This is a genomic window from Fictibacillus barbaricus (assembly GCF_031457135.1).
GTDB lineage: Bacteria > Bacillota > Bacilli > Bacillales > Fictibacillaceae > Fictibacillus > Fictibacillus barbaricus_A.
This window is the reverse complement of sequence record NZ_JAVDWA010000001.1, coordinates 517,126-744,251: the sequence shown is the minus strand read 5'-3', so window position 1 is coordinate 744,251 and position 227,126 is coordinate 517,126. Positions and strand designations below refer to the sequence as shown.

The 227,126-nt window shown below is 38.8% G+C and carries 256 protein-coding genes, 4 pseudogenes, 3 riboswitches and 1 other annotated feature (2 of these 264 only partly in view); of the genes and pseudogenes, 80 read left to right on the top strand and 180 right to left on the bottom strand.

Annotated elements, in window-relative coordinates:
• The 3 genes from J2X07_RS04060 to gnd all read right to left on the bottom strand — a co-directional run.
• A protein-coding gene (locus tag J2X07_RS04060) for a spore germination protein (protein ID WP_310256739.1) crosses the window boundary here: on the bottom strand, positions 1 to 898 show its 5' portion. 782 nt of this gene lie to the left of the window's left edge; the window shows 898 of its 1,680 coding nt (coding positions 1-898); the start codon lies at positions 896 to 898; its stop codon lies off the left edge, out of view.
• A gap of 860 nt (positions 899 to 1,758) precedes the next feature.
• A complete protein-coding gene (locus J2X07_RS04055; protein WP_310256736.1) occupies positions 1,759 to 2,277 on the bottom strand; it encodes an acyl-CoA thioesterase in 519 nt (172 codons plus the stop codon).
• Positions 2,278 to 2,390: 113 nt separating this feature from the next.
• The gene (gnd, locus tag J2X07_RS04050) at positions 2,391 to 3,287 is read right to left on the bottom strand and encodes a phosphogluconate dehydrogenase (NAD(+)-dependent, decarboxylating) (RefSeq protein WP_310256734.1); all 897 of its coding nucleotides are present in this window, start codon (positions 3,285 to 3,287) and stop codon (positions 2,391 to 2,393) included.
• 239 nt (positions 3,288 to 3,526) lie between these two features.
• Between gnd and J2X07_RS04045 the strand changes: the two genes are divergently transcribed.
• Entirely contained in the window at positions 3,527 to 4,393 is an 867-nt protein-coding gene (locus tag J2X07_RS04045) for a sulfite exporter TauE/SafE family protein (protein WP_310256731.1), read from the top strand.
• A gap of 103 nt (positions 4,394 to 4,496) precedes the next feature.
• Here J2X07_RS04045 and J2X07_RS04040 read toward each other — a convergent pair whose 3' ends face one another.
• The gene (locus J2X07_RS04040) at positions 4,497 to 5,342 is read right to left on the bottom strand and encodes a DegV family protein (protein ID WP_310256728.1); all 846 of its coding nucleotides are present in this window, start codon (positions 5,340 to 5,342) and stop codon (positions 4,497 to 4,499) included.
• 234 nt (positions 5,343 to 5,576) lie between these two features.
• Between J2X07_RS04040 and J2X07_RS04035 the strand changes: the two genes are divergently transcribed.
• From J2X07_RS04035 to J2X07_RS04020, 4 genes are all read left to right on the top strand, one after another.
• Complete coding sequence (locus tag J2X07_RS04035) at positions 5,577 to 6,020, top strand: MarR family transcriptional regulator (RefSeq protein WP_310256725.1); 444 nt, start codon at positions 5,577 to 5,579, stop codon at positions 6,018 to 6,020.
• A gap of 588 nt (positions 6,021 to 6,608) precedes the next feature.
• Positions 6,609 to 7,562: a helix-turn-helix transcriptional regulator gene (locus tag J2X07_RS04030; protein ID WP_310256722.1), complete on the top strand. Its 954-nt coding sequence runs from the start codon at positions 6,609 to 6,611 to the stop codon at positions 7,560 to 7,562.
• Positions 7,563 to 7,630: 68 nt separating this feature from the next.
• Positions 7,631 to 7,819, top strand: coding sequence for a cold-shock protein (locus J2X07_RS04025; protein ID WP_310256720.1), 189 nt, complete (start codon positions 7,631 to 7,633; stop codon positions 7,817 to 7,819).
• Positions 7,820 to 8,012: 193 nt separating this feature from the next.
• Positions 8,013 to 8,570: a YtxH domain-containing protein gene (locus J2X07_RS04020; protein WP_310256718.1), complete on the top strand. Its 558-nt coding sequence runs from the start codon at positions 8,013 to 8,015 to the stop codon at positions 8,568 to 8,570.
• A 50-nt stretch (positions 8,571 to 8,620) separates the two neighbouring features.
• Here J2X07_RS04020 and J2X07_RS04015 read toward each other — a convergent pair whose 3' ends face one another.
• On the bottom strand, positions 8,621 to 10,489 hold the full coding sequence (locus J2X07_RS04015; RefSeq protein ID WP_310256715.1) for a heavy metal translocating P-type ATPase: 1,869 nt from the start codon (positions 10,487 to 10,489) through the stop codon (positions 8,621 to 8,623).
• A 1,013-nt stretch (positions 10,490 to 11,502) separates the two neighbouring features.
• Between J2X07_RS04015 and J2X07_RS04010 the strand changes: the two genes are divergently transcribed.
• Both J2X07_RS04010 and J2X07_RS04005 read left to right on the top strand, forming a co-directional pair.
• Positions 11,503 to 12,120 (top strand): DUF47 domain-containing protein, encoded by a 618-nt coding sequence (locus J2X07_RS04010; protein ID WP_310256713.1) that lies wholly within the window; start codon positions 11,503 to 11,505, stop codon positions 12,118 to 12,120.
• 12 nt (positions 12,121 to 12,132) lie between these two features.
• Positions 12,133 to 13,131, top strand: coding sequence for an inorganic phosphate transporter (locus J2X07_RS04005; RefSeq protein WP_310256710.1), 999 nt, complete (start codon positions 12,133 to 12,135; stop codon positions 13,129 to 13,131).
• 36 nt (positions 13,132 to 13,167) lie between these two features.
• Here the strand turns inward: J2X07_RS04005 and J2X07_RS04000 are convergent, their stop codons facing one another.
• From J2X07_RS04000 to proS, 3 genes are all read right to left on the bottom strand, one after another.
• Positions 13,168 to 14,046 carry an SMP-30/gluconolactonase/LRE family protein gene (locus J2X07_RS04000; RefSeq protein WP_310256706.1) on the bottom strand — a complete coding sequence of 293 codons (879 nt, stop codon included), beginning with the start codon at positions 14,044 to 14,046 and terminating at the stop codon, positions 13,168 to 13,170.
• Positions 14,047 to 14,206: 160 nt separating this feature from the next.
• On the bottom strand, positions 14,207 to 15,460 hold the full coding sequence (locus J2X07_RS03995) for a dicarboxylate/amino acid:cation symporter (RefSeq protein WP_310256703.1): 1,254 nt from the start codon (positions 15,458 to 15,460) through the stop codon (positions 14,207 to 14,209).
• 161 nt (positions 15,461 to 15,621) lie between these two features.
• Positions 15,622 to 17,052 (bottom strand): proline--tRNA ligase, encoded by a 1,431-nt coding sequence (proS, locus tag J2X07_RS03990; RefSeq protein WP_310256700.1) that lies wholly within the window; start codon positions 17,050 to 17,052, stop codon positions 15,622 to 15,624.
• Between the two features lie 48 nt (positions 17,053 to 17,100).
• Positions 17,101 to 17,313 (bottom strand) — a binding site (T-box leader).
• Positions 17,314 to 17,464: 151 nt separating this feature from the next.
• Here proS and J2X07_RS03985 point away from each other — a divergent pair.
• A complete protein-coding gene (locus J2X07_RS03985) occupies positions 17,465 to 18,868 on the top strand; it encodes a LysM peptidoglycan-binding domain-containing protein (protein ID WP_310256698.1) in 1,404 nt (467 codons plus the stop codon).
• A 446-nt stretch (positions 18,869 to 19,314) separates the two neighbouring features.
• On the opposite strand, the gene J2X07_RS03980 is transcribed toward J2X07_RS03985, so the two are convergent.
• The 5 genes from J2X07_RS03980 to J2X07_RS03960 form a co-directional block, all read right to left on the bottom strand.
• Positions 19,315 to 20,283 (bottom strand): sugar phosphate isomerase/epimerase family protein, encoded by a 969-nt coding sequence (locus tag J2X07_RS03980; RefSeq protein WP_310256696.1) that lies wholly within the window; start codon positions 20,281 to 20,283, stop codon positions 19,315 to 19,317.
• Positions 20,280 to 21,341, bottom strand: coding sequence for a Gfo/Idh/MocA family protein (locus J2X07_RS03975; RefSeq protein ID WP_310256693.1), 1,062 nt, complete (start codon positions 21,339 to 21,341; stop codon positions 20,280 to 20,282). The genes J2X07_RS03980 and J2X07_RS03975 overlap by 4 nt, the downstream gene beginning before the upstream one ends.
• Positions 21,338 to 22,372, bottom strand: coding sequence for a Gfo/Idh/MocA family protein (locus tag J2X07_RS03970; RefSeq protein ID WP_396193563.1), 1,035 nt, complete (start codon positions 22,370 to 22,372; stop codon positions 21,338 to 21,340). The genes J2X07_RS03975 and J2X07_RS03970 overlap by 4 nt, the downstream gene beginning before the upstream one ends.
• 171 nt (positions 22,373 to 22,543) lie before the next feature.
• On the bottom strand, positions 22,544 to 23,266 hold the full coding sequence (locus J2X07_RS03965) for a ThuA domain-containing protein (protein WP_310256690.1): 723 nt from the start codon (positions 23,264 to 23,266) through the stop codon (positions 22,544 to 22,546).
• Between the two features lie 83 nt (positions 23,267 to 23,349).
• A complete protein-coding gene (locus tag J2X07_RS03960; RefSeq protein WP_310256688.1) occupies positions 23,350 to 24,363 on the bottom strand; it encodes a LacI family DNA-binding transcriptional regulator in 1,014 nt (337 codons plus the stop codon).
• A 151-nt stretch (positions 24,364 to 24,514) separates the two neighbouring features.
• On the opposite strand from J2X07_RS03960, the gene J2X07_RS03955 reads away from it, so the two are divergent.
• Both J2X07_RS03955 and J2X07_RS03950 read left to right on the top strand, forming a co-directional pair.
• Positions 24,515 to 25,603, top strand: coding sequence for an AI-2E family transporter (locus J2X07_RS03955; RefSeq protein WP_310256685.1), 1,089 nt, complete (start codon positions 24,515 to 24,517; stop codon positions 25,601 to 25,603).
• A gap of 58 nt (positions 25,604 to 25,661) precedes the next feature.
• Positions 25,662 to 26,519 (top strand): DUF1206 domain-containing protein, encoded by an 858-nt coding sequence (locus J2X07_RS03950; RefSeq protein ID WP_310256682.1) that lies wholly within the window; start codon positions 25,662 to 25,664, stop codon positions 26,517 to 26,519.
• Positions 26,520 to 26,899: 380 nt separating this feature from the next.
• Here the strand turns inward: J2X07_RS03950 and J2X07_RS03945 are convergent, their stop codons facing one another.
• From J2X07_RS03945 to thiD, 9 genes are all read right to left on the bottom strand, one after another.
• Complete coding sequence (locus tag J2X07_RS03945) at positions 26,900 to 28,141, bottom strand: MFS transporter (protein WP_310256680.1); 1,242 nt, start codon at positions 28,139 to 28,141, stop codon at positions 26,900 to 26,902.
• Positions 28,142 to 28,338: 197 nt separating this feature from the next.
• Positions 28,339 to 28,920 carry an ATP-dependent Clp endopeptidase proteolytic subunit ClpP gene (gene clpP / locus J2X07_RS03940; protein ID WP_310256677.1) on the bottom strand — a complete coding sequence of 194 codons (582 nt, stop codon included), beginning with the start codon at positions 28,918 to 28,920 and terminating at the stop codon, positions 28,339 to 28,341.
• 15 nt (positions 28,921 to 28,935) lie between these two features.
• Complete coding sequence (locus J2X07_RS03935) at positions 28,936 to 29,145, bottom strand: hypothetical protein (RefSeq protein WP_310256674.1); 210 nt, start codon at positions 29,143 to 29,145, stop codon at positions 28,936 to 28,938.
• Positions 29,142 to 29,726 carry a helix-turn-helix domain-containing protein gene (locus tag J2X07_RS03930; protein WP_310256671.1) on the bottom strand — a complete coding sequence of 195 codons (585 nt, stop codon included), beginning with the start codon at positions 29,724 to 29,726 and terminating at the stop codon, positions 29,142 to 29,144. Before J2X07_RS03930 ends, J2X07_RS03935 begins: the two co-directional genes overlap by 4 nt.
• A 195-nt stretch (positions 29,727 to 29,921) precedes the next feature.
• Positions 29,922 to 30,161 carry a hypothetical protein gene (locus J2X07_RS03925; protein WP_310256665.1) on the bottom strand — a complete coding sequence of 80 codons (240 nt, stop codon included), beginning with the start codon at positions 30,159 to 30,161 and terminating at the stop codon, positions 29,922 to 29,924.
• 74 nt (positions 30,162 to 30,235) lie between these two features.
• Positions 30,236 to 30,754, bottom strand: a complete 519-nt coding sequence (thiW, locus tag J2X07_RS03920; protein WP_310256663.1) for an energy coupling factor transporter S component ThiW — start codon at positions 30,752 to 30,754, stop codon at positions 30,236 to 30,238.
• Positions 30,755 to 30,756: 2 nt separating this feature from the next.
• Positions 30,757 to 31,428 (bottom strand): thiamine phosphate synthase, encoded by a 672-nt coding sequence (gene thiE, locus J2X07_RS03915; protein WP_310256661.1) that lies wholly within the window; start codon positions 31,426 to 31,428, stop codon positions 30,757 to 30,759.
• The gene (gene thiM, locus J2X07_RS03910) at positions 31,429 to 32,319 is read right to left on the bottom strand and encodes a hydroxyethylthiazole kinase (RefSeq protein ID WP_310256659.1); all 891 of its coding nucleotides are present in this window, start codon (positions 32,317 to 32,319) and stop codon (positions 31,429 to 31,431) included. It lies immediately after the preceding gene.
• On the bottom strand, positions 32,312 to 33,118 hold the full coding sequence (gene thiD / locus J2X07_RS03905; RefSeq protein ID WP_310257392.1) for a bifunctional hydroxymethylpyrimidine kinase/phosphomethylpyrimidine kinase: 807 nt from the start codon (positions 33,116 to 33,118) through the stop codon (positions 32,312 to 32,314). The genes thiM and thiD overlap by 8 nt, the downstream gene beginning before the upstream one ends.
• Before the next feature lie 113 nt (positions 33,119 to 33,231).
• Positions 33,232 to 33,339: riboswitch (TPP riboswitch) on the bottom strand.
• Positions 33,340 to 33,704: 365 nt separating this feature from the next.
• On the opposite strand from thiD, the gene J2X07_RS03900 reads away from it, so the two are divergent.
• Complete coding sequence (locus J2X07_RS03900; RefSeq protein WP_310256657.1) at positions 33,705 to 33,935, top strand: IDEAL domain-containing protein; 231 nt, start codon at positions 33,705 to 33,707, stop codon at positions 33,933 to 33,935.
• A gap of 131 nt (positions 33,936 to 34,066) precedes the next feature.
• On the opposite strand, the gene J2X07_RS03895 is transcribed toward J2X07_RS03900, so the two are convergent.
• Positions 34,067 to 34,981 (bottom strand): DUF4349 domain-containing protein, encoded by a 915-nt coding sequence (locus tag J2X07_RS03895; RefSeq protein ID WP_310256652.1) that lies wholly within the window; start codon positions 34,979 to 34,981, stop codon positions 34,067 to 34,069.
• 253 nt (positions 34,982 to 35,234) lie between these two features.
• Here J2X07_RS03895 and J2X07_RS03890 point away from each other — a divergent pair, with 253 nt between their 5' ends.
• The gene (locus tag J2X07_RS03890) at positions 35,235 to 36,275 is read left to right on the top strand and encodes a YecA family protein (RefSeq protein WP_310256647.1); all 1,041 of its coding nucleotides are present in this window, start codon (positions 35,235 to 35,237) and stop codon (positions 36,273 to 36,275) included.
• Positions 36,276 to 36,701: 426 nt separating this feature from the next.
• Entirely contained in the window at positions 36,702 to 37,709 is a 1,008-nt protein-coding gene (locus J2X07_RS03885; protein WP_310256643.1) for an alpha/beta hydrolase, read from the top strand.
• Positions 37,710 to 37,748: 39 nt separating this feature from the next.
• Here the strand turns inward: J2X07_RS03885 and J2X07_RS03880 are convergent, their stop codons facing one another.
• The 7 genes from J2X07_RS03880 to J2X07_RS03850 form a co-directional block, all read right to left on the bottom strand.
• Positions 37,749 to 39,095 carry an APC family permease gene (locus tag J2X07_RS03880; RefSeq protein WP_310256640.1) on the bottom strand — a complete coding sequence of 449 codons (1,347 nt, stop codon included), beginning with the start codon at positions 39,093 to 39,095 and terminating at the stop codon, positions 37,749 to 37,751.
• 151 nt (positions 39,096 to 39,246) lie between these two features.
• Positions 39,247 to 39,420: a hypothetical protein gene (locus J2X07_RS03875; protein ID WP_310256637.1), complete on the bottom strand. Its 174-nt coding sequence runs from the start codon at positions 39,418 to 39,420 to the stop codon at positions 39,247 to 39,249.
• Positions 39,421 to 39,782: 362 nt separating this feature from the next.
• Entirely contained in the window at positions 39,783 to 40,568 is a 786-nt protein-coding gene (locus J2X07_RS03870; protein WP_310256634.1) for a DeoR/GlpR family DNA-binding transcription regulator, read from the bottom strand.
• A 360-nt stretch (positions 40,569 to 40,928) separates the two neighbouring features.
• Complete coding sequence (locus J2X07_RS03865) at positions 40,929 to 41,252, bottom strand: nucleoside triphosphate pyrophosphohydrolase (RefSeq protein WP_310256630.1); 324 nt, start codon at positions 41,250 to 41,252, stop codon at positions 40,929 to 40,931.
• A 58-nt stretch (positions 41,253 to 41,310) separates the two neighbouring features.
• On the bottom strand, positions 41,311 to 42,348 hold the full coding sequence (locus J2X07_RS03860) for a YkvI family membrane protein (RefSeq protein ID WP_310256627.1): 1,038 nt from the start codon (positions 42,346 to 42,348) through the stop codon (positions 41,311 to 41,313).
• A gap of 104 nt (positions 42,349 to 42,452) precedes the next feature.
• Entirely contained in the window at positions 42,453 to 43,568 is a 1,116-nt protein-coding gene (locus tag J2X07_RS03855) for a GGDEF domain-containing protein (RefSeq protein WP_310256624.1), read from the bottom strand.
• Between the two features lie 154 nt (positions 43,569 to 43,722).
• On the bottom strand, positions 43,723 to 44,004 hold the full coding sequence (locus J2X07_RS03850; protein WP_310256621.1) for a hypothetical protein: 282 nt from the start codon (positions 44,002 to 44,004) through the stop codon (positions 43,723 to 43,725).
• A 209-nt stretch (positions 44,005 to 44,213) separates the two neighbouring features.
• On the opposite strand from J2X07_RS03850, the gene J2X07_RS03845 reads away from it, so the two are divergent.
• Positions 44,214 to 44,627, top strand: a complete 414-nt coding sequence (locus tag J2X07_RS03845) for a phage holin family protein (protein ID WP_310256619.1) — start codon at positions 44,214 to 44,216, stop codon at positions 44,625 to 44,627.
• Here the strand turns inward: J2X07_RS03845 and J2X07_RS03840 are convergent.
• Positions 44,624 to 44,881, bottom strand: coding sequence for a flagellar biosynthesis anti-sigma factor FlgM (locus tag J2X07_RS03840; protein WP_310256617.1), 258 nt, complete (start codon positions 44,879 to 44,881; stop codon positions 44,624 to 44,626). The genes J2X07_RS03845 and J2X07_RS03840 overlap by 4 nt on opposite strands.
• Positions 44,878 to 45,135, bottom strand: coding sequence for a hypothetical protein (locus J2X07_RS03835; protein ID WP_310256614.1), 258 nt, complete (start codon positions 45,133 to 45,135; stop codon positions 44,878 to 44,880). The genes J2X07_RS03840 and J2X07_RS03835 overlap by 4 nt, the downstream gene beginning before the upstream one ends.
• A gap of 236 nt (positions 45,136 to 45,371) precedes the next feature.
• On the opposite strand from J2X07_RS03835, the gene J2X07_RS03830 reads away from it, so the two are divergent.
• The gene (locus J2X07_RS03830; protein WP_310256611.1) at positions 45,372 to 46,664 is read left to right on the top strand and encodes a purine/pyrimidine permease; all 1,293 of its coding nucleotides are present in this window, start codon (positions 45,372 to 45,374) and stop codon (positions 46,662 to 46,664) included.
• Between the two features lie 26 nt (positions 46,665 to 46,690).
• On the opposite strand, the gene J2X07_RS03825 is transcribed toward J2X07_RS03830, so the two are convergent.
• Positions 46,691 to 46,912: an alpha/beta fold hydrolase gene (locus J2X07_RS03825; protein ID WP_310256609.1), complete on the bottom strand. Its 222-nt coding sequence runs from the start codon at positions 46,910 to 46,912 to the stop codon at positions 46,691 to 46,693.
• Positions 46,913 to 47,308 carry a hypothetical protein gene (locus J2X07_RS03820; protein ID WP_310256607.1) on the bottom strand — a complete coding sequence of 132 codons (396 nt, stop codon included), beginning with the start codon at positions 47,306 to 47,308 and terminating at the stop codon, positions 46,913 to 46,915.
• 110 nt (positions 47,309 to 47,418) lie between these two features.
• Here J2X07_RS03820 and J2X07_RS03815 point away from each other — a divergent pair, with 110 nt between their 5' ends.
• A complete protein-coding gene (locus tag J2X07_RS03815) occupies positions 47,419 to 47,967 on the top strand; it encodes a DUF402 domain-containing protein (RefSeq protein WP_310256605.1) in 549 nt (182 codons plus the stop codon).
• 91 nt (positions 47,968 to 48,058) lie between these two features.
• Here the strand turns inward: J2X07_RS03815 and J2X07_RS03810 are convergent, their stop codons facing one another.
• Both J2X07_RS03810 and J2X07_RS03805 read right to left on the bottom strand, forming a co-directional pair.
• Complete coding sequence (locus J2X07_RS03810) at positions 48,059 to 48,292, bottom strand: hypothetical protein (protein WP_310256604.1); 234 nt, start codon at positions 48,290 to 48,292, stop codon at positions 48,059 to 48,061.
• A 111-nt stretch (positions 48,293 to 48,403) separates the two neighbouring features.
• Positions 48,404 to 48,979 carry a cysteine hydrolase family protein gene (locus J2X07_RS03805; RefSeq protein WP_310256601.1) on the bottom strand — a complete coding sequence of 192 codons (576 nt, stop codon included), beginning with the start codon at positions 48,977 to 48,979 and terminating at the stop codon, positions 48,404 to 48,406.
• Positions 48,980 to 49,131: 152 nt separating this feature from the next.
• Here J2X07_RS03805 and J2X07_RS03800 point away from each other — a divergent pair, with 152 nt between their 5' ends.
• The gene (locus tag J2X07_RS03800) at positions 49,132 to 49,767 is read left to right on the top strand and encodes a LysE family transporter (RefSeq protein WP_310256599.1); all 636 of its coding nucleotides are present in this window, start codon (positions 49,132 to 49,134) and stop codon (positions 49,765 to 49,767) included.
• A gap of 69 nt (positions 49,768 to 49,836) precedes the next feature.
• Here the strand turns inward: J2X07_RS03800 and J2X07_RS03795 are convergent, their stop codons facing one another.
• Complete coding sequence (locus J2X07_RS03795) at positions 49,837 to 50,565, bottom strand: TraR/DksA C4-type zinc finger protein (RefSeq protein WP_310256596.1); 729 nt, start codon at positions 50,563 to 50,565, stop codon at positions 49,837 to 49,839.
• Positions 50,566 to 50,863: 298 nt separating this feature from the next.
• On the opposite strand from J2X07_RS03795, the gene J2X07_RS03790 reads away from it, so the two are divergent.
• The 4 genes from J2X07_RS03790 to J2X07_RS03775 all read left to right on the top strand — a co-directional run bounded on the left by J2X07_RS03790 (position 50,864) and on the right by J2X07_RS03775 (position 54,636).
• Positions 50,864 to 52,360 carry an HD-GYP domain-containing protein gene (locus J2X07_RS03790; protein WP_310256593.1) on the top strand — a complete coding sequence of 499 codons (1,497 nt, stop codon included), beginning with the start codon at positions 50,864 to 50,866 and terminating at the stop codon, positions 52,358 to 52,360.
• Positions 52,361 to 52,373: 13 nt separating this feature from the next.
• Positions 52,374 to 52,931 (top strand): GNAT family N-acetyltransferase, encoded by a 558-nt coding sequence (locus J2X07_RS03785; RefSeq protein WP_310256590.1) that lies wholly within the window; start codon positions 52,374 to 52,376, stop codon positions 52,929 to 52,931.
• A gap of 100 nt (positions 52,932 to 53,031) precedes the next feature.
• Entirely contained in the window at positions 53,032 to 53,394 is a 363-nt protein-coding gene (locus tag J2X07_RS03780) for a hypothetical protein (protein ID WP_310256586.1), read from the top strand.
• A gap of 396 nt (positions 53,395 to 53,790) precedes the next feature.
• The gene (locus tag J2X07_RS03775; protein ID WP_310256584.1) at positions 53,791 to 54,636 is read left to right on the top strand and encodes a YihY/virulence factor BrkB family protein; all 846 of its coding nucleotides are present in this window, start codon (positions 53,791 to 53,793) and stop codon (positions 54,634 to 54,636) included.
• A 56-nt stretch (positions 54,637 to 54,692) separates the two neighbouring features.
• Here the strand turns inward: J2X07_RS03775 and J2X07_RS03770 are convergent, their stop codons facing one another.
• Positions 54,693 to 55,097: a hypothetical protein gene (locus tag J2X07_RS03770; protein ID WP_310256583.1), complete on the bottom strand. Its 405-nt coding sequence runs from the start codon at positions 55,095 to 55,097 to the stop codon at positions 54,693 to 54,695.
• 195 nt (positions 55,098 to 55,292) lie between these two features.
• On the opposite strand from J2X07_RS03770, the gene J2X07_RS19955 reads away from it, so the two are divergent.
• Together J2X07_RS19955 and J2X07_RS03760 are read left to right on the top strand one after the other, a co-directional pair.
• Positions 55,293 to 56,540 (top strand): site-2 protease family protein, encoded by a 1,248-nt coding sequence (locus tag J2X07_RS19955; protein WP_396193562.1) that lies wholly within the window; start codon positions 55,293 to 55,295, stop codon positions 56,538 to 56,540.
• Positions 56,541 to 56,742: 202 nt separating this feature from the next.
• Positions 56,743 to 57,777 carry an NlpC/P60 family protein gene (locus J2X07_RS03760; RefSeq protein WP_396193585.1) on the top strand — a complete coding sequence of 345 codons (1,035 nt, stop codon included), beginning with the start codon at positions 56,743 to 56,745 and terminating at the stop codon, positions 57,775 to 57,777.
• Between the two features lie 223 nt (positions 57,778 to 58,000).
• On the opposite strand, the gene J2X07_RS03755 is transcribed toward J2X07_RS03760, so the two are convergent.
• On the bottom strand, positions 58,001 to 59,686 hold the full coding sequence (locus J2X07_RS03755; protein WP_310256577.1) for a hypothetical protein: 1,686 nt from the start codon (positions 59,684 to 59,686) through the stop codon (positions 58,001 to 58,003).
• Positions 59,687 to 59,791: 105 nt separating this feature from the next.
• Positions 59,792 to 60,400, bottom strand: coding sequence for a histidine phosphatase family protein (locus tag J2X07_RS03750; RefSeq protein WP_310257391.1), 609 nt, complete (start codon positions 60,398 to 60,400; stop codon positions 59,792 to 59,794).
• Between the two features lie 100 nt (positions 60,401 to 60,500).
• Here J2X07_RS03750 and J2X07_RS03745 point away from each other — a divergent pair, with 100 nt between their 5' ends.
• Positions 60,501 to 60,929 carry a PH domain-containing protein gene (locus J2X07_RS03745; RefSeq protein WP_310256574.1) on the top strand — a complete coding sequence of 143 codons (429 nt, stop codon included), beginning with the start codon at positions 60,501 to 60,503 and terminating at the stop codon, positions 60,927 to 60,929.
• 16 nt (positions 60,930 to 60,945) lie between these two features.
• Positions 60,946 to 61,473: an HAD-IIIA family hydrolase gene (locus tag J2X07_RS03740; RefSeq protein WP_310256573.1), complete on the top strand. Its 528-nt coding sequence runs from the start codon at positions 60,946 to 60,948 to the stop codon at positions 61,471 to 61,473.
• Positions 61,474 to 61,521: 48 nt separating this feature from the next.
• Here J2X07_RS03740 and J2X07_RS03735 read toward each other — a convergent pair whose 3' ends face one another.
• The 5 genes from J2X07_RS03735 to J2X07_RS03715 all read right to left on the bottom strand — a co-directional run bounded on the left by J2X07_RS03735 (position 61,522) and on the right by J2X07_RS03715 (position 65,399).
• A complete protein-coding gene (locus J2X07_RS03735) occupies positions 61,522 to 62,433 on the bottom strand; it encodes a YitT family protein (protein ID WP_396193561.1) in 912 nt (303 codons plus the stop codon).
• Between the two features lie 100 nt (positions 62,434 to 62,533).
• Positions 62,534 to 63,100: a tyrosine-type recombinase/integrase gene (locus J2X07_RS03730; protein ID WP_310256570.1), complete on the bottom strand. Its 567-nt coding sequence runs from the start codon at positions 63,098 to 63,100 to the stop codon at positions 62,534 to 62,536.
• Between the two features lie 186 nt (positions 63,101 to 63,286).
• Positions 63,287 to 63,829 carry a hypothetical protein gene (locus J2X07_RS03725; RefSeq protein WP_310256567.1) on the bottom strand — a complete coding sequence of 181 codons (543 nt, stop codon included), beginning with the start codon at positions 63,827 to 63,829 and terminating at the stop codon, positions 63,287 to 63,289.
• On the bottom strand, positions 63,822 to 64,604 hold the full coding sequence (locus J2X07_RS03720; RefSeq protein WP_310256564.1) for a Nif3-like dinuclear metal center hexameric protein: 783 nt from the start codon (positions 64,602 to 64,604) through the stop codon (positions 63,822 to 63,824). Before J2X07_RS03720 ends, J2X07_RS03725 begins: the two co-directional genes overlap by 8 nt.
• A 561-nt stretch (positions 64,605 to 65,165) precedes the next feature.
• Positions 65,166 to 65,399 (bottom strand): hypothetical protein, encoded by a 234-nt coding sequence (locus J2X07_RS03715; RefSeq protein ID WP_310256561.1) that lies wholly within the window; start codon positions 65,397 to 65,399, stop codon positions 65,166 to 65,168.
• Between the two features lie 167 nt (positions 65,400 to 65,566).
• Between J2X07_RS03715 and J2X07_RS03710 the strand changes: the two genes are divergently transcribed.
• Positions 65,567 to 65,719 (top strand): hypothetical protein, encoded by a 153-nt coding sequence (locus tag J2X07_RS03710; RefSeq protein ID WP_310256559.1) that lies wholly within the window; start codon positions 65,567 to 65,569, stop codon positions 65,717 to 65,719.
• Positions 65,720 to 65,733: 14 nt separating this feature from the next.
• Entirely contained in the window at positions 65,734 to 66,087 is a 354-nt protein-coding gene (locus J2X07_RS03705; protein ID WP_310256557.1) for a DUF2512 family protein, read from the top strand.
• 155 nt (positions 66,088 to 66,242) lie between these two features.
• Here J2X07_RS03705 and J2X07_RS03700 read toward each other — a convergent pair whose 3' ends face one another.
• The 6 genes from J2X07_RS03700 to J2X07_RS03675 form a co-directional block, all read right to left on the bottom strand.
• Positions 66,243 to 66,407 (bottom strand): Fur-regulated basic protein FbpA, encoded by a 165-nt coding sequence (locus tag J2X07_RS03700; RefSeq protein WP_310256555.1) that lies wholly within the window; start codon positions 66,405 to 66,407, stop codon positions 66,243 to 66,245.
• Between the two features lie 222 nt (positions 66,408 to 66,629).
• Positions 66,630 to 67,469 (bottom strand): mechanosensitive ion channel family protein, encoded by an 840-nt coding sequence (locus J2X07_RS03695; RefSeq protein WP_310256553.1) that lies wholly within the window; start codon positions 67,467 to 67,469, stop codon positions 66,630 to 66,632.
• A gap of 91 nt (positions 67,470 to 67,560) precedes the next feature.
• Complete coding sequence (bioB, locus tag J2X07_RS03690) at positions 67,561 to 68,547, bottom strand: biotin synthase BioB (protein WP_310256550.1); 987 nt, start codon at positions 68,545 to 68,547, stop codon at positions 67,561 to 67,563.
• Positions 68,548 to 68,562: 15 nt separating this feature from the next.
• On the bottom strand, positions 68,563 to 69,165 hold the full coding sequence (locus J2X07_RS03685; RefSeq protein WP_310256547.1) for a biotin transporter BioY: 603 nt from the start codon (positions 69,163 to 69,165) through the stop codon (positions 68,563 to 68,565).
• Between the two features lie 266 nt (positions 69,166 to 69,431).
• On the bottom strand, positions 69,432 to 70,460 hold the full coding sequence (locus J2X07_RS03680; protein WP_310256544.1) for a phosphotransferase enzyme family protein: 1,029 nt from the start codon (positions 70,458 to 70,460) through the stop codon (positions 69,432 to 69,434).
• A 287-nt stretch (positions 70,461 to 70,747) separates the two neighbouring features.
• Positions 70,748 to 71,086 (bottom strand): LapA family protein, encoded by a 339-nt coding sequence (locus J2X07_RS03675; RefSeq protein ID WP_310256541.1) that lies wholly within the window; start codon positions 71,084 to 71,086, stop codon positions 70,748 to 70,750.
• Positions 71,087 to 71,211: 125 nt separating this feature from the next.
• Between J2X07_RS03675 and J2X07_RS03670 the strand changes: the two genes are divergently transcribed.
• Positions 71,212 to 71,871, top strand: coding sequence for a haloacid dehalogenase type II (locus J2X07_RS03670; RefSeq protein ID WP_310256538.1), 660 nt, complete (start codon positions 71,212 to 71,214; stop codon positions 71,869 to 71,871).
• 180 nt (positions 71,872 to 72,051) lie between these two features.
• Here the strand turns inward: J2X07_RS03670 and J2X07_RS03665 are convergent, their stop codons facing one another.
• From J2X07_RS03665 to J2X07_RS03650, 4 genes are all read right to left on the bottom strand, one after another.
• Positions 72,052 to 72,957 carry a phosphotransferase gene (locus tag J2X07_RS03665; RefSeq protein ID WP_310256536.1) on the bottom strand — a complete coding sequence of 302 codons (906 nt, stop codon included), beginning with the start codon at positions 72,955 to 72,957 and terminating at the stop codon, positions 72,052 to 72,054.
• Between the two features lie 19 nt (positions 72,958 to 72,976).
• Complete coding sequence (locus tag J2X07_RS03660) at positions 72,977 to 73,543, bottom strand: hypothetical protein (RefSeq protein WP_310256534.1); 567 nt, start codon at positions 73,541 to 73,543, stop codon at positions 72,977 to 72,979.
• A gap of 107 nt (positions 73,544 to 73,650) precedes the next feature.
• A complete protein-coding gene (locus tag J2X07_RS03655; RefSeq protein ID WP_310256531.1) occupies positions 73,651 to 74,559 on the bottom strand; it encodes a CobW family GTP-binding protein in 909 nt (302 codons plus the stop codon).
• Positions 74,560 to 74,781: 222 nt separating this feature from the next.
• Positions 74,782 to 75,357 carry a thioredoxin family protein gene (locus J2X07_RS03650; RefSeq protein WP_310256528.1) on the bottom strand — a complete coding sequence of 192 codons (576 nt, stop codon included), beginning with the start codon at positions 75,355 to 75,357 and terminating at the stop codon, positions 74,782 to 74,784.
• A gap of 460 nt (positions 75,358 to 75,817) precedes the next feature.
• Between J2X07_RS03650 and J2X07_RS03645 the strand changes: the two genes are divergently transcribed.
• On the top strand, positions 75,818 to 76,327 hold the full coding sequence (locus tag J2X07_RS03645; protein WP_310256526.1) for a cupin domain-containing protein: 510 nt from the start codon (positions 75,818 to 75,820) through the stop codon (positions 76,325 to 76,327).
• 13 nt (positions 76,328 to 76,340) lie between these two features.
• Here J2X07_RS03645 and J2X07_RS03640 read toward each other — a convergent pair whose 3' ends face one another.
• The 4 genes from J2X07_RS03640 to J2X07_RS03625 form a co-directional block, all read right to left on the bottom strand.
• Positions 76,341 to 77,441 carry an MBL fold metallo-hydrolase gene (locus J2X07_RS03640; RefSeq protein ID WP_310256524.1) on the bottom strand — a complete coding sequence of 367 codons (1,101 nt, stop codon included), beginning with the start codon at positions 77,439 to 77,441 and terminating at the stop codon, positions 76,341 to 76,343.
• 353 nt (positions 77,442 to 77,794) lie between these two features.
• Positions 77,795 to 77,962 (bottom strand): hypothetical protein, encoded by a 168-nt coding sequence (locus J2X07_RS03635; protein ID WP_310256522.1) that lies wholly within the window; start codon positions 77,960 to 77,962, stop codon positions 77,795 to 77,797.
• Positions 77,963 to 78,001: 39 nt separating this feature from the next.
• Positions 78,002 to 79,003 carry a S8 family peptidase gene (locus J2X07_RS03630; RefSeq protein ID WP_310256519.1) on the bottom strand — a complete coding sequence of 334 codons (1,002 nt, stop codon included), beginning with the start codon at positions 79,001 to 79,003 and terminating at the stop codon, positions 78,002 to 78,004.
• A gap of 401 nt (positions 79,004 to 79,404) precedes the next feature.
• Positions 79,405 to 80,565 (bottom strand): S8 family peptidase, encoded by a 1,161-nt coding sequence (locus J2X07_RS03625; protein WP_310256516.1) that lies wholly within the window; start codon positions 80,563 to 80,565, stop codon positions 79,405 to 79,407.
• Between the two features lie 752 nt (positions 80,566 to 81,317).
• Between J2X07_RS03625 and J2X07_RS03620 the strand changes: the two genes are divergently transcribed.
• Positions 81,318 to 81,815, top strand: coding sequence for a peroxiredoxin family protein (locus J2X07_RS03620; protein WP_310256513.1), 498 nt, complete (start codon positions 81,318 to 81,320; stop codon positions 81,813 to 81,815).
• Positions 81,816 to 81,866: 51 nt separating this feature from the next.
• On the opposite strand, the gene paaI is transcribed toward J2X07_RS03620, so the two are convergent.
• Positions 81,867 to 82,319 carry a hydroxyphenylacetyl-CoA thioesterase PaaI gene (paaI, locus tag J2X07_RS03615; RefSeq protein WP_310256511.1) on the bottom strand — a complete coding sequence of 151 codons (453 nt, stop codon included), beginning with the start codon at positions 82,317 to 82,319 and terminating at the stop codon, positions 81,867 to 81,869.
• A gap of 282 nt (positions 82,320 to 82,601) precedes the next feature.
• Here paaI and J2X07_RS03610 point away from each other — a divergent pair, with 282 nt between their 5' ends.
• Complete coding sequence (locus J2X07_RS03610; RefSeq protein WP_310256508.1) at positions 82,602 to 83,033, top strand: DUF4395 domain-containing protein; 432 nt, start codon at positions 82,602 to 82,604, stop codon at positions 83,031 to 83,033.
• 611 nt (positions 83,034 to 83,644) lie between these two features.
• Here J2X07_RS03610 and J2X07_RS03605 read toward each other — a convergent pair.
• Both J2X07_RS03605 and J2X07_RS03600 read right to left on the bottom strand, forming a co-directional pair.
• Positions 83,645 to 85,813, bottom strand: coding sequence for an FUSC family protein (locus J2X07_RS03605; protein WP_310256506.1), 2,169 nt, complete (start codon positions 85,811 to 85,813; stop codon positions 83,645 to 83,647).
• A gap of 133 nt (positions 85,814 to 85,946) precedes the next feature.
• A complete protein-coding gene (locus J2X07_RS03600) occupies positions 85,947 to 86,711 on the bottom strand; it encodes a class I SAM-dependent methyltransferase (protein ID WP_310256503.1) in 765 nt (254 codons plus the stop codon).
• Between the two features lie 279 nt (positions 86,712 to 86,990).
• Between J2X07_RS03600 and J2X07_RS03595 the strand changes: the two genes are divergently transcribed.
• Positions 86,991 to 87,431, top strand: coding sequence for a universal stress protein (locus J2X07_RS03595; protein WP_310256500.1), 441 nt, complete (start codon positions 86,991 to 86,993; stop codon positions 87,429 to 87,431).
• A 58-nt stretch (positions 87,432 to 87,489) separates the two neighbouring features.
• Here the strand turns inward: J2X07_RS03595 and pheA are convergent, their stop codons facing one another.
• A complete protein-coding gene (pheA, locus tag J2X07_RS03590; RefSeq protein WP_310256497.1) occupies positions 87,490 to 88,308 on the bottom strand; it encodes a prephenate dehydratase in 819 nt (272 codons plus the stop codon).
• Positions 88,309 to 88,502: 194 nt separating this feature from the next.
• Between pheA and J2X07_RS03585 the strand changes: the two genes are divergently transcribed.
• The 3 genes from J2X07_RS03585 to J2X07_RS03575 all read left to right on the top strand — a co-directional run bounded on the left by J2X07_RS03585 (position 88,503) and on the right by J2X07_RS03575 (position 90,995).
• A complete protein-coding gene (locus tag J2X07_RS03585) occupies positions 88,503 to 89,231 on the top strand; it encodes an ABC transporter ATP-binding protein (RefSeq protein WP_310256494.1) in 729 nt (242 codons plus the stop codon).
• Positions 89,221 to 90,258, top strand: a complete 1,038-nt coding sequence (locus tag J2X07_RS03580) for an ABC transporter permease (RefSeq protein WP_310256491.1) — start codon at positions 89,221 to 89,223, stop codon at positions 90,256 to 90,258. Before J2X07_RS03585 ends, J2X07_RS03580 begins: the two co-directional genes overlap by 11 nt.
• A gap of 74 nt (positions 90,259 to 90,332) precedes the next feature.
• Positions 90,333 to 90,995: a TetR/AcrR family transcriptional regulator gene (locus tag J2X07_RS03575; RefSeq protein ID WP_310256489.1), complete on the top strand. Its 663-nt coding sequence runs from the start codon at positions 90,333 to 90,335 to the stop codon at positions 90,993 to 90,995.
• Positions 90,996 to 91,038: 43 nt separating this feature from the next.
• Here the strand turns inward: J2X07_RS03575 and J2X07_RS03570 are convergent, their stop codons facing one another.
• From J2X07_RS03570 to J2X07_RS03555, 4 genes are all read right to left on the bottom strand, one after another.
• Entirely contained in the window at positions 91,039 to 91,443 is a 405-nt protein-coding gene (locus J2X07_RS03570) for an NUDIX hydrolase (RefSeq protein WP_310256487.1), read from the bottom strand.
• 11 nt (positions 91,444 to 91,454) lie between these two features.
• Positions 91,455 to 91,604: a hypothetical protein gene (locus tag J2X07_RS03565; RefSeq protein ID WP_310256485.1), complete on the bottom strand. Its 150-nt coding sequence runs from the start codon at positions 91,602 to 91,604 to the stop codon at positions 91,455 to 91,457.
• Positions 91,605 to 91,797: 193 nt separating this feature from the next.
• Positions 91,798 to 92,073, bottom strand: a complete 276-nt coding sequence (locus J2X07_RS03560) for a hypothetical protein (RefSeq protein WP_310256483.1) — start codon at positions 92,071 to 92,073, stop codon at positions 91,798 to 91,800.
• 2 nt (positions 92,074 to 92,075) lie between these two features.
• Positions 92,076 to 92,504, bottom strand: coding sequence for a VOC family protein (locus tag J2X07_RS03555; protein ID WP_310256481.1), 429 nt, complete (start codon positions 92,502 to 92,504; stop codon positions 92,076 to 92,078).
• Positions 92,505 to 92,687: 183 nt separating this feature from the next.
• Between J2X07_RS03555 and J2X07_RS03550 the strand changes: the two genes are divergently transcribed.
• Positions 92,688 to 93,608 carry an MBL fold metallo-hydrolase gene (locus J2X07_RS03550; protein WP_310256480.1) on the top strand — a complete coding sequence of 307 codons (921 nt, stop codon included), beginning with the start codon at positions 92,688 to 92,690 and terminating at the stop codon, positions 93,606 to 93,608.
• Positions 93,609 to 93,844: 236 nt separating this feature from the next.
• Here J2X07_RS03550 and J2X07_RS03545 read toward each other — a convergent pair whose 3' ends face one another.
• Positions 93,845 to 95,014 (bottom strand): acyl-CoA dehydrogenase family protein, encoded by a 1,170-nt coding sequence (locus tag J2X07_RS03545; protein WP_310256478.1) that lies wholly within the window; start codon positions 95,012 to 95,014, stop codon positions 93,845 to 93,847.
• 351 nt (positions 95,015 to 95,365) lie between these two features.
• Here J2X07_RS03545 and J2X07_RS03540 point away from each other — a divergent pair, with 351 nt between their 5' ends.
• The 4 genes from J2X07_RS03540 to corA all read left to right on the top strand — a co-directional run bounded on the left by J2X07_RS03540 (position 95,366) and on the right by corA (position 99,952).
• Positions 95,366 to 96,436, top strand: a complete 1,071-nt coding sequence (locus J2X07_RS03540) for a hypothetical protein (protein ID WP_310256477.1) — start codon at positions 95,366 to 95,368, stop codon at positions 96,434 to 96,436.
• A gap of 200 nt (positions 96,437 to 96,636) precedes the next feature.
• On the top strand, positions 96,637 to 97,323 hold the full coding sequence (locus tag J2X07_RS03535; protein WP_310256474.1) for a response regulator transcription factor: 687 nt from the start codon (positions 96,637 to 96,639) through the stop codon (positions 97,321 to 97,323).
• Positions 97,313 to 98,734: a sensor histidine kinase gene (locus J2X07_RS03530; protein WP_310257387.1), complete on the top strand. Its 1,422-nt coding sequence runs from the start codon at positions 97,313 to 97,315 to the stop codon at positions 98,732 to 98,734. Before J2X07_RS03535 ends, J2X07_RS03530 begins: the two co-directional genes overlap by 11 nt.
• A gap of 264 nt (positions 98,735 to 98,998) precedes the next feature.
• Entirely contained in the window at positions 98,999 to 99,952 is a 954-nt protein-coding gene (corA, locus tag J2X07_RS03525; protein WP_310256471.1) for a magnesium/cobalt transporter CorA, read from the top strand.
• A gap of 58 nt (positions 99,953 to 100,010) precedes the next feature.
• Here the strand turns inward: corA and J2X07_RS03520 are convergent, their stop codons facing one another.
• From J2X07_RS03520 to J2X07_RS03475, 11 genes are all read right to left on the bottom strand, one after another.
• Positions 100,011 to 100,418 (bottom strand): CBS domain-containing protein, encoded by a 408-nt coding sequence (locus J2X07_RS03520; RefSeq protein WP_310256468.1) that lies wholly within the window; start codon positions 100,416 to 100,418, stop codon positions 100,011 to 100,013.
• A 13-nt stretch (positions 100,419 to 100,431) separates the two neighbouring features.
• Positions 100,432 to 101,589: a KdpD-like non-kinase potassium sensor gene (gene kdpDN, locus J2X07_RS03515; RefSeq protein ID WP_310256467.1), complete on the bottom strand. Its 1,158-nt coding sequence runs from the start codon at positions 101,587 to 101,589 to the stop codon at positions 100,432 to 100,434.
• 58 nt (positions 101,590 to 101,647) lie between these two features.
• Positions 101,648 to 102,208, bottom strand: coding sequence for a potassium-transporting ATPase subunit KdpC (gene kdpC, locus J2X07_RS03510; RefSeq protein ID WP_310256465.1), 561 nt, complete (start codon positions 102,206 to 102,208; stop codon positions 101,648 to 101,650).
• A gap of 27 nt (positions 102,209 to 102,235) precedes the next feature.
• Complete coding sequence (gene kdpB / locus J2X07_RS03505; protein WP_310256463.1) at positions 102,236 to 104,260, bottom strand: potassium-transporting ATPase subunit KdpB; 2,025 nt, start codon at positions 104,258 to 104,260, stop codon at positions 102,236 to 102,238.
• A gap of 19 nt (positions 104,261 to 104,279) precedes the next feature.
• Positions 104,280 to 105,959, bottom strand: coding sequence for a potassium-transporting ATPase subunit KdpA (gene kdpA / locus J2X07_RS03500; RefSeq protein WP_310256461.1), 1,680 nt, complete (start codon positions 105,957 to 105,959; stop codon positions 104,280 to 104,282).
• 41 nt (positions 105,960 to 106,000) lie between these two features.
• Positions 106,001 to 106,078 carry a K(+)-transporting ATPase subunit F gene (gene kdpF, locus J2X07_RS19950; protein ID WP_396193582.1) on the bottom strand — a complete coding sequence of 26 codons (78 nt, stop codon included), beginning with the start codon at positions 106,076 to 106,078 and terminating at the stop codon, positions 106,001 to 106,003.
• 132 nt (positions 106,079 to 106,210) lie between these two features.
• A complete protein-coding gene (locus J2X07_RS03495; protein ID WP_310256460.1) occupies positions 106,211 to 106,486 on the bottom strand; it encodes an HPr family phosphocarrier protein in 276 nt (91 codons plus the stop codon).
• A gap of 67 nt (positions 106,487 to 106,553) precedes the next feature.
• Entirely contained in the window at positions 106,554 to 106,691 is a 138-nt protein-coding gene (locus tag J2X07_RS03490) for a hypothetical protein (RefSeq protein ID WP_310256458.1), read from the bottom strand.
• Positions 106,692 to 106,710: 19 nt separating this feature from the next.
• The gene (locus tag J2X07_RS03485; protein ID WP_310256457.1) at positions 106,711 to 107,124 is read right to left on the bottom strand and encodes a hypothetical protein; all 414 of its coding nucleotides are present in this window, start codon (positions 107,122 to 107,124) and stop codon (positions 106,711 to 106,713) included.
• Positions 107,125 to 107,236: 112 nt separating this feature from the next.
• Positions 107,237 to 107,389: riboswitch (cyclic di-AMP (ydaO/yuaA leader) on the bottom strand.
• Positions 107,390 to 107,444: 55 nt separating this feature from the next.
• Positions 107,445 to 107,584: riboswitch (cyclic di-AMP (ydaO/yuaA leader) on the bottom strand.
• Between the two features lie 347 nt (positions 107,585 to 107,931).
• The gene (locus tag J2X07_RS03480; protein WP_310256455.1) at positions 107,932 to 108,594 is read right to left on the bottom strand and encodes a potassium channel family protein; all 663 of its coding nucleotides are present in this window, start codon (positions 108,592 to 108,594) and stop codon (positions 107,932 to 107,934) included.
• Between the two features lie 22 nt (positions 108,595 to 108,616).
• Positions 108,617 to 109,969: a TrkH family potassium uptake protein gene (locus J2X07_RS03475; RefSeq protein WP_310256453.1), complete on the bottom strand. Its 1,353-nt coding sequence runs from the start codon at positions 109,967 to 109,969 to the stop codon at positions 108,617 to 108,619.
• Positions 109,970 to 110,096: 127 nt separating this feature from the next.
• Here J2X07_RS03475 and J2X07_RS03470 point away from each other — a divergent pair, with 127 nt between their 5' ends.
• Entirely contained in the window at positions 110,097 to 111,350 is a 1,254-nt protein-coding gene (locus J2X07_RS03470; protein ID WP_310256450.1) for a cation:proton antiporter, read from the top strand.
• Positions 111,351 to 111,492: 142 nt separating this feature from the next.
• On the opposite strand, the gene J2X07_RS03465 is transcribed toward J2X07_RS03470, so the two are convergent.
• From J2X07_RS03465 to J2X07_RS03455, 3 genes are read right to left on the bottom strand one after another with little or no spacing between them, the layout of a single operon-like run.
• Positions 111,493 to 111,732 carry a hypothetical protein gene (locus J2X07_RS03465; RefSeq protein ID WP_310256448.1) on the bottom strand — a complete coding sequence of 80 codons (240 nt, stop codon included), beginning with the start codon at positions 111,730 to 111,732 and terminating at the stop codon, positions 111,493 to 111,495.
• Between the two features lie 59 nt (positions 111,733 to 111,791).
• Complete coding sequence (locus J2X07_RS03460; protein ID WP_310256445.1) at positions 111,792 to 113,084, bottom strand: MFS transporter; 1,293 nt, start codon at positions 113,082 to 113,084, stop codon at positions 111,792 to 111,794.
• A gap of 17 nt (positions 113,085 to 113,101) precedes the next feature.
• The gene (locus J2X07_RS03455; protein ID WP_310256442.1) at positions 113,102 to 114,388 is read right to left on the bottom strand and encodes an MFS transporter; all 1,287 of its coding nucleotides are present in this window, start codon (positions 114,386 to 114,388) and stop codon (positions 113,102 to 113,104) included.
• A 143-nt stretch (positions 114,389 to 114,531) separates the two neighbouring features.
• Here J2X07_RS03455 and J2X07_RS03450 point away from each other — a divergent pair, with 143 nt between their 5' ends.
• Positions 114,532 to 115,713 carry a DHH family phosphoesterase gene (locus J2X07_RS03450; protein ID WP_310256441.1) on the top strand — a complete coding sequence of 394 codons (1,182 nt, stop codon included), beginning with the start codon at positions 114,532 to 114,534 and terminating at the stop codon, positions 115,711 to 115,713.
• Positions 115,714 to 115,776: 63 nt separating this feature from the next.
• Here J2X07_RS03450 and J2X07_RS03445 read toward each other — a convergent pair whose 3' ends face one another.
• The 4 genes from J2X07_RS03445 to J2X07_RS03430 all read right to left on the bottom strand — a co-directional run bounded on the left by J2X07_RS03445 (position 115,777) and on the right by J2X07_RS03430 (position 117,864).
• Positions 115,777 to 116,004: a hypothetical protein gene (locus J2X07_RS03445; RefSeq protein ID WP_310256440.1), complete on the bottom strand. Its 228-nt coding sequence runs from the start codon at positions 116,002 to 116,004 to the stop codon at positions 115,777 to 115,779.
• 5 nt (positions 116,005 to 116,009) lie between these two features.
• Positions 116,010 to 116,882 (bottom strand): alpha/beta fold hydrolase, encoded by an 873-nt coding sequence (locus J2X07_RS03440; protein WP_310256439.1) that lies wholly within the window; start codon positions 116,880 to 116,882, stop codon positions 116,010 to 116,012.
• A gap of 53 nt (positions 116,883 to 116,935) precedes the next feature.
• Complete coding sequence (locus tag J2X07_RS03435) at positions 116,936 to 117,256, bottom strand: hypothetical protein (RefSeq protein WP_310256438.1); 321 nt, start codon at positions 117,254 to 117,256, stop codon at positions 116,936 to 116,938.
• A gap of 113 nt (positions 117,257 to 117,369) precedes the next feature.
• Positions 117,370 to 117,864 carry a competence protein ComK gene (locus J2X07_RS03430; protein ID WP_310256436.1) on the bottom strand — a complete coding sequence of 165 codons (495 nt, stop codon included), beginning with the start codon at positions 117,862 to 117,864 and terminating at the stop codon, positions 117,370 to 117,372.
• Between the two features lie 281 nt (positions 117,865 to 118,145).
• On the opposite strand from J2X07_RS03430, the gene J2X07_RS03425 reads away from it, so the two are divergent.
• Both J2X07_RS03425 and cphA read left to right on the top strand, forming a co-directional pair.
• Entirely contained in the window at positions 118,146 to 118,940 is a 795-nt protein-coding gene (locus J2X07_RS03425) for a cyanophycinase (RefSeq protein WP_310256434.1), read from the top strand.
• A 16-nt stretch (positions 118,941 to 118,956) separates the two neighbouring features.
• Positions 118,957 to 121,584, top strand: coding sequence for a cyanophycin synthetase (gene cphA, locus J2X07_RS03420; protein ID WP_310256432.1), 2,628 nt, complete (start codon positions 118,957 to 118,959; stop codon positions 121,582 to 121,584).
• 55 nt (positions 121,585 to 121,639) lie between these two features.
• On the opposite strand, the gene J2X07_RS03415 is transcribed toward cphA, so the two are convergent.
• From J2X07_RS03415 to J2X07_RS03395, 5 genes are all read right to left on the bottom strand, one after another.
• Positions 121,640 to 122,395, bottom strand: coding sequence for a hypothetical protein (locus tag J2X07_RS03415; protein ID WP_310256430.1), 756 nt, complete (start codon positions 122,393 to 122,395; stop codon positions 121,640 to 121,642).
• A 1-nt stretch (position 122,396) separates the two neighbouring features.
• Complete coding sequence (locus J2X07_RS03410; RefSeq protein WP_310256428.1) at positions 122,397 to 123,122, bottom strand: hypothetical protein; 726 nt, start codon at positions 123,120 to 123,122, stop codon at positions 122,397 to 122,399.
• A 105-nt stretch (positions 123,123 to 123,227) separates the two neighbouring features.
• Entirely contained in the window at positions 123,228 to 123,632 is a 405-nt protein-coding gene (locus J2X07_RS03405; protein ID WP_310256426.1) for a hypothetical protein, read from the bottom strand.
• Between the two features lie 125 nt (positions 123,633 to 123,757).
• Positions 123,758 to 123,925, bottom strand: a complete 168-nt coding sequence (locus J2X07_RS03400) for a DUF3934 family protein (RefSeq protein ID WP_310256424.1) — start codon at positions 123,923 to 123,925, stop codon at positions 123,758 to 123,760.
• A 98-nt stretch (positions 123,926 to 124,023) separates the two neighbouring features.
• On the bottom strand, positions 124,024 to 124,182 hold the full coding sequence (locus J2X07_RS03395; RefSeq protein ID WP_310256421.1) for a hypothetical protein: 159 nt from the start codon (positions 124,180 to 124,182) through the stop codon (positions 124,024 to 124,026).
• Between the two features lie 454 nt (positions 124,183 to 124,636).
• Here J2X07_RS03395 and J2X07_RS03390 point away from each other — a divergent pair, with 454 nt between their 5' ends.
• Positions 124,637 to 125,521: a nuclease-related domain-containing protein gene (locus J2X07_RS03390; protein ID WP_310256419.1), complete on the top strand. Its 885-nt coding sequence runs from the start codon at positions 124,637 to 124,639 to the stop codon at positions 125,519 to 125,521.
• Here the strand turns inward: J2X07_RS03390 and J2X07_RS03385 are convergent.
• Genes J2X07_RS03385 through J2X07_RS03360 form a run of 6 tightly spaced genes read right to left on the bottom strand, consistent with a single transcriptional unit; the run spans position 125,518 to position 128,851 of the window.
• Positions 125,518 to 126,096 (bottom strand): GNAT family N-acetyltransferase, encoded by a 579-nt coding sequence (locus J2X07_RS03385; protein WP_396193560.1) that lies wholly within the window; start codon positions 126,094 to 126,096, stop codon positions 125,518 to 125,520. The two genes, J2X07_RS03390 and J2X07_RS03385, sit on opposite strands and share 4 nt — an antisense overlap.
• A gap of 22 nt (positions 126,097 to 126,118) precedes the next feature.
• Complete coding sequence (locus J2X07_RS03380; RefSeq protein ID WP_310256417.1) at positions 126,119 to 126,952, bottom strand: DUF1835 domain-containing protein; 834 nt, start codon at positions 126,950 to 126,952, stop codon at positions 126,119 to 126,121.
• Positions 126,953 to 126,962: 10 nt separating this feature from the next.
• Positions 126,963 to 127,208: a hypothetical protein gene (locus J2X07_RS03375; RefSeq protein ID WP_310256414.1), complete on the bottom strand. Its 246-nt coding sequence runs from the start codon at positions 127,206 to 127,208 to the stop codon at positions 126,963 to 126,965.
• 17 nt (positions 127,209 to 127,225) lie between these two features.
• On the bottom strand, positions 127,226 to 127,735 hold the full coding sequence (locus tag J2X07_RS03370) for a chloramphenicol phosphotransferase CPT family protein (RefSeq protein WP_310256412.1): 510 nt from the start codon (positions 127,733 to 127,735) through the stop codon (positions 127,226 to 127,228).
• A 19-nt stretch (positions 127,736 to 127,754) separates the two neighbouring features.
• The gene (locus tag J2X07_RS03365; RefSeq protein ID WP_310256410.1) at positions 127,755 to 128,558 is read right to left on the bottom strand and encodes a CPBP family intramembrane glutamic endopeptidase; all 804 of its coding nucleotides are present in this window, start codon (positions 128,556 to 128,558) and stop codon (positions 127,755 to 127,757) included.
• 11 nt (positions 128,559 to 128,569) lie between these two features.
• A complete protein-coding gene (locus J2X07_RS03360; RefSeq protein WP_310256408.1) occupies positions 128,570 to 128,851 on the bottom strand; it encodes a hypothetical protein in 282 nt (93 codons plus the stop codon).
• Positions 128,852 to 128,947: 96 nt separating this feature from the next.
• On the opposite strand from J2X07_RS03360, the gene J2X07_RS03355 reads away from it, so the two are divergent.
• A complete protein-coding gene (locus tag J2X07_RS03355) occupies positions 128,948 to 129,337 on the top strand; it encodes a YkvA family protein (RefSeq protein ID WP_310256406.1) in 390 nt (129 codons plus the stop codon).
• 37 nt (positions 129,338 to 129,374) lie between these two features.
• Here J2X07_RS03355 and J2X07_RS03350 read toward each other — a convergent pair whose 3' ends face one another.
• Positions 129,375 to 129,617: a zinc ribbon domain-containing protein gene (locus tag J2X07_RS03350; protein ID WP_310256404.1), complete on the bottom strand. Its 243-nt coding sequence runs from the start codon at positions 129,615 to 129,617 to the stop codon at positions 129,375 to 129,377.
• A gap of 59 nt (positions 129,618 to 129,676) precedes the next feature.
• Complete coding sequence (locus tag J2X07_RS03345; protein WP_310256402.1) at positions 129,677 to 130,120, bottom strand: GNAT family N-acetyltransferase; 444 nt, start codon at positions 130,118 to 130,120, stop codon at positions 129,677 to 129,679.
• Between the two features lie 172 nt (positions 130,121 to 130,292).
• On the opposite strand from J2X07_RS03345, the gene J2X07_RS03340 reads away from it, so the two are divergent.
• The gene (locus tag J2X07_RS03340) at positions 130,293 to 130,610 is read left to right on the top strand and encodes a hypothetical protein (protein ID WP_310256401.1); all 318 of its coding nucleotides are present in this window, start codon (positions 130,293 to 130,295) and stop codon (positions 130,608 to 130,610) included.
• Positions 130,611 to 130,648: 38 nt separating this feature from the next.
• Here J2X07_RS03340 and J2X07_RS03335 read toward each other — a convergent pair whose 3' ends face one another.
• From J2X07_RS03335 to J2X07_RS03325, 3 genes are all read right to left on the bottom strand, one after another.
• Positions 130,649 to 130,975 carry a hypothetical protein gene (locus tag J2X07_RS03335; RefSeq protein ID WP_310256400.1) on the bottom strand — a complete coding sequence of 109 codons (327 nt, stop codon included), beginning with the start codon at positions 130,973 to 130,975 and terminating at the stop codon, positions 130,649 to 130,651.
• A 78-nt stretch (positions 130,976 to 131,053) separates the two neighbouring features.
• Entirely contained in the window at positions 131,054 to 131,698 is a 645-nt protein-coding gene (locus J2X07_RS03330) for a VC0807 family protein (protein WP_310256399.1), read from the bottom strand.
• A gap of 151 nt (positions 131,699 to 131,849) precedes the next feature.
• On the bottom strand, positions 131,850 to 132,077 hold the full coding sequence (locus J2X07_RS03325) for a hypothetical protein (RefSeq protein ID WP_310256397.1): 228 nt from the start codon (positions 132,075 to 132,077) through the stop codon (positions 131,850 to 131,852).
• A gap of 114 nt (positions 132,078 to 132,191) precedes the next feature.
• Between J2X07_RS03325 and J2X07_RS03320 the strand changes: the two genes are divergently transcribed.
• Together J2X07_RS03320 and J2X07_RS03315 are read left to right on the top strand one after the other, a co-directional pair.
• Entirely contained in the window at positions 132,192 to 132,611 is a 420-nt protein-coding gene (locus tag J2X07_RS03320) for an NUDIX hydrolase (protein ID WP_310256395.1), read from the top strand.
• A 14-nt stretch (positions 132,612 to 132,625) separates the two neighbouring features.
• The gene (locus J2X07_RS03315; protein ID WP_310256394.1) at positions 132,626 to 133,135 is read left to right on the top strand and encodes a hypothetical protein; all 510 of its coding nucleotides are present in this window, start codon (positions 132,626 to 132,628) and stop codon (positions 133,133 to 133,135) included.
• A 40-nt stretch (positions 133,136 to 133,175) separates the two neighbouring features.
• Here the strand turns inward: J2X07_RS03315 and J2X07_RS03310 are convergent, their stop codons facing one another.
• Complete coding sequence (locus J2X07_RS03310) at positions 133,176 to 133,685, bottom strand: competence protein ComK (RefSeq protein ID WP_310256392.1); 510 nt, start codon at positions 133,683 to 133,685, stop codon at positions 133,176 to 133,178.
• Between the two features lie 545 nt (positions 133,686 to 134,230).
• On the opposite strand from J2X07_RS03310, the gene J2X07_RS03305 reads away from it, so the two are divergent.
• From J2X07_RS03305 to J2X07_RS03295, 3 genes are all read left to right on the top strand, one after another.
• Positions 134,231 to 135,052, top strand: a complete 822-nt coding sequence (locus J2X07_RS03305; RefSeq protein ID WP_310256390.1) for a hypothetical protein — start codon at positions 134,231 to 134,233, stop codon at positions 135,050 to 135,052.
• A gap of 262 nt (positions 135,053 to 135,314) precedes the next feature.
• Complete coding sequence (gene cyoE / locus J2X07_RS03300) at positions 135,315 to 136,223, top strand: heme o synthase (protein WP_310256388.1); 909 nt, start codon at positions 135,315 to 135,317, stop codon at positions 136,221 to 136,223.
• Between the two features lie 264 nt (positions 136,224 to 136,487).
• On the top strand, positions 136,488 to 137,309 hold the full coding sequence (locus J2X07_RS03295; protein ID WP_310256386.1) for an STAS domain-containing protein: 822 nt from the start codon (positions 136,488 to 136,490) through the stop codon (positions 137,307 to 137,309).
• Between the two features lie 47 nt (positions 137,310 to 137,356).
• Here J2X07_RS03295 and J2X07_RS03290 read toward each other — a convergent pair whose 3' ends face one another.
• Positions 137,357 to 137,872, bottom strand: coding sequence for a DUF3189 family protein (locus J2X07_RS03290; RefSeq protein ID WP_310256384.1), 516 nt, complete (start codon positions 137,870 to 137,872; stop codon positions 137,357 to 137,359).
• A 117-nt stretch (positions 137,873 to 137,989) separates the two neighbouring features.
• Entirely contained in the window at positions 137,990 to 138,193 is a 204-nt protein-coding gene (locus tag J2X07_RS03285; RefSeq protein ID WP_310256383.1) for a hypothetical protein, read from the bottom strand.
• A gap of 241 nt (positions 138,194 to 138,434) precedes the next feature.
• Here J2X07_RS03285 and J2X07_RS03280 point away from each other — a divergent pair, with 241 nt between their 5' ends.
• Positions 138,435 to 138,899: a DinB family protein gene (locus tag J2X07_RS03280; protein WP_310256382.1), complete on the top strand. Its 465-nt coding sequence runs from the start codon at positions 138,435 to 138,437 to the stop codon at positions 138,897 to 138,899.
• 251 nt (positions 138,900 to 139,150) lie between these two features.
• On the opposite strand, the gene J2X07_RS03275 is transcribed toward J2X07_RS03280, so the two are convergent.
• From J2X07_RS03275 to J2X07_RS03255, 5 genes and pseudogenes are all read right to left on the bottom strand, one after another.
• Positions 139,151 to 139,900: an ABC transporter permease gene (locus J2X07_RS03275; RefSeq protein WP_310256381.1), complete on the bottom strand. Its 750-nt coding sequence runs from the start codon at positions 139,898 to 139,900 to the stop codon at positions 139,151 to 139,153.
• Complete coding sequence (locus tag J2X07_RS03270) at positions 139,901 to 140,662, bottom strand: ABC transporter ATP-binding protein (RefSeq protein WP_310256379.1); 762 nt, start codon at positions 140,660 to 140,662, stop codon at positions 139,901 to 139,903. It lies immediately after the preceding gene.
• Between the two features lie 167 nt (positions 140,663 to 140,829).
• A complete protein-coding gene (locus J2X07_RS03265) occupies positions 140,830 to 141,171 on the bottom strand; it encodes a DUF1048 domain-containing protein (protein ID WP_310256378.1) in 342 nt (113 codons plus the stop codon).
• A gap of 71 nt (positions 141,172 to 141,242) precedes the next feature.
• Entirely contained in the window at positions 141,243 to 141,563 is a 321-nt protein-coding gene (locus J2X07_RS03260) for a PadR family transcriptional regulator (RefSeq protein ID WP_310257382.1), read from the bottom strand.
• A 347-nt stretch (positions 141,564 to 141,910) separates the two neighbouring features.
• A pseudogene (locus J2X07_RS03255) lies at positions 141,911 to 142,108 on the bottom strand (5'-methylthioadenosine nucleosidase); the annotation flags it as partial.
• A gap of 195 nt (positions 142,109 to 142,303) precedes the next feature.
• Here J2X07_RS03255 and J2X07_RS03250 point away from each other — a divergent pair.
• The 6 genes from J2X07_RS03250 to J2X07_RS03225 all read left to right on the top strand — a co-directional run bounded on the left by J2X07_RS03250 (position 142,304) and on the right by J2X07_RS03225 (position 149,503).
• Positions 142,304 to 142,594 (top strand): hypothetical protein, encoded by a 291-nt coding sequence (locus tag J2X07_RS03250; RefSeq protein WP_310256377.1) that lies wholly within the window; start codon positions 142,304 to 142,306, stop codon positions 142,592 to 142,594.
• A gap of 118 nt (positions 142,595 to 142,712) precedes the next feature.
• Complete coding sequence (locus J2X07_RS03245; RefSeq protein ID WP_310256375.1) at positions 142,713 to 144,611, top strand: putative thiazole-containing bacteriocin maturation protein; 1,899 nt, start codon at positions 142,713 to 142,715, stop codon at positions 144,609 to 144,611.
• Entirely contained in the window at positions 144,608 to 146,548 is a 1,941-nt protein-coding gene (locus J2X07_RS03240) for a TOMM precursor leader peptide-binding protein (RefSeq protein WP_310256373.1), read from the top strand. The genes J2X07_RS03245 and J2X07_RS03240 overlap by 4 nt, the downstream gene beginning before the upstream one ends.
• 20 nt (positions 146,549 to 146,568) lie before the next feature.
• On the top strand, positions 146,569 to 148,131 hold the full coding sequence (locus J2X07_RS03235) for a SagB family peptide dehydrogenase (RefSeq protein WP_310256371.1): 1,563 nt from the start codon (positions 146,569 to 146,571) through the stop codon (positions 148,129 to 148,131).
• A 236-nt stretch (positions 148,132 to 148,367) separates the two neighbouring features.
• Positions 148,368 to 148,892: a DUF5412 family protein gene (locus J2X07_RS03230; RefSeq protein ID WP_310256369.1), complete on the top strand. Its 525-nt coding sequence runs from the start codon at positions 148,368 to 148,370 to the stop codon at positions 148,890 to 148,892.
• Positions 148,893 to 148,972: 80 nt separating this feature from the next.
• Positions 148,973 to 149,503 (top strand): GNAT family N-acetyltransferase, encoded by a 531-nt coding sequence (locus J2X07_RS03225; RefSeq protein ID WP_310256367.1) that lies wholly within the window; start codon positions 148,973 to 148,975, stop codon positions 149,501 to 149,503.
• A 97-nt stretch (positions 149,504 to 149,600) separates the two neighbouring features.
• Here J2X07_RS03225 and J2X07_RS03220 read toward each other — a convergent pair whose 3' ends face one another.
• From J2X07_RS03220 to J2X07_RS03210, 3 genes are all read right to left on the bottom strand, one after another.
• Positions 149,601 to 150,254, bottom strand: a complete 654-nt coding sequence (locus J2X07_RS03220; protein WP_310257380.1) for a DsbA family oxidoreductase — start codon at positions 150,252 to 150,254, stop codon at positions 149,601 to 149,603.
• A 429-nt stretch (positions 150,255 to 150,683) separates the two neighbouring features.
• Positions 150,684 to 152,192: a malate:quinone oxidoreductase gene (locus J2X07_RS03215; RefSeq protein ID WP_310256364.1), complete on the bottom strand. Its 1,509-nt coding sequence runs from the start codon at positions 152,190 to 152,192 to the stop codon at positions 150,684 to 150,686.
• A gap of 249 nt (positions 152,193 to 152,441) precedes the next feature.
• The gene (locus J2X07_RS03210) at positions 152,442 to 153,272 is read right to left on the bottom strand and encodes an aminoglycoside adenylyltransferase domain-containing protein (protein ID WP_310256362.1); all 831 of its coding nucleotides are present in this window, start codon (positions 153,270 to 153,272) and stop codon (positions 152,442 to 152,444) included.
• 180 nt (positions 153,273 to 153,452) lie between these two features.
• Between J2X07_RS03210 and J2X07_RS03205 the strand changes: the two genes are divergently transcribed.
• From J2X07_RS03205 to J2X07_RS03195, 3 genes are all read left to right on the top strand, one after another.
• Positions 153,453 to 153,872 carry an SRPBCC family protein gene (locus tag J2X07_RS03205; RefSeq protein WP_310256361.1) on the top strand — a complete coding sequence of 140 codons (420 nt, stop codon included), beginning with the start codon at positions 153,453 to 153,455 and terminating at the stop codon, positions 153,870 to 153,872.
• Positions 153,872 to 154,198: an ArsR/SmtB family transcription factor gene (locus J2X07_RS03200; RefSeq protein WP_310256359.1), complete on the top strand. Its 327-nt coding sequence runs from the start codon at positions 153,872 to 153,874 to the stop codon at positions 154,196 to 154,198. The genes J2X07_RS03205 and J2X07_RS03200 overlap by 1 nt, the downstream gene beginning before the upstream one ends.
• Positions 154,199 to 154,285: 87 nt before the next feature.
• Entirely contained in the window at positions 154,286 to 154,756 is a 471-nt protein-coding gene (locus J2X07_RS03195) for a DinB family protein (RefSeq protein WP_310256357.1), read from the top strand.
• A gap of 112 nt (positions 154,757 to 154,868) precedes the next feature.
• Here J2X07_RS03195 and J2X07_RS03190 read toward each other — a convergent pair whose 3' ends face one another.
• The 7 genes from J2X07_RS03190 to J2X07_RS03160 all read right to left on the bottom strand — a co-directional run bounded on the left by J2X07_RS03190 (position 154,869) and on the right by J2X07_RS03160 (position 159,414).
• The gene (locus J2X07_RS03190) at positions 154,869 to 155,723 is read right to left on the bottom strand and encodes an SEC-C metal-binding domain-containing protein (protein ID WP_310256355.1); all 855 of its coding nucleotides are present in this window, start codon (positions 155,721 to 155,723) and stop codon (positions 154,869 to 154,871) included.
• Between the two features lie 274 nt (positions 155,724 to 155,997).
• On the bottom strand, positions 155,998 to 156,138 hold the full coding sequence (locus J2X07_RS03185; protein WP_310256353.1) for a hypothetical protein: 141 nt from the start codon (positions 156,136 to 156,138) through the stop codon (positions 155,998 to 156,000).
• Between the two features lie 22 nt (positions 156,139 to 156,160).
• On the bottom strand, positions 156,161 to 157,159 hold the full coding sequence (locus tag J2X07_RS03180) for an HNH endonuclease (protein ID WP_310256352.1): 999 nt from the start codon (positions 157,157 to 157,159) through the stop codon (positions 156,161 to 156,163).
• A gap of 52 nt (positions 157,160 to 157,211) precedes the next feature.
• Complete coding sequence (locus J2X07_RS03175; RefSeq protein WP_310256351.1) at positions 157,212 to 157,532, bottom strand: nucleoside triphosphate pyrophosphohydrolase; 321 nt, start codon at positions 157,530 to 157,532, stop codon at positions 157,212 to 157,214.
• A gap of 128 nt (positions 157,533 to 157,660) precedes the next feature.
• The gene (locus tag J2X07_RS03170) at positions 157,661 to 158,059 is read right to left on the bottom strand and encodes a hypothetical protein (protein WP_310256350.1); all 399 of its coding nucleotides are present in this window, start codon (positions 158,057 to 158,059) and stop codon (positions 157,661 to 157,663) included.
• Between the two features lie 37 nt (positions 158,060 to 158,096).
• Entirely contained in the window at positions 158,097 to 158,936 is an 840-nt protein-coding gene (locus tag J2X07_RS03165; protein ID WP_310256348.1) for an alpha/beta fold hydrolase, read from the bottom strand.
• A gap of 331 nt (positions 158,937 to 159,267) precedes the next feature.
• A complete protein-coding gene (locus tag J2X07_RS03160) occupies positions 159,268 to 159,414 on the bottom strand; it encodes a hypothetical protein (RefSeq protein WP_310256346.1) in 147 nt (48 codons plus the stop codon).
• 171 nt (positions 159,415 to 159,585) lie between these two features.
• On the opposite strand from J2X07_RS03160, the pseudogene J2X07_RS03155 reads away from it, so the two are divergent.
• A pseudogene (locus tag J2X07_RS03155) lies at positions 159,586 to 160,569 on the top strand (Gfo/Idh/MocA family protein); the annotation flags it as partial.
• A gap of 789 nt (positions 160,570 to 161,358) precedes the next feature.
• Here the strand turns inward: J2X07_RS03155 and J2X07_RS03150 are convergent.
• The 12 genes and pseudogenes from J2X07_RS03150 to J2X07_RS03095 form a co-directional block, all read right to left on the bottom strand.
• Positions 161,359 to 162,030, bottom strand: coding sequence for a permease (locus J2X07_RS03150; protein WP_310256344.1), 672 nt, complete (start codon positions 162,028 to 162,030; stop codon positions 161,359 to 161,361).
• Between the two features lie 86 nt (positions 162,031 to 162,116).
• Complete coding sequence (gene catA / locus J2X07_RS03145; RefSeq protein ID WP_310256343.1) at positions 162,117 to 162,770, bottom strand: type A chloramphenicol O-acetyltransferase; 654 nt, start codon at positions 162,768 to 162,770, stop codon at positions 162,117 to 162,119.
• Between the two features lie 26 nt (positions 162,771 to 162,796).
• The gene (locus J2X07_RS03140) at positions 162,797 to 164,257 is read right to left on the bottom strand and encodes a zf-HC2 domain-containing protein (RefSeq protein ID WP_310256341.1); all 1,461 of its coding nucleotides are present in this window, start codon (positions 164,255 to 164,257) and stop codon (positions 162,797 to 162,799) included.
• Entirely contained in the window at positions 164,254 to 164,742 is a 489-nt protein-coding gene (locus tag J2X07_RS03135; RefSeq protein WP_310256339.1) for an RNA polymerase sigma factor, read from the bottom strand. The genes J2X07_RS03140 and J2X07_RS03135 overlap by 4 nt, the downstream gene beginning before the upstream one ends.
• 189 nt (positions 164,743 to 164,931) lie before the next feature.
• Entirely contained in the window at positions 164,932 to 165,585 is a 654-nt protein-coding gene (locus tag J2X07_RS03130; protein ID WP_310256337.1) for a pyridoxine/pyridoxamine 5'-phosphate oxidase, read from the bottom strand.
• A gap of 34 nt (positions 165,586 to 165,619) precedes the next feature.
• Positions 165,620 to 166,149, bottom strand: a pseudogene (locus tag J2X07_RS03125) (GNAT family N-acetyltransferase).
• A gap of 17 nt (positions 166,150 to 166,166) precedes the next feature.
• Complete coding sequence (locus J2X07_RS03120) at positions 166,167 to 167,051, bottom strand: alpha/beta fold hydrolase (RefSeq protein ID WP_310256335.1); 885 nt, start codon at positions 167,049 to 167,051, stop codon at positions 166,167 to 166,169.
• A 102-nt stretch (positions 167,052 to 167,153) separates the two neighbouring features.
• Positions 167,154 to 167,294 carry a hypothetical protein gene (locus tag J2X07_RS03115; protein ID WP_310256334.1) on the bottom strand — a complete coding sequence of 47 codons (141 nt, stop codon included), beginning with the start codon at positions 167,292 to 167,294 and terminating at the stop codon, positions 167,154 to 167,156.
• On the bottom strand, positions 167,291 to 169,504 hold the full coding sequence (locus J2X07_RS03110; protein ID WP_310256333.1) for a sensor histidine kinase: 2,214 nt from the start codon (positions 169,502 to 169,504) through the stop codon (positions 167,291 to 167,293). Before J2X07_RS03110 ends, J2X07_RS03115 begins: the two co-directional genes overlap by 4 nt.
• On the bottom strand, positions 169,482 to 170,174 hold the full coding sequence (locus tag J2X07_RS03105; protein WP_310256331.1) for a response regulator transcription factor: 693 nt from the start codon (positions 170,172 to 170,174) through the stop codon (positions 169,482 to 169,484). Before J2X07_RS03105 ends, J2X07_RS03110 begins: the two co-directional genes overlap by 23 nt.
• A gap of 196 nt (positions 170,175 to 170,370) precedes the next feature.
• Entirely contained in the window at positions 170,371 to 170,805 is a 435-nt protein-coding gene (locus J2X07_RS03100) for an SRPBCC family protein (protein WP_310256329.1), read from the bottom strand.
• A gap of 288 nt (positions 170,806 to 171,093) precedes the next feature.
• Entirely contained in the window at positions 171,094 to 171,381 is a 288-nt protein-coding gene (locus tag J2X07_RS03095; protein ID WP_310256327.1) for a hypothetical protein, read from the bottom strand.
• A 185-nt stretch (positions 171,382 to 171,566) separates the two neighbouring features.
• Here J2X07_RS03095 and J2X07_RS03090 point away from each other — a divergent pair, with 185 nt between their 5' ends.
• Positions 171,567 to 172,154: a lysozyme inhibitor LprI family protein gene (locus J2X07_RS03090; protein ID WP_310256325.1), complete on the top strand. Its 588-nt coding sequence runs from the start codon at positions 171,567 to 171,569 to the stop codon at positions 172,152 to 172,154.
• A 53-nt stretch (positions 172,155 to 172,207) separates the two neighbouring features.
• Here J2X07_RS03090 and J2X07_RS03085 read toward each other — a convergent pair whose 3' ends face one another.
• The 8 genes from J2X07_RS03085 to J2X07_RS03050 form a co-directional block, all read right to left on the bottom strand.
• Positions 172,208 to 172,477: a hypothetical protein gene (locus J2X07_RS03085; RefSeq protein WP_310256323.1), complete on the bottom strand. Its 270-nt coding sequence runs from the start codon at positions 172,475 to 172,477 to the stop codon at positions 172,208 to 172,210.
• A 69-nt stretch (positions 172,478 to 172,546) separates the two neighbouring features.
• Entirely contained in the window at positions 172,547 to 173,068 is a 522-nt protein-coding gene (locus J2X07_RS03080) for a hypothetical protein (RefSeq protein ID WP_310256321.1), read from the bottom strand.
• A gap of 29 nt (positions 173,069 to 173,097) precedes the next feature.
• Entirely contained in the window at positions 173,098 to 173,571 is a 474-nt protein-coding gene (locus tag J2X07_RS03075) for a GNAT family N-acetyltransferase (protein ID WP_310256319.1), read from the bottom strand.
• A gap of 49 nt (positions 173,572 to 173,620) precedes the next feature.
• Entirely contained in the window at positions 173,621 to 173,980 is a 360-nt protein-coding gene (locus J2X07_RS03070; RefSeq protein WP_396193580.1) for a GNAT family N-acetyltransferase, read from the bottom strand.
• Positions 173,981 to 174,014: 34 nt separating this feature from the next.
• Positions 174,015 to 174,515: a hypothetical protein gene (locus tag J2X07_RS03065; RefSeq protein ID WP_310256317.1), complete on the bottom strand. Its 501-nt coding sequence runs from the start codon at positions 174,513 to 174,515 to the stop codon at positions 174,015 to 174,017.
• A gap of 41 nt (positions 174,516 to 174,556) precedes the next feature.
• Positions 174,557 to 175,141, bottom strand: a complete 585-nt coding sequence (locus tag J2X07_RS03060; RefSeq protein WP_310256316.1) for a hypothetical protein — start codon at positions 175,139 to 175,141, stop codon at positions 174,557 to 174,559.
• A gap of 61 nt (positions 175,142 to 175,202) precedes the next feature.
• The gene (locus J2X07_RS03055; RefSeq protein WP_310256314.1) at positions 175,203 to 175,694 is read right to left on the bottom strand and encodes a hypothetical protein; all 492 of its coding nucleotides are present in this window, start codon (positions 175,692 to 175,694) and stop codon (positions 175,203 to 175,205) included.
• A 154-nt stretch (positions 175,695 to 175,848) separates the two neighbouring features.
• Entirely contained in the window at positions 175,849 to 176,547 is a 699-nt protein-coding gene (locus J2X07_RS03050) for an alpha/beta fold hydrolase (protein WP_310256312.1), read from the bottom strand.
• Positions 176,548 to 176,856: 309 nt separating this feature from the next.
• Here J2X07_RS03050 and J2X07_RS03045 point away from each other — a divergent pair, with 309 nt between their 5' ends.
• Positions 176,857 to 177,969 carry an SGNH/GDSL hydrolase family protein gene (locus J2X07_RS03045; RefSeq protein WP_310256309.1) on the top strand — a complete coding sequence of 371 codons (1,113 nt, stop codon included), beginning with the start codon at positions 176,857 to 176,859 and terminating at the stop codon, positions 177,967 to 177,969.
• Positions 177,970 to 178,026: 57 nt separating this feature from the next.
• Here the strand turns inward: J2X07_RS03045 and J2X07_RS03040 are convergent, their stop codons facing one another.
• From J2X07_RS03040 to J2X07_RS03015, 6 genes are all read right to left on the bottom strand, one after another.
• Positions 178,027 to 179,517, bottom strand: coding sequence for a DHA2 family efflux MFS transporter permease subunit (locus J2X07_RS03040; RefSeq protein ID WP_310256307.1), 1,491 nt, complete (start codon positions 179,515 to 179,517; stop codon positions 178,027 to 178,029).
• 367 nt (positions 179,518 to 179,884) lie between these two features.
• Positions 179,885 to 180,355: a DinB family protein gene (locus tag J2X07_RS03035; protein ID WP_310256305.1), complete on the bottom strand. Its 471-nt coding sequence runs from the start codon at positions 180,353 to 180,355 to the stop codon at positions 179,885 to 179,887.
• 216 nt (positions 180,356 to 180,571) lie between these two features.
• Positions 180,572 to 181,861, bottom strand: coding sequence for an MFS transporter (locus J2X07_RS03030; RefSeq protein WP_310256303.1), 1,290 nt, complete (start codon positions 181,859 to 181,861; stop codon positions 180,572 to 180,574).
• Between the two features lie 36 nt (positions 181,862 to 181,897).
• Complete coding sequence (locus tag J2X07_RS03025; protein ID WP_310257377.1) at positions 181,898 to 182,638, bottom strand: ankyrin repeat domain-containing protein; 741 nt, start codon at positions 182,636 to 182,638, stop codon at positions 181,898 to 181,900.
• Between the two features lie 140 nt (positions 182,639 to 182,778).
• Complete coding sequence (locus J2X07_RS03020) at positions 182,779 to 183,015, bottom strand: hypothetical protein (RefSeq protein WP_310256300.1); 237 nt, start codon at positions 183,013 to 183,015, stop codon at positions 182,779 to 182,781.
• A gap of 82 nt (positions 183,016 to 183,097) precedes the next feature.
• Positions 183,098 to 183,469 (bottom strand): VOC family protein, encoded by a 372-nt coding sequence (locus J2X07_RS03015; RefSeq protein WP_310256298.1) that lies wholly within the window; start codon positions 183,467 to 183,469, stop codon positions 183,098 to 183,100.
• Between the two features lie 277 nt (positions 183,470 to 183,746).
• Between J2X07_RS03015 and J2X07_RS03010 the strand changes: the two genes are divergently transcribed.
• Positions 183,747 to 184,604 (top strand): aminoglycoside phosphotransferase family protein, encoded by an 858-nt coding sequence (locus tag J2X07_RS03010; RefSeq protein WP_310256296.1) that lies wholly within the window; start codon positions 183,747 to 183,749, stop codon positions 184,602 to 184,604.
• A gap of 155 nt (positions 184,605 to 184,759) precedes the next feature.
• Here the strand turns inward: J2X07_RS03010 and J2X07_RS03005 are convergent, their stop codons facing one another.
• The 5 genes and pseudogenes from J2X07_RS03005 to J2X07_RS02985 form a co-directional block, all read right to left on the bottom strand.
• Positions 184,760 to 185,767, bottom strand: a complete 1,008-nt coding sequence (locus J2X07_RS03005; protein WP_310256294.1) for a DNA/RNA non-specific endonuclease — start codon at positions 185,765 to 185,767, stop codon at positions 184,760 to 184,762.
• A 464-nt stretch (positions 185,768 to 186,231) separates the two neighbouring features.
• Positions 186,232 to 186,366, bottom strand: a pseudogene (locus J2X07_RS03000) (excalibur calcium-binding domain-containing protein); the annotation flags it as partial.
• A 381-nt stretch (positions 186,367 to 186,747) separates the two neighbouring features.
• Positions 186,748 to 187,521 carry a Cof-type HAD-IIB family hydrolase gene (locus J2X07_RS02995; protein WP_310256292.1) on the bottom strand — a complete coding sequence of 258 codons (774 nt, stop codon included), beginning with the start codon at positions 187,519 to 187,521 and terminating at the stop codon, positions 186,748 to 186,750.
• A gap of 146 nt (positions 187,522 to 187,667) precedes the next feature.
• Positions 187,668 to 188,102: an NUDIX hydrolase gene (locus tag J2X07_RS02990; RefSeq protein ID WP_310256290.1), complete on the bottom strand. Its 435-nt coding sequence runs from the start codon at positions 188,100 to 188,102 to the stop codon at positions 187,668 to 187,670.
• Positions 188,092 to 188,832, bottom strand: coding sequence for an HAD family hydrolase (locus J2X07_RS02985; RefSeq protein ID WP_310256287.1), 741 nt, complete (start codon positions 188,830 to 188,832; stop codon positions 188,092 to 188,094). Before J2X07_RS02985 ends, J2X07_RS02990 begins: the two co-directional genes overlap by 11 nt.
• 355 nt (positions 188,833 to 189,187) lie before the next feature.
• Between J2X07_RS02985 and J2X07_RS02980 the strand changes: the two genes are divergently transcribed.
• Positions 189,188 to 190,930: an ABC transporter ATP-binding protein gene (locus J2X07_RS02980; protein WP_310256284.1), complete on the top strand. Its 1,743-nt coding sequence runs from the start codon at positions 189,188 to 189,190 to the stop codon at positions 190,928 to 190,930.
• Positions 190,931 to 191,018: 88 nt separating this feature from the next.
• Here the strand turns inward: J2X07_RS02980 and J2X07_RS02975 are convergent, their stop codons facing one another.
• From J2X07_RS02975 to J2X07_RS02935, 9 genes are all read right to left on the bottom strand, one after another.
• A complete protein-coding gene (locus tag J2X07_RS02975; protein WP_310256282.1) occupies positions 191,019 to 191,510 on the bottom strand; it encodes a DinB family protein in 492 nt (163 codons plus the stop codon).
• A gap of 349 nt (positions 191,511 to 191,859) precedes the next feature.
• Positions 191,860 to 192,420, bottom strand: coding sequence for a cysteine hydrolase family protein (locus J2X07_RS02970; RefSeq protein ID WP_310256280.1), 561 nt, complete (start codon positions 192,418 to 192,420; stop codon positions 191,860 to 191,862).
• A 299-nt stretch (positions 192,421 to 192,719) separates the two neighbouring features.
• The gene (locus J2X07_RS02965) at positions 192,720 to 193,157 is read right to left on the bottom strand and encodes a YybH family protein (protein ID WP_310256278.1); all 438 of its coding nucleotides are present in this window, start codon (positions 193,155 to 193,157) and stop codon (positions 192,720 to 192,722) included.
• Positions 193,158 to 193,356: 199 nt separating this feature from the next.
• Entirely contained in the window at positions 193,357 to 194,457 is a 1,101-nt protein-coding gene (locus J2X07_RS02960) for an AI-2E family transporter (RefSeq protein WP_310256276.1), read from the bottom strand.
• Between the two features lie 234 nt (positions 194,458 to 194,691).
• Positions 194,692 to 195,183, bottom strand: a complete 492-nt coding sequence (locus tag J2X07_RS02955; protein WP_310256274.1) for a DinB family protein — start codon at positions 195,181 to 195,183, stop codon at positions 194,692 to 194,694.
• 174 nt (positions 195,184 to 195,357) lie between these two features.
• A complete protein-coding gene (locus J2X07_RS02950) occupies positions 195,358 to 195,894 on the bottom strand; it encodes an AAA family ATPase (RefSeq protein ID WP_310256273.1) in 537 nt (178 codons plus the stop codon).
• 141 nt (positions 195,895 to 196,035) lie between these two features.
• A complete protein-coding gene (locus tag J2X07_RS02945) occupies positions 196,036 to 196,443 on the bottom strand; it encodes a YciI family protein (protein ID WP_310256271.1) in 408 nt (135 codons plus the stop codon).
• Between the two features lie 93 nt (positions 196,444 to 196,536).
• The gene (locus J2X07_RS02940) at positions 196,537 to 197,070 is read right to left on the bottom strand and encodes a DinB family protein (protein ID WP_310256269.1); all 534 of its coding nucleotides are present in this window, start codon (positions 197,068 to 197,070) and stop codon (positions 196,537 to 196,539) included.
• Between the two features lie 123 nt (positions 197,071 to 197,193).
• Positions 197,194 to 198,126 carry an aminoglycoside phosphotransferase family protein gene (locus J2X07_RS02935; RefSeq protein WP_310256268.1) on the bottom strand — a complete coding sequence of 311 codons (933 nt, stop codon included), beginning with the start codon at positions 198,124 to 198,126 and terminating at the stop codon, positions 197,194 to 197,196.
• A gap of 223 nt (positions 198,127 to 198,349) precedes the next feature.
• Between J2X07_RS02935 and J2X07_RS02930 the strand changes: the two genes are divergently transcribed.
• Entirely contained in the window at positions 198,350 to 199,399 is a 1,050-nt protein-coding gene (locus J2X07_RS02930; RefSeq protein WP_310256267.1) for an NAD(P)/FAD-dependent oxidoreductase, read from the top strand.
• A 36-nt stretch (positions 199,400 to 199,435) separates the two neighbouring features.
• On the opposite strand, the gene J2X07_RS02925 is transcribed toward J2X07_RS02930, so the two are convergent.
• The 7 genes from J2X07_RS02925 to J2X07_RS02895 form a co-directional block, all read right to left on the bottom strand.
• Positions 199,436 to 200,443, bottom strand: a complete 1,008-nt coding sequence (locus J2X07_RS02925) for a FecCD family ABC transporter permease (protein WP_310256265.1) — start codon at positions 200,441 to 200,443, stop codon at positions 199,436 to 199,438.
• Positions 200,440 to 201,483: a FecCD family ABC transporter permease gene (locus J2X07_RS02920; RefSeq protein ID WP_310256262.1), complete on the bottom strand. Its 1,044-nt coding sequence runs from the start codon at positions 201,481 to 201,483 to the stop codon at positions 200,440 to 200,442. The genes J2X07_RS02925 and J2X07_RS02920 overlap by 4 nt, the downstream gene beginning before the upstream one ends.
• A gap of 22 nt (positions 201,484 to 201,505) precedes the next feature.
• Positions 201,506 to 202,447, bottom strand: a complete 942-nt coding sequence (locus J2X07_RS02915) for an iron-hydroxamate ABC transporter substrate-binding protein (protein ID WP_310256260.1) — start codon at positions 202,445 to 202,447, stop codon at positions 201,506 to 201,508.
• A 68-nt stretch (positions 202,448 to 202,515) separates the two neighbouring features.
• Positions 202,516 to 203,328, bottom strand: coding sequence for an ABC transporter ATP-binding protein (locus J2X07_RS02910; protein WP_310256257.1), 813 nt, complete (start codon positions 203,326 to 203,328; stop codon positions 202,516 to 202,518).
• Between the two features lie 219 nt (positions 203,329 to 203,547).
• A complete protein-coding gene (locus tag J2X07_RS02905) occupies positions 203,548 to 204,195 on the bottom strand; it encodes a pentapeptide repeat-containing protein (protein WP_310256254.1) in 648 nt (215 codons plus the stop codon).
• A 420-nt stretch (positions 204,196 to 204,615) separates the two neighbouring features.
• The gene (locus tag J2X07_RS02900) at positions 204,616 to 205,143 is read right to left on the bottom strand and encodes an AAA family ATPase (RefSeq protein ID WP_310256251.1); all 528 of its coding nucleotides are present in this window, start codon (positions 205,141 to 205,143) and stop codon (positions 204,616 to 204,618) included.
• Positions 205,144 to 205,168: 25 nt separating this feature from the next.
• Positions 205,169 to 205,900 (bottom strand): class I SAM-dependent methyltransferase, encoded by a 732-nt coding sequence (locus tag J2X07_RS02895; RefSeq protein WP_310256249.1) that lies wholly within the window; start codon positions 205,898 to 205,900, stop codon positions 205,169 to 205,171.
• A 159-nt stretch (positions 205,901 to 206,059) separates the two neighbouring features.
• Here J2X07_RS02895 and J2X07_RS02890 point away from each other — a divergent pair, with 159 nt between their 5' ends.
• Both J2X07_RS02890 and J2X07_RS02885 read left to right on the top strand, forming a co-directional pair.
• On the top strand, positions 206,060 to 206,506 hold the full coding sequence (locus J2X07_RS02890; protein WP_310256247.1) for an AraC family transcriptional regulator: 447 nt from the start codon (positions 206,060 to 206,062) through the stop codon (positions 206,504 to 206,506).
• A gap of 84 nt (positions 206,507 to 206,590) precedes the next feature.
• On the top strand, positions 206,591 to 206,968 hold the full coding sequence (locus tag J2X07_RS02885) for a VOC family protein (RefSeq protein WP_310256245.1): 378 nt from the start codon (positions 206,591 to 206,593) through the stop codon (positions 206,966 to 206,968).
• Positions 206,969 to 207,153: 185 nt separating this feature from the next.
• On the opposite strand, the gene J2X07_RS02880 is transcribed toward J2X07_RS02885, so the two are convergent.
• The 3 genes from J2X07_RS02880 to J2X07_RS02870 form a co-directional block, all read right to left on the bottom strand.
• On the bottom strand, positions 207,154 to 207,636 hold the full coding sequence (locus tag J2X07_RS02880) for an NUDIX domain-containing protein (protein ID WP_310256243.1): 483 nt from the start codon (positions 207,634 to 207,636) through the stop codon (positions 207,154 to 207,156).
• Between the two features lie 105 nt (positions 207,637 to 207,741).
• Entirely contained in the window at positions 207,742 to 208,449 is a 708-nt protein-coding gene (locus J2X07_RS02875) for a DNA alkylation repair protein (RefSeq protein ID WP_310256241.1), read from the bottom strand.
• Between the two features lie 3 nt (positions 208,450 to 208,452).
• Positions 208,453 to 208,863 (bottom strand): hotdog domain-containing protein, encoded by a 411-nt coding sequence (locus J2X07_RS02870; RefSeq protein ID WP_310256238.1) that lies wholly within the window; start codon positions 208,861 to 208,863, stop codon positions 208,453 to 208,455.
• A 497-nt stretch (positions 208,864 to 209,360) separates the two neighbouring features.
• On the opposite strand from J2X07_RS02870, the gene J2X07_RS02865 reads away from it, so the two are divergent.
• Positions 209,361 to 210,620: an MFS transporter gene (locus J2X07_RS02865; RefSeq protein WP_310256236.1), complete on the top strand. Its 1,260-nt coding sequence runs from the start codon at positions 209,361 to 209,363 to the stop codon at positions 210,618 to 210,620.
• Positions 210,621 to 210,698: 78 nt separating this feature from the next.
• On the opposite strand, the gene J2X07_RS02860 is transcribed toward J2X07_RS02865, so the two are convergent.
• The 5 genes from J2X07_RS02860 to J2X07_RS02840 form a co-directional block, all read right to left on the bottom strand.
• Complete coding sequence (locus J2X07_RS02860; protein ID WP_310256234.1) at positions 210,699 to 211,286, bottom strand: SET domain-containing protein; 588 nt, start codon at positions 211,284 to 211,286, stop codon at positions 210,699 to 210,701.
• Positions 211,287 to 211,529: 243 nt separating this feature from the next.
• Positions 211,530 to 212,381, bottom strand: coding sequence for a DUF2785 domain-containing protein (locus J2X07_RS02855; protein WP_310256233.1), 852 nt, complete (start codon positions 212,379 to 212,381; stop codon positions 211,530 to 211,532).
• 91 nt (positions 212,382 to 212,472) lie between these two features.
• A complete protein-coding gene (locus J2X07_RS02850) occupies positions 212,473 to 213,318 on the bottom strand; it encodes a sugar nucleotide-binding protein (protein ID WP_310256231.1) in 846 nt (281 codons plus the stop codon).
• Positions 213,319 to 213,481: 163 nt separating this feature from the next.
• Entirely contained in the window at positions 213,482 to 214,054 is a 573-nt protein-coding gene (locus J2X07_RS02845; protein ID WP_310256229.1) for a hypothetical protein, read from the bottom strand.
• 165 nt (positions 214,055 to 214,219) lie between these two features.
• On the bottom strand, positions 214,220 to 214,672 hold the full coding sequence (locus tag J2X07_RS02840) for a GNAT family N-acetyltransferase (protein ID WP_310256227.1): 453 nt from the start codon (positions 214,670 to 214,672) through the stop codon (positions 214,220 to 214,222).
• A gap of 237 nt (positions 214,673 to 214,909) precedes the next feature.
• Between J2X07_RS02840 and J2X07_RS02835 the strand changes: the two genes are divergently transcribed.
• Positions 214,910 to 215,842, top strand: coding sequence for an acetamidase/formamidase family protein (locus J2X07_RS02835; protein WP_310256225.1), 933 nt, complete (start codon positions 214,910 to 214,912; stop codon positions 215,840 to 215,842).
• 57 nt (positions 215,843 to 215,899) lie between these two features.
• Here J2X07_RS02835 and J2X07_RS02830 read toward each other — a convergent pair whose 3' ends face one another.
• Positions 215,900 to 216,697, bottom strand: coding sequence for a phosphotransferase (locus J2X07_RS02830; RefSeq protein WP_310256223.1), 798 nt, complete (start codon positions 216,695 to 216,697; stop codon positions 215,900 to 215,902).
• Positions 216,698 to 216,792: 95 nt separating this feature from the next.
• On the opposite strand from J2X07_RS02830, the gene J2X07_RS02825 reads away from it, so the two are divergent.
• Both J2X07_RS02825 and J2X07_RS02820 read left to right on the top strand, forming a co-directional pair.
• Positions 216,793 to 219,219 carry an ABC transporter permease subunit gene (locus J2X07_RS02825; RefSeq protein ID WP_310256221.1) on the top strand — a complete coding sequence of 809 codons (2,427 nt, stop codon included), beginning with the start codon at positions 216,793 to 216,795 and terminating at the stop codon, positions 219,217 to 219,219.
• Between the two features lie 73 nt (positions 219,220 to 219,292).
• Positions 219,293 to 219,448 carry a bacitracin ABC transporter ATP-binding protein gene (locus tag J2X07_RS02820; RefSeq protein WP_310256219.1) on the top strand — a complete coding sequence of 52 codons (156 nt, stop codon included), beginning with the start codon at positions 219,293 to 219,295 and terminating at the stop codon, positions 219,446 to 219,448.
• A gap of 192 nt (positions 219,449 to 219,640) precedes the next feature.
• On the opposite strand, the gene J2X07_RS02815 is transcribed toward J2X07_RS02820, so the two are convergent.
• On the bottom strand, positions 219,641 to 220,204 hold the full coding sequence (locus J2X07_RS02815) for an ATP-binding protein (protein ID WP_310256218.1): 564 nt from the start codon (positions 220,202 to 220,204) through the stop codon (positions 219,641 to 219,643).
• Between the two features lie 78 nt (positions 220,205 to 220,282).
• Entirely contained in the window at positions 220,283 to 221,161 is an 879-nt protein-coding gene (locus tag J2X07_RS02810) for a LysR family transcriptional regulator (protein ID WP_310256216.1), read from the bottom strand.
• A gap of 108 nt (positions 221,162 to 221,269) precedes the next feature.
• Between J2X07_RS02810 and J2X07_RS02805 the strand changes: the two genes are divergently transcribed.
• The 4 genes from J2X07_RS02805 to J2X07_RS02790 all read left to right on the top strand — a co-directional run bounded on the left by J2X07_RS02805 (position 221,270) and on the right by J2X07_RS02790 (position 224,018).
• Positions 221,270 to 222,364, top strand: a complete 1,095-nt coding sequence (locus J2X07_RS02805) for a citrate synthase/methylcitrate synthase (protein ID WP_310256214.1) — start codon at positions 221,270 to 221,272, stop codon at positions 222,362 to 222,364.
• A 98-nt stretch (positions 222,365 to 222,462) separates the two neighbouring features.
• Positions 222,463 to 222,600 carry a hypothetical protein gene (locus J2X07_RS02800; RefSeq protein WP_310256213.1) on the top strand — a complete coding sequence of 46 codons (138 nt, stop codon included), beginning with the start codon at positions 222,463 to 222,465 and terminating at the stop codon, positions 222,598 to 222,600.
• Positions 222,601 to 222,783: 183 nt separating this feature from the next.
• Positions 222,784 to 223,206 (top strand): hypothetical protein, encoded by a 423-nt coding sequence (locus J2X07_RS02795; RefSeq protein ID WP_310256212.1) that lies wholly within the window; start codon positions 222,784 to 222,786, stop codon positions 223,204 to 223,206.
• A gap of 224 nt (positions 223,207 to 223,430) precedes the next feature.
• Positions 223,431 to 224,018, top strand: a complete 588-nt coding sequence (locus J2X07_RS02790) for a histidine phosphatase family protein (RefSeq protein WP_310256210.1) — start codon at positions 223,431 to 223,433, stop codon at positions 224,016 to 224,018.
• Positions 224,019 to 224,159: 141 nt separating this feature from the next.
• Here the strand turns inward: J2X07_RS02790 and J2X07_RS02785 are convergent, their stop codons facing one another.
• Positions 224,160 to 224,804, bottom strand: a complete 645-nt coding sequence (locus tag J2X07_RS02785) for a C40 family peptidase (RefSeq protein ID WP_310256208.1) — start codon at positions 224,802 to 224,804, stop codon at positions 224,160 to 224,162.
• Between the two features lie 391 nt (positions 224,805 to 225,195).
• Between J2X07_RS02785 and J2X07_RS02780 the strand changes: the two genes are divergently transcribed.
• Positions 225,196 to 225,555: a VOC family protein gene (locus J2X07_RS02780; RefSeq protein ID WP_310256206.1), complete on the top strand. Its 360-nt coding sequence runs from the start codon at positions 225,196 to 225,198 to the stop codon at positions 225,553 to 225,555.
• 30 nt (positions 225,556 to 225,585) lie between these two features.
• Positions 225,586 to 226,425, top strand: a complete 840-nt coding sequence (locus J2X07_RS02775) for an oxidoreductase (protein WP_310256204.1) — start codon at positions 225,586 to 225,588, stop codon at positions 226,423 to 226,425.
• Positions 226,426 to 226,491: 66 nt separating this feature from the next.
• Here the strand turns inward: J2X07_RS02775 and J2X07_RS02770 are convergent, their stop codons facing one another.
• Positions 226,492 to 227,126 carry the 3' portion of an STAS domain-containing protein gene (locus J2X07_RS02770; RefSeq protein WP_396193559.1) on the bottom strand. It continues 187 nt past the right edge of the window, so only the last 635 of its 822 coding nucleotides appear in the window; its start codon lies off the right edge, out of view; the stop codon is at positions 226,492 to 226,494.

The following is a 227,126-nucleotide window of genomic DNA, read 5'->3' as shown; positions in this document are numbered from 1 at the left end:
TTCCCGCAACTACATCTGGTCTTTCCGTATCGACCATCTGAGGAAAAACAGTTACTGTCTCATCTTGAATAAATTCTTCAAGCTGACCTGATTCGATAATGGCATCCGTTTCAATCTGGTTGATCCGTTCTTTTACTTCCTTAATCAGAAGCGGATTTGCAATATTATCTAAATAAACGATTGCGATTTCGGTTTTCGTAATTTCACCGACCACAAGCTTTTCAATTCGTAAATCTGGTGACCTAACGATTCTTCGTACCATGGAAAGATTCGTCTTTAAGTTTTCCGTAAATCCTTGTTTTGGACCCCGAATGACCACTTCCGTCGTAGGTTCTTCAATACCTCTCGCTTTACCGCCGCATGTTCCTAGCTTGAGACCTTTTTTACAACCTTCAACCAGCAATACACTTAACCCTTCTAATAAGGATTCTATTAATTCTTCTTCTGTTTCGACATCGGCTACTTTCCCAACAGAAATTCCATTATGCTTGATGTAACGCAGTATTTTTTCTGGTGAAGTCGTTATTGATCGTTCTGGCTTTAACGCCATTAATGGCTCTAAAATAAATTCATTGACTAACTGCGGATCATTCAATTCTTCTAAAAAAATGATGGCAGCTGTTATTTTTTGATTGGGATGCACTTCAAATTCAAATTCTCTTATGATTAAATCAACCGGATCTCCAAGCCTTTTTTTCACTTGACCACAAATCATATGTAAATTTGGACTTAACTCCCCTTTTTTTATAGTTCCTTTATTGTCATGCTCCTCTTGAGCAGCATCATCTTCTGATGGGGCAGTTATATGAGAAGAAGAGTTATTGCCTATTTTATTGTTTGCAACCATATCCGAAAGTTTTTGGGTTTTAATAGAGGGCCGTTTTCTTCTATTTCGCATAACCATCCGCCTTTTTCCAATCTTTTCTTATCATTTGCACATCGGTTCATGGTTATGTAAATCGTTTTTACAGACAACAAATAAAAAACCGCTCTCCATGCTCGAAATTAAGCAATTAAGCGGTCAGCACTTTTCCTCTTTAGGGGAAAGTTGTTATTTGTTAAAGGTTATTTTCTCATACTATGTTGTTCTTAAAGTAGTTGATTTCCGTTCCAGGATGCTCGCTTTCCGAGGGGTGTGCGGTGAGCCTCCTAAGCGCTTCGCACTTTCAGGAGTCTCACCTGTCTAGCTACAACGGTTAGCCCCTCGAGATCAAAAGTTAAATGGTCTGAAGGCAAAAAGCGCCTTCTTAACCCATTTCCCTTTTGCTTGTCGGGGCTGTACAAACCGTTTCCGCTTTTAGTTTTTCCCACTAATCCCCCAGGAGTCTCGCACCTTGCATTCCAATCAACTTCCAATGAAGAGAAAAATTAATACTGGCCATAAACAAAAGTTTTTAAAAAAAGTGATTTTGTTAAAAATGGAGAAAAACTTTCGTTCGGAAGCAATAAAGGTGATGAAGTAATGATTCAATAAATGGAAAATCAAGCATAGCTTTCACGAATGGCAGCGAGGAGTGATCTCAGGTACAACTTTTACAGAGTTGAGTACCGTAAAAACAAAAATGACAACGAGATTCGAAGCTTATCATTGAACCATACAAAAAAGCCCCTGATACGCGTCAGGGGCTTGTAGAAAGCTAACAAATTAAAGGCCAGGGTGCTGTATCCCTGGCTGGAAAAAGGTTAGCTTTATTATATCACCTTATTTACTTTTTGCGAATCATAACCCATCGAATTTTCAAAAATAAATCTTTATACTCAAATTGTCTCCCAAGGCTTCTTCACACCAAATTCTTTTGCTAATCGCTTGCTTTCTTCTCGGCGCTTTTTTCGAGCAATAGCCCGTTCTGGTGCGTGCTGGTGAAGCCATTTTTCCTCTTCTGTCTGAGGTATGACTTTTGGCACAGGTGTAGGCTTTCCTTCCTCATCCAAAGCCACAAAGGTTAAAAAGGAAACAGCACATACTTTACGCTCACCTGACAGGAGATTTTCCGCTATGACTTTAACGAATACTTCCATTGATGTTGTTTTCGTCCATGTGACGAAAGATTCCAGACATACAGAATAACCTTCTTTAATAGGCTGAAGAAAATCAACGGAATCTGTTGAGGCTGTCACTACATTTTTTCGAGCATGCCGAATGGCAGAAATGGCTGCAACATCATCGATATATGCCATTAATTTTCCCCCAAAGAGTGTTCCATGGTTATTTGTATCCGGCGGCAATACGACAGAAGATTTAACCGTTCTGGATTCCATTACATACTTTTCATTCATTTGTTCAATCTCCTTTTTCCACATCAGCATCATTGTTAGTTTAGGATAATTCCCTTTCATATATGGAAAGACCTCTGCTTATATATTGCACAGAGGTCTTAAGGTGAAACGTGTTATTTTTTCACGACAGCATGTCCGCCAAATTCGTTTCGAAGAGCAGCTACCACTTTACCGTGGAACGTATCGTCTTCTAATGAACGGAAACGCATGAATTGAGATAGAGCGATAACTGGAGCAGAAGCTTGATAATCAAGTGCTGCCTCTACAGTCCAAATCCCCTCACCGGATGAATTCATCACTCCGCGAATGTCTTCAAGCTTCGGCTGTTTGCTGAACGCATTTTCCATAAGCTCCATGAGCCAGCTTCTGATGACAGAACCATTGTTCCAAACTCTCGATACTGCTTCGTAATCGTAATCAAAATCACTTTTATCAAGGATTTCAAATCCTTCACCAATCGCTTGCATCATACCGTACTCGATTCCGTTATGAACCATCTTTAGGAAATGTCCGCTTCCTGCACGGCCAGTGATCATAAATCCGTTCTCTACACAGATTTTTTCATAAAGCGGTGCAAGATAATTTACTGCTTCTTCGTCTCCGCCCATCATCGCGCAAAGCCCGTGACGTGCACCATCTGTTCCGCCGCTCGTACCAACGTCAACGAAATGGATACCATCCGCTTTCAGCTCTTCATAACGGCGTAATGTATGTTTGTACATGGAGTTTCCTGCATCAATAATGATGTCACCTTCTGTTAGGTGAGTCTTTAGTTCACTGATTACTTGGTCTACGATTTCACCCGCAGGTACAAGTAAGATAACTGCTTTTTTACCCGTAAATGTGTTTGTAAGCTCTTCGATCGAGTTTACACCTTTTACACCTTGAGAAGAGATTTCGCTAACCGTATCTTTGTTAACGTCAGTCGCAATAACTGTATATCCTTTGTCGTTCATGTTTAAAGCCATATTGAAGCCCATTTTCCCAAGGCCGATTAAACCGATTTCCATAGTCTTGATCACTCCATTTTATGTATTTCTTACCTCTGGTATTATTCCACAAAATAAAGGCACTTAACCTCTACTTGCAACACTGTCTATTACATTATCGAAAAATCATTAAAAATACAATTATTTTAGGTGTTTTCTTTATTTTACTAAAGGATTTTAACAATGTTATCCAATAACCTATACCAATAAACGGTTGTCCACATATCTTATATAATAGACGTTTTTATGGAGGTTTATATTTGAAAAAAATTGTTATTTTAGCTCTGATCGGCTTAATGGCACAGTTGATCGACGGTTCTCTCGGGATGGCATATGGTGTAACTTCAACAACATTGTTGCTAATGGCAGGAATGTCACCAGCGATCGCTTCAGCATCTGTACATCTTTCAGAAGTTGTTACATCCGCTGTTTCAGGGTATTCCCACTTTAAATTTGGAAATGTAGATTTAAATATCGTAAAAAAATTAGTCATACCTGGTGCAGTTGGCGCTTTTATCGGAGCTGCTCTGCTTAGCAGCATTCCAGCCTCTTTAGTTAAACCGTACATTTCAGTGTTCTTGCTTGGATTAGGTGTGTATGTAGTCATCCGTTTTCTTTTTATGAATTTAAGCGTAGGCGGGGAGAATGAGAAAAAACAAGAAAAAAAACGCTTATTTTATCGACCGCTCGCATTTGCAGCAGGCTTTCTAGACGCTTCAGGCGGAGGTGGATGGGGTCCTTTAACTACTCCTATTTTGCTTACTCAAAGACATCTATCTCCAAGCAAAGTGATCGGATCTGTTAATTTTAGTGAATTCGCTGTTTCCTTATCTGCTTCAGTCGCCTTCTTTCTATTTATAGGCTGGGAGGCGCTCTATTGGCAGATCGTATTGACGATGATGGTTGGCGGAATTATAGCGGCACCTTTTGCAGCTTTACTTGTGAAAAAATTAAAACCTGCTGTATTAGGGGTTTTAGCAGGCGGTCTTATTGTCCTAACAAATTTAAAGACGATCGCTCAGGAGTTTTTCTCCGTCTCCCTTTTTACAGAAGTTCGGTTTCTTTTGCCTTTACTTGCGGTCTGGGCACTGATGCTAGTACTTGCCATTCGAAAAAAAACACAATAATAAACAGCCGCAAATCCACTTTGGATCTGCGGCTGTTACATTTAAGGATAATATACTGTCCACCTGACAAATACAAAATCAGGTGATTTGTATTTGTCTGGGGTCAGACCCCTTGGTACCAGAGTATGCCGAGCGTGCCTGCGCCTACATGGACACCGATTGCAGGACTCAATTTTCCAAGGTTTATCGTTATTTTCGGATACTTTTCCCGCAAATATCGAACCCACGTCTCCGCTTTTTCAGATGATCCGCTGTAAATGACACTGACTCCCTCAGCTGTAGATCGCTCTGCTGCTTCCTCAAATAATTCTAATACACGTGCTTCTGCTTTTTTTAGCGTTCTTACTTTTTCGAATGGAACAAGCGAACCATTGTCAAACGTTAAAATCGGTTTAATCTGAAGGAGATTCCCTACTAAGAAGCTTGCACCTGACAACCTGCCGCCACGTCTTAGCTGTTCCAAGCTGCCAATACATACAAATCCCTTTACCCGATTTGCAGTTTCTCGCAATGATTCAGCAATTTGCTCTGGTTGAAGCCCTTCTGCTTCGAGCTGCTTTCCTTTTAACAAAAGCTGTCTCATTGATTCTGAGACAATCTTAGAATCCACAATATGAACGGGAAAATCAGCAGCCTCAGCTCCAAGTCTTGACCCGTTAATCGTTCCGCTGAATTTTTCCGAAACATGGATGGCTATGGCACAATCATAATTATGCTTTAACACTTCATAGAAATCGGAAAATTCCCCTGGAGTAGGCTGGCTTGTTTTAGGTAAGTCAGTACATTCATCAAGCATTTTATAAAATTCATCTGGAGTAATATCTTCTCCGTCTTTATAAATTATTTCATTCATTATGATCGATACAGGAATAACATGTACACCAAGTTGCCTCGCTTCTTCTGGCGATATACAACTCGTGCTGTCTGTAACCCAAGCGATACGTGTCATTCAAATTCCCCCTTTTTCTCTCTTGTCTATTGGCTATTAAGGGAATAAAATCCTCTATTACCAGTGAAAAACTTTTATTTTACTACAAAATTTTATATTTAAATAATTTAAATACTCTCTCAGGTATACACATTGGGTACTAGATAATTTATACTAAGAATAAAAGAATCGTAGTATAAAGGAATCGTTTTCGGTTTCTTTAAGTTGTGTAATGTAAGCTAAGGAGGCATTACTGTGAAAGTGGTAGCAGAAAAAACGAATATTTTAGTAGAAGTAGAGCGGATTGAAAAGGCATTTTTAGAAATAATGGACGTAATCAAGCCTGAAATTTGGGAAGATGAAGGGATTACCTCCACACAGTTTCAAATCTTGAAAACTCTTGCCACTCGTGAAAAATGGACGGTCTCTGAAATTGCTGATGCCATGAAAGTACGCGCAAGTGCTACTACTGTTATCATTGATCGGCTTGTAAAAAGAGGTTATGTAGATCGATACCGCTCTGAGTTAGACCGCAGAATCGTTTATGTCCAGCTTAACCAAAGTGGTTTTGACAATTATGAGCGAATCCAAGTAAAGAGAAACGGAGTATTGCTTAAATATGTTTCTCAGCTTACAGAAAAGCAATTGACAGATATGGTCAGTTGTATTGAACAACTTTCTACAATCGTTAAAAATTAAAAATCATCAAAACTATCCTACTAACTAATCGCAGCTTATTTCTACTAATTCATTATATATAGTCTTACACGTCCCTTATAAAGTGGACGTGTTTTTTTGTTTATTCATGCAGTTGATCTCCGATTCATGATGGTCGTTTTCTTGGGGGAGGCCGTGAAACCACTCGTCTGCTTGCGACATTGAATGGTCCCCTGTCTAAATCAGGCGTCTAGCCCCTCGAGATCAAATGCTTAATGGCTTAAGGCAAAGAGCGCCTGTTGTGCCCATTTCCCTTTTGCTTGTCGGGGCTGACCAATCCGCCTCTTTTCTTGGACTGTCCCGCTTCTTCCGCAGGACAAGAATGGCAACAGGCGCAATACATCGCACTATGAGAATGTGATTTTCATTTTCGAGGAGTCTCGCAGCTTACACCTCAATCAACCTTCTAGTAAGGAAGTATTCATATATCCCTGAAGCAAAATTGTTTTAAAATAGCCTTTCTAAATTTAATTTTTTACGAAACACTAACATTTCTTCCATTACGTACGATATTAAATAAACAGAATAGTACTAAAGTTTCACTTATTATTAAAATTATGGGAGTCCATTATGTCTAGAATCAAAAGACTGGAAAGTTTATTGCTTTCTATTAATTCAAAGAAACATTTTACCTTAAAAGAATTAGCGGTGGAATTTAAAGTTTCTACCCGTACCATACAGCGTGACTTATTAAGTTTGATGGAAATGGGACTGCCTATAATTTCTGAATTTGGACCTCATGGTGGATACCGCATGGAAAACGACCGTATACTTCCACCGATCGGTTTCACTGAGATGGAGGCATCTGCCATCCTTTTTAGCTTGCAGCCATTTGAAGAAGAAAGCTTTCCGTTCCAAATCCAAAGCCGTTCAGTTGCCAACAAACTTCTTCAATATCTCCCTGAGGATGCGAAAGACAGGTGGAATGTTGTACAAAAGCGATTGTTCGTACAAAATCCCATTCCAAAAAACGGCAGCATCGCACCCGTTATACTGGAAGCAGCCATTAAACAAAAAATCATGACCATACACTATCAAACAGAAGGTACTAAAAAATACAGCAACATTCAGCCTATTGGAATTTATAGTGAAAATGGAGAGTGGTACTGCCCTGCCTATTCCTATTCTCTTTCAGATTTTCATATATTTTGTGTAACGGATATTTTAAATGCAGTGATTAACTATGAACCAATGGAAGTGAAGGATTTTTCTGCGGTTACGATTCATAACTGGGTCGCCCAAATTGATCCTCGTTCTTTCGTTTATCTGGATGCCACGATTGAACAAGATGGAATAGCATACTGCCAGTCTCATGCTTATTTAAAAATATTGTTGAAAGTTAACGAAGATGGAACTGCCACACTGAATGGACGTATTTTATCTTCACAAATAAAAAAAGTCGCTGAGTATTTGTGGAGTTTAAAAGGGAACATCCTTCTTCACTCCCCCTATGAAATAAGGCAGCTGCACCAGCATTGGTCTGAGGAAATCTCACTAAAATATTCCTCTGTACTAAATATGTAATCTAATTGATACATATTTTCCTCGATTTGGGAGTATACTATAAGTAGTAAAGAAAAAGGGGGATAACTATGGCTTTTTTTTCAAAACAACCTTCAGAACCGATTCCAGACGTTGAAACGAAGGTATGGGCTTGTACAAGCGATGGCTGCACATGCTGGATGCGCGTGGACTACTCATTGCAAAAAGAACCGCAATGTCCCATTTGCAAATCAGATATGAATGAAGAAATTCGTATGCTTCCTGAACTCAAAAGCTAAAAAAGATAGATAGAAACGAGCCGGGTAATTTGCCCGGCTTTTTCTATTTGCCTTTTTTGCCTCTATTTTAATTGGCTCGACATCAATCACTTCCAAAAAGAAGCGAAGATTGCAAAAGCCTTAAGTGAGGTGTTTATCTTTTCAACGATGCGGGTACGGTTTATATACAAGTAAAAAAGGAGGAATATCTATTATGCCTAACGAAACTACTGCTACAGCCGAACCCGTTTTTACTCATACGGATTATCAAACACAAGTACCAACAGAGGAAAAAGGATCTGGAACGGGCTTTGCAACTGGACTTGTTCTTGGAGGATTAGCAGGCGCCGCTGCGGCTTTGCTATTAGCACCCAAAAAGGGAAATGAACTTCGAGAAGATTTGAAAGGCTCATCGATCAGATTAAAAGAGCGTACAATGCAAATGAAAGATGAAACAATGCTAAAAGCAAAACTTGGGAAAATGGATGCAAAAGACGGTGTCGATTCTCTAAAAGAAAAATCAAGCAACTTGTCCGTATCTGCACGCCAAAAGCTTCAAGAGGCTAAGAACAAAGCAAGTGAAATGAAGAAAGATACGAAAGATGCTGTAAATGAAGCGAAGGAAGAAGCGAAAAAGGATAACTATACTGCACAATCAACACCGACTTCCTCCATCGGACTTTCATCGACTCCAACATCATCAGTTACTGCAACAAAAACAGGTACTGATGAAACATCTTACGTAAAAAAACAAAGTGATCTTAACAATTAAAGAATATCTAAAAAAGCCGGACTTAAGTGTCCGGCTTTATTTCTTGTTCATTATCTTAATAACCGCAGTCCGTTCAGTATGACTAAAATCGTGCTCCCCTCATGTCCTACTACACCCAGTGGCAGCGTGAGTACCTGAAAAAAGTTGGCGCCAAGCAAGAGTATGATGACCGAAAGGGAAAATACGATATTTTGTCTGACAATCTTGGACAAACGTTCTGATAAATTCATCGCGTAAAGCAGCTTGCTCAAATCATTTTTCACAAGCACTACATCTGCTGTTTCAATAGCTGCGTCACTGCCCATCCCCATTGCAACCCCTATATCTGCCACCGCTAAAGCTGGAGCATCATTCACTCCGTCTCCAATCATAGCAACGACCGCATGCTTATCTTTCCATTTTTTCAGTGTGTTTACTTTATCTTCAGGCATGCAAGAGTACCCAACCTCATCAACCTTCGCTATTTTCCCTACTTCTTCTGCTCCTCGTTTCGTATCACCAGTCAGCATTAAGGTTAAAATCTGTTTTTGCTGAAGAGCTTGAATAGCTTCAACACTTTCATCCCGAACAGAATCTCCAATGAGAAAATAGCCGGTCATGACATCATCCGCTGTCACATAAACGATGGTTTGCGCTTTTTCTTCCTCTTCCGAAGACAGGCATGATAACATCTTACGTTCTTCCCTTTCAGTTATGCCTGCGAGCTCACGGCTCCCTACATTCCATCTAATTCCGTTCGCTGTCGCTTTCACACCCATACCAGGAACATCTTCGTAATCAGTCAGTTCAACCGTTTTTCCTTCTGCTTTTAATTCAAGATTGGCTAAAATTGCTTTTGCTAATGGATGCGTGCTGTTTTTTTCAATGGCATAGATTACGGGAAGGATGTCTTCTTCCTTAAAAGAAGGATGACGCATAACAGCCGTTTTTACGGTTGGGTTTCCTTCTGTTAAAGTTCCTGTTTTATCAAAAGCCATAACGTTCACACTTTTTATTTTTTCTAAGTAGATACCGCTTTTGAATAAAATACCTTGTTTAGCGGCATTTGAAAGGGAAGCAAGTAAAGCAGGCATCGTGGAAGCAACGAGTGCGCATGGTGAAGCAACTACAAGCAAAACACATGCCCGGTACAAAGATTCTGTGTAACTCCAAAAGCCAGTAGACCCTGGAACGATTACAGTTAATGCTGCAGCCAAAAGGACAAAAAGCACATATTTTGCTTCAAATTCATCTATCTTCCGTTGAACAGGCGGTGCCTCGTTCTGGGCTTTATTCACAAGATCGATCATTCTCTGAAAAACAGAGTCCTTCATATATTTCGTAACGTTGATTTCTAACAATCCTGATTGATTTAGCGTCCCCGCAAGAACTCTAGATTCAGGTTTGATTTCTTTCACTCCAGACTCCCCTGTTAAGGCAGATTCATTCACAAAAGACGTACCCATCTGTACGATGCCGTCTGCTGGAATTCTTTCACCCGGCCGAACTTTTATCATATCCCCTGGTTTTAACGTCCAAGCATCTACCTTTATTTCCTTCGTACCAGAAATAAGCAATGCTTCTTCAGGCTGCAGTGAAACAAGTGCTTTAATATCACGGTCACTTTTTTGCAAAGTGTACATTTCAAGTGCACCTGAAAAGGCAAATATTAATATAAGTGCTGCTCCCTCTCCCCAATACCCGATAGAAGCTGAGCCAATTGCCGCAATCATCATAAGGAGTTCTACATTTAATCGTTTATCTTCTAAGCTTTGCTGAACACCTTCAACCGCTTTTGAGTAACCACCTATTAAAAAAGCAAGAATATAAAAAAGGACATAATATGGAGATTCTGAATAGGTTTCCATTAGCCATGCAGCAAGAATGAATGCACCTGAGGTTGTTGCGAGTATCAGCTGTACACGTGCAGAGAGTTCCATTTTTCTTCCCTCCTCATCGTTTTTGAGAATAACTATCATCCTCAATACCCTTATAAAAGCAGAAATGCTGCCGTCTAATTTGACAGCAGCCTGAAAACTTTCCAATATTCGGTTCCTAGCCCTACTAGTTTATGTTCAATCTCATTAAACGTTCTTATTTAAAAACTTTTCTTCATTATACTCCTGAAAAAGAAGAATCACCACTCAGATACGTTTACAATGGTAAATTTCTTTTTTAAAATAGGCTAATTTCGTAAACTTTGTCGCTTTTGGAAGTTGTTGATTTCCGTTCCAGGTTGCTCGCTTTCAATCAATTTACAATGAAGAACTTCATAAACTTTTTGTAGCAACAATCTTTTAGAAAGACTCTTTTCGCAAACTTGCTTTCCGAAGGGTGTGCGGTGAGCCCATTCGTCGCCTTGCGACATTGAACGGTCTCACCTGTCCAGCTCCAGCGAATAGCCCCTCGAGGTCAAAAGTTATATAGTCTTGAAGGCAAAAAGCGACTTCCTAGCCCATCTCCCTTTTGCTTGTCGGGGTTGAACAATCCGCTACCGCTTTTCGGACTGTCCCACTCATCCTGCAGGAGTCTCGCCCTTCCGCTCCAATTAACTTTTCAAAGAAGAATTGCTTGAAAACCACTTACTAAATAGCAACAATCTTTCAGAAAAGAGCATTTAGAAAAGAGCCTTTAAATACTATTGAACTGAAAATGTACAATACAAGCGTTGAAACTGCTATTAATAGTCCTTGTCTCAAGAAATAAATGCACCCCCTCGTTTAGAAGCCTTCATTTGTGAAACTTCTTTAGTCTGAACTTTTTTCTAGAGGGTACACTGATAAAGATATATTAACTTTGTAAATGAATTGTAAATTATTCGTTACAATTCAATCTTTTTCGACAATCACTCTTATTTTTTTGTATAATGTGTTGGGTGGTAAAAAAAAAGAAAAAAACTGCCAGCAATAAAGTTACAGAAAAAGGATTAAAGACATTTCTTTTGGAGGGTACTATGTTTAACAAGAAAAAGGACAAGTTTTCTGTCATGCTACTGGATATTGCCAGCAACTTAAAGGAGTCTGCTGAGTATTTCCACGATTTTAAAATTAAGAACGAAAGCGACTTGCGCGAATTCGCAGATCGTTTAAAAGAACTTGAATCTAAAGGTGATTCTTTCGTTCATAAAATTATTTTGGAATTAAACAAGGTATTCATCACACCTATCGAAAGAGAAGACATTCTTCAGCTTGCGATGACGATGGATGACATTTTAGATGGTATTGAACAGTCTTCTGCTTTATTTGATATTTACGCAATCACAAACCCAGATGAATATATGGTGAAGTTTGTTGAGAACATTAGATTAAGTGCAGATGAGATCCTTACTTCTGTTAATTTACTTGCTGATAAAAAATTAGTTGCGATGCGTGAACACGCGATTAAAATTAAAGATTATGAATCAAAATGTGACGACCTGTATCGTGAAGCACAGCGCCAATTGTTTGCTAACGAAACAGATCCGATCAAAGTGATCAAATATAAAGAAATGTATGAAGTGCTTGAAGGCATTGCCGACAGCTGCCAAAACGTTGCGAATACACTAGAATCTATCATCATGAAAAACGCGTAACGGGTGATTGGTATGGATACAGTTTTAATACTTACTATACTTGTTGTGGTATGTGCACTTGCGTTTGACTTTATCAACGGTTTTCATGATACTGCGAACGCCATTGCAACATCTGTTTCAACAAAAGCCTTAACACCAAGAAAAGCTATTATTATGGCAGCTGTCATGAACTTTGTCGGAGCTATGACATTTACTGGTGTAGCAAAAACGATTTCAAAGGATATTGTTGACCCATTTACGCTTCATAATGGTGATGTCGTTATTCTTGCAGCACTTGTTGCAGCGATTGCATGGAACTTAATTACTTGGTATTACGGAATTCCGAGCAGTTCTTCTCATGCGATAATCGGTTCGATTGCCGGTGCGGCAATTGCAGCTTCAGGTTTTAATACTTTGCATTATTCAGGATTCCTTAAAATTATTGAAGGTTTGCTGATCTCGCCTGTTTTAGCATTTGTCGTTGGTTATATTTTCTATTTGATTATCAAAAACATCTTCAAAAATGCTAATTTAGCAAAAACGAACAACGGATTCCGAAAAGTTCAAATTGTTACTGCTGCGTTCCAAGCCTATTCTCACGGAACGAATGACGCTCAAAAAGCAATGGGGATTATTACGATGGCTCTAATTGCAAATGGTTATACAGACAGTACGGATATTCAATTATGGGTTCAAATTTCATGTGCCATTGCAATGGGACTTGGAACTTCAATCGGTGGTTGGAAAATTATTAAAACAGTTGGCGGAAAAATCATGAAGATTCGCCCAGTAAACGGGGTTGCTGCTGATTTAACTGGTGCTTCTGTTATTTTAGGTGCTTCTGCTTTGGGTATTCCAGTAAGTACAACACACGTTATCACTTCTTCTATTTTAGGTGTAGGTTCTTCCCACCGACTCAGAGGAGTGAAGTGGGGAACGGCAAAAACGATGGTCATTACTTGGTTCATCACACTTCCGATCTCTGCTGCTTTAGCTGGATTAACTTATTTTGTATTAAACTTAATTTTCTAATAAGCAAAAGCCAGGACTTTGAGTCCTGGCTTTTTTCTATCCTTCAAAATGATAGGCATGGCTGCCTTTACATGCCATTTTCACTCTAAACACACCGCCTGCATGAGGGTATTTGACTAATTCTTCATCATCCGTACCCGTTCTGGCAGTTGTAATGTATAACTCATCCAGATTTTTGCCGCCAAACGTACATGATGTCACATTTTTTGCTGGAACAGCGATCTCGTCTATTTGTTCTCCTGTCTCAGGATTCCAGCAGGAAACTTTCGAACCTCCCCAATGAGCAATCCACAGCATACCATCTTCATCAATCGTCATACCATCCGGGTTGCCTACTCCCTCAGGAAAAACAATAACGTCTTCAGGATTAGTAATGGTCGCTGTATCATTATTATAGTGAAATTTTTTAACTTTTCGGGTTGGGGTATCAATTAAATACATAAAGAGGTGATCAGGTGACCAAGCCAGACCGTTAGAAATGGTCAGCTGACTAACTTTTTTCTCAACTGTTAAATCGGTATATAGACAATAAAGCGATCCCTTCCCTATTTCCTCATTCAAACTCATTGTACCAGCCCAAAATCTGCCTTTAGGATCGACTTTTCCATCGTTAAATCGATTATGTGGCAAGTGGCTTTCTGGATCGACCAATGGCTCAATGGAACCCGTTTGAAGATTCAATGCATAGAAACCTTTTTCCAATGCGACGATAGCTCCACCTGATTTTCTTAGAACAACAGCGCCTGCTAGCTGATCAAGCTGAATTTCCCTGTTTTCGTTCATGTCTGGATTATGTATACATACTTTTTTCCCTTTAATATCTACCCAATAAAGTTGTTGATTTTCATGATCCCAGCAAGGTCCTTCTCCTAGAGAAGCTCTTGCATCAACAACTAGCTCAATTTCATTTTTCATTAAAATCACACCTCTTTTTTTAATCGCTGTCTATCTTTTCCCTTGTTTAAAGAAATGAATGCATTTTATAAAAAAAACTTGTCGGCTTTATACAAATGAGTAAAAAGAAGGTGCTCCAACTGTCTATATTCAGACGCCGGGCACCTTTTTTCAAAACTTGTTATGCTCCCATTTTATCTTGTTTGGAAACCGTTTTATCAACGAGCCAATTCTTTCCTTCAACAAGACGGGCGGTCATCATACTGGCAACATTGTCACCGGTAGCATTCAGAAGCGTTGCTGGCGGATCAATGATTGCAGAAATAGCTGCAATAATCGGAAGTGCTTCAACAGGGAAACCAAACAAGGAGAGAATAAGCATCTCTGCAATTAGTCCGCCTTGTGGAATCGCCCCCATTACCATACCTACGAGAAGTGCAATTCCCCCTACTAACAGATACGTATCAATACCCGAAAAATCCATTCCAAAGATCCCAAACAAGAATGTGATTTTCAAGACACCGCCGATAACGGAACCATCTTTATGAAGTGTTGCACCAAGAGGAATAGTTGTTTCACTAATATCATAAGGAACACCCATCTTTTTGGATGCCTCTAAGTTCACTGGAATACTCGCTGCAGAACTGCATGTTGCAAGACTCGTAACAGAGGGAGAAACCATGTTCTTCCAAAATGTGCGGATGCCAAGTTTTCCATGTGCCATCCAAGCATAAAGCGTAAAGAACCCAAAGAAATAAATAATAGCAAACGGATAATAGAACATAACCGCTTTGAAATAAGATCCTAACAAAGTCGGACCGAACTCACCAACTAATGCGGCAAAATAAGCGCCAAGACCGATTGGTGCATAAAACATAACATACTTAACCATCTGTAGGGTGACAGCACTTCCAGCCGTTAGAAAACTAGCAAGCGGTTTTCCTTTTTCGCCCACCGCAGAAGTTGCCAAGCCCAGCAGCACTGAGAACAGAATAAGTGCAAGCATGTTAGCACGGCTTAAAAGATCTACAAAATCTGGAACTGTCACTGTACTTACGAGCTGTTCACCGATCGACACTTTTTCGCTCGCAGTATCTGGTTTAACAAGATCAATTTTAACACCGTCTGCTGGCGGGTAAAATTTTATAGCAGCCATACTGACAACTGCTGCTACAACTCCAGTAAATAAGAAGACCTTCATCATTGAACTAATAATCTTGCCAAATCGCTTAGCACCCGCCATATTAGCGACACTCGATGAGATGGAGAAGAAAACAAGCGGTACTACAATCATAAACATAACATTTAGAAATAAGTCCCCAAACGGCTTAAGTACCGTAGCTTTTTCTCCCATAACAGAGCCTATGACACTCCCAATCGCTATGGCAAGAAGTAAGATGATAGGTGAGCGGTATGCTCTCCATGTGTTTTTCATAATTATACTCTCCCTTAATCATTTCATTGTTACTTTATATATTTTAAACGTTTATTTGGATTTGCATAGTAGGGAGAAGAAAAATAGGAGAAAAGAAGAGGGGGACAGACCCGGGTCTGTCCCCCTCTTCTATTTTTCACTATTGATTACTTTTGTTACAATTAGTAGGCTTTTGCCCAATACACTAAATGTTTTGCATCTTTCTCACAGCATACACATTGGTCTGAAAGCTTTTGTTGGACAAAAGGCATACATCGGGAAGTTGCCCCTGTTTCATCTTTAATAAAGTCTTCACATACTTGGTCACCGCACCACATCGCTTTAATAAATCCAGATTTTTCGTTAAGTGTTTCTTTAAATTCGTCGTACGTTTTTGCGATTGATGTTTTTTCTTCCCTATGTTTTAACGCTTTTTCGTATAAATGGTTTTGAATATCTGTTAGCAGCTGCTGTATTTCAGCTTCTAAATTCGCCACGGATACGGTTTGTTTTTCACCTGTGTCACGTCGAACGAGTACAACTTGTTCTTGTTCAATATCCCTTGGTCCCACTTCCAATCGAAGCGGTATTCCTTTCATCTCATATTCATTGAACTTCCAGCCTGGCTTTTTATCACTCGCATCGATTCCGGTACGGATACTGCCAGAAAGCTGTTCTTTTAGGTTATAAGCGTAATCGAGCACACCTTCTTTATGCTGTGCAATTGGCACAATCATAAGCTGAGTTGGTGCAATTTTTGGAGGCACTACCAGTCCTCGGTTATCACCATGAACCATGATCATTGCTCCAATGATCCTCGTTGTAAAGCCCCACGATGTTTGCTGAACAGTCTGCAGCTTACCTTCTCGATTCGTGAATTCAATGCCGAACGCTTTTGCGAACCCGTCACCTAAATGATGCGATGTTCCTGATTGAAGAGCTTTACCGTCATGCATCAAACTTTCGATCGTGTACGTGTATTTCGCCCCTGCAAATTTTTCTTTTTCTGTTTTTTGTCCTTTAATGACTGGCAGCGCTAAATATTCTTCACAAAGTTCTGCGTATACATTAAGCATACGAACCGTTTCGTCATGTGCATCTTCGTCCGTTTCATGGCATGTATGCCCTTCCTGCCAAAGAAACTCAAGCGTACGTAGGAATGGCCGAGTTGTCTTTTCCCATCTCACAACGTTTGACCATTGATTGTAGAGCTTAGGAAGATCACGATAGGAATGGATAATACTTTTAAAATGCTCGGCAAAAAGCACTTCAGATGTAGGTCGAACGCACAGCCGTTCTGTAAGCTTCTCTTCACCGCCATGAGTCACCCATGCCACTTCAGGTGCAAATCCTTCGATATGATCCTTTTCTTTTTGCAGAAGACTCTCTGGGATGAATAATGGCATGTACACATTTTCATGCCCTGTCTTTTTAATCGCCTTATCCAGCTGCTGCTGAATGTTTTCCCAAATGGCGTATCCATACGGCCGAAGAATCATGGAACCCCGGACACTGGAGTAGTCAATAAGCTCTGCTTTTGTAACAACATCTGTATACCATTGGGCAAAATCATCTTCCATACTTGTTACATCTTTTACATATTCCTTCGTCATCTTCAAGCACCTCACATTTATTAGTAAATAAAAAAAGCCCTGCTCATCACTAGGGACCAAAAAATTGGCGGTACCACCCTAATTCAAAGCAAAGCTTTACACTCTTTCATGATAACGGTTTTGAACCGCTCCTATCTTCTCATTAATCAGATAGAGAACTCAAAGGCAGGTTCGATTGGCTGTCAGTAGGAACTTTTCAGCAATCAGCTCCCTCTCTGAAAAAGACAAACTCAATGTACTAATCCTCATCCATGTTTCGATTGATGTTTTTGAAAATTATATACACTTTGGGATGAACTGTCAATTATTGAATTTGGAATCGTCAAATTTTATCTTTATAGCCTAAGTCTGTGACCATCATAAGTTTCTACTAATTTTAATACATTAGTTACAGGGAGAAGGAGGAAAAATTATGTACATTCACGTGGTTCGAGGCGGTGACTCACTCTGGAAGATATCGCAATTTTATGGTGTTAAGATCGATTCGATCGTAAAGACAAATGGAATTGAAAATCAAAATGTTTTAGTTGTCGGTCAGGCTCTTGTTATTCCTAACGATTTTCCTGTATACACCATACAAACTGGCGACACTCTTAGTAAAATTGCATCCCGCTATGGAACAACTGTTACTAGCTTAATAGGCTGGAACAACATACCTTTAGCCTCTGTTATTTATGTTGGGCAGGTCATTGATATTCCGGTACACATTGTAAAACAAGGAGAGTCACTATATACGATTGCGAATCGTTATGGGGAGACTGTAAAAGCGATTCAAATGGAAAACAATATTACAAACCCGAATGTGATCTATCTTGGAACGAGACTTTCGATCCCTTACAACCGCCCTGTAAAAGAAGTGAACGCTTATATAACGAACTTTGGACCTGCAAATCAAATAGAGGTAAGAGATATTGGTTCCTATTTAACTTATATTACCCCTTTCAGTTATTCGATTACGAAGACCGGGGGACTAGTTGCCCCTCAGGATGAAGGAGTCCTTTCGGCAGCCAGAATCAATCGGGTTGCACCGATCATGGGTGTAGCAAACATCGAAAACGAGGCATTCAATTCCGATTTAATAAAAACTGTACTCGATAGTGATAGTTTACAAGAAACACTTTTAACAACTATCTTAAACACGATGCAAACGAAAGGATTCAGAGGAGTCAATTTTGATTTTGAATATGTGTATCCCGAAAATAAGGAAGACTATAACAATTTCTTAAGACGAGCTGTAGCAAAATTCAAACCTCTCGGGTATTTAGTTTCTACTGCTGTGGCACCAAAATATAAAGAAGATCAGCCAGGCTTGTTATATGAAGCCCACGATTACAAAGCACATGGAGAAATTGTTGATTTTGTCGTCGTAATGACTTATGAATGGGGCTGGGCAGGCGGACGCGCCATGGCGATTGCTCCACTGGATGAAGTAAGAAAAGTGCTCGATTATACGGTAACCGTCATCCCTCGCGAAAAAATAATGATGGGAGTTCCCACATATGGGCGTGATTGGACACTGCCGTTTGTTCAAGGAACATTTGCAAGAACACTCAGCCCAGTCGCTGCTGTCAACCTTGCCGCACAAATGAAAGTGAATATAGAGTTTGACGAAGGAGATGCCTCCCCCTGGTTCAAATATACAGATGCAGCAGGAAAAGAACATGAGGTGTGGTTTGAGGATGCGCGGAGTATGAAAGCTAAATATGAAACCGCCAAAGAATACGGACTTCGCGGAGTGAGCTTCTGGGTGCTCGGCATCCCCTTCCCTCAAAATTGGCCTGTTGTAAGGGATCAAATGAGAGTGAGGAAGATTTAATGCCAGATTCGAACATACTTGTTATATAAATTCATTGAAATTGTCCGCAAGCGGATGACTAATTTTGTCGGATAGTGTCACCTCGGGGATATATTGCCAATTTCCGTTGAATTATTGTAAAAATCCGTTGAATTATAGAGCTTATCCGTTAGATTATTGCAGAAATTCGTTAGATTAATTTATTTGGAGTTCACCAATTACTGTTTTTAGACCCAGATTAGCCTATATACGTAACACTTCAGCACCGAAATCATCTTTATTATTGAAATATTGCTCAGTTTTGCTTCAAAACTGTCGTTATTAATAAAAATCAGTGCATGGATGAAGAAAGCCTGCAATCCTGTTCGATCAGGATTGCAGGCTTTCTTTAATCTAAGGTGTGTCCACCCCACAAATACAAATCAGGGGGATTTGTATTTGTCTGGGGTCAGACCCCTTCTTTTGTACTAGACCCACCACATTTCGGCGGGCTGTTCAGCAATTAGAATCGACTGCAGGTTTTTCACCGCACGTGTGAATCCTTCTTCGATCGACATGATTGGATCTTCATGCTCGATGCTCACTACGTAGTCGTAACCGTATGTACGCAGTGCACTCATCATATCTGACCAATCTTGAACGGAGTGACCGCATCCTACTGAACGGAAACTCCATGCACGGTTTTGCACCGCTCCATATGGCTGCATGTCTGTTAGTCCGTACATGTTGATGTTGTCTTGATCCAAGTAAGTATCCTTTGCATGGAAATGATGGATTGCTCCAGCTTTTCCAAGGATTTTTATAGCTCCTACTGGATCAATACCCTGCCACCAAAGATGAGAAGGATCCAAGTTTGCACCAATGGCATCACACGTTTCCTCACGCAGTTTCAGCAAAGTATGCGGTGTATGCACTAAGAAACCTCCGTGCAGTTCTAAACCGATTTTCACACCATGATCTTTTGCAAACTGTCCCCATGTACGCCAATAAGGAATCAGCTTCTCTTCCCACTGCCATTTCAATACATCACTGTATTCGTTCGGCCATGGTGATACCGGCCAGTTCGGATATTTTGCATTCTCGGAATCTCCAGGAACACCAGAGAAACAATTCACGACAGGTACGTTCATCATACTTGCCAGCTCAACCGTTTTTACAAAAGTATCATGTGATTCCTTCGCAAAAGCCTCATCTGGAGAAATCGGGTTGCCATGGCAGCTGAACGCTGAAATTGTCAGCCCGCGCTTTTCCACTTCATGAAGATAGGCAGAACGCTTCTCTTCACTTTCAAGCAATTCGTCAAGTGGGCAGTGAGCGTTTCCAGGATAATTTCCCGTCCCGATCTCAACTGCTTGAACGCCTGCTTCTTTTACGTAGTCGAGCATTTCTGTAAATGATTTTTGCGAAAAAAGAACTGTAAATACACCTAGTTTCATGCTTTCGTCACTCCTTTTTCATTCTGCAGCTGAATGCTTTTTCCCATCAAACTGCTTGCGTAAATGGCTTCGATAATACGCGATGTATTCATCGCCTCTTCAGCCTTTACTAAAGGTTCAGCTTGTCCTAAACAGCTTTCCACAAAGTTCAATGCTTGTGGAATGTCTGGGGTATCATTTCCTGAGATCCAATCTGCTTTCGTTGTTGTCATCATACCGTTTTCTGCTTTATTTACCGCAAAAGGAAACACGTTGAGTCCGCCCCGGTCACCTGAAATACTTAGCAATTCAGCATCATCTGGAATGTTTGCCGCCCAAGATGTTTCAAACAAAACGGTTGCTCCATTACCTAAACGAATATAAGAAGTAACGTGGTCATCCACTTCAAACGTTTCCGCATCAAATGAACCCCATTGGTTTACTTGCTCAGCATCGCGGCTCACCGTGTTGTACGTTTGGCCAGATACTTCAACCACTCTTGGATTGCCTAACAGCCAAAGTGTTAAATCCAGCAAATGACAGCCGTAATCGATTAAACTGCCTCCGCCTTGAAGTTCTTTGTTTGTAAAAACTCCCCAACCCGGAACTTTCCGTCTTCTTAAGGCTTGTACGCGAACAACGAGCGGATTGCCAACTTCTCCTGCTTCCATCAATCGCTTAGCCGCTTGAGATTCTTTCATAAAACGGTAATGATAAGCAATCGACAGCACTTTTCCGGACCGTTTTTCTGCCTCAACCATTTCAGCACATTCTTCTACTGTCATGGCCATTGGCTTTTCACAAAGAACATGCTTGCCTGCATCGAGCGCTGCAACCGTTATTTCTCTATGAAACTTGTTCGGTGTACAAATGACAACAGCATCCACGTGATCCCACATATCTTGAAACGTCGTAAAATAGTTCGGTACGTGAAATTTTTCAGCGACATTCCTCGCTACTTCTACATTCACATCACTGACCGCAGTAATTTCAGCTTTATCTCCAAGCTGTTGAAATGCCGGGATATGGCGGCCTTGCGCGATGCCGCCCGCTCCAATTATGCCGACTCTTAATTTCATGCGTGAACACCCGTTTTCACTTTTTCAATTGTCTTCTTCTCGTTAGATTCCAGTGCAGCTAAAATGACAGCCAGTGAACGTTTTCCTTCTTCACCCGTGATTAATGGCGCGCTGCCTGATTCGATAGATTCAACAAAATGATCAACAACATGAGAGTTTGATTGATTTTCATTCGTTTGAATCGCACCAAGTTCATAGCGGATTACAGATCCGTTTGTATACTGCGCAACTAGAGAATATTTCGGATCATCTTCTAAACGAAGAATACCTTTTTCTCCATAAATAATCGTAGAATTATCTTCCTTTGCAGTGTAAGACCAGCTAGCTGCAAGAGTTCCGATGATTCCGTTTTCTGTTTTTAGGACACATACTGCTGTGTCATCTACTGAAGCGAATTCTTTTGCACTCGTCTCAATGAAAGACCCTACTTCAACAATCTCTTCACCTAGGATGTAACGCATAAGATCTGTTTTGTGAACCCCTAGATCACCCATCGCACCTATAAAAGCTTCATCCTTTTTAAAGAACCAGCTGTTTTTGCCGTCAACGCTCCAGCCTTCAGGTCCTGGATGGCCAAATGCTGTTCGGAAGCTGTAAATCTTGCCTAGCTCACCGCTTTCGATGATTTCACGCGCTTTTTGATGAGCTGGAACAAAACGCTGGTTATGCCCGATCATAAGCGTCTTACCGCTTTTTTCTGCAGCATCAATCATCTCTTCCGCTTCAGCTAATGAAGTTGCCATCGGCTTCTCACATAAAACATGCTTGCCTGCTTTTAAAGCAGCAACAGAGATTGGAGCATGCAAGTAGTTCGGCGTACAAACACTCACCGCTTCCACTTCTTCAAATGCAAGCAGTTCGTTGTAATCGGTAAAGATTTTTCCGCCGTACTTTACATTTGCTGCTTCTGCACGTTCTTTTACAACATCACATACAGCAACGATTTCTACTTCCTGGTTGTTCGCATATTCCGGCAAGTGGCGGTGTTGAGCGATGCTTCCACACCCGATGATTCCAACTTTTAATGTCATAATAAGTTCCTCCTCAAAATTGGTTTTGATTGTTTTTCGTAACATAAAAAGATTGTTGCTTTTAGGTCATTTTCGTAAAGAGCTTAAAATCCTGAAACGGAAATCAACGACTTCTAAGAGCACCATTGCTATAAAGAGCTAAGAAATGTGCTCCGCTGATTAAGTTTTCTTTTATTTTGCTGCGATTGCTTCAAGCGGCTTAGCGTTGCCGTATACAGGTGCTGCACTTCCAGATGGCGCTAAAAATGATACTGCATTCGTGATAACTGTTTGAATATCTTTGTTGTGGTAGGTAGGATATGTTTCGTGTCCTGGTCGGAAGTAGAAGACTTTCCCTTTACCGCGGTTATACACACATCCGCTGCGGAACACTTCTCCGCCTTCAAACCAACTGACAAACACGAGGTCATCTGGAGCTGGAATATCAAAGTGTTCACCATACATTTCTTCTTTTTCAAGCTCGATGTATTCACCAAGACCTGTTGCAACAGGGTGGCTCGGATTCACGATCCAAATGCGTTCTTTCTCATCCGCTTCACGCCACTTAAGGTCACATGATGTTCCCATCAGCTTTTTAAAGATTTTTGAGAAATGTCCTGAGTGAAGAACGAGTAGACCCATTCCTTCTAATACGCGCTGCTGCACTTTGTTTACGATCTCATCCTCTACTTCGTCATGTGACAGGTGTCCCCACCAAACAAGTACGTCTGTGCTGTTCAGTACTTCTTCTGTCAATCCGTGCTGAGGCTCATCTAACGTAGCTGTTCTTACATCGTGGCCGGCATTTTCTAGAAATTCCGCAATAGCACCGTGAATTCCTTGTGGATAGATTTCTCTTACCGTTGGATTCTTTTGCTCGTGGCGGTTTTCGTTCCATACTGTAACTTTAATCATTTTATTTCCTCCTAATATGTAAGCGTTTTACGTAAACGTTTACGTTAATGTCAAATAAAAATGAAGCGAAGTTATTATCAGTTTTACTTTTTCCTTAAATCCCTGACTGATTGCCTCTCTACGATCGTAAATGGCATATAACGACTTTCTGCTTCTTTTTCTTTACCTTTAATCAATTTCACTAAAATTTCTCCTGCTGATTGCCCCATTTCCTTTAACGGCTGTGAGACTGTGGTTAGTGCAGGGTAACACATTTCTGCAATCTTTAAGTTGTCATAGCCGATAATCGACAATTCTTCCGGCACTCGAATTCCTAACTGATGGGCAGCTGCCATGGCACCGATTGCCATTTCATCACTTGCTGCAAAGACCGCAGTCATGAGAGGCAGTTTATCAAGCAGCAAAGGCAGAGATTCTTTCCCGTTTTGAAAACGGTAGCCTTCATTCGAAGTCATTTGTTGATCAGTAAAATCCAGCCCATGCTTTTCAAGTGCATCTTGAAAGCCTTTCATCCTTGGTACGCCAGCGATTGGATCTTCAAAACTTCCGCCGATCATGCCGATTTGCTTGTGACCTTTTTGAATCAAGTATTCCGTTGCACGAAAAGCTCCTTCATAATCGTCCACTCTGACAAAAGGAAGATTGAATTGTGATGCGGTAGATACTAAAACAACAGGCACTTGCATCTCCTGAAATATTTTATAGTATTCTTCTTTCACATTTTCACTGGCAAAAATGATGCCGTCTACTCTTTTTTCCTGAAGCAGGCGAAGATATTTGACCGTGCGCTTTCCGCTTGATGTGGTATTGCATACGATAACGCTGAATCCACCGTCATGTGCAGCATTCTCGACACCTTCGAGAACTTCTGAAGAAAGCATACCTGATACTTCCGGAAACAAGACGCCAATCGTCTGAGTTCTTTTGTTGATGAGTCCTCTCGCGATCGCATTTGGCTGGTATCCCAGTGCTTCAATGGCTTCTTGCACTTTCTTTTTTGTGTCTTCGGTATAGCCTGGCAAACCGTTTACGATACGGGAAACCGTCGCAATTGAAACATTTGCATATTTGGCTACATCTTTAATGGTTGGGTTCAAAACATCAACCTGCTTTCTGGTTACGTAAACGTTTACATTTACACTTTCAATCTATCAGCGGTGCAATAAAAAGTCAATTACAATTTCATTAAAAAAGATTACCAATCCTAAAAACGGGAAAAGACTAGTATTACGAAATGGAGGTCCTTCAATGTGGTATCAGCACTCATTTTTTAAATATGCAGCCGGAGCAGTCCTTTTGCTCACTATTCTATTTTTATTAGGAAAAATCGATTATCTCTTAGACTTCCTTTATCTCGTCATTTCCAGTGTGTTTTTTCCGTTATTTATCGCTGGTTTACTTTATTATTTATTACGGCCGTTAATTCGCCGCCTCATGCGGTTTAAAGTGCCGAAACTGCTCGCAATCTCAATTGTTTTCCTCGTTTTGATTCTTGCAATCTCTGGTATTTCAACGGTGGCAGCACCCGTTTTAAGCGATCAGGTGACAAACATAACAGATGATTTCCCCAAAAAAATCGGGGAAGCTACTGAGAAAACAGGAACAATGATTACAGGTAAAAACAAATCCATGATTGATAGTGCTAAAGTCGCCAAACTAGCAACTAAACGGCTTGAAAAATTTACGAATTCGATTTCAAATGACGTTATTTCATTAATCGCTACTTTAACAAACATAGCACTAGTTTTACTTGTCGTACCTTTTATTCTCTTTTATTTGTTAATGGACGATCACAAATTTTTCAATTATTTTTTGCGTCTCGCACCACGCCATCATGAGCATGATGTCGCTGCGATTTTAAGAGATATTGATTCTACATTATCTTCCTACATAAAAGGACAGCTTCTCGTCTCTTTATTCGTTGGTGTCTTTATGTACTTAGGCTACTTGATGATTGGCCTCAAATTCGCACTTGTTCTTGCATTATTTGCAGTTCTGACGAATGTGATTCCGTTTTTAGGGCCATTTATCGGTGTGTTCCCAGCTTTACTTATCGGACTTATTCAAGATCCATTTATGGCCATTAAGGTGGCTCTTGTAACATTAGTCGTACAGCAAGTGGAAGGTAACATCCTATCTCCTCATATCATGGGGAAACAGCTTCGAATCCACCCTCTTACCATCATTTTAGTCGTTTTGATGGCGGGGGCAGCGTTTGGTTTTATTGGATTATTACTTGCGATTCCGACTTATGCAGTAACCAAAACGATTATCAGCAACCTGTATAGAATCTATTTATTATATAATCCACCCGAAACAAGAAGTGATTTACTCTAAATGTTGGCAGCTTCCCCCGTTATATACTCTTATATATAAAAGGAGATACGATCACATCGTGAAACAGCCGTTTGTTAAGGAATTGACATTAAAAGATAAAATAAGCAACAAACTTAATACATGCAGGCCGTGGGTTCATCGTTTTGCGCGCATCGGCTATTTGTCAAAAGGCATTGTTTATGTCGTGATCGGTATTCTTGCCTTGCTTATGTCGACGGGTAAACATCCGTCAGAAGCAAGCTCACAAGGCGCTCTTTATACCATTGCGAAACAGCCATTCGGACCAGTGCTGTTAATAATCCTTGCAATCGGTTTAAGTGCTTATGCTTTTTGGCAGCTTGTAAAAACTATTTTTGATCCAGAATGCACTGACCAACATTTCAACTGGAAGAGGCTGTTCAACAGACTAGGCTACTTGATTGTCGCAGGTATCTATACAGCGATGTGTATCAGTGCTCTGCGTATTTTGTTCCGCGCAAGAGCAGAATCGTCTGATAAAAAGTACCAAGTGCTAACAGCAAAAATGCTGGCACAGCCATTCGGACAGATCCTTATCGCTCTCGCTGGACTTGTCATTGGGATTATCGGTGTTTCTTTTTTAATCAGGGCCATATCGTTCAAATTCAAAAAAGATTTAAAAAAGAACGAAATGAACAAGAAGGAATGGAAATGGAGCGGTTACATCGGAACTTTCGGAATTGGTGCACGTGGGATCGTCTTTATGATCATCGCATTTTTCCTCATTCGAACTGCTTGGCAGGCTGATCCAAATGAAACAAAAGGACTGGATGGCGCACTAGCAGAACTCGTCACAAAACCTTTTGGTCCCATTTTGCTGGCCATTGTTTCTCTCGGATTTATGGCATATGGTGTTTTCATGTTTGCGAGTGCCCGATACAGACGATTAAACAACTAAAACCCTTGACTCGTTAAAAAGAGCAAGGGTTTTTCTTTTGAACTTTTTTCTATAAGATTGCTGCTATTAAAAGATTTTAAAGAAGTTCTTCATTGAACAAGTTGATTGGAGCGAAAGGACGAGACTCCTGCATACAAGCTACCTGAATATACCTCTAGAAAGGTACGCGACGAGGAAGCGGAAGCTAACTTCAGCAGGATTTTCTTGCATACGCAGGAGCAGGATTCATTCATTTTCTAACGTGACCTCACCGCACACCCTGCAGAAAGAGAGTCCAAAGAGCGTAAATTAACCCCTTTCAAAAACAAAAAAGGTTTTCGAAATCAGCCTTCTATATTGAACAATGTTGATAGTAACATCAAATGCATTTTTTGCTGCTGCTATTCATGATCCATGGACCATTCTGCCAATGTTTTATCTTTAGGAAGCATGACAGTTAACAGTCCGAGCAGAGGCAAGAAACTGACTAGCAGCATGGTATGGGAAATGCTTGTAACGTCAGCAACTTTCCCTAGTACGACCGAACCGAGAGCTCCCATCCCAAAGGCGAGTCCGACGATTAAACCAGAAACCATTCCAATCCTTCCCGGAACTAGTTCTTGTGCGTAAACGACCGTTACTGAAAAGCTCGTATTTAAGATAAAACCGATCATGAAAAATAAAGGAAAAATCGCCCATAACCCCACGTGCGGGAGTATAAGTGCCAAAGGAGCTGTTCCGATCATTGACCAAAAAATCATGTTCCGTTTCCCTAATCTATCTGCTATCGGTCCGCCTAAGAAGGTTCCCAGTACTCCTGCAGCCATAAAGACGAAAATATAAACTTGTGCCTGACGGATGGTCAATCCATAATCATGAATCAAGTAAAATTGATAATAGTTGCCGATGCCGGAAAAATACCATGAACGGGCAAATACTAAAAAAACGAGCAATCCCATGGCGGCGATGATTTGATTTTTACGCTTTTTATTAATCGCCTTCTTTTCCCCGGTTTGCTTTTTCACACGCGGAAAATGCACGAGCTGTTTGGAGTACCATCCTGATACAAAAAACAATACAAAAATCGCGACCGCTGCAAAAGAAGTGAACCATACGGCACCAAATTGGCCGAGCGGCACAAACACAAGGGCTGTCATGATTGGTGCAAGCGAAGACCCAGAGTTGCCCCCCACTTGATAAATGGATTGCGCTAATCCACGCCTGTTTCCTGCTGCCATATAGGCGACACGTGACCCCTCGGGATGAAAAACAGCGGAGCCAAGTCCGATTCCAATTACAGAGATAACGATCAAATAAAAAGAATCCGCAAAAGCGATCCCGAGCATACCTATTAAACTAGCCATCATACCGAACGGCAGCAAATAAGGAGAGGTCGTCTTATCTGTATACCAGCCAACAACGGGCTGCATGATTGACGAAGTGATATTAAGTGTGAAAGCAATCCATCCGAGCTGTGTGAAAGTAAGTCCCATCGACTTCTCAAGGATAGGGAAAATGGCAGGTATAACAGCCTGCATCGAGTCATTTAGCATATGTACAAAACTAATGGCAAAAAGAACCGCGTAAATGGTTTTTTGCTCAGGAGTTACCGGTATTGCTGGTTTGTTAGTCGATACAGCCATGCTGCATTCCTTCTTTCTCTTCTAATTCAATTTCATAAACTATTTATCTACAAATATTAACATATGTGTATACGTATCTTCTAAAAATTACGCTGGGAAATAAATTGTAAGGGGTCTGACCCCATTTCCCGACATTAAAAAGCCAGCCCGGTGAACCCACCGGGCTGGCTTCAATTCCAGGATTCATTTACGATTCATTAAACTTTATCGATGACTTTGTCGATGATTCCGTATGTTAATGCTTGCTCAGCAGACATGAAATAATCACGGTCTGTATCTTTTTCTACTTTTTCGATCGGCTGGCCTGAGCGGTCTGAGATAATTTTATTCAAGAGCTCACGCGTTTGGAGAATGCGTTTTGCGTGAATCGCCATGTCTGTTGCCTGCCCTTGTGTTCCCCCTAGCGGCTGATGAATCATGACTTCCGCGTTCGGCAGCGCATATCGCTTTCCTTTTGCTCCTGCTACTAAAAGGACTGCACCCATTGATGCGGCCATCCCAATACAAATTGTTGAAACATCAGGTTTGATGTATTGGATGGTGTCATAAATGGCAAGCCCTGCTGTCACACTTCCACCAGGTGAATTGATGTAGATGGCGATGTCTTTTTCAGGATCTTCAGCTGCCAAAAAAAGAAGCTGTGCCACTATCGAGTTTGCGACGTTATCGTCGATTGCACTGCCTAACATAATGATTCGGTCTTTTAATAATCTGGAATAAATATCGTAAGAACGCTCTCCACGATTTGTGGATTCAACGACCATTGGGATTAAGTTCATCTTTTTTCCTCCTTATTATGCTGCAATTGCCATCGGGCTTTTGTTTGCAGTATTAGGTACTTGTATTTTACCGAATCCTGAAGTGATAAATATGATTCTCGCCGGCTGCTCCGAATTGTCAGCACCCTCGATTTGTACTTCTTTTCTCATTGGAATGACGTTTGTTTCTTCTAGGTTTTGATCTGTTTTAATTGGTGTGACTGTACTTTTCTGTTCCTTCTTCACGCTGTGCCGCCTCCCTTTGGTTTTGGGTACATCGTCATGGAAACATGAAACGTTCTGGAGTCATTTTGTTTTGGATCGTGATGTTTGTTGATCAGTTCAGTAAGCATGTTCGAGTAATCTTGTAAAAAGGCTTGGCGCTCCGTTAAGCCTGCTAACGCAATCTCCAGTTCCATAACAGCACTTGGAATTTGTTCTTCCTCTGCTTGTTCCATGAGCGAAACAGCATCCCGCTTTACTTTTTCAGTAAACGCCAAGACATGCGCTAGAGCAGTCTGATCTTGAAGCTTTTGTACCTGTTCTTGTGACAGACCCAGTGAATCGGATAACAGAAACGTTTTTCCAACACTCCTATAAAGTACTTCCACAAGATTTCTCACATTCCTTGTCCCCGCACGAACAACGAGTCCTGCTTTTTCAAGCGTCTTTAGATGATAGTTCACCTTTTGAGGGGAATCATTCATTTGTTTTGAAAGCTCTGTCGCAGAACGAGGTTCCTTTAACAAGCTTATGATTTCTGACCTGACAGGATGCAGAAGAGCGGCAGCCTGCTCGGGTTCTGAGACGATAAACGTTTCTGGCACCGGTTGATTCCTCTTCACTCACATCACCTCACAATACAGCCAATTTTCCTCTCACGTAAAAATAATACTTTACGTAAAATTATTTTATTACGTTACCCTTCATTTTGTCAAAGAATTACACAAAATATACATTAGCCTATTATGAAAGATTGACAACAAAAAACAGGCTGCAACTAAGAGCCTGTTTTTTAAGATTTATAGCAGTGGTATAACTCCGAGTACAATAAAGATTCCTGACATGGCAAGATTAAACCAAAATTCTGTTTTTTGTTTAAACAATCTTCTTTCCAATGCACGAAAAGAAAAAATAACCGTTAAGATTCCAAATAATACAGTAGGGTTTTCCCAATGCTTGCCGTTATAGATCGCGAGCAATAAACCTATGAACATGAGCACCATTTCTGCGTATACCCATCGTTTTGGACGTTTTTTCATGTCGATAAAAGGCCCCCATTTCACCGGATGATAGTACACAGTGTACGGTGCAGAGGCCTATCCTGTGCATATCCTTACACAGAAGTTTCGTTTGATTTAGATTGAAGTTTTACAACTGCTTTATTTTTCAAGATAATCCGTAAAATCAGAAGGCCGATAAAACCGCCAACAAATGAACTTGTTAGGAATGGGAGAATGAAGAAAAAAGCTCCGGTTTTAGTACCAAGGAAGATCGAAGCAATTGGTACTGCAGCAATCGCACCAATAATACCTGTACCAATCCATTCTCCAATGGCCGCTGAAAATATGGACTTTCTTTTTTTATAAAAATACCCAGCCAAACCTGCACCAATCATCCCACCTGGAAAAGCAAGCAATGAACCAACGCCTAACAAATTACGGAGCAATCCAATGCTAAAAGCGATGATCACTGCTGGAATCGGCCCTAAAATTACACCAGCTATAACGTTAATTGCATGCTGTACGGGAAATGCTTTCGCTGCACCGGCAGGAATCCAAAGCAGATGAGATGCAAGCGTTCCTATAGCAACGAACATGGCCATGAGTGTAAGCTTTTGAACAGAAATTCTCAAATTTATCCCCTCTTTGCTTGTAAAATGGTTGAGAGCAGTTTTTGAGAGGCTTGTTTTGGATCTTCTGATAATGTGATTGCTGATATAATAGCCGCTCCATCTGCGCCTGCAGATATCGTTTCAAACGTATTTTCAACCGATAGTCCGCCGATTGCAACGAGTGGAAGAGAGATGCCGCTGTTTCGAAGTTCATGAAAAATCCCCGTCCCTACCGGCTCTTCAGCATCTGGTTTAGTGGATGTTGCAAATATAGGACCAACACCAATGTAGTCAGCTCCCCGCGCTTCTGCGTCTTTTGCTTCAGCAAGCGTGTGTGCAGAAATACCCAGAATCTTCCCCTTCGTTTCTTCCCTGATCGTATCGAGATTTCCATCGCTTTGCCCCACGTGAAGACCATCTGCATCTACAGCTTTCATCAATTCGAGGTCGTCATTTACAATAAAGAGAACATCTTTCGCTTTACACATTTCCTTTGCATACATAGCCATTTCGACCTGTTTTTGTCCGGTTACAGCGTTTTCTCCCTTTTCACGGTATTGAAAAGTAGTAATCCCCCCATTAATCGCTTCGGCTACTATTTTTTTAAAAGCGTCTGGACTCTCACAATTCATAGTACCCGCTACAAAATAAAGAGACAGTTTTTGCGACAGCTCATTATGTGTTGAATTCTGCATTTACCGAATCTCCTTCAAACTCTGCTGTTCTTTCCAATGGATATTCCCTTGCCAAATCGATTCCGTTGTCTCCAGTGCATACAATTCGTCTAACAGGTTTTGCTGAAAGCTTCCAGGTCCTTTAGCCGTTTGGACTGCTTCTTCAGCAGCTTTTGTCAGCATCAAAATCGCTAAAGCAGCTCTTTCTAAAAAAGAAAGGTTTGTTGTCGATCCGGCTTTTTGATTCGCTTGATAAAGAGCGACCATTGATGTCGCAAAGCAGCCTGTTCCTGTTACAAGTGAAAGCATTGGATGACCGTGGGATAGTTCGATTACTGTTTCCCCGTCTGTCACAACATCTGTTTCACCTGTCATGACGATGATGCAACCTGTACGCTTTGCCGCAGTGACAGCAAGCTCAATAAGACCGCCTTCAGCGAAGTCGAGATCTCCATCTACTCCCCGTCCTTCCCAGCTTAGCCCCGCTAAGAACTTCATCTCTGCCGCATTCCCGCAAATTGTCAGAATTGTTCGGGGACTGACCCCCTTCAATTCTGAATATTCAGATAACAATTCTTTAACGGTTTCTTGCCGAAATTTTGATAATCCTACACCAACTGGGTCGAGGACGACAGGTACCCCGCTATGCATCGCTTTTTTAAATGCTAAAACCATCGATTTCGCTGTTGCTACTTCTAATGTTCCAATGTTCAGGACTAGTGCATCTGAGACGGCTACAGCGTCTTCTACTTCTATAGCGTCGTGCACCATCATCGGGCTTCCTCCAGCAGCGAGAACACCGTTAGCCAGAAAGTTCATCGTCACGTTATTCGTTATATGATGAACGAGTGAACGTCCCTTCCTCACTTGTTCTACAAATGCCTTCCATTCTTGCACTCTATTTTTATTCATGTCCAATCCTCCTAAAAGCAAAATGATTAACCGGTCCGTGTCCTGATCCCACATCAATTCCATGTTCGATTGCGGTTTGAATATATTTTTTAGCTTGTTCAATGGCACTTTCAACCGTTTTCCCGTATGCAAGTTCAGCTGTTAATGCTGCAGAAAACGTACATCCTGTGCCGTGTGTATTTTTTGTATCCACACGTTTATCTGTCAATTCTAAAATCCCTTCACCATCATAAATAAAATCGGTTACGATGCCCTCTTCATCCATATGTCCGCCCTTGATCACCACATACTCTGCGCCTTGATCAAATAGAACACGCGCTGCTTCCACCTTAGATTCTGCAGTGTCAATTTTGATCCCAGTAAGCGCCTCTGCTTCTGGAATATTAGGTGTAACAACTTTCGCAAGTGGCAGCATGTGTTTTTGCATCGCTTCCAAAGCTTCCACGCCTAACAATTCAGCACCGCCTTTTGCGATCATGACGGGATCCACCACGATGTTCTTCCAGCTGAATTTTTTAATGTAGAAAGCGATTCTCTCAATATACTCTCCTGAGAATAGCATCCCTGTTTTTAATGCGTCAGGTGTTAAATCATTTCCAATCGATTCTAGTTGTTGTTCCAATCCTTCTAAAGGAACAGGATACACCCCTTGCACCCCTGTCGTATTTTGAGCAGTAACCGCTGTAATAACAGACATTCCATACACACCAAACTCCTGAAACGTTTTGAGGTCTGCTTGAATGCCGGCTCCACCGCCGCTGTCCGATCCAGCTATCGTGAGCGCTTTGCACACCTTGATTAATTGTCCCATGCCTAATTCCTCCTTATTGCGTTAGAATCATTAAAAAAACAAAAACCACCCGCAATAGTCAGCGGGTGGCAGTTAAAGTCACATTTGGTTTCTAGTATCCTTTGAGATCCACACCGCTTCCCTACGCCGGAATTATCCGGATCAGGTTCAAAGGGTCAAAGGAAATCTCCTTCTCTCAGCTCGAAAAATGAGCACCCCTAGCGAAAATGTTTATATTGAATTACATCAATCCTACTAACATAACACACTCATTGTCAATGATTTTAGCAAATTACAGTTTCCATGTGTTTAAGCAACCCCTAATCCGGGGAAATAGTAAGTAACACCAGATATACAAAACATACACATAAACAAAACATTTGTAACAAAATCCAGAAAAAAGAAACACAAATGACAAAAAATAACACATAACTTCCAAAAGGTGGTGAAGAAACAGTACTTTCGAATTAATGTCATAATTTTTTCAGAATTTTCAAATAAAATAGTTGTCAGTTAGCAACTTGCTCAGTATACTAATAGAAACCTAGAAACCATAAAAAATGGATAGGGAGATAATCTTAAGGAGGGAATCAGGATGAAAGACAAGAACACATCTTTTAACAAAAACCAAAATGAAATGGTTCAGTACAAACAACAAAAAAGAGACCCATTTTCCTTCAGCCTCATTGCCCAAATGGTACTAGACGAAGCATTGCACAAGTATTACCACGAGTATTACGAGAGAGAAATTAACCATGCCTTGGATACAAAAGATAAAGAACGATTTATGAAGCTAACGAAAGAATACCAAGCTTTCCTCGCTTAAGGCTTTAAACAAAGGTTGACCTATTAAAGGATGACCGAAAAGCCAAAACACCCTTTGAACCGCACGGACTCACAATCCATGCTGCAGAGGGTGTTTGTGACGTCACCTTAACGAATGGACAAATCAAATAATTAAGACACCGATGTCGGGGATTCCGGCTTTTTCTTTTGCCTGTTTTTTCTTCTCCATAGCAAGTAAAGAGCGCCTATGAGGATGAGCCAAAGCGGCGCTAACCCAATCAGTCCTACGATAATAAAAGAGATTGCAGAAACAAAGAAATTTACAGTTTCCATAAATAGCTTCTTCGTTTTCTTCCACGTGTTCAATTCTTCCGTTTGCAGTTTTTCTGCTTTTAAGTTTTTAACGCCAAAGTTAATCGTAACCGTTGAATAATCACTCTGGTTTTTAAGAAAAGTTAGCCGCCCTTGAATTTGTTCAATCTCTTCTTGAACATTCGCTAAATCTGATGAAATACTTAATAAATCCTCTGTTTTATGTGCATTTTTCATAAAAGATTCTAAACGGTCCCTAACCTGCAATTTAGCTTTTAAACGTGAAGATAGATCGACATATTCTTCTGTAACGTCCTCTCCTCGCACACTTTCGTTCGGTTTTCCTCTGCTTATGCTTTTAACTTGTGTTAAAAAAGGACGAAATTCGTTCATTGGAACCCTCGCTATAATCATTCCATCTTCATAGCCCGACTCATCATTACTCGTGTTTGATTCTACGATGTATCCACCTTTTTCTTCGATCATCATTTTGACCTTTTCCATTGAACTTTGGAGCTTCTCTACTTTTATTCTTATATCTGCATGATAGATTACTTTTCGCTGATCTTTAATGCTTTCTGCTGATTTCTCATCTGACCTATTTGTTTTGGAATCCGCTTTGTCACTGTTTTCAAGAGCTTTATTTTCCTCCATTTTGCCGCTAGAAACCCCACCCGATTCATCCATCGATTTGTTAGATGATTCGCCAGAACTGCAGGCTCCTAAGAGCAGCAAGACGAAAAGGAACATATACACTTTCCGTTTTTTCCACATATAGTAAATCCCCCTTTTACGAATAGACGTCTTTTTCTAAATAAAGGTTTCATTTGACCTTGAGGGGCTCACCGCTTGCACTGCGGAAAGCGAAGCACCCTGCAACGGAAATCAACTGCTAACAGGAGCAACAATGAATACGAAAACAGCAATTAATTATGTTAAAATAGAGTTTGAATGTAAGTGTTTTGAAATAAACTCAATCTATGCTAGTATGTACAAGGTTGAGTAAGTGTTTTACTGGAGGAATAGCATGTCAATGATAGGAAGAAATGATCCCTGTGTGTGCGGCAGCGGAAAGAAATACAAAAAATGTTGTCTTCATAAAGAAGAACAAACGCGCGAAGTCTCTTTTCACCAAGAGGGATTGATCAAATATGCACTAGAGAACTATCAGGCCGAATTAGCAGCCCGAACTTCTGAATATGTTAAGCAGTATCCTGTTTCAAACGATCAAACACAAACCTACGCGAATATTGCAGTATGCTGGGAAGTCTTTTGTTTAAAAGTAAAGGAAAACAAAACACCTGTTGAACTTTATGCTGAAAAAGTAAAAGACTCGGTTAAGCCTGAAGTGGCAAAGGTGATCTCGGGGTGGACAAAAACATTACCGTCCCTTTATAAAGTGATTGATCAAAAGACTGGATTTATTTTCACAGTCCAAGATGTTTGGACGGACGAAACATTTGATGTAACTGTCAATGCGGCTGAAAAGCCTAAAATAGATAACGTGTTATTAGGTACACTCGTTTCAAACGGCGTTAACTATGAATTTTATGTAGGTTATGTAGAAATGCCTGCTGCTGAACTGCCCCCATTAAAAGACGCAGTTGAGAAGCTGGATCCAAACAGTGACGCGAGGGATATTTTCAAAACAAAGTTTCCTGCTGTCCTGCAGCTTTCATTGATCGATATCTCAAACGGTGTACCAAAACCGGAAACAGATTTATCAGAACATGAAAAATCGTCAGATGCTGACAAACCTGCTAAAACGGAAGAAGCTCAGAAAACAGTTGAAACAGACGAAAAATACACCGCTGTTACAGAGCTAATTAAAACTTCTGCTGACCGCGAAATTTCCGAACAGGCTGAAAAGATTTGGAACGAATATATCATGGTTTCTAAACCAACGATTCGAAAAGAAGAGATTTATGCAGCGGCACTCGATTATCTTGTTTCAAAAGATATCGCCGGCAGCACATCTACTCAAGCAGAAACAGCAAAGAAATACGGTGTTTCACCAGGCAGTCTTTCATCACGCTACCGTGAAATGAAAGATACTTTAAATTTATAAGAATGAACCCGTCCACCGTCAGGAGTTTTCCTGGCGGTTTTTTTATTAGGCTGTTTTCGTATTCATTGTTGGTTTTGAAGAGGGTTAAATTCCGCTACAGTGGCTCGCTTTCCTTAGTGTGTGCGGTGAGTTCTCGTTAAATGATGAATAAATCCTGCTCCTGCGTCTGCAAGAAAATCTGCTGAAGTTAGCTTCCTCGTCGCATACCTTTCTAGATGTTATTCAGGCAGCTGGTATGCAGGATTCTTGTCCCTTTGCTCCAATCAACTTTTCAATGAAGAACTTCTCAAAAAATTTCTCAATAGCAACAATCTCTTAGGAAACAGCCTTTATTGATCTGTCAGCCTGAGTGAAAAAGATTGATTTTTGAACAATTTGTAATATGCTCAAGATAGCAATATTTTTCCAAATGATGGAGGAGTTAATATGAATAGTTTATTCGCAGAAAAAGAAATTACTTTCAATGGGAAAAAGCAGATTTGCGGGACTCTTACAATTCCGGTAGAAATTGCTGAAAAGAACAAATTACCTGCCGTATTATTCATATCCGGTTCAGGACCTCTGGATCGAAACGCAAATGGTCCTAAAGGCAAATTCCAATTGAATGTGTACAAAGAACTTGCCGAATATATGACAGCATTAGGCTTCATAACACTTCGGTTCGACAAACGAGGGACAGGAAAAAGCGATGGGGACTTCATTTCAACAGGGTTTTGGGATTTTGTAGATGATGCTGAGAAGGCGTTCCTTTACCTAAAGAACTGTCCTGAAGTTGATCCTGACAAAATCATTGTACTCGGTCATAGTGAAGGCACGATCATTGGAACTGCTTTATCCGAAAGACAGCCGATTAATGGTTTAATGCTACTTTCGGGAGGCGTCGGAAATCTAGATGAATTTACAGCACACCAAAGAAAACTGGCTTATCAGGAATTAAGAAAATCAAAAGGTCTAAAAGGAATTCTCATGAGATTGCTAATAAATGAAGAAAAGCAAGAAGCCAAAAGTAGAAGGCTGATGCAAAAAATGTTTGACTCAAATAAAGATGTATACAAAATTCTATTTTTCATTAAACAGCCTGTAAAATGGATGAAAGAACATTTTGCTTATGATACGAGAGTCGCTTTGAAAAAAGTAACATGTCCTGTTCTTGCTATATTAGGTGACAAGGATCCTCTAGTGGACCGTGATCTCCTAAAAGAATTGCCTGCACTTGTAAAAGGAGATTGCGAGACTCATATTATTAAAAATATGGAACATGGATTCCGTGTACAGACAGAAGAAATGACGATTTTAAAGATGAAGAAGCTGTTGAAGGTTCTTCCTTCTCGTCCGTTAAACCAAGAGGGTCTTGATGCCTTGTCCAAATGGCTTTATGAATACTATTTAGCTGAAACGAATACTCAACAAAGTTTAGTTGATACAGGTAAATAAATATCAAAAAAAAGACCCGATTACAGGGTCTTTTCTTTTTTATTTCACTTCGATACTAGCATTCTTGTTATTATTTGAACTTTCGCCCCAATGCAGCCAATAATAAAGCGGCAATCCTGCAGCTGTTATGAGTGTAGCTGTTAAACTATCAAACGGATCACTAAATATCGTTGATCCAACAATATAAACAGAACCTAAAATGGCGAATACCGGTACGATTGGGAAAAGCGGCACACTATATACACGTTTTTTCCCTTTGTTTCTTTTACGTAATTTGAAAACCGCATAAAACGCAAAAATATAAAAGATATAAACCGCAAAAATAGCCATTTCTGATAAATAATCCGGATTAGTTACAATCATCATAAAGATCGCAATTACAACTTGCAGATAAGTAGCCGCAACCGGTGTCCCGTGTTTTTCACTTACTTTACTGAAAATATTTGCGAATGGCAATTGGTTACGTTCGGCCATTGCGAAAGGCACGCGCGGGATGGTGAGAATTTTACCATTTAAACAGCCAAAAATGGAGACTGCTATTCCTACTGCGATCAGCTTCCCTCCCAGTGGTCCAAACAGAACCGTAGCAGCACTCGCTGCAGAGTTTTCACCGAGATTTACAATTTGAGATGCCGGTAATATATGCAGCAATGCAATATTTACTGAAAGATAAGCGACCATTACGATCAAAATTCCGCCAATGATTGCTTTTGGCAGCGTTTTCCCCGGGTTCTTCATTTCTCCTGCCACAAAACCGACCATGAGCCAGCCGTCGTATGCGAATAAAGTTGCGAGTATCGCTGCGCCCATACTAATTTCAGCAACAGAGCCGCTCGGAGAACTTAATATTTGTTCATTTCCGTTCGTGATCCCAAATATTGCGATCAGCGCAATCGGTATCAATTTTCCAAGTGTAAAAATATTTTGAACGAAGCCTCCATATTTTGTTCCTAAATTATTTACTATCGTTAAAAAAAGGACCGTTGCAATCCCAATCCAAGGAGCCCACTGTTTTTCCAATGAAAACAGATTGGCAATCAAAGAACCAAAATACAATCCAAGTGCTCCTATTACTGCTGGTCCGTATATAACTGTCTGTACCCATCCGCTTAAATAGCCGAATAATTTTCCGTAAACTTCTTCCATATACACATATAGGCCGCCTGTTTTTGGGATTTGTGTTGCAACTTCAGCGATCGTTAATCCGCCGGCTAAAGTGATTAAGCCTCCCAGCGCCCAAGCGAGGAGCGCCAATGATGAATCCCCTGTGTATTCGAGGACACTGCCAGGTTTCATAAAAATACCTGATCCAATTACCGTTCCAATTACGATGGACATGGCTACAGAAAGCCCAATGTCTTTTTTCAATGCTGCTTCTTGATTCATGCTGTGTCCACTCCTTAGAATACAATTGTCTATTTTTGTCCATCCGAAAAAGACTAGTGTCACTTTACCACAAACAATACATTCATGTCACTAGCTGCCAAAAAAGACAGGCAATTCAGTTTTTTGAAAGGGTTTACTGTTTGGACTAACTTCAAAGCTCATTTCTTCTTCTGAGCTGCTTTTTAATAAAAGCTTTCTCCATGATTGAGTTTAATTGTTTTTCAAGCTCCTTTTTTTCTTCTGGATCTGCTGCGGCACGCATTTTCTTTTTCAGCTCACGGATGACAAGTTTTTCTTCAGACGAAAAATGAGAAGATTGAAGCAAAAGAAATCACCTCTATTCAATGAATGGCATAAAACATGTACGTATAGAATATTCCATTATTTATATAAAATCAGATACTATGTTATATTTTCTCACACAAATTTATTATGAAAAAAATACCAATATTTCCGTGGTCACAAAGAAATCTACCAAAAATTTGCAGACGCATTTGAAAAGTAATTTAGGGGGGATGAAACATTAGAACTGCCAAACGAAACCAATGGCATGATCGGCTTGGGAGGTCCTTTAGTTTCACTGACAACTGATGTTGGAGACCTGACACTGGCAATACAAAAATAAAATCAGACATTACATAAAAGACCTCCTAAAATTAAATAGGAGGTCTTTCTTTAATAAGTAAGTTAATTTGTTTCAGATTGAGTTGATTCTGTGGAGGCGATGAGGACTTTAACCCCTTGCTGTTCAAGAGATTGTAAATGATCGCGAGGTGATTCTTCATCCGTAATAACGACATCGAGATTGGTTACAGGTCCAACCTGTGCGAAAGCATTAACGCCTACTTTATAATGCGGGAATAAGCCAACGCTTTTGCGTGATACTTTCCCTACAGCACTTATAAAAGCAGCAACTTCCGGTGTCGCCGTTGTGATACCTCTCGCTGAAATGCCGCCTCCACTAACAAACGCCAAATCAAAGGTAAACTGATTAACGCCATTCATTGCAAGAGCATCTGTCATGTTACCAGAGTTTTTCACTTTTCCTCCGATTACATACACATCAACATTCTCTCTCTCGCGAAGAAAATCCGCTGTAACTAAAGAGTTTGTTACGACCGTAAGCGGTATATTCGGAAGGTGTTTGAGAAGTTCGTGGTACATTCCCCCACCGCTCAAAAAAATCGTATCTCTTTCTTTTATCCACTTTACAGCTTCTCTTGCTATCGCTCTTTCATATTTGGATCCTTCCCCAAAACGCACAGCATTCGGCGAAGGTCCTTTCCGTACTTCTGTAACTGGGATCGCACCGCCATGCGTACGTTTGAGGAGTCCGTTATCTTCCATCGAAGATAAATCCCTGCGAATGGAATCGATTGAAACCTGAAGTGCTTCTGATAACTCTTTAGCAAGAACACGACCTTCATTTTTAAGCAATTCTAGGATTTTTTCTCTTCTTTCCTCAGAAAACATAATATTTTTCCTCCATTACCTCTTATTTCCACGTGGTAAACTTATCATATTCCAGTTTATGCCTGTTTGTCAAATTATTTCTGCTTGTTTCATCCTGTTTATTCATTTTTATTTGTAAAAACAGGCTAGAACAAGCAAAGTCGTTGCTTGTTCTAGCCTGTTTAAGTTATCACTTCAATTGATTCCTAAAAATTGTTAGTGTGATCCCACACTTTTTTATGTGGAATTAACACATATGCCAATATAACCTCGAACAGCCCATTTTGGATACTCACATGGTTCATCAACAACTTCAAAGGCATATCGTGTCCTCCTGACAAATACAAATCCGAGATTTGTATTTGTCTGGGGTCTGTCCCCCTAGTCTTCTACCTTCACCAGGAATAATCTTTCTTTGTAACCGCCGTGCTTCTTCACTTTTTCCTTCCGTATTTCTTCCATCTCACGTATGGATAGCTGATGCAGCTTGCTTAATTCAATCAGCATCTCGTAAAGACCAGCTAGTTCTTCTACCGCATCGATTGAACGTCTAGCATCCCGAAACTCTTTTACACCTTCGATCAGTTTTTTCTTTAGTTCGCTTTCAAACTCTTTATCCCCTAATATGCGAAACGTCCCTTTTTTCCCAGCGAGTTCAAGCAATTCTGGAATTTTATCACGGACTAATTTATTATAATAAGCCATTTACGTTGTTCCCTTCCAAAAAATTCACCTAGCTAAGCCCTGATCCAATGGACTTACGCTAATCTCCTTGTACCTTTTTAATCGATACAACTCCGAGAAACACGAGGGCGATCGTACCGAATAGCGGATATAAATAATGAAGAAGCTCCGAATATCCCACCTGGCTGAGCAAATAGCTGCCTGCCAATAAACCGATTAATATGACATTGTTTGATAGTCTTACATTTTTCTGCAGTGCACCGGCAAGTCCGAACAAGTTTCCAATCAAGGTTGAAAAGATCTCTCCAAAGATCACGAAGATAAAAATATAATGAACCCCAACGCCAAGCCCTCCAACAATCTCAGCAATCGGAATTTCATAGCTTAGAACTCTAGGAACAGAGTACAGCACATACTGGCTGTTTAATAAAATAAAAGTCAGCCCCAACCCGCCAAGAAAACCTCCCCATTTAATAACCGATTCATCCTTCGCTTCCCTTGAAAGCGGAACTAATACAGCTTGTGCCAATGTTAAATTAAATGCTGCATATGCAAAAGGACTGAGAATCCATCTCCAATGGGCAGTAAAATCATGAGAAAAAAATAAGTGCCTTCCCGCTGAAAAATGAAATAAGGAAATAGACAAAATAACAGAAAACAAAATCATAACAGGTACGATTAATGAATTGGTCCAAAGTATGCCTTGAATGCCTTTTTTCATGACAATATACGTAATGATTACCGTTAAAAAAACTCCTGCTTGGAAGGGAAGCTGTAATTGTTCGCGAAATAATGCTCCTGTACCAGACAGCATCACACCTGTTACACCAAACAGCATGATAAGCATGAGCAGATTTACAACCCTGGCAACTGCAGCACCAAACAAGTAGCGGTTCATTTCATCGAAAGAATATACATTGATTCGTCTTGCTATGATCATCAACTTAGTGCCGATCATAATAAATAAAAACCCACTGATTAAAATACCTGCAAAACCAGCAGATCCATATTTCGTGAAAAACTCAACGATTTCCCTCCCCGTTGCAAAACCAGCACCCACTACAGTGCCGATGTAAGTGGCGGCAATCTGTAAAATTTGTTTCATCCTGCCACTCATACCCTCACCTCCATGGCTATATCTTTACAAACATATGCATGGACAAGAGTTTTAGAAGAAAAAGAAAAACAGCAAGGATGACTCCCCGCTGCTCCTGCTATTTTTTAAACTTCAACCGGCTGAGGCTGAATGCTCTCTTTTGTGATAACACGGTTTTTCCCTTCCCTTTTGGCGGCATACAAACAATAATCAGCACCTTCAAAAAATGCTTGCTTGTGCATTCCAGAACGAAATGTCTGCAGTCCTATACTGATTGTAATTCGTTCATACGCCACCTCAGGATGAACAACATCTTCCACTGCCCTTCTGACGCTGTCAAGTAACGTAAACGCCAGCTCTTCTGATACATCATTCAGAATAACAACAAATTCTTCGCCGCCGTATCGAGCCACAAAATCATCGTTCGAAACATTTTCTTTAATAGTATGGGCGATCCGTTTTAGGATTAAATCACCTGCGCCATGCCCATATGTATCATTAATTTTTTTGAAATTATCTATATCGATTATGGCTAAATGGAATGGATTTTGAAATGTTTCCGCCTGCAAAATCAGTACATCTATGTATTCATAAAATGCCATGTGATTGTATAGTCCGGTAAGGGCATCCGTCTTTACTTGTTTTTCCATGATCGTCGATTTAACCATAAGTTCCTGATGCTCAGCTTGCGCCTTTTTCAGGTCTTCCCAGATTTCGTAGCCTCGGCTCATAATACCAATACAAACGAGCGTCGAAGTCAGCAAAATACATGTCATCGACAATTGATCCATCGTATCATTCAACTGGCTGATGATTGGATGAAAAGTTGAAAGAGCCAGATAAATAAATAGAGAAAGAGAGAATGCTAACCAAACCTTCTTCTTCTCAAAATAAATCGTTGAAATCAGCATCGGAAAGAACAGGCTGCTGTACATAACATTCATTTCGTAATGTACACCTACTAAAATACCTGCAATTAAACTCGCTGCTCCGATAATGATATAATCCGTGAATTTACTTCTCTTACGATATCCCCATTCGGCAATAAGCGTGACGAAGGATAAGAGTACTGTTGGCACTATAATAAAGTACAATAAAAATTCCTTAAACGGTCTTTCTGTTAGTATGCTGTTTATGGCCTCAACGCACACAGATACAATAATGATGATCCAAAAAAAGTTTAAAATTTTCCGGTTCCACGCACCATGGTTAAAGTGTGCAGGCAGGCGTGTATTTCCCAAAGCTTTCACCCCATCTACCTATTCCAAACTAATTATAACATTTATTTCCTAATTCCAAGGAAATTCTTTTTAAGCAGATGGCTCTTTTTAATAAGTTTTCGCGACATATACATTAAAAAGCACAGCCGTTGTGAAACAGCTGTGCTGAGAATTTTTATTTTATTTTGATGCGTTTTTTCTTCGGTAACTTATCGAGAAGCCAGCCTCTGCCTACTTCACAAAATCGGATTGGCATTTCTAATGTTGCCAGTATCTTATCCTTTCCATGAATGGTGAGAAGTCCTGTCTCCTCATTCACTTGGTCGACAACTGCATTTTCGGTGTTAGAAAGAGGAAACATCCATTTGTTATTACCAGAGTCCTTAATCTTGATCATTCTTCCATCATAAGATACTTTGTGGCAATGTGGAGGCAAGCCCAACGTAATTTTGTTCATTGCATTTCTTTCCTCCCTTTCCGGATTTGTTTCATTGTAACAGAAAGTGTGCATGTCTGACTCATTATTTTTTAAATTTTTTGACTATTTAACACATTTGAAATAAAAGTTCTAAAAAATAGGAGGACAACCCCCGGCATACGGCTATTCGTTCTAAGTTGTACAAGCATATACTGACATTAATGAGAGATAAGGGAGGATTTAGTGGAGTGGAGAAAATATCAATGTTTTATAACATGGCCGTTGTTGCGTTAGGAGCTCTTATAAGTTTCCTTTTCGGCACATCCAGCTTGTTGTTTAAAACACTTGTATTGTTTATTGTATTAGATTATTTAACAGGCATGGCGGCATCGGCTTATGAAGGAAAATTAAACAGTAAGATAGGGTTTAAAGGAATACTCAAAAAGATAATGATATTTGCAATTGTAGCCATAGCACATTCTCTCGATCAACTGACCGGGGGTAATATCATTAAAACCGCCACTATTTTTTTCTACTTATCCAATGAGTTATTATCCATGATTGAAAACGCCGGCAGGTTAAAGGTTCCCATACCGCAGGTTATAAAAAATGCCGTTTCGCTGTTAAGACAGAAAAACGGCAGAAAAGATAAAGATAATTAGGTTGTGTAAAATTGTGAAATCTTTTTAGCGATTGTTTGTGCATCGATCTGGTAGTCTCCAGATTCGATGCGCTTTTTAATATCTAAAAGTTTCTTTTCCCGTATATTTAACTGAGCATTCTCATTTAAAGCTTTTGCCTCATTTGATATGTATAGGTCATCTTTGGCAAATGAAGGTGGTTTGACTGAAGGCTGCTGATACAATTTATTCACATCATATTTTCGCTGCACCGGTTGCTGTCCATCAATTCTCATGATTTCACCTCTCCTGCTTGGTTAATCGTTCCTAGCCATTTCCATTGACCATCAGAATCCAGGTTGTCTAACAATCTCATAAACAAGTCCTGTCCATATGTGTCCCATTTTACTTCGAATTCAAACCCATTTTCTTTGTCTTTGCAAAAAGAATGAATCCATTGTGAAGTAAACAAGTATGGCGTAAATTGTTCAAAGTCCAACAGATGATTCTCTAACCATTGGATAACATCCTCTTGTGATAGTTTCTGCATCTTATTTCGTCCTTTGTCTTTTGTTCGTCATTACCTGTAATTATATTTTTCGACCCCCACATATGATTTATGAGGATAGAATAAAAATAATTTACAAAAATTCCAAACGTTGTCATGTTGCTTCTTATCTAGTAAATAATTTTCCCGAAATTCATCTATACTTAAACCTCTTTTCTTTTAAGTATTCCGTTTTGAGGTCTATAATAAGAAGACAAATACATACAAAGGGTGTTTTTATGAGATTAACGTTTTCATCTCTTCAGTGGATGGTATTTATACTTGCCGGTAGTCTTGTAGCACCTATTGCAATCGGTGCGGCATTTGGAATGTCACAAGCTGATACAGCTGACCTATTACAGCGATCTTTTTTCATTATAGGGATATCTGGAATTTTACAAATTTTGTTCGGACACAAACTGCCTATTAATGAAGGGCCAGCAGGACTTTGGTGGGGTGTTTTTACGGTATATGCAGGGATTGTAGCATCAGGAGCTCTTTCTGCAGCAGATGGTCTGCAACAGTTAACGGCCGGTATGCTGATTAGCGGTATCCTTTTTTTCTTGCTCGGTATCTTTCGAGTGATCACCCACGTCCGAGGTTTGTTTACTCCGCTTGTTACGGGGACCTATCTCATTCTTCTCGTCTCACAGTTAAGCGGTTCTTTTATAAAAGGAATGCTCGGAATCGGTTATTTACAGGAAAAAGCGGATGCTAAGGTAGCATTTGCTTCACTATTCATCCTTGTACTGTCTATCGTTTTAGGAAAATCATCTGTACGTTGGCTAAGAAGCTATTCTATCCTTATTTCCTTATTGTTCGGATGGGGACTATTCAAGTTTTTTCATTTAACAAAAGAACCGATGAAAGCCGCAAATCTTGTTTCCTTTCCAGAATGGCTGGCTTGGGGAACGCCTGAACTTTCAGGAGGAGCCATCCTGACTTCACTATTCGTTGGAATGCTGCTATTAACCAACATGGTTGCAAGCATCAATGTCGTTGAGAAAGCCTATGATTCTGAAAACGAAAAATATGAACCAGTTAACTATAACCGGTCATCCGTTTTGATGGGATTGAATACGTGGATCGCAGGGCTATTTTCGGCTGTGGCAAGCGTACCGATTTCCGGTGCCTCAGGCTTTATTTTAACAACAAAAATGTTTAGCAGGGCTGCATTCATGATCGGTAATGTATTCATTATTGCTATCAGCTTTTTTCCGCCGCTTACCTTTTTCTTTGCAGGGATACCTGCACCAGTAGGTTACGCTACGATTTTCCTGCCCTTCTCCAGTATGATTGGATTAGCGTTTAAAGAATATAAAACGGAATTGAATTCAGAAAAAAACCTCTTCATCATCAGCACATCTTTAATGGTCGGAATCGGCAGTTTATTCATCCCAGCTGCAGCACTAAAAGAATGGCCGAGTATTATCGTCACACTCTTAAGCAACGGATTGATCATGGGAATGCTCACTTGCATCGCTTTAGAGCAGTTTTATAAACGCAAACAATCCAGTAAAAATGAAAATTAAGCTCCCATAAATCCGGGAGCTTTTTCTTATTTAGCAGGAAATGTACTGACTGGAATTTCTGAATAGAATTGTTGAATTGTATCAACCAGTTCTTTTTGATGATGCTTAATGACGGGATGCCATAACTGAGCCATTCCACCTAAATAGTGAAGAAATACGATTGGTTCACCAGTACCGCCATGATCAAAGGCTGCAATTTTCACCCCATCATGTGATACTAAATCGAACCTTGCAGCTTTAATATCCATTTATTTAGCCTCTTCTTTCATCCTTTTTTGCAGATTTGGTTTCATACGGTTATTGATTTCTTGAAGTTTATTCATCATATCTTCTTCAATATTTCTTTCAAAGAAAGTGGCAAATTTACATAAATAAGCGATACTATCCGCGATTTCTTTTCCGATGTCTTCTGATATTTCTTGTTTTGCTAACCGAAATGCTTCTTCTTTCTCCATTCCTTCATGAATCAACTCATATTCGAGATTCATCATTTTTCTTAATTCTTCTGCAATTTCAGCGATTTCTGTTGTTAAGAGCATATGGTTTAAAAGCAATGATTCTCTGGATTGGCCAGCATTCTCAGTACTAATTTCCCACCCCTTCTCTTTTTGAAATCTCTCTAGTTCTTCGTGTATGTTTTTCAAGATACTTAACCCTCCGTTTTTTTACATAATATATTCTTCTTCGTTGTTTCGACGTTTCCTTTCTTTCACCCTCCAAATTTGCTATAATTTTACAAAATGTGGAGGTGTTTATGGAACACAAGACTGCCGACAGACCTGATTGGAAAAGAGTCCTCGAAAGATCGTTTGAAGTAGTGGAAAGAGAAGATTCATCTTTTAAAGGGAAAGTAACCGCTATTCATTTAAAAAAAGTATCAGAGCCACTTATTGTGAACTACAAAGACAGAAAAGTACGAATTGCCGATGCAGGCTATACATGGCTGCAGCATTTTCCTGAAGGAAAAAAATACACGGTCACTACAATTATGGATGACCACGGAGAAATCGTTCAATGGTATATCGATATGTGCAGAGATCATGGGGTAAATGAAGAAGGCATACCGTGGTATTTAGATCTTTATTTAGATATTGTAATTCTCCCAGATAATCAAATTTTCGTACTGGATGATAACGAACTCATGGAAGCGTATAGGAATGGAGATATTACTGAAAAAGAGGTTAAGTTAGCTAAAGATACAGCAGAGGAAATTATCAAAAATTTCAATGAAGGAAAATTTTCAGACTTGGATGTATGTAAAAAACATGCGTCTGAATGGCATTGTGAAAAAAAGTTTCTATAATGATAACAGAGGATGCCAAGAACCCTTCGGTTATCCTTAGCAGCCATGTAAAAATATTAAAACCAGAGGGGTCATCCCCTCTGGTTTACGTTCAATTGATAGGTTTGTTTTTCTTTAAAAAGCGCATAGCATCCTCTACTTCATCTAACACTTGGGATCCTAATACGCTTTCTTCTTCATCAAAATAGGTGACTTGAAAATAACCGCCATCACCTTGAGGAACATATCTCATCCTGACAAGTTCTCTCTGTTTGTCTTCTTCTATCCAAAACTCTAATTCTTGCTCCGGATTTTGCATGAGCTTTTCTATCTGATTATTTTCCATGGTTAAATGACTCCTCTAACTCTTACGAATGTTTGTCCATTATTTTCCCCTAAATTACAACGTCTAAACCATTAGCATTTTCCGACATTTCCTGGGGAATATTGACTATATCTATTGAATAAATTGAGAAGAACTGATTCGATTCGTCAAAACTTCCTCAGTACTCACAATTTCCGCAAATTCTCCATTTAGATGTGACAATGCTGTATCGTGCACTTCTTGAGCAGAGTACCGTTTTCCATCATAAGAAACCGTTCCAAATGCAGCAGTTGCATCATGGACAACACAAACGTCATATCCTAAATTTGCAGCCATTCGAACCGTAGTAGATACACAATGATTGGTTGTTAATCCTACGATAATTAATTGCTGGATTCCCTTTTTATCTAATTCTTCTTTCAGACTCGTTCCAATAAACGCACTATTTACACTCTTAATAAAAAGCGGCTCATCTTCTTTCGGTTCGAAACCTGTTTTCAGCTGATAACCTAATTTCGCTGGATATAGCGGTGCACTTTCATTTTCAGACTGATGCTGAACATGAAAAATAGGCAATTTAGCATTTCTAAAAGCATCCATTAAAGTGAGCATATTCACTTCTGCGTATGGATTGTTCCTTTTCCCCCAAAAATCAGCATCTTCAAATCCTTTTTGAACATCAATGATTAATAGGCACGCATTCTTCACACAGTTAGACTCCTTTTTTTATTAAAAAATAGTGAATCACCTTTCTTTTACTTTTCGTCGCGTTTATTCAATTTCCTTCCGTAATATTCTTCCTTTTCTTCTCATAATCTTTGAAAAGGACAAGTTGAGTATTAAAGGCTGGTGGCTTAATAATGGGCGAAATCGGTGGATGGATGTTTCAGTTTATCGTATTGGGGATTAGCTTGGCTGCTCCCGTAGGTCCAATTAAATTAGAAATGATAAAACGTGGTTTAAGGAGAGGTTTCTGGCATTCATGGCTAGTAGGTCTAGGAGCAGTAACGGCAGACTCCTTTTTCATGTTCTGTATTTTTACTGGCTTAACACCCTTTTTAAAGATTGGATTCGTTCAAATTGGTATGCTGTCGATCGGAATGCTGATGCTATTGTTTTTAGGGACAACTACGATAAAAGGAGCAGCTGCACAAAAAAAACTATTAGTAATAGACGGTACTACTGCCCAAGCACCTTATTGGACGGGCTTTATTTTAGCATTGATGAATCCATTTAATTTTGTGTTTTGGTTTGGGGTATACGGCGGTGCATTGCAAAGTCTGCCGGATCATTATGAAATCTATATGAATGGTTTTTTAAGCTGTTTTATATTAGTAGGGATCGTTTTATGGAATCTCAATATCGCTTTTACTGTTCATTTTTTCCGGGCGATTATCAATGAAAAGATTATTAGGTGGCTGATGGTTATTGCTGGTTTTGGCTTATTGGGATTCGCAGCCAATCTCGGAATAAAATTAGTTAATCTATTATCCTGAAAGCTTCAGAATAAAAAAAGACACTGAAACCCATTAAGTTTTAGTGTCTTTCTCTTTGATTAAAGATAATTATTTATCGTACTTTTCTCTGTCCAGCTGGCGGTCTTCTTCTGTATCAAGCTCTTCTTCGTACTCTTCATGTTTCCGGTTCTGCACAACCTTAACATTTTTGCCGGTGATATCTGTTGTTACAAATCCTTCATACGCTTCTACATAACCATCGTCATCGTCTGAGTCTTCATACATAGCATTATAATCTTCCTTTTCAGGATCTGCGAAATCGGATGGTGTTTCACTCGTTCCATATTGCGCTACAGATTGCCATGTGTCCTCTGAATCAAAGAAAGTGGCATCTTTATTATCGTTGCTCCGTCTAGAATAGTCCGGCCCTGCTACATTTTCTTCTATAGGACGGTCATCTGAAGAATGCTGCCCAGGGCTGTGCTCTTTACAATAAAGGGTAGATGGGACCACTTCTAACCGTTCTTTTGGAATATCTTCACCACAAGTTTTACAAACGCCATATTTTCCTCTTTCAATACTCATAAGAGCTGTATCGATGTCTTCCAGTTCTTTTTCATGAAGGTCGTTCAGCGCAATATCCTTTTCCCGTTCAAATAGTTCTGTCCCTAAGTCAGCAGGATGGTTATCATAATTTGATAATTCTCCTGTTGATTCTTTCGGGAATTCAGAATCGTTTCCAAACGAGTCGTTTCTTTCACGCATACCTTTTATCTCATCTTTACGTGATTTTAAAATTTGTTTAAAATGTTCAATTTCTTTATTCGTTAATGACATTTTTCAAACTCCCTTCCTAAATCCGTATACCATTTCATACCCGTTTTACTCAGAAATTATCCATCCCGTGTATTTTGTACAAATCGTACAAATGCTATACTTTACTTCCCGACCCTGACCTTGTGATAAGATTATTCATTCAAATAAACAGTTCTTTTTTACTAAATATCATCGGTTTAAAGGTTTACTCGCAAAAATATGTAAAAATGTGTTGAAAAATCTCTTTTTTTCCATGTTTTAGTAAGGTATGCTTATATTATCTTTATGGAAGCACTAGTAAGAAAGGCGGGTGTTACAGATGACGCTGTATAAGCAATTTGAGCGACGATTACTAAAAAACTATATACTTGGTTCAACAGCAGCCGTTCTTGGAGTAGGCGGCGTCTTCCTTTTTACAACACTGCGTTTTTCATGGAAAGAAATTTTTATGATCAGTAGTATTCTTTTACTTTCAAGCATCTTCATGTTTTCATTAGAATACTTATTTTTTCATATGCACACGGCAGTTTTCCGTTCTTATTATTCAAAAAAGGTGCCTTCTATTCAAATGGCGGAAAAAGTATATTTCCATGCTCATCACTTTCCTGTACGTACTGTAAAACGGATTTTGGGTCCACACTTATTTGGTTTGTCTATTCCGGCCATTACTTTTACTGCAGCCGCCATATATTTTGAGTTTTTATCACTCCCTTACTACTATATTTACCTTGCAACACTCGGAGCTATTTTAGTCGCGGGCATGCATGCGATCATCGAATTCTTTTTAACAACGAAAGCCGTTCAGCCTATATTAAAAGATATATTGGACCGAACACTAAAAGATCATGGTGTCACGCTGTCCCTTGCATCTTCAAGACACATATCCATACAGCGAAAAATACAGTGGAGCACCCTTTTTATCGGGACTTTCCCGCTTTTGCTTTTTGCTCTTGCAAACCAAGTGAGACTCTACCAAATTTCTGGAGCCATAAATAGTTCTTACTGGAGCTGGGCATTGTTTGTTCTCATTATCGGAATATCCTTTGCGATATATGGCGCATACCTCCTTTTCAAAGACATTCAGCAGCCGATGAACGAACTCCAGGCAGGGATGTATGAGGTAAGGACTGGTAACAGCAATGCCAAGGTAGACGACCTCTATTCAGATGAGTTTTCAAAACTAATCAAAGGGTTTAATCATATGGGACGTGCCATCCAATCCCGTGATCAAGAAAACAAACAGCTTCTTGAAAGTTTTTTTGCAACGATGGCTGCGACACTAGATGCGCGAGATCCCTATACAGCAGGACATAGTTTACGAGTTGCTGATTATGCAATGAAAATTGGGCAGATGGCCGGGCTGCCGTTCCAGCAGCTTCTGCAGTTAAGAAAAGCTGCACTGCTTCATGATATTGGCAAGATTGGAATACCTGATATGATTCTTTTAAAAGAAGAGAAATTAACAGATGAAGAGTTTGAGATGATTAAGAAACATCCTGTAATCGGGGCGGACATTCTTGCACAGGTTCAGCCATTTGAAGCAATGAAGCCTCTGCTTCCAGGTGTACGTTATCACCACGAACGGTTTGATGGAAACGGCTATCCTGAAAAACTGGCAGGTAACAGCATCCCGATCTTCGGCAGAATTATCGCAGTAGCGGATGCATACGATGCGATGACATCTGACAGACCATACAGAAAAGGGATGACTCATGAAAAAGCTTTGGCCATTTTAGAAGATGGACGAGGCACACAGTGGGATCCTTACCTTACGCAGCTGTTTATTGATGAAATGAAACTTAAATCAATTTCATAAAGGAGTTTTTCTTTTGAATTCATTTGAACGTTTCCCAGTAATAGATACAGAGCGACTTTCATTGCGGCCTGTTCAACAAAAAGATGCTGCTGAAATCTTTTCCACGTTCTCTGATGCAGAAGCATTAATATATTACGGGATGGAACCTTTAAAAAATGAAGAAGAAGCTTATTCTCTTATCGAAGCTTTTGATAAGGGCTACACTTCTGGCAGTGCCATTCGCTGGGGAATAACGTTAAAAGAGGAAGACAAACTAATCGGCACGTGCGGCTTTCACAATTGGAGCAAAACGGACATGAGGACAGAACTTGGTTATGAGCTTAACCGTAAGTACTGGAGTCAAGGCTATATGATGGAATCACTTCAGGCTATTCTGCATTTTGGATTCAACAGCATGGAATTCAATCGGATAGCAGCTGTAATCAGGCCAGAAAACTCCCCCTCACGTGACCTTGTAAAACGATTAGGCTTTACAGAAGAAGCCTTGCTGAAAGAGTATCAAAAAGCGGGCAGTAATTTTTATGATATGTATATATATTCCTTATTAAAAAAGAATGCAAAGTTATATTAAAAAGTTTCTCCATTCAGGGAGAAGCTTTTTTTGTTTAGTTCATCATGATGTTTTGAATACGTCAGCAAGAGGAATGGAATAAAAAAGGAGGTTTTTGATAATGGAACCGAAAGAAACGTTTTATGTAACGGCAAAAGGTGAGATTCAGCCGATTCAGACGGATGATCACATACATTATTTTGAAATTGAAGCCTCGTTAGAAGAAAAGCAAAAACTTGAACATCTTTTTTATGAAATGAAAGCCAATAACAAACAAGAAGGTTTGGATATCTTTAAACCTACTAGAGTATATGATGACTCCAATGCTATGTTTCACCGAGGGGTCGACAGTAAGCTTGTTTATGAACTATTCCGCTACCTCTATCTTCTGGGAACGGAACAAACGAAACGGGACATTGAGGAAATGAATGTTTTGCCTGAACTTTACGAATCCAGTCATGACCGAATTGAAAAAGTGAAGTAACATCGGAAAATTCCGGTGTTTTTTTATTTTTTCTCTTATCTTTATCTAAAAGCTGTTCATGTTCATACTAAAAGACTTTGGAGAACTCTTCTTTGAACAATTAATTAGAAAGGAAGGGCGAGACTCCTGCATGCCAGCTATCTGAATATACATCTAGAAAGGCATGCGACGAGGAAGCTAAGTTCGGCAGGATTTTCTTGAAGACGCAGGAGCAGGATTCATTCATTTTCTCCCTATTGTTCACCGCACACCCTGCGGAAAGCGAGCCCTAACCTCATCGCAACATTGATTGCAAAAAAAGCTAATTAAAAAACATACTGCTCCAGTTCATACATAGACTTAGTAAAGAAACCGGACAAGGTGCAATTCATTATAATCGCAAAGAGGGCATCAGACATGCTTGTTTTCTTGAACCGCCTAATAATTGAACTAAAGAGAGCCAATATCAGTGATCTATCCGCTCAATTAGCATACTATTTTTTATTATCTGTTTTTCCGCTTTTGATTTTTTTGCTTACACTGCTTCCCTATTTAAACTTAGAGCCAAAAGAGATCGTTCATTTTTTTCAAGAATACGCACCAGGCAATACAGGTGTTTTGCTGGAAAAACAAATTTATGTTTTATTGAACCAAACAAATACTAGTCTTTTGTCTTTTAGTATTCTAGCAGTTCTTTGGTCAGCTTCATCAGGAACCAACGCAATTATTCGAGCTATCAACTATGCTTATGGAACAGAAGAAACGAGACCCATCTGGAAAATAAAATTATATGGGCTATCCCTTACAATTGGAATTGTAGTTGTAGTGGTCATCACCTTGCTGCTGCCCGTTTTTGGAAAGACCATTCTTGAGGAAATTTCACGTTTCATTGATTTCCCCCGTCATCTTTCTTTGTTATTTAACTTTTTAAGGTGGATCGTTGGTTTTTGTGTTATGGCTTTGGTTTTAATCATGCTTTATTATTTAGCACCCAACCAGCGCTTTCATGTAAAAGAAGTATTGGTGGGTTCTATTTTTGCGACACTCTCCTGGCAGCTGATTTCCCTGGCCTTTTCATTTTATGTTACAAATTTCGAAAATTACTCTTCGACTTATGGCAGCCTGGGTGCCGTTATTATCTTGTTAATCTGGTTTTATTTATCAGGGATGGTTATTGTTATCGGAGGAGTCATTAACGCAGTGCTGTTTACGATAAAAAACAAAAACGAAGCCATACAATGGGGATTTTTCTTTCGACAATAAGAGATGATAGCCACCAAAAAGCCAACTCATTTTGTGAATTGGCTCCTTTTACATATTCATTCCCACTCGATTGTTAAATCTTTCTTAACCCAGAAGCGAACAACTCCAAGTTCGTCTAGCGCCGCTTTGAGACAGTCTACATTTTGACGTATGATAGGTGCATCGGCATTTGCCATCACGAGTGTTTTACCCGGATTTTTTTCATAGCTTTTAAGTAATGTAATAACCTGGTGATTGAAATATGCCTCAAAATACTCTTGCTGTTCTTCCTCGTTTCCTAATGCTTCAATAACAAGTGAATGGTATTCATTTTCTGCGATGAGATCTGCTCCGCTTAAGTCTTCAGCTCTTTTGGTTTCATAACCTTCTTGAATTAAGTACTTTTGCACCGCTTGAAGTACTTCCGATTTGCTCAACACAAAAGGGTCTGCTTTTAAAAAATGATATTTTTGTACAGGCAAACCGATCCCTCCTCTATCTTCTTTTTAAACATTTCGCATAATCAGTCTATCAATATTGGGGTACGTTATTTCGTATACCCGCAAAATAATAAAGAAAAACGGGCAGTCCAACCTGAAGTGTTAAGAAACTTATTTCCACTTCAGCCGTATTTCATTTAAGATAGAAGAAAGATAAAGTATATGGGGGATTTTTACATGTCAGAAAAAGCACAGAAAAGAGGCCAGTCCCGTACTTGGACCGTATTAGCAGGGATTGGTTTATTCTTTTTAAATAAATTAAAATGGCTTTTTACATTATTAAAACTTGGGAAGTTCGCCACACTTATCTCGATGTTTCTTTCATTAGGCGCTTATGCCGTTTTTTTCGGCTGGAAATTCGCGGTGGCGATTGTCTATTTAATATTTGTGCATGAAATGGGACATTTAGTTGCTGCCAAAAGAAAAGGTTTAAAAACATCACCCGCCATCTTTATTCCTTTTATGGGTGCTGCGATTGGTTTGAAAGAACTGCCTAAAAACGCAAAAGATGAAGCTTTTGTGGCCTATGCTGGTCCATTGTTTGGCCTACTTTCGTTTTTGCCGGCTGTATTTCTATATCAAACCACAGGTGAACCGTTTTGGGGTCTTGTCATACAGCTAGGAGCAATGATCAATTTGTTTAACTTGTTCCCTGTTTCACCACTTGACGGTGGACGAATTGTTGGAGTGCTTTCTACAAAAATTTGGTTTGTCGGGCTGTTAATTGTCATTCCCTATTTGTTTATATCCCCAGATCCGATCATGTTTCTCATATTTCTATTCGGGATCATGACATGGTGGAAGAGAGTTCGTGAAGATTTTGAACAAAATAAACTTGTGGCAACACTGGAAATATTTAATGCAGAGCAGCAAAAGCTTGCAGTCATCAAAGAAGAAATGGATGAATATCGTGATATGCCGAACTTCGAATATATAATCGGCACATATATGGAAGATGTTCGTGTGGCAAAAGATAGACTGAGAAGAAATATGCCATCAGGCTATGCATTTCCTTTTTTCCAGGATAAGAAGAAACTGGCTAAATACAGGGTACTCGTTGAAGAAGAAGTCATGATTCAGCGTGAACGTTTTTTATCAACGTTAAGAGAAGAGTATAATGCCGATAGAAAAAATAAAGAGTATGTGATTGAACAGTACCGGGAAAATGATCCAGACGGAATCACACCAATACCAGAGTTAGAACCTTTTGATCACCGGGCTTACTTTGATGCTTATGAGAACAGCATTCGGGTCGAACAGAGAAAAACAGAAGAACTGTACGATCAAAGAAAAAATTATTATGTGGCCAATATGAAAACGAAGATAACTGTTTTAGTTTTGTATCTTCTTTTAGCAGGCGTACTATCTGCGTTCCTTGTTTACGGCATGCATCTTATGGAAGTGAACAGACATCTAATCATGTGAAAGTAAAACACCCCGAACTTTTTCGGGGTGTTTTTTTGAGTCCTCCTTTTGTCATAAACTCTTATTCTGTTTAGTTCATTTGTCCGAGTACCGCTTTCCTTTTTCAAGGATATTTGACTTATCTTTCTATCTTTTAAAAGGGGTTCTGCTGCTTAACTCGAATTGTGAAGAAAAATAGCAGAATAAAGGAGCGACTCCAATGATTCGAAGTTTTATCAAAGTCTTATTTTCACTAGCATTCTTGTTTGGCCTGTTTACGAACACCGTCTCTGCTGAAAAAAGCACAGCAGAAAATAATAAAGTAATGAATGTTGCTGGCCAAGATCTGTATGTCGATGTTGCCGCGGCAACTCTCTGGGGAAGTCCGAATACTGCAAGACCTTTGGATGCACCTTCCCTCTCTAATCCTGTAGATCTCAGAGCTTGGACAACTAGTATGTCTTATGATGAAAAGCTTTGGCTTGTGGGCGAACTGGAAACCCAAGCTTTGTATGGACAAAAAGTACATGTACTTGAACAGGAAGGCGATTGGGTAAAAGTAGCTGTCTATGGTCAGCCAACTCCACGAAATGAACTTGGATATCCAGGCTGGATGCCAGTTAGCCAGCTTACAACCTCTGACCGGTTTGAGCATTTAGATGGGAAACCATTCGCACTGATCAAGAGTCCAACAGCATGGCTGAGTAAAACCCCTAATGGCAAAAAGAAAGACCTTGAATTGAGCTACAACACAAAACTTCCGGTTTTAATCAAACTTCACCATTCAATCGCTGTTTTAACGCCTGAAGGGAAAGTTCGCTGGCTGGACACAAAAGACGCTGCGGTTTATAAGAGCGAAAGCGAAATACCTGGCGCAACAGGTGAACAGCTTGTAAAAGAAGCGAAGAAGTTCTTAGGACTTCCATACCTGTGGGCAGGGGCTTCCGGTTTTGGATACGATTGTTCAGGATTCACATACACCGTTCATAAAGCGAACGGCATCACGATTCCGAGAGATTCCGGTCCTCAGTCAAAAGCAGGATTGATTGTAAATAAAGAAGATTTGCAGCCAGGTGATTTGATGTTTTTTGCCTATGATGAAGGGAAAGGTCGCGTGCACCATGTCGCGATGTATGCAGGTGAAGGTATGATGATCCATTCACCGAATACGGCATCAACCGTTCGAATCGATCCCATCTCAACTCCAGCATATGCTGTGGAGTTTGCAGGTGCAAGAAGATACGTGCCAGAACAATAAACAACGGAAACAGATGGATCTAAAAAGACTCAAAAGGGGGCAATACAGTCCTCTTTTGAGTCTTTTTTGTATGATAGGATACGTAAAAGCGTACGGGAAATCCAATCAGAAAAAACGGCGGGAAATTGAAAAGCCATTTTATTTCTGTACTAAAATGAGCAAACTCACATAAGCAAAATGTAAAAACACGAAGGGAAATAAATGGTTTGGGGTCAGTCCCCCCTTATTCTAATCCTTTAATTTTGAGATCTTTAACTGGCATAAAGGTTTCCCCTGTATCCAAGTAGTTTACTCCTACTTGATCTCCTTCTTTTAAATAGATTGAGAGCGGGCTGTTTTCAGAAGATACGATATAACTTTGACGGTTGTCTAAAAGAAACGAAACGATTGTAAAGTCTCCTGATTTTTCTTTGTACACTCGAACGACCGTACCCGTTACTTGTTTAGCTTCTGCCTTCGAATTGCCATCAACAGAGCTTCCCCCCCTTTGCAATGCAGTCTTATATTGCTTCAACGCCTCATTTGGAGTATTTGCATAAGCTGAAATTTCTGGGTTTGCAGCTGAAACGATAAAATAGTTTTGCAGAAAACCGTTTGAATCCAGTACAGGTGTCAGCCAGCTAGCTTCACCATAAAAGTTATACAAAACAGGCATCTCGCCATCCCATTTCTTTTCTATGAATCTCTTTTCGATGATCTGAAGTGCACCTTGTGAATCCATGTACGATTCTTTTAGATTACCAGTATAATAAGTCGCTTCACCTGTTCTCGCATTCGTTAACGAGTAGCCAAGCATTGAATCAACGCCTTCTTTTGGACTTGTGAAATCGGTGAAATAATACATTTCTCCATTTTCATCAAAGATCGGGCTCACATTCGCCTCTGTTCCTTCATCTGATGGCAGCTTCACGTCTTTTTTCCCAAATACACTATTCCAAAACCCGTGTACATAGTTTCCAAAATAACTATTTTGGAGACTAACTGCTTCAGGGGATACCGCTCCGTCCACAAACGCCGGAACATCCTTTATTTTATAGTCTCTCGTTTTGCCATTCTTCGGATCCACCAAAACAAGGCCATTTACTTCAAAGCCATTACGCGCTGAAACAAACTGTCCATAAGAGCGAATATAGAAAGGTTTTCCATCATTATCGATCTCTAATTGAGGATCACCATAAAAGATATATTGTGGATACTTGGACCGCATGTGTCTTTCAACGTTTTTGCCAAAGAATGAGGATGGCGTGTATGCCATTTCCTGTTTGACAAACTTGGGATTATCGGAAGAATCTGTGGCACTTAGCATAAAGTAGCCAGGCGTTATGTCTCCCTTCCACCATTTAAACAAACCTGAGAATTCAACGGGAGCAATATAAACATATTCTCCTTTCACCTTTTGTATCTGCAAATTCCCCAGTTCATAATAACTCGTGTTCGGCACCTGTCCGAACGATTTCCTCATCTTATTCCGTGCAAATTTTGGCGGGACACTCGCAGGCGTTTCTTTTTCATCAAACGTTTCAATCTCTGTCTTCTGCTTCATTTTAGCTGTATCATATTTTTCATTTGCATTAAATAGGAATGCTGTAAAGAAAACGATGGCAACGATCACACTAATACCAAACAGTATTAATTTGATTATCCGCTCTTTTCCAGTCGCAAAGAACGTACCGAGCGCTGTAACAATAATCGCTAATAACCATAATGATGACAAATTCCGATCAAGATTTGTAATGTAATAAAACAGGAAAACAATCGGAATGGTAATGATTAATGTACCAATTATAACTGCTGGTAAATTGTTCTCCCTTTCTTTCTTGGTAGATTTTTTGCTTTTATGGATGGAGTACGGCGAAATGATTAACGCCGAAACAATTCCAACAATAATAGAAAACAAAAAGATGTTCATTTAAAATCCCCTTTAATCAATTTTCTTTCTTATCATTCATACGAAGAATCATACAAAAAGTTCCATCTTCTATTGACGCTTCATTATGCAGAACAGAAAAAGAGCTTAAAAAGACTTAAGCACTTCATCTGCATCAAGATGACTCGTATTATTGAGGAAATGGACTACCTTTCTGTATTCTTTTATCTCCAGCAAACTAATCCCTGTATCGCCATTTAAAAAATAAAAGTCTTGTGAAATAGGCATATGAAAAAAAGATCGTAATAAGCAATTGATCACCCCGCCGTGGGCAACGATTGCAATTCGCTTTTGTGTTGATGCTGCTAATATTTTGGAAAAGATCGTTTCAATTCTCATGCAAAACTCGATATGGGATTCACCTTCTTCATATCGATCATGCAGGTGAACAGGACGAGGATACTTTTTTGCTTCTTCAAATGCAAGCCCTGCCTGTACACCATTGTTATATTCCATGAGTTCTTCTTCCAGCTGTAAGGGAACTCCTGTTACTTCAGACAAGACCGTGGCTGTTTCACGGGCTCTTTTCAATGTACTTGCATAAATAATTTCCGGCAAAAAATCTTTTTTTACTTTTTCAGCCATTGCTCTAACTTGCTTTCTTCCTCTATCTGTCAATTCAAAGTCTGCTCTTCCTTCATGAACCTGTAAAATATCAGCCTCTGATTCTCCATGTCTAATCAATAAGATTTGCAAAATATCTCCCCATTTCTTTTTCTCTATTACCATCCATACACCATTTTACTATATAATGGAAATATAGAACGCAAGTAATTTTTCGTTAGAGGTGATAATCATGAAATTTCAATCGAAAATTGACCTTTGGCTGGTGATACTCATTTTTGGTGCTTTGGCAATCAGCTTCGGCAGTGCATTAGTTCCTGTTTTAAAAGGTGATGCTAGTATGAACCAAGCTTTGGTTACAGTACTTCTTGCCGTTTTCTTCAGTGGTCTGTTTATATGGCTAATGAAAACCACTTATTATGTATTAGATGATAAGGAACTGATTATTCGTTCAGGACCTATTCGAAAGAAAATTCATTATTATGAAATTAAATCTGCCCGAAAATCGCGAAATCCGATTTCTAGTCCTGCATTGTCACTTAAGAGAATCGAGATTCTACATGTATTCGGTATGGCATTGATTTCACCAAAAGACCGTGATAAATTCCTTACGCTGTTAGCTAAAAAGTGTCCAAACGCATCGATCGTGATAGATAAATAACGCAGAGGTGAATGATATGCTTTTACAAGCAGTATTTTTGGATCGCGACGGTACGATCGGCGGATCCGAACATATCGAATATCCAGGTGAACTGAAACTATTTCCATATACAGCGAAAGCCATTGAACAACTGCAAAACCAGGGAATACGCGTTTTTTCTTTCACGAACCAGCCTGGCATCAGCAGAGGCGAAGCGGCAGAGGAAGACTTCATAAAAGAACTGAACGGATTTGGATTGGATGGTGTTTATCTATGTCCCCATCATCACCGCGAAGGGTGTATTTGCCGAAAACCAGGAACGGGAATGCTTGAAAAAGCCTCGGCGGATCATAACATTGATTTAAATCAATGTGCCGTAATTGGAGACCGCTGGACTGATATTGAGGCAGCAAAAAATGCTGGCTGTACGGCCGTGTTGGTTTTAACTGGTTCCGGAAAAAAAGCCTTGGAAGAAAATCATCATCGCTCTACAGTACCGCCAGATTACGTGGCAGATCATATTGCGGACGCTGTTGAATGGCTATTAAAAGCAGTAAAAGTTTAAATAATGATCCATTAAAAAAAGCCCTTTAACAGGCTTTTTTTGAGTTTATTAATGAATTCCTTTTTTCTTAAATCGGCCGCCTTTTACTTCAGCAATATCCGCGATCGCGAGGAAGGCACTCGTATCGAATTCATCCACAATATCTTTTAGTTTAGCTTCTTCCAGACGAGTAATGACGCAGAAAACGACTCCTTTATCATCACCGGTATAAGCGCCTTTTCCTTTTAAATACGTAACGCCTCTTCCAAGTCTGTGAAGAATCGCCTCACCAATTTCTTCATGACTATCACTAATGATCCAAGCTGATTTGGACTCTTCCAATCCTGTTATTGTTACATCGATTGTTTTATAAGCAATGAAATAAGCGATTAATGAATACATCGCACGGTCCCAGGAGAACACGAAACCAGCTGCTCCTAAAATAAAGATGTTAAAAAACATAATAATTTCACCGACGGAAAAAGGAATTCTCGAGTTTGAAAGAATAGCCAATATTTCTGTTCCGTCTAGCGAACCACCGCTTCGGATTACCATTCCAATTCCAACACCTATAAAAATGCCTCCAAATACTGTAGCAAGAAGCAAGTCTTCCGTAAATGCAGGTACTGGATGTAAAAATGAAGTTGCAAATGAAAGAACAATAATGCCATATAAAGTTGAAAATGCAAATGTTTTACCAATCTGTTTGTAACCCATATAAATAAAAGGAAGGTTGAATAGAAAGAGGAAGATCCCCAGCTTAGCTCCTGTTACATGAGAAAGCATGATGGATATACCTGTTATTCCCCCATCAATAACATGGTTTGGAATTAAAAAGATTTCAAGGCCCACTGCCATTAAAATAGCTCCGAACGTAATTAATACGGCACGTATCGCAAGCTTTCCTTTTGTTAATTTGCGGTGCTGTCTCGTCAGCTGCTCTAACATTCCTTCATTGACCTGTGCTTCATCAGTCATCATTTATTCCCCCTCTTACAGTCTTTTCTTTCATGTTCACACTAACTCCTCCTTTAACGCATTTTTGTTACACATTAAGGAATGGATCATATTAAGGAATGGATCATAGTCTGACATCAATTTCTGTTTTTATCTTTTCTGTTTTAGCAATGCCTAAATATTTTAATGTTTCTGATGGACTGGAGTGACTAAAGTGTTTCTGCAGAAGTGAGATCGCGACGCCGCGCTTATACGCATGAAACCCAAACGTTTTGCGCATGGAGTTTGTACCGATCTTCTCTTTGATTCCTACCTCTTCAGCAGCTTGGTGAATGATTCGGTAAGCTTGCTGGCGCGAAATAGGCAATCTCGTTTTTCTTGATGAAAACAAGTAGTCCTCACACTTTAAATCAGAAGTAAGAATATAATGCTGAAGAATTTTACGAACGGTTTCGTTTAAATAAATATCCTTTTGGGTTTCAGCATCCTTGGAAGATAGGCAATAAAATGTTTTAATCATGAAATCCTCAGCCATAACATCTTCTACTTTAATTGAAAGAATTTCAGTAATCTTTAACCCTGTATTAATGCCAAACACAAAAAGAACATAGTCCCGTTCTGATTGTTTTTTTAAATAGCGTTTTATCGCATTGATCTGCTTAATATCCCTTAATGCTTCCACATATTCCATCAGGATCATCACCTTAAACTATGTTACTTAACCCTATTATAACACTATATTATGTAACATAAAAATAATATGCTTATAAAAGTAAATGGAGTCCATATCAACATATCAATTCATATATTCCCCTGAATTAAATACGCCATTCTTCCTTTTCATAGAAAAAAAGCCCCTTTTATTGGAGGCTTTTATTCATTCCCAAACGTTTACTTTTTCTTTTTGTTGATTCAAAAACTGTATGTGTACTGGCTGCTTTCCTTTTTGAGATGGTTCATAGCTGTACCAAAATTTCTTTTGATTGTTTATTGAAACTAATGGCATCGCTTCATTTTTAAAATAGTCTTGATCAGAAAAACTCAAGTCAGGAACGGAAACCATAAAAGAAATGTCAGTTCGGTTTGTGAGTCCAAAAATAAGTTCCCCTGAAGCTGAGATCGACGTATAAGAAACACCATTTTCAGGAAGTTTATCATGGGAATTCATTTCTGTCGGATAAACTTTGAAATCCTCATATAACCCAAACGGATAAATGATTTTTGTAATAGCTAATGAAAGATCCCCTCTTTCATTAATCAGCAGAACATACCGTTGATCACGGAGAGTGATACAAGTTTTTTCCTTTGAGCAAGCGAGCTCCTGATAAGCCCCTTCCCAGGTGGTGTGAAAATTCAAGACACCATATATGACAAAACAGGCGATACTAGCGACAAACAGACCTAAAAAAGCTTTAGCCAATGAGGCATTTTTTATCAGCGGCTTCTAAATGCTTCTCTTTAATTAAAACCAATTCCGTCTCGGGATATGCCTCCTGCACTTTTTTAGCGAAATTTTCCACACCAAATATTTCCGTAAAGGTATGGCTTCCAACGTATAGATTAACGCCTGCGAAGTTTGCATACTGCACTGAATACAGTGTTTTCTCCCCTGTGATAAATGCATCACAGCCTTGTTCCATCGCATATTTAATCAAAGCACTATTGTTTCCTGCTCCTGTTAAAATCGCAACTTTCTTTACAGGACGGCCATGATTCTGCCATGCTCCGACTGGTTCGTTCAAAGCTTTTTCAAGTCGTCCTTTTAGCTCAGAAAAAGTAATACCTCTTTCGAATATCCCGATTCCTGGATAATCTTTATTTTCTGTACAAGTGGAGTAACTCGTTATTTCATCAATTTGAATTTGTTCAAATAGGGCCGTGCACGTTCCGAACTTCACAAAGTCGAGCGGTGAATGATTAAAGTAATGAGAGATTCCATGCCTTTCTAATTCCGATACACAAACCTCTCTCATTCCATAGAGAAAGTCCCACGCATCATGATGGGTAAGTAAAAGGTCTGCGTTTGCCTTCACAGCTTTCTCAACCGTTTCAGGAGTCAGATTTGTAGCATAAGCAATTCGGTTAATCTCCTTTTCGACTCGATGCGTAAAGCCGTACTCTCCCTCATCATTAAAGATAGAAAGCCATTCACCAAATAAAGTTGTTGTCAGCTGCTCAAATTCACTTGTTTTCATCTTCTTTCCCCCTTTATGATCATCTCCTTAGATTATGCCATCATTTTCCATAAAAAACTATGGTGCGATTACAAGGTTATTAATCATGTGGCCAGTTTTTCTTTAAGATTGTAGCTTCAGGCATTGATATCATTTGACTCCCATGACAAGTTGATTGGAGTGGAGGTGAGACCATTCAATGGCGCTATGCGACGAATGGGCTCACCGCACGCCCAGCGGAAAGTGAGCAACATGGAACGGAAAAAAAACTGCTAACAGCTTTAAAAAAACACCAATGAATGCGAAAACAGCCATCAAAAAAAGACCAGGAAAACTTAATCCTGATCTTTCTTTATCCTATCTAAAAATTGTTGCCTTTGATTCATATATGGAAAAAGACTTCAATGATTAGTTGATTGGAGTGGAAGATGCGAGACTCCTGCGGGATCAGGGTGACAGGTGAGACCCCACAGGTGCAAAGCTCCAGGGAGGCTCACCGCACACCCCGCGGAAAGCGAGTATCCTGAAATGGAAATCAACCACTCCTAAGAGCAACAAAAATACGGAAACATCCTCCTTTATTTAAACTTCCTCTTTTAGAGTGGATTCAAGATGCTTCATTAAGTCATAATAATCATCAGGCTGCTGAAATTGTTCAACTTTCCAATGCTGCCTGATCCAACTGGCAACTTCACTGGCACTGTTAAACACCTCTCCAGTCGTGTCGCTGTCCCGAATTGTAAAGACCATGTTCTCATAATCGACCGTCACATCACATGGAAACTTTCCGTCTTTTTTGTACAGCGAATACTCCATACCTCCTGCCTCCTATTCAAACTATCTTACAAAAAGTAATACCCGGACTTTACAAATTTTATGACACTTTCATCAAAGAACTTTTGAAAAAACGTATAAAAGAACGATGGAACGTTCATTCTGATAAAGATATGGAATCATAACTTTCATGCAAGGAGGCGATTCATGTGACAGAAGAAAAACGTGAAAAAAAACAAATTCCCGGACTCAAACGATCTGATACATACCGCGGAGACTCTGTTGATTCCCATAAAGCGCAAGAAGCTGCTAATCAATATTTAAACGAAGGCGAAATCAGTCAACAAAATAACAACTTGTAAAGGAGTGAATATTTTTGCAGAGCTTAATGATAAAAATCATAGGCATCCCACTAATTCTTGTCCTATGTAATTTTTTATTTAATAGTGTAGACTTCAAGCTTGTCTATCCAATTATCTGGTTTACAGTGATATTGGCACCAATCGGGGTAATCATGGAATATATTATTATTCCTCGCATTACTTATGGAAAACAGTTATTTATTGATTTTGCAGCAACATTCGTCCTTGTTTACTTATTGGCTCTCATACTCCCGGCAGTACAGATCTCATTATGGGGTTCATTCTTAACAGCTCTCATCATTACCGGTATGGAGGCTATGGTTCATAAACATCTCATATCGGATCATCTGGATCATTCTTATCGTTAAAAAGAGGCTAGCCCGATAAAGGGTTGGTCTCTCGTTTGTTGGATCGGATTCTGTTTTTGTTTGGTTCCAGACTCGAAATCAATTACAAATAAAAAACTGACCCTTCTAGGCCGCATTGCAACCTCCATGAGTCAGTTTGCCATTCTTTTATTGATTCAAGTTGTTTTTTCCTGTGCAGCTGGTGAAAGAATATCCTGATACTGTTGTTCCAGATCTTCTAAAGTAAGTTCGTACAGCTGCCGGCCATCTTTTGTCTTGTATATATTATGCATCAATAAGTTTGCGATAAGGTTATCCCTTTTTTGATGGTCGCCTGACACGTTCAATCCCTCCTGAAAAATCTCTTCAACTATTCTTACCCGCAAAATCATAAGAAAAAACACGCTAAGTGTTTAAACGAAATTAAAAATATTTAGAGATTTGTTTATGTGTCCACCTTACGCTTATTTTCTATAAATGTCAATAATTACTAAGTGGATTTTAACCGTAAATTCTTATAGCGAGATAAAAAAACTTGAGGAGCAAAGCCCTCAAGTTCCTTGTTATTTCTCTATTTTTCTCACTTCAACTTGGTGAGGATATGGAATTTCAATATTATTTGCATCAAGTGCTTCTTTTAAGGCTTGACGCAGCTGGCGTTCGACTGCCCATTGTTCCCCGTTCTTAGTTTTTGAAATAATGCGGATTACTACATCCGATGCCCCTAGTGTTTGGACGCCAAGAACGCTTGGACCTTCCATAATATTTTCGTTGTTTGCTTTTACTTTGTCACAAGCTTCTTGCAGTACTTGAATCGCTGTATCAATATCCTCTTCATAAGCAATTCCAATATCCACAAGCGCTCGCATATTTCCGCGTGAATGGTTGGCTAGCGTGCTGATCTCACGGTTTGGCATAAAGTTAAGCGTACCGTCAAATGATCGGATATGCGTTGTTCTAAGTCCAACTTCCTCAATGATCCCGTCTACACCGCCAATTGTCACATAATCCCCAACATCCATCTGTTTTTCTAAAAGGATAAAGAATCCTGTAACCACATCACTTACGAGTCCTTGTGCACCAAAACCGACTGCCAGCCCGACAACTCCTGCTCCGGCAATCAATGTCCCGATTTCAAGTCCGAACTGCTTAAAAACAATCCCCGCAAAAACAAAGATTAAAACATACGAAAACATGTTGATGACAAGTTTTTGCAAAGTAATCACACGTCCGCTCGGCATTTTTCTGTGTGTCGCCGCCCTGCTGAACATTTGGTTGATCACACTTCGGCCAATCGATCTAACAATCAAAAAGAGAATAATAATTAATAAAAACTTTCCAGCCCAAATTCCTGCATGCAGCAGCAATTCAGCCCAATTTATTTTTTCCAGCCATTTCTCCAAAAAAACCACTCCCGTTGCACAAATAGAATAGTTTCTATTGTAACAAGACTGAGAGTGGCTTTTCAAATGATAGCTTGATAGCTTACTTATTTTATTGTGCTGTTACTGGCGTTCTGTCGATCTCAAATCCCATATCTTCCAGCATTTTATGGTCAGCGGTTGATTCTTGGCCAGCGGTTGTTAAGTAGTCTCCTACGAAAATCGAGTTAGCCGCATAAAGTCCAAATGGCTGAAGGCTTCTCAAATTCACTTCACGTCCGCCGGAAATTCGGATCTCTTTTGTAGGATTGATATAACGGAATAACGCTAGAACTTTCAAGCAATATCGCGGATCCAGATCATCCGTTCCTTCAAGAGGTGTTCCATCGATTGCATGCAAAAAGTTCACTGGAATCGAATCCGCATCAAGCACTTTCAGACTTCTTGCCATGTCGATCACGTCCTGCTTCGTTTCCTTCATTCCAACGATAACTCCTGAACAAGGCGAGATGCCGCTCTCTTTTACCACATTGACTGTATTCACTCGGTCATCATACGTATGAGAAGTGGTAATGTTTTCATGATTTCTAGCAGATGTGTTCAAGTTATGATTATATCTGTCTACTCCGGCCTCTTTTAATCGTGCTGCTTGTTCTGGCTTTAATATTCCTAAGCAAGCACATACTTTCATTCCATATGTATCCTTGATTTCTTTTACGGCTTCTACAACTTTGTCGACATCACGGTTTGTAGGTCCTCGGCCACTCGCCACGATGCAATATGTACCTACGTTTAAGTTATAGGCTTGCTCTGCCCCTTTTACGATTTCTTCTTTGTCCATCATTCTATACGTTTCGATCGGAGCTGTAGAAACAATGGACTGTGAGCAATATCCGCAGTTTTCTGGGCAAGCACCTGACTTCGTGTTGATGATCATGTTCAGTTTCACTTTATTTCCAAAGTAATGCTTCCGAATCTGGTAAGCCCCGTGCAAGAGCAAAAGCAAGTCTTCATCAGGACAATCCAATATAGAATGTGCCTCATCGTCAGTGATTTCATTTCCCGCAAGTACCTTTTCCGCCAACAGATTCCAAATCATAGTATCTCCTCCCTTTTATGATGCATGTTTTGTGTGATGTGACATAGTCTTGCGTCTAGCCATGTTGATTCTTGGTGCAATCACTCCAGCACAAACAGCTAATAGGATGTCTTTTGGAAGTGGAACCATCATCCAAGTCCACGCCATTTTGTAAGTAAAACCTGCGGGTGCTTCAGCCCACATTTTATAAGCCCAAAACATCAAATTTGTTCCGATTACATAATTAATAATCATCCCTGTGAGCGCCGCAACTATATAGGATGCTTTGCTATCGTTCTTTTCAATCATAAGACCCGTTACATAAGCGACTAAAATGAAAGATAATAAAAACCCGAAAGTTGGACTAACAACTGTCGCAAATCCGCCTTTGAAATGTGCAAAAACTGGTGCTCCAACTAATCCAACCACTACATAAACACTCATCGCAATTGCGCCTAAGCGGCTTCCTAGTAATGCACCTGCTAAAATACAGAAAAACGTCTGCAAGGTGATCGGTACTCCTCCAACGACCATGAACGGAAAGATGTTCGTAATGTTTGCGCCGATCGCCATCAATGCCACAAACATCCCAATCAGTGTTAGATCAATCGTTTTTAACCCCTTTTTTCTTGTTGTCATCTTAAATGAACCTCCATTAATATGTATAAAACTGTTTACCATTTAAGAGTAGCGGAGGTTTTTATTTTCGTCAACTCGAAAAAAAAAACAGGTTAACATATATAAAGGGGACTGACCCCCAACAATTTATTTCCCACTGCGGTTTCAGTTTCCTGTTAGGTACAGATGCTCCATATAGAGCTACTTCATAAACTCGTTTGGGTTTCCGGCTCCAGACAAAACAAAAATAAGACTCAAAAGGGGCTTCGCGAAGCCCCTTTTGAGTCTTATTTATCGAATACGTTTAATGCTTTTTTAATTTGGAGTATTCGATTTTCATCTAAACCTGCATAAACGGTATTTGTTTCAATGTTTTTCTCCAGGTTATTGATCGTATATGCTTGCCAGTCCTCGAGCTGATTTATATCCCACACTTTGTGAAAAAGCTGATATAAAAACAATTCTCTTAATTTTAGAAAAAGGGGTACCTGATCGATAATTTCTTCTGTTAAGGTATTCCCTTCAGCATAGCCCTTCATAAAAGGAACAAGAAACGTCTGGTCAAATGTTAGATCAGCTTCATTATAAGAAGTATGCTGCCAATACGCATGATAAAAAGCAGCCGCAATATCATATGCGAACCAAAAATAACAACAATCATCAAAATCAAATACCGTAATCGTTCCATCCTTAACAAAAATATTACCTTGGTGGTAATCGTTATGTATCAGCCCAAAATGATTTGCGTCCATCGTGAATGTACGTAGTGCAGAAACAACGGATTCATACTTATCTTTCACAGCACCAGGTTTCACTTTCAAAAAAAGCTCATGGTTATATGGATGCTCTTCACTCCACCGAGGTCTTTTTACTTGAGAATCTTTTAATTCAATTTCATATTGTTTTCCAGCCTTATGTATACGGCCAAGCAATTCTCCCCAACTTTTAAACAAGGACGCGTTCCATTGAGCAGGATCTTGAACACGAATGTGTCCGCCTTCTGCTTTTACAAATGCTGAGCAATAATAGGATTCCCCATTGCATTGTATTTTCTCAATCAGGTTCCCTTTTATTGATAAAACGGGTTCACTTACCGAAAGGCCGCACCTCTTTAGAAATAGGATGTAATCAAGCTCGCCTTGGATCAAATTGTGCGATTTATGTTTTCCTGTTGTAATTCTTAATATCCATTTAGTGTTATTTTTTGAAAATTGATAGATTTTGTTTTGAAATCCTTCATTAATGGGCTGTAATTTTTCAGGTATTGTTCCATATAAAGCGGCCGCTTGTGTTAGAAAATATATATCTTTAATCAAAGTACTCACCTTTTCTACGTTCTTTTCAGATACAATAATTCTTTAAAACTAGCGAAATTCCTTTTTGTTCATAGGGACTGTGTCAACTTTTGTCGACTCGGGACTTTATGGATAAAACTCGGTGAATTATTACACTTTTCTGTTGGATTATTGACTAAACTCGCATCCCGGCAACTATGCCTATTATGCTGGATCAGTGGTCAATAAATTCTTTCTTCAATTTTGAAATATCCTCAGCCCGCAAAAAAAAAGATACCCCATTGGCACAGGGCATCTCTTCTACTTTATTAATGCTGTCTTTCTTCCACTCTCGAACCAACTGACTCTGTGTCGTTTCTGCGCTCATTCACTACAACTGTCTGATCATCATGTCTCAGATCAGCTCTTTCATTATGAAGTCCGTGAAGCTTTCTGATTTGTCTTTGCAGCTGAATAATTTTCATTAAACTAAACAGCCCCACCGTCAATCCTCCAATACCTGCTGAGCCTAAGATCACAAGCACCAGCGGCCATTTTGCAGTTCCAAAAAGGTAATTGATTTCAACATCACCACCATTGATAACAGCAAACGTTGCGATCACAAGTGTAAAAATAAATCCAAAAATTAAGTACAATTGCATTTTCATAGTAATCACCTCATTGTTATGTATTCCCGTAATGTTAAATTTTTTACCAGAATACATAAAAATATTTTTTTGGATTTGAGTTCGTTCTTTTTCGGGTAAGATGTGTGAATAAGGTGGTGTTTTTCATGACAATAAAAGCTTATGTGTTTGACGCCTACGGAACTCTTTTCGATGTGCACTCCGTTTCAGAAACTGCAGAAAGCTTGTTTCCGGGTAAAGGAAAAGAGATCAGTCTGCAGTGGCGCAAAAAACAAGTCGAGTACTTTATGCTTCATCAGATCACCGGTAATTACAAACCTTTCTCTGATGTTACTCGAGATGCACTTTTGTATACTTTAAAAAATCTGCATGAAGATTGCAAAGAAAATGCTGTTCAACAGTTGATGAATTCATATTTAGAATTAGAGGTTTATGAAGAAGTGAAAGATACGATGCGGCAATTAAAAGAGAACGGCAAAAAGAGAACCATCTATTCGAATGGAACGCCTAGCATGCTCAAACCCCTTGTTGAAAAAAGAGAACTCCATGATTTACTGGATATTCTGTCCGTAGATGATGTGAAACAATACAAACCGGCGGCAGCTGCCTATCAGTATGCGCTTGAAAAATTGGAAGTCGAGCGACATGAACTCCTCTTTATGAGCTCAAATTTCTGGGACATTACAGGTGCATCTTCATTTGGTTTCCGTACTGCCTGGATCAACCGTTCTAATTTAGAAGTCGATGAACTCGGGATTCAGCCAGATTATATATTTGAGGATTTACGTGGGATACTGAACGTGTAATCTAAGACAAAAAAGAGAGCTGGACGTTCAGCTCTCTTTCACTTTTATCGTTATCTATTTTTGTGTTTTCTATTAAAATAGTTAACATAGTACACGACTAAAAGGATTAATAGAATAGGAATTACAATTAAACCGATGCTCCCGGGCCCGATTATACCAAGTAACATTGTGTATCCTCCTTTAATTAGAAATTGCACGCTTTATCGTAGCTTTTGCTTCTGCTGCAACCTCATCATCCTTGTCCTCCATTGCTTGCAGCAGCAAAACCATCGCGATAAATACGGCTATGAATCTAGCTAACACTTTCGTCTCTTCATCTGCTTCTCCATACACCTTATAAAAAGCTTTTCTTGCTTGTGGAGGCAAAATACTATAAACAGCACTTAAATCACAAGCAGGGTGGCCGATCCCCATATCTCCCCAGTCGATGATTCCAGAGATCTTGCCAGCTTCATCAACCATGATGTTTTTAAAATGCAGGTCTCCATGAAGAAAGACTTCTTTTAGTTGAACAAAACCAGTTTCTAACTGATTCAAATAATCCGACAGCAACTCATAATCATTTTTTTCTAAATGTAGAGACAATTCGTCCATAAAGTGATTAATAACATACTCTTTTCTGTTCTGAATATTTAGTAGATCACGTGCGTCATTCAACAGACCTAGCTCTCTTGCTTTATCTAAGGGAAAGTTATGTAATGTTCTTAAAAACTGTGCCAAAGTTTCTGCAGACATGGAACGCTGCTCATCACTCAACCCGATAGGGAATTTCCCTCGCATGTAAGGGTAGCCCAGAAACGGAAAAGGATATTCTTCACTTTTTTCTCCATAGAAAACCGGTTTCGGGTAAGGAAGATCAATAATAGACTCCAGTTTTGGAAGGATGTTCCCCTCTCTCATGAGCCCCGGTACATTACTATCATTTCTCGGAAAACGAAATACAAATTCCTCTCCAACCAGATAAACGGTATTATCTAACCCTTCACCTAATTTTTTAATAGGCATTGATGATAGTTTCGAAAACTGTTCATCCAATAATTTTTTAACGAGTTCTGCTTCAATTTTAAAGTCTGTCTGTGTTGCCATTTATCGTTCCTCCTAAAACTTACAAGAAGTTATCAAAAAGTTTTTCCAAGAACGGTTTTTCTTCTTCCTCAATCTCTTTTGAAGAAAATACGTTTTCCCCATTCGAATCCTTTAAATACTTCTTAGTACGTTCTTTTGAAAAATTGTACTCTGTCACCTTCCATCCCAATGGCCCGTTCATCATTTGCACCCAAACATCCCTATAACAATTGGAACAATCTTTTAGTCCATAGTTATGGAGCTGAAAAATGTAATGATTGCTATCATCGATCCATCGAATAACTTCTTGATTCTCAAATTCAGATGCCTTCACACCTTCATTCAACTTTACCCGGTCATCCATGTAGAATTTTCTTGCATCAGCACTCAACAATTCATATTGCAAGGATTCATTGGAAGTCAGTAAAGCATTTGACCATTCTTGAGCAATATATAAGGCTACGTGGGCTTTTTGTGAACGGCTTTCATGAAAAATGCCAACAATGGATACCAAAAGCAAGACGACGATAAAAATTAAAAAGAAATACATTGTTCCTTTATTCTCTTCTTTTACTTTAAACGTAAATGCTACTTTTTCAGTACCCATGCACTTCCTCCATAAAATAAAATTGGAAAATTATGATAAATTAAGATTATCATATGTAAAGAATCTTGAACACAAAAAACACGCCAAGGATATTCATCCAAGGCGCCTTATATCACAAGTTTTTCTAACCCATTTTTTAATATTGCGGTATCTAAATTTTCTCCAATAAAAACGAGCCTAAGCGGCATTTTCATGAATTCTTTCTCGTAATTCGGCAGTCCGTATGAATATTGAAACAGGTAGATTTGTTCGTCTTCCAGTTTGATATAACCTTTGATTCGATAGATAGAAGACGGCATTTCCCGCAGCCAGTTTTCGAATGCCTCCTTCTTCACAGCACCTTTAAAGGGGTACACCCATGTTTTGACCTTTAGCTTTTCAGCTGGTATGGATTGATGCTTTTTTCGTTCTTTTCGTGTTAGATTCATTAATGCATCAAGATCAACTTTTGCTAAGTCAGTCAAAATAGAAGGAGTTCCTTCATTCAAACGTGCAGCATCATCTTTCAGCTGCTGGATCTCCTCTTTCTTTAAATCCCCGGTCTTATTCCATATTAGATAATCAGCATGTTTGATCTGTTCAATCATGAGCATTTTCGATTGCACACTCATCGTATCACGATTTAGCCAGCGAGGGGCATCCATCACCGAAATAATACCCGCAACATGCAGTTCATCCAATAAATAAGGAGACAAACAAGCATCGAGCACATCAATCGGATGAGCTGCGCCAGTTGCTTCAATAATTAAAGTATCCAATTCGTTCTCTTTACATAGCCCCCAAAGCTGTTTTTCCAGCTGATCTGACAGCGAACAGCAAATGCAGCCGTTGAGCAGCTCTTTAAGCGGAACATCACTAGGAACAGCGTCCGAATCGATTGATACTTCACCAAGTTCGTTCATTAAGACAGCTGTTTTGTGATTCATCTCTTTTTCTCTCTGTAAAATCTGTTTCAGCAGTGTCGTTTTCCCGCTGCCCAAAAAGCCCGCAAGGATCAAGACGTTCACTTTTTTCATACTGCACCTCATCGTCCATAATTTCCTACTTCATTTTACTATAGTTCAATATGAGAAGCATTTGTTGATTTGGTGCTAGTACTCCTAAATGAGCAACCGAAGAACGATGCACCTGCGATTACTCGGTGCAACTCTTAGTTTTCGTGCAAGTATTGCTCGTAGCTGACAAAGAGATTCGCCGCTTATCAATCAACAAAACCACAAATAAAAAACAGCCTTGAATCAAAGGCTGTTCACATTCGCTTTCGCTATTAATTTTTTGATGATATCGAGACTGACCTCTTCCCAAAGGGCGTGGTCTGTCGTAAATAATGATGCAATCTTTTCCGCAAAAAGCTTGAATGCTTTTTCGTAGCGAGGATCGTCCTTGGCAGGCACTTTCTTTTTCCTCTCTTCTACCAGCTGCTGTAATTTCGGAGCACGAGGTCCCCATTTCGCAATCTCTTTTCCTTTTTCATCAATAAAGATGATAATCGGAATGGATTTCGATTTATTTGTTAAATACCGTTCCATTAATTCCGGATTCTGGTCACGTAAAATAAAACGCACATCGATCAGCGCTTCATCAGCCATACGCATGAATACAGGGAGATTCAGCATTGCATCACCACACCAGTCCTCTGTGATGGCAATCGCTCTCAACCGGTTTTTTTGCATGCCTTGCAATGCGTCCTTCATCGGATCAGGCAGAACGAAAGCATTGTAGATCGTCAGCAGATTTTCTTTGTGTGTTTTCATATTATTTATATAGTCATAGCGAGTCATGCCTTTTTCAAACCATGGATTGAGGTCTGCCATTTTGTGTTCCTCCCTGTTCTTTATCTATTCTTATTGTAACCAAACAAGGGGGAGTTGTGGCAATGAAAACGCCTAAAATTTTTAAATTGCTACTTTTATCCCGCGCGATGTCTTTTCTGTAGTTGGGAAACAGCGAACAAAAGCAAGTATCTTTCATGCGGAGTTAACCGAAGCCAGTCCTTCACTTTGTATTTCATACTGATTTCCACCTTTCGCTAACATTTAAACCTTGTACTCTAATTAATACCACCATTTTGGAGAAAAGAAACTATTTTAAACACATAAGTTTTCGCCAATTTATTTCGTTTTTCGCAATTATTCTTCCATTTTCAATCGAAATAATATTTTTTTGGAAAAATGGTGTCGAATACAAAAATCTTTCACATATCAAATAACAGGATTTAACAAACGGTTTACGGGGAATGATTTGTGTAAAACCTGGATTGGAGTCTGTGACAATATGAAAACATTAAATGAAAATGTGAAATCTTTATTTTTCACGGATGATGGTAAAATTCCAAATCATCCTGCATGGCCGGTTCTTTTATACGTTGGTGCCTTAAAAGACGTTCCTGAAGATGCATTGAACGTATTTGAAGTGAATGGCTGGAGTAATGGCTGGGAAAACGGCGTGTTCGATTATCACCATTACCATAGCAATACCCATGAGGTACTTGCTGTCATCAGCGGTGAGGCAGTTATTCAGCTTGGCGGCGAGGAAGGTATCCCTGTAGAAATTTCAGAGGGAGATGTTATGATTCTGCCAGCGGGGACGGGACATAAAAAGTTAAGTGCGAGTGAAGATTTCAAAGCCGCAGGTGCCTATCCAAACGGAATGGAGCACGATCTAAAAAAAGGAAACGCCGATGAACGGCCAGAAGTTTTGGACAACATTATGTTAGTTCCATACCCCGACACCGATCCTATCTTCGGGAAAGAAGGACCATTGTTTGAAATATGGAAAAGCTAGGAGATTTATCATCCTAGCTTTTTTGTTTCCACCAAGTGGATTGTGGATATTCTTCTGTATTCAGAATAACTGTCTCACCTATTTTCGGGGTTGAAACGGCAACGGCTCGTGCAGAAGCCGCTTTTTTCGCCCGCTCAACCGGCTCTGTCCAATCGTGCAATGACAAAGTAAAAGCACCCCAATGAATCGGAATCAACAGCTCCCCTCTCACATCAAGATGAGCTTGGACCGTTTCTTCGGGCAGCATATGGATAGCTGACCATTTTTCATGATATTGACCACATTCCATCAATGTTACGTCGAACGGACCAAACTTTTCCCCGATCTCCTTAAAATGCGGCCCATAGCCGCTGTCACCACTAAAATAAAGATTAAAATCCGTCCCTTTTATGACCCAAGAGCACCATAACGTAGAATTTCGGTCTGTTAAACTTCTTCCCGAAAAATGTCTCGACGGTGCACAAACGAGAGAAAGTCCACCAAAATCGGCTTGATCCCACCAGTTACATTCCTTGATTTTCTCTTTATGAACGCCCCATCTTTCAAGATGACCACCAACTCCTAAAGGAACAACAAATTGGGAAACTTTAGCTTTTAATTTTTTTATCGATCCATAATCGAGATGGTCGTAATGGTCATGTGAAAGAATGACCAAATCAATCTCAGGCAGCTCATCGATTTTGAAAGGCAATTTCCTGCTGTACCGTTTGTTTCCGAAAATCGGAACCGGTGAAGGAGCACGTCCAAACATCGGGTCGATTAAAATATTTTTCCCGTTCGTTTGCAGCAAGAAAGCTGAATGACCAAACCAAGTAATCTTCGTTTCATGTTTAACGTTTTGTGCAGAAAGATCTAATGGTTCAATTGAAATCGGTTGTTTTGGCTGTCTATTCGGATTTCCTTTTATAAACTCTTTTAAAACCGGAAGCATTTCCCGGAAGTTCGTCGCCATCGATGTTGGGATTTGATTGAAGAACGTTCCATCAGAAAAATGATTCAGCTTTTCAAATTCGCTTCTTTCAGTCTTTGATGGACGTCTTCCGAATACAGGGTTTAATGTTAGAAACAGAATGATTACTAAAAGAAGAGCTAAAATGATACCGATAATGAGCATGATTCGTTTCCTCTCTACTTTACAATGGTATAAAATATACTACCGATTAAAGGTAAGGAAAGCAATTTTAGAGATTGGCATGATTTAAACGCTATTTTTAGTACCAAAAAATCAGTAATCCCAGATTTTTGTTCTGTATTCCCACATATTCCGGTCATATTGGCAGAAAAAATTAAAATAATCCCACATAAATGAACTATGTTTCCAGACTTTTTCTTCAAATAACCACGAACAGACATCAATCTACATTTTTTGCGAACTAGCATATGCCGAATATTAAAAAACTAAAAAGCTGATCCTTACTGGACTTCAATTTGTCCACAAGATCAGCTTTCAATAAAGTTATTCATTTTTTATGCGGTATCCTTTTCTTTTTTCTTTGTGACTTTTTTGCGTTTTTTCTTTTTCCGTTCCAATTCTTCTTTCTGTGCTTGTATTTTTGCCCTCCTTCTCATTTCCTCATAAATCCTTACACATAGAGTAGCAAAACTAATCAGCAGTGCCAGGATTTTAAACGCCATCCTCCATCACGCCTTTCCTTCATTAGAAATTGCGCGCTGTTATGAATCTGACTCAATGGATGCAGCCGTTTCGACCGGAGTTCTCATCACTCTGAAGGTCTCTTGGTCACACACTGCTTTCTCTTGCGCATTTAAAACGAGCAGACCGTTCCCTTCTGCTTTTTTCGTTAACCCGATGCTTAATGTATTTTTAACCAATTGAGCATACACTTCTGCTTCAGTTAATTTGCGCTCAAATAATTTTTCTTCTCTTGCGATTAATAATGCTGCCGCTCCTGAAACGTGCGGTGTGGCCATTGAAGTTCCAGAAAGCTTTGCATATTTATTACCAGGATAAGTAGAAATCACATTAACTCCTGGCGCTACAAGGTCAATCTCATCATTCGTATTTGAGAATGGAGCAAGCTTCATTTTCTCGTCAACTGCCCCCACTTCTACGACCTCTTTATAAGCACCAGGATAAGCAAACTCGTCCGTGTTTTCTTTGTTGTCCCCCTCATTTCCAGCCGCACATACTACTAGCACATCTTCTAAAACTGCCCGCTGAATCGATTCATGCAGTTCAGGAACATCTTCTGGACCGCCGAGTGACATGGAGATGACACGTACACGCTCATCATTTTCACCACGCCATTTAACGGCATAATCGATTGCGTCAATAATTCCTTGATAAGATCCGCTTCCGTCCTTACCTAGCACCCTGCAAATTAAAAGCTTCACTTCAGGTGCTACGCCTGCTACACCAGCTTCGTTCAGTGTGGCAGCAATCGTTCCGGCTACATGTGTCCCGTGATAATGTGCATCTGTATAATCATCCGGATTACTATCCACGAAATTCCGTCCGCCTGCAATGCGGTCTTTAAGCTCAGGATGATTGATGTCACACCCCGTATCGAGTACCGCAACCACAACCGTGCCGCCTTTTTCTCCTTCTTTCCAGAACGCCGGTGCATTGATCATTTCAACACCGTATGGAATTTCCTCTTTGGCAGACTGTAAGACTTCTTCCATGACAAATGGTATTAAACGAACTTCACTCATAATGCTTACCTCCCTTTTTAAACTTTTATAAACATCGATTCAAGACAGGAGTTGCAAAATAGTTTTATGGAGTCCTTGCTGCAATTTAGAATAGGGATGAGTTGCGTATTAGAAGATGAAGTGATCCTCCTTTCCAAAATCGTTTTTCGGAAAATGATGATCTAGGGTGAGGGTTATTATTACTATTCTATCAAACTGTAAAATGCTGTAACAAGTCCCGATTTAAAAATGTGACTTTTTGTCCAAATCGACATATATCGCATCAAGAGACGTGACTACAACAAGATTTTTTCTTTTTTTCGACATTAACTCCCCGTTCCTTTATACTATTTTCCAAAAATAAAAACTCCCAAACCGTGTGTTGTGCCCGATTTTGGGAGTCTTCTATTTTTTAATTCATTTTAGTAGCGTACAGCATCAGCTGCATTTACGCGGCCTTTAGAGAAATAGGTTCCTGTACCTGAAACATAATCAGCTGTGTTTTCAATCGCTGCACGAATGTTGGATGCACTGCGTCCTTGTGAAGCTAAGAGTCCAGCGATTCCAGCAACTAGCGGAGTCGCCATAGAAGTACCAGACATGTAAGCATAACCGCCATTACGTATTGTAGATGCGATATCTACACCAGGTGCTGCAACATCAACCCAAGATCCATAGTTAGAGAAAGAAGCAAGTCTGTCACTTGAATCAGTTGCTGCTACTGCGATGGCATTTGAATAGTAACCTGGATAACTTGGAGCAGAAGTGCTTTCGTTACCTGCAGCTGCTACTACAACTACACCTTTGCTCGCTGCATAATTCACTGCGTTTTGCAGAGAAGTTGCACCGCTTGATCCGCCTAGGCTCAATGAAACAACTTTTGCTCCATTATCTACAGCATAATAGATTCCGTTCGCAACGGCATCAAGAGTACCGCTTCCGTTTGCATCAAGTACACGCACTGCAAGAACGGATACGTTTGGAGCCATTCCCGCGATACCCTTTGCATTGTTCGTTACTGCTGCAGCAATTCCTGCACAGTGTGTTCCATGGTTGTTCAAGTCCATTGGATCGTAATCATTATCAACGTAGTCATATCCTTTAACTACTTTACCCGCTAGATCAGGGTGATTGTAGTCAACACCCGTATCTACGATTGCAACTTTTACGCTAGATGAACCTTTTGTGATATCCCAAGCGGATTGTGCGCTAACTTTTTGTGGAGCCCATTGCACGCCATTTGAGAAGTACGTATCATTCGGAGTCCAAGTCGCGTGGTATGTATAGTTCGGCTCTGCGTACTCTACCTTACCGCTGTTTTTGTATTCTTTAATCGCTGCATTAACATCTCCATCTTTAACTTTGATGACTGTGAACTTTGAATTATTTTTTACAACTTCGTCTTTTGCTTTTACTGCAAACGACTTTGCTGCTGAGTCTGACACGCTGTCTTTAAATTTTACGATAATTTCTTGAGGAGTAGATGTCACCTTCTTTTCAGTTAGTGTCGCTGCTGCTGCTGGTGACGCAAGAGAAATAACTAACGGTACTAATGCTGCCATAGTGGCGATTTTCTTAATCATTTACTTCACTCCTTCGAATTTTTGTTTGCTAGCAATTTCTAATATAGGGGTGAAATAACAGAAAATAAAGAAAAATTTTACTATTCTAGCAAAAACAATTAAATCCTACTAAAATTTTAAAGTTACAACTTAAAATAGGTAAAAGGTCATTTATCACGCACTTCGTTTTATGTATCTTTTTTCATATTCGCTTAAGTCCGATGCACTATAAATAAAGGATAGGTACTAATCAAAATGTTGAGGTGTTCGTTAATTCAATTCACTCTATTTTATTCTGTTGAAATGGTTTACTATATCGAAATTTTCTTGTTTCTTTTAAAAGGCTGTTTTCGTAAACTTTGCTGCTCATGAAAGTAGTTGATTTCCACTCCAGGTTCCTCGCTTTCCCCGCGGCGTGCGGTGAGCCCACTCGTCACATTGCGACATTGAATGGTCTCACCTGTCTAGCTACAATGGCTAGCCCCTCGAGGTCAGAAGTTAAATGTTGCTGAAGGCAAAAAGCGCCTTCCTAGACCATTTCCCTTTTGCTTGTCGGGGCTGAACAAACCATTTTCACTTTTAGGACTGTCACACTGATCCCGCTGGAGTCTCACACCTTGCACTTCAATTAATTTTCTATGAAGAGCTTCGTAAAAAACTCCAAGCAGCAACAAACTTTTAGAAAAGGACCTTTTATAAATAGGGTTTGTTTAAATTCTTTTAGATGAGGAATAGCTATATTGAAGATGACAATTAACCAGGAGGAATTATATATGTTAAAAACAGGAGATCAAGCACCAGATTTTATGTTATATAGCGAAACAGGTGATCCATTTTCCTTCCATCAGCATCTGGAAAAAGATGACCGCTTCCACTTGCTCGTTTTCTTCCGCGGCGAGTGGTGTCCAGTTTGTAACGATCAGTTAAAAGAACTCGAACAAAATCTCGATACGTTCAAAGAACTGAACGTTCATATTCTAGCCATTTCAACAGATGAACGCGAAAACTTGAATAAAATGAAAGAGACACACGCCCTTTCGTTCCCTGTGTTTAGTGACCCTGAACGAAACGCTGCCGAGCCATATGGTGTTCATTACCATAATGATGATTTATATGAAGATCACGGTGCACATGGCGAACCCGCAATCTTCCTAGTGGATAATAAAAAACGTCTTCTCTATTCAGACGTACAAACAGGACCATTCGGCAGGCCATCAGCTGAAGATCTAAGAAAGACAATTAAATATATTAAGAAGACATTAAAAGAGTGAGGGCATTTGCGCCTCACTCTTTTTGATAGGATTACAGTGGGATCATATAATTCAGCTCTCTTCCCCGCTTACAAAATAGTCGTTTTTGCGGTAAGATAACGCACTCAAGTGAGCGACGAGTTCTTTTTCATTCTCGACCGTCACTTCATACCAGGAAGTGCGGTTATTACGTTTGATTTCCGTTGCTTTTGCTGTAATTTTCTCTCCTTGCTTACATGCAGCTAAATATCCAATGTTCACTTGCAAACCAACCGATGTTTTGCCATAAGAATTGCATGCAACAGCAAATACAAAATCAGCAATTGCAAACAATACGGCCCCATGGGCAGTTCCGTGTGCGTTCAGCATATTTTCTGTAATCATCATTTCAGCTTCGGCACTGCCTGGTCCCATTTCGGTCAACTCGATCCCTAGCCACTTAGCAAATGTGTCTTGATTTAGCTTTTCACGAATCTCTTTTGTGTGTTGATAATGCACCTCTACGTCGTCTCGCTTTGTCTTCACTTCAATCACCTCTTAATAAAAAGTTCTTTTCCACTATATGAAACACCTTTTATTATTAAAGGAATTTGGTCAAATGTATGAGACAGCAATAATTTCTCCATTAAATCGGCATATTCCTCTGCTTTGATTTTAGCCCTAGCATTTCGTACTCCGATAAATTGAAGTCCGCTTTTTCAGCATTGTAACGATTTCCAATTACATATTTAATGCTTAACACTTCACATTCTATGCAAATACACGTACAATATAGTAATTAATCCAATATGAAAGGTCGGAATTAATTTGACACAAAACATTTCTTCTATCCCTAGACCTTTAGTACGTACTAACCAATGGTTCATTTTCTTATCTGTCATTGCCACTTGGCTAACAGGGCAAGCTTGGTTTCTGTTGATCCCTTTAACCGCTGGACTGCTGGGTATGTTTTTTGAGTTTAATCCAATCATGCGAGTGGCTAAACTGTTTCTGCAGAAAAAGCCATCCGAATATATTCCTGAAGACAAAGATCAGCAGCAATTCAACCAAATCATCGCCATTTCTCTTCTAGCCATTGGCTTTATCAGCTATATGATGAACTGGGCAATAATGGCTCTTGTTGCAACAATCATGGTTGCAGCAGCTTCTTTTATCGCGATTTTAGGATTTTGCGTCGGCTGTTTCATTCGATTTAGATGGCAGCAATATCGATATCACAAAACACATAATCAGCATTAATCAAAATAAAGGAAAGACCCCTGATATCAGGGGTCTTTTTTAGGCTGTTTTCGTATTCTTTGATGCTTTTGATAGTAGTTGATTTCCGTTCCAGGTTGCTCGCTTTCCGCGGCGCAGGCGGTGAGCCACATTCGTACGTTTCACTTTTAAGTGTCTCACCTGTCTAGCTGCAGCGGTTAGCCCCTCGAGGTCAAAAGTTTAATGGTCATGAAGGCAAAAAGCTCCTTCTTAGCCCATTTCCCTTTTGCTTGTCGGGGCTGACCAAACCGCTTACGCTTTTCGGACTGCCCGCCTGTCCCGCAGGAGTCTCACACCTTCTACTCCAATCAGCTGTCAAAGAAGACATTAAAATAAGATTAAAAAGCAACAATCTTTTAGAAAACAGCCTTTTAAAAGATTGTTGCTGATAAGGGATTTTGGAGTGTTCTTCTTTGACTAGATAATGGGAACGAAGATTAACCTTTTACAAAGTCTTCTCTTTTTACCAATGACAAAAGATGCCGTTCCGTTTATTGCGGGTTCGTATTTCTTTTCATAAATTATAAAATGACCTGAAACTTTCTTTAGGTCATTTCCTTTGTTATTCAAATGAAAAGGGAAAAAATCTGCAGCTACTCTTCCTCAATGCCACCTAGTTCCAGGGCTAACTCTGCAATTGAATGATTAATCCGCCATATGTAATAAAGATGATGGATGAGGTCGCGCTGTGATTGTTTCCTGCTTGGTGCAAGCTTTTCAATTTGTTCTCTTTCATGGTCAAGACTATAGATGTTGGGTTTAAGTTCGGTACCTTTTATCAGACAGTTTAAGGATTCGATGTTATGGTTCAATTTTTCTTCTATTTTTATAAAGACCTGTTCCAATTCTTTAGGATATTCAAATCCCTTTCTATACGAAGAGGCAACTAAATGTCTGGCATAGTAATTAATCGCTGCTAACACAGTTGTCCAACGGCTAATATCAGAATGCGTGGAAGTACCTGGCCGCTGGAAAAGTGATTGTGACTCTTCCTTAATTGTCTGAAGCTTTTGATCTAATTGAAAGGCGCTTTCCGTAAGCTCTTTAATGTTCACATCTTCTCTAAATCCTCTTACATAATCTGTAACAAAAGGTTTTAGTTCGCTAAAGAAATCGGTAATTGATTCCCCGACTTTGTCCTTTGTCTTTTTAGGAAAAATAAACGTAGAAACACCTAACGCTATAGCAGCGCCAATAATCGTATCCAACACCCTGGCGCCAATCAGTGAAAAGGTAATTCCGCCGAGTAAAATATCATACATAAAGGCAATAAGCATCGTGATAAACACATTCATTAACGTATAGGATACAGTCAATAAATAAAACGCTAAAAATACGACGACAAAAATAAACGTAACTTCTATAAAAGACTGGCCCGTAAGTAATTTTGCAAGGGTAAATCCTAGCACTGCTCCAATAATGGTTCCAAGTGAACGCTGAAATCCTTTTGTATAAATCCGCCCGATCGATTCCGTACCGAGTAATACGACAAACGCCGTTAACAGGATCCAGTAGGGTTTGGCAGGCGATATGAATTGGCCGATAATGATAGATAATGCACCTGTAACTAATGCTTGATACGCCTTTTTCGTAGATGCCTTCAGACCTTTTTCTTCCATTTCATCTTCTTCAACCTTGTCCGTCTCTGCATCAGATTCAATTTCATTTAAGTTTTTATGATGAAGGGATTGCTGAATCGTAACGGCACCTTCAATGACATGATTTGCAATGGATTCAATACGACGGATTAAAAATATCCATCCTTTAGGCTGCTGATCGCGATTAAGCAGATCCATGATAAGCAGGCGCAATTTTTGTACAGCCCGTTCCGCTTCTTCTAAATTTTGTTCTTCATAATTTGGGGCAAGTACTTCTGCATCTCGGAGAGACTCTGTCACCCATATGAGCAGATGTCTGATTTCATCAATCTCTAGGGCATCTGTATTTTTCAAGCCTCGAATAGAGTCTGTTAATGTTTCAATCAGCATGCCGGTATCAAACACATATAAACGCAGCTGAACTGGCGTCAATCCTGGCCACATTTTCTGAACATCTTCTGCATTGATATATCCAGATACAATGATGGCATATTCCCTAAGTTTCAATACGTTTTTCTTAATGTTTCTCTTTTGTTTCTCACTCAATTCCGTTTCATTCATCCCTTTTATTAACAGGTTGAGAGTAAGATTGCTCTGGATATGGAAGGAACGGATGCTTCTCTTTAAGTTTTTGGCAGTACTTTGGAAGAGGATAAAATTCAGCACATATACATACACAATTCCGATTGCAATTCCCATGTAAAACCAAGGAAGCTGGCCACTTGATAGCTTCAAAACAGAAGAAAAATAAACGGTCATGAAACCGATCATAAAAAGTGAAAAATACCTTACCCCAAAACGTGTAAAATAAAAAGTGCTAAATACAATGAAAACTAACAATAGATCTATGTAATAAGAATGACCAGATAATAACGACCCCAATGTTACGCCAACCATGGCTGAAACCCCCAGCCATAGTGTCGTTAGCTTCATATCTTTCTTCGTTTCATCCACAACAACCATAATCCCCATCATGCCGATCATTCCGGATACTATGGCTGGCGTGAGTAAAGGTTTTCCTGATATATGCAAAATAAAGAGTGTTGTAAAAATAGAAGCCATCAAACTAACCGTTGCCCTTGCAGCTTTATGAAGGCGTATATGACCTGGATCTGAAGCCAGCAGCCTCCCCAGCCAATGGTGTTTCCTATGCAGCTGTCTCATCGTCTCACCTCCCCTTTTTCTATATATTTCACTCGTAAACAATATTCTAATGCTAACACACGCCTCATTATTATCCCACGTTAACGATTGAAAAAAACCACCAGCAAAAAATACTGATGGTTCTACTTATCCCTTATTTTGTTGCTTCAAACACAAAACTTTGGCTGGCATGTGCTGGTTCATTTCCATACTGAAAATCTGCACATACGTTTACTTGCTTAAACCCGATGCTTTTCATGATGAGCTTTAACTCATGAATGCTATACCAGCGGATCGCAAAACGCTGTAACTCTGTCTGGATCAGATTTCCTTTACGCCACTTCTCATATTTCAAATAAGAAACTTTGTATTGTTCAAAGAAGTTCACTTCTACCAGCTTATCTTCCATTGTGATGATATCCCCATTCGGACACTCTACCGTTAGCGTTCTAAGCACCTTTCCGGCTTCAAAATGATCGGTCGGCAAAAAAATGTCCAGAATCAGACGGCCGCCATTTTCAAGGTTTTCGTACATCTGTTTTAAAGCAGCAATTGATTCCTCTCGTTTTTCGATCAATAGAAAAGATCCGCCCGGAATGATAATCGCGTCATATTTTTGCGGCAGTTGAAGATTTTGAAGTTCTCCTTGAAAAAGCTTGGCTGCATACCCTTTTTCATCAAGCCGCTTTTGACATGAAGCTAGCATTTCAGATGAGTAGTCGATTCCATCAACCTTTAGCCCAGCTTCTAAAAGGGGGATGATAACCCTCCCAGAACCAACCATCGCTTCTAAAATCCGTCCCTTTGTAGCTTTTAAGCGTTCTGCATAATACTCAATGTCCCCGCTAAATGATTGGCCAACCTTTTTTGTCAGATCATAAACTTCCGTACAAAGTTCTCCATAATTACTAAAAGACATAATAAAAATCCCCCATGTTTTTATATTTGGACACACGGAGGGCCAAATTTCATAACGATTAACCCTTCCGCACCTTCATTAGCTGATTATTTTTTTGGTTCGCTTTTAACATCACAATCCCTCATTTCTGTCGAAGTTACTATTAATTATCAGATTTCCAGAAAATGAAAGCAATATTTTTCTACAATAAATAAAGTTTGTGATAACCGTCACATACATTCTCTCTCAAACTTTATATGATAAAAGCAGTTAGACCACTACATGCAGGGAGGAATTAATATGAATACAATTCAAAACATTCTTGTCGCTTATGATGGATCTGAAGAAAGTCAGAGAGCCTTAGATTATGCGGTGAATTTCGCATATGAAAATGAAAAGATTGTACTACACCTTATTACCGTTTATCAGCCAGCCTTTTCGATTGCTTACACGTATGCGAATTATCCTGTTGAACAAGCTAACTACGAATTAAAAGAAAAGAATGAAGAAATGATTCAAAACGTAAAAACAGATTTAAGTTTCAAAACAAATCTTTCGATCGTGGCAAAGGCCATTGAAGGATACCCCGGAAATGTTCTTACGCATTATGCGTCCATGAACAGCATCGATCTCATCGTAATCGGAAGCAGAGGTTTAAGCGGAGTTAAAGAATTGTTTTTAGGAAGTGTCAGTCATCATGTCGTTCAGAAGGCTGAATGTCCCGTCCTTGTTATAAAATAGCTGCGGAAAAATAATAAGAGCACTGCATTCCACATTGGAAATTGCAGTGCTTTTATTGTTAGAGTTTTGTTGTATGGTAGCTGCCTAGAACACGAATGTCATGTTCATAAGCTTCAAGAATGGTAATTGCTTTTTTCATTTTGCTTTCATGCAGCCCATTTTCCGTCTCGATGAAAAAATGATAGGTGCCTAGTTTTTTCTTAGTCGGACGAGATTCAATCCAGGTTAGATTGATAGAGAGTGCAGAAAAAACGTTCAAAATAGATGACAATACACCTGAATGATCTTGACACGGCGTAATCAGCAGCATCGTTTTATTTCCGTTTTGTTTCGTATTTTCCTTGCTGATCACAACAAATCTCGTATGATTATTGCTGTTATCTTGAATATTGCTTTTCGCTATTTGCAGATGAAATAAATCAGCTGCTCCTTTAGAGGCAATTGCTGCAACATCTTTTCTTTCTTGATTTTTAACAGCTTGTGCCGCTGAAGAAGTGCTGTCAAACTGTTTCGTTTTCAGTTGTGATTGTCTGATGAAATCTCTGCACTGTGCAAGCGCCGGATAAATCGACCATACTTCACGGATTTCATGTATGTCTGCTCCTGCTAATGAAAGTAGATGCAATGAAACCGGAAAAATGATTTCTGCTTCAACAAACAAATCATGCGTCAATAATCCATCAGCAGTTATATTAATCGTACCTTCTATGGAGTTTTCAATAGGAACGATCCCTTTTTCAGCCTTCCCCTCACCAACAGCTTCAATTACTTCCAGAATTGAATCACACATTACCCACTCAATAAGTTCAGTTGTAAAATAACGAAATGCAGCTTCTTCTGAGAAACTTCCTTGAGGACCTAAATACGCCACTTTCATTTTTAAAACACACCTTTTTTCTTTTCATATCAGTATACATCTATTGTTTCATTAAACAACTTATAATTTTCAATCTAGGAAAAAAATTATTGGTTTGAAAAATGAGTGAGTACTCACTTGACAATATCTTGTCCACTCACATACACTGTAAATAAAGATGAGTGATTACTCACTTTTAAAAGGAGGTTCCTTACTTGAACTCTGTTATTCACGTTTCTAACGTTTCCAAAAGCTTTAGTAAGCATGATGTTTTACAAGACATTTCCCTATCTGTGGCTAAAAATGAAATCTATGGTTTGCTTGGTCCATCAGGTGCTGGGAAAACAACTTTAATTAAAATGATCGCTGGGATCGAAACACCAACATCCGGAAAAATCACGGTTCTCGACACGACGATGCCAAGCCTTCAAATCATGAAGCGTATCGGTTTTATGGCACAATCAGATGCCCTTTATAGTGAGCTTAGCGGAAGAGAGAACCTGGAATTTTTTGCTTCCATCTATGGTTTAAAAGGAGCGAAACAACGAGAAAGAATCGAGCAAACAGCAGCACTCGTCAACTTGACCGATTTCTTAAAGAAGCCTGTTAATCAATATTCTGGCGGGATGAAAAGGCGCCTTTCACTAGCGGCAGCCCTGCTCCATGAACCAGAAATTCTGATATTGGATGAACCTACAGTCGGAATTGACCCAGTCCTCCGTCAGTCTGTGTGGAACGAACTTTACAAACTTAGCGAAAACGGAACGACAATATTAGTAACGACACATGTGATGGATGAAGCGGAAAAATGCGGCCAGCTCGGAATGATTCGTGACGGCCGTCTCATAGCTTCCGGTTCACCGCAGCAATTAAAAGAATCAACATCGAGTGAAACAATTGAGGATGCTTTCCTCTATTACGGAGGGGTTCGCCATGAGAATTAGAGCGCTAGTCAAACGCATTATCCGCCAATTTAAAAGAGATAAACGGACACTTGCCATGATGTTCCTGGCTCCTTTGCTCATTTTGACACTCGTATCTCTTGTTTTTTCCGGAAATGACTATGAGCCAAAGATTGCAGTAATTAGTGATCAGCAGCCTGTTGCAGATCAACTTGAAAAAACAGACAAAGCATTCACGTTTTACGAAAGCAGCAGTAAAGCTGAGGACGATTTAAAAAATGAAAAACTGGACGCCATTTTATATGTGAACCCGCCATCTACTAAAATTATGCTTGAAGGAAGCAATCCAACAGCAAATAAGGCGGTTATGACAACTGTGGATAAAGCATTAAAAGCCATGAGTCCGTTAAGTGATCAGCTTAAAACCTTGCAGCCAAAAGTCGATTACTTGCACGGTTCACCCAAAATGGATTCCTTTGATTATATAGGACCTTTTCTAATCGGTTTCTTTATCTTCTTTTTCGTATTTTTAATTTCAGGTGTTTCCTTTTTAAGGGAACGAACGACTGGGACTCTTGAGAGATTGCTGGCAACACCAATGCGCCGCTGGGAAATGGTCGCAGGCTATGTAATCGGATTTGGAATCTTCACAATCATCCAATCCGCTATCATCGTCTCATTCTCGATTTACGTGCTCGATATTATGATGAAGGGGTCCATCTGGTATGTGATTTTGATTACATTGATGCTGGCTATCACTGCGCTTTCACTCGGAACACTTTTATCAGCTTTTGCAAAAAATGAACTTCAAATGATCCAATTTATTCCGATCGTCGTTGTACCTCAAGTCTTTTTCTCAGGGCTGTTCAACATCGACACGATGGCAGATTGGCTTCAGCCGTTAAGTTACATCATGCCGCTTACTTATGGAGGCCAGGCCATTCGTGACGTGATGATTCAGGGTGACGGATGGTCACAAATCTACGATGATGTTCTTGTACTTGCCGGATTTTCTCTTCTATTCATGGTTTTAAACACGCTCGCATTGAAAAAGCACCGTAAACTGTAAGGAATTTGTCCAGCGGTAAAATTGTGTCTATAATGAAATCAAAGCAAATGCACGATTTAAAAGGAGTAATAAGCATGTCCGATCAAGAGTGGATTCAACAGTTAATGAATGCTGACAATGAGGATATCAATTTAAGTGATAAGCAAAGAAAAATACTAGAAGCTGCCATCGATACCTTTTCCGAAAAAGGATACGCCGCTTCATCTACGAGTGAAATCGCCAAAAAAGCTGGTGTTGCTGAAGGCACGATCTTCCGTCATTACAAAACAAAGAAGGAACTATTACTATCGATCGTAACGCCCACAATGGGAAAGTTCGTAGCTCCCTTTTTTATAAAATCATTCGCAAAAGAAGTGTTTGATAATGAATATGAGCATTACGAGGATTTCCTAAGGACGGTTGCCAAAAATCGCCTGGAGTTTGTGAAGAAGAACTTTCCGGTTTTAAAAATATTCATCCAGGAAATCGCGTTTCATGATGAACTGCGAGAACCCTATCAAAAGCTGGTTATTGAACATATTTATCCAAAGTTCAAAAAAGTGATCGAACATTTTCAAGAAAAAGGAGAAATCACCAACCTTTCTCCGTCTGCTATTATGCGGATGACAGCATCAAGTATCATGAGTTACATTCTCCCAAGAGTCATACTCTTTCCTTCACATGATTGGGATGACGAGAAAGAAATCGATCAGATTGTTCAGTTCGTGATGTATGGTTTGAGCGGAAATCAAAAATAAAAAACATTAAACCCGCCATTTAAGTGGCGGGTTTTGTTAAAAATTAATTTATTTTTAAATTCATTGTCCTGATGACTTCAGATACATGCAAATCGTTTTTCATTTTCTTAATAGATTGCCATTTTACCTCACACAAATTTTGTTCGTTCAAAGAAAATTCAGGATCATAACCTAATGATGGCTCTCGATCACCTTCAGCTACTTCAACTAAATAACACTTTTCGATACCGTGTTCATAGGTTCTTGAAAATAAATACTTTATGACATTTACGTCTAAGTTTACTTCCTCTCGCACCTCTCGGATAACTGCATCTTCAAACGTTTCCCCATCTTCAAGCCCACCGCCAGGCAGCGTCCAAAAATCGTTTGTTTTACTGATTTCCCGAACCATAAGAATTGTATCATCTTTTAAAATGGCTGCAAAAGCCCTTGGTCTGCTTTTATTCATCATATCCTCCATCAAGAATGTGTTTCACCTATAGCTGTACAAAAAGGAGTGAGGTGGAAAGATAACGTATTTTGTTCTGTTGCCGCTACTGACAATGCTTTTGCATGTGGACCTATTAATAGATAAGCGCAGATAAACAATAGAACGACCACTAGTTTCATATACACACCTTCCTTTCGTTGAATGATAAGGCTGTTTTCAAAAAGCGAGCATCCTGAAACGGAAATCAACCACTTTCAAAAGCAACAAAGTATGAGAGAACAGCCAATTTTAAAAACGAAAGAACCAAGAGCTTTCTTCTCGGTTCACTAATTTGATTGCTATGAGATTTCCCCGCATTCTTTTTTATTAAGCTTATTTTTTGACGCGAATCTGTTTCAGTGTGCTCTTTTCTTTTAATAAAATAAAAAACAAACATACAGCAAGAATTAAGAAGATTGTTCCTGTTCCTAAAAATCCATTCGCATAAGATGGCAAATCCGACATCGCTACGCGCTCATTAATCTGCATCCCTAAAAAAGAAATACTTACCCCATCACCGTCTATGGTTGTAATTGACCTTACATTCATTCCCGTCATCAGCAAAGCCACACCTAACAATGAGAAAACAACCCCGATGATCCACCTCATAGCTACACCTCTGTTTGAAGTAAGTTTTGCATCTGTTTAAACGTTGGACTTAGTTCACTCCATACATCAAATATATTCCCATCAGGATCTGTGAATGTGAAATTCTCGCCTGAATGTCCCCGGTTTTCTATATCTCCTGTTTGTACACCAAGTTGTTTCAATTCTTTTTGTAAGGAGTAAAGGCTAGCCAATCCATCCACTTCAAAAGTTAAACAAAATCTCGTATTTCCTTGCTGGTCTTTAAAATTAGATGTTTCCTTTTCAGAAGACTTCACAAGAAAGAAACTTTGATTTGCTAGATTGATAATCACTTTTGCTTCATCTTGAAAGTTTATTTCCGCTCCTAATTTTTCTGAATACCAAATTGCCGATCTCTTTGGATCACGAACTGGTAAATACGTTGTGCCAACCCGTAAAAGTTTCTGGTTCATTGAAAGCACCTCAATTCTCTATTCCGGTTTTGTGAGTCTTATACCATTCTCACTAGTCATTTTAAAAATTCTGTGTTTGGAAGAAAAATCCTTCAAGTGACACGATTTTGTAATATATCCCAGTAGGGTTAGTAAGGAACCTTATGGAAAGCAATAAATAGAGAAAAGGAGGGCAAATCCACTATGAAAAAGGATCTTAAAAGCAAACATTTCACGCTCGAAAAAGTTAGAGATGGGATTTACGCCGCAATAGCAAAAGATGGGGGCGGAGCTGCAGGTAATGCAGGATTTATCGATTTAGGTGACCAAACCATTATTTTTGATACATTTAACACCCCACAAGCAGCATTAGATCTTAAAAATATGGCTGAAGATTTGACAAATCATGCTATTGCTTGGGTGGTCAACAGTCATCATCATGGTGATCATATTCGCGGAAACCAAGTCTTTTCATCAAGTCATATCCTTTCGAGTGAAGCAACATTCACCAAGATGAAAGAAAATCATCCTGCACGAATCGAAAAACAAAAACAAGACCTAGCCGGTTTGGGAAATCATATTAAAGCATTGAAACAGCAATTTGAGGAAACAAAAGATGAAAGACTAAAATCTGAAATCAGCTTTTTGGAAGAAATAGAAATTTCCCTCCCCGGTCTGCAATTGACATTACCGCGATTTGCCTTTAAGGAATCTTTTACAATTTACGGTTCAAAACGCACAGCAAAAATATACACAATGGGCAGTGCACATTCTTATTGTGATTCTTTTCTGTATATACCAGAAGATCGTGTGATTTTTACGGGTGATTTATTAGTTAAAGATACACACCCTGCTCTTTTTGAAGAATCAGATTCTGAAAACTGGGTTAGGATTTTAAATCAATTTGAAATGTGGGATATTGATGCTGCGGTACCTGGTCATGGTCCCGTTGGCTCAAGATCTGATTTTCAACTAATCCGTCAATACTTAGAAGACATTCGCGAAATCGCTGGAAATACTGAATCTATTGAAAGCATCGAAATTCCTCTTGCATATCGTCATTGGTCGTTTTCTAGTTTATTTAGTAACAACTTGCGAAATCTTAAAGCATTCGTCAAAAACTAAAGCTGTATTCGTAAATTTTGTTGTTTAGCAGCAATTGGATGTTTGTTAATCAAAAATAGAAAAGGATGACTCTAAAAAACGCATGCGCGAATTAGAGTCATCCTCTTTTGTTTGTTCGGAAATAAAAACAGCGATTTTCAGTAACCAAACTAAAAAGCCGAGTTAATCCATCGTGAAATGGAGTAACTTGTTAAAACAATTTCCTAAAACTATAACGGGAAATAAATTGTTAGGGGTCAGTCCCCCTTTGTATTTAATGCTCTTTGGGCGAGAGAGCTGATCACCATGTCATCCATCGGTGGATTATGAAGTCCTGCCCTGACGTCACGATAATGCCTTTGTAATGGACTCGACATTGCTAAACTTCTCGCTCCTACGATTCGCATGGCTAAATCAACTACTTTTGCCGCACTGTTTGTTGCCACATGTTTTACGGCTAGTAAAGACGGCCCCATCTCCATTCTGGATTCGGGTTCGTTCACCCATTTTGCAGCAACTGAATATATCAGTTCTCTCGCTTTAAATAATTCCAGCTCCATCTCGCCTATTTTGCGCTGTACTTCCGGAACATCGCCTATTGGTCCTGGCAAGCTATTTGGCTTATACGTTTTTGCAAATTGTACCGCTTCATTACGGGCGGCTATTGCGACTCCAAGGTAACATGCCGGAATATGCAGCAGCCACGCCTTTGGGAGTCCGGACTTCCCTCTTTCTTCTTCAACGAGTGCTTCACTCCCGACTCTCACATTTTCCATAATAAGATCATCACTCCGGGTACCGCGCATCGCGACTGTATCCCACGTTTCTTCAATTTTCACTCCATCTTGGCTCATGTTGATCAAGAAATTGCCTTTTTTACCGGTGTCATCGATTTGAGCAGACACGATTGCATAATCTAATGCGGGTGCCATCGAAGTAAACGTCTTCGTTCCATTGATGATCCAGTCCGTACCATCAACTGTTGCTTTTGTCTGAGGCATTCCTCCACGAGTCGGACTTCCTGTAGCAGGTTCCGTTGCCGCACGATTTACAAGTGCCTGATTCTGTACGACCTTTTCACATAAATGACGGAGTGCCGTATCGTCCCACGTCCGTTCTTCCGAGAGTTCTAAAAAGCTCCCAAGGTGCCAGCCTATACATAACGCTGTTGCGGCATCACCTGCAGCAATCCTTTCCTGTAAAAGCACAAACTCATACAAACTCAAACCCTCTCCGCCAAACTCTTTTGGTATTGTCAGTGATAAGTAGCCTGCTTTTTTTAGGTCATTCACATTTTCAAATGGAAAGCGTCCTTCCCTATCAAAATGATCTGCACGCTCCGAAAATTTTTCAGCCAAATAATCCATTTTCTCAAACCATCTACGCTGTATCTTTGTTTTTATATACGGTTCATATAAATAGGTCATGTAAAGTAAATCCCTCCATTACGATCACATTAACAAAACGAATCAGAATACTATGTTTTAAAATATAGTTTATGCTCTATTTACCATAAACGGCAAGGTATTCGACCTGACGTTTTTACCTCATTTTTCCCTTTTGACTTCTTCCTGACACATTCAATTATTATTGTAACTAAAAAGAATTCTATAAAAAATAGAGGTTTCTTTCTCTTTTACATATAAAACGAAGGCATTAAAAATTTTTTTCATTCTTCTCAACTTGACATAGGGCTGACATTTTTACTGGATACATTATATCTACAAGGTTTAAACAGACGAACCTTTCAAACAAACTATCTAGGAGGAAACGATGTTATGAAAAAATCAGTCATCGGCTTTACTGTTGCAGGAGCCTTATTAATCGGTGGTTATGCCACTACTTCTCTTGCAGCGAGCAACGATTCAGCGAGTAAAACGGCAACAGATAAAGGCAAATGGGAAATGAAGATGAAAGGACCAGGTCATTTCGGAAAATTCTTTCAAGGCAATTCAGATGAAATTCTCAAGAAGGCCAAGAAATTAGGAATCAGTACAAGCGGCAAAGATGGAGAAACCCTTATAAAAGAAATACGTGATGCACAGATCAAAAAAGAAGCAAAAGGGTTAGGGATCACCACCTCTGGAAAGACGATCGATAAGTTAGCTGAAGAAATTCAACTTGCCAAACTGCAGAAAAAAGCAAAATCGCTCGGTATAACAACTTCAAATAAGGATGCTCAAACATTAAATCAAGATATACGCCTAGACCAGCTTAAAAAAGAAGCGAAGGAACTTGGGGTTTCATCTGACGGAAAAGATGAGCAAACATTGAGAAAGGATATTCGAACGGCTTCACTTAACAAAAAAGCAAAAGAGTTAGGCATTAAAACAGATGGTAAAGATCTTCAAACATTAAAGCAAGAAGTGTTAACAGCATCCATAACGAAAGAAGCGAAAAAAATGAACATAAAAGTTGAGGGAAGAGACATTCGACAAGTGGCACAAGAAGTGATGACTGCGAAAGTAAAAGCAGACGCGAAAAAATTAAACATTACAATTGACGGAAAAATGATTCCAGAAATCGCACAAGAAGTGCAAAAGTTAAAAGTACAAAACCTAGCGAAAGAACTTGGAATCTCCACAACCGATAAAACAAATCGTGAATTGATGGAAGCCATCGAGAACAAAAATCCTGATAAACTAAAAGAACTTCGGGAGGAGGAATCGTTCTTCGGATTCGGCGGAAAAGGGTTCGGTCATGGTTTTGGTCCTGGAGGTCATAAAGGCCGCGGTCATGGCAAAGGCGGTATGCCGCACGATGGCGGGAAAGCAGATGAAAATGGAGCAATGAACGGTAATGGTCTTAAGAACGGCAATGGACCTGCCGGCAACGGAAATGATATGTAACTCAAAAGTGTATCTCCGGTCTATTTTGCCGGAGATTTTTCTTGCACTTTAAAATTTCATAACCATGCTCAATAAAAGTTTTTCCGACGCTGTTGCAATGTTAAAGTGTAAAGTATAAGGGCAACTTGGACTAATAGAAAAAAAGCTTATCAACAGTCTAGTTTTCTTTATATCATAAGGGTTATTAGGAGGGGCGGATTTTGAAAACCATTTTAGTTGTGGAAGATGAGGAAACAATATCAAGAGTATTGACGGTCTACCTGAAGCATGAGGGCCATGAGGTATTGCAAGCGTTTAATGGCGAAAGTGCTCTTAAGATTTTCAAAAAACACACGCCCCATCTCGTCTTACTCGATGTTATGCTTCCGGACAGAGACGGCTGGAGTATCCTTCAAGACATTCGCCAAATCAGTTCCTGCCCCGTCATCATGCTTACTGCATTAGGAGACATCGATTACCGCTTAAAAGGATTAAATCAAGGTGCTGATGATTACATAACAAAGCCCTTTATCGGAGAAGAAGTTGTTGCACGAATTAATGCGGTCCTTCGCCGCTCAGCAAATGTACTGGATACTGAAAACACGAAACAATATGGCAGCCTAAGTATCAATCTGGACTCGCATGTTGTCAAAATGAACGGTGAACCAGTGGTATTAACACCAAAAGACCTTTCCCTGCTTATATTTTTAGCAACACGTCCTAACCGGACATTAACACGTGATAATCTGATTGAGAACGTTTGGGGACTTGATTACGACGGAAGCGACAGGGCTGTAGATCTAGCCATTAAACGTATTCGCCAGGCACTGGCAAAATGGCCGAACTCACAAGGAGAAATTCGTACACTTCGAGGATTGGGGTATCAATTCTGTGTTTATGAATCATAAGAAGCGAACAACACTATTAAAATATTGGACAACCAGGTATCTGATCACTCTTATTGCTGGACTTCTTATTCTAGCTGCTGGTTCATTATGGTGGATCAGAAATACGACGCTGGATAACCGATTGAACATCATGGAATACTTGGCGGTTGAAACAGCTGACCGCATCTCTCATTCCGACCGGAATAGTGATTTTGGTTTATTCAACAGACGGCTTGAAGAACGTGCCAGTGTCCTTCAAATGGAAAAACAGCCAGAGCTTTTTATTACCGACCTCAAAGGCAGAGTTCTTAATGGCAGACCACCTAGAAAACAGCCTGGATTCGATGGTTTGCCACTGCAAGACATTCGCAGGATTCCAAAAAAATTACTAAACAACGACAGCACCGTTCAGAAATTAGATGTAAATGATACGCTTGTTTATGCTGTCAAAAAGCCCGTCTATTATGAAAACAATCAAGCAGGTTGGGTAGTCGTCATGCAGGAAGCTTCAGACTTAACGAATATTAATCAAGAATACCGTTTATTGATTATTTTATTACTCGGGCTCGGACTTTTAGGATGGGCTGTCATCTATCTTCTTTCCAAAAAAATCGTAAAACCTATTCAGGATGTTGCCCATGCGGCATCACAGATTAAAGAAGGAAATTACGAGGTTCAGCTTCATACAGATGCTAAAGAACAGGAATTATATGATTTATTATCTTCTTTTAAAGAAATGACGATTCGTTTAACACAGTTAGAAAAACTTCGTGCCGAACTGCTCGCGGGTGTTACACACGATTTAAAAACACCTGTCACTTCGATCAGCGGTCTGATCCAAGCTGTAAGAGATGGCATTGTTACGGGAGAAGAACGAAATGAATTCTTAGATATCTCACTTAAAGAAGTGCATCGCCTTCAAACCATGATAGAGGATCTATTAAACTTTAATTCCTTATCAGCAGGTGCATTCACGATCCGAAATGAAAAATGCAACATGAATAAACTTGTGGAAGACATCGCACATCAATGGAAAGTGACCTTGAATGAGGATATAGAATGGCATGTCCAACTACCTAACAAGCCTATTTTTAGAGAAACCGACCCGCTTCGTCTGCAGCAGATTTTAATCAATCTATTAAACAACTCTTACCACGCTTTAAGTGAACATCGTTCGATTACCGTCTCATTAACCGAGCATTCGATTGATGTAAAAGACACTGGATCAGGAATTCCAGATAAAGAACAACCATATGTTTTTGAAAGATTTTTTCGCGGCGAGAAGAAAAAGCTAAAAGTAAGAGGACTTGGTTTAGGCTTGCCTTTTAGTAAAATGCTGGCTAAAGCAATGAATGCAGATCTAATCTTAAAGAAAAGCTCACCACAAGGAACTACCTTTTCGATTTTTTGGGAAAGCCATAGTAGTAAATAAAACAAGACCGTAAAAATTCAGGTCTTGTTTTTTCATAGATAATTTTACGAGTTTTAAATTTTATTTCGATTGACAAGAACGTTTGTTCGCATTATTCTAGAGATAGGTTAGAATTTCCAACGACTAACCTCCCCACCAGCGAGACCGGCCCACCCAGCCGGTCGTTTTTTGTTAGCCATTTCAATCATATGTATGCAATAATGTTTTAGAAAAAGTTCAAATAGTGAATACTTTTATACTATCCAACTATTGATAGGAGACATTATGATTCGAATACTAGCTGTTGATTATCAAAATAAACTATTGTTAAATCCGCCAATCGAAGAATTAAAAAATAATAATATTAAATGGTATTGGGTAGATATTAGCAATCCTAAGGTTAGCGAAAGCGAGCTTCTTACAGATTTTTTCAACTTCCACCCATTAGCAGTAGAAGATTGTTTATATTATATACAGCGTCCGAAATTAGAATATTACGAAGACCACAGCTTTTTTGTCGTTCATGCATTGGACCAGCAGACCTTAGAACCCCATGAAGTTGATATTTTTTGGGGAGAAAATTTCGTAGTCTCTTTCCACCTTGTTCAGGTTGCTGAAATCGATCAACTATGGGACACACTTCAAAAAGTAAAAAACGTTTCTCAAATCGGACCTACGGAAATCACGCATAAGATTTTGGATAAACTTGTAGATACTTACTTTCCTGTCCTGCAACAAATTGAGGATCAGATCCTTTCGATCGAAGGGACCTTTAAATCATCCGATCAAACCGTCATTCAAGAAACCTTTACCGTTAGAAGCGAGTTGATCAAACTTAGAAAGACAATTATCCCGATGCGAGAATTATTATATCGAGTGACAGAATCTAAAAAGCTGCCTATTTCAAATAAAAAGATGGCATACTTTAGAGATGTTCATGATCATTTAATAAAACTCAATCATATGATTGAGTCCAATCAAGAGCTCACTTCTGAAATTAGAGACAATTATATTTCCATTAATTCTTTTCGAATGAACAGAATTATGAAGACACTAACTGTCATCACAACGATCTTTATGCCTTTGACTTTCATCGCAGGGATATACGGGATGAACTTTGAGAACATGCCTGAACTTAAATGGGAAAATGGTTATTTCATGATTCTTGGGGTCATGTTAACAATTGGCGTTCTAATGATACTTTGGTTCATTAGAAAAGGGTGGTTTAGAGATAATTAATTGTCTTCCATTCCATTTTACATGACTAGACCGGCTGGATATATCCAGCCGGTCTGATTTATTTTAAAGAACCTTTTTTATTAAAATATTCAATAATATCCATTCTCCGAATAATGCCGATAAAAATTTCATTATCATCCACAACAGGTACAAAGTTTTGTACAGCAACTAGTGACATTAAATCTTCCATCTCTGCATCTATATGAACGGGCTGATAATCTCTATTCACTTCAATGTCTTTAATATAAAAACGTTCACTCGTTTGAAAGGATAGTTGGTCAGTATTTTTTATTTTCCATAAAAGATCACCTTCTGTAATGGTTTTAACGTATCTCCCCTTCTCGTCTAAAACCGGTACAGCCGTATATCTATGGAACTCCATCTTCTCTAGTGTCTGGCGAATGGTAGACTCAGCTTTGAGACATACAACCTCTTTTTTGGGCAAAAGAAAAAATGCTATATTCATTTGTTTTCCCTCTCTATACTTCTTTTTCTTTTTGATCAGCGACAATATGAATATCAATTCCCGACGCATATCTCATAATATTATTTACGATTGATCCTTTAGTTATCTCTTCCCATCTGCTTCTGGCAGATTGACCTAATATTATTTGGGTGATTCCATTATCAACCGCTACATCTCGTATCGTTTCCGCAATCGTTCTTTTTCCTGTTTGTTCCGCAATAAATCTTGCGTTAAATTGTGTAGCCAGCTTTTTCCATTCTTGAATTTTTTTTCTGTCTTCTGCTGATATGTTCATGGATGCCTCATTTGTAACATGAAGTATTAACAGGTCTGTTTTAAGCCGGTTGGCAATTCGCCACCCTCGGCGAATTAATTTTTCTGCATTTCCACCGTATTGTACACAGACCATAATTTTCTCATGGACACCAGTAGGTCCGGTTTTTCCATTCTGAATTTTGGCTTTTGCGATTCGCTCGTCAACGTCATCTGCCACTTCTCTTAATGAAAGTTCTCTTAATGCACCAAGGTTACTGCTTGTAAAAAAATGAGTTAGAGCTTGTTCAATCTTACTCATGTCGTAAATTTTTCCTTCAGCTAATCTTTTTCTTAAAATTTCTGGTGTTACATCTATTAAAATAATTTCATTCGCCATTTGATGCAGAACATGATCAGGAATACGTTCTCTCACTTTAATACCTGTAATTTGTTCTACAATGTCATGAAGACTTTCAAGATGCTGAATGTTAACTGCTGATAATACATTAATTCCTGCTTGTAAAATTTCTTCTACGTCCATATACCTTTTTTCATTTGGTGAGGTTGGAACATTTGTATGTGCTAGTTCATCGACAATAACAACATCTGGCGCACGTCTGATAATGGCGGCTGTATCCATTTCCTCTAATATACGACCTTTATAATTGATCTTTTTTTTATGAATGGTCTCCATTTCACCGATTAAATTAGCTGTATCTTTTCTATTGTGTGTTTCGATCAACCCTATTACAACGTCAATACCTTCAGCTTTTAACTCATGCGCTTCTTGCAATAAACGATACGTTTTGCCGACCCCTGGAGCTGACCCGATATAAACTTTTAACTTCCCTCTTTTAAGGCGTTCGATTTCTTGCAGAATTTCTTCAGGCGTTTTTCGTCTGTACTCTGGAAACATGTCAATCCTCCAAACAAGAGTAATACCCCGGCCGTTGAAAAGACCGAGGTTCTTTTGATTATTTGATAGCATCATGGACTTTCATATTGAGTTTCAGCACATTCACACGAGGTTCTCCAAAGACTCCTAAACTTCTATTTTCCGTAGAATCTTTAATCATTGCTAATAGTTCTGGTTTTGCTATTCCCGTTTCTTTACTGATACGGTCTACTTGGAACTCTGCTGCTTTTACAGAAATGTGCGGATCAAGTCCGGAACCTGAATTAGTAATGAGATCAACAGGTATATCTTTTGTATTAAGTTCAGGATTTTCTTTCTTCAAGGCATTGATCGAATCTTTTATTCTTTTCAACATGTCTTCATTAGATGGAGCGTAGTTGTTCGATCCAGTTGCAGCACCATTATTTTCAATAGAAGAAACTCGTCCTTGGAAATATTGCGGACTCTTATAATTTTGTCCGATTAATTCTGAACCAACGACTTTCCCATCGCTATTTTTAATTAAACTCCCATTTGCCTGAGAAGGGAAAAAAGCCTGTGCAATCCCTGTCATTGCTAGTGGGTATATTATTCCACATAATACAATCATCAAAAGAGATAATCTGACTATTTTAAACAAGGATAAACCCTCCAGTTTCATTTTTCATTACATGAATATACTTACGAACATATCAATTAACTTTATTCCGATAAATGGAACAAGTATTCCGCCGACACCGTAAATCATAATATTTTTGTACAACAATTTGTTAGCGCTCATCGGCACATATTTTACACCCTTCATCGCTAAAGGAATCAAGAGCGGAATAATGATGGCATTAAAGATTAAGGCTGAAATTATAGCACTCGTTGGTGAGTGTAATCTCATAACGTTCAGTGCTTCCATTTCAGGGATAGCTACAGTAAACATCGCAGGAATAATCGCAAAATACTTTGCAATATCATTCGCGATACTGAACGTTGTCAGTGAGCCTCGTGTCATAAGAAGCTGCTTTCCAATCGCTACGACTTCAATAATTTTTGTAGGATCTGAATCGAGATCCACCATGTTTGCAGCTTCCTTCGCTGCAATCGTACCAGAGTTCATGGCAAGACCTACGTCAGCTTGTGCCAACGCCGGCGCATCGTTTGTACCGTCACCAGTCATGGCAACGAGCTTACCTTTTTGCTGTTCTTCACGAATGACACGTATTTTATCCTCAGGTTTTGATTCGGCAATAAAATTGTCAACCCCTGCTTCATTAGCAATCGTTGCAGCTGTTAAAGGATTATCTCCTGTACACATGATCGTTTTGATTCCCATTTTACGAAGTTCGTCAAAACGTTCACGCATTCCTGGCTTAACCGTATCTTTTAAATAAATCAGACCAAAGATCTTATCATTCAGACAAACAGCAAGAGGAGTACCGCCTTTTTTTGCAATCTCATCACTTTTAGTTTTTAGATCTTCAGGAATCTCTCCACCCTGTTTTTGTACGAACTTAATAATGGAATCAACTGCACCCTTACGATATCTAGAATCATTTAAATCAATACCGCTCATTCTTTCTTCAGCAGTGAATGGGATGATTTCTCCAGCTTCGTATTGTGAACCATTGATTGAAGTACCTTGTTTCTTTGCCAGTTCTAATACAGAACGGCCTTCTGGAGTTTCATCAAACAGCGATGTAACAACAGCCATTTCCGTAAGTTCTTTGTTCGTTGACCACCCTACTGGAATAAACTCTGCCGCTAAGCGGTTACCAAACGTGATCGTACCTGTTTTATCTAAGATAATCGTATTAATATCACCAGCAGCCTCAACCGCTTTACCTGACATGGCAAGAACATTGAAGCGGGTTACGCGGTCCATTCCGGCAATACCGATTGCTGACAGTAATGCGCCAATTGTAGTAGGGATCAAACAGACGAGCAAGGCAATCAACGTTGATACTTCTAACTTAATTCCTGCATAACCTGCAATAGGTATAAGTGTTACGACAACGAGTAAAAAGATGATAGTTAACGTAACAAGCAAGATATTAAGAGCTATTTCGTTAGGAGTCTTTTGACGTTTCGCTCCTTCTACAAGTGCAATCATTTTATCGAGGAACGATTCACCCGGGTCCGCTGTAATTCTGACGTTAATCGAATCACTGACTACTTTCGTTCCGCCCGTAACCGAACTAAAATCTCCGCCAGCTTCTTTAATGACAGGTGCTGATTCTCCTGTAATGGCAGATTCATCAATGGAAGCAAGACCTTCAATAATCTCACCGTCACCTGGAATCATATCTCCCATTTCTACAAAAACGATGTCCCCTTTTCTTAGCTCTTCTGAGGAAACTTGTTTAAAAGCTCCTGATTTCGTTACCTTTTTTGCCATCGTTCCTTTTTTCGTTTTCTTCAAACTATCTGCTTGAGCTTTACCCCTGCCTTCAGCTAAAGCTTCAGCAAAGTTTGCAAAAAGAATTGTAAACAGAAGGATTAAGAATACGGCCAAGTTATAACCAAAACGTCCTTCTGCACCAAATTGCTTAGGCATAATCAACATGAGCAGAACAAGGAATGTTCCAATTTCTACGACAAACATGACCGAATTTTTCATCATCGCAATCGGATTTAATTTTACAAAACTATCTATAATGGCCCGGCTTATGAGGCCAGAACTCATACTTTGTTTTTGATTCATTTTTTTCTGCACCTCTCTATTAACGGATCGACAAGTATTCTGCTATTGGGCCGAGTGCGATAACCGGTAAGAATGTTAACGCACCGATGATGAGCACGGCACCAACTAGAATACCTACGAAAAGCATATTATCTGTCTTAAATGTTCCAATGGTTTCAGGAACAGGTTGTTTCTTAACAAGTGATCCCGCTACAGCAAGCAAGGCAATAATAGATATATAGCGTCCAAACAGCATAACGAGACCTGTCGTAATGTTCCAGAATGGTGTATTATCACCAAGTCCTTCAAATCCTGAACCATTGTTTGCTGCTGCTGATGTATATTCGTACAGCACTTGTGAGATTCCATGGAATCCCGGGTTGCTGATGGCTACTTTTCCAAGCTCTGTCATAAAAGCTAAAGCAGTTGGTCCAAGAATAATCAGCGGATGGGCTAACAATGCTACCGTTATGAGCTTCATTTCTTTTGGTTCAATTTTTCTTCCTAAAAATTCCGGTGTACGTCCTACCATTAATCCGCAGATGAACACCCCGATGATCGCGTACATAAGCATGTTCACAAGTCCAACACCATCTCCGCCGAATACGGTGTTAAGCATCATCAGAGACAATGGTGTGATGCCGCCAAGCGGTGTTAATGTGTCATGCATGTTGTTTACCGTTCCTGTTGTCGCTGCAGTCGTTACCGTACTAAACAACGCAGACTGCGCAATGCCAAAACGTGCTTCTTTTCCTTCCATACTACCTTGTTCAGAAGAAAGACCCATTGCATTCAACGCAGGATTTCCATTGCTTTCGGAAATATAGATTAAAGATAAAAAGGCGATAAAAAGAATAGCCATAGCTGCGAAAATAACCCAACCCTGCTTTTGGTTTCTTGCAAAACGGCCGTATGTGTAAGTCAATGCTGCTGGAATACACCACATCGATAATATTTCCAGTACGTTTGTTAACGGACTTGGATTTTCAAATGGATGTGAAGAGTTAACACCGAAGAATCCTCCGCCGTTTGTTCCTAAGTGTTTAATAGATACTAAAGAAGCTACCGGACCTGTTGCAATTTCTTGTTTGGCTCCATCTAGCGTTGTAAGCTTGATCGTTCCGTCCAATGTTTGAGGAACTTTTAATCCTACAAATATAAGAGTGACTACTACAGCCATTGGAATAAGCAATCTCGTATGTCCTTTTACAAAATCCTCATAGAAATTTCCAATCGTATTTCCTTTGCTCGTAATTCCACGAATAAAAGCAATCGCCACAACGATTCCTGTAACCGCTGAGGTAAACATCATCATCATGATGACCGACATCTGCGAAAAGTACGATAGACCTGTTTCTCCACTATAATGCTGCAAGTTAGTATTCGTCATAAAGCTTACAATCGTATTAAATGATAAAGTTTGTTCCATGCTATCGATGTTGCTTGGGTTTAGAGGCAATCCCTTTTGTATACGAAGTATGAGATAACCGACTGCAACTAATACGATATTTGTCAATAATAATGAGATCGTATATTTTTTCCACGTCATTCCTGGCCTGTCTTTTAACCCGCTAATGGCATAGATTATTTTTTCAAATGGACTAAAAATTTTATCCGTTTTATTGGGTTTGTTTGAAAACACGTGATAGATATAACTTCCAAGCGGTTTGACGATCAGAAGCAATAACAGGATCACGATAGCAATTTGTAAAACTCCCATGAAATTGTTCCTCCTAAATAAATCCTTTAATCATTCTTCTTTTAAAATTTTTCTGGATTGATAAGAGCGTAGACTAAATAAAGAAAAACTCCGCCAGTTAAAATCGCGGTAATTATCATTTTTCTTCCCCACTTCCGACAACTGTGTCACACCATTTGATAAAGCCAGTAAATATCACAAATGATGCAGCAAGCGTAAGTGCCATATAAATATCAAGCAATGAAACTACCTCCCTAAATAACCTTAAGATTCTACTTTTTTCTAAAACCGGTTAACATCATAGCTAAACTTTTTATCGCTTCTTGGGCATCACTTCCTTCAACGATCAGTGTTATTGGTTCGTGTTGATCTTTTGAATAGTGAGACAGGAAAAATAGATTTATCCCAAGTAAGCCTTTTGCATTAATTTGTATCCCTTGATATAAAAAGAGTATTTCACTCTCAAAAGTACCAGCAGCGTTTACAAACTCATTAATTTGCCCTATAGATAACCTATTGGGCAACAAAACTACTGACTCTGCTCCCATTCCAAATCCCTGCCTGTCAAAAAAAAATAGCTGTAAGGGAGAATAACAATCTCCCTTCTGCCCTTGTTTATCCTTTCCTAATTGTGCTTAGCTGAACAGACCAATTAGAGAGACCATTTTGAATCATACTTGCTTGATAGGCATTTAATTGTTCTTTTTTTGCTTTTAATAAAATTAATTCAATTTCGTTCGGACTTAACTTCATCCATGTCCCTCCATTCGTCTTATGAAGTAAGCAAAAATTGGATGTTACCTGTCTTGTTATGGATCACATAATCGGCTCCAAGCTCCTTGTAAACTCTCGTAATATACAGTGTATCCGTTTTGATCACATATACAGGAATGGTATAGACACTGCGAATGAGTTCAATTGTTTGGCAGCATTCTAAAAATCCTGATTCAACTATGATGATTTTTTGTATGAATGGTCCTACCATCTCGATCAGTTTCCGCTTGTCACTGTAGTTCATGACATAAACACTATGAAAGCCAGCATTCAAAAGTCTATTTGCTTCATAGCTGTTCGGCACACACGACACAATCGATGTGTAATAATCACACATTTTAAGTTTTGTAATAAATGCTTCAGAAACTTTGTCTGGAAACATAATGAGGATATTTCCAGGTTCATTTGTCATTGTCAATTCCTCCATTTTCAAAAAAAAGGCAACAAAAAAGAAGCCTGCGGAAGAGGAACTCTTCTCGCGGCTTCTACACATACTTGAATAAGCGTGTAAACACACGAAATTTGTTGCCTCTCTCTGAACGCTTACGGAGTTAGCTGACGGATTCGGGCTTGAGAGTAGCCCTACTCGATCTCTCGAGATTCACCCCATGCAGCCACTAAGGACTGCGATTGGTTCCCCCGCTTCCTGTTATTCAGGAATTAAGCGATAAAGACGCATGATATTATAATCTTCGGTTTTTAAAATGTGACTGCTTTTCTAAAAAATTCACCTTCTCTCTCCTACCACGCTTACGAAGTTAGCTGACGGGTTCGGACGGCAAGAGTCGCCCGACTTGTAAAAGTTTCACCCCTGACTCAGTACGAGCCGTTGGTTCCTCCGCTCCAAAAAATGGACTCAGCGAACATGGAAAAAATTTAAAGATTTAAGATAAGGATTATATTACTCCTCGTTTTTTATGTTGTAAAGCAAATAAATACCCCGAAAATCTTATTTATTTGATTTATTTACAGCTAATATATCGTTTTTTACTAAAATTAAAGCATATTTACTTTTATTTTCTTCTGAATACCCATTTTTATAAAAAAATTAATAAATTATTTTTTCTGATAATTACATCTGTGTAAGTTTATACAACCATCAGATGTAAGCAGTTAAATGCTTCAGAAATTTTATTGCCTGCTTTTGAAAGTTGATGGAAGTGCAAGTTGCAGCTCCAACAAGCAAAAATCCCGCTAATGGATAGCGGAATCAACCAAATTATTTTGCGTTAAATTTTTCCAATTCTTTCAAATCATCGTTTTTGCCAATTACAACGAGAACATCATCTTCCTTTAAACGGTAATCTGGTTCAGGGGAGATTTTAACAGAATTATTCGAATAACGAACTGCAATGACGTTTACATTGAATCGTGCTCTGATATCGAGCTCTATTAGAGATTTCCCTGTTATATTTGCCGAAATCCTGACCTCTTCAATACTATATTCATCTGATAACTTAATGAATTCGATAATACTCGGGCTCATAAGTTTCTGTGCAATGCGCTGACCCATGTCCCTCTCAGGATAGACAACGTCATCTGCACCTACTTTTGAAAGTATGAGTCCGTGGTGTTTACTCAGTGCTTTTGCGACAATGTGCTTCACTCCCAGCTCTTTTAATACGACTACCGATAAAATGCTTGCCTGCATATTGTCACCAATAGCGACGATAACGACATCGAAGTTTCGGATTCCAAGACTTTTCATCGCTTGTTCATCCGTACTGTCTGCTATTACACCATGCCTTACTGCTTCACGGTTCTCTTCTATTCTTTCCTCATTGATATCGATGCCAAGCACTTCGTTATCTTCTTGTGTTAATGATTGTGCCAAGCTTGAACCAAATCTACCTAATCCAATTACCGCATATTGTTTACTCATACATTTTTCCCTCGCTTTCGTGTTAGCCGATCATAAACTTTCCTTTTGGACGGCGATAGTTTTCTTTTTCATTTTGTTCTGCCAACGCTATAGCCACAGTAAGAGGACCTAACCTTCCGATGAACATCGTCAAGGCGATAATAATCTTTCCAAATGAAGTTAATTCAGGGGTTAATCCCATTGAGAGCCCCACAGTTCCGAAGGCTGAGACCGTTTCAAAAAATATCATTAGAAAATTATTAGTCTTTTCTGTAATGGACAGGAACATAGTAACTACGATCACTAAAAGCATGGCGATCAGAGTAATCGTTAGCGATTTGTAAATCATGGTAGGGATAATGCGGAAACGAAAGAACTCCACGTCTCTTTTTCCTGTAATCTGTGCCCACGCTGCACCAAGCAAGGTTGCGAAAGTAGTTGTTTTAATACCTCCACCTGTAGATCCTGGGGAAGCACCAATAAACATCAAAATGATCGTTAGAAATAGAGTAGATATAGTAAGATCAGGTATATTCAATGTGTTAGAACCTGCTGTCCTTGGAGTAACAGATTGAAAAAATGAGGCAAGAATTTTTCCTCCTATCGACAAAGGCTGCAGAGTTTTAGGATTATTAAATTCCAGAATAAAGACGAGAACCGTTCCTGCTGCCAGCAAAATGGCTGTTGTCGAAAGAACTACCTTGGTATGTAAGGTCAGCTTATTAAAAGACCTATTTTCGTATACATCGCTTACAACTATAAAACCAATTCCGCCAAGAATAATAAGAATGCAAACCACTAATGTTACGGCCGGGTCTTCCACATAGCCTGTGAAACTTTTAAAATTCCCCATAATATCGAAACCAGCATTGTTAAAATTCGAAACTGCGTGAAAGATGCCAAAATATACAGCTTTCTTTATCGGCATATCGAATGAAAAGCGTATTGCTAATAAGAGACTTCCAATCCCTTCAGCAACCAATGTAAAGAAAAGAATGGTCCTAGCTAGTTTTACAATACCCTGGGTCGACGAAGAGTTTAGCGATTCCTGTAAAAGAAGCCTTTGCCTAAATGAAATCTTTCTTCTCACTAACAATGCTAAAAAAGTAGCAAAGGTCATGAATCCCAGCCCCCCCACTTGAATAAGTGAAAGAATGACAATTTGACCGAACAAAGAAAAAGTGGTTTCAGTATCTACGACTACCAATCCTGTTACACAAGTAGCAGATGTAGCGGTGAATAAGGCATTCAACCAGTTTAACCCCTCACCATTTTGGGTAGCTATCGGTAAACTGAGTAAAAAACTTCCCAGTAGAATAATGATTGCAAATCCAAGAACAAACATTTTGGGAGGTGTAATAACAACACGTTTCGGTATTTTTTTTAGTCCAATCATTGAGCACCTTCCTTAAGTACAAACATTATGAATAGAGAATACCCCTTATTTTCACCGTTACACCCGAAAATAATTCTGTTTAATATCGTCCATATTAATTTAAGGATTGAAGTGAGGAGCTTGCATAATGGAAACTAAAGTAATGGAGATCGTTCACCATGAGTTATTAATGATTACACTTGTCTTTATATTTGGTCTTCTGGCCATAAAAATTGCAGAAAAGATTAAGATACCAGATGTTGCTCTCTATATTATCATCGGGATTTTGGCAGGACCTGCAGGATTGAACATTATCGTTCAGCCTAGTGACTCTGTAGTATATCAATTTATTATTGTTCTAGGTTCTGTATTGATTCTATTTGAGGGCGGAAGAGCAATAGAAATCTCCATCTTAAAAAAAGTTTGGATCTCAATTTCCTTATTAGCCATCCTCGGCGTGTTTATTACAGCAGGAATTCTTGCGTATGCAAGTGTTTATTTATTGGGGATACCCTTGCTTTATGCGCTTCTTCTCGGCTCAATCAACTCCTCTACGGATCCTGCCACGTTAATTCCTGTCTTTAAACAAGTCCATGTAAAGGAAAAAGTCAGGCAGACTGTAGAAAGTGAATCAGCCTTCAACGATGCTACAGCATCCATATTAACTTTTACTGTTCTTGGAGTCATTTTAGGAGAAACTAAATTCTCTGCTAGTGCAACGACCTGGAAATTTGTTCAGGAAGCAGGAGGCGGTTTGCTCGTAGGAATTGCTATGGGTATTCTGGCAGTTTTATTAATCTCTAATTATAGGGTTGGTATTTTTCGTAATCACGGCGCAATCGTAACTTTTGTAACAGCCATATTCTCTTATCTGATTGCAGTCAACGTGAATGCTAGCGGGTTTATGGCAACTTTTGCTGCAGGTATTATTACCGGCAATCCACAGATTTTACGCTTGAAAATTTCAAAGAACACCAACATCAGTATCTTTCATTTTTCAGATACTCTCACCTTGTTGATGCGAACATTAATTTTCATGTTCCTTGGCACTCAAGTGAATTTCAATATATTTAAGAATTTCTGGTGGCAAAGCATTTTAATAGTCTTAATATCCATGTTCATCGCTCGACCGCTCATTGTATTAATTTGTGCACTTCCCGACCGGAAAGCAAAATGGAATTGGAGGGAGATATTTTTCATGTTCTGGGTTCGTGAGACCGGGGTGATTCCTGCAGCACTTTCGGCAATGATTGTAGCCTCTGGAATCAAGCATGCTGAAGCAATTGCCTCTGTAACATTTGTGGCAATATTAATGACCATCATCATACAAGCAAGTACAACCGGTTATTTAGCTAAAAAATTAGGTCTAGTCATAAAGGAAGAAAACGTCAATAAATACTAACACGCAGTTTACGTTAAGTTTCCCCTCTTTGTGGTAACCTCTCGTGATGTGCTATGAAGCCTTTTTCCTGTAGGTGTCTCGCACCTTACAAAGTCAAAAAAAAGATCCTGCTCATACAACCTGCAGAATCTTACTGTTCTTTTTAAAAATCCAGACGCTGCCGCTTTGTCCAGAGCCATACACCCGTTACAATATGGAAAACTAACACGACAATCACAGCTCCATAATGGTCGGTGATCCAGCTCACGAAAAAGACAAGCGGCAGTGCAAATAACAAACTAACAATAATCATAACCCACGACGTTCTCGCAAGTGCAATGAGAAATAAAATAACCGGTAAAAAAACGAAGAACCAGAACAATATGGTTTGAAATAAAGACATAACTTCCCCTCCGCTTTTCATTATATAAGGGGTTCGTTACTTTCTCCACTTTTTTTAAGCTATGAAGTCGCTGGAATTTTTTCACTTGCTTCCATTGCTGCCCGTTTTTCTTCATCTTTTTTTACAAGTGCAGGTATGGTTACGGCATAAAATAACCCAACAATGATCATAACCCCGCCAACCAGATAATACAGTGTTTCGATCGAAAACAACTTTGGATAGAACATGGCAATGAACAAAAGGGTCAATGACTGAAGAAGCATTTGCACAGGGTTGATCCACCCTTGCACACGGCCCATCATCTTTTTGTCTACTACCCTTGGCATCCATCCGCCAAAACCTATATTCGCGAGCGGTAAAAACATACCGCAAATCGCACAATAGATGAAGAAGCTAAGTACATTGCTGGATAAAGCGATAATACAGATTGAGATACCCATCAGAAAAATGCCCAAGGTAGCAAGAATATGTGATTTTATCTTTCCAGATATCAAAGTTCCAATGAAACTGCCAAACATAACGGCTACCCCGAACACGATTCCTAAATAAATCAGCATCTGCTCATATGTTTCAGGCGTCAGTTTGTACTTTAAAATAAACACCCACATGACCGAAAATCCGCCGTTTACGATACCGAACATAGAAGCACCGGCAATCATAAACAATAACAGTTTGTATCCAGTAATATATTTAAAACCTAATTTGTAGTCATTCCATACCATTTTAATCTTTAAATCCCTTAGTCGATGTAAACCATTCGGAATCCTCGCTTTTTCAGGCATACTGCTCGAAAAAATCAATAATGCAGCAGCAAGATACGTTACTGCATCGATCATGATGGCACCATAAATACCAAACAGCCAATAAAGATAAACAGAGATTAAGTTCCCAAAAAGCATAAATACAGCTTGAACCATTTGAGTAAGTCCAGATGAGGTCGCATACTCGTCTTCCTTCAAAATCCCTTGGATCAACCCATACATAGCCGGATTAAAAAACTTGTTAATCGCTGTACCAATAAACAACAATCCAAAAGTGACATATATCCAATCCATATAAATCGTTCCTAGCATCAAAAAGCATATTATCCCGTTTATCCAGTTGCAATTCGTTACAATCATTTGGCGATCAAGACGATCTGCAAAAACACCGATTAACAAAAATACGGCAAGCATCGGTAATGCGTACATCAGTTCAACCACAGAGGCATAGGCTGGCTGATCACTGAATCTGTCTAACAAGTAAAGCATAAAACTTGTACCAGCAATAACACTCCCAAGCTGTGAGATCGTGTTGCCAATGAAAAGTCTTGTAAATGCACGATTTTTGAAAATATCTGCAAACACTTTCACTATAGCAAAACTCCTTTTTATACTGGGATTTTTTCAGCTGCTGCAACTTTTTTCTCTGCATCTATTTCTTCTTTTTCATATTTCGGTAATGTCATCATATAAAACAAACCTACGATTACCAGCGAACCGCCAACTACATAAAACAGTGACTCAACAGTTAAAATTTTTGGGAAGAACAATCCTATTAACATAAGCGTAACTGTTTGTGACAGCATCATTAATGGTGTAATCCAGCCTTGCACCCTTCCCATCATTTTAGGGTCTACAATTTTAGGCAGCCACCCGCCGATCCCGATATTAACGAGTGGGATTGATAGTCCGGTGATGGCTGTAATTCCCAAGAACACCCAAACATTTTCTGCTAAGGCACATGCCGCAAGACTAAGCCCGCCTCCGAAAAGGCCCCATATGATAGCAGTGGAAAGCTTTATCTTTTTGGCAGCCATCGAACAAAGAACACTTCCAACAAGAACTGAAATCCCAAAGACAATTCCCATCCAAATCATCATTTGTTCATAATTATCCGGTGCTAATTTGTATTTCATGATAAAGGCTGGCATTACAGACAATCCGCCATTTACAACACCGAACATGAAAAAGCCAAGAATCAGAGAGAGCAATAATTTTGAGCTTTTAATATAGGCAAAGCCACCAGCAAAGTCTTTCCATACCATTCCGACTTTAATATCTTTAAACTTATGATTTCCGTTTGGCAAACGAACATCTTCTTTTATTTTCATGCTCGTGATCAACAATGCAGAGATGATGTATGTAACGAGATCAAAAGCAATTGCTCCTTGAATACCAACAGACCAATAAATAAAAATAGCAATCATGTTGCCGAACAGCATGAACATACTTCCTACCATTTGATTAAGCCCTGCTGAAATGGCATATTCGTCTTTCGATAAAATCCCTTGTACCATCGCCTGATCGGCCGGGAAAAAGAACTTTCCGACTGCGCTTCGCAAGAACAGAATCGCAAACACGAGCGGCATCCAGTCCAGCCAGATCGCTCCCATCAATGCCAGACTTAGCGCTGCACAGAGCCAGTCACAATATAAAGCAATCTTTTGACGATCCATTCGATCTGCCAAAACACCTACAATAAAAAAGACAGCTAAAGTTGGCAGTGAATACATCAGTTCTGCCATGGTCGCATATATAGGCTGTTCTCCAAATTTATCGAGCAAATAAAACATGAACGCAGTAACACCAATGATGCTGCCCATCGTAGAAGTAAATCCTGCAAAAAACAGCTTGGTAAAATTTCGATTCTGAAATATTTTCAGAAAATCTTTCATAAACTAACCCCCAGTACTAAGAACTTTCACACTCCACTTACCATTTTCTACCTAATTCCAGCTTTTGTAAATGTTTTTTTAGGTTGAACTTTCGGCATTATGACGATACTCTAGACAGAGAGCAAAATAGAGAGGATACTGACATGATTCATTTATTTTCACATAATGATTTAGACGGAAAATCTTGCGGCTATTTGGCGCAGCTAGCTTTTGGAGACAACTGCAAAATATCGTATTGTTCACATGGAACGATTAACGATCGCGTAGAAATGCTGTTAGATAATCCGAAAGAACGAAAAACAGAAATTATTATTACAGATATTGCTGTTAATGAAGAGTTAATGATGCGTTTAGACGAACGCTCTAACGCAGGCGGTAAGGTCAAATTGATCGACCACCATACAACAGCTTTGCATTTCAACGGTTTTGACTGGGGGCATGTACAAGTTCGTTATGACGATGATCGTCTTACATGTGCAACTTCTCTATTCTATGAATATTTAGTAGAGAACGGAAAATTGAAACAAACAGGCGCTCTTCAAGAATATGTCGAGTTAGTGAGACTTTATGACACGTGGGAATGGTTTGATGAGAAGGCCGAAGCAAAACGCTTGAATGATTTATTCTTCATCCTCCCTCCTGATCAGTTTGAAGAGCGGATCATGGAACGCTTAAAAGGGGATAGCTTCGAATTTTCTGAAACAGAAACGACGATTCTTGATTTAGAAGAAGCAAACATCTCTGACTACATTAAGAAAAAACAGCGTCAAATGGTAGAAATTTGGGATACGTGGTCCTTAGGTGAAGGTTCTGAGGAGAAAACGTATAAGATTGGTGTATTGCACGCTGAACGTTATCATTCTGAGCTCGGGAATGAAATTAATCGCGAAAATCCTCATTTGGATTTAATCGTGATTCTAAATATCGCAAACAAACGAATCGGTTTACGTACGATTCATGACGAAGTAGATTGCTCGATTTATGCGAAACAATACGGTGGTGGTGGTCATCCAAAAGCCTCTGGCGGAACGATGACTCCTGAAGCATTTGAAAAATTTGTAGTTGCTGCATTCAAAGAACAGGCACGCAGAATTGACCCACCGAAGAACGAGCAAAACGTGAAAGAAAATCCGGATGGCAGCTTGTACGTGAACAAATACCAAGAAGTTTCAAAGATTTTTTCTGAAGACGGAGAAACGTGGCTGATCACACATAAAACACATCCAGTAGAAGAAACATTCGATAGTTTTAAATCAGCTGAAAATTACGTGAAACGCCATTTTGATGGATGGCTCATGCGTGATGACGAGGCGAGTAATCACTAATACCGAAAACGCTCAGGCAAATTGGTCTGGGCGTTTTTCATTTCCCTTCCCCTCTGTATTTGCTCAATAATCCAGATGTTTAATACTCTTTTGTTCTTTACGTTCTTTAGTTTCATTTATTCCCTTAATGGCATCAACAATCATAAATGTGCAGCCCGTAATGACCGCACATAAATATATGATAATGATGGCTGGAACCATTACTGTACTGTCACCAAATAAGGACGCAGAGGCAAAAAGCAAAATAATTCCACCGAGAATAACTAGCCATCCTTGACCGAAATACTTCATTACGTTTAATCCCCTACCATCAACGTCTTATGTTTTAAAAAATCAATAACTTTGCGTGTCGTCTCGGATGATCCTTTTCCCATCCAGATCAGATGACCCCATGTATCTAAAAGCGCTAACTGTGCATTAGGAATATTCTCTTTAGCAAAATAAGCATGTTCAATAGGAACAGCAGCATCATTTTTACTATGCATGATTAGGACCGGACTTTTTATAGATTTTAGTTGAAAATGCTTTATTTGATTTGTTTGTTTAATATCCATTAAAAATCCTGAACCCGATCGCTGGCGATTATTCATTTTACGAAATGCATCAAGGTCATGATCGTTTATATGATTCCAAATCTCACTTGCTTTCATATGGCTAAAGGAAGAAAGCATTTGCTTGAAGATGAATCTAGGAAATTGATTACTCATAAATCCAATCATCTTCCACACGTGTTTTTCGGTACTCGGGCGAAATATCAGGTGGGCTGCCTTGTATTCTTTATCCTTTGGTGTTAGCCACTCTTTTGTAACTGCTGATTGAAGAATTAAACTTTTTACCCGCTCTGGATAGGAAGCAGCAAGTTGCAAACCGCTTGGACCTCCAGCTGAAATCGCAATCACATGAATTTTTCCAATGCCTAAATGATCCAATAATTTTATATACGCATTACTTGCAGCATCTAGATCACTGCCCCATTCTGGAGAAGTTTTTCCGTAACCTGGACGAGATGGAGTAATTAATTGATAATCGGCTTTCATTAATTCTGCATAACCAAATTCCTCATAACAATTGGAATGCCCACCATGTAAGATAAGGATAGGCTCACCTTGCCCAACTATTGAATATTCGACTATCTTTCCTTCTATTCGAAACTCCTCAACGTGTCTCACCTAACACACATTCTTTCTGATTTTGATTTATCATTTTATTCTTTCGCGAACACTCAAATAAAATAATCTTTATAATAAATGAAGATTGCGATTGCAGATGCGATCGTGTAAGAAAGCGATGTGTAATAAGCATATGTTGGTTTAAATGTCGATTTCGTTTCCTCTACTTTAATTCCTGTAACCGCTTGGGCTTGCATACGAACAAGGTTTGAAGACATTCCTCCAGTTGATGTAAAATACCTGATGATTAGGGTCATCGCTAATCCAACAAATACGGATAGGTCAATAAATTGCCAGGATATTAATTTTGCTAGTCCAAAGTTAATCCCGACTAATACAATCAAAGTCAGTAAGCAAGAAACAAATTTCCCCAATGTATTCCCTCCCCATTTATATTATTTTATACGATTCCCAAGGAAAAAAGTTCCATAAATTACAAAACGCCCGTGCATTATTCTGCACCGAGCGCATTTTTCACATTATAAAATTAATATCTAGGTGTTCTTTCGCTGATCCGTTCTGTCAGGATATATCGATATTGTGCGGTTCGGAATAGTTTAGCCTCAAGTGCATATTTTGACTGGGGTAAAATCAAGTTTGCGGTGTTTTTGAAGTGGACGCTGCATGTGTCGGAGTCTACCGATTCAATACGCTGTACGTGTGATTGAGATAACCAGATACATGTTTCATTTTTAGGAGATTCTACAGGAAAAAAGAAAATGCCAAGCTCGAGGTTTATCATGATTGGGGACAAGCTCACATAACCCATGGATCGGCGAACGGCTTCTCGCCTGCCTTCGTAACTGGAGCCGAAAAATAGACAGCTTTCGTTGATAATTTTGATAGGACTGATGTCAATCCGTTCATTCTTTTCAATTTCGAGTACTTCTGTATTTACATTCCCATACTCATTATAAAAGGGTAGAAGAGCCATTGTGCTCGTATTAATTTCGTAGGAACTGAGAAGTATTGTTTTTTCCATTTATTCATCCTCCTTATTTTTGTTTGCGCTTTTCACAACCCTCCTTTCAAATCGTGAATGATAATAAAATAATCAATCGAATAGGTAAATTATACTAACTATTCTGACAATATACCAGTTATTTTTACAATATTTTTATTACTGCGAAAAATAAGTAAATAATTTCCTCAAAATGGTTTCAAACTGGTTTAATAGTGGTATAGATAACATGGCGAAAAAAGGAGTAAGATTTTCGACCTATTTTTGTAGCTTACAAACTTTAGCAAAGAGGCGGATGAAAAATGGCAAAAGGTGATCTGCTGATCATTGGCGGTAATGAAGACAAAAGCGAAAATAAATTAATTCTGTCCAGGTTCGCAGCTTTATGCAGAAACCGTCAAGGCCCAATCGGAATTTTGACAACAGCTACAGGGTTACCAGAAGAAGTAGGCAGCGAATATGAAAAACTATTTAAATCATTACACGGAATTAAGCCGATACTTTTCCATTTGGATTCACGTGAAAAAGCGGAAGATTCTTCTCTGCCTGAACAGCTTTCTTCCTTGTCAGGATTATTCATGACTGGCGGAGACCAGCTTAGACTAACAAGCATACTCGGTGGAACATCCTTTTATAAACATCTCCACAAACAATGGAACAACGGATTGATCATCGGCGGAACAAGTGCCGGTGCTGCTGTCATGAGCAGATTGATGATTATCTCTTCTAAGCTTTTTGAAAAAGAAGAAATTTCGGTCCTTGAAATGGGTTCAGGTTTTGGATTTTTAGAAGACGTTATTATTGACCAGCATTTTTCACAGCGCGATCGTTTTAGCCGTCTTATGCGGGCCATAGCTTTAAATCCTCAGATCATTGGCATCGGTATCGATGAAAACACAGCCATCTGGGTACACAATGAAGGTGAACAGTTTGAAGTGATCGGCGAATATAACGTGAGCATTTTTGATGGCAAGACTTCAACTTATATTGATATCGCTGAAAACAAAGGTAACATGACCATATCCGATATCCGCTTCCATACACTTGGTGCGGGCGCGGTTTTCAATTTACACACACGAGAAATGATCATCTCTTAAGGAGCGAACCTATAAAATGAAAATCAATCGCGTCAATTATTTAACCGGACCCAACCTTTACAGTTTCAAGCCGACGATATGGATTGAACTTGATATAGAAGAATTTGAAGAAAAACCTTCTAACCTGCTCCCGAATTTTGCTGATAAATTATTGCAAGTCATCCCTACCCTTCACACGCATACGTGTTCGAGAGGCTATGCGGGAGGATTTGTTGAAAGGCTTTACGAAGGCACATGGATAGGTCATATTCTAGAGCACATCGCTCTTGAAATTCAGCACCTTGCAGGAATTAAGGTGAAACGAGGCAAGACAATTACGAGCGAACGAAAAGGGATTTATTTCGTAACGTATGATTATGTAGAACCGAAGTCAGGCTTCTACGCATTTGAGGCAGCCCTTGAAATCGTAACGGCCATATTAGAAGGCAATGAAATCAGTGCAGGATCGTACATCCAGCATACGTCTGACCTATATCATCTGCACAAATTAGGGCCGAGTACAGACGCGATCTATCAAGCGGCTCGTGCACGGAAAATCCCTGTGGAAAGAATTGGAACGAACAGCATCCTGCGGCTCGGAACTGGCAGAAAGCAAAAGTCTGTTCAAGCTACGATTTCATCCCAGTCTTCATATCTGGCTGTGGAAAATTCGTGTGATAAAGACATGACAAAAACACTTTTAAAAAGTGCAGGCCTTCCCGTTCCTTCTGGAGATGTTGTTTCAAATGAGTTAGATCTTCTGCAGTCAGCAGAAAGAATTGGCTATCCATTGGTCATCAAGCCGCTAAACGGACGTCAAGGCCAGAACATCGTAACAGACATACGGAATGATGAAGATTTAATTACAGCATTTCGCTGTGTATATAGCGAAGGAACGCAGTATATTATCGAACGTTATTATGCTGGAAACGACTATCGCTTTTTTGTCGTAAATGGTGAACTCGTTGCAGCTAGCCTGCGCCTCCCTCCCATCGTGATTGGAGATGGACGCCGAACGATCGCTGAATTAATTGAAGAGGAAAACCAAAACCCGCTGCGCGGTGAGGGACACGAAAAAGCGATGACGAAGATTCCGCTTGATGAACGAACGGTTGTGCATCTCGAAAAAGGCGGTTTTTCGCTTGAGTCCGTTCTTAAAAAAGGACAAGCACTGGCCGTTCTCGGAAACGCGAACCTTTCGACTGGAGGATCTGCTATTGATGTAACGGATGAAGTTCATCCTCACTATCGTAAAATGGCGATTGAAGCGGCAGCAGCAGTCGGATTAGATATTGCAGGAATTGATATCCTTTCTACAGATGTAACGGCTCCTTTTATTAATGGAGAAGCGGCCATCCTTGAAGTAAACGCAGCTCCCGGCATTCGTATGCACCTCTATCCATCGAGAGGAAAAAGCCGTGATGCAGGCGGGGCAATCGTAGACTATTTGTTCTCTTCGCGTGAAGAAGCCGCTATACCGATCGTTGCAGTTACAGGAACAAACGGAAAGACAACGACTTCCCGCTTGGTTTCACACTTGCTGAAAAAAGATAATGTGACGGTTGGCTTGACGTGTTCTGACGGCGTGTGGGTAGGCGATCATCAGTTGGATGCAGGTGATTGCAGCGGTCCAAAGAGCGCTCGCAAGGTTTTATCACATCCTGGTGTTGATGCTGCTGTTCTGGAAACGGCAAGGGGCGGCATGCTGCGTGAAGGCCTTGCTTTCCGTTATTGTGATGTCGGGATCGTAACGAACGTCAGCGAAGATCACCTTGGTTTGAATGGTGTTGAAACATTAGACGATCTGAAAAAACTGAAGCAAACAGTTCCTGAAGTAGTTCTTCCAGAAGGAACATGTGTATTGAACGCCGATGATCCATTATGTGTGGATATGGCAGAGCATACGAACGGTAAAGTCGTCTATTTTTCACTGTCGCTTATGAATCCAGTTGTTCAGGATGCTTTGAAAAGCGGGTCTAAAGTGTGGTACTTGGAAAACGATTGGGTGATGTTCAGCGAAAGTGGTAAGACAGAACGGTTCTTGCCTGTTTCTCACATTCCGTTAACAATTAACGGTGCTGCCCGCCATAATATTGCAAACGTACTCGCCGCTTTGGCTGCTGCTCATTCTTTAGGACATCAATTATCCGAGCTGCGCAGCAAAGTCATTACATTTATGCCGACTGAAACTCAGAACCGAGGACGTTTCAACCTTGTAGACATTCAAGACCGCACGATTGTTGTAGATTACGCGCACAATCCAGCTGGGTTAAGAGCCTTATTCGAAACGGTTGATCATCTGAAAAAAGGACGCGTCATCACAGTTGGTTCAGCTGCTGGCGACAGAAAAGACAATACGATCAAAGAGATGGGCCGTATTTTCGGCAATCACTCTGATATTTTTATTATTAAAGAAGATTTGAACTTACGCGGCCGAATGCCTGGAGAAACCGTTCATTTTCTTTACGAAGGACTAAAAGAGTCACAAGGGCAACCGGATGTTCATGTATATCCGAAAGAGCTTGAAGCCATGTCTCAAGCTTGGGAGCGTTCACAGCCAGGTGACATCATCGTCTTCCTTTATGACGATTACACTTCTATTGAAAGCTTCCTGGAAAAAATGAAGAACACTGAATCTGAATCGATTTTACAAAAAGCAAAATAAAAGAAAAAACAGTGCAGTCTCTCTTATTTGAGAGTTGCACTGTTTTTTTGTAGTTTTATTCTGATTCGAGCTCGGATTCATTTAAATACCGGACATACTCTAAATTTTTGTTACCGTTCGAATATCCATAACCAGCATAATCATCTTTTGAACCTGGAGTAGCTACTTTACTCGAGCTATCATATGGAACCCAGCCAAAATACATTTTCTGATTGAGATTGATTTCTGTGAATAGACTTGGTTGCCCTTCTGTTTTTGCTTTTACAACAGATTCGATTACGGTACTCCACTCATTTGGGAGCTTGAGTATACCGTATGATTTTTGATTGACCTCCACTCTTTTTTTCATCTGCACTTTAGGAGAATAATAGTGTTCGGTCCCATTGTTAATTGAATAGTCCCTGTCCTGCGATAAATAAAAATCAATATTACTCACTTCTTCTATTGGATTAAGACTCCATACGATACAGAATGTCGAAGGATCTTTGAGATCAATCTGCCACAAACGGGGTTCTCCGCTATTCGCGGCATATTGTATCTTCCACTCATGTTTTTTCCATACCCAATAGCTTGTGCCGTAATGCCCTACTTTTGTTATAAATGGAACAAAGAAATGATGTGAATCTACTTGAAGAACATCTTGAACTTTATTTGCTGGATCTCCGGGTAAGAAATAATTGATGTTGTTAATAATTTGTTTATTGGAAAGAAACGGTTCAGGTTGTGAAAAGTAAGTCCTATAGATTAATAGTGCAGTCGTTAAAATTAAAATTATTCCAAGAATGCTAAACAGATAGTGTTTCTTTTTCATTCTAATTTTCTCCTTTCAGCAAGGATTGATTAGAGCGGAAATAGTATTGTTTATGGTGTGAGGTAATCAGTAACCCCTTACCGTCTTTTTCCATGTATATGAGGGGTTCTATGTCACTTCCCCATTCTGGTACTACACCTGTCAGCTGATAAGGAAATTTTTCTTTTCGGTCTTTCTGTTTCATTTTCATCGTGACCGTTCCGTTGAACCACTCATCACTATGCATCTCTGCTGGCTTCATTTGTTTAATGATTTTAACGAAGTTTCCATTGAGGCTATCATTTTTAGCAGACGGATGAAGTTGAATGATGGCCGGGTTCTTTACCTTTGCCAAATATGTAGAAAGCTCATTTTCAGGATACATCGCGTTATAAATCGGAACTGATGCCAAAGTTGATGCTAGGAATATAAAATTTGCAAAAAATCCGATCCATGCAAAACGACGATACATTTGCCACCGAACTTCTTTTTTTCTGAAATAAAGATAAAGAAGCCAAACTCCAAGCGGTATGATCGGAATCTTCACCTTGGTATGCAGCATATTAATATCAAAGGAAAATGAAACAAAACCAACAGCAAGTATAATGAAAACCTTCCAGATTTTTGGCTTTATCTTTTGCTTTTTATAGATATGATACGTAAGAATTCCGATACAGATCCAAGCAATAGCCACTGTTATTAAAGATGCTAAGTTGTAATCGTAAACAAAATGGATAATAAAAAACACCGCCTTTATCAAACCTCAATAAGGAATATTATACCAATGATTAACTTTGCGGTATATCGGAAACAAAAAAGACATTACTTTTTTAAAGTAATGCCCGATTCACCATTATTTTTTATGAATTTCTTTCACTACGATTGCTTGGGATGCACTTTTGATGAGGCACCCTTCTAAATCTTCTTCCTTTAAAAACCCTAGTGTGAGAGCTGATTTCACTTTTTCCTCATCTGGTTTTTTAACAAGCTGGATGAGATCATTCATGTTTAGTTGTTCTAATTTTTGAACGGTCTTTTCATCATTAAATTTTTCCGATTTCCTGATTTGGCGCTGCAGCTTGTAGTTATTGACGGTTACTTCGCCTTTTTCATTTTTGCCGACCATACTATCGAAATAAATGTGAAAGACTTTTTTGAGCTCATCTAATTCTTTTTCGATTTCTTTCTTTTTGTCGTTTAGCTTGTTGTATTTAATCACCAGATCCTCTGATATCGTGTAATCTATTTGGTTAGCCATAGCTCGTCCCCCGATACGAATTGATATTAAATCTTATTGCGCAGCGGGGATAATTATTCTTCAAATAAAAAAACCAACTCATCTGTAGATTATTTTTTAATAATCGTTCGAGTCAGTTTCCTATATTATTTTGTTAATTCATCATTGTTGTTTTCTTTTTGATTTTCTGGTTTTTTCGTCCCTTTACTTACATATGGTTTTGGTCCTTTTTTCTTGCTGCTCGTTTTCCACCGGTTCCAGCCTTTTTTCCCTGTTCCTCTGCCTGTTCCGCCCTTGCCTTTTGCTTTACTCATCTTATCACTCCATGAACGTTCTATTGCTCTGTATCATTATTAAGCATTTAGATTGAATTATACTACATTCGGGCAGAAAACGGGGTGAATCCTGGATATTAATTTACGAATGTGGTGAACGTTGCGATGACAGCAGCTCCCAGTAGATAGGCACCGATTCGAACTTCGATATTACGTTTCCCGAGTATAAAACGGAAAATACGATCTAATATGTGATAAAGAATAAATGCAATAATTAAGAAACTGCCTAAAATCATTAGGAAATTCCAGCGATAAGCGAAGTTCGTTAAGTGAAGCACGCACACGATGGTAATGAAAGTCAGCAATTCACTCAGCTTTCTTTCATGATCACGTTTAGTAAAGAGGTAGTTGATAGTGCGGTGTTATAGGTTCATATTGGCACCAGCCTATTGTTTATTACTCAGATACAAATTCCTGGATTATTATTATTTTTTCCAGGATTATCTGAATTTTTTCCAGGATTAATATCGATTTTTCCAGGATTAGTTATATAAATTCCTGAATTGAACTCTCAAAAACTTAGAATTGCTTAATTTCTAGTTTTGATATACTTCTAAAAACGAATTAGAATCTAAATAAACTTTACAAGGAGGTTTTTTTATCAAAAAACAACCAAATCTACCAATAATTATCCAAAAATTAGAGGCATTACTTAGAAGAATCTCACCATTCCACCCTCAGAGGTTCAATATGGAAGAACAACTTGCAAAATGGAACTCTGGATTCTTTGGAGAACGATCGTTAAAGTACTTCTATAGATATTTGCCAAAAAAAGATATAATATTTGTCTACAATGTCCGCATATTTCATATAGGCTATCACTTTCAAATCGATACGTTAATAATTACATCCAAGTTTTTCATGATTTTAGAAATCAAAAATTATGCTGGCCATTTATATTTTGATGACAAATTTGGACAATTAGTACGTACACTAAATGGAAAAAAAGATATTTTTGAAGATCCCATCCTACAGGTCAAAAGACAATTATTCCATTTAACACATATTCTAAACAAATATAAACTCCCCATTATTCCAATTGAACCTTTAGTAGTAATTAGTAATCCCAAATCATTTGTAGAAAGTTCACCCACTTACAAAGAGGCATTAAAAATTGTGATTAAGAGTCCTAAACTTCAAAATAAATATGAAGAATTTAATAATAATTACAAAGAAAACATCCTGACATTTAAAGAAATGAAGAAAATAAGCAAAATACTATATAAGTTAGATGAACCATATAATCCGGATATATACAAACATTTTGGTATTCAACATAACGAGCTAATCCGTGGAGTTTTATGTTCGAAGTGCGATTCCACGAACATTATGAATCGCGTGGCAACAAGTTGGAAATGTACTAGTTGTTTTAGCATCTCAAAAACTGCTCAAATTCAAGCTCTAAAAGATTATGCTTTATTAATATCCACTCAAATAAGTAATCAAGAATGTAAAAACTTTTTGAATTTATCTACAAGAGATCAATCCCACTATCTTCTCAACTCGCTTAAACTTACTTATACCGGTACTACTCGTTCACGAACCTACCACCTAGACTCCCTTTTAAACAGTTAGTCATTTGGATTCACGATTGCCATCTGCTGGTGGTCTTCCCACTTGCCGTTGATTTTCACATTCTTTCGTGCGAGTCCTTCTTTTTCAAATCCCGCTTTTTCCAGTACTCGTATGGAACCAAGATTATGAGGCATGACACCAGCTTCAACTCGATGCAGTTTCAGTTCATCAAACGCATACTTCACAATGAGTTTAACGGCTTCGGTTGTATAGCCTTTTCCATTTTGCTTTTTATCCAAAAAGTAACCAACAAAAGCACTCTGTATGGAGCCGCGCATGACTGAAAACAGGTTGATTGATCCAATGAGTTTGTTATCTCCACAGGTGAAGATGCCAAAATAATAATCGGTATCGTCTAATGCGTAAGTTACTAGCCTTTCCAACCGGTCACGCTGTCCATCTAGCGTATAAAATTTTTCATCCCGTTCCATTGCAAACTGTTGAAAGAAGGTACGATTTAGCAACTGAAGTTCAAGCATCTCTTCAGCATCTTCTGGCTTTATTAACCGAATATAAATGTTTTCAGCTTGTAATTTCTTTTCCATGAGTTCGGTTATATCAATTACTTTTTCCATCCTCATTCTCCTTTTCTTCTGTCTATTCAACGAGACGAACACTATAATTTCTCATACTGTTTAGTGTTCCTTTGTACTCAAATGTCCCCTTTTTGATCAAATGAATCAGGCGATGTTGAATAAAAGCATCTCCGGTATATTGTGTCATATGGCCGATAACGGTTCCGATCAATCGTGCTGCCTTCATAAATTCTCCAGCCCGTTTTCCATGTATGCGTTTAGCCATTTTCACAATAAACGAATCAAAATAATCGCTTTCTACACTCTTAATCTGGTGATCTTCCCAAATGCGCAGAATCTCATTTGTTTGATTTAATTCCGCCCACTCATCAATAAGAGTTTGCTTCATTTGCTCTGAAAGACTTTCATCCTGTTTTGTCTTTTCCATGATTATCTTCATATTTTCTGGTGATATCTCACCTGTTCGTAAGGAATCATAAAAAATATCCGGCTCTTTACAATACAAATCAAAGCTTTCATTTGAATTAATCACGCGTATTTCATTATTTTTGTGTTGAAGCAGCTTCATTACAAATCGTAAGCCGGTTTGTTCATGTGCATTATCAGCTGTCCAGATCGTGATTATTTCATCTTCAGCAATCTCCTCAATCTCTTGAAGTGCTTGTTGAAAATTCACCACATAATCTTTATCAAAGAACTCATCAGCCAAATTCAGTTTATTCAGCCAATATGCTCGTTTTATCACACCTGCTTTATTCTCTAAATCGCGAAGCGGGCCAACAGAAAACAAGTCAGCAAATCCTATAACTCTATTAACATCCTCTTGCCGGCTTTCCTTTAGCATCCATTTCATGCATCCAGCTGGAGATTCACCAAACAAAATATGTACGTTCATGTTGACTCCTTTACGATTTATTAGAATTAGACCGTTCGTTTCCTCGTTTAAAGTTACCGGTCACTTTGGCAAGGATAAGCTGAACTTCTTTTTCACTGTTCGCTGAATTTATCCTGCTCATAATTTTCTCAGCTTCTTTACCTTTTAAAATCATTACTTGTTTTCCTTTGTAATCAATAAACACCGTATTATTCTTCGTTAAGCGATAAGTAAAAATCTCTTCTTCTAGCCTTTTCCGTTTGTCAATTTGGCCCATCCCGTCCCCCACCGCAGTTATTGATTTACAGCAGCTAATCTTTCCATTATTTTATCAACACAATTCTCAATTCCAACTTGGTAAGTATCTACGTTGATGTCGTATCTTTCATTTTGCTGATGAACAAATGTTAATTGATTCTTTGCTTGCCCAATTACACGATCTCCCCTTACAGCTTCTCTTCTTTCCAACTCCTCAAGAGGACAGTGCACGCCGACAAAAAAGACGGGGTATTTATTCAATGTTTCTAGACAGTCATCCAATGTAAACCGATCATGCATGACTTGATCGACAACGAGATTAACTCCTTTATTAGAAAACATGGCTATTGATCGATGAAAAAAATACTCTGTCGGAACCGGAATTAACTTGTTTTGATCCCGATTTTCCATCTTTTCAATGACACAATCAAAATCATCGATGCTTAGGTGAAAATAATCAGGAAGCTTTTCTACTAATTTTTTGGATAATGTAGATTTTCCAGAACTGGAGACACCGTTTAATAAAATAATTCTTCCTTTACTCATACATTCCCTCTCATATTCATTATTTTGAATTCAGAGTGAAATGACCCTGAATTTGTGTTTCAGCTGCAACTTGTCCCTTCCTCCGATAATAAAAATACACGATTACAAACAACAGGGACGTCATCATCAGCACGATCGTATTATTTATAAACGGATTGATTTCACCTTTAGAAATGAGAATGATTCCTCCACCTGGTTTTCCGATGAGTCCATACAACAATCCATAAGCGATATTCAATCCAAAATGTAGACCAGTATCAGCCCAAATGGTTCCTGTTTTATAAAATGCATATGTAAGGGAACAGCCTAACACGAATGAAAAAATAAAATTCATAAGTGATAAGTCACCGTTCCAAAAATCGTCCAGTGCATAAATAATAATGCTGATGCTCATGATCACGATCGGAGGCATCTTCCCTTTTAATAGATTCATTACAAATCCGCGTGTGATGAGGTCGTTAATAAATGAACCTAGAAAAAATCCAGCTAGAACTTGAAGTAAGATCCAACCTGCATTCCATCCTGTTTGGACGCCCGTGATTTCAAACTTTCCAAAGCTCCAATAGGTTATGTACAAAAGCGTCCACACACTAAATCCAATAAACAAGCTGATCAAGAAATACTTGCGTGAATTTTGAGTTTTAGCTAAACCAATTCCTTGAAGTCCTGGTAGTCCATTGAGCTTTGCGATATAGGAAGCCAAAGGAAAGAACAGCAATATACATAAAAACTGTATGACGGTGTTCGAGATCAAATGAGTCGTAACATTAAAATAGAAATCCAGTAGTAAGAAACCGACTAAACCAAATATTAGCTTTTTCATTGTTTACATCCTCATATTCGCAGTGCTGAAGCTGCTTTATATTCTTCTTCTTTTTTTACATAAATATCGAACTGCTTGTTCTCATTAAAGTTCCGGGCACGTACATTTACAGGGATTTCCGTTCTATAATTCACACCCGCTTCTTTTAGTTTTCCAGTAATTCGAAAGTAATTTTCCTCATTAAACGTGGTATGAAGAAGGATCCAATTTCTTTTTAAAATCGATTTAATAATTGTACTTAATAGGCTGAAACTGAAGAATGCAATTAAAATGAACAAAAAATATCCGGTCATAAGATGTCAGCCCTCTTTTCTTATTTTCTAAAATTACTTATTTGTTTTACGCCGACCTAATTCTTATTTATAATCAAAAGAAAATGGAGGCTAGTGATGGTTGCATTAGATCGATTAAAAAATTATGCAAAGAAGTTAAAACAAGAGTTATTTGTTCTTTATCTCTCATACAAAGATCAAAGAACTCCTTGGCATGCAAAAGCTGCAGCAATCTGTGTGGTAGCTTATGCCTTCAGTCCGATCGACTTGATACCAGACTTTATTCCTGTTTTAGGGTATCTGGACGACCTTATTATTGTTCCACTCGGCATCTCTCTTGCTTTAAAATTAATCCCTCCTATTGTGATTGAGGAAAATCGTGAAATGGCGGAACAATTGAAAATGAACGGAAAGCCGAAAAATTGGTTTGTTGGCATTTTATTTATCTTCATTTGGATTTTATTCACAGTTTGGATAGGTCGTATAATCCTTGGCTATTTAAGGTAAGAAAAAAGAGCTGCGATATCAACAGCTCTTTTCATCATCAGCCAAACAAAATATCTAAAACTGAACTTAATTGACCTTTTTTGCCTTCTAAGACATTCGGATCATACACTTCTACATAACCGCAATGCGCGCAAGAAACGAACAAAAAATGATTATGCTGAATATCCAGCAGCTTGCTTAATCCAGATCCCGTCATTGCAAGTTCCTTAGTTCTGCACTGAGAATGACCACATTTTGTACACTTAAATTTACTTCGAATGGCTTCTTCAACTTTACTCAACAACATCATCTCCTTGATTGAAATACGCGTTTATGCTGCAAAAGTTTCCAATAAAAGGGTTAATTCACCAATTCCCACTTCAACATATCGCCTTCACGACCGGTTTGTTTCATATTTAATTTTTCTAAAACTTTAATGGAGGCTGTGTTGTCCGCCAAGCATTCTGCGGTTACTTTATGTACGTCAGCAGAGGCAAAAGCCCACTCAATGATGCTCTGAACGGATTCTGTTGCATAGCCCTTATTTTGAGCGGATGGAATGATGCCATACCCTATTTCCACCAAGTTATTATCAGGCTTACCTTTAAAACCAATATCACCGATAATTCTGCCAGACTCTTTTTCAATCACAAACCAAACTCCCCATCCTAGAAGACTAGCATCCTCTTTTAAGTTCTCTAAATATTTTTTGATAAAACCGTGAATTTCATAATCCTCTGGTGAAAGCTTGTTAACTATTTGTTGATCAACAGGAAGGATTTTCAGTCTGCTCGTTTCGATCATTAATATATGTCACCCTTTTCCCAATATATGCCGGTAATCTAATCATAAAATTATGGAAAAATTTAGTCAACGAGAAAAATCAACCCCCATAAATGAGCGTTTGAATATTAATAGTTTAATGAGTACATAAACGATCATGAGTTATTGTGAACTGTTTTAAAGGAGGAAAAAGATGGAGCCTTATGTGAAAGATGCTCTCCTTGAGTGGAAAGAGGAAATCGCCAAGCAAAAGAATGAATTAGATGAGGAGTATGAAAGAGTAAAAAGTGAACTTCAGCTTTATTCTTATAAATTTGGTATTACGAAACAAGTGATTCAATCAACGATAAATGAAGAAATCATCAATAATATCAAATCGACGTATCAAAAACCATTTGAAGTAAAATACAATGAACTGAAAGAAACGATCAAAAAGCTCGAAGAAAAACGCAGCGTTTTTAAAATGTTTGTAGAAAAGATTGAGAATGTAAGTGAAATAAAAGAAGATTAATAAAAAAGATAACTTCTGTTTCAGGAGTTATCTTTTCTTTATTTCTGATTATTCCTTATCATCCGCTCTAGTTTTTTCACGGTTTCTGTAAGATCATCTATTTGTTTTTGCACCTTATCTTTTTCTTGGTCAGACTTAAAATCATCAACCTGATCTTGAAAGTCGGCATTGATATCCGTGTTCAGCTGGATGATTGCACCAATTGTTTGCAATGCGTCTCCTACAGTAGAAACTGCAGCTCCGATTATGCCAATTACCGTCCCCCGATTGTTAGAAGGGATAAATTGGAAGTTCCCTGAACCGTCCGTAGTAGATGGCGTTTCAAATTGTTCAGATACAATAAAAGGGAATCTATCTTTACTCAACTGTCTCACTCCAGTCTAAACATAAACGTTTACCCAATCATCATATGAAGTGAGGGTGAGAAAAGTTCAACTTCTCCGTTACTTTTGAATGAATGGGTCATTAGGCTTCTCGTTTGGTTTCGACTCGTTAAGCATTTTTGAGATGTGAATAAATCCGTATATGGAGATCCCCGTAATCGTCCAATTTAGTACTTGCCGAAGAATGATCCCCTTATCAAAAGCATCCACACCATATTTCATAATAAGCCAAACTTTTATTGAGGCTAAAAGTACTTCTCTAAAAGCAAAGCCAAGAGTGATGAGTTTAAATATGGTCAACGTTTTAGACTGGTAAAACAACTTTTTCATCTTGTCCCGATTATGACCTTGCATCTCCACTACATCGAGTGAAAAAAATAAGTAAATAGGCTTGTTCATCATAATTGTAATGATAAAGAACAAGGCGAAAGCGTAAGAAAAAAACACATTATTCCAGAGCATTCGAATCGCTGAACCCGACAAAACATCAATTAAAGTTCCTAATGAAAGATTCGCAATCATAAAAATACCAAGTAAGTTAATTTTCTTTAATAAGATGAACCGGATAATCGAGTAGATGATTCCGGGTACTGAAGAAATCAGCATGGCATAATAGTCACTTATATAATCTCTAGAAAAATTCCAAATAAGTAAAGGGAATATTACATAGCAAATCAAATCCCAAACAACAATGTTTTTATGCAAGATATACTCAACTTCCTTCCTAAATCGTGAACTACAATAAGTGTATATCGATTATACCATATAATGGAAAATACAATTCAGAAAAACTAAGCTCTCTCCACTTATGTATCTAATTACTTTAGTAGGATTACCATCGACTTTTAGATTGAAATTAACCTGCCAATAAATAAGAGCCATTACCACTGCCGCTGTAGTCAGCTGCCTGTAATCGCTCTTTATGTTTCACCTGATTCAATTTGTCTTTCTTTGTTTTCGTTTTCTTGGACGTCATCATTTTGTATATGTCTGCGTTCGAGAATGTACTTCTATTCGAATCAGGATTTCGTTTTCCCTCTCGAACTAATTTTTCTCTGAGCTTCCTCGCCTTTGTTTTTGCCATTTTCTTTCTCTCCCTTTTTATTAAATAATAATTGCTGTTTTATTATAGTACCTTTTTATGATTATGATACTATTAAACTGTATTGTTTTCCATAAAATTGAAAGAGTGATAGTTATGATAGCTGCAGAAATAATGGACGTTGTTGTAAAAGGAATTATTTTTCATAATGGAAAAATGCTCATTTTTAAACGTTCCGATGACGATGAGTTTGGCGCAAGTACGTGGGAATTCGTTGGTGGGAAGGTTGAGTTTGAGGAAGAATTGGAAGCTGCTCTTATCCGGGAAACAAAAGAAGAATCGGGATTAGACATTACCGTTGACAAACTTTTATATGCAACATCCTTCCAGACCACCCCTTCCAGGAAAGTAATCTTATTAAAATACATATGCAAAAGCGAATCCGATAACGTCATGATTTCCCATGAACACTCTGATTATAGGTGGGTAACTTCAGCGGAACTTCGCCAGTACCTCCCTTCACACATCATGGCTGATCTTAAAAAAAATCACTTTTTTTCGACACAAGCAATTTAGCGAGGTGTTTCAATTTGGAAAAAGAACAAGCAAATTTAATCATCAAAGTAATGGTTGAATGGATGAAACAGCCATCTTTAAAATACGAAGTGCAGAAGCTGCCACTAATAAACGATGAACTTCCTAGCTTTCACCAATGGACAAAAAGAAAAACAGTTCTCGCGGCGTTTTCAGTATCCATTCCTGAAGAAAACGGTTATCACTTCCTATTCATCGACTGGCATCGAAATGATAACTTTTACCTTGTCATCTATACACAAAACAAATCAACGACTGTCGCAGAAATTCAACGTATAGCCATAATCAATGACGTCCCTCATCTTACATGGACTTACAACCCATTAAAAAGGGATGGAAAGAACGATGTGCGAAAATCTTATTTCAAACAGACTTTCGGTTCCCTGAACGTTCAAGTCCCAGTTCCATTAAAATCAAACGACGTTGAATTATTTATGGAGCGGCTTTTCAAACTTTCTCATAACCGAATGAGAGCAGATAAAGCACATGAGATATTTGATATATAACAATGAACGCCTGATGACATTATCGCATCAGGCGCTTTTACTATGTAAGGGATCGTTGTTCCCTTTGTTTCGTTCTATCGTTTAGAACACTTCGGTATTGAGCTGCGCGATGGAGTTTAGAAAGCAGAGACCCACGTGTGCAATTAAGGGGTAAGTCTATCCCGTTAGAAAAGATAACAGTTGAATGTTTTAATCCAATTTTATCTACGGTGTCGATGTGTGGTTGTGACAGCCAAATGCAGGTGTCATTTCGTGGTGATTCAATCGGGAAAAAATAGAGGTTAAGCTTGGAATCAATCATGATCGGTGCAAAATGAATAAAACCCAAATTTTTTCGTGCTGCTTCTTTTTTGCCTTCCCATGACCCTCCATAAAAATAACAGCTGTCCTTAATTACACGGATTGGTTTTTGTTCAACAAGCAGGATGGCATCACGTTCATAAATTTCTGCACAAACTCGTCCAAATTCATTTATAAATGGCACAATCGCCATCGTATCTGGGTTAATAATATAACTCTTAACTTTTTCGTGTTTCATTTTAAAAGTCATCAACTCGCTCCTTTAAAATCATATGATTAAATTCTCTTACACATAGTGAAATAACCATCACTACATCTACCCTCCTATTTAATATTCATAGTATATAATACCTACATTTATTTACTATGTAGTAATATCTTACCATGTAAATTTTTACTAGTCTACAATAATTCGCAAAAATATTCAGAAAATTCTACGAATCGACTTTTTTCTTCATTCAAAAGAGCACTTCTCAGTAGATTTTCCTTTATAATTAGAGCAATTTCTAACTCAATTCATGTTTTCTTTTGTAAACCATTACTGACTCCGATGAGTGCTTGGACAAGTTAAACGTCCGTATTGTTATCTTTAACTGACTTATACTTTCATCAGTAAGTTATTCCAAAAACAATTTTCGATCCCTCCCCTAGATGCACCCTTGCTTTCCTAAACAGTACAGTTTTTATGTGATTCCTATTTTTTGATTTTCTAAAATTAGACATATCTCCAAGTACCGTTTTATATTTTTAACAAAGGGAAAAAATACATTATTAAATCAAAATGAGGGATGCGTAATGAAGAGGATCACATATATATGCTCAGCCGTTGCTGCGCTCTTGCTCGTAAACGCGTGCTCCGCAGAAAAAGATGCACCTCAGAAAAGCGAACAGATTGACAATAAAGAAGTTGATAAAGCGAATGAATCGAAACAAGAACAAAACGATAATTCCAAAGAAAATCAAGATCAGCAAAGCAATAATGATGCTGACTTAACCGAAGAAGAAGTATTAGCGGCCATCAAAAATCAGAGCCATACACAAATTCCGATTGTACTACCCAAAAAGCTTCCTTTAAAAATGGATGAACACCTAACAGCGACCACAAAATCTGACCCTTCCAGCTTTCAAGTGATGTTTTTTACAAGCACTAAACCGATTCCTATCAACAATGAAAAACTTAAGAAGAAGAACAGTGAAGCAGTTCCTCTAGTCAGATTGACTGTTCATAAATACAACTCGGAAAAAGAAGCTGACGAACAAATTGCCTATCAGGACTTCAGTAAAATCGGCGGTCAGAAAATCGACCTTGGACATAACATTATCGGGTATCAGGATGCTGGCGCAGGTTCACTGTGGATTAGCTGGAACGAAGGCCGGTGGTCTCTCACAAGTCATACCCAGACTTCGAGATCAGAGGATGGTGAGCAATTATCAAGGGATGCAGTGGAATACTTAGAAACACACACACTGCCAATTCCAAAACCTCATGGATACGTGCATGTGGATGCTACAGGTATGGATAACAGAATCCTTTGGCAGAATGGCACAACCGTATATACGCTGGACCAATTTAACGATCCGATGAGCGCGTTAATAATAGCGGCGATGTTTGAATAAAAAGAGAACCGACCTCGTGATGAGATCGGTTTTTCTTTTATTGCAGATTAATAAACGGGGAATCTCGTTGTCAGCTTTATTCATAAGGTCTATTCATAATTAGAAGTTTCATTAAAGTTTGTGCAATCTATCACAAAATGTTCATAAAATCCCTGCCTAATATGCTTTCTAACGTTTTATTATTTGAAGAGAGAAAGAATTAAGATTACAATGAATTGGTTATGATAGTGAGACGAATAAAATGAAGATGGTGTCAATTAGTATGGATACAGGTATTCAAAAACAAAAAACGTCAGCTATTCTCGGACAGACGGTGAAAACGGGAATCATTAAATCAAATCTCGTTCCGATGTTCGCAGGATTGACGCTGGCATTATATACGTACGATATTAATCCGGCCGATAAAATGCTCGACATCTTACTTGCCTTAATCGGTACGATCTTAGTGATCGGTTCTGCGGGAACATTTAATAATTTATATGACCGCGATATCGATGCCATTATGGAAAGAACAAAAAGCAGACCAACCGTTACTGGCGAAATGAACGCAAAAGCGGCATTATGGTTGGCTATTTTGATGGCCGTCATTGGAATCGTTGCTCTTGCCTTTACTACTCCACTCGCTGGATTGTTAGGTTTTCTCGGACTTTTCTTTTATGTCGTTCCTTATACGATGTGGACGAAAAGAAGAACAATCTACAACACGGAAGTAGGAAGTATTTCAGGTGCGATGCCTCCCGTTATCGGGTGGGCTGCAATGGTAGGCAGTATTGCACATCCCGCTGTTGCTGCACTATTCATCATCCAGGTCATTTGGCAGATGCCGCATTTTTATGCGATTGCAATCAGACGTCATGATGAATATAAAGCTGCAAAAATTCCGATGCTGCCAGTCGTAAAGGGTGTTCAACGAACTTACACGCAAACCAATGTGTATCTGGTGTTGTTAAGCTTAACCAGCTTTCTTTTCTTGCCGCTAAGCTTGGGACTTACATTGGTGGCATTGCTGATGAATGTTGGCTGGCTCGTTCTTAGTATCTACGGCTACAAAAAAAATAAGGATTCGGAGCAATGGGCAAAGTTATTGTTCATCTACTCTCTGATCCATATGACGATCTTGTTCTCAACCGTAATTGTTTACTCACTCGTCGGTATATATTTCTTAAAATAATTAAAGAAGAGGCTGAATCAAAAGAGTTTAAACTTTTGATCCGCCTCTTTTTCCTTTTTAGAATCACGTTTGTTGGACTAAGGTCTTTGTTTGTTGGATTAGGAGCTTTGTTTGTTGGATTACACCCCATGTTTGTAAATTAACTATATTAAACATCTATACCAATGAAATATTTAATTAACAATCATTTAATGATAGACGTCATTAAACAGAAATAATATTATTAAAATATGGGGCTTTAATTTTGGATGATGGAGGAAACAAATGAACTACGAACTGCAGCAATATTTATTGAACCGAGCAAAAGATTCCTCAGAGAATTGGTATGCTACCCTTCTAAAAGATGATACTACAGGTGTCTTTGCATCGAGAGATCCTCACACAATAGAATCATACAGAGAATCCAATCATAAATTTCATCTGATGCTATGTACTGTTTTTTCAGAAGATAATGAAATATTCCAGTTAGGGCTGGATGCCTATATAGATGTTATGATTAAAAACCGTGATTTTTTAAATACGCCACTTCACTTTATCTTAAGAGAACTTCAACGAACGCAAGATCTTTTTCTGGACCTTATACAAGATTTTTTAAAACAAGAATTTGGAGATTTTGTGCCAGAAGAATCCCTTGCATGGAACCGTTCAATCATTGATGCGATTAATCTCATCATTTTAAAATATGTAGAAGCTGATTATCAGAATGCTCTTGGAAAGTTAGATATTCAGCGGGACGTGATCACAGAGCTTAGTTCTCCCGTCATTCAATTAAGCCGCGATACAGGTCTGCTCCCTATTGTTGGTGATATTGATACGAACCGTGCACAGCATATGATTGAAACGACACTAGAGCAATGCACTAAAAAGAACATTGATAGACTTTTCATCGATCTATCTGGTGTTTTAGTCATCGACACGATGGTCGCTCATCAAATATTTAAGCTGGTTGATTCTTTAAAGCTGTTAGGCATTGATCCGATCCTTTCTGGTTTGCGGCCCGAGATTGCACAGACCGCTGTCCAGCTGGGCGTCTCATTTGATAACATCAAGATCACTTCTACTCTCGCAAAAGCTCTAAATTTTTAAGATTTAAAAAGCTTCCTTTCTCAGGGAAGCTTTTTACAATTCATTTTTTAAGCATACAAAAGCTCTTTTGTGTTTTCTAAAACTAAGACGGGTTCATCAGAAAGTCTCGCTCTTTCTTTCGTATGTTCTACCAAATACTCAATATGAGCGGAGGCTTGTTTGGCTCCCCTTACTAAGAGTGGAACACCGATAAAGTCGATTCCGAGCCGCCTTGAAAACAACCCGCCAAACGTCATTGCAATCGGCACTGTTGGTGATGTATTGGAGAAAACAATTCTTTCGGCAGAATGGCTATCCTTCTGCAGCAGTTCGAACAAGTTTTTCAAACCCGGCACGAAAATCTTGGAGTTGCCTCGGCCGACTGTATAAACAGAGTGACCATCCTCATCGACCCCATGAAAAATGATTTTTCCCATATCCGATGTCTTGAGTTTGTTAAAGTAATCTACATTCAGTATTTGTTCTTTTGTCAGTGGCTGATTATGTGGAAGCTTCTTCAAATGGAACGCCGCAGCAAGTGACGTCGTATGCGTTCCTCCATAATCGTTATAGATAAAGATCATGCTAACATCTCCTAAGGTCTATTCATCCATAATTATCACCTATAAAAAATGAGATATACCTATTAACTAATTTGCCAGAAAGCATAGTCCGCATTTTATTCGATTAACTGCTAACCTTTAGCTTCCTGTTTTGTTCCAATAAACGACAGTAGCATCTAATTCACCGGAACTTACAACACGCGATAAAAGTCCATTTCTATTAAAGATTTTAAGAGTTTGAGTCGCTTGACGTTCGCTAGTCTCAACAAGCAAATGACCTCCTGGAGCAAGCCAATGTGACGCCTCATCAGCAATTTCCTTCTGAATATCATGTCTATCCATCCCCCCGTCAACGGCAATTTTCTGAGGAAAGAATCTGCATGGAATTTCAATCGATTTTCTTCCGAGTGTGTCTCACCTCCTGTCCCGAGGAAAGCGAGCAGCCTGAAACGGAAATCAACTACTTTCAAAAACAACGATAAATACGAAAAAAGCTTTATTTTACAGCTAAATTTGCTGGCAGGACTTATTACTATTTAAAAGAACTTTTATTAAAGTACTTATATCAAAGGAGAGTGAAAAAATGATTTTAACAAAAGAGGATTTGTTTGAGATTTTAGAAGGCAACAGAAGATTAACGATGCGTATAATTGAAGCATTTCCCGAAGACAAATTATTCAACTATTCACCTGACGAAAAGCTCCGCCCCTTCGCAGAAATGGTTAAGGAAATCATGAATATTGAAAACGGTTATGTCCGTGGAATTACACTCGATGTTTGGGAGTATGAAGATTTGTTTGCTGGGATATCTGCAAAAGAAGAGTTAATTAAAGTGAGTAACAAAGTGCGGGAAGAGACGAGAAAATTGTGGAGTGAAATGCCTGCAGAGAGACTTAACATAATGGTTAAAGATCCCTTTTTCGGTGAAGAACAAAGCCACTTTGCAAGACTTCAATACAGCTTGGAAAATGAGATCCACCACAGAGGACAGGGTTATACTTACCTTAGAATACTAGGCATCGAGCCACCTGAGTTTTATGTGAGATAATACGTTACAATAAGAAAAACCAAACCGTAGCAAGTTTGGTTTTTCGTTTAAATAATGGTACAAACTATGAAACCAGCAATTATCCCTTTAATAGCTTCAAAAGTGGTAGCACAATCACCTTGAAAACGGGAAATAGCAAACCCACTAGCTTATCAATACCATTTTGCTTCAAAATATACGGTCAATTATATCTATGTGACTTGTTCTTTTCATTCCTCCTCCTGCGAAGTAGCACTACCCGTTGTAAATTCTTACCCTAACTGGCGTTTAAACTTTTTACTAGCGAAGAAATAAGCGATGACCATGATACCGACACACCAAGCAAGCGCTACCCATATATCACTGCCAACAGCTCCTTCATACAATAGTGCACGGACTGCATTCACGATTGAAGTCACGGGCTGGTTCTCAGCGAACGCACGGACAACTTTTGGCATGGTTTCGGTAGGAACAAAGGCCGAACTGATAAACGGCAGGAAAATCAATGGGTATGAGTAAGCTGTTGCCCCTTCCATTGACCCCGCTGTCAATCCGGGAATGACCGCCAGCCATGTCAACGCCAGCGTAAACAGCGCGAAGATCCCAGCTATCGCGAGCCACTCCAATAGACCAGCGCTGGAACGGAAGCCCATCAAAAGCGCGACGAGAATAACTATCATGATAGTAAGCGCATTGGAAACAAGCGAGGTCAACACGTGTGCCCACAATACCGACGAGCGCTTAATGGGCATTGTAAGGAAACGCGCCATCAACCCGCTCTTTACATCCGTAAACAGCCTTACTGACGTGTACGCGACGCCGGATGCGATAGCCATCAGTAAGATTCCCGGCAATAAATAATTGACGTAGTTGTCCGTGCCTGTCTCTATGGCTCCGCCAAATACATAGACAAATAGCAGCATCATCATAATCGGCGTAATCGCCACCGTGATAATCGTATCAGGGCTGCGCATGATGTTGCGCATTAATCGTCCTAGTAATACTCCTGTTTTGCTTTTCATTTACATTGCCTCCTTATTGCTGATAATTGAGAGGAAAATTTCTTCCAATGTCGGCTGCTTCTCGATGTACTCCACTTTTGCTGGAGGAAACATCTCTTTGAGTTCGGTAAGAGTACCGGTCTTGATAATTTTTCCGCCATGCAGGATGGCGATCCTGTCCGCTAGTTGTTCTGCTTCCTCCAGGTACTGGGTCGTAAGCAGGATGGTCGTACCGCTGCTGGCAAGCTCCTTGACGGTATTCCAGACTTCAATACGTGCTTCTGGGTCAAGTCCTGTCGTCGGCTCGTCGAGAAAAATGACTGCCGGCTCCCCGATCAGGCTCATAGCGATGTCCAGCCGGCGCTTCATCCCACCTGAATATTGGTCTGCCCGGCGGTTGGCAGCATCGGTCAGACTGAATCTTCTGAGCAGATTGTCTGCGACTTGAGCAGGATTAGAAACTCCCCGCAACTGGGCGATCATCATCAGGTTTTCATGCCCGGTGAGCATGCCATCTACAGCTGCGAATTGTCCTGTCAGGCTGATGCTCTGGCGAACCTGATCCGGTTGACGCTGGACATCAAAGCCGCAAATACTTGCTTTTCCGCCATCGGGCTTCATCAGTGTCGAGAGGATATTGACCGTCGTTGTCTTGCCCGCTCCATTTGAACCCAGCAATGCGAAAATTTCGCCACGCCTCACCTCAAAATCCACTCCCTTTAATACTTCCTTATCTTTATAGGATTTTTCCAACTCTTTTACAGCAATCACCAATTCGTTCATTTTGTTTGCCTCCTTATAAAATAGCGCCTTGCACAGCTAGATTGCCGAAACTCAGCTATTTAGTATGACTTATATTCTGTAACACTTACTACTGGATTAAAAATATAACCGAATAGCAAAATCGACATTTTTAACTAGCTATTCAGTCAGTATTATTTATATTGAATTCATTCTTTTTCCAAATGCTTCTTGATACTCTGATTCAATTCCTCACGATACTTGGCGACATACGTTTTAGCGTTTGCCACTAACTCATCGGCAAAGGCAGCTACGTCATCCCCGGTGATTTCAAGCACTTGTCTGCCATCGGCCGCACCGGCTTCAAACAACTCGATTAATTCATACTGCATGTGCAGCATATCCATTCCGTTGCCTGCTGAGAAATTCCACATGTAGTTTTGAATTTTTTTAAATACAAACTGGTAATCCTCTGGTAAAGCCTCAACCCGAGCCATCATCATTTTGTACTCTTTTTTATCACCAATCATTTTTTTGAACATTTCCAACATATTATTTTTCCTCCTTTTTAATAAAACTGAACAAGACATTCCAAAAAGATCGGACGGAATATGTTATGAATCTATGTTGACTTTAAGACGTTGATTTTCGATGATACAAAGTCCCATTTTTTCCAAAATAAATCAAGCTCTTGGCGTCCAGCCTCATTAAGTGAGTAAAACTTGCGTGGCGGACCCATATCTGACGGTTTCTTTTCTATGCTCACCAGTTTCTTCTTTTCTAATCGCACGAGGATCGTGTAGACCGTCCCCTCCACGACTTCAGTAAATCCAATCTCATTCAAACGTCGGGTAATCTCGTAGCCATATGTTTCATGGCGGCTGATGATTTCCAGCACGCAGCCTTCCAGTGAACCCTTTAGCATTTCAGTTAAATGTTCTATTGTCATAGCCTCCTCTATTTGGTCTGACTTATATCCAGTATAACTTAGTACCGAACAAAAATTTTTTACTTAACAGCTTTCGGGAAATCGAGCTATTAAGTAATACTTATTACATGTATAATGTAACACTGAGTAGTGAGGGTGTCAACTAATTTTTGTAAAAACATTTCTGCATCCCACTATTAAGTGACCTCGTTATCCCGTGTTACATACTACTAGTATATTGTATTACGGAGTAGATGATTTTGTCACTCTTATTTTTTAAATATTTTTCTAATTTGGATAGCTTATTTAAACTTCTGTAGCCAGAACTTTCCTTCTAGTTGCGTATATGAGAAAACCGGTTCCAACATCCCTAGCATCATCGTTTCGGTCGGATGAATTCCTTCATTTTCTTCCGCTGGGGGTGTCTTTAAAGAACCCAAGTTTACCGTTCTTTTTCCTAATACGATATCAACAAAAACATTTAAGTTCGGGTCATGACCGCCAGATGTTCCTAGGTTGATGATGGCGATTGGATGGTACTTTTCAATTGCAATGGCAGTACCTCATACATGAAAGATCCTTCTCTTACAACAGATAGTAACTTAGGACATGCTTTCCCCATAATTTATTATGAGGAATTTGAGATGATTTTGCCATTCTCAACTCGATTCTAGTATGACAAATAGATGAGGAGGTGTTTTTATTGGATGAGAAACACCAATGGAATCTAGAAGGTTTGAATACTGGTGATCTGCATGTCAGCGGAGGTACGCCACAATATCCACAAGGTCAAAATTCAAGTGATCAAGCTAGGCAGTGCGTTGGGTTATTTTTCTGCGTTGGTTTCTGTATCGGCTTCTGCGGCGGCTGTGGTGGCTGTGGTGGATGCGGAGGTTGCGGTGGATGTGCTCGTTGTGCCCGCTGTGGTGGATGCGGAGGTTGCGGTGGCCGATGTGGCGGCTGCGGAGGACATTGCGGACGTGGGCCAGACCGTTGTGACGGAGGCAGCTGTCGTTAATTTGTCCCAAGAATGTATTATCATTTAAAAATTGCCCTGCATGGAATGTGCAGGGCTTTTACCGTTGGCTAGACATAATGGACAAAAGGAATCCATACAAATAAATTGATGCAAATATGTTAAGCGTTCTGAAAAGGAGGGGTACCATGCAAGCATTTAATCCTTCAATGTGTTTGAAGGTGAATAGAGATACTTTTGTTTTGCCACAATCGAACAATGGCGTCTATATTCGAAACAATGTAACTTCTATTCGAATGGATGGAAGCACCATTGAAAAATGGCTGGAACGATTAATTCCCATGTTCGACGGAAATCGTTCACTCGAACATATAACGGCCGGCTTACCCGATTCGTACAAAGATCAGGTGTATAAAATTGCTCAAGTTTTAATTGAGAACGGATTTGTGCGTGATGTCAGCGCGGATCTCCCCCATCAGCTACCCGATCACATTCAAATGAAATACGCTTCCCAAATCGAATATTTAAATCATATCAGTGACTCTGGCGGATACCGATTTCAAGTCTTTCGTCAGTCGAAAGTAGCTGTAATGGGTTCAGGCAGTCTTCTTCTCTCTCTCGTTCATTCATTGGTTCAATCCGGACACACTCGCTTCAGCATCCTGCCAGGGGATCTAAATCAAAACGAAGAGCTTCGGTTAAGTGAGATCTTAGGTGATGCAAGCAAGTCAGATTCAGATACAAAAATTACGATTGTAAGTCCAGAAAATAAGGCATGGGGCGAAATGCTAGAATCGTTCGATTTCATCCTTTATGGAACAAAAGACGGTGACCTAGATGAGCTTCGTACCATTCAAAACGTTTGCAAAGTACAACGTAAGCATTTTCTGCCCGTAACGATCATAAAAAATCTAGCTTTTGCCGGACCGTTCGTTTCAGCTGAATCGGAATCGTGCTGGGAGTCTGCTTACCGCAGGATTCATGAACGTCCGAAAAATGATAACCAATCCTTCTCCTCAACAGCCGGTTCATTGTTAGCAAATGCAGCTGTTTTTGAACTGTTCAAAGAAATCACCGGCGTACAAGCCAAAGTATTTGAAAATACAAATGAGCGTCCCTTTTACCTGCTTAACTTGGAAACGCTAGAAGGAAACTGGCACAGCGCTATTCCCCATCCCCTAGTGACTGGCCGTATTCATAAGGAAGCAATTCAAGATCCGCTTCTATTTTTAGAAAAAAGAAACAAAGTGCAAAACGATTTGCATGCTTTGTTTTATCAAATGACTTCAAAAGAATCTGGCATTTTTTATTGTTGGGAAGAAGAAGACTTACTGCAGCTTCCCTTGTCACAATGTAAAGTTCAGGTGGCAGATCCGCGTTCAGACAGCCCTGCACGGCTTCAGCCTGAGATTGTCTGTTCAGGACTTACACACGAAGAAGCGCGTTTAGAAGCAGGTCTCTGCGGACTTGAAAGTTATGTAAGTCAATATAATAAAGCAATACTAGGTATTGGAACCGGGGCAACCGCCTTAGAAGGATTATGCAGGGCACTGCAAAATGGGCTTCATGAGGAATTTGTAAAACATACGGCTAACGGTGCCATCCTTCAATCAAAATTAGACAGTAAGCCACTAAGAGATTCTCGCTCTCAATTTTTAATAAGAGCTCTATCAACTTTACAATCAAAACCAGAACTGTATTTAGGTCAGGCGTTATTCGGTTTTCCTGTTGTTTGGGTTGGTTCGAATGGTCATTGGTATGGAAGTGTCGGGCTGGATATGAAAATGGCTTTAAATAGGGCATTACAAACCGCTGTGATGGACGCACAAAATAAAGAGACGTCACGCAATCCATATGGCGTTGTCATTTCCTCCGCTGATCTGATGAAGCATGACCCAGTACCACACAAGGTTCCGGTTCCACCTTTTAAAAAGAAGCCGCTCAAAGAAACATTCACTACAGCCTTACACACATTAAAAAGAAATAATATGCAGGCACAGTTCTTTGTTCTCCATGCGGAATCAATTTTTGAAGAGAACACAGCTGGCCTATTTGGGATGACGATAAGCGGGGAGGAACTTACATGAGCCACTCAATCGCCGTTGTCGGAGAAGGTTTGTTGGCTGATTATGTATACAAAGAGCTGAGTGGAATCTATCAAATTACGCGCTGGTCCTCTATGGATGAAGCTAGTCCGAATGGAGAAAATCTAGCGTTAGTGCTCCATGATTCCTGGAGACCGGCTGAACATCTAAAGGCTGATGACGTCTTTCGCTCAAGCGGTATCCCATGGCTTAGGGGATTCATAGCATTTGGCGAAGCAAACATTGGCCCCCTTGTTCTTCCTGACAAAAAAGGGTGCTCGCAATGTGCAGATGTTCGCCGTTTTATGACGGGACCAGACCGGAGAGAACAATTTCAAATAAAAGAATATAAGATGGATCAGCGTAATATCCAGCAAGACCCATGGGCAACAAATCTAGGATTATGGCAAACTTCCCTTCTCGTTCAAGAAGAGGTTCATAGATTTTTTAACGGTGAAAAAGCGCAGACACATGAGCACGTACTTTTTCTTCATCTAAACACGCTCAGGCTGTCTCGCCATTTCATTTTGCCTGACCCCTATTGCCACGTGTGCAGTGATCTGCCAGAGGATACAGCGGACCTCGCAAAAATAGAACTGAAACAAAGTCCAAAGACATCGATTGATAGCTACCGATGCCGCTCCATGGACGATCTACAGACGGTTCTAAGCCAGGACTACTTAGACAGCCGGACGGGGCTTCTTAATTTTAAAAGATATGACTTCACTTCCCCTTTTGCCGATACGATCGTGAATCTTCCTTTATTGTCAGGCAATGAACTGAATGCCGGTCGTACGCAATCTTATGCGCAAAGTGAACTTGCGGGCATTTTAGAAGGACTCGAGAGAAATTGCGGTTATTCACCAAAAGGAAAACGAACGCAGGTGTATGAGCCTTATTCAAAGGTGGAAAAATACGCCATTGATCCTCAATCCATTGGACTGCATACAGAGAAACAATACGAATTGCCTGACTTCCCTTTCAGACCATTGGATGAAGACCGTCCCATTCATTGGGTTTGGGGTTATTCCTTAACAGAGAACCGTCCGATCTTGGTCCCAGAGATTTTCGCTTATTACAGCTTAGGTGGCGGTGAAGGCTTTGTTTATGAAACATCTAACGGCTGTGCAGTCGGTGGAAGCTTAGAGGAAGCCATCCTTTATGGCATTTTCGAAATTGTAGAGCGGGATTCGTTCCTTATGACGTGGTACGCTGAACTCCCGATCCCGCGTCTTGATAATAAATCCATAGACGACCAGGAACTGCAGCTCATGATCCAGCGTATACATGCTGTCACCGGATTTGAGGTTCATTTATTTAATGCAACTACCGAGAACGGTATTCCGAGCATTTGGGCCTTGGCTAAAAACACGAAGGAAAAAGGCATGAACCTGTTATGTGCAGCAGGAGCACATGTTGATCCGCTTCGGGCTGTAAAAGGAGCCGTTCAGGAACTCGCCGGCATGCTTCTCAACATGGACGATACCTTTGAAAAAAATAAAAAGAAATATGTGCAGATGTACAAACATTCGCACCTCGTTCAGCAAATGGAAGACCATTCGATGCTGTACGGTTTAAAAGAAGCGGAGAAACGCTTGTACTTCCTGCTTGATAAACGTCTTGTCAAAGATTTTCACAAGGAATTTGGTCCCGTTCGTAAATCCGCTGATCTTTTAGATGATCTACAGGCGGTCTTAGACGTTTTTAAACAGCTGAAGCTTGAAGTCATTGTCGTGGATCAAACAAGTCCTGAATTGAAACGAAATGCCCTTCATTGTGTAAAAGTCGTGATACCAGGGATGCTGCCGATGACATTTGGACATCACCTCACCCGGCTAAAAGGACTGGATCGGGTGCTGAAGATTCCAGCAAAGCTTGGATATGTAAAAAGACCGCTGAAGTTTAACGAGCTCAATCCTTACCCGCACCCGTTTCCGTAAAAACCTAAGGGGGAAAAGCAATGAACCTCGATGAGTTTTTGTATAAACTTCATTATGAAACAGACAAAGTCATCCCCCCTGACTGGGAGGTGAACTGGGACGACGCCCCTCTTCCCTATAAAATTTACCGAGACTTACCTGTCGTGGACTTACCCGCAGACATACCATTTCAGCTCGAACAAAAAGAAAGAAACGCCAAACCAGGCCTTAAAGAGATCGGTCACTTTCTTATGCTTACGTTCGGAATCACACAGTTTAGCGAATCAATGCCGTTTGCGGGTCAAACGGATACGTGGGCAACATTGCGGCGCTTCGTTCCATCCGGTGGCGGTTTGTATCCAAACGAACTTTATCTCTACTTAAAAATCGATGACCTTCCATCAGGCATTTATCATTATGATACTGCACACCATCGTTTGGTTTGTTTGAGAGAAGGCAATTTTGATGACTACTTAAATAAAGCTCTTGGCAATCGCTGTGACATTTCCTCCACATTCGGGGCTGTTTTTATCTCGACGTTTTTTTGGAAGAACTTTTTCAAATACCACAACTTCTCTTACCGTTTGCAAGGACTCGACTCAGGGTTTGTGATCGGCCAGCTTCTCGAAGTTAGTAAGCGATTTGGATTTGAAACAGGAGTCTATTACCACTTTCTTGATCGCGCAGTTAATCACCTATTAGGGTTGAATGAGCAAGAAGAAAGTGTGTATGGAGTCATTCCGCTTTCCGTGGAAAAAGCGATGCATTGGTTTCGTGATAAGCCGGTAGAACGTATTACGGCTGAACAATTGTGCAGCGAGATGAAACCACTCACCCATCATCATTACGTTCGATCTAAAGTGATCAGGGACTATTCCACCCTGATTACGATGAATGAAGCATGCATGATGGATGAATTCGCAATCCATCCAAAGACGGAAAAGCAAAAGAACGATGAGGCCGACTATCCGATTATCAAATTGCCACAAATTGAACGGTTAACATATGACTTCTTATCCGCCTGTCGAAACCGATATTCACCTGGAATGGATTTTATCTTGAAGCCGATCAATCAGCCTACATTTTCCGCTCTATTACACGAAACCATTTCTACGAGTTCTTACCGAAATGATTTAGACCATGCATTTCACAAGCTCCCTTCCCGAGTCTCACTTCATTGCTGTACGTATAACATTGATGGCTTACAGAATGGCGCTTACCAATATGATGGTTCAGCACATGCTCTAAAACATATTCAATTAGGAGATTTTCGTAGCGCCTTACAAGATGGACTGTTATCTGAATTTGTAAACATGACACAAATTCCGCTTTCTTTTAATATCGTTGGCGACAAAGATCATTACCGAAATGCCTATGGATATCGGGGACACCGCATTCAACACATGGAAGCTGGTATTTTATCTCACCGCCTTCTATTGGCTGCCTTAGCTTTGAATTTGGGCGGGCATCCTATCTTAGGATTTGATGTAAATACTTATGATGAACTCTATCAATTGAACAAGATTACAAAAACGAGTTTGCTCCAGATTCCGATCGGACACTACCGACCACATCCCAGATTACAAGGAGCTCTGCACTCGTAAAATCACTATTAAAAAATTGCCTTGAAGTTTGGATAGAGAAAATAGCTAATACAGCAAAAGCGGCATATCTATTCTGATTTGAATAGGTATGCTTTTTTCATATAATGTTCCAGGTTTTTGTCGGAAGGAGAAAATCGTATCTTAATCGAATTCGTAGAAAGGATAATATTGCTGCTCATATTCAGCTAAAGTGCAGCATTGTTGAAAATCGTAAAACAATTAAAGGAGTAGAGGTTTTGAGTAAAAAATATAATATTTCGGGGTTCTATTTATGCTTGGTGTGTTTGATGTTCACTTTACTTTTGTTTTATACAACATCTACCCAACGATGGGTTGTAGCCCCACCATCATATTTTCTTTGGTTTCTTAGTATAATAGCTTTCTTCTTGGGTTATTTAGGATTAAAAGATAAAACAAATTGGATTTCAAAATGGAGAAGTCGTTATACTATTACTGTTTCATTAATGCTCTCATTCGTTCTTTTTATAGGTGTACTGCGGCTGTTTTTTTACTCTGAAGAATTAATGTTTACTACACATTCCCCTGATGGACAACATACAATCAATTTTTACCTTACAAACGGTGGGGCGACTACAGCTTATGGAGTATTAGGCAAATTAGAAGGTCCGCTTTGGTTCGAAAAAACGATTTATGATGATTACAGAATGGACAGAGCGAATGTTAAGTGGATCAATAATGATAAGATTTCAATCAACAAACATCTTTTAGACTTAAAAAAGGGGGAAACCTACTCGGATTAAAATTTACTTTTTTAAAAATTGGGTGCTTTTATGGAAGATCCAGTAGTGATTAAGTCTAACAAGACATTGGAGGAGCCGTTTTGAAAATAAGAGCGATTCATAAAGGAGAATTTGAATACACAGAAAGTTTTGTTCGTAAAATTTTTAAAAACACAGGTCATACGGATGGAGAATATGAAAAGGCATGGTTAAAGAAGATAAGAGAAAAACCATTTTATATTCCAGAATTTGATTTAGTAGTTGAAGATGAAGGTAAGATTATTGGTCATTTTGTCCTCTCGAAGTTTCCAATTAGTCAAAAACATGAAGATGAAGTGTTAATGCTTTCTCCAGTTTCAGTTGCCATTCCTAATCAGCGTCAGGGCGTTGGCGAATATATGTTGCGGGAAGGCATTCAATTAGCTGCTGATTCAGGGTTTAAGGGAATTGTTGTCGAAGGAGATTTCCGCTATTATCGACGCTTCGGGTTCAGAACTTCAACAGAATTCGGCATACATGCCTCACAGAAAAATCTGCCTCCATCAGAAGATTATTTAATGGCTCTGGAATTGTGCGAAAATGGGTTAAAAAACATTTCAGGTGAAGTGGATTATTCGATGTACAACGATTAAAATTTCTACAATATAGCCAAATGTATAAGTGGATTTACTAAATTTGTTTATAGAAAAAAGAGTCTCACACGCGAGACTCTTTCTTAATCAAACCACACTACTTCTCCGGTATTTCACATCCATCATTATCACAAATCATACCGTCTTTGTCGTTTAACATGGTAATTTTATCCTCGGCGATGATTTTATTCAAAGCCTGGACAAATACATCGGTTGGCTGTGCACCGGTGAGGGCGTACTTTTTATTAATCAGGTAGAATGGCACTCCTGTAATGTTATACTGTCTGGCTGTTTGCTCATCAGCACGGACGGCGTCTGCCATCTCATCACTTGCGAGCATTTTTTCAACATCTCTACGATCCAACCCAACTTCTACGGCAAGTTCTGTTAACGTTTCATGATCGCCAATATGTTTGGATTCGGTAAAATGTGCTCGCAAAATCCGTTCGGTCATCTCTTTCATGAGACCTTGCGATTTCGCAAACATCGTCAGACGGTGAGCATCAAAGGTGTTGGTTAATATTAAACTGTCCATATGATATTCCAGTCCAGCTTCAGTCGCCATTTGCACCATGTTTTGCGTGTTTGCTTTTGCTTGCGCTATACTCATCCCATATTTTTTCGAGAGTTTTTCGTATATATTTTCTTTTACATCACGTTCCATGTTTGGATCCAATTCGTAGCATCGATACGTTACTTCGATCGGATGATCAATCTGCTTAATAGCGTCCTCCAGACGCCTTTTGCCAATATAGCAGAATGGTCAAGCAAAGTCTGTCCACATTTCAATATGCATGGTTATCCCTCCAATAGTTATATTCTTCTTTAGTATAGAAGCTGTGCTTGTTTTTTACACGTGATTTGATTCGGTAACGTGAATGCCGCAAAAGGCTATTTTGTATCCATTGTTGTTTTTAGTGATTTCCGTTTCAGGATGCTCACTTTCCGCGGGGCGAGCGGTGAGCCACATTGGCGCTACGCACCTTTAAGTGTCTCACCTGTCCCGCTGATCCCGCAGGACAAGGAAGGCTTCGGCAGCGTAACATCGCACGAAGAAAATGTGATTTTTCATTTTCGAGGAGTCTCGCACCTTACACTCCAATCACCTTTTATCGAAAAAAAACGTAAAAAAGAACCTTCAATCAACAATCGATCAAAGGTTCTCAATAATTTTATAGAATTAACTAAACGCGAGTTCTTTTTTTTCGCTTGCACTTAGACCAAGCGTTTTTGCTGTTGAAGTTTTGACTTCGTGCAGAAGCTCAGGGTTTTCCATTAGTGACATGCCATAAGAAGGAATCATCTCTTTGATTTTTGGTTCCCATTTCTTCACGTGCTCTGGGAAGCATTTGTTGATGACCTCTAGCATAACGTGAACGGCAGTAGATGCACCCGGAGAAGCACCTAGTAATGCTGCGATCGAACCATCTGCCGAAGTGATCACTTCTGTACCAAATTGAAGAGTTCCTTTTCCGGCTTCCGTGTCTTTGATTACTTGTACACGCTGACCTGCAACGACTAAATCCCAATCCTCTGCTTTAGCATTTGGGATAAACTCACGCAGTTCTTCCATGCGTTGTTCTTTCGATAACAGGACTTGCTGAATCAAGTATTTTGTCAGTGACATCTCTTTTGCGCCAGCTGCCAGCATTGTTAAAACATTGTTCGGCTTTACGGAAGTGACTAAATCAAACAGGGAACCCGTTTTCAAGAACTTTGGCGAGAAGCCTGCAAATGGACCAAACAGCAACGACTTTTTATTGTCGATAAATCTTGTATCCAGATGCGGCACAGACATTGGCGGCGCACCAACCTTCGCTTTGCCGTATACTTTAGCATGCTGCTGTTCGATGACATCCTTATTTTTACAAACCATGAAGATACCGCTTACCGGGAACCCTCCAATATGTTTGCCTTCAGGAATACCGGATTTTTGCAGTAAATGAAGACTTCCACCTCCGCCTCCGATAAAGACGAATTTTGCTTTATGTCGTTCTATGTTACCGCTAACAAGATTCTTGATTTTCAATTCCCACGCGTCATCACTCGTGCGGTTAATATTTTCAACACTATGTTTGTATTTCACATCAACGTTTTTCGCTTTTAAATGGTCAAACAGCATGCGCGTTAAAGCACCAAAGTTAACATCCGTTCCAGCGTCTATTTTCGTTGCTGCTATCGCTTCGTTAACAGATCGTCCTTCCATAATAAGCGGAATCCACTCTAACAGTTTCCCATGGTCATCAGAAAACTCCATCCCTTTGAACAAAGGATTTTTTGACATCGCTTCAAAACGATTCTTTAAATACGCTACATTTTCTTCCCCTTGCACCATACTCATATGAGGCAATGGCATAATAAAGTCTTTTGGATTGTGTATCAGTTTTCTTTTTACGAGATAAGACCAGAATTGCATGGATAGCTGAAATTGCTCATTTATTTTTATCGCTTTACTAATATCGACAGATCCATCGGGCTTTTGTTCCGTGTAGTTCAGCTCGCACAGTGCCGCATGCCCTGTTCCAGCATTATTCCATTCATTAGAACTTTCTTCTCCTGCGGTTTCGAGCTTCTCAAACACTTTAACTTCCCATTCCGGTACGAGTTCTTTCAAGAGCGTCCCCAGAGTCGCACTCATGATTCCGGCACCGATTAAAATGACGTCTGTTTTAGTTTCTTTGTTGCTCATTTTTATCAACCTTTTCCATTAAAATTTGCAGTAAAGATTCAGGCAACACCAAGCGAAGGTGATAACCTCGTCACACACTGTTTTATGTCTCTATTAAAACCAATTCAAAAGCACCATTACAATTATTTACGGAATTTAAATTTACTATTATATGATAATTATAAATTATTTGAAACCTGATAGAAAGGGAAATATATGTTCACATGTGCTAAAAACACACTCTACTGATAAAACAAGTACCATTCAGATCTATTCATTACATGCCTTGATCATAAATTTCATGTACTTCAGCGTGTCTCTTCTTCTCTTAAAAATAGAACTATACAGAGAAAACGTATTTCCATTTCTGATTCTTAATGCTTCACGGATGATGAGGTGATATTCTTCCGGAACTGTTTTGAGTGCATACTCCCCTGCTCCCATTTTTGATGTGATATCCTCTTCTCTCAACGAGTAATACAGACGCGTTACACCAAGCACTCCCCACTCGATCATGCTAGGACTTACGAAAAGACCAAGGTATTGCAGCGACGTAACTCTTTTACACCTGTTTACCCAGTTCAGCCAATAACCGTTGATGTTCTCTACCAGATTCGTTTTCAAGAGGTTCCAGTCAACTGGATAGTTATACGATTCTACCGGAAGACCCTTTACAACAATTCCGTACTTCTTTAATTGATAGGCGTCAATCCAGTTTCGGTGAAAAGGTCTGAATCCTTGCAGATTTCCTTCATTAAAATACGGACATGATGATTCTCCTTCATTATGTCCTTCCAAATCATCTCTCATCACATACATGCCATCTAAGCCCGGTTTCGGAAACTGTCCCTTCATATCCTGATGAATCTGTTTTAACACTTCAAGGTCAGCTTTTGTTAACTTCCTTTTTACGACCGCATAAAAGTCGATATCACTTAATCCCTCTTGATAAGCAACAATCGATACCGAGCCAAACAGATAAAAGGATTCCAGTAAGTTCGGCAGCTTTTCATCCACCATTTTAAAGTACGTTTGTAAAACTATATTCACGGTTGCTGGAATGTGTTTCGTTTCATTCGGTGAAATGGATTCGTTCATCATCTAACCCCGTTTCCCATACCTATTCTCCATACCCATTTTAACATATATATCCAGAAAGCAATTCTCTCTACTTTCATCAAGAAAAATTTTAAGTGATAACATTCAATTGACATATAACCATAAGGTGTTATATCATCAACATGTAACCAAATGGTGTTATTTCAAAATGGAGGGTAAAACATGACGACATTACAAGATATTAAACAAACGGCGATTTTTAACGCACCGATTCAAAAAGTGTGGGACAAGGTATCTACAGCTGAAGGCATGACAGCTTGGTTTATGCCAAACGACTTCAAAGCTGAAGTTGGACACGAGTTTCACATTCAGTCCCCTTTTGGTCCATCACCGTGCAAAGTGCTTGAGATCGATGAGCCTCATAAGGTATCTTTCGCTTGGGATAATGACGGCTGGATCGTTACGTTTTTATTAAAAGAGTTAGGTGAGCAAACTGAATTCACACTTATTCATGGCGGATGGAAAGATGAAAATTCAATCATTGGAAAAGCAGGCGAAAAGAGTTCAATTATCCGTGATCGCATGAACGGCGGCTGGGTTGGCCTTGTGAACGAACGATTGAAAAAGGTCGTTGAGGGATAATGTCTGCTTCAGCAGAAAAACACGATGTCTTTAAAGCAATTGCCGATCCGACGAGACGAGAAGTATTACGGCTGCTCTCAGAGAACGAACGGCCGATCTCTGAGATTGCCGATCACTTTGACATCACCCGAACAGCCGTAACAAAGCACCTGCAAATTTTAACAGATGCCGAGCTCATCAAAGGGCGAAAAGAAGGCAGGGAAAAGATCTATCACCTTAACCCAGAACCGTTGACTGAGGTGCAGCAATGGCTTTCTTATTACGAGAAGTTCTGGAGCAACAAGCTGTCGATATTGAAGCATATCGTGGAAAATAGCGAGGATTAAACAAAAGCTTGTTCCTTAATTGGAGCAAGCTTTTTTATAAGTGTGTGCTCAAGTATAATGTAAATAGAAATTTAAAGGGGGATTTTAATGAAGTCCATTGAATTACTTATTCTTAATTTTAACGAAATTAGAAGGAGAAGCATCAAAGTCTGGACATCCATTCCTGAGGAAAAACTTCACTGGAAGCCAGATGGTGAAGCAATGAGTTGCCTTGAGATGATTCGGCACGTACTAGAAAGCGAACATTATTATCACCTTGCTATTGAAAATAGAGGAAGCTTACCAGTATTCGAATCACCTTTCGAAAATCATCCATTCACAACTGTAAAGGATGAGTTGGAATTTGCAGAACCTTACCGCAAACAATTTATAGAAACCATTAAATCTTATTCAGAAGATGATTTAGATCATATTAAAATTGATCGTTCAGATTCAGGGTACATAAGAGATTTAGGAGATATGCTGCTGCGGATTGCTTATCATGAATCCGTTCATACCGGCCAGTTATTGGATTATTTAAGAACAGCAGGTGCTGAAAGAATTAGCATCTGGGATTAAGGCGTTTTCATGTTTGTTATCACAAAGCAGTAGCTTTCCAATTACAGCTTATCTTGGAAAATGATGAATAAGAAAAAAGCTTAAGGATCATCGTTGTCCTTAAGCTTTCCATCTATACTTCAAAGTTTTTCTTGATGTAAGGAAGTGCGTCTGCAGGGTAAATGCAGTCCAGATCACAAAACTCCCATTTGCTCTTCCCTTTCTCTCTAGCAATCGCAGCATTAAAAATCATACCCTGACAGATGGTTTCCGGCATGTCTTCATCAAAGGTAATGGAGTACTTCTCTTTTGAGATCAAATCAACGGTATGAAGTATCGGAATCATAACTTTTTCTACTAAAAACAAGCCAGCTACCTTCTCTTCATCTCTTTCCGTGAACTCACTGGGATTCCTCAACATACGCATTTGATCATTTAAGCTCCGAATCTCCACACAATTACTAAGAATCCTTTGATTTAAAAGATTATCAATTAGCTCCTGATTGTACTTTGCTAGGATCATCCTAACGGAGCTTTCATTCTTCCAGTCGTACTTTTGATCGGTCCATTTTGCAAACTCGGTAAGCACAGTGAAGAAAGTCTTCATTTTCATTTGTTCATGATCATACAGTTCTATAAAATCAAACAATATGATTTCTTCCCAAAAATCAGGCTCAAGATCTGACCAATCATCAGCTTCAAAACCTGATAATATCTCCCCTAAAAATGTGAGAGTTTCAGTATACTTCTTAATGGTCGGAGCCTTTTTTCCTTCTACCTTATCCAAAAAAAATTGAGCAAGATCTTTTGTATAAAAGTCAGTTGGGTTTAATCGCAAATAATCTGCTGTTTGTTGTAGTTCACGTGACATTTGAGGAGAATTACTGCGACCGCCTTGGACGACAATAAGTTGACTCTCTGTCACCAAACAGCACTTCTTATATTTCTTACCGCTGCCGCAATGGCAGGGATCATTTCTTTCAGTCATATTAACATTCCTTTCCCGTACTATTTACAGGGCATAGTTTTCTTTTACAAAGAAGAGTGCTTTTGGCGGATAAACACACGTCACAAAACTCCCTCGTCCTCTGTCCTTATCGCCTTACGATTTCCGCATAAGTCCGGTTCAAGTTCCCCCCAGGAAACAGTCTCTTCATATTCTGAGAAAGCATCATCGTACAACAGTGTACTTCTCTATGGTAGCTTTGCTTATTCCATCTGTTTTTTCAATCTATCTCCATTAGTTTGCGCATCATTAATGTTTATTCAGCTTTTTTCTCTTCCGCAAGACAAAGGTCCGTTGTTCCAACCATCGTTCCATTCCATTTCTTGCTTCTATAGTACATGAGTGTTGGTCGAGTGAAAAGTAATAAAAAAGAGAATCGCTTATTTGCGATTCTCATTTAATACCACTTATAAATTTGTTTATATTATTATCTTTCTAGGAGTCCAAAAATCAGTAAAACCATTTTCATTACTGAATTGATATAATTCGAGCAGTTTTTTTTCTGAATATACCTTCATATCTTGTCTTTCTTTAATGACTGGGTCAGTAATTAAACTTTCATTTCGATTAAGCAGAGAATGTAAGAAGGGTTCTATTGCTAATTTATCATTCTTTGATAAATTGCAAGGATTGCATGAGATAACCAAATTCCATAGTTGATCAGATTGAACGAAACTCCATGGAATGAAATGATCAATGTGAACAGAATCTCGATTTTTGACTTGTTTTCCACAATAAAAACATTTACCGTTGTAAAAAGAAGTTAGAATGAAATAATATTCATTCAACGAAGACCTTTTTGACACATTTTCAACCTTCATTAGAAGATTAGTAGTGTCACCTTGCTCATTAAACTTTTCCAAAAATAAAGCAAGGTGGTAATTCGTCATGTATGTCAGAACTCTTTGGTAACGTTGCATAAATGAATAGATGCTGGGATTCATCTTTATATATTCTCGTTTATTATCAAAGTCATAAATTGTACCGTTAGTATCTCCAAATATTGCTCCCATTACATTTAGCTTACCTTTGCGTTTGACTTTGGTAACTATATTTATCTGCAATTCATTTGTTAGCTTATCAAACACCAATGAGTTAGGGATATTATACTTTTTCTGAATTTCTAACAGTACTTTTTGTACTTCTGCTTTTTTGCCTGTCATGTTTATTTGATTTAAATTATGATGTATTACCAGATTCCAATATATTTTTGAAAAACTTGAAAATATAACATCATAAGATAATTCCAATTTGTCATTAACGTTGTATAGATTTTCTAAGAGAGATTTAATTAAAACAAATTTATATGTGGTAGAGTTTTTGGATTTGGAAGAAAAGATATAATTGAAATGTCCCCAAATTTCTTTATCCGTTAAATAATCAATTTTCATTTCTCCAACTTGCAATTTATGACTCATAATAATCGTCTCTTTTCAGTAGTAATCTATTATTCTCATACTATCAATATTGTTATTTAACGTCGATTAAAAAAATACGATCTAGAAACCCTCCACGCTTTTCAGCTTTTTCTTTTCGGACTCTTTCAATTTCATGTATATCTGTACCATGAACAGTTGCGAGTGCATGCATAAGTTCAAGAAGGTCAGCAAGTTCTTCAACTGCGTCGTTATCATTATCTGCAGCAGCAAACTCATCCAGTTCTTCGTAGCACTTTTTCTTTAACTCTTTTATGTATTCTTCTTCAGATAGAATTATAGTATTAAAGGATTCTCCGTTTTTTTCGATAATTTCAGGAATACGGTCACGAACAAGCTTATTGTAAGTTGGCACAGTAGTCTCTCCCTTATTTCATATGTCTAATTAAATTGTAATAATAACTCTATACCCAAAAAATAATTCTTATAAAAAACCACCTTCTATATCATAGAAAATGGTTTTCCATTATACTTGTTCTTTTATTAATCTACATAACCATGCCCAATCAGTTTATGTCCCTCTAAATCAGCATACACGACCATATTATTAGGGATGGAATTACTCTTTACTTGAAAATCGATCACATATACTTCGTGGCCTATTTCATTTTTATCGTTAATGTTACCCATGCTCTGACTAAGCATAATTTTCCTGATCTTTGCATCTTTCCACGATCCAATAACTCTCTTTTTATCTTCTGTTGATAATTGGTTCCATACTTCTTCTCTTACATCTTTACTCTTTGTTTCCTCTGTTTTACTGAATATGGGTTCTGTTTTACGGACGATGTTTTCTGTTTTTGATTTGTCATCTTGTTTAATAAAAGATGTTAGTCCGATAAAAAGTATGGAAGAACAAACGAGTATGATTACCTTTTTCATAAGCCACCCCTAATGTAACGTTCTTATTCATTACATTTTATGGAATAATCGGTGTGCTTTCCTGACGATTCACGTTTACTCGATCCATCCACTCATTTATTTGTAGGTTTAGAATCTCCTGCTGATCGATATGCAAGTTATGTCCTGCAACATCAATAACTGAGAATGTAGCTCTTGGATAATTGTCGAGAATATCGTACACATCTTTATAGCCTGTGATATGGTCCTGTCTTCCGGTAATGAACAACATTGGTTTTGCGAATTCTACTTGATCAACTTCAAATGTATAACCGTAATTTTTTTCGATTTTTGCGAGAAACTCGTAGTCTGCTATTTTCAATCCTGAAACGACTTCTTCTGAATATCTTTTCCATGTGTGTTCATTTAACCTCACATTGATCCCTAAGAAGTCCTCCCTCTCTTCTTTTGTTAAGGTGGCGAGGAAGTTCTCATCCACCTGCAGTGCTTTATGCTGTGGCAAGGTACGGTCTGCATGATCAGGTACGATCATCGGACAGATCAGTGCTGCACCTAATACACGTTCTGGCATTTTCGTGATGATGCCTCTGATCATGTAGCCTCCATAGGATTGTCCCGCTAACAGAAAGTCTTCACCTGGAATCAACTTTTCTATTAATTCCATGACTGCTTCTAACATCTCATCCGTATTGTTGATGGTTTCATAGTCTTTCGTCTGCCCCATTCCAGGCAAATCCAGATAGATTCTTCTATAGCCGTCTTTCTCTTGGAAGATCGGTTCCATACACCCTTTCATTAAACGGTGATCCGGTGAGAATCCATGAATCATAACGATCGGTGTTCCCGATCCGATTTCTTCATAATACATATTCACTTTCTTTAATTGACAATATGGCATAACGATCCCTCGTTTCTTTATGTTCACGCATTAATGTTCGTTAAAAAATCGTTAAATCCTTCCCTTATTTTTCATGTTAAAATCAGGGAAGTACAATTCATCATAAAGGAAGATTCGTCATGAAAGATACTTTGATCCGTCTGATTTTTGGATTGATAACGCTTGGGGGATTTATATAGGAATAAAACTATTCCTTCATAAAGAGATCTATGGAGATTTCTTTGCCGTCCCGGTTATGTTAGCTGGGGGTTGGGGTGGCTGGCACCTTTATAAAAAGTTTTGAAAATAAAAATGAGCTTAGGAGATGGATCATTCTCCTAAGCTCATTTTTTTATAGTTTCGGATTCAAAGGCGTGAGTTCGAATTCGGGCTGTTGTTGTTCTTGTTCAATTAGTGGTTTTTCGCTGTAAACAAACTTCGATACTGGCAGGTCAATTGGTTTCATGATTTGCTTTTCTGGATTCGTCATTGACAGCATAACAATCCCTCCTAACCAGGTTTTAACTATCATGTTCCCGCTTTATTATTTCAATAAACCTTTTTCAGTAAAAATAGGGCTTCAGTCCTGATAAGTTGTCTACTATGAGCCAAAAGCGTTATGATACATACTATGATAAACTGAGGGCTTTTGCCCCTGCCTAAGAAAGGGATGAATTCTTTGAGATTTGGTGTGATAGGTACAAACTTTATTACAGAACGTTTTATTGAATCAGCAAGTTTAATCGAGGATTTTTCATTGAATGCGGTTTATTCCCGTACAGAAGATCGTGCAAAAGAATTTGCAGCGAAGTATAACGTTACTTCGACTTTTACGAATGTCTTGGAAATGGCGTCAAGTGACGAAATCGATGCAGTCTATATTGCGAGTCCGACTTCGTTACATTACGAACAGTCGATGATCTTCTTACAACACGGCAAGCATGTAATGTGTGAAAAGCCTGTTGCGTCGAACGCTAAAGAACTCGAACGCATGATTTCGACCGCTAAAAGCCATAACGTAACCTTTATGGAAGCGATGCGTTCAACAATGACTCCGAACTTCCTGAGCATAAGAGACAACTTACATAAAATCGGTGATGTCCGCCGGTATGTCGGTATTTCGTGTCAGTACTCCTCCCGCTATGATGCGTATAAGGAAGGTAAAGTGCTGAACGCGTTTAACCCGATTTTCTCAAACGGTTCGCTAATGGATATCGGGACTTACTGTCTGTATCCGATGGTCGTTCTATTTGGAATACCTGAAAAGATTAAAGCAAACGGTCTTAAACTCGGTTCCGGCGTGGATGGTGAAGGCAGTATCCTTTTAAAATATGAAGAGCATGAAGCAGTCGTCATGCATTCTAAAATCTCAAACTCCTACTCACCGTCTGAGATTCAGGGTGAGAACGGAAGCATTCTGATCGACCATATCCAGAACATGACAAAAATCGAGATCCGTTATAAAGACGGTTCAACAGAAGACATCACCCAAATTCAGGACAAGCCTTCTATGTACTATGAAGCAAAAGAGTTTATCGAGCTTGTACGTGCCGGAAAGCTCGAATCTGAAATCAACTCTCACCAAAACAGCTTGCGGGTATTAAGGATCATGGATGAAGCGAGAAACCAGATTGGTCTCATTTTTCCGGCTGATACCCGATCCCTGGATGATGTAGTAACGTACACGCCAAACGACAGAACGGCAGACGGATTGCTTGATTTGATTAAAGGGCTTTCGAACGAAGAACGCTGGAAGCTGCTTGATAAGATGTATAATGAATATTACAATACATCTGGCATTCGCACGAACGGTGATATTGATTATTAAGAAAGAAATGCACTCCAATTTTGATTAACGGGTTACTTGTGAGGTGCAAACAGTCAAATATTATATGAAATCTTATAGGTAATCACTGACAAAACACTTGGTAATTCACAAGGTAAATCACACAAAAAAGACCGACTTTTGTTAAGTTGGTCTTTTTATTACCAATTATTGTCTTAGTCAACTAAAGTCCCCATTAATATAAAAAGCTCCCTATAATATAATAAACATAAGTTAAATAACTAATCATAACTAGGATCATGGAAGAGATGTTTATTAATTTTGAATTGCCCACCTTTTTAAAATGACGATAGATCAAAAAGAAAAGACAAGTAATGATTAACTGTAATATAAAGGTTATATAGAGATATGCATGTAAAGAATCTCCTATGCCAATGATAATACCTGTACCTACTAAAAAAATCCCTGATAATGCAGTTATCGCAACCATATTATTTAGAGCACTTCTTTTAAATTCAACTATTCGACCTAGAACCAATGCTATTCCTAACACCATAAAACTTATCAAAATATGAAGAAAAAATACTAACACAATTATATCCCCTATCTTCTTACAAACATCAACAATCATAATCTTTCTATTAAACTTACATTTATTTAAATAAATCTTTTTAAATATTCGCCAAATATTTTGTTCATAACTTTGGGTGTGTTTTCTAAATAAACATTAATTTGTTCCATGTTCGATTCGAATTTATCAGTGTTTCTTTCATCTGTTGGAAAATCAGATATTCCCTTAATGATGATGCATTCAACATCATTCTTCTTACAGATATAAGCAATTGCACCCGCTTCTGTATCGGCTATTGTTATTTCGTTTTCTTTTAGTTCTACATAGTCCTTCCACATAACTACCGCTTTATCGGAGGTAGCAATTGTTCCAGTATAAAAATCATTTCCATATTTTGATAGATCAATATCAACTATGAAGTATTGTTTAATAAAAGGCTCAATTTCTTTTACTGTGCAATCATATTGAACGGCTTTATCGGGTACAAAAATATCCAAATTACAGAAGGTATCATCTATTCCTGCACATGTTCCAGCAACGATTACTTTCGTTAAATTAAATTTAGAAATCATATACTGATTACCACCAACACCATTTACTTTTCTTACACCTGTACTATAAAAAACAAGTTCAGTATTTTTAATTGTTCTTAAGAAATACTCGCCATAAGGATAACCGAAACGTTCGTTATCTTTTATGCCAAAGTATTCCAATGTCGCTTCATATTCCCACTTTGTTGCAATACTTATTCCTATCATCGACTTATCACCCTGCAATCTAATTTGTCACTATTGAATGTCTATACACGGTCTGAATGGGTTGTTTACTCTGTCTGATAATAGATCTAATCGTCCAGCCAAACCAAACACTTCTCAGTTAACACCTGCATTTCCTCGAAGAAGAGACCCGCATGGTACCCGTCACAAACACCGTGATGCACCTGCAAAGAGACCGGCAGCCAGACATTATCGTCCTGTGTAAAATATTTACCGCTTGTGATAATCGGCAAGAGATAATTACCATCATTATTAATGTTTAAGTTAAAACCTGTAAAATTGACCCACGGGATGCTTGAAATGGGAAAGGTGTTCTTCGGCTCATCCGGCTTCGGAAAAAGCCCCTTCTTCTCACCATATTTCTCTCCATCCTCTTTGAAATTTTCATAGAACCGAGCAAACCTAGTAGAATAGTTGGTCCAAATGCTGGAGAAGGACTTATTATCTTTATGGAAGATGGTATAGGATGGACTCATTTCCTTCCAAAACCCGAGCTGACCATCATCAGAAAAGGACGTTCTAAATTCCTTATGAGAATTAACAACTCTGCTTACCATATAGATAAAAGCTGGGTATAATTTGATGTCTCTGCTTTTAAGCTGTTGCAGCAATAAGGTGATGTCAAGATTAACCGTAATACTAAACGTACATTTTTGGTTAAGATAATGTTCAAAATATTCCTTTCGATCCCAGTTGTCTTTATCGATATAATGAAACTTCATATTTTAGACTCCTATAAATTTGATAGTTAACGGAAAGCATGTGCCGATCTTTCAACGACTCCCGTTTCCGCATTGATATAAATGAAGTTATCCTTCCCTTCAAATACATTAACGAGAACATAGTCAGAAGAGATGGTAGAATACATAATTCCTTTTTCAACTGTCTTTCCTTTTTTTCCTGAAATTTTTGCAGCTTTTCTTTCTAATTCCTCCGGAGACAATACTTCATAATATTTTTTAGCGAAAAATTCTTTAGAAAATGTCTGCCCCATTTCAGACAGCGTGCTAAATTCTCCGGTCCTTGCATCAAAGTCAATGAAGAACGGATCTGACGATTGGAAAAGTAGCTGCTGATTTCCAGCAACAGGCACAAAACTGATCCTGTAAATATCTTCAGAAACGCCCTGTACATATTTCCATTCAAATTCCGCATTCCTTCCATACATTCTTTGAAGGAGAGTTCTTGCTTTTTTCATGATTTCTTTCTTTCGCATAGGCTTTTTATCATTGGATGGCGGGGAATCGTTCACTGCCCAGAAAATGTTTCCGGTATATCCGTTTATCTTTCCGCTGATTCCCTGCTCCGCCCCTTTCATCACAAAATGGTACACATCAGGCTCATCATTTAAAGATTTTTTCAGTTCAACCTTGCCATCCTTATCGTCGAAAACGGTTGTCACTTTTTGCTTCAGTTCTTTCTCTGTCATCAACTTCATTTCAGAAGGCAGCTTGTGATATCGCGTATAAAAATAGGACAGTTCTTCAATTTTACTGATGGGTTTACCGATCCCTTCAACATCCAGTAATTCGAAGTAAGAACTGTAGCCATGATGGAATAGTTCGTATTCGTTTCGAACATGTTTATAAAGGACATTGGTTTGCTTTTGTAAAAGTTCAATCGCTTTTCTGTCTGTATCATCTTCTAAACCTTGCTTTCTCCGTTCTCTAAGGGTTACTGCCATTTCATCCAGATCCTGTGTGTTCACAAAAAAAGGGTAAGAAGTATTTTTTAACGGATTGCGCTCCAGCCAATTCAATTCATTATCCAGATCCATAATATCATTCATTGTGTAGTCGATAAATTGTCTGTTCGTATCCAGCTCATAAGGATTATTTTTAGCCATTTCTTGAAGGGATTCACTATAAAGATACATCCCGTTCATGAGGGTAGCTACTTTCTCACGATTGGCGGCATACCGGTTGACACAAGTTACAATGATCACCGCCAACAGTAACCCCGCGATGATTTTCATTCTTCTCAAGCGAAAGGTTAATCGGATCCGATCATCCAGCTTCTTCGGTAACAGATCTTGATCGTTCGCTTGGAACAGATGCTCTTCGGAAAATCCGACTCCATTTTGAAACAGATTGCTGCACGAACGGCAAGATTTTAAATGTTCCTCTACCGCCTGCCGGTTTTCTAACTTCAACTCATCTTCTTCATATAGGGGATACAAATCCTCAACGAGACTGCAATCCAACTTCATATCCTTCCCTCATCCCCTTCCAAATAATACTCTCTGAATCTCTTTTTCGCCCGATGGATTCCTACTTTAATGTTCCCTTCCGTTTGCTGTAAGATGGCTGCGATCTCATTCAGTGAAAAGCACTGTTCCCTCAGAATGAGTAGAGTCCTTTCCTTTTCTGTGAGTCTTCGCATAGTCTGCCTAACCATCATTTCCGTTTCAATGTTCCGGGTGATTCCTCTTTCATGCCGCTCGGGTTCAGCAAAGGGTACTTCGTTCTTTTGAGAAAATCTCCCCGCTTCATTTAAATACGTATTTCTCGCAATCTTAAAGAGCCACGTCTTAAGGGAGGACTCTCCGCGAAAACGACCATATCCCTTGAAAGCCTTTAGGAATGTATCATGCGTGAGTTCTTCAGCTATCGTACGGCTCTGGCACATATGGCGAAGATAACGGAAAATCGGTTCTTTATATATGTGATACATTTCTTCCAGTGGATCTGCCATGCTTTTCTCTCCTCCCCCTATTACTGACAAACAAAATAGGAAAAAGTTACAAATTTCTTTTTCTATTATTTCGGTTATTAGAAAGAGAGGTTAAATGAATCGTATAAAAAATAAGGACCACACACTGTGAAGTCCTTCCTGAAAAGTAATTGTTAGATTTAATCTAAACAATGTTTAAGAATGATCAGCTTATGCCCATAACAGATTAGTTACCCATTTATCCCTATCAAATGTATACTGCAATCTAGTATGCTTACGGTCTTTATCTGCTTGCCAAAATTCAACTTCTTTTGCTTGAACTCTATACAAAGTCCAAGAAGGAGATATTGTATTGGGCTCTTGCTGAAGATGGATAATTTCCTTTGTTAGCTGCTCCTCAAATTCAAGGGGATCATTCAAAACCGAACTCTGTTTGTCAAGCAACGCAATAGCTCTAGCGATCATCCCTCTATTCAAAAAATCATTGGCACTCATTTCTTTTTTCATCTTAAATGCTTTCCCGCGTATTCGTACTTGCCTTCCTACTAATGACCAATAAAAGGTTAAAGCAACTTTTGGATTCAACTCCATTTGTTTTCCCTTTGCACTTTTCGAACTTGATGCAAAATACCATCCATCCTGGTCAACATCTTTTATTATGAGGACTCTTGCATCTGGAAATCCGTTCTGGTCTGTTGTCGAAAGAGTCATTGCATGGGGTTCATGTACACCCTGATCAACTGCATCTCCAAACCATTCCAGAAAAAGTTCATAAGGGCTCTCAGGTACCTCGTTAATATTAAATGAAGGGAAGGGTCCACTAAGGGATTTACTCTTTCTAATCATTTGCCTGATGTCGTACATACAAGTCTCCAATTCTTAATTTGACATTTATGTATTATTTCTTGAACTCAATTAACCAGCAATCCTGGTATTCTCCCTCATGAAGTTCACGATTTGGCAGGAACTTCACTTTTTGAAAACCACATTTTTCATAACATTTTAACGCTCTGCTATTTCGCACCTGCGGATCCATTACGATTCGTTCAGCGTTTTTTGTTCGATTAAATAGTTAACCATCGAGGTAACGAGCAACGTTCCGATTCCACGATTCCAATAGTCAGCCTCACCAATAAACTGATCGGTTCCGTAAATGTTTCCTTCCGAATACCCGTAAACCGTTTTTGTTTCATCGTCTAACGGATACTATTGTATGTATCCAAAAGTATCTTCTCTATACTCAACGATACATCTAACCGTATCTTTTTCAGACTCATAGAACTTTTCATTCACTTTGTCCAAATCGAAAGGATTGTCTCGTCCTTCATAAAATTCCAGCACTGCTGGATTTGATAACCATTGCACTAATAAGTTCTTATCTCTTTCTTCCAACTTACGGACTTGCAGATCACCATTTCTAAACAGCATCCTATCCACTCACTTTTTTAATTTATTAAAAACATTTGTACTGTCCGATTGTATTTCTCAGGTTCCTCCAAATCAGGAAAATGAGCGCTATGATGAAACAAGACCATTTCGCTGTTTTTCATTTCTCTATTTATTATTGTTGAAATCGGTATTCCTGTATTGCGATCAAAAACTCCGGTCATAATTAAGGTCTGATGATCGATTTCCTTTAGTCGTCCAATTAGTGGTCTTTTTACAGGGTTTTGTTGTAATCCTTTAAACATATGTCCCGTGTTAACTAAGTTACTCTCTTCCCAAAGTTCTCTGTTTCTTCTAGCTATGTCTTGATTTTGAAACAACAATAAATCAACCGATTTGCTATCCGCCAGCTCCCAAAACGCATTATACGTTTCTGCAATCGTTAAGTTTTTGTTTAGTACGTCTTCCATCTGTTTATACATCTCGTTACCGACCACCGAACAGAAGCCAGTAATTTGCACGAACTTGTTTATTTTCGAATCTATTAAACTCGGACCGGAAAGGATGATCTTGTTTATCATCATCGGGAAATTGTGAGCAATCTCCAGTGCAAGCTCGCCGCCAAACGAATAACCTAGCAAATCCACTTTCTTTACATCTAACCATTTAAATAAGGCTGCAAAATCCTCAATCAATAAATCGATGGAATACTCCGTCTCTTCGGAAGGTTTTTCTGTTCTGCCGCATCCACGTTGTTCATAATAAATAACGGTTCTTTCACTAGAAAGTAAAGGAACGATCGTTCGCTCAAATACATAATGATTTCCACCTGGACCTCCATGTAAAAGAACGAGTGGAACAGTATTGTTTTGGCTTCCGTCTATTTTTATCCAATGGACAATACCATTCAGGACTGCTTTATACTCTCCATTTTTAAGTTCCAATAATAAACACCTCTCTCTGTAATACTCTTATTAAGTTCCATAAAAAAGAGCATTCCTCCTTCTCGAAGAAATGCTCCATTTTATTTACTGTCATTTATCTATTTATTTTTCTGTACTCGTCTCTGAGATTTGTTTTACTTCAATGGCAGCTTTTTCTGCTGGGCTTTCCGCACTTTTCGCAAATCCAAATATGCTGACACATACAATGGCTATACCTAAAAGAAGTTTTTTATTTAATCTCATCGTTCCATCGCATCCAATTCAATCGTGACTTTAAATAAGTCTCCATCCACATCAATATCCATGCTGCCTTCGTGCAGGTCGACGATTGATTTAGCGATCGCGAGCCCTAAGCCCGATCCATCTGTATGACGTGAAGTATCTCCCCGCTTGAAGCGTTCAAACAACTCCTCGATGTTTCCGCCGAGTTCATATTCTGAAACGTTCTTAAATGATATCTTCACTTTATGGTTTTCATATGCTACTGAAATATAGACTCTTGTGTTCTCGTGAGAATACTTGAGAACGTTCCCGATCAGGTTATCAAACACCCGCCACATTTTTTGTCCATCCACATAGGTAAAGATCGGACTGTTCGGAGTTGCGAGCCTAAACGTTAAGGAAGACTCCTTAATCATTTCATTATATTCAGCCATCGCCTGCTGAAGAAGCTGGACGATATCTACCTTTTGTTTCGCAAGTTCAATCTTGCCGCTTGCCATTTTAGAAGCTTCGAACAAATCATCAATCAAAATCTTAAGACGTTTCGATTTCCGGTCGATAATTTCCAGATACGAATCATGATCCTCCTTCGCAAGCCCTGGAGACTTCAAGAGTTCTGTATACGTGATGATCGAAGTCAACGGTGTGCGAAGGTCGTGACTGACGTTAGTGATCAGTTCGTTCTTCAGCCTTTCACTTTTCGCTTCTTCTTTCTTTGACGTTTTTACACCGTGTTTCAAAAGATTTAGATTTCCAGCAAGCATTGCCAATGCTGATTTTCCCTTATGAGGCAGGTCTTGTTCCAGTTGTCCTGCCGCAAGTTCTTTAGAATGCTGGATGATCCGGTTCAAAAAGCCGATCCGTTTGAACAAATATATCAGTACAGGTACGGTAAAGATGATAAATAGAAAGAAATAAATGATGAAAACCTCTGGATAAATGACCACTACCCCAGCACCGAACCCTGACAAAAAGATCACGATAAGTAGGAGCAGAATCTGAAACCCGACACTTCTGTTGTAAAACGCATCTGACCCCAATCGGTAAAACCAGCGGGACATTTTTACAAGGAAAGATTCTCTATACAGTGCTTTATTGCCGATCTCCGGGTAGATCCAAATCCCTTGGATAAGCGTGATTCCTACCATGAGGACTGTGATCAGAAATTCAAAGAGTCCATCACTATACAAAACCGAAAAGGACAGATTATCGTAGTTTTGCGCATTCATCACGAGTGCCATCAACATTAGAAGAATCGAGATCAATAGAACGCCCAACCGGATATCGATCGGAATCCTTTTATATAAGTTCCTTTTTTCTGATGCAGCAATCACCTGTATCGGGTGGAGTCTTCTTGCCCATAAGAACGCGAGGCAAAGTACGACTAGACTGCCGATCGATGTTGCAAAAAAGAACATCTGTCTGCTTTTATAATCATCGTTCTGTTTTTGGAGCCAGTTCCCTTTAGAAGCAGCAGCCGGCAGGGTAATGATTCCTTGAAGCAATTTTGGTTTTTGAGCAAAATATTCGTCCTGTGTATAGTCTAAAAAAGAATAATGACCATTTAACTGCAGAGAACCATTTTCTGATGAAGATGAATATTTTCGAGTGAACAAATTAGATTGATCCTGCAGGTCTTCCGGGCTGTTCGCATTGTTTACATTCGTAAAAACCTCTCCTGTTTTCACATCTTCTAAATAGTATTGGAAACCTAGCAAATTAGGATCGTAACCGGCCAAGTACCTTTCTCGTGCATCGATAAACTTATCAATCTGTTTTTCTTTCTCTTTCATAACCTTTGCTTTGACATATTCATCGCTTTTAAAATTTTCAACGATGTCTTTAATCTTCTCATCTCTTTGCTGTTCATAAAGCTTCACGACATCTTCATTTCCTGCAGATCTGGCATCCTCTATTTTCGGTTCATACTGATCCTTCAGGTTGGTTACTTGCTCGGACAGCGTTCCATAACGTGTGCGATGCTCTTCAATATCTTCCTTCGTAACCTTGATATTGTCCTTTAATTCCTCTTCTGATGGATGATTGATGTCCGCTGTACCGATGTACTCGATAAACTCTTCTAACGTTACGTTAAAATCTTGTGTATGAAAATAATCTTTGTTGACGTACCAATGACCATTTTCAAAAATGGAGACGATTCCGCTGATTCCAAAGGTCAGCAACAAGACCCAGACGAACATTTTAGTCCTACTTTTCCATTTTGTATCCAATTCCCCATACCACCTTTAAATATCTTGGATTTTTCGGATCGATCTCGATCTTTTCTCTGATCTTTCTAATATGGACAGCGACTGTATTCTCTGCGTTATAACTTGGCTCTTTCCATACGCGTTCATAAATGTCCGTTATGGAAAACACTCTGCCCGGATACGACATCAGGAGTTCAGCGATCTTATATTCGATCGGTGTAAATTTTACAGGTTCACCGTTTACGGCAACCTCCTTCGCTTCCTTATCCAGTGTCAGCCCATTCAAGTTTATGATTCCGGTTTTCCCCTCATATGTACCGAGTGTGACATACCGGCGCAGCTGGGATTTGACTCGGGCGATGAGCTCGAGCGTATTAAACGGCTTTGTTACATAATCATCGGCACCGATCTGAAGGCCGAGCACTTTATCGGTATCCTCACTCTTCGCACTGAGGATGATGATCGGGATGTTCTTCTGTTCCCGTATTTTAAATGTTGTCGAGATGCCATCTAACCTCGGCATCATGACGTCCAATATAATGAGGTGGATGTGGTGTACGTCTAATTTTTCAATCGCTTCGATTCCATCTCTCGCTTGTATGACATGTATTCCTTCGTTCTTCAAATATATTTCAATCGCGTCACGGATCTCTTTCTCATCATCCACGACCAGCACGTTATATTCATTCATGTTTTCTCACTCTCCCTTCTGCATTATAGCATGGTATATATTTGAAATTATTCTCATCTTATCCTGAATTTCTTTACATTTACTTAGCATAAATCTTAAGACTTTCTTAATAATGAAAGTTGTTCTCCTCCGTCTGCTCTTGTTCTACAAAAAAAGGCGCTAACCCATAAACGGGTTAACGCCTGATAGATAGAGTCTATTCGATGTGTGAAGCTTCACTATATTTTTTAAAATTGTCCAGAAAACCTTGCCAGCCCGCTTTTTGCATATCGACGGGATTCGTGCTTTCCGCGTCGAATGTCTCAACGATCTTTGTAGCGTTTCCCTGGTCTTCAAACGTGATGGAGACTTTTCTGCCATCACCAAGCGTGTAAGCAATCCGTTCGTTGAATTTCACTTCGTCATAAACTCCTCCAAAATCAAAGCCGAAGCTGCCATCCTTCGCTTCCATTCTCGTGAGGAAACTTCCTCCCTCTCTTAAATCATTCTCCGCTTTTGGTGCATGCCAATCATCAGATGCAAAACTCCATTTTGTGATATGCTGTGGTTCTGTCCAGTACTTCCAAACTTCTGCGACCGGCTTTTGAACGGTCGTTTCTACCGTTATTGATACTTTGTTACTCGTTTCCATCGTAAAATCCACCTCACATTTTATCGTTTAGATTCTGACGCGAAAAGCTAATCATTCAATTTTTTAATTCCATAAAAAATGACTATATCCTTCTAGTAAATGAGATAGAAGAAAGTATTCTCTTGTTAATCGCCCAATTCATTTCAAAATAAAATGCACTACTTCTGTAAGAAACGACTATTGGTTTGATTGGAAAATACGGTCGATGATATCAATCTACTAATTGACTTTCATTATTCTTTATATCTTCCACACAGAAACTATTGATCAATCAATTCCCCTTGCCATCTAATAATATGATTTGATGATCATCGTAACGGTAACCACAACGAAAATACTTACATAAAAATAAGCTGAATCTACGTTACGATTTCTTTTACCGATTATTTTTCTTACGAGATCTTCACATAATCTCGTGCCAATGATTACGCCGATAAGAAATGGGATGAATAATAGATTGCGAACGTAATCATAGTTAAACAAGTTGATAACAAACATCAATATTATTACAACTATTAAAGAACTAATATCCGTAGCTCTCTGATTTTTAAACAGCCATTTGAAAAAGATCCTCAAGTCCTTCACTCTCCAGATCGAATAACTCTCATTATAAAAATACCATAAAAAGTAAATAAAAGGCCGTAATTTTAGAAAAATTTAGGTGAAAATGAACCGTTTTATTGGGGCCGTTGGATAATTATGTTAAATTAGTGTTGAGCCGTATGACACATTATTCAGACACACAAGCAGGGGGGATAAGAATGAACAATGTTCGGAACCATTTTATGAAAATCATAATACTGGGGTTCGTTATTTTATCAGCATGCTCAAACTCATCAGAGGATTCAGTACATAATTCCAACCCGAAGCCAAATAACCAGTCAGATGAAAATGAAAGCAAAACAGGAAACAAAACGGAGAATACTGAGAGTAACGACCAATCGGAACAAAGTGATTCATCCGCTGCCGAATCAACCGATTCAAAACCAACAGATGAAATGACTAAGGATGAATATCTTGAGAAGCTTAACGAGATGGAAGAAGCTGATCGAAACGCAAAAAGCAAAACCACTATGAGGGAACTGGAAGAACAAGAAAAAGAGAGGTATCAAAAATGGGATGCCGAGTTGAACGAGATCTACGGTGTGCTCCAAAAGCAGCTGAGTACAGAACAAATGGACCAATTAAGAGAAGAACAACGTCAGTGGATGATAAATAGGGATAAAACTGCGAAAGACTCCTCGCTAAAGTATAAAGGCGGTTCAACGGAAACCTTAGAATATGTGGCTACACAAGCAACCGTTACAAGAGAAAGGTGCTATGAGTTAGTGGCACATTATATGAAATAAGGCCATGTCATAAAAAAGGGCAAAACTCCACTTCAGAGAATTGCCCTTTTGGGCTACAAAAACAGCCAATAAGATAGAATAGCCAACATGGAGACACCGATGATTGATTGAGTCCAGACGAGTTTGTTGCTGATTCCGGCTTTTCGTTCAAGATAGAATATATAACCATTGGTAAAGGAATAACCGATTAAAGAAAAGAGGATGCCTTGATGATCCATTTGTAATCCTAACTGAAAAAGCTGGATGAAACCCAATCCAATAAGGACCATACCAATCGTGCCGAGAACCATATTAAAATACAAACTACTATTCTCTTTCATCATAAAAATCACTCCTCTATGGTATTCTTCTTTAAGCTTTGACCCATATGAATGCGCCTTTAAACAAATCTACTAACCGTTCTTCCTCATCCAATTTTCCACTTTTTTATTCATCTTCTTTTCCAATCCACCCATATTTCCACTGTCATCTGCAGCCTTTTTAACATATTTCTCTGGAAACATTTTTTTAATTGAGGATTGATACAGTGACCCATCTTCAGGCTCTTTGTATTTCGTTACCATATAATGTCCATCCTTCTTCTCTAACCTCACCAATGCCGGTAAAGAATGACCAGATTGCGCCTTCGTCCCATGAGATTTATTAAAACCACCATAGTATGACCACATGTAAACGTCCAACGTGTCCCCTGATCCACTCGTTCCATAGATTTTATGTACTTCAAACTGTTTGTCTGTTTCCCCATAACCCGTTTTGTATTTTTGAACAATATAGTCCGATATTACTTGATCCATCTCAGGTGTTACCTTTTCATCGCCGTCTGTTACATCTGAATTGTAATTGCAAGCTGATAACAGTGATGCTGTGAGCATTAAGAAAACCAGCGTCAGCAAATACATTTTTTTCTTACTCATATTTAACCTCCAACCTATTAATCTCAAATTTATGCCCGTTTTACCATCGTAATAAAGGCAGCCCTCGGAGTGCTGAATTCACCTTCTTTTACAAACCCCAGCTTTTCGTAGAGATGGATCGCTCTTTTGTTGAATTCAGCCACCGTCAGTCGAATGGGAATGTCGCCACTTTTTTCTTTAATAAAATCCATGATGGTCGAAACGAATTGATAACCGCTACCCTTACCTGTATAACCGGGATTCATCCCCAACCCCATATCAATCAGCGGTTCATTATAAACACCATGCTCATAACCAATCGGAACTTGAGCAGCCTCACCCGTACAGTAAAACCCTAGTAATTCTTGATCGTCTTTCCGAAGAGAGTAATAGGAACCATTAAGCAGTTCGTTCATCCCCTCTTCGGTAACTGAATTATTGTAAAAGTCATAGGGTGTTTCGTACGTCCATTTCAGAATTTCCTCTGCTGTTTTTTCATTCATAGGTTCTACTTTTACTTCCACTTTCTAGACACTCCTTCTTACAATCCTTCAATAACTACATATAGCTAGTTCATAAAGTAGATACATTCCATTTTTCAATATCTTTAAAGCCTAATCGCTTGTATATTCTTCCCGCCTCTTCGCTATCATAAAAAAGACACAATGTTTTCCCTTCTGTTTGAAGGTCATGGATTAGATTTTCCAAGCATTTCGTGGCGTATCTCTTTTTCTTATGAGATTCTATTGTACAAACAGCTGAAATCATCGCAGAAAAACTATTTTCACAAACCGTAGAAGCTGCTGCTACATACTCCCCATTGTTTTCAATAACGTAATTTTTAGTCCAGCCTTCTGAGATGTTTCGGGCAATCACCTCTGGATCATGATGATCTTCTTTAAATTCTGGTATCTGGTTATATAAATCTACTATCTTACTAACCTCTGTTTACTGGAAAACTTACTATCTATTGATATGGATTAACTGCTTCATTCGATAAGTCTATAGTAATTACTTTTTCATCAACATACCAAAAGTCAATTTTACTTTTATATGCATGGTCAACATATCCTATGGTTTGAACACCTTGCACAGTATATTCATAATAGTTTTTACCATATTTATTGATTACTTCGTTGATCGAGTCTCCTACTTTGACTTCTTTTTCAGTTTGAGTAGTTTCATCTCCTGTGATAAAAGTGATCACATCGTAATCATTTGTCAATATACTATATTTATCATGATCAAGATGATATGAATTTGAATGATCGTTTTTAATCTGATGTTTTTTGATAAAATTGCTATCATTTATTTTCGTACCTAAAACGATTCCATCTATATTTTCTTCCGATAAATCTGTGCTAACTGTATCGGCAACTATAGCCTGTTTGTTTTGGAAAAGGGAACAGCTAGTTAATAGAAGTAAAATTGAAACTAGTAAAAATAAAGAGCTGAACTTGTTATACAAATAAAATCATTCCTCTATTCAATGATCATCTTAACTGCATTTTAATTAGAAGCAACAAAATACCAGTTGTCATCAAGCTTTTTTATTTCTATAAAATTTTCACCGAAGGAATGTGTTGGCTTTCTATCATTTGGTGAATAGACTATGCCTGAGAAATTATCGAGTATTCCTCGGAACGTAAAAAATAGAACAGCATAATCATTGCCTTGTTTTTCGATGACAATATCACCGCCACCGTTTGAAAGATGCTTATACTCTTTTGGCAAGTGGATGAGTGATGGATTATAAGATACATTCGGTACAAATGTTCCATCATTCACTTTTGTTATAACTTCGTTTCTTTTTGACTCGTTCCGTTTGAAGTCCATTTCGATTACAATTTGATTGAAAGGAATAAGAATCCATAATACAATTGCTAGCATTTGAATCCCTAGTGGCTTCCAATCCTTTTTCTTAAATAATCGTATGATAGATAAAATAAAAATGACGATGAAGGATCCGTAAACAATTAGCCATGCAAAAGGCATTAGAAATAAAGTTAATAAATCCATAAGCTTCCATTGTAAAAACGGAAGTACAATGATGAGCAAGCTGCTCATTATGGAAGTCTTTAATAGGTTATTCAAGCTATCACACCAAAGAATTGTTCAGAACAATCCCTTCTCTCTGTTTTTAAAGTGAATAAAACTAGTTCAATAATCTACCCTCTGGTGTAATGGAGTCTGCAATTTTTACCATTTCTGATTGAGGCAAACTATTTTCCCCTTTGTATTCAATACCTAATTCCAGCTCTTCTTTTTCTTCTTTCCAATATAGATATTGTTTCTTATTTTTCTCTCGATAAAAGTATTTGGTCCCTTTAATTTTTGTTCTCTTATCCCACTTCGGGTCATCATACCAGCTGACATAATCAGTAGCTAGAATAAGGAGTTCGGTATCTGGCGCCTCATAATGCAATTTCAGTTTCTCACAGCTTTTCCCGCAAGACCTGCTCGTCATATAACTCTTCTCGTACTTAAATGGCAGATAACTAGGCTCTGCTTGAATGCCAACAAAAACATTGGACCAGCCAATCGGTAAATGTATAACAGGTGTTAAAAAAGTTAATAAGTACAAAAATACTCCCAAAACCAAAAAATATTTCAATACTTTTTTCTCGGTCATTCGCTTATGTTTCAAAATCAGCCTCCAGAAAGAGTATCTTCATAATATCCTTACCATATCATTTCAACATCTTTTAAAATCGATTCATTTAATCTCTTATTTTTTGCACTCCTTCATGAAGAAATGCACCGGATTTGAATAAAAATTTTGAAAATACTCTATTTGGATGTTAAATATTTAGAAAGCTTTTTACAGGTACTAAGAAAGCTGCTAAATTTTCATCGTGAACAAAGTGCCCTGCACCCTCTATCATCACCAATTCGCAATTCGGAATTAGCTCTGAAACTTCTTGCATTTTGTTTTTGGAAGTTTTACTGGACCCACCACCTATAATAAGAGTCGGCATGGTAATGTGTGTAAGACGAGCCCACCATTCAGGTTCATGATATTGCCCTAGTATCGAGGGAATAACCAACCAATCAAATAGCAGAGGATGAGAAGGTTTGTCCGGAATTTCTTTTGGCTTATCCTCTAAAGGCGGAACAATATCTTCGATGATCAAACGTTCTATTCTCTCTGGATAGGTTTCTGCAAAAAGATAGGATACAATTCCTCCCATTGAATGACCGATCAGTGTAAACTTCTCTAATTCCAAGGCATCAGCAAAATGAAGCAAGTCCTCGCACATGAGTTCAATGGAATAGGTAATCGTTCTCGCACTCCCACCGTGCCCCCGTTGATCTAAAGCTAAGACGCGGTATTTTTTCCCTAGTTCAGCAGCAGCTTTATCCCATGATTCTGCATTTTCTCCTAACGCGTGAAGTGCAACAAGCGGCGGTGCTGAAAGATCTCCACTATCGCGGTATTTAAAGGTTTGGCCATTCAATTCTATTTGCTTCACTTCAGTTTGATTTATTCGTGTTTCCATATTCCTATCAACTCCTAGTCTGGTGTTTCAAATTTGAATATTAATTATTTACAGATTTACCCTTTCTACGTATATGTGAACTTTCCCTGCCTACCATCTATCTACTAATCTTGATAAATCGTTTTACAATAATAATAGTTTTCTTCATCCTCCCTAGTAATTGTCACTTTCCTTCTTTCACTAGCATCAAATCCAAATATCCTAATAGTTGTTATAAAAGGAATATTTTAGATTATTCCAAACAGGTATCATATGAGCTAAGGTGAATATTTTTAATATAAGGAAATTAGAAATTTGGGGGTGTACCACTTGAATGGGGATAAAATGAAAAAGATGGGGAGTCTTATTTTAAGCCTATTTGTACTATTTATCGCGGTTACCGTGTTTTTCTCAAATCGAGAGACGAAAACATCTACCACCATACAAGATCCTGTCTCTGTTGAAGTAACTTCAAAAATAAAACTCATCAAACCCAATAGTCCGGAATGGCTGTTTACGAACGGACCTTGGAAGGAAGTGGATGAGCCCACGGTAGGCAAAGTGATGAAAGGTTGGCTGGTAAGTGGCGATGTACCCCATTACGGCCGTCGGGTAAAAATAGAAACAGACAGCTCGTTCGCTGTTTTAAAACAAGTGGGAATAGGCGGCACGCTCACCGTGTTTGTAGACGGAAAGCCAGCAGTTGAAAAGAAGCTTACAGCGGATGGAAAGGTTAGCAAGATACCACTTTACGAAAACAAAACAGGCTGGCATAAAATCGAGATCGTGCATTCTTCGCTCAGTGAACTCGATGGACTTTTTATCGATAAAAAAGCAAACGTAAGAAAGCCGGTTGAGAGCAAAAAAAGGCTTGTCGTGATGGGTCATAGTTATGCAGAAGGATACGGCAGCAAAAATACCGCACTTCTCTCTTTCGCCGGATTGCTGGAAGATAAACTCGGTGTTGAGAGCATCAATCAAGCAGTAAGCAAGACGGACCTGGATGTTTCAGTTCCAGCATCCAGTAAGAACAGCGGTCTCGATCGTCTGCAAAGTGATGTAATCGATCTAAAACCAGATTATGTTCTGCTGGTATACGGCTATAATGCGAGTTCTAGAAATCTTGAGCAATACCAAAAGGATTACTCTCAGTTCTTAACTGCCATACAAAAAGCGTTGCCGGAAACGAAAGTGTTTGCGAGTGGTATTCCATCCGTCTCTCATTACTCGGAAGAAGATCTCACACCTAAAAATCTTGCCATTCAGAATGCTTGTCATCGAGTATCGAACTGTACATTTATTGATATGAAAGACAAGTGGAACGAGACAAACTATTCGAAGTATATCGGTTCGGACGGTGTTCATCCGAGCGACGAAGGCCATGCGTTTCTAGCGGAAGAATATGCAAAGGCGATTAGAGCTGCAGCTCCAGAACTAAAGTAAATTAATCATTAAAAAAGAGCCGATTATCTCTGTAATAGCGATAACCGGCTCTTTTCTTTAATTCGCAGGTCCTTGATCGACTTCCATTTTAGTATGATCCTGAGGAACAGATCGTTTTATAAATAATGAAATGATCCAGGCGAAGGCTACAAGTCCAAATGCGAGAAAGAATGCACTTTTCATTCCAGCAATCATCGCAAGAATTTGTAAGGTAGCATTATCTTCTTTCATTGAAGTATTTTCTAAATAACGAGTAGAACTATTCGTCATGATGGACACAAGTAAAGCCGTCCCAATAGCACCAGCCACCTGCTGAAGTGTAGTGATGATAGCTGTCCCATGCGGATACAACGGCGGCGGCAATTCGTTCAAAGCGTTGGTCATAATCGGCATCATAACCATGGAAATACCTAACATTAAAAGCGTATTGAATATCATAATCGTGATATATGGTGTTGTTAATGTAATACTTGCAAACTGCCAAAGTGTAATGGCAATCAACCCTAATCCAATCAGCGCAAGCCATTTGGCACCGAACTTATCAAATAAGCGGCCCGTAATCGGGGACATGATTCCCATGACAATCCCGCCTGGCAACATAATCAAACCTGCTTCAAACGGACTGTAACTTAATGCATTTTGGAGAAAAATCGGCAGCAGCATCATGGCTGAAAACATCGACATCATAACAATCATCATGATTACGGTAGACATTCTGAAAATGCTATATTTAAACGTTCTTAAATCCAGCAGTGGTTGAGCAATCGTCAGCTGCCTCCACGTAAACACGATTAAAGACACAGTACCGATTGCTATTGGAAGCAGTACGTGATTGCTCATCCATCCCCCGTTTGCTTCACCAGAACTGCTGAACCCATAAACAATTCCACCGAACCCAAGAGTTGAAAGAAGAAGCGAGAATAGATCAACCTTTGGATTTGTCGTCTCCGTTACGTTTTTAAGCTTCGCATATGCAAAAATAATGACAATCAAAGCGATCGGCAGCACTCCGTAAAAGAGAACCCGCCAGCTAAAATGTTCTACAATAATGCCTGACAGTGTGGGTCCTATTGCTGGAGCAAAGGTAATAACAACCCCAATCGTCCCCATCGCCGAGCCCCTTTTTTCAAATGGAACGATAGAAAATACAACATTGGTCAGTAAAGGAAAAAGAAGTCCAGTTCCTGCGGCTTGAAGCAGTCTTCCGAAGATTAATACTTCAATCCCTGGAGAAATTGCCGCTACTAATGTCCCTACTGTAAACAATGTCATGGCTCCGAGAAATAAGCTTCTTGTCGTAAACCGCTGAATCAGAAAAGCAGTGACAGGTATAAGAACACCGATAACGAGGAGATATCCAGTAGTCAACCACTGGGCAGTACTCGGTGTGATCCCGAAATCATTCATTATTTTTGACAAAGCTACGTTAAGAAGCGTTTCATTCAAAATGGCAACAAAAACACCGAGTATCATAATCATCACTAACAAGAAGTTGCTTCTGCTCCCAAAAGTCCCTCCGGTTTCAGTCAATTGATCTTGATTTTTCAATTTTTTCTCCTTTCATTCCAATGGTGAGCAAATTTCCATACAAAACATTGAATATGAGTTTTATCGTTTTCTTCTTAAAATCTGTTATTAACTGTTAATTAGAGTGTCAGATACCTTACTCTCACGGTTCAGTGGACCCAATGAGACACCTTACAGGGAAGTTCACCTATCGCCTAAAGGAAATCAACAGAAATAATGACAAAAAACAGAACAAACATTCGTATCCATATTATCACATTAATGAAGAATCTGCCAATCAATCATACATCCTATTTTTATCATTTATTCATAATTCTGAGGAATTCGAAAAAAAAAAAGAGTACGCTTCACAATGAAGTTTACCCAATTTTTTTCTATCACACTAATTTTAACGATTGGATGGCCATGAACCCTGCATTTTTCTAGTTTGCATGATTTGCCCCGTATGATAAGCATCGTGGACGAATATATCCAGCAGTTTCCCGTCCAGTGATTGATGATCGAGCTCATTGACCGTCATGTTGCTGAGAATCTCTCTTAATTTTTGATTAACGTTTACCGCACGCTCAACAACTTTCATCCATTCTTGATCATCGTTTGATTGTTCGGTAAGATAGAAATTCTCGTCCCCGCTGAGGTGATTTGTCCATTCACGGCCTTCCAGATTTGCTACTAATCTCTCTTTGTAATAAATGAGATGATTCAAGTTCTCCCAAATTGATTTCGCAGCTTCCCCTGCCGGTTTCCATCGGGCTTGTTCTGCCGTTAGCCCATCGATTGAGTCTTTGAACGGAGCATACCAGCTCTCTTTATCAAACGTTGAATCGAATACCTTTAAAAGCAAGTCCATTCTATTCATTTTAAACCCTCCTGTCTTTCTGTCCACCCATTTGCAACTCTCATTGTGAACAACTTCTTTACTCATTAATGAATTTCCATAAAAAAAGCACTTCTCCTTCTTGAAGAAATGCCCCCAGTGATTTACGAACTTCATTTACTTTTTCGAATAATCACTATTTTTTTCATAGATGTATCTCCCTAATACTCAAACTTCATTGCTCAGCCTGCTATTGTCCTACAGCTTTACAGAATTATTCATGCTGGCCGCAGCCGTTTGTTTTTTGATAACCATAACAAACAGACTGGCTATCACACAAAAAATGCCTGCTAAGAAAAATGCCCACGTGTAGGAATTGAACACTTTGTAAATCAGCCCGCCGCCATAAGCGGCAACTGCTGCCCCTGCTTGATGAGAGGCAAAAATCCAGCCGTATACGACCACGCTTTTTTCGATACCAAAAACTTGCCTGGAGATACCGATAGTAGGCGGAACAGTCGCGATCCAATCTAATCCGTAAAAGATCGAAAAAATAAGGAGCAGTGTGTACGAATCTTTAGCTAATGCATAAGGAAGCAGCACGAGTGACGCTCCTCTTAATCCGTAGTACCAAAACAAAAGCCAGCGGTTGTCTATGCGGTCTGACAGCCAGCCAGAAAGCGTGGTACCTACGAGATCAAATATGCCCATAAACGAAAGCAAGGAAGCTGCGGTTACTAATGGTACGCCATAACTCATACAAAAAGAGACAAAGTGCGTCCCGATCAAACCGGTTGTAGAAAGTCCGCAAATAAAGAAACTGCCTGCCAAGAGCCAAAACTCTTTCACCTTCACAGCTTCAAATAAACCATTAAACGCAATCACGATCGGATTTCTCTTTTGTTCCTCGCCTTTATCTTCTGATGCTTTTTCAAGTCCGTACGGCAGAACCCCAGCGTCTTTCGGAGAGTTTTTCATAAATAAAACAATGACAAGAAATATGCATACACAAAGAACCATGATGAGAGCAATCGCCGAGCGCCATGAAAAATGATGAATGATCATCGCTATAACAGGAAGCAGTATTAACTGACCGGTTGCGGTACTGGCAGTTAGAATACCTAATGCAAGTCCCCTTCTTTTTTCAAACCATCTATTGGCGATATATGGGCTGAGAACGGTAAGAAATAACCCAGAGCCCAAGCCGATAATAATTCCCCAGATGATAATGAGCTGCCACGGATGCTGCATGATAAACGTCAGCAAAGTTCCTGTTAATAAGGTAGCCATTGATATCAGCATGACTTTCTTAATGCCGAATACTTCTACTAAAGCAGCCATAAATGGACCTGAAATGCCATATAAAAATAATCCCACAGCGAAAGCTAATGAAATGACAGAACGGTCCCATCCAAATTCTTTTTCAAATGGATCGATGAAAACACCTGAAGATGACCTCACAATTCCTGCTACAATAATCGAGAAAAATGCAATGCTCAAAATCACCCAGCTGTAATGAATCCGATTCTGTTCCAATCCCTTACCCAACTTAAAATCCCCCATTTTTTAATAAATGCGTAAAAATCATTCCTGCTCTTTTTCAGATTTGGCTCCGTTCTCGCTCAGCCATTGTACGAGATCATGGGCATTGTTTCTCCAGGCTGCATCCAGAGGTGTCAGATCGTCATAGCCGATCCAATTCTTGTTAGCACCGTGATTCAAAAGATATTCAGCTGCTTGTCGCTGATCCCCATGGCAAGCCAGCCAAAAGGCTTGAGTGATTTCGCTCTGAGATGGATGCTCACTGTCCTCAAAACGGGATTTTACTCGATCCATCAGCCCAAGTGCTGCCTCATTCCAAAGCTTTGTGGCCGCACCGCGATCAACTAGCTTGTGCGCTGCTTTCCACTGCCCGAACGCCACCGCATCGTCTAAAGGTGTGCCACCTCCGATAACTGCTCCATCCGCATTAATATCTGCCCCGGAATCGAGAAGAGCATCCAGCACTTCAATATCATCACTGCTCGCAGCCCAATGCAGAGGCGTCTCTGTATGATGTCCGGAGAATCGAGCATTCACATCAACCCCAGCATCTACTAATACCTTCACCGACTTCGCACCATTGGCGAAGTGACCTGGCCAATCAGTCACGATATGCAAAAGGGAACGCGACACTTCTGTTTTGTTCTCATTATCACTTTTTGCAACAATTCTCGAAGCAGCCAAATGCGAATTCTCTGCCAGCAATTGTTTTAAATGTTGGACATCCCCTGTATGGATGGCTTTAATAACTTCGATGGCTAGCACTTCATCTTCATATATCATGTACATTCGTATCTCTCCCCTTTAACAAATCCAGTCCCTTTATTAAATACCATCCCATTTAAAAAACATTTCACCTGTTAAAACTTCCGTAAAAATAGTCGCAATGATCCGAAATAATAAATGGTACCCAATCGTTCTAACTAAAAAATATTTTTTACTTCAATATCAACCCAAATATCTTTTAAACTAAGACCGTTTATGTATGCCTTTTCAAGTAATTCCACAGCCGTTTCAAATGTTTGATAATCCTTATAATACTCGGATAAGTGCCATCCATGCTGAGTATGTGATATTGAGTATTCTTTCTCTTTATATAAAAAATGAAATTCGTGACCAATTTCCAAGTCACTTTTAAAGTCCTTAAATGAATATTTCATTATCTATCCCGCCAAGTTAAATATTATTGTTATTCCTGAGTTAACAGCGAACGATTAATGCAGCAATCGCACCCGGTCGTCCTTATCTATGCTGATCAAATAAAATGAGGTTTCCGTCTGGGTCTTCGATCGTAAAGCTTGCTGGTCCTTCACCCGTTTCATCTGCTTCGGTCAGCAGTTTTGCCCCTTCTTCTTTAAGCTGTTTTTGCAGATCGCGAACATCTGTAAACGATTCGAGATTTTCTGCGTTTTCGTTCCAGCCCGGATTAAACGTAAGAATGTTTTTCTCAAACATGCCTTGAAACAGTCCGATAATACAGTTCTCGTTCTTCATGATCAGCCAATTTTGTGAAATGTTACCGCCAAAAACCTGGAATCCCAGATTTTCATAAAAAGATTTTGATAGATTTATATCTTTCACTGTTAAACTTACAGAAAATGCGCCTAGTTTCATCTTTTAAAATTCCTCCTCCATCAAGCTACTCAACTCCTATTTCGACTTTTTCTCAACATCCCCTCTTAATTTCTTAATAAACTACTATCGTCACTCCATTCTTTAGAGTGGATTTTGTGGTGGGAATTACTCAAAATAAATAGGTAATATATGTTAACATAAACATGGTAGGTGTACTCTAATTATGGAGAGCGTTAGTTGAAGTAATGCTGTAACATAGATTCTTTGTGGATTGTATCAAGAGGTAGAATTATTATAAAAAAGGGCGGAAATATTGATGTTAGATCGTATCATTCAACAATTTGGATTACAGGTACAATCCATAAATGGGGTTGAAGACTCCCACAGTTCAACGATTTATAAATGTACTTTGTCTACTAGTGAAAATGTTTTTTTGAAGTTTCCTTTTTCAAAATTGAAGTACCAGCGAGAGTTTGAAGCCTATGAAATTTTAAAAGGGAGAGTCTCCGTACCGGAAATGTTAGATTATTGGTCTGGTGATGAGGAATGTCACGGTGCTTTATTATTATCTGAATTAAAAGGAAAAACGTTAACACCTGCTGCTACACCAAAAATTGCGTACCAAGTCGGGGTCCTTCAGGCTGAAATGCATTCTATTAGTCCTCCTGCTGTGCTAACGACTATAACAAATGAATTTCCGAATTGGTCTGATTTTGTTAAAGACCAGTTTTATAGTTTTGCTGAAGATGTAAAGGCCATTTTAGATGAAAAATTATACGAAAAAGCCATTAACAAATTTGAAAACATGCGGCAGCACCTTCCGTCTCCAGATGGGCCAAGCTTTGTACATATGGATTTTCGTCCAGCAAATATAATCGTTGATCACGATCAAGTTTCAGGAATAATAGATTTTGAAAGTGTAAGATTTGGTTCAACAGACATCGATTTCACTAAACTGTATCGCGATTTTTTAAGTTGTGATGTTAACTTATACCATGCCTATCAAGAAGGCTATAAAAGTATCAGACCTTTAATTGACCTGGAAAATGTCTTACCATTTTGTCAATTTACTGATGCCTTCAATAGTATTGGATGGTGTAAACGCCGAGGAATTGAAAAAAATGCTTTATTTCTAGAAGAGAATTTAGTGAGATTAAAGAATTGGTTATTGTAATTATTCTATAAAAATGAAAAGCTCAGTGCAGTCATGCTCTGAGCTTTTTCACGAATTTAAATGAAGGACATGCCTCTTATCATGTAAAATGAAGTTTGTAAAAAACGCATAAACCAACATCTGTACCTTTAATTGCTAAATCAGTCTCTATTGGTTTATTCACCTACTAGTCCATCACCATCTCGATCGTCCATATATTGATAGAGCCATGATTCGCGCGTAATTGGCATTTTAAATCCAGCAGCTTTGGCTTCAGCGATCGTAACACTTCCATTATGATTGGTATCCACCTTACTAACATCTTCATTATTACTTACCGTTTCGTTTGCTGGTACATTGTCTGTTTTCGGTGGCGTACTGCTGCTCGTCCCTGTCGTTTCCCTTAACTTTTTGTTCACTTCATCTGGGTTTACATTGTCAAATTCATCTATAATGGATCTGCCCTGAATTTTGTATGTGAATTTATAATCGTTAGGAATTTGCGTCTGAGTATTTGGATATTGAATCACTGCTACGAAATCTGTACAACCTCCTGCATCTCGAATCACTTTTTCCATATAAGCTTGATCACCGTGCCTATTGAGAATGCTGTCTTGAGGTGTAATGTTATATGCGTTAGATACTCCCCCTAGTGAGTCAGCAATCACATGCCCTTGGTCTAATTCTTGACTTTCTGTACCGGGAACCTTTGCTTCATCAGAATAGTATCTCCCAGACGATAAGACATGTTCAGTATTCGGATTTTGGAGTGTTATATTTTTTGCCTCAACACGAATTAGCTGCCCATATTTATTTGTAAAAGCCCAATATTCTCTGTCGCCAAACCCGATATCAACTCTGACATTCGGTTTTCTATAACCTGACATATCTCCGCCATCTACAACAATTAGTGTATATGTACTGTAGTCAAAATCACCATTAACACTTGCTATCGTTGGTGTACTAGTGGAAACGCTTGGACTGACTGCGCTTTCACTAGTCGTTTTTTCTGCTTCATCGTCAGGTGAACTTTTTTTGTTTTCAACAGTAGTTGCTATCTTTTTGCTTACTTCATAAGTTTTATTTTTTTTGATTTCTGTATTATGTTCTTGTGAACAACTAGTAAGTAGTAAAAGGAGTAAAAAAATAATCCCCCATGATTTTTGATGCCATTCTTGTTGCATATTGCACCTCTTTTTATAATTGAATGAAAATGATTTTACAGATTTTTTATAGGTAAACAAAATCTCAGAATAATTTTTTAGGTAATAGCAAGTAAAAAAAATCTGTCCCGATTGTTAAATAAGAGTATATGATCATTCTATAACTTTATTGCTTCTTAGTTGAGTTGATAAAATACCGCCGCTGCATTACCAGTTTACGTCTTTCAATCAAGCCCCTATTTGTTTAAATACAATCTCTGACTCTTGGACTTGTTAGTTAAGTACGATATTTTACAAACTTACATTTCTTTAAATCTCTCTGACGTTTCTTCTCCGGATAAGATTTTTGTACTCCAAAACAGCCTCAGAACGGTGAGATAATAAACCGTTAATAGTTTAAGCAGTTATATCCTTACAGAAAATAAGCCCTTCTCATTTATATTGAGAGGGACCGATTAAAACAAATAAATTGCCTCATAAGTCTACTAATTCTTACAAGCATAATTGTCATGATCTCTGTCCATTTTATCTTGATATGCTGGATGATCAGCTAGAACGCCCTTTGGATATACCTTTCTTAATTCAGTACAGTTGGCAAAGAACTCTGACCCTCCACTAGAAGTAGTCGAATTTGCTTCAGCCTCAGCTTGTGCTTTAGCTTTAGCATTAGCACGCCAAAAATAAGCAGTTTAATTTTTTCGTAAATTGTCCCCTTTTTGTAAATATCTATAAATACCAATACTATTATACTGCTAAAACACTTAAAAAAAACGAATATATTTATTTATATAATTTAAAAAGGATTCCAAGCTAAAGCTGGAATCCTTTTTATCTTAACTATGTGGGCAGGATACTGACACTTTTTTCCGATAAAGGAAAATGGAAAACTGCTAGTATTTTGAATCTATGCTACAATTCAGCTCGCTTTTTGAATAAGTTCAATAAAAAAGTGCACTTCTCCTTCTTGAAGAAATGCACCCAGCTGTTTAGGAGGTCTTTTCCTAAATAATTCCAAATCTATTTAAGGCTAATAAAATACCATCCTCACTAGATTTTTTTGTTACGTAATCAGCGACATTTTTTAATTTATCACTACCATTACCCATCGCAATTCCTAATCCTACTAGTTCCAACATATCTATGTCATTATCTCCATCGCCAAATGCAATCGCTTCCGACTTATCGACACCATAATATTCTAATACTTTTAAAATAGCTAAAGACTTTGAGACGTCATCTTGCATTACATTCAACACATAACGGTGCCATCTTCTAAAAGTTAAGTATGGAAAATTTTGTTGGTACTTCTCCACTGTTTCATCAGTTGCAAATAAGCACATTAAAAAAACATCCTGATTATAGATCAAATCATCTATTTCAGGATATTCATTTAACGATAAAGTTTCCTTTAATGCTACGGAAATTTCATTTTCTTTTACTCCATTCATTTTTAAATTTTCCGTGTAAAAGGAAAGACCGTGTTTTTCTTTGTTTGAATACTCCACTATCTCCTGTACTATTTTTCTGTCCATTGGTACTTTGTGAATTACAACATCATTATGCTTTACATAGCCCCCATTTGCAGTAATAAATGTGTCGATCCCCAAATCACTAATTTCTTGACACATTGATAGAGGTCTTCCTGTTGCAGCAACTAGTTTTATTCCTTTATTTTTTAAGGCTCTAATTGCCTTTTTGGTGTTATCTGATATATATCCATTTTCGTGATTGGTAATCGTTCCATCGATATCAAAAAATATTATTTTATAATCCATACAATCCCCCAATTATTCGGTAAAAAACAAGTATACCCAACAAGATCACTTATATTCTAATTCCACAATCCTGTAACGTTTGTTCAATAAGTCCCATGAAACCATTTTTCGATCAATGCACCCGAATGCTAAGTCGTTTACAAGTGTTAAAATTCTATATAAAAGGGTTGGTTGTTATTATCTAAACAGTACTCAATTCTTTGTCTGAAATTGAGGTGTGTTACCATTTCTAAAGCTTGCTCAATAGGAAAGAACCCTACTTCCAAACTCTCTGAAGAAGTCGTTAAGCAGCCACCGACCGGCTTAGCTAAGAAAAGTGTATTACATATGGAACGCTTCACATTCTGGAATACTCCACAAAAATTTAATACTTCTATATCAATCCCTGATTCCTCTTTCGTTTCTCTTATTGCAGCCTCTTTTAAAGACTCCCCTTCTTCCACTTGTCCGCCCGGCATTTCCCAGCCTCTTCTAGGACCCTTGATTAGTAAAATTTCTCCTTTTTCATTGATAACGATCGTTGCTGCTGAAACGATATGTTTCGGCGGCGAATAAATTTGGGGTGCACTGTTAATTTCCATGTCTGATCCCTCCGCTTAATTTTTTACTAAGTAATATTTCTCGAATATCTGTGATGTCAGAAACAATTGCATAAGGTATATGTGAAGTCGGCCGAACGTTATTTTTGACATTTACCCATATCGCTTCCATACCCACTTCAATTGGAGCGATTACATCATGTGTCCAAGAATCGCCAATAAATAATGTCTCACTCGGCTTTTTATTAAAATAGTCTAGAGCTTTTGAATAAATTCTCGGATCAGGCTTTCTATATCCTAATTGTTCCGCATGAAAAACTTTATCACTGGTAAATATGCCATCTAACCCCATACGGCTCAGCTTTTGATTAGGATGATAAAGACCGTTAGTCACAATCCCTAGTTCATATTGTTTACTCAAATCATTTACCAAATGAAATAAAGATTCGTTAACTGTTATAAAATCCATACTTGTTTTGTAAAAAAGAGATTCGAGCTCATCTAAAGTCTCTCTATCTGTTTTAATATGGAATTGTTCTAGTGCATACCCCCACCTTGCTCGCTTAAATTCTAAAGTGCTGTATTCTCCATCGATCGATTTTTCTACTAAGCTACGAGGTGGTTGTTTTATTATTTCTAGAAAGCCTGATGCATCAAGCTCATTTGTGTGTGGATGACTCCCTAAACAATGGGTTAAACCATCATCGAACCATGATGAATTATTAAGTAAGGTGTCATCTAAATCAAATAAAATCAAGCTAAATCTATTCATTTTGTCCCCTTTCAACCGTTAACCATACACAGCTATAATACAATTTTACTAAAATACCATTAATTAACAATGGTTTTTATGATGATAAAAGAATGATAGCTTGCTTATTTATAAAGCTTCATGGATCCATTATTTTTAATAATAAAAGTTACAAAAGTCCCCTCAACGTATTTTACAGTTCTCTCCTAATTTGAAATCGTATATAATAGGGGTATTCAATGAATAAGGAGGCAATTTACATGAAAAACATGATGAATTCAACCGTACACACATATAAGGGTGGAACTCGTTCTTAACATGTAAACGGTGTACCCCCTTATATGTGTTATTTAAATTACACAAAAAGGGGTAAATTATGCGTTTTCCAGTTAAAAGATTTTTTTCCTATTACAAACCTTATTTAAAGATTTTTCTAACGATATTGGCGTGTGCCTTTGTCGTATCTAGTGTGACTTTGGTGTTTCCGTTACTTGTTCGCTATATTACAAAAGATGTTCTTGTAGGGGATTTGTCCCGTGCACTAAGTGATGTGTATTGGATAGGCGGACTAATGCTCGTCTTAGTCGTGATTCAGAACGTCGGAAACTACATTGTGGATTACAAAGGGCATGAAATCGGAGCACGTATGGAAAGTGATTTGCGCAGTGAACTGTTCGATCACATCCAAAAGCTTCCCTTTAGCTTTTATGATAAAAATAAGACTGGTCAGCTCATGTCTCGAATAACGAACGACCTATTATTGCTGTCAGAGCTATACCATCACGGTCCTGAAGACTACGTTAAATATCTCGTCCGCTTTATTGGAGCATTTGTCATATTGTTCTTTATTAACGCACCACTAACGATCATCGCTTTCTGTTTTTTACCTATCTTAGGTGTCTTTTCTTTGTATTTTAATAAGATTGAAAACCGGGCGTTGAGAAAAATTAAGGAGCGAATAGGAGACGTAAATGCACAGGTTGAGGATAGTCTGTCAGGAATTCGTGTCGTAAAATCGTTTGCCAACGAACATGTTGAGGTGGAGAAGTTTAACCGGGAAAATGATCGTTTCCTGGATAGCAGAAGAAAATTTTATAAGATAGAAGCTACTTTTTACAATGGAATACAAACGATCATTCAATTAATTACGATTACAGTGATCATATTTGGCAGTGCGAGTATCGTCAATAAAACGTTAGATCTAGCGGATTTGATCACTTTTTTACTGTATATCAACTTCATGATTGAGCCTATTCAAAAACTGACTCATATGAGCACACAATTTCAAGAAGGCATCACCGGCTTCCAGCGCTTTATGGAGATCATGAATATGAAGCCCGCGATCGAAAGCAATCCGAATGCCGTGACTCTCCAAAAAGTTCACGGTGAAATTGAGTTTAATCAGGTTTCCTTTCGTTACGATGACCACTTGGACAACGTGCTAAAACATTTATCGATTCAAATACAACCAGGAGAGTACGTAGCACTAGTGGGTCCGTCCGGTGCGGGTAAAACGACTTTATGCTCACTCATCCCCCGCTTTTATGATGTGACAGATGGCGATGTGTTACTAGACGGGATAAATGTCCGTGATATGGACCTAATGTCATTAAGAAAAAGCATCGGGATTGTTCAGCAGGATGTTTTCCTTTTCACGGGTACGGTAATGGAAAATATCCGCTACGGAAATCCTGCAGCGAGTGAGGAAGAAATTATTGCGGCAGCCAAACATGCTAATGCTCATGACTTTATCATGAACCTGCCACAAGGATACTATTCTGAGATCGGGCAGCGCGGCGTTAAGCTTTCTGGGGGTCAAAAGCAGCGGCTAAGTATCGCCCGCGTATTCTTAAAAAACCCGCCTGTTCTTATTCTAGACGAGGCCACGAGCGCACTTGATAATGAAAGTGAAAGCGTTGTGAAACAATCACTTGAATCATTAGCAAGGGGACGTACAACGATCGTCATTGCCCATCGACTTTCAACGATCCGTAATGCTGAGCGCATTATCGTACTGACGGAAGATGGTGTTGTTGAACAAGGCACGCATGATTCGTTGCTTGCTCGCAGTGGACCTTATGCGCGTCTGTATTCCAAACAGTTTGAAATCCAAGTATAAGCTTTTCAAACAAAAATCAGCTAATCTCCTAAGGAGAAAAGCTGATTTTACGTTTTAATAACCTTTAAAAGCTAACCATTTAAACACGCTAGCTTTTTACCCATGATGGTTCAATGAGATCCGTTTCAGGCGGGACATATCCAAGTTTTCTTCCTACTTTTACAATTTGCCCTTTATGGTGGAATTCATGTGTGATGGTGTGTGTAAACAGCCATAATGGAGTTACTTCCAAGCTGCCGCCACTATTAAAAGTTACTTGAACTGTGTGATTCCATTTCCCTTTATATTCATTCAAAAATTCATGAACCAGGTTATTCGTTTCTTTAAAAACCTCTCGCATTTCCTGTACATTGTTAATCGACTCTGGTGTTATGGGGGTAAGTGGTTTTCCAAGGGCACGGTTTCCCAACCAAACGCGATAACAATCAGCTACATGTGCATGAAGATTACGAATGGAATCCCCGCCAAAAGTTTCATTCTCCTTAACATAATCAGACGGTGACAAAGTTTCGCAGTATTGAAATAAGGATTCTCTTGTGCGTTGGATCCAGTCATACTGGCTTTCGAATACTTCCATCATCTCACTCTCCTTTTATCGTTTAACCTTTTCCATACTTCAATAAAAGAGTGCCTTTCTCCTTCAAAAAGAAGCGCACTCGTTTTAAAACAAATTCGCAAAAAGCCCACTCTTCGTTAATGAATGGGCTTACATGATAAACGCTAAGTCTATTTATTTACTTTTTTGATCTGAAAGGTGGTAAGAACACGAGTTATGCGAATCTTAAAAGTTTCATAAGAATCAATATGAATACTCCTATACCTAACCAAATGTGGTTCCTTCAAAACCGACATCTCCAATGGTTCATTCCAAAAAAAAGACGCACTGCTTCGTTAAGAAGAAATGCACCTTATAAAAAAATAGCTTTGTGTTACTTATATTCTAAATGCTTGTGTTCAAATACGTCCTCAACTGATTTTCTTACCATAATAAAGTAATTAATATTATCGAGTCCATGCAAATTACAGTTATGATGAGCGATAATCTGTTCTGCACTCAACACTTTATTATCTGTTGTGGAATGACCATCCTCGATTAAAGTTACATCGATACCCAGAGTTGTTGCTGCTCTTGCAGTTGTATCCACACAGTATTCTGTTTTCATACCTATCATCACGATATGACCGATCTTTAATTCGTTTAATTTAGCCTTAAGATCTGTTTCAAAGAATGCATTGGTTGCTTTCTTTTTAATCACAGTCTCATCTGCTAACGGTAAAATAGCTGGATGAATTTCATGCTGTTGTGGGTCATCCTTACCCACATCTAAATCTTGAATATAAATAACGGGTATTTCCCGTTCTCTTGCCTGCTGAATGGCATCTTTCATTACGGTTAATACTTGTTCTTTTTTAAATACTGGCCCAATTGATGGACCTTCTATGATGCCGACTTGAGCATCAATGACTAATAAAGCAGTTTGAGATAACATCTAAGTATCCTCCTCATTTTTAAAACAAGAATAAAGATGTCAGGATGAAGTCCAATCACTCAAACTATAAAATATCAAAAACAAATCTAAAATTAGCAGATTACGATACTCTTAATTGATTGAAAAGAGTGCTATTTCCCGACATTTTATAGAAAGGTTTTATCTCGGACATCGAAAATTTTCTTGTTCTTGTTTGACATCTAAATGTACACATGATAAAAACCTCCTTCACCAATTATTTCCTAACCATTCCATTATACAATAAAGGATTATATTGGTAATTCTTTTTGTAAGCGTTTTTACCTCAGGTTGAAAATACCTTTCCCAGTTTCCATGCTAATCGGTAAAGATGAATGGAAATGGGCGATGACCCAAGATTCGTCCTCTTTTTTTAAACCGAATGTGAATCGATTTGATATGTGACGCAGTTTCTCCCCTGATTGGTTATGGGCAGCAAATGTAACGGCACAATGAACGAAAGCCAGGTCTGAGCTTTCTTCAACAACTACATCTGCAAAATCGGTTTTGAGCAGAACGCCTTCCTCACTTAAACCATTGAACCACTCTTTCACAATTCCCCTCCATTGAGAAATACCTTTACATTCCCAATCTGTCCAGCAATCATAAATATGAATATTAGAAGAGAAGGAGGATACAAACTTTTCTACATCTTTTTCATAAATGGCAGATTTATAATTCTCCAATACATCTTGGACTTTATTCATAACAATCGGCATAAAATCATCTCCTTTTTAGTGTTCATTAAACTCACTCATCTTGTATTCTGTTTTCACCGGCTATTACCTTCTTTAACTACGGCTTACAAATCACGAATGTCGATATTCAACACTCTCTAATCTCGTCAATAAAAAAAAGAGGCAGGATCACAAAAGTTTGTATCTTTTGTGCCAGCCTCTCAAACGTTGTGTATTTTATTTATATCACTGTATCAGTTTCTTTTTCTTTTCTGAGTTTCAATAACCGATACGTGTGCTGTACGATAACCTTTAGCACAGCATAGAACGGAACAGCTAATATAAGACCTAACACCCCGCCAAGACTTCCTGATACTAAAAGAATGGAGATAATGGTTAACGGGTGAATCTCTAATGATCTTCCCATGACTTGAGGAGAGATGATATGATTATCGATTTGCTGGGCGATCACCATGACGATCAGCACTTTGGCCAGCATGAATGGTGATGTAAGTGCAGCCACGATCAGTGCAGGAATAATCGCAATAATTGGTCCTAAGAAAGGAATGACGTTCGTAAACATACCGATTAAAGCTAAGATGAGAGAATAATCGAGACCGATGATTAAATATCCGATGAATAACAAGACCCCCACACAAGCGCTCACAATAATTTGGCCTTGAATATAGGAACTGAGTGCACTATCCAGATCGCGAAGTATTTTAATCCCGTTTTTCCTTTGAACTGCGGGAAGCAGTCTCAACACGAACTGCGGGGCTTTCTCACCTTCTTTGAGCATATAAAATAGAATGAACGGGACGGTTACAAGTACCGTGACAATCCCTGTGATCACACTGATAAATCCCGAGATGTTTCTTCCGATGTTCGAAAAGCTCGTCGAAAGATAATGGGTAACCTTATTTGAGATTTTATCCGTATTTAAGTTCTTGTTCTCTTGAAAACGGCTAATCCATTTATTATGCTGAAGATCGTCTATTTTGGACCGCGTTGAATCTATTAATTCAGGCGTGTTAGTAACCAGGTTATTCACTTGTTTTTGAAGAATTGGTCCGACCACATAAATAAGGGTCGTGATCACAACAACTGCTACCATATAGATTAAAAGAATAGATAATACCCTCGGCTGGTTTTTGGATTCTAAATAAATCACTAAAGGACGAAACAGATAATATAGAACACCAGCAACTAAAAATGGAAAAAACAACGTGTTTACGAGAATAAATAGTGGATGAAAGATGAAATTAATCTTAATCCCAACATAGATAATGAGAAATGCTAGTAATAGCCCATATCCGAACCTAAATGCTTTTGATTCCGGCATGACATCACCTCTTTTTAAAAGTTTCTTAACCTTGTCCCCTTACTCTCCCCAGAGATTATTGTAGTATTCCCTAATCTTTCAAAAATATACCTAGAATCATATTTTTTAGATTAAGCGAATGATAATAAATAGTTTACTAACAGCCGGAATAAATAATAAAAGACACCTCAAACTTTATTAATTATAAAAGACGCTTTCCATATTCTGGACCGCGCCTTGATAACTTAAAACTTATTAAGCTTCAACTACTTCCGTTTTCCAGCTCTTTTGCAACTTTCGAATAAAAATGATTTGCCCAATGTGATAAGCATTATGTGTTGCAACATTCCCAATGATTTCCCACCATTTCGCAGCTTCTGGAAAACCATTCACATCACTTTCTAATTTTTCTTCCGATAATAACGCTTGCCATTGCAACAGCACTTCCAATAGACGTTCTTTCAAATGTGTAAAGTTTTCATTTCCAGTTAGGACAAAGCTTTTATTATTATCACCTATAGGGGGTACGGCATTGACATGAGATTTTTTATATCTAGTTTGCCATGTTTCGTTCCAGTAGAGTAGATGCTGCACAATTTCAGCTATACTATTGCAATTTTCGTTAGGTTTCCAAAAGGCCTCTTCTTCCGATAGATTTGTAACTGAGTCGGAAAACGGAAGATACCAGCTTTGATCATTCGCATTTGCTAATAATTGATCGGACAAAACATTTTTAGCATGGACCATAATTGTCACACTCCTAAAATAATGATGAATTGATTTATATAACACTACTTGATGCCTTATTCACCAGTCAGGTTTTCCTTTCACGTACGTTGTAAGAAGGAATACTTATTTGTTATGTTTATATGCTTTCCCATCTATTTGTACTTTCCATATACTCCAATAAAAATAAGACAACTAACAGTTTTCTTTTCTCACAGTCCTCTTTATTTCAGCATAGAGTTTAAGAGGTTGCGAGCCGTTGAGCTTTAATACAGGACTCTTTGATATTGTCATTTGATAGGATTGTTCTCCATATGTACCTGCCATCTTCTTATCTTCTTCTGACCAATAAGTTTTACACCATTCTAAAAAGTCATTTGTATACTCACCATTTTCATCTAGCCACATTTGACTATTACGCTCGATTTCTCTGTACCTTAATCGGTTCATACGGACTTCTTCATCAAGTGAAAGAAAAACTAAAAGGTCACGGTTATTAAAACCTTCTGGACACCACATAAAAACGGAACCAGACGCTATATAACTATCATTAGAAAACATATCTCTTTGGTACATCTCAACTCGTGTCCAAATTGGATTTTTCTCTGAAAAAGAATCATCTTTCCAAAGATAATAATCAGTATCGATCCACTTGATATTTTCCTTTTCACTAATATAATTTGCTAATGTGCTTTTTCCAGTACCTGATGCACCAATGATTTGAACTTTCATGAATATCACCTCTCATACGGGTCGTTCTATCTTTTCTCTTAAATGACTGTACCGTTTGGCCATTTCACTTAGACTTTATAAATTAGCAACCCTGCCCTTTTTTTAGTAAACAAAGAGCGATGATACAAGTTGTCTTACTTCTCAGGTATCTTGTGTCAAATCCGCTTCTTTTGCCAACAATTCAGTCAGCTCAGGCGCCTCATATACTTGACGTAATTCAATCTGACCTTCCCCATGTCCTTGCGGGTCAGGCATACGCATAGCCCACTCGATGGCTTCTTCCTTCGATTTCACATCAATGAGAATGAACCCCGCAATCAATTCTTTCGTTTCCGTAAATGGGCCCTCCGTAACCATCGGCTTTTCCCCTGGATTCTGATACGAAATGCGAATCCCATTTGAACTTGGATGAAGTCCTTTAGCCATAATTCGTACGCCTGCATTAACTAATTCCTCATTAAACTTACTCATGGCTTCATTGAGCTCTGGGTTCGGGCGATTTCCGCCTTCCGAATTTTTCGAAGCTTTGACAATCAGCATAAATAGCATGAAAATTTCCTCCTTTTCTTTTTGAACCACCAAAATAGACACAATAAAAATAAAATCTTATAAAACAGCCATTATAGCGGAATACACTATTTATTATCGCTCTTTTGGCCAAGAGCCTTGTTGTTTGCGAATGAATACAATTTGTCCAATATGATATACATTGTGTAAAATTTGACGTGCCAATACACCAATCAATTCATCACCCAGCTCACTGTCATTCATTTGTGCGAGTGACTTACGCAGATCTCCAAATATTAGGTGTGTTTCTGCTACAGCTGCCTTCCATTTTTCAGATTCTCTTGGGTCTGGGATTTCTCCGAATGTATTCACCGCCAAGATTTCCTTCCATTTAGAATCTGCTGGTTTGCCAATATCACCGAATGTAGCCTTGTTAGTAGATGTTTTTTCTTGAGGAGTTTTGTCATTGATTTGTCTAACAAGCACGGCGTTGTAATAATTTAGATGGTTCACAATTTGCCAAATTGTATTTCCTTCTCCTGGGGGCTGCCAGCTTGCATCTGTAGAGTTTAAACCCTCAAGAGCAGATTCTAAAGGTAAAAACCAGGTCTCAGTATTCCAACAAAAGTCATATTCCATGCGAAAAATATCCATCAGATTTAGGTTCATATGCTTTCTCTCCTCACTTCAAGTGATTGGAAATAGCTCTATAATTCTGTTTGAAAGATCTAGCTGCAAGTTAAAATCCTTATTTTATAAACGAAAAGCCACCCAAAATGGCAGCTCATCCGTTTATCTTAGTGTTTCCCAATAATCATTTCTGTTTAAATTGTCCACACACCATTGATAATGCCCGTCAGTGCAATCTTTCGAATAAAAATTTGCCGTAATCATGCTATAAACCAACACATAAAAATATAGACTGCTTTTTACGTTCTCACCTAGAGTGTCGAGGATCATGTTCAAGTATCTCTCACGAATGTTCATCTTTAACACATCATACATGTCAAAGCATACCCATCCGACTGCAACGTCAAATAAGTAATCTCCATACATCGTCATTAATCCAAAATCGATTAAACCTGTAACTTTTCCTTTTTCAAGAAGTAGATTACCAGGATAAAAATCACCGTGAATAATTGAATAATCTCCTTTATATCCAGCTGCTAGCCTATCCAGTAAACTATCAACTTTCTCTTCGTAACTCTCGACGTCTTCCATAAAATAAGACTTCAGTTCAATCTGCTTTTTCAGCATCATGTTTTTTAGCAAGTCAAACCAATTGTTACTTTCAGTTAAAGGAATACCAAAGTCACCAAATAACGTGTAGCCTTCCAGGGGTTTATTTAATGTTAAACCTTTCAATTCAATATTCGCAGCAAGGTACATTTCCATTGCTTTATTTAATTGCAGATCATCCATATTCGAGAGAAGGCTTTGCATATCTGTACCTTTCATTCTCTTTTCAATCGTAATTAAATAATCTTTTTCTTCAAAAATTTCATAAATACGAGGCAATTCGTAGCTCAAATCGTTTTGTTTAATAGAATCATAAAAGCTTTTCAGTAATTTTTGCTTATGAGCATCTGACAGGTGATTATACAACTTCATCACTTTATCATTGCTATAAGCATAGACTTCTGCTTCCATTCCGGCTCCCAAAAAATCAGATTCAGAAATATGATATTGGTCGAATATGAATGATTTATTATGTACCGCTGACATCTTATCACCTCTTAATCTCATATTTCTATTCAGTTCTTAGTATCCCTGCTCTTAATTTATTTCACATCGAAAATACCCCATCACTGCAGCTTTTTAAAGTTTACACATTTATTTGTTACTCTTTAACTGAAACAAAATGGACTGTTGTAAAAATGTGAGATTCGTTATATATTTAAATGAGAATGATAATCACTATTATTTGCTTCCTGAGGAGGAACGCATTATGGCAAACAAGGATATTTTTGATGTAACCATTATTGGCGGAGGTCCAGCAGGACTCTATTCTGCCTTTTATAGCGGACTAAGAGATATGAAGACAAAGATCATTGAATATCAGCCGCACTTAGGCGGAAAAATACATATATACCCTGAGAAGATGATCTGGGATGTTGGTGGCCACACTCCACTTCCAGGAGCAAAGCTTATCGAAAAACTTGTAGAACAAGGATTAACTTTCAGCCCGGAAGTTGTATTAAACGAAAAAATAGAATCCATTTCTAAAGACGATGAGGGACTTTTTGTAATGAAAGGCGCAAGCGGTGTACTTCATTATTCCAAAACCGTCATTGTCGCAGTTGGAAGCGGGATATTAAATCCGCAAAGACTTGAGATAGAAGGTGCGGAAAGATTTGAGGTTTCAAACTTAAATTATACGGTTAAATCGCTTCAGCAATTCAAAGATAAGACCGTTATTATTTCAGGTGGAGGCAATACCGCAATCGACTGGGCAAACGAATTAGTTCCTATCGCTAAAAAAGTCTATCTTACCTATCGAAAAGGAACGTTAGCTGGTCATGAAGCTCAAGTCACTCAGCTTATGAATAGCTGTGCAGACTGTATCTTCAACACTTCAATCTCTAAGCTGTTCGCTTGTCCAAATCATGAAGTGATCGAACAGATTGAGTTAACCAATCATGTAACCGGTGAGGTCTCCTATCTTCCAATCGATGAAATCATCATCAATCATGGGTTTGAGCAAGATTCATCGTTGCTTGCAAATAGCGAGTTGAATATCGAACTTGCAGATAACTTTTATATCGCTGGAAATGCGAACAGTGAATCATCAGTCCCTGGACTATATGCGGCAGGAGACATACTGAAACACAATGGCAAATTGAATTTAATTGCAGGAACTTTCCAAGATGCTGCTAATGCTGTGAATAAAGCGAAACAATTCATCCAGCCTGATGCTCAAACAGTAGCGATGGTTTCTTCTCATAACGAAGTATTTAAAGAACGGAATCGAGAACTAGTTAAACAAATAATCCATTAAAATAAAAAAGGAGCTTGAGGGCTCCTTTTTTACTGCTTATTTTTTTGCCAATAAGTACATGAAATACGGCGCACCAATAATGGTAACGATAATTCCAGCGGGGATACCGCTTGGATCTAATATAACTCTTCCTATGCTGTCCGCAGCAAGAAGCAAGATTGCACCGATTAATGCGGCTATCGGTAAAAACGCCTGATGACGGGGACCGACAAGTGATCTGGCAATATGAGGGGCCATAAGTCCAACAAACCCAATGCCCCCGCTTACAGCTACAGATGCAGATGCTAGCGCGACAGCGATCATGATCAGTATGATTCGTTCCCGACCAACATTCACTCCTACACCAATTGAAACATTCTCGTGAAGGTTTAAGGTATTCAGCACATTAGACTTTAGCAGTGTAATCGGAGTCAACAGCAAAATCCAAGGCAGTAATGATAAGACGAATATCCAGTCATCCCCCCAGATTCTCCCCGCCATCCAATTCGCCATGAACGAGTAGTCTTCCATTTCAAGCCGAGTGGATAATGTTAGTGTCGCACCATATAATGCCGCTGCTAAACCTACACCCACAAGCACAAGCCTCGTTGGCTCAACACCCTCTCCTTTTATGTAAGACATGAGGTAAATAACAGCTGCAGTTGCCATACCGCCTGCTAAAGCAAAAAGCGGCAGAATGTATAAGAAGCTGGATGTTTCAACCGTAAAGAACATGATATAAACTACAACCATCAAACCGGCACCGGCATTAATTCCTAAAATACCAGGGTCAGAAAGAGGATTTTTGGTCAAACTTTGAAGAATAGCACCAGACACTGCGAGTCCCATCCCTGCTAGGACCGCTACAAAAATTCTTGGAAGTCTAAATTCAAACAAAATCAGGTTTTCCCTTGGTGTACCCTGACCGATTACCGTTCGAAATAGTTCTCCGGGAGTTAATGAAGCAAATCCTGTAGCTACACTCAGAATAAAAACGGCCACTAGTAAAACAATCGCTGCAATCGTTGTAGCTCTTATTCTCTTGATCTGCCTTAGACTCATCATGATCGTTTTCTTCCTCCCTTTCTAGCAAGGTAAAGGAAGAATGGCACTCCGATCATGGCAACAACCGCACCAACTGGCGTTTCATAGGGAGCATTTACCGTACGTGCGAAAGTATCCGCCAACACCATAAGTACACTGCCAAAAATCGCTGAGCATGGAATAATCCAGCGGTAATCAGTTCCGACAAGAAAACGTACGATATGCGGAACCATTAATCCTACAAAAGCTATTGCGCCGACGAGTGAAACTGCAGCACCTGCAAGTATCAGTACGACTGTCATAAGAACGGCTTTGGTAAGTATTGTCCTCTGTCCCAGGCCTTTGGCTACCTCTTCACCAAAACTAAGGATGGTAAGCTGTCTGGAGAATATAACGGCTATCACGATTCCAACTAGGACAACAGGTACAATTAACTTCAACTGTGCCCAATTTGTCCCTGAAACACCGCCTGCCGTCCAGAAAGCAAGATCTTGTGAAAGCTTAAAGTACAAAGCAATTCCTTCACCCAACGAAGAAAGCAGTGCAGAAACAGCTGCACCAGCTAGTGTAATTCGAATAGGAGAAAGTCCTCCTCTGCTCATTGAGCCTAACCCGAACACCATACCTGCACCTATTCCTGCACCAAGAAAGGAAAGTATCATCACTGTAAAATAGTCTGCTCCTGTGTTAAAAGCAAAAACACAAGCAAGAGCTAAACTCGCACCAGCGTTCAAACCAAGCAAACCAGGGTCTGCCAGGGGATTTTTTGTCATCCCCTGCATGATCGCTCCACTGACCGCAAACGCCGCACCGACAATAGCAGCACCAAGTTCCCTCGGTAATCGGAGGCTGATAATGATACGGTCCGCTTCCCTGCTAGGATCGTAGTTTAAGATTGAGTTCCAAACCGTAAGAAAATTGATCTTTGCAGCTCCAACTGATATTGCAAGACCAATACTCGCAATCAGAATGATGAAACCCATCAATAATATAGCTGAACCTACTGCTGGCCTAGAATACACTTTATTCTCTTTTATCTGCTTTGTCTTTGTTTTAAACATGGCCTATAATCCTTCTTATTGTTTACTTTGTTGTTAATTCTTTTACAATGAAATCTAATTCTTTTTCTAGAGAAATCGGATCGTTAAAGTAGAATGATTCTGAATCAAATTTGATTGCGTTACCGTTCTTAACCGCAGGAAGCTCTTTCCAGACATCTGATTGCATGAATGAGTTATCCGGGTTGCCTGCACCTGAACCAACAAAGATATAGTCTCCAGCATATGTTGGAATGACTTCAGTGGAGATCGCTTTCCAGCCAGGTCCAAACACATCTTCTTCTAACTTCTTAGGAGCTTTTAGTCCAAGTGCTTGATAAATTACTTCTGTTCCACGGCCCCAGTTTTTACCGTAAACATACATGTCTTTTCCGTATGCTTCCATAACCATAAATGTTTTGTCTTCCCCTATTGCATCTTTCACTTTTTTGCTAGCATCAGCAGCTTTCTTATCCCACTCTTTAACCCATGCCTTAGCTTCTTTTTCTTTTCCTACTATCTTTCCAATCTCAATATGCTGTTCCTTGTAGTCGTACTTGTCATAAGTCAGTGTTGCCGTTGGAGCAATCTCCTCGTACTTCTTAATGTTCTTATCATCTGAATACGTAATGATGAGATCTGGATTTAATTCTAATAGTTTTTCATAAGAATCAGCTGTAACGACTTCTGCTTTGTCCAGTTTGTTGCCGTAGAATTTATTCGCTTTCGGATATTCGTTAACAGCAATCGGAGTAATTCCTAAATCTAGCAAGTTACCAGCGTATGTAGCAGCCATCATCGCAACACGTTTCGGTTTTGCAGGTACCTTTACATCACCCTTCTCGCCTTTATAAATTCTTGTTTCACTTTTCGATTCTTTATTCTCCGTACTTGTGCCTTCTTCTGATTTATTTCCGCATGCAGCTAATGCAAAAGCTAGCAGCATTGTCATAAAGCTAAGCAATAATTGTTTTGTACGTTTTTTCATTGATAAATCCCCCCATATTTGAAAATAAAAATCATTCTCAATTAACTTTAAAAAAGAAAGGCGACCCATTACGCCAAGTTTTCTACTAACTGAACATTTTTGATAAGATCATAAGTTAAACAGACAGGTTTTCTCGTTCTCGGATCTATACCAATTTCAGCATCAATATTGAACACATTTCGAAGTACCTGACGTGTCATTACTTCTTCAGCTGTTCCCTCTTTCAGGATTGAGCCTTCCTTCATGGCGACCATATGGTGTGCAAATCTTGCAGCATGGTTCAAGTCATGAATGACCATTACGATTGTACGCTTTTCATCACGGTTCAGCTGGTGCAATAACTCGAGCACCTCTAACTGATGAGATAAATCTAAGTATGTAGTCGGCTCATCCAGCAAAATAATATCTGTCTCTTGTGCTAAAGCCATCGCAATCCATACTCGTTGACGCTGACCACCTGAAAGTGCATCAACAGGTCGGTCATTAAACTCAGAAACACCTGTCACATGAAGAGCCCAGTCTATTACTTCAAAATCTCTTTTGGTCAGCTTGCCAAACCCTTTTTGGTAAGGAAATCTACCATAAGAAACAAGCTCTCCTACCGTAAGTCCTTCTGGAGAATCAGGAGACTGCGGCAAAATTGCCATCTTTTGAGCGATTTTCTTTGTAGACTCTTTACTAACGGCTTTGCCATCAAGGTAGACCGTACCAGATTTCGGATTCAGTATACGTGACAACGTTTTCAACACTGTAGATTTTCCACAGCCATTTGGCCCAATTATCGTAGTAATCTTCCCATCCGGAATTGAAATGTTAAGATCTTTTACAATGTCCCTTTCACCATAAGCGATGTTTAAATGCTCAGCAAATAGTCTGGACATGCTTTCGCCCTCCTTTAATAAAGTATTGCCTTTTTATATTTTAATTGAAAATGATTATCAATATCGTTTTCATTTTATTGGATTACATTAGGTATGTCAATACGTTCTTTGAAAACCTTTTTAAGGAATTGCGGAATCAAATGATACAGCAAAAACGCCTGACATAGAGTTACCAGGCGTATTGTTTATTTAATATTTAAGTTCATTCGTAGAAATCATTTATTCCTTAATTTTTATTCCTAACAATCTTGAAAATCCTATTGCTTGATTCGGAGAAACTTCACATCCTGCTAAACTTTCAATTGACACATTTATCTTTTCAAAGGTACATGTACTTATATCAATCCCTTTTAGTGGTGTTTGTGTAAAATCAACATCATTCAAGTCGCATCGATCCAAACGCACTTTATTCATTGTAGAATCAAAAAAATTAGCACTTCTTAATGACGAATTCTCAAATCCAACTTGTTTTAAACGCGCATCTGAAAGGTTACTCATATTCAAGTCACAGTTAGTAAACAATACGTTTCCGAGATTTGCTTTCGACAGATCCAATCCCAATAGTTTGCAGTCCTTAAACTCTACTCTATGTATAATCCCTTCCAAAAAGCATGTATTGGATAAATTGCAATTATCAAAAACCACGTCGGTCATATCTATGTTCATAAAGGTACTATTAATAAACGTACTATTTTTGAAAATAACCTTTGAAAAGACTACTCGATCGATAACCTCATGATCTACTTGGGAGTTTGTGATTGTACAATTTATTAATTCAGGCTCATCTTTATAAAAAATATCATTGAAATTTGCACGCTCTAAATCGGAAAGGATTTTTGGGGATTCTATTTTTATCTTTTTTGACATCATACACCTCTGTTTTCCTCTGACTATTTATAAACTCTACAAGAAAACAAATGGGTTTATAAGTCTTTATTTTTAAGACTTATTGTGTGCAATGTTAAAAAAGGCTGTTTTCGTCTTCATTGTTGATAATGAAAGTAGTTGATTTCCGTTTCAGGTTGCTCGCTTTCCGCGGGGCAGGCGGTGAGCCACATTCGTACGTTTCACTTATAAGTGTCTCACCTGCCCGCCTGTCCCGCAGGAGTCTCACACCTTGCACTCCAATCAACCTATCATTGGAGCCAAATTAGAAAAATCCCCCAAGAAAAGAGTATTCGTTAAAGGATTCCGTTTCAGGTTGCTCGTTTAACACTGGACAAGGAAAGCTTCGACAGCGATTGATTGTACGAAGAAAATGTGCCAAACCTTTGCACCTCATATCCTCTAATTTTCAATGACTATTTCGCCTTCCCCATTCGGAATTTCAAAACCACTCAGGTAGGATGCTAAAACTTCTTCTGTAATCGGAAACGAATTGGCATCAAATCGTTTGTTTCGTTCACTAAGACGTTCACGCAAATCATCTGGATGTACTTTTATATAAACCAGTTTCCATTTGCCGCCGGCTGTCTCAATAAGCTGTTTATAGTGATCCCTTCTTACCCGATCCCAAAAACTGAAATCAATCACCACTTGTTGTTTGTCACGAATAAGTTCAATCAATTGATTACGGAGCTTGTTTTCTGCGTCTTTTTTGTATTCCTCCATTTTTTCAAAAGGAAAATCAATCCCCCATCGGCCGTTATTCGCCCATATTTCTTCATCAATCGAGAGACGGACAAATCCTTGTTTTTCTAATTGCTGTGAAAATGTCGTTTTCCCTGAACCCGCTACACCGCACATCATGACAACTAGAGGTGTGGATTCATCACGTTCACTGTAAATGGTCTCAAAATCAAATTTACCAAACATTTGAAGCCTCCTCTTTTTTTATTGGTTAAACTGTCGGTAGGCGTGCAATAAAAACGAATTCCATTCCTGGGCGATCTGGGGCTTCTCTTACATCCTTCACAATGAAACCAGTCTCAATTAGCGATTGGGTAATTTCTGTGCGACTTCTAAACCGCAAAGTAGAATCTGATGTAAGAATCGCTCCATCATTCTCGAAAACATATGTCCAACGGAAAGACACCATTGAGTCTTGCACGTTGATAATGTCTACCCATCCTTCAACAAAACCTTCTCCTGGAATATCTATTTTCTTATATGTATTCTCTCTGTTCCATTTCAACCACGCGCGGGACTCAGGTTTCCGAGTTTCGAATACAAAATGCCCGCCAGGCCGCAATACATCGCGAATTGCATGTAATGTCTCTTTCCACTCTTTATCCGTTAAAAAAACTTGAGCAACATTAGCCGTCATCGATACGAGGTCGACTTTCATTGGCGGAAGATCATTTACATTGCCATGAATCCATCTGACACGGTCAGACCCGTGTTTCGCTTTAGCCACTTTTAGTGAAGCTTCGGCTGGATCCAGTCCCGTCACTTGGATTCCTTTTGTTGCAAGGAGACAAGCAAATGTTCCTGTTCCACAACCGATATCCAGTACAGAATTTGTGCCAAGTTCATTTATGATAGATTCGTAAACTTCTAAATCCGTTCGATCTGGATCAAAAGAATCATAGATATCCGCTAGCCTTTGATTCATAAAGATTTCATCAGCCATCAAATCCCCCCTCAGACGGTGTGTGCCTTTTTACTTCCATAAAAAAAGCACTTCTCCTTCTGAAAGAAATACAGACTGTTGTTTCTTACTATCAGTAGAAGGAACTACAACCTTCTAAGAGAATCATATTTGTAAACGATGAGAAATGGAGAAATTTATATGGAATGTAAAGTGGTAAGCAAAAATTTTAAATTGGTCGCCCAAAAAGGTAATGCTTTATATGTTAATTTTGGCTTAGAAGTTCCAAAAGCTGCCCAACAACTTTTAGTAAGGAAAAAAGAAATTGAAAATTGTACGGAAACTGAAATCGCTATTTTTGAACCTAAAAAAACCGATGATCACCTTGAAGGGGAATTTTATGTAGGAATGATCGTTACCGGTGCCCCAGCTGAAACGCCATTAGGATTGCATTATATCGAGTTAAACCACGATTATGTTTCTACAAAAGGAAATATTAAAAACCTTGAAAATCTACACAGTTATTTACTGAATTGGACAATTAGAAAAGGCTATAAAAGAAATTTAGACGCTTATATAGTGGAAACCTATCATCTGTTGGAAGATGGTGCAGAGGAAGTTGGGATCTACTTACCTATACAAGCATAATATTAAAGTCTTGCCGTTTAAGGATTTATTATGACAGTATTTTGTTTCATTCAAAATAAAAACAATCTTTTTATGGAGGTAATAATGGCAAATCCACTTTTAAAGGGTATGGAAGGAGTATTCATACCTGTAAAAGACCCTGAAGTTTCAGCCAAATGGTATGAGGAGATTCTTGCATTCAAGGTAGTTTATATAGAAGAAAATGCTGCGGTTATGAAAATTGCAGAGCATTCCAATACAGTAGTTTGCCTTGTAAAAGTAATAAACCATGAACCGATGAAATTTCCTGAAAATCATTTTGGAGTAGGGAAATATTATAATTTTATGTGTCATGACATTGAAGAAACGTACAAATCGCTAGTTGAAAAAAAGGTAAAAGTAAATGCAATTGGCGGAGAAGGTACAACTCGGTTTTTCACCTTTTATGATCCTGATGACAACCCATTAGGAGTGTGCAAATAGTAGGTTTAACCCAATAAAAAATCGAATGCATTTCTTGGAATAGAAATGCATTCGAAATTAAGTGTAAATATGTTGAATTCCAACTAATCCTGCACTTTTTTTATAAAAAAAGCACTTCTCCTTCTTGAAGAACTGCACACAACAGTTGAATAAGTTCTAATTTCCATTCCGCTGTTGAACGAAATTTATTTAAGTTGTAACTCCGTTAATTTATGTTCTTCTAGTAATTCAATATTTCTCTTATTAAAAGTATAGTCTTTTATTTCCTTTCCAATGTTAGCGTAAAGTTGAATATTTTCTATTTCTGCTATTGGAAACCATTTAACACCGGTTTGGTTAGGATCTGGTCTTAGAGGCAACTTTGGGATAGACCCATTTTTCAGAGTACAGTCGAACATCATTACCAAAGTATGAGTATCTCCATATTTTTCTGAGTTAAGATGGGGTGCATACTCATACACAAAGGCTAGTGGTCCTACCTCTACATCGATACATGCTTCTTCTTTTGCTTCTCTTTTTACTGCTTCCACAATTGATTCGTTTGGTTCAGTTCCACCTGCAGGTAAATCATAAACGATTCCTCTAATTGCGTCGTTAAACTCAGTTAATAATATTTTATTATTATCAATAATGACAGCACCAACACGTACCCTAATATGGTAAGACATTTCATTCAGTTCCCTTCTTAACCGATCTACTCTTTACTTCGATAAAAAACACGTAACAGACCAAACATCTGCATCTGACTCAAATATCATTTATGTAGATCATCTTTAACACCTTACATATTTCCGCTTAAATCCTAGCCTTCCTTGATCTACTGCCTTTTGAATTGTTTCAGAAGCCATTAAGAACTTACTTTTTTTCTTGTCTCGTTCTACTTCTACTGATCCAACTGTCTTTGCTGTTTCAACAGCCAGATTATGAAGCGGCAAATAAGATACGGCTACGGTGTAAATGAACATATTCATAGCGTATTTTGTTCGTTCCGGAGATTCATGGATCGTATTTTTCACGTTTTCAAGCATGCCCGCTAGTTTACTTTCGGAGAATTCACTATCTTTCCGATTGCCTATAAGCCAGCAATAACAGCTCCATCCCGCTGACATTTTAAGCTCTTCTCCGCTTGCAATCCATTTATCGGCAACTTCTTGCGCAATATCTGTTTCCGCTAAAGTTACTGCAACTACATAGTCAGACAGCATATAAAAATAAGCGCCATCGATCCATCGATCAAAATCCGACTCCGTCATGGCTTTTGGGTCTGCAATAATGCCTGCAAAGTACATCGCATCATAGTTATTTGTCTCATAAAGCTCTTCAGCCAATTCTTGATTTATTTTGATTTTTTTTGCGATTGGTTTCATAGCGCCTGTTGCCACACCAAAAAGCGGTTCGTGCGCACCATTTGACATATAAATCTTTTTCGTGCGTTCCTTGCCTAGCGCTTCAAGCTCCTGCATAATCATTTCTGCATTCATGGATTAACACGTCCTTTTATTAGAGTTGCTGAAAATACGTTGTAGGATTACTCCAGAAAAATTCCCTTTTAGCACTTCCTTTTCATTTTGATTCTTACAAACAAAGGCGGCCGTAATTTGTGTTCTAGTATCTTGCTTTTCGAATTGCTCAACGGTTACTTCACACATGATTGTATCACCCGTAAATACGGGTCTTAAAAACTCAAAATTCATTGTTCGAGCGAGTACGTTGTGATCGCCTCCTATTTTTGTTGGTAATGTCGCGGTCAGTAATCCTTGTATAACAAGTCTTCCTTGTTCATCGGGAGTAACATGGTGAGAGCCTTCATCGCCTGAAACTTTAATAAACCATTCAACATCTGCTGCTGTGAAAGTCCGTTCAAATGTAATCCTATCGCCAACTTTTAAAGACAATTTCATTCCTCCTTTTCTTTATCTTCTTTCATTGATAGGTGAATTTATTACATAGTCCTGCCCTTTAATTCAATAATAAAGAGAACTTCTCCTTCTTGAAGAAAATCACGCGTTCATTTTTGGATAGCCTCTTTTTTCAAAAAAAACAATAAAATGCTAAACTTAAAGCATAAGTTGATTTCGTTATTAGAAAAGGCTGTTTTCGCATACATTGTTGCTTTTGAAAGTGGTTGATTTCCGTTTCAGGATGCTCGCTTTCCGCGGGGCGCGCGGTGAGCCCACTCGTCGCCTTGCGACATTGAATGGTCTCACCTGTCACACTGATCCCGCAGGAGTCTCGCACCTTACACTCCAATCAACTTGCCAGTGGTGTCACAGAAAAGTAAACTAAAAACAACATTCTTCCAGAAAAAAACTTTAGAAAATGAAGTTAAGAATGGCAGTTCTCAATGAGTAAATTATGTAGGAAATTTTTTTATTAAGAGGGGTACTTCAAGATGAAGAAACAGGAAAGCAGCTATAGATGGGTGGTATTTGGAACTGTCTTATTAGCTTACTTTTTAATTGTGAGCCAAAGAACAGCCCCGGGACTTATTACCGATCAACTAATGAAGGATTTTCATGTCTCAGCTTCCACCATAGGATTATTGAGCAGCATTCAATTTTTAGCTTATGCTGGGTTGCAGATTCCTGTTGGTCTATTATCCGATAAATATGGTCCCAATCGATTTTTAATTTTGGGTACTCTCCTTAATGGATTAGGATGCCTTATTTTCAGTTTTGCTCCAAACGAGTATCTGTTAATTTTTTCTCGCTTTTTAGTTGGAGTTGGAGATGCAACGATTTTTGTGAATTTCGTTATCATTTTAAGTCAATGGTTCAAAGTAAAAGAATTTGTAGGATTGATCGGAGTAGTTTCTATGGTTGCAAGCGTTGGTTCATTAGCAGCTACTGTCCCCCTTTCCTACTGGATTTCACTCACAGGCTGGAGAACTCCCTTTTTAAGTGTAGGAATTATACTAGTGTTATGCTCATTTCTTCTATATATCGTTCTTGTAGCAAAGCCAAAACAAATGTTTAATGAAGATCCCGTAGCAAAGAAGGATTCGATTGAGAACAGGCAAAGTGTTTGGACCATACTGCGCCGAATCTTTACTACTCGTCAAGCTTGGGCAACGTTCCTATGCCACTTTGGCGTAGTCGGCACATATGTAGGATTTATCGGTTCCTGGGGGGTTCCATATGGGATTCATGTATTTGATTTGTCGCGTTCAGATGCAAGCCAGCTTATTATGTATGGTCTATTTGGAGCCATGATTGGCGGTCCATTAATCAGCTGGATAACAAGCCGGTTAGATTCGATAAAAAGGATCTATACCCTTATTCATTTCGTTGTACTGCTAAGTTGGATGGGCCTGTTCTTATTGGGAATGAAGCCATTATTTATGATGGTAGTCGTATTGCTATTAGTCATTGGTTTCGGAAATGGGGCAAGTTCATTAACCTTTGCCGTTGTGCGAAAATCTTTCCCCATCGAAGAAGTAGGTGTTGCAGCCGGCTTTGCCAATATGGGTGGTTTTCTAAGCGCTGTTTTATTGCCAAGTGCTTTCGGGAGTGTACTTGATCTGTTTCCTCAAAATTCATTAAACGCAGGCTATCATTACGGATTTATCATCTCGGTACTCTTTTCTTTGATGGGATTGATAGGAGTCCTTTTAATTAAAGAGGAAAAAAAGAAAAACGCCATACATGAATAGAAGCAGTCCCTATAATAGGAGCTGCTTTTATAGTGGTTTTTTATCTTTTCTCCTGTTAGAACTTTATAAATAACCTTGTTATTCAAGTTCAAAAGTAGAACGAATCGAGTCTAATGGTTCTCGCCCTTCAGCAACAGCATTCACTTTATCAACAAACTGCTTCTGGACTAAGGGTTTGAGCGGCTGGTCCACACTGTTAAAATTCTTAAAGGCTTCCCTCGCCATTTCATCCCATTCTTGATACATATTCAAATAATCATCTGCCGTAACTGTTGTTCTTGATGTACCGTCTTTCGGTGCACAAGTAAAGGATTCATCATCACCCATCGTTCCATAATCGCATGTTAACTCTTCACCAGGGTAAATATCTCTTGCCGCTAATTCAAATTCATACGCTGTTGCTATCATATTTGGATCAAAGCTGTGATTAATGTACCTTCCATGATCCCAGCATAGTACATATTGATCTAGATCGTTCAAGTATGCATATTTATAGATGACATCTTTTCTTAACGGATCGAGTGACTCTACATACTCTTCGTCAAAGGTCTGGTCTAGATCATCCAATACCCAGACAATGGTCCCTTTTGGTATGAATTTTGTAGCAAATACGCCAACACCAATTTCTTCACTCACAAAGCGGATTTCTGTAGATGGGTGCATCATGGTAATCATCACCTTTTCTTTTTTACTTCAGAGCATTTTTCTGATGTAACAGAATATGCACCCATCTCAATTTGGGTAATGGGAAAGCATCATCAAATTTTGCTTAAGGAAAGGTTCTGACTGTAAGAACTGATTTTTAGAAAAGCAAAAAAACCTTGCACAAAATGGCTGCAGGGTTTTGTTTCCTAATACATGGTAAAGTGGTCACTTTTAAATGATGAACCGATGTAAGTATTTATTCTTTTATATGCTAGTTAAACATTGTTCAATGCTTTTCTGGAGTGCTGCTAATTTAGGGTTTTTGTTTAGTTTCATATAAAAACTTTTCAAGAAAGTTTTACTATTAAATTCTAATAGAAGATACTTTTCATACTCAAGCTGTTCCTTTTGAGCTTTCAATTCGACTGGTAATTTTCGCAGTAGATTTTCTACTTCTTTTGTTTCCAAGCCGTTATTCAGCATTTCAATAATAGGAATTAACAATCTTTCATCTTCGTGATGCACATAGACACTTTCAGAAACAAAGATTTTGTTCCAAAGTGGTATTAGCATTTCTAAATATAACTCATGACTAATTTTCGGATTTTTTGCTAGTTCATCAAAAGTGTCAGCAACATGTGCAACACTGTGTGCCCAGCCTTTTTCTGGCACATAACCTCTTAAATCTTTTTCGGAGTTTATATAATGAATGAGTTCGTCTTTTACTCTATAAACCATGCTTTGTGATAAAAAATTGTCCTCGGTATCTCTACCTAAAATTAGCGCTATTAAAAGCGATGTGAAAGACCTAGTAAAAACAGTATCCGTACCATTTTCGCCTATTCCTTTAAATAAAAAGTCATCCAGACATGTTTCTAAAAGGTCTATTAATAGTTCTGGTTCAATTTCATTACGCTCAATGATCAGTTTATAAAATGAGGTGAAAATTAACTGGTCTCTAAGTTCACTATCAATTGAACCTATATATTTCATCATCGACTTCACTACTAATCGTTGATCTATATCCGACCAGTTTTTTTCTCCGCTCTTAATTTCAGTTAAAAATCCTTTCAGTTCCCTTTCCTTCATCCTATCTTGATCTAATTGTAGACTCATAAATATTCTCCTTTAATTAAGTTAGAAAATTTATCCCCTTAAACGCCTTTACTTCTATATTAGGGTGTAATATCCCCACGTATAATCTGTTTTACTTTTCCTTAACTTTAATATTACTTTCCTCCAGCAAATAAGAAATAATATCTTCATTCGTATATTGAAGCGATTCTGGCAGGTCATTACGAATTGACTTCAATGTAAAATAACCCGTGTCTTTAGGTTCTTGATACACGGTATATCGCAAAAGATTCCCTTCATATTCGAGTTTACTTAAAATTTGTTCATAAAATTGCGCCTGCGTCATCAAATCTGTTGAACCTAAGTGAAATATCCCTTTCAATTCATTTTCAATGATGTACCTAATTTGTTTGGCTAACACAATATCGAGATGATTGTTGCATACGAGATTGCTATAAACTGTTATCTCTTTATTGTTTTTTATACTTTCATTGATTTCGTGCCATCTTGGTGAATCCTTCCCCCATATCGCCGGAATTCGGACAATGACCAGCCGTTCATCCAAAATCTCTGTTAGCATCTTTTCACATTCAAGTTTGAACTTCCCGTAATCAGATTCAGAAATTGGTGTGTCTGTTTCTGAGTGAGGTTTTGAAAGGTCTCCATCAAATACGTTTGTTGTGGAGAAGTAATACATCCTGCTATCCATTTTTCGTAATTCCATTGCCAGCTCCTTATGAAACTTGAGCTGTTGAATAAATTCTCCTCTTAAGCAAGAAATCACGATATCAGGTTTAATAGATTGAATTATCCCTTGCAGGCTTTCAATTTCCTGAATTTCCAATTGAAACTGTCTATTCTCAGGAAGACTGGGTTGTGTAGAAGAATATGTACCATACACGTCAAATCTATCATTTAATTCATTAATTAACGCTCTTCCAACAAGACCGCTAGCACCAAGAATAAGTACTTTTTCCATAACCAATCCCTCCTCAATCCCAATATCATAAAACAAACTTCTCCTTGAACATTGGATATCCTTCTTACAATTTAATAAGATAAAAAGCTGCCCAACTAAACTGGGCAGCTTTTACACATAGTCTGTGGTTCTACTAGATGATTCATCGTTAAGTTGAAAGCATTTACCATTTCAGAAGATAAAAGATACTGAAAACAATAAATACTATTCCAGAACATATCCCAAATATTATAGCCATTACATTTGATTTATAAGTATAGCCTTTCATATCTAACTCTGTTCTAGAACGGTCTACTTTTCTGACGTGTAAAATTAGGCTGATATTTGTTAATACTACGACAAACAAAAACATTATGAACATAAAACGAAAATCGATTTGAAGTACTTTACCGGTTAAACCTCGATTTAAGTAAGCTTGTAAAAACATTAAACCACTTGTGATCAAAATCCAGAGAGAGTTCATTTTCCTTTGTTTTTTCCATTCGATCCCCATCTTTTCTTTTTCATAGATTGCTACTTGTTCAAAAATAGAGAAAAATGATTTAGTAGTGTTTGCCCTTGAAAAGCCAAAAATCGCTTGAATTAATAAAATCATACCAAGTATTAAAAAAAATTGTTCAGATGTTACATTAAGATTAGGAATGATTAAAAAGTAGATTATTATGAATGTTAGAAGGAGCGCGTTTGTTACAATAAATTGCTTTCTTCTCATTTTCTTTACTTCATCTAATACCATTACCTCTCTCCTACTTTTCTGAGACCTTTTAATTAATTCCAATTATTTCAAATTGAAGCACTTTACACAATCTTTTTATATTACAATTAGAATTTTAATAAAAGGCTGTTTTTAATTCATAAAATCTTTCACCCTCCACACTCAAGATTATCACTTTTTTTTAGATTATAAATCTTGAGATAATCGAATCATATCCCGGCATTGTATACCATTTTCAAAAATTTCTTCTGGATAATGTTTTATAAAAAAGTCAAAATCAACTCCAATTATTCGAAATCCACATTTTTGATAGAGTGCTAGTTGCCCTATTCCTGCATTCCCAGTGCCGATTTCAATTGTTTTATAACCTTTTGACTTAGCTGCTTGTATGGCATTCGTTACTAACGATTTCCCTATACCTTTACAGTGTTTTTCCTCTAACACTGCAACATTTACTAACTCTACCGTTTCTGGCCGTGTAGGCAATAATACAAATACGCCTACTATTTGCTGCTCACTTTCAGCAATATAACATTCACCTCTATGTAAATAATTTTCTACAATCTCTCTGGAAGGATCCGCTAATAACAACAAATCCATTGGAGGCTTCTCACCATTTTTAAGTTTCCGGATCTTCATTGTTATCCCCTTTCAATGATCGGCATGGTCTGAATTAAATAGTAAACTTTTCCTCACTTTTTTCTGTACAATGATAGTTACTCTTTTATTATTCAAAACAATTGGCAAGACTCCTTTTCTTTTTTCTCTCAACCGGTTCAATGTTAAGTAATAAATTAGTCACAATTCATGCTATATCGACCATATTTTTACAGTAATATAAAAAAGAAAGGGAACTCATTTTTGGAGGTATTGATTATGGCCAAATATACAATTCTGCCTGAACGCGCTGCTCTTCATGGTTCTTTCTCCCGAGATTTCGAACCCGTTATAACGATTGATTCTGGCGATACCATTCGATTCCGTACACTTGATGCCGGCTGGGGATTAGAACCTTTTTCATCTGAAGGTGCTCGTAAAAAGTTCGAACCTAGGGAGATGCCTCGCGATAGAGGGCATGCTTTATGCGGTCCTGTAAAAATCCGTGGAGCAGAACCAGGGATGACACTCGAAATTAAGATTAATGATCTTCGTCCTGGTCCATGGGGATGGAACAGCGCAGGCGGTTTTCCTCACCCCATCAATCAAGCACTGAAACTTGTAGATGGTGAGCAGTTCCACCTCAATTGGAAACTAGATTCAAAATCTATGATTGGAGTTAGCGATAAAGGACATACACTGGCGTTAAGCCCTTTTATGGGAATCATGGGGATGCCTCCAGATGAACCCGGGATTCACGGAACAACTCCTCCTCGGTTTTGTGGCGGAAATATTGATTGCAAAGAATTGATTGCAGGAAGCACGTTGTATCTTCCAATTCCAGTAGCTGGAGGACTTTTCTCAGTTGGTGACGGACATGCCCTACAGGGTGATGGAGAAGTTGGCTGCCCTGCTTTAGAATGCCCAATGGATATGGTGGATCTAACTCTTTCCTTACGTGAAGATATTCATTTAAAGATGCCCCGGGCAAAAACTCCCACAGGTTGGGTCACGATGGGTTTTCATGAGGATTTAAACGAAGCTGCCATAATAGCACTGGATGGTATGCTAGAGCTAATGAAAGAATTGTTTGGATACAAACGCAAAGAGGCGCTTGCTTTATCAAGTCTTGTGGTGGACTTAAGAATTACTCAAATCGTTAACGGAGTTCGTGGTGTTCATGCCGTGCTTCCGCATGGTGTGATTAAATAAAGGATGGTGATAATCCCATCCTTTTTTTGTTTGTCTTTTTTAAAACGATTTTTTTAATTACCTCTCAACCCACTCGTCTTTATGCTCATGAATGAATTTTATATCTTCTTGATAATGCTGCACGTGACCTTCTTCAATCATTTTTTGAAAAGCCTGATCTCCTTCTTTTGCTTTTCTTGTAATCGTTTGGCAGAGACCTTCTAATCTTTGCACGACAATTTCTAAAACATTTGGAGCTGCTTTCTCACCGTACGATTCAAAAAACAATTTCACTCTTTCTTTCATTCGACTCGCATGCTCTGATGATTGATACGCCACTTTCTCGCCTGTTTCTGAAAGGCAGAATCTGCTCAATGGCACACATGTATAGAGTGAATAAGCGATGTCCCAAACTCTTGGTCCTGGTGCTGCCACATCAAAATCAATAATACCAACTGGTTTTTCATCATCAAAAATGATGTTATAGATGGCAAAGTCGTTATGACAGATGATCTCGTATGGCTCTGGTGTGTTATCTAGCGGCTGCCACTCTTCACTAAACCCGAAATCACTCACCGCATCATGATAAAGACGCAGCATCTTTGCTATTTTTATTAATGAATCATCAGACCACATATATCCTTTTAACGGATAGTTCCCTGCTTCTCCTTCAAAATACGTTAAGATTTCTCTTCCCTTTTCATCGATCCCTATGAACTTTGGAGCATACGGATAGCCTTTATGTTGTAGATGATTTAATAATTTATGTATCTTTTCGCTTTCTGGCTTTAATTCACGCCTTACTGTATTTCCTAAACGTGAGACTTGAGAGACGTTTCCCCCAGTAAGGATTTCTTCTTTTGAATACTGTGACATACTATCAATCCTCCTTATTTATTTGAATTTTCAGTAATTAAAATCTATTTTATGGTAAAATATTGTAATATAGAAAAAAGGGGCAGGTGGTTGTATTGAGAAAAAAAGACCTTTACATCATCGGATTTTTGTCTTTAGTCGGAGTTATGTTAATGGGGGCAATTCCCTTTGCTTTCACTGGCATGCGCTTCAGTTTCGCAAAATATCTCGAAGGTATTAGTAAGATTCTATCGAACATATTCCATCCATCTACAATAACATATCAAAATGAAATGGGAGTTGTAAGGAATCTCTTTCCCGGTATTTGGGATCCCTATTTTTACTCTCTGACTCTATTATTCTCTTCCTTTATGATCGCTGTTGTCATCGCAATCGTTTTCAGTATACTCGTGTCTGTTTTGCCGGATTTTTTATATCGGATCGTTCGATTCATCTCTTTCGTTCTTGAATCAGTTCCAGACATTTTGGTTGCTGTCGGTGTTCAATTTTTTATCATCTGGTACTACAAAAAAACAAACCATCTTTTATTCCCTGTTGCTACTTCTTATCATGAACAGCCCTATTTTATTCCGATTCTTTGCCTGACTATATTACCTGCTGTATTTTGCTTTCGCGTTCTCTTGCATCAGATGGAGGAAGAATGGGACGAGCCATATATTTTAACAGCAAAAGGAAAAGGATTAACCCGCTTGCACGTTTTGTTTTATCATATCTTACCTCATACCTTAAAGAGTCTTTTTCATCAATCCAAAGTTATCATATGGTTTATGTTATCAAATTTGCTAGTAATTGAGCTGTTATTTAACATTTTTGGAGTTTCTAACTTTGTCTATGAATACGGAACACCTGAAATATTTGCAATTGTCTGCTTCATGCTTTTTGTTCCCATCTACTGTTTATTCACATTCGGACACTGGGTGACAAATCGAAACATACCTAAAGAACAAGGCGCATTTCATATCTCTATTTTCGTTCCGTATTTAAGAAGAGTTTTATTTTATTTGTTAAAAATTCTTCGTCCTCTATCTTCTGTTTTTCGAGAACCGTTATTCATGATCGGTTTTTGTTTCATCACGAGCTTATTGTTCTTAAGCTTTTACCATCATGTTCATTTTGACGGCTTTATCCCGCAACTACAAGTCATCTATGACAAAGATGGCATCACGCCGCTTGATCAGGCACCGTTCGAACCTTCTTCACGTTTTTGGTTTGGTACTGACCAATTTGGATACGATTCCTTTTACCGTATTTTATCTGGTGCTAAATATACAATTGGAATCGCCATTTTCATAAGCTTATTAAGACTCTTATTGTCGTTTAGCATCGGAGTGATTCTGCACCTTGCTCATCCCGTCTTCAAAAACACGTTAAGAGGGATATCTGAATCGATTCATTACGTCCCTGTCGCGCTGCTTACGTTCTTTTTTCTGTTCCCTGTCTTAATTGCGGAAAAAATAAGTTTTTGGGACAAAGGTCTTTTCCAGATTGCCATCATGACCGTTATCGCCCTGCCTGTTGTTTCCGTCATGATTGCATCTGAGATTGACACAATATTTGAAAAAGAGTTCATTACCGGAGCCAAACTATTAGGCGGCAACCGGTTCCACATTTTTCGCCGTCACATAATTCCTCACTTACTGCCGAAATTATCGTTCGTCTTTGTGCAGCAGACGATGTATGTATTAATCCTGTTTGCTCATCTGGGATTATTGAAAATGTTCTTTGGCGGTACGATACTTGAACCTTATTCTATGGGTGACGAAGAAAAAATTGCCATATCTGTTTCTAGTGAATGGTCAGGTATGATTGGTTCCTTTTACAATCAAATATTGATTCGTCCTCATCTGATCTTGATTCCGGTTTTATTTTTCTCTGCGAGTGTAATTGCTATTAACTTTATGCTCGAAGGAATAAAGACTACTAATGATATAAGAAGTAAATTTAGAAGTGTTTCTTTCACAAACATAAAGGGTCTCTCATCTCTAATAATCTTGGTGTTATTTATTGGAGGCAACTTCTACAATGTGAAAAAATTTGAGCGTGAACTTGTTAAACCTATTCCCGTGGTAGAAGCAGCAGAAAAGAAACCTGAACCTTCAGAAACTGCAACCGCTCCATTACAACAAGTGGACAATTATGTAACGATGAACGAAACACTTGTTAATAAATTTAATGAAGGAATGATTGACCCTCTGCCACTAAAAGTCGGTGATCCCATTAATGAGAGTAATTTGGGCAAACCAGATAAAGAACAAAAACGTGATGATGATACGATAACACGTTATTATACGTATAAAGGTCATGAACTAATAATTACACTTGATCAAGATGAAAAAATATTGGTCTACCAAGTAAACATTCATACGAATCGTGAAACCATTATGGGAACAATGGCACAACAACCAGATGAAAGAAGTACAGACAATACAATGCTCAGCTTTTATAAAGGAAATTACACAGCTAACTTCTTCCGTTATGGTGATGATTTGTGGTGGGTAAGTATACAGAAGAAAGTATCTTAAAGAATAAGTTTCCTTAAATTTGTCCATAGTGTTGATAAGTGCAGTTAAACCAAACAGACACAGGAGCAGCATTATGCCAAAAGAAAAGAAACCTTTGTTTTCCGATGAATATTTAACAGAACTTGCTAAACAAATCAATAGACAATACGGTTTTGATAGCTTGGAAAATCATATAGATTTTGATGATGAAGATCTATTTTTAAATGATGATGAATTAGTCGATCCATAGTAAATGGCAAAAAGCGCCGGACATATATTCCGGCGCTTTTATATTTATTTCTAACTAAGCAATTACTTTTTTTCCATTACTGCAAAAGTAATTTTCTTCCTGATCTGCGAATACTCTTCCGGAATGCATAGGTACAATTTGTAAAAATGTACCCATCTTGGAAATGATACTTCCAAGTTGATTACATTGAACCTATACAGTACTTTGAGCCATTTTAATAATTTTCTGAGTCACAGACTGAATATCATCATCATTTTTGATTTCAAATAAATAATCTGACTCTCCCTCAATTGGAGCTGTAATATTTTCTTTTAAGGATTCATCATGTTGTCGAGTAAGAACCTCTTCGAAAGTAGCAGCACTTCTAAATACATTTGTACTTCGCGTACTAGCGGCAACTCGCGCTTGAAGGACATGATTTGGAATATCAAAATTCACAAGAATACTTCTAAATCCTAATTCATGAAAATGTGCTAGGAGCTTCATACGAGAATCTCGAGCACGATTTGAGTTGCTAATGATTAAATGAAAATTAGTTTGTGTAATGGCGTAATCAAGTATTGTTTGAGTGATGGCGTATTTAATTGTATTAGGTCCCTGTTTTGGAAGTAAAGATTTGTAATAGGTGTTAATAAATTCAGCATGGTTATCTTGGTCAATGACAAGGGAGTTGTTCAACTGCTGCTCTAACGCTTTTGCAAATGTCGTTTTCCCGCTATGGGTTTTACCGACTGTCATAATCACTAACCTCTTCATCTACGAAACTCCATTCTAAATTCCCGCTCTTTGTGGCTCGCTTTCCACGGGTTTTATTTTGTTAAATTCTTTCTCCTTTTAGAATCGGAATTTTGAAATAAACGCTACAAATTCTTTTTGTCTGGAATGCTCGTATTTCATTAAAGCGTATGTGCTGGCATCCGGCAATGTAATTGAATGGCAATCAACTTCCAGCAGACTTCCCTCCAATAGCTCTCTGCGAACGGTTGAGACGGGCAAAAACGAGACGCCTAACCCTTCTGAAATGAAGCGTTTTGTAATGTGTACTTGAGATACTTTCATCATCCTTTGAGCTGGATAGATGCTTTTTATTTTTTTAAGCAGCACGTCCCAATAGCCTGGATGATTATTTGTCAGCAAGTAATTATTGGTTAAAACCTCTGCTTCATCTAATGGAGGTGCGGTTTCGGAATCCCTTCCATCATGAGCCGAGACAAGCACAACTTTGTCGCTATACAGGGGCTTACACGTCAGATCAGGGTTCGTACTGTCTAAACAGGACAGCCCGATATCGACTTCATCTTCTAAAACCGCTTTTTCAATATCGATCGATTCGATGATCTTTACATTAATTTCGACGTTTGGATGTTTACTCAAATACCTTTTTAACACGGATGGCAAAATGGTATCAGCGATAAGCGGAGAAATCGCGATTGAGAATTGTGATGTATACCCTTGACTGAGAGACTTCATGTCTTCCAATCCTCGCTGGTAGACAGTGATCAATTTTTTTGCATACAATAGATATCTCTTACCATCTTCTGTTAGCTTGATTCTTTTTCCTTCACGGTGAAAAAGTTCGGCACCTATTTCCTTTTCTAAGAGCTTAATATGCACAGTTACAGAAGGCTGTGAAATGTAGAGTATTTCTGCAGTCCTTCTAAAGTTTTCACACTCGGCAGCTGTAATAAATGTCGTAAGCCAGCTGAATTCCATATGCACACTCCTTATTAAAATTTATAAACAAAATCTTTAAAAAGATTTAATTTTCCTAAACACATTCATTGTATACAATAATACCAAGTAATGGAAGGAGTGATTGATATGATTAAAGGGTTAAAAGGAATCGTAGCGACGGAAACTTCCATCAGTCATATTGATGGAGATCAAGGACGGCTTGTTTACAGAGGATATGATATAAGTGATTTGACGAACAAATGCTCATTTGAAGAAGTGGCCTATTTATTATGGTATGGAAAGCTTCCGACTGAGCGTGATCTAAAAAATTTAAAAGAAGAACTGCGAAAAAACCGTACTCTCGATTCTTTTTTGGTTGAAATCTTGAACAGCTTGCCAGCAAACATGGACATGATGAGTGTTTTGAGAACGGCCATCTCTGCGATGGGAACGGTGAATTATACTTGGAAACCTACCATCTCGCAAGCTATCAAACTTACAGCTATTATCCCAACAATCATTGCGTATCGAAAAAGGACATTGGATGGCGAGCGATTTGTTTCACCTCATGATGATCTGGACCATGTAGCCAACTATCTTTACATGTTAAATGGTAAGGTTCCGCAAAAACCACATGTAACATCTCTTGAGAGTTATATGATTTTAACATTGGAACATGGCATGAATGCTTCTACTTTTTCGGCGAGAGTGACTGCATCAACTGAGTCTGATCTCGTTTCTGCCATTACGAGTGCGATCGGCACGATGAAAGGTCCTCTTCACGGTGGAGCTCCTTCTGGGGTTATCGAACTTTTAAATGAGATCTCGATTGCTGGTGATGCTGAAAAAGTGATTCGGCATAAATTAAATCAAAATGAAAAATTAATGGGTTTTGGTCATCGTGTCTATAAAACACACGACCCAAGAAGCATTGCTTTAAAAGAGACTTTATTAAACTTAGTAGGTCAGGATAAGTGGCTCGATTTAGCCATTGAAGTGGAAAAGAGTGCCATCAAGTTACTAGAAGAATATAAACCAGGAAGGTCATTATATACGAATGTCGAGTTTTACGCGGCTGCTATTATGCAGTCTATCGAGCTGGATGCCTCCCTCTTTACACCAACTTTTACATCGAGCAGAATCGTAGGATGGACATCGCATGTAATAGAACAGTCAGAAGATAATACAATCTACAGACCTCAATCCACCTATGTAGGGAAATTTATGAGCAGTTCTGTATAAAAAACGTACATTCTGAAAACTCTCTTATTTGAATATTTCACTTTTATATTGTCAAGAATGATATGTAAGAAATAGTTACAAAAGGAGAGTAAAAACTTATGAATAATAAAGACTATACAGCTGCTGTTCTATCAGACAATTTGATTAGTGAGATTAAAACCTTTGAAGAAAAGTTAAAAGGACAATCGAACAAAGATGTTGTTGTAATCGCTTATGAAAAAGGATCTGCGAAATAAAAGAAATCAAACGCCCAGATGTCGATATCTGAGCGTTTTTTATTTTTTTGAATTTCAAGATCTATCCATTTACCCTGAAATGGTCTCTTTTTTAAATTTTAGTGAATATGCTACCCATTTTTATACTTGTACAAGCACTTCTTTGCTCATTTCATAAACTAGTATAAGAAAGGGGGTGAAATTTTGGCCCAATTTCTAGATTTAAGAACTAGCCAAAATGCTAGTTATGCAAACTCTATTGCGATACCTATTCTTGTCGTAGATACACCTCAATTAGTAGGACAAATTGGTCTGAATTTACAAAATGCGGGTTCTGATATTCGTATAGATTTACAAGGTACAATCGCGTTACAGCTTCCATTATCCCTTGTTGCTATAACGATTACAGTTGTAAGAGGGACTCTTCCAACTGACGAAGTTGTTTTCTCTGCCTCTCAATCTTTCAGTTTAGATGTGCTCGCACCTCAAATCATAACTTTCAACGGTTCTGATTATAATCCGCCCTCAGATCCTCAACTAACGTACACCATGTTCGTCTCTTCAAGCCTTTTAGGCACAATCCGTATAGGTCCAGAATCTTTTACAGGTATTGCAGTCAGCGAATAATAAAATTTCCGTTCTATTTACACTTTAATAGATAGATTGGATTTAGTAAAAAAAGGAATTGGCACATTCACAAAGTGGATGTGCCTTTAAGTTTTGATATATTTCATTAAGGAGGCTTATTTGTCATAGGTAAGTTTCTCTATAAATTCAAAAAAGGATTGAGTTAGTCACCTCCATTTGAAATAATTGGTATTTAGCAGATTATTTATAGGAGGAAAATAAATATGAGTACGTTCATTTATATGGTGAGGCATGGTGACTCGCTTAAGGAAGGAAACGAAAGAACAAGAACGTTAACCGAACAAGGTCATTTAGATGCTCAACGTGTAACTGACATATTGAAAAAAGAGAAAATTGATGAAGTTGTTTCAAGTCCTTACATACGTTCAATTTTAACTGTTGATAAGTTAGCTAAACTAATAGGAAAAGATGTTTTAGTATTTGAAGATTTAAAAGAGAGAATATTTTCTCTTGAAGACAACAGGATATCAGATCAGGAATTGGCTCCACTATTAGAGAAATCATTTTCGGAATCAGATTTCTCATTAGAGGGAGCAGAATCAAATGCAGATTGTCAAAGAAGAGCGACTAAAGTATTAAGTGAACTATTAAAAACTTTTAAAAATAAAAAAGTTGTTATCGGTTCACATGGAGCTGTAATGACCTTGATGATGGGGTACTTCAATAGTTATTACGACTTAAGTTTTTTAAATAGCACAACAAAACCCGATATTTATAGGATGGAATTCAATGAACATGAATTATTAAATGTTCAAAGATTATGGAGTGCAAATATTGGTGTTAGCCAATAAGATTACCGTTGTTGCAAAAGGATAGAAATTCTTCTACTTCCCTTTTCAATTACTGCATTCTTTCTATTCACCTTAGCTCATCATTTAACAACAAAAAAGGACGACCCATATGAAGACGGGTCATCCCTTTTACCTTTTATCTTAACGATATCTTTTAGCACCTACATATTTATCTTTCCAGTAAGAGCTGTCTAGTTCACTTGTTGTTACACCTTTAGAAGATGACGCATGCTTGAACTTGTTGCCTCCAATGTAAACACCGGCATGACTTGGTCCGTTTCCTTCAACGTCAAAGAACACAATGTCACCAACAGCTGGCTTGTCTACTTTTGTACCTTCTGCATACATTTCATCAACCGTACGTTTGAGCTGTACACCAGTACCTTCATTGAAAATATACTTTAAGTATCCGCTGCAGTCGAAGCCGTCAGGGTTATCTCCGCCCCAAACATATGGCGTACCTTCATATTTTTCAGCCGTATCTACAATTGCTTTCTTGCTGAATACCCCTAACGCCTTGTATGTCTCTAATCCCGTTTGTCCATCAACCGTGATTCCTTTATCTTCTTGCAGTTTTTTCACGGCTGCTGTTGTGTAGTCTCCATAATAATCAGTGGTTTTATCATAAGTAAAGTAACCTTTTTTATCTAATGCTTCTTGAAGATCTTGTACGTCTGAATGCTGCATCTCAGGCTTTAAGTTCTGGTCTCCAAGCGCCGCATGACCTACTGCCGGGTTGAATGCCACAACACCTGCTACTGCTAGTCCTGCTACTAAATTTTTCAAAGTACCATCCCCTTCTTTTGATTCGTACCTGACCCATACTAACAGCCCAATATGACAAAGCGATTGTAAAGCCATTACAGCGAAATAACAATTATCATGAAATGTATAAGGAATCACATATTTCATTACGCAAGGACTAAGCGAATCATGTCGATTAATGTCGGCGTGTGGTTATATGAGAGAAAAGTCTGGGTTTGCCTTTCAAAAGTCTGGCATTCTTCAATAAAAGTGTGGGAATGCCTTTGAATTTTTTGGAATTCCGTCCACTTTTTCTGGATATAGCGGCTACTCAGCGAAAATTTCAGCAAAATAAGTCAAGATTCGTCCTCTGCTTTCTTGTACACTATCAATCATGAGAAAAAAATTGATAAATACATAGAGGAGAATAGAAATGTGGAAGCGAATTGAATGTGTGGCCATTTATACGGAGAACATTGAGAAATCTGTTGCGTTTTATGAATCGTTAGGACTGACCAAGGCCTGGCAGACGTACCAAGATAAAGATATGCGCTGGCTTTTGGTTGGTATGCGGTATCCTGATGGAAATACCGAACTGGTTTTAAAGAACAATCGTGACCTGCCGTTTATTGAAACGGAAATTTTAGTTGAAGATGTTGTACAAACTTATGAATCGTTAACATCAAACCCTGAAGTAAAATGGATCCGCACACCTTTTCCGAATTCTTTAGGCGGTCATGTTGCGGTTATGCAGGCGCCTGATAAAAATGTGTTTGTATTAATAGGAAGATAAAGAAATTAAGTATTGGGGACAAGAAATTTTATGAACAAAAAAATAGCAATCGTAACGGGCTGTTCAAGCGGATTCGGCATGCTGACAGCAGTCGAGCTGGCGAAGAAAGGGTTTGAAGTTATCAGTACATTAAGGAATATGAACAAATCAGAGAGTCTGCTTACGTTAGCAGATGAGCAGAACGTTGCGGATTCGATACGCCTCCAACCGCTCGATGTGACATCGTCTGATTCGATAAATGAGTTCAAAAAGTTTTTATTACGGTTGGACCATGTTGATGTACTCGTAAATAATGCGGGATTTGCGGCTGGGGGTTTTTGTGAAGAGCTTTCAGTTGATGATTACCGTGCTCAGTTTGAGACTAACGTTTTTGGCTTGATCGCCGTTACACAGGCAGTTCTTCCAGTCATGAGAAAAAAGCAGTGTGGACGCATCATTAATATTAGCAGCATCAGCGGCCGGTTTGGATTCCCAGGAATGTCACCCTACACAGCGTCAAAGCATGCTCTCGAAGGATTCAGTGAGAGCCTTCGCCTGGAAGTGAAACCGTCCGGAATTGATGTGGTACTCGTTGAACCGGGTTCTTACCAGACCAACATCTGGTCTACGCTCGATAACATTACACTGAATCCAGAATCACCTTATCATTCTTATATGGAAGCCATTCTGAACAACATCGGCAATGTAAAAGTGGTCCATGGAAACCCGCTGGATGTTGCGGAGCTTGTAACCCGGATCGCCACCATGAAAAAGACACCTAAGCTTCGTTATCCGATCGGCAACGGCGTAAAGATGAACATTTTTATGAAAACGATCTTGCCTTGGAAGGTGCTTGAAAACATGATAATGAAGAAGCTGCTAAAAAAATAAAACCCGTCCATTTCTGAAAATGGCGGGTTTTTCCGCTGGATCAGAATCTCTCCAGCTTAGTATTTTTTAACTCACAAAGTAATCTTCTAGTGCCTGCTGCAAGGTAGCTTTTGTATTGGCTTTATGTTCAAACGTTAACCCTAGTTTTGTTACTTTTCTAACGATTTCAGGCCGCAATCCGGTAATCACGCATTCGCACCCCATCATATTGGCGCCTTCAATAATTCTCATCATATGTTCAATCACTTCTGGTTCCATTTCAGCGATACCTGAAAGATCAATAACCAATGTTCCTATACGTAACTTACTAATCTCCAATAAAACCTTCTCTTCAATTGTACTCGATCTCGACATATCGATGTGTCCGATTAGCGGAAGTACACACACCTTTGAAGTGATCGGTATAATCGGTACAGAAAGATTTTCCACTAATGTCCGCTGTTCTTCAATTAACTGATCCTTATATTCAGAATAACTGAGAAAGAATGTATTTAAAAACTGGTCGATTGTTTCATTTATTTGTCTTTCTAATTCATAAAAGTTATTAGGTTCATTGATAGGATTTTCTTGATCGTAACGCTGCAGAAAACGCCAGATTGTTCTTCTGATCGCTTGGACCCATTCAAGTTTAAACGCTAATGTTAAACTATGAGAAGCCCATGAAATCCCCTCTTTTTCAGCGAACATATCCAGTTCGTCCT

What these genes read in the sequence shown, in the direction of transcription:
- cyoE (WP_310256388.1), top strand. Translation starts at nt 135,315, where the DNA reads ATGGATACAGGTATTCAAAAACAAAAAACGTCAGCTATTCTCGGACAG.
- J2X07_RS03025 (WP_310257377.1), bottom strand. Translation starts at nt 182,638, where the DNA reads ATGATATATGAAGATGAAGTGCTAGCCATCGAAGTTATTAAAGCCATC.
- J2X07_RS03745 (WP_310256574.1), top strand. Translation starts at nt 60,501, where the DNA reads ATGAAATTTCAATCGAAAATTGACCTTTGGCTGGTGATACTCATTTTT.
- J2X07_RS03180 (WP_310256352.1), bottom strand. Translation starts at nt 157,159, where the DNA reads ATGAGTCATAAATTGCAAGTTGGAGAAATGAAAATTGATTATTTAACG.
- J2X07_RS03560 (WP_310256483.1), bottom strand. Translation starts at nt 92,073, where the DNA reads ATGAGGTGGATCATCGGGGTTGTTTTCTCATTGTTAGGTGTGGCTTTG.
- J2X07_RS03730 (WP_310256570.1), bottom strand. Translation starts at nt 63,100, where the DNA reads ATGGAATATGTGGAAGCATTAAGGGATATTAAGCAGATCAATGCGATA.
- J2X07_RS03465 (WP_310256448.1), bottom strand. Translation starts at nt 111,732, where the DNA reads ATGTCTTTATTTCAAACCATATTGTTCTGGTTCTTCGTTTTTTTACCG.
- J2X07_RS03050 (WP_310256312.1), bottom strand. Translation starts at nt 176,547, where the DNA reads ATGGAAACACGAATAAATCAAACTGAAGTGAAGCAAATAGAATTGAAT.
- J2X07_RS02900 (WP_310256251.1), bottom strand. Translation starts at nt 205,143, where the DNA reads ATGTTTGGTAAATTTGATTTTGAGACCATTTACAGTGAACGTGATGAA.
- J2X07_RS03405 (WP_310256426.1), bottom strand. Translation starts at nt 123,632, where the DNA reads ATGGCTAACCAAATAGATTACACGATATCAGAGGATCTGGTGATTAAA.
- J2X07_RS03595 (WP_310256500.1), top strand. Translation starts at nt 86,991, where the DNA reads ATGAATACAATTCAAAACATTCTTGTCGCTTATGATGGATCTGAAGAA.
- J2X07_RS03085 (WP_310256323.1), bottom strand. Translation starts at nt 172,477, where the DNA reads ATGATGAAAGAGAATAGTAGTTTGTATTTTAATATGGTTCTCGGCACG.
- corA (WP_310256471.1), top strand. Translation starts at nt 98,999, where the DNA reads ATGATTCGAATACTAGCTGTTGATTATCAAAATAAACTATTGTTAAAT.
- J2X07_RS02810 (WP_310256216.1), bottom strand. Translation starts at nt 221,161, where the DNA reads ATGGAATTCAGCTGGCTTACGACATTTATTACAGCTGCCGAGTGTGAA.
- J2X07_RS03285 (WP_310256383.1), bottom strand. Translation starts at nt 138,193, where the DNA reads ATGGATAGACATGATATTCAGAAGGAAATTGCTGATGAGGCGTCACAT.
- J2X07_RS03790 (WP_310256593.1), top strand. Translation starts at nt 50,864, where the DNA reads ATGACGCTGTATAAGCAATTTGAGCGACGATTACTAAAAAACTATATA.
- J2X07_RS04025 (WP_310256720.1), top strand. Translation starts at nt 7,631, where the DNA reads ATGGCTTTTTTTTCAAAACAACCTTCAGAACCGATTCCAGACGTTGAA.
- J2X07_RS03190 (WP_310256355.1), bottom strand. Translation starts at nt 155,723, where the DNA reads ATGACTGAAAGAAATGATCCCTGCCATTGCGGCAGCGGTAAGAAATAT.
- J2X07_RS19955 (WP_396193562.1), top strand. Translation starts at nt 55,293, where the DNA reads ATGTCAGAAAAAGCACAGAAAAGAGGCCAGTCCCGTACTTGGACCGTA.
- J2X07_RS03305 (WP_310256390.1), top strand. Translation starts at nt 134,231, where the DNA reads ATGAAGAGGATCACATATATATGCTCAGCCGTTGCTGCGCTCTTGCTC.
- J2X07_RS03555 (WP_310256481.1), bottom strand. Translation starts at nt 92,504, where the DNA reads ATGAACCAGAAACTTTTACGGGTTGGCACAACGTATTTACCAGTTCGT.
- J2X07_RS03010 (WP_310256296.1), top strand. Translation starts at nt 183,747, where the DNA reads ATGTTAGATCGTATCATTCAACAATTTGGATTACAGGTACAATCCATA.
- J2X07_RS04010 (WP_310256713.1), top strand. Translation starts at nt 11,503, where the DNA reads ATGTTTAACAAGAAAAAGGACAAGTTTTCTGTCATGCTACTGGATATT.
- J2X07_RS03275 (WP_310256381.1), bottom strand. Translation starts at nt 139,900, where the DNA reads ATGAAAAGCAAAACAGGAGTATTACTAGGACGATTAATGCGCAACATC.
- J2X07_RS03965 (WP_310256690.1), bottom strand. Translation starts at nt 23,266, where the DNA reads ATGATTAAAGTTACAGTATGGAACGAAAACCGCCACGAGCAAAAGAAT.
- J2X07_RS04015 (WP_310256715.1), bottom strand. Translation starts at nt 10,489, where the DNA reads ATGGAACTCTCTGCACGTGTACAGCTGATACTCGCAACAACCTCAGGT.
- J2X07_RS02915 (WP_310256260.1), bottom strand. Translation starts at nt 202,447, where the DNA reads ATGAAAAAACGTACAAAACAATTATTGCTTAGCTTTATGACAATGCTG.
- J2X07_RS03955 (WP_310256685.1), top strand. Translation starts at nt 24,515, where the DNA reads ATGTGGTATCAGCACTCATTTTTTAAATATGCAGCCGGAGCAGTCCTT.
- J2X07_RS03740 (WP_310256573.1), top strand. Translation starts at nt 60,946, where the DNA reads ATGCTTTTACAAGCAGTATTTTTGGATCGCGACGGTACGATCGGCGGA.
- J2X07_RS03810 (WP_310256604.1), bottom strand. Translation starts at nt 48,292, where the DNA reads ATGGAAAATAATCAGATAGAAAAGCTCATGCAAAATCCGGAGCAAGAA.
- J2X07_RS03370 (WP_310256412.1), bottom strand. Translation starts at nt 127,735, where the DNA reads ATGAGTAAAGGAAGAATTATTTTATTAAACGGTGTCTCCAGTTCTGGA.
- J2X07_RS02970 (WP_310256280.1), bottom strand. Translation starts at nt 192,420, where the DNA reads ATGTTATCTCAAACTGCTTTATTAGTCATTGATGCTCAAGTCGGCATC.
- J2X07_RS03430 (WP_310256436.1), bottom strand. Translation starts at nt 117,864, where the DNA reads ATGGAAAAAACAATACTTCTCAGTTCCTACGAAATTAATACGAGCACA.
- J2X07_RS02975 (WP_310256282.1), bottom strand. Translation starts at nt 191,510, where the DNA reads ATGATGGAAGTATTCGAAAGCCAGTATGACTGGATCCAACGCACAAGA.
- J2X07_RS03720 (WP_310256564.1), bottom strand. Translation starts at nt 64,604, where the DNA reads ATGAAAACAAGTGAATTTGAGCAGCTGACAACAACTTTATTTGGTGAA.
- J2X07_RS03130 (WP_310256337.1), bottom strand. Translation starts at nt 165,585, where the DNA reads ATGTACGACATCAGGCAAATGATTAGAAAGAGTAAATCCCTTAGTGGA.
- J2X07_RS03580 (WP_310256491.1), top strand. Translation starts at nt 89,221, where the DNA reads ATGAGAATTAGAGCGCTAGTCAAACGCATTATCCGCCAATTTAAAAGA.
- J2X07_RS02995 (WP_310256292.1), bottom strand. Translation starts at nt 187,521, where the DNA reads ATGGATTATAAAATAATATTTTTTGATATCGATGGAACGATTACCAAT.
- J2X07_RS03340 (WP_310256401.1), top strand. Translation starts at nt 130,293, where the DNA reads ATGGAGCCTTATGTGAAAGATGCTCTCCTTGAGTGGAAAGAGGAAATC.
- J2X07_RS02865 (WP_310256236.1), top strand. Translation starts at nt 209,361, where the DNA reads ATGAAGAAACAGGAAAGCAGCTATAGATGGGTGGTATTTGGAACTGTC.
- J2X07_RS03825 (WP_310256609.1), bottom strand. Translation starts at nt 46,912, where the DNA reads ATGGATATTAAAGCTGCAAGGTTCGATTTAGTATCACATGATGGGGTG.
- J2X07_RS02790 (WP_310256210.1), top strand. Translation starts at nt 223,431, where the DNA reads ATGAGTACGTTCATTTATATGGTGAGGCATGGTGACTCGCTTAAGGAA.
- J2X07_RS02955 (WP_310256274.1), bottom strand. Translation starts at nt 195,183, where the DNA reads ATGGTCCATGCTAAAAATGTTTTGTCCGATCAATTATTAGCAAATGCG.
- J2X07_RS03830 (WP_310256611.1), top strand. Translation starts at nt 45,372, where the DNA reads ATGAGATTAACGTTTTCATCTCTTCAGTGGATGGTATTTATACTTGCC.
- catA (WP_310256343.1), bottom strand. Translation starts at nt 162,770, where the DNA reads ATGAAGTTTCATTATATCGATAAAGACAACTGGGATCGAAAGGAATAT.
- J2X07_RS03890 (WP_310256647.1), top strand. Translation starts at nt 35,235, where the DNA reads ATGTCAATGATAGGAAGAAATGATCCCTGTGTGTGCGGCAGCGGAAAG.
- J2X07_RS03170 (WP_310256350.1), bottom strand. Translation starts at nt 158,059, where the DNA reads ATGAAAAAGGTAATCATACTCGTTTGTTCTTCCATACTTTTTATCGGA.
- J2X07_RS03490 (WP_310256458.1), bottom strand. Translation starts at nt 106,691, where the DNA reads ATGAAGTTAAGTCCGAACGAAATTGAATTAATTTTATTAAAAGCAAAA.
- J2X07_RS03885 (WP_310256643.1), top strand. Translation starts at nt 36,702, where the DNA reads ATGAATAGTTTATTCGCAGAAAAAGAAATTACTTTCAATGGGAAAAAG.
- J2X07_RS03735 (WP_396193561.1), bottom strand. Translation starts at nt 62,433, where the DNA reads ATGATGACTGATGAAGCACAGGTCAATGAAGGAATGTTAGAGCAGCTG.
- J2X07_RS02875 (WP_310256241.1), bottom strand. Translation starts at nt 208,449, where the DNA reads ATGAATGCAGAAATGATTATGCAGGAGCTTGAAGCGCTAGGCAAGGAA.
- J2X07_RS02965 (WP_310256278.1), bottom strand. Translation starts at nt 193,157, where the DNA reads ATGCCGATTGTTATGAATAAAGTCCAAGATGTATTGGAGAATTATAAA.
- J2X07_RS03035 (WP_310256305.1), bottom strand. Translation starts at nt 180,355, where the DNA reads ATGAATAGAATGGACTTGCTTTTAAAGGTATTCGATTCAACGTTTGAT.
- J2X07_RS03575 (WP_310256489.1), top strand. Translation starts at nt 90,333, where the DNA reads ATGTCCGATCAAGAGTGGATTCAACAGTTAATGAATGCTGACAATGAG.
- J2X07_RS03290 (WP_310256384.1), bottom strand. Translation starts at nt 137,872, where the DNA reads ATGATCTTTATCTATAACGATTATGGAGGAACGCATACGACGTCACTT.
- J2X07_RS03980 (WP_310256696.1), bottom strand. Translation starts at nt 20,283, where the DNA reads ATGAAACTAGGTGTATTTACAGTTCTTTTTTCGCAAAAATCATTTACA.
- J2X07_RS03150 (WP_310256344.1), bottom strand. Translation starts at nt 162,030, where the DNA reads ATGATAGGAATAAGTATTGCAACAAAGTGGGAATATGAAGCGACATTG.
- J2X07_RS03280 (WP_310256382.1), top strand. Translation starts at nt 138,435, where the DNA reads ATGATTTTAACAAAAGAGGATTTGTTTGAGATTTTAGAAGGCAACAGA.
- J2X07_RS02990 (WP_310256290.1), bottom strand. Translation starts at nt 188,102, where the DNA reads ATGGAAATTAACAGTGCACCCCAAATTTATTCGCCGCCGAAACATATC.
- J2X07_RS03210 (WP_310256362.1), bottom strand. Translation starts at nt 153,272, where the DNA reads ATGATGAACGAATCCATTTCACCGAATGAAACGAAACACATTCCAGCA.
- J2X07_RS03250 (WP_310256377.1), top strand. Translation starts at nt 142,304, where the DNA reads ATGTCAGCGGAGGTACGCCACAATATCCACAAGGTCAAAATTCAAGTG.
- J2X07_RS03320 (WP_310256395.1), top strand. Translation starts at nt 132,192, where the DNA reads ATGATAGCTGCAGAAATAATGGACGTTGTTGTAAAAGGAATTATTTTT.
- J2X07_RS02910 (WP_310256257.1), bottom strand. Translation starts at nt 203,328, where the DNA reads ATGTCCAGACTATTTGCTGAGCATTTAAACATCGCTTATGGTGAAAGG.
- J2X07_RS03655 (WP_310256531.1), bottom strand. Translation starts at nt 74,559, where the DNA reads ATGAAAAAAGTGAACGTCTTGATCCTTGCGGGCTTTTTGGGCAGCGGG.
- J2X07_RS03185 (WP_310256353.1), bottom strand. Translation starts at nt 156,138, where the DNA reads ATGAGAATCGCAAATAAGCGATTCTCTTTTTTATTACTTTTCACTCGA.
- J2X07_RS03160 (WP_310256346.1), bottom strand. Translation starts at nt 159,414, where the DNA reads ATGCTGTCAATGACGAATCCAGAAAAGCAAATCATGAAACCAATTGAC.
- J2X07_RS02935 (WP_310256268.1), bottom strand. Translation starts at nt 198,126, where the DNA reads ATGTCAGCGGTACATAATAAATCATTCATATTCGACCAATATCATATT.
- kdpDN (WP_310256467.1), bottom strand. Translation starts at nt 101,589, where the DNA reads ATGTTTCCAGAGTACAGACGAAAAACGCCTGAAGAAATTCTGCAAGAA.
- J2X07_RS03835 (WP_310256614.1), bottom strand. Translation starts at nt 45,135, where the DNA reads ATGCAGAAACTATCACAAGAGGATGTTATCCAATGGTTAGAGAATCAT.
- J2X07_RS02850 (WP_310256231.1), bottom strand. Translation starts at nt 213,318, where the DNA reads ATGGAAAAAGTACTTATTCTTGGTGCTAGCGGTCTTGTTGGAAGAGCG.
- J2X07_RS03450 (WP_310256441.1), top strand. Translation starts at nt 114,532, where the DNA reads ATGATTCATTTATTTTCACATAATGATTTAGACGGAAAATCTTGCGGC.
- J2X07_RS03390 (WP_310256419.1), top strand. Translation starts at nt 124,637, where the DNA reads ATGGAAGAACAACTTGCAAAATGGAACTCTGGATTCTTTGGAGAACGA.
- J2X07_RS03355 (WP_310256406.1), top strand. Translation starts at nt 128,948, where the DNA reads ATGGTTGCATTAGATCGATTAAAAAATTATGCAAAGAAGTTAAAACAA.
- J2X07_RS03755 (WP_310256577.1), bottom strand. Translation starts at nt 59,686, where the DNA reads ATGAACATCTTTTTGTTTTCTATTATTGTTGGAATTGTTTCGGCGTTA.
- J2X07_RS02885 (WP_310256245.1), top strand. Translation starts at nt 206,591, where the DNA reads ATGGCAAATCCACTTTTAAAGGGTATGGAAGGAGTATTCATACCTGTA.
- J2X07_RS03570 (WP_310256487.1), bottom strand. Translation starts at nt 91,443, where the DNA reads ATGAATAAAAGCAGACCAAGGGCTTTTGCAGCCATTTTAAAAGATGAT.
- J2X07_RS02920 (WP_310256262.1), bottom strand. Translation starts at nt 201,483, where the DNA reads ATGTTTAAAACAAAGACAAAGCAGATAAAAGAGAATAAAGTGTATTCT.
- J2X07_RS04020 (WP_310256718.1), top strand. Translation starts at nt 8,013, where the DNA reads ATGCCTAACGAAACTACTGCTACAGCCGAACCCGTTTTTACTCATACG.
- J2X07_RS03380 (WP_310256417.1), bottom strand. Translation starts at nt 126,952, where the DNA reads ATGAACGTACATATTTTGTTTGGTGAATCTCCAGCTGGATGCATGAAA.
- J2X07_RS04030 (WP_310256722.1), top strand. Translation starts at nt 6,609, where the DNA reads ATGTCTAGAATCAAAAGACTGGAAAGTTTATTGCTTTCTATTAATTCA.
- J2X07_RS03200 (WP_310256359.1), top strand. Translation starts at nt 153,872, where the DNA reads ATGTCTGCTTCAGCAGAAAAACACGATGTCTTTAAAGCAATTGCCGAT.
- J2X07_RS03665 (WP_310256536.1), bottom strand. Translation starts at nt 72,957, where the DNA reads ATGGCAACACAGACAGACTTTAAAATTGAAGCAGAACTCGTTAAAAAA.
- J2X07_RS03080 (WP_310256321.1), bottom strand. Translation starts at nt 173,068, where the DNA reads ATGAGTAAGAAAAAAATGTATTTGCTGACGCTGGTTTTCTTAATGCTC.
- J2X07_RS03865 (WP_310256630.1), bottom strand. Translation starts at nt 41,252, where the DNA reads ATGGCTTATTATAATAAATTAGTCCGTGATAAAATTCCAGAATTGCTT.
- J2X07_RS03670 (WP_310256538.1), top strand. Translation starts at nt 71,212, where the DNA reads ATGACAATAAAAGCTTATGTGTTTGACGCCTACGGAACTCTTTTCGAT.
- J2X07_RS03945 (WP_310256680.1), bottom strand. Translation starts at nt 28,141, where the DNA reads ATGGCTGTATCGACTAACAAACCAGCAATACCGGTAACTCCTGAGCAA.
- kdpA (WP_310256461.1), bottom strand. Translation starts at nt 105,959, where the DNA reads ATGGGAGTTTTACAAATTGCTATCGTGATCCTGTTATTGCTTCTGATC.
- J2X07_RS03685 (WP_310256547.1), bottom strand. Translation starts at nt 69,165, where the DNA reads ATGACAACAAGAAAAAAGGGGTTAAAAACGATTGATCTAACACTGATT.
- J2X07_RS03800 (WP_310256599.1), top strand. Translation starts at nt 49,132, where the DNA reads ATGGGCGAAATCGGTGGATGGATGTTTCAGTTTATCGTATTGGGGATT.
- J2X07_RS02905 (WP_310256254.1), bottom strand. Translation starts at nt 204,195, where the DNA reads ATGTCAAAAAAGATAAAAATAGAATCCCCAAAAATCCTTTCCGATTTA.
- J2X07_RS03295 (WP_310256386.1), top strand. Translation starts at nt 136,488, where the DNA reads ATGAACTACGAACTGCAGCAATATTTATTGAACCGAGCAAAAGATTCC.
- J2X07_RS03895 (WP_310256652.1), bottom strand. Translation starts at nt 34,981, where the DNA reads ATGTGGAAAAAACGGAAAGTGTATATGTTCCTTTTCGTCTTGCTGCTC.
- J2X07_RS03925 (WP_310256665.1), bottom strand. Translation starts at nt 30,161, where the DNA reads ATGAAAAAACGTCCAAAACGATGGGTATACGCAGAAATGGTGCTCATG.
- J2X07_RS02815 (WP_310256218.1), bottom strand. Translation starts at nt 220,204, where the DNA reads ATGAAGAGGTTAGTGATTATGACAGTCGGTAAAACCCATAGCGGGAAA.
- J2X07_RS03245 (WP_310256375.1), top strand. Translation starts at nt 142,713, where the DNA reads ATGCAAGCATTTAATCCTTCAATGTGTTTGAAGGTGAATAGAGATACT.
- J2X07_RS03870 (WP_310256634.1), bottom strand. Translation starts at nt 40,568, where the DNA reads ATGTTTTCTGAGGAAAGAAGAGAAAAAATCCTAGAATTGCTTAAAAAT.
- J2X07_RS03900 (WP_310256657.1), top strand. Translation starts at nt 33,705, where the DNA reads ATGAAAGACAAGAACACATCTTTTAACAAAAACCAAAATGAAATGGTT.
- J2X07_RS03780 (WP_310256586.1), top strand. Translation starts at nt 53,032, where the DNA reads ATGGAACCGAAAGAAACGTTTTATGTAACGGCAAAAGGTGAGATTCAG.
- J2X07_RS03165 (WP_310256348.1), bottom strand. Translation starts at nt 158,936, where the DNA reads ATGCCATATTGTCAATTAAAGAAAGTGAATATGTATTATGAAGAAATC.
- J2X07_RS03425 (WP_310256434.1), top strand. Translation starts at nt 118,146, where the DNA reads ATGGCAAAAGGTGATCTGCTGATCATTGGCGGTAATGAAGACAAAAGC.
- J2X07_RS03265 (WP_310256378.1), bottom strand. Translation starts at nt 141,171, where the DNA reads ATGTTGGAAATGTTCAAAAAAATGATTGGTGATAAAAAAGAGTACAAA.
- J2X07_RS03565 (WP_310256485.1), bottom strand. Translation starts at nt 91,604, where the DNA reads ATGAAACTAGTGGTCGTTCTATTGTTTATCTGCGCTTATCTATTAATA.
- J2X07_RS03635 (WP_310256522.1), bottom strand. Translation starts at nt 77,962, where the DNA reads ATGGCGTTTAAAATCCTGGCACTGCTGATTAGTTTTGCTACTCTATGT.
- J2X07_RS03445 (WP_310256440.1), bottom strand. Translation starts at nt 116,004, where the DNA reads ATGAAGTATTTCGGTCAAGGATGGCTAGTTATTCTCGGTGGAATTATT.
- J2X07_RS03530 (WP_310257387.1), top strand. Translation starts at nt 97,313, where the DNA reads ATGAATCATAAGAAGCGAACAACACTATTAAAATATTGGACAACCAGG.
- J2X07_RS03395 (WP_310256421.1), bottom strand. Translation starts at nt 124,182, where the DNA reads ATGATTTTAGGCAGTTTCTTAATTATTGCATTTATTCTTTATCACATA.
- J2X07_RS03630 (WP_310256519.1), bottom strand. Translation starts at nt 79,003, where the DNA reads ATGAGTGAAGTTCGTTTAATACCATTTGTCATGGAAGAAGTCTTACAG.
- J2X07_RS02980 (WP_310256284.1), top strand. Translation starts at nt 189,188, where the DNA reads ATGCGTTTTCCAGTTAAAAGATTTTTTTCCTATTACAAACCTTATTTA.
- J2X07_RS03815 (WP_310256605.1), top strand. Translation starts at nt 47,419, where the DNA reads ATGGAACACAAGACTGCCGACAGACCTGATTGGAAAAGAGTCCTCGAA.
- thiM (WP_310256659.1), bottom strand. Translation starts at nt 32,319, where the DNA reads ATGAATAAAAATAGAGTGCAAGAATGGAAGGCATTTGTAGAACAAGTG.
- J2X07_RS02985 (WP_310256287.1), bottom strand. Translation starts at nt 188,832, where the DNA reads ATGAATAGATTTAGCTTGATTTTATTTGATTTAGATGACACCTTACTT.
- J2X07_RS02950 (WP_310256273.1), bottom strand. Translation starts at nt 195,894, where the DNA reads ATGAAAGTTCAAATCATTGGTGCATCAGGTACTGGAAAAAGCACATTA.
- J2X07_RS03345 (WP_310256402.1), bottom strand. Translation starts at nt 130,120, where the DNA reads ATGATCGAAACGAGCAGACTGAAAATCCTTCCTGTTGATCAACAAATA.
- J2X07_RS03795 (WP_310256596.1), bottom strand. Translation starts at nt 50,565, where the DNA reads ATGTCATTAACGAATAAAGAAATTGAACATTTTAAACAAATTTTAAAA.
- J2X07_RS03195 (WP_310256357.1), top strand. Translation starts at nt 154,286, where the DNA reads ATGAAGTCCATTGAATTACTTATTCTTAATTTTAACGAAATTAGAAGG.
- J2X07_RS03540 (WP_310256477.1), top strand. Translation starts at nt 95,366, where the DNA reads ATGAAAAAATCAGTCATCGGCTTTACTGTTGCAGGAGCCTTATTAATC.
- J2X07_RS03365 (WP_310256410.1), bottom strand. Translation starts at nt 128,558, where the DNA reads ATGAAAAAGCTAATATTTGGTTTAGTCGGTTTCTTACTACTGGATTTC.
- J2X07_RS03115 (WP_310256334.1), bottom strand. Translation starts at nt 167,294, where the DNA reads ATGAGATTAAATAAAAAACTTCTTTTAGGTATAGCCATTGTATGTGTC.
- J2X07_RS03715 (WP_310256561.1), bottom strand. Translation starts at nt 65,399, where the DNA reads ATGGAGTATTCGCTGTACAAAAAAGACGGAAAGTTTCCATGTGATGTG.
- J2X07_RS02960 (WP_310256276.1), bottom strand. Translation starts at nt 194,457, where the DNA reads ATGCCGGAATCAAAAGCATTTAGGTTCGGATATGGGCTATTACTAGCA.
- J2X07_RS03235 (WP_310256371.1), top strand. Translation starts at nt 146,569, where the DNA reads ATGAACCTCGATGAGTTTTTGTATAAACTTCATTATGAAACAGACAAA.
- J2X07_RS03325 (WP_310256397.1), bottom strand. Translation starts at nt 132,077, where the DNA reads ATGGCAAAAACAAAGGCGAGGAAGCTCAGAGAAAAATTAGTTCGAGAG.
- J2X07_RS02805 (WP_310256214.1), top strand. Translation starts at nt 221,270, where the DNA reads ATGATTAAAGGGTTAAAAGGAATCGTAGCGACGGAAACTTCCATCAGT.
- J2X07_RS02820 (WP_310256219.1), top strand. Translation starts at nt 219,293, where the DNA reads ATGCCAAAAGAAAAGAAACCTTTGTTTTCCGATGAATATTTAACAGAA.
- J2X07_RS03105 (WP_310256331.1), bottom strand. Translation starts at nt 170,174, where the DNA reads ATGAATGAATATAACGTGCTGGTCGTGGATGATGAGAAAGAGATCCGT.
- J2X07_RS02945 (WP_310256271.1), bottom strand. Translation starts at nt 196,443, where the DNA reads ATGCTATTTATGCTGATTGTCAAAGCTTCGAAAAATTCGGAAGGCGGA.
- pheA (WP_310256497.1), bottom strand. Translation starts at nt 88,308, where the DNA reads ATGAAAGTGGCGTATTTAGGTCCTCAAGGAAGTTTCTCAGAAGAAGCT.
- J2X07_RS03005 (WP_310256294.1), bottom strand. Translation starts at nt 185,767, where the DNA reads ATGCAACAAGAATGGCATCAAAAATCATGGGGGATTATTTTTTTACTC.
- J2X07_RS03470 (WP_310256450.1), top strand. Translation starts at nt 110,097, where the DNA reads ATGGAAACTAAAGTAATGGAGATCGTTCACCATGAGTTATTAATGATT.
- J2X07_RS04000 (WP_310256706.1), bottom strand. Translation starts at nt 14,046, where the DNA reads ATGAAAAATGAAATTGAGCTAGTTGTTGATGCAAGAGCTTCTCTAGGA.
- J2X07_RS03985 (WP_310256698.1), top strand. Translation starts at nt 17,465, where the DNA reads ATGTACATTCACGTGGTTCGAGGCGGTGACTCACTCTGGAAGATATCG.
- J2X07_RS03090 (WP_310256325.1), top strand. Translation starts at nt 171,567, where the DNA reads ATGAACAATGTTCGGAACCATTTTATGAAAATCATAATACTGGGGTTC.
- J2X07_RS03640 (WP_310256524.1), bottom strand. Translation starts at nt 77,441, where the DNA reads ATGCTCATTATCGGTATCATTTTAGCTCTTCTTTTAGTAATCATTCTG.
- J2X07_RS02835 (WP_310256225.1), top strand. Translation starts at nt 214,910, where the DNA reads ATGGCCAAATATACAATTCTGCCTGAACGCGCTGCTCTTCATGGTTCT.
- gnd (WP_310256734.1), bottom strand. Translation starts at nt 3,287, where the DNA reads ATGGAAATCGGTTTAATCGGCCTTGGGAAAATGGGCTTCAATATGGCT.
- J2X07_RS03310 (WP_310256392.1), bottom strand. Translation starts at nt 133,685, where the DNA reads ATGACTTTTAAAATGAAACACGAAAAAGTTAAGAGTTATATTATTAAC.
- J2X07_RS03600 (WP_310256503.1), bottom strand. Translation starts at nt 86,711, where the DNA reads ATGTCTTTTAGTAATTATGGAGAACTTTGTACGGAAGTTTATGATCTG.
- kdpB (WP_310256463.1), bottom strand. Translation starts at nt 104,260, where the DNA reads ATGAATCAAAAACAAAGTATGAGTTCTGGCCTCATAAGCCGGGCCATT.
- J2X07_RS04005 (WP_310256710.1), top strand. Translation starts at nt 12,133, where the DNA reads ATGGATACAGTTTTAATACTTACTATACTTGTTGTGGTATGTGCACTT.
- J2X07_RS03660 (WP_310256534.1), bottom strand. Translation starts at nt 73,543, where the DNA reads ATGGGTACTGAAAAAGTAGCATTTACGTTTAAAGTAAAAGAAGAGAAT.
- J2X07_RS02840 (WP_310256227.1), bottom strand. Translation starts at nt 214,672, where the DNA reads ATGAAGATCCGGAAACTTAAAAATGGTGAGAAGCCTCCAATGGATTTG.
- J2X07_RS03675 (WP_310256541.1), bottom strand. Translation starts at nt 71,086, where the DNA reads ATGAAAATGCAATTGTACTTAATTTTTGGATTTATTTTTACACTTGTG.
- J2X07_RS02880 (WP_310256243.1), bottom strand. Translation starts at nt 207,636, where the DNA reads ATGTCTTACCATATTAGGGTACGTGTTGGTGCTGTCATTATTGATAAT.
- J2X07_RS02830 (WP_310256223.1), bottom strand. Translation starts at nt 216,697, where the DNA reads ATGTCACAGTATTCAAAAGAAGAAATCCTTACTGGGGGAAACGTCTCT.
- J2X07_RS03485 (WP_310256457.1), bottom strand. Translation starts at nt 107,124, where the DNA reads ATGACAAATGAACCTGGAAATATCCTCATTATGTTTCCAGACAAAGTT.
- J2X07_RS02925 (WP_310256265.1), bottom strand. Translation starts at nt 200,443, where the DNA reads ATGATGAGTCTAAGGCAGATCAAGAGAATAAGAGCTACAACGATTGCA.
- J2X07_RS02845 (WP_310256229.1), bottom strand. Translation starts at nt 214,054, where the DNA reads ATGGTATTAGATGAAGTAAAGAAAATGAGAAGAAAGCAATTTATTGTA.
- J2X07_RS03400 (WP_310256424.1), bottom strand. Translation starts at nt 123,925, where the DNA reads ATGAGTAAAGCAAAAGGCAAGGGCGGAACAGGCAGAGGAACAGGGAAA.
- J2X07_RS03975 (WP_310256693.1), bottom strand. Translation starts at nt 21,341, where the DNA reads ATGAAATTAAGAGTCGGCATAATTGGAGCGGGCGGCATCGCGCAAGGC.
- J2X07_RS03215 (WP_310256364.1), bottom strand. Translation starts at nt 152,192, where the DNA reads ATGAGCAACAAAGAAACTAAAACAGACGTCATTTTAATCGGTGCCGGA.
- J2X07_RS03475 (WP_310256453.1), bottom strand. Translation starts at nt 109,969, where the DNA reads ATGATTGGACTAAAAAAAATACCGAAACGTGTTGTTATTACACCTCCC.
- J2X07_RS02895 (WP_310256249.1), bottom strand. Translation starts at nt 205,900, where the DNA reads ATGGCTGATGAAATCTTTATGAATCAAAGGCTAGCGGATATCTATGAT.
- J2X07_RS02775 (WP_310256204.1), top strand. Translation starts at nt 225,586, where the DNA reads ATGAACAAAAAAATAGCAATCGTAACGGGCTGTTCAAGCGGATTCGGC.
- proS (WP_310256700.1), bottom strand. Translation starts at nt 17,052, where the DNA reads ATGACGAAGGAATATGTAAAAGATGTAACAAGTATGGAAGATGATTTT.
- J2X07_RS03650 (WP_310256528.1), bottom strand. Translation starts at nt 75,357, where the DNA reads ATGGCAGACCTCAATCCATGGTTTGAAAAAGGCATGACTCGCTATGAC.
- J2X07_RS03625 (WP_310256516.1), bottom strand. Translation starts at nt 80,565, where the DNA reads ATGATTAAGAAAATCGCCACTATGGCAGCATTAGTACCGTTAGTTATT.
- J2X07_RS02800 (WP_310256213.1), top strand. Translation starts at nt 222,463, where the DNA reads ATGAATAATAAAGACTATACAGCTGCTGTTCTATCAGACAATTTGATT.
- J2X07_RS03480 (WP_310256455.1), bottom strand. Translation starts at nt 108,594, where the DNA reads ATGAGTAAACAATATGCGGTAATTGGATTAGGTAGATTTGGTTCAAGC.
- clpP (WP_310256677.1), bottom strand. Translation starts at nt 28,920, where the DNA reads ATGAACTTAATCCCAATGGTCGTTGAATCCACAAATCGTGGAGAGCGT.
- J2X07_RS03995 (WP_310256703.1), bottom strand. Translation starts at nt 15,460, where the DNA reads ATGAAAAACACATGGAGAGCATACCGCTCACCTATCATCTTACTTCTT.
- thiE (WP_310256661.1), bottom strand. Translation starts at nt 31,428, where the DNA reads ATGCAGAATTCAACACATAATGAGCTGTCGCAAAAACTGTCTCTTTAT.
- J2X07_RS03620 (WP_310256513.1), top strand. Translation starts at nt 81,318, where the DNA reads ATGTTAAAAACAGGAGATCAAGCACCAGATTTTATGTTATATAGCGAA.
- J2X07_RS03100 (WP_310256329.1), bottom strand. Translation starts at nt 170,805, where the DNA reads ATGGAAACGAGTAACAAAGTATCAATAACGGTAGAAACGACCGTTCAA.
- J2X07_RS02930 (WP_310256267.1), top strand. Translation starts at nt 198,350, where the DNA reads ATGGCAAACAAGGATATTTTTGATGTAACCATTATTGGCGGAGGTCCA.
- J2X07_RS03840 (WP_310256617.1), bottom strand. Translation starts at nt 44,881, where the DNA reads ATGAGAATTGATGGACAGCAACCGGTGCAGCGAAAATATGATGTGAAT.
- J2X07_RS03495 (WP_310256460.1), bottom strand. Translation starts at nt 106,486, where the DNA reads ATGGGAGCAGAGTCAGTAGTTTTGTTGCCCAATAGGTTATCTATAGGG.
- kdpF (WP_396193582.1), bottom strand. Translation starts at nt 106,078, where the DNA reads ATGATAATTACCGCGATTTTAACTGGCGGAGTTTTTCTTTATTTAGTC.
- J2X07_RS03205 (WP_310256361.1), top strand. Translation starts at nt 153,453, where the DNA reads ATGACGACATTACAAGATATTAAACAAACGGCGATTTTTAACGCACCG.
- J2X07_RS03240 (WP_310256373.1), top strand. Translation starts at nt 144,608, where the DNA reads ATGAGCCACTCAATCGCCGTTGTCGGAGAAGGTTTGTTGGCTGATTAT.
- J2X07_RS03860 (WP_310256627.1), bottom strand. Translation starts at nt 42,348, where the DNA reads ATGAGTGGCAGGATGAAACAAATTTTACAGATTGCCGCCACTTACATC.
- cphA (WP_310256432.1), top strand. Translation starts at nt 118,957, where the DNA reads ATGAAAATCAATCGCGTCAATTATTTAACCGGACCCAACCTTTACAGT.
- J2X07_RS02860 (WP_310256234.1), bottom strand. Translation starts at nt 211,286, where the DNA reads ATGATGCACCCATCTACAGAAATCCGCTTTGTGAGTGAAGAAATTGGT.
- J2X07_RS03880 (WP_310256640.1), bottom strand. Translation starts at nt 39,095, where the DNA reads ATGAATCAAGAAGCAGCATTGAAAAAAGACATTGGGCTTTCTGTAGCC.
- J2X07_RS02940 (WP_310256269.1), bottom strand. Translation starts at nt 197,070, where the DNA reads ATGAACCTAAATCTGATGGATATTTTTCGCATGGAATATGACTTTTGT.
- J2X07_RS03270 (WP_310256379.1), bottom strand. Translation starts at nt 140,662, where the DNA reads ATGAACGAATTGGTGATTGCTGTAAAAGAGTTGGAAAAATCCTATAAA.
- J2X07_RS03850 (WP_310256621.1), bottom strand. Translation starts at nt 44,004, where the DNA reads ATGAACAAAATTACGTTGGGCTTGCCTCCACATTGCCACAAAGTATCT.
- J2X07_RS03775 (WP_310256584.1), top strand. Translation starts at nt 53,791, where the DNA reads ATGCTTGTTTTCTTGAACCGCCTAATAATTGAACTAAAGAGAGCCAAT.
- J2X07_RS03970 (WP_396193563.1), bottom strand. Translation starts at nt 22,372, where the DNA reads ATGACATTAAAAGTTGGAATCATCGGGTGTGGAAGCATCGCTCAACAC.
- J2X07_RS03605 (WP_310256506.1), bottom strand. Translation starts at nt 85,813, where the DNA reads ATGAGACAGCTGCATAGGAAACACCATTGGCTGGGGAGGCTGCTGGCT.
- J2X07_RS03020 (WP_310256300.1), bottom strand. Translation starts at nt 183,015, where the DNA reads ATGAAATATTCATTTAAGGACTTTAAAAGTGACTTGGAAATTGGTCAC.
- J2X07_RS03455 (WP_310256442.1), bottom strand. Translation starts at nt 114,388, where the DNA reads ATGAAAGATTTTCTGAAAATATTTCAGAATCGAAATTTTACCAAGCTG.
- J2X07_RS03140 (WP_310256341.1), bottom strand. Translation starts at nt 164,257, where the DNA reads ATGAAGTTGGATTGCAGTCTCGTTGAGGATTTGTATCCCCTATATGAA.
- J2X07_RS02855 (WP_310256233.1), bottom strand. Translation starts at nt 212,381, where the DNA reads ATGAGTCTACAATTAGATCAAGATAGGATGAAGGAAAGGGAACTGAAA.
- J2X07_RS03375 (WP_310256414.1), bottom strand. Translation starts at nt 127,208, where the DNA reads ATGGGCCAAATTGACAAACGGAAAAGGCTAGAAGAAGAGATTTTTACT.
- J2X07_RS03135 (WP_310256339.1), bottom strand. Translation starts at nt 164,742, where the DNA reads ATGGCAGATCCACTGGAAGAAATGTATCACATATATAAAGAACCGATT.
- J2X07_RS03015 (WP_310256298.1), bottom strand. Translation starts at nt 183,469, where the DNA reads ATGAAACTAGGCGCATTTTCTGTAAGTTTAACAGTGAAAGATATAAAT.
- bioB (WP_310256550.1), bottom strand. Translation starts at nt 68,547, where the DNA reads ATGATTTGGAATCTGTTGGCGGAAAAGGTACTTGCGGGAAATGAAATC.
- J2X07_RS04055 (WP_310256736.1), bottom strand. Translation starts at nt 2,277, where the DNA reads ATGAATGAAAAGTATGTAATGGAATCCAGAACGGTTAAATCTTCTGTC.
- J2X07_RS02780 (WP_310256206.1), top strand. Translation starts at nt 225,196, where the DNA reads ATGTGGAAGCGAATTGAATGTGTGGCCATTTATACGGAGAACATTGAG.
- J2X07_RS03360 (WP_310256408.1), bottom strand. Translation starts at nt 128,851, where the DNA reads ATGACCGGATATTTTTTGTTCATTTTAATTGCATTCTTCAGTTTCAGC.
- J2X07_RS04040 (WP_310256728.1), bottom strand. Translation starts at nt 5,342, where the DNA reads ATGACACGTATCGCTTGGGTTACAGACAGCACGAGTTGTATATCGCCA.
- J2X07_RS03545 (WP_310256478.1), bottom strand. Translation starts at nt 95,014, where the DNA reads ATGACCTATTTATATGAACCGTATATAAAAACAAAGATACAGCGTAGA.
- J2X07_RS03385 (WP_396193560.1), bottom strand. Translation starts at nt 126,096, where the DNA reads ATGGAAAAAGTAATTGATATAACCGAACTCATGGAAAAGAAATTACAA.
- J2X07_RS02890 (WP_310256247.1), top strand. Translation starts at nt 206,060, where the DNA reads ATGGAATGTAAAGTGGTAAGCAAAAATTTTAAATTGGTCGCCCAAAAA.
- J2X07_RS03645 (WP_310256526.1), top strand. Translation starts at nt 75,818, where the DNA reads ATGAAAACATTAAATGAAAATGTGAAATCTTTATTTTTCACGGATGAT.
- J2X07_RS03520 (WP_310256468.1), bottom strand. Translation starts at nt 100,418, where the DNA reads ATGAATATAGCATTTTTTCTTTTGCCCAAAAAAGAGGTTGTATGTCTC.
- J2X07_RS03415 (WP_310256430.1), bottom strand. Translation starts at nt 122,395, where the DNA reads ATGAAAAAGAAACACTATCTGTTTAGCATTCTTGGAATAATTTTAATT.
- J2X07_RS03550 (WP_310256480.1), top strand. Translation starts at nt 92,688, where the DNA reads ATGAAAAAGGATCTTAAAAGCAAACATTTCACGCTCGAAAAAGTTAGA.